This is a genomic window from Pontibacter kalidii (genome assembly GCF_026278245.1).
In the GTDB taxonomy this organism is placed as follows: domain Bacteria; phylum Bacteroidota; class Bacteroidia; order Cytophagales; family Hymenobacteraceae; genus Pontibacter; species Pontibacter kalidii.
In genome coordinates this window covers 2,328,163-2,558,848 of sequence record NZ_CP111079.1, presented here as the reverse complement: position 1 = coordinate 2,558,848, position 230,686 = coordinate 2,328,163, and the positions used below count along the sequence as shown (strand labels likewise).

General features: G+C 51.1%; 205 protein-coding genes, 1 tRNA gene and 3 pseudogenes (2 of these 209 running past the window's edge). 134 read left to right on the top strand and 75 right to left on the bottom strand.

Annotation, left to right across the window (positions count from 1 at the left end; all coding sequences use genetic code 11):
• Positions 1-365: the 3' portion of an L-threonylcarbamoyladenylate synthase gene (locus OH144_RS11010; protein ID WP_266202286.1), read on the top strand. The gene continues 211 nt to the left of window position 1, outside the view; 365 of the gene's 576 nt are visible here — the last part of the coding sequence; its start codon lies off the left edge, out of view; the stop codon is at positions 363-365.
• A 168-nt stretch (positions 366-533) separates the two neighbouring features.
• On the top strand, positions 534-1,967 hold the full coding sequence (locus OH144_RS11005) for a CCA tRNA nucleotidyltransferase (protein WP_266206330.1): 1,434 nt from the start codon (positions 534-536) through the stop codon (positions 1,965-1,967).
• 138 nt (positions 1,968-2,105) lie between these two features.
• Here OH144_RS11005 and OH144_RS11000 read toward each other — a convergent pair whose 3' ends face one another.
• Entirely contained in the window at positions 2,106-4,613 is a 2,508-nt protein-coding gene (locus OH144_RS11000) for a PspC domain-containing protein (RefSeq protein ID WP_266202285.1), read from the bottom strand.
• A 2-nt stretch (positions 4,614-4,615) separates the two neighbouring features.
• Positions 4,616-4,954, bottom strand: a complete 339-nt coding sequence (locus tag OH144_RS10995) for a PadR family transcriptional regulator (RefSeq protein WP_266202284.1) — start codon at positions 4,952-4,954, stop codon at positions 4,616-4,618.
• Between the two features lie 278 nt (positions 4,955-5,232).
• Between OH144_RS10995 and OH144_RS10990 the strand changes: the two genes are divergently transcribed.
• Together OH144_RS10990 and porU2 are read left to right on the top strand one after the other, a co-directional pair.
• Positions 5,233-6,330, top strand: coding sequence for a putative type IX sorting system protein PorV2 (locus tag OH144_RS10990; protein WP_266202283.1), 1,098 nt, complete (start codon positions 5,233-5,235; stop codon positions 6,328-6,330).
• Positions 6,331-6,355: 25 nt separating this feature from the next.
• A complete protein-coding gene (porU2, locus tag OH144_RS10985; protein WP_266202282.1) occupies positions 6,356-11,404 on the top strand; it encodes a putative type IX secretion system sortase PorU2 in 5,049 nt (1,682 codons plus the stop codon).
• Between the two features lie 72 nt (positions 11,405-11,476).
• On the opposite strand, the gene OH144_RS10980 is transcribed toward porU2, so the two are convergent.
• From OH144_RS10980 to OH144_RS10970, 3 genes are read right to left on the bottom strand one after another with little or no spacing between them, the layout of a single operon-like run.
• On the bottom strand, positions 11,477-11,965 hold the full coding sequence (locus tag OH144_RS10980; protein ID WP_266202281.1) for a dihydrofolate reductase: 489 nt from the start codon (positions 11,963-11,965) through the stop codon (positions 11,477-11,479).
• Positions 11,966-11,971: 6 nt separating this feature from the next.
• Positions 11,972-12,898: a methionyl-tRNA formyltransferase gene (gene fmt / locus OH144_RS10975; protein WP_266202280.1), complete on the bottom strand. Its 927-nt coding sequence runs from the start codon at positions 12,896-12,898 to the stop codon at positions 11,972-11,974.
• A gap of 3 nt (positions 12,899-12,901) precedes the next feature.
• Entirely contained in the window at positions 12,902-14,125 is a 1,224-nt protein-coding gene (locus tag OH144_RS10970; protein WP_266202279.1) for an exo-beta-N-acetylmuramidase NamZ family protein, read from the bottom strand.
• A gap of 66 nt (positions 14,126-14,191) precedes the next feature.
• On the opposite strand from OH144_RS10970, the gene OH144_RS10965 reads away from it, so the two are divergent.
• Positions 14,192-15,400, top strand: a complete 1,209-nt coding sequence (locus tag OH144_RS10965) for an ABC transporter permease (RefSeq protein WP_266202278.1) — start codon at positions 14,192-14,194, stop codon at positions 15,398-15,400.
• Between the two features lie 269 nt (positions 15,401-15,669).
• Here OH144_RS10965 and OH144_RS10960 read toward each other — a convergent pair whose 3' ends face one another.
• The 3 genes from OH144_RS10960 to OH144_RS10950 all read right to left on the bottom strand — a co-directional run bounded on the left by OH144_RS10960 (position 15,670) and on the right by OH144_RS10950 (position 17,914).
• Complete coding sequence (locus OH144_RS10960; protein ID WP_266202277.1) at positions 15,670-16,512, bottom strand: mechanosensitive ion channel family protein; 843 nt, start codon at positions 16,510-16,512, stop codon at positions 15,670-15,672.
• A 71-nt stretch (positions 16,513-16,583) separates the two neighbouring features.
• Positions 16,584-17,291, bottom strand: a complete 708-nt coding sequence (locus OH144_RS10955) for a peptidoglycan DD-metalloendopeptidase family protein (RefSeq protein WP_266202276.1) — start codon at positions 17,289-17,291, stop codon at positions 16,584-16,586.
• Between the two features lie 53 nt (positions 17,292-17,344).
• A complete protein-coding gene (locus OH144_RS10950; RefSeq protein ID WP_266202275.1) occupies positions 17,345-17,914 on the bottom strand; it encodes an HNH endonuclease in 570 nt (189 codons plus the stop codon).
• A gap of 261 nt (positions 17,915-18,175) precedes the next feature.
• On the opposite strand from OH144_RS10950, the gene OH144_RS10945 reads away from it, so the two are divergent.
• From OH144_RS10945 to OH144_RS10935, 3 genes are all read left to right on the top strand, one after another.
• A complete protein-coding gene (locus tag OH144_RS10945) occupies positions 18,176-19,264 on the top strand; it encodes a ferredoxin--NADP reductase (protein ID WP_266202274.1) in 1,089 nt (362 codons plus the stop codon).
• A gap of 117 nt (positions 19,265-19,381) precedes the next feature.
• The gene (locus OH144_RS10940) at positions 19,382-21,115 is read left to right on the top strand and encodes a M3 family oligoendopeptidase (protein ID WP_266202273.1); all 1,734 of its coding nucleotides are present in this window, start codon (positions 19,382-19,384) and stop codon (positions 21,113-21,115) included.
• 222 nt (positions 21,116-21,337) lie between these two features.
• The gene (locus OH144_RS10935; RefSeq protein WP_266202272.1) at positions 21,338-22,138 is read left to right on the top strand and encodes an META domain-containing protein; all 801 of its coding nucleotides are present in this window, start codon (positions 21,338-21,340) and stop codon (positions 22,136-22,138) included.
• 74 nt (positions 22,139-22,212) lie between these two features.
• Here the strand turns inward: OH144_RS10935 and paaD are convergent, their stop codons facing one another.
• From paaD to OH144_RS10910, 5 genes are all read right to left on the bottom strand, one after another.
• A complete protein-coding gene (gene paaD / locus OH144_RS10930; RefSeq protein WP_266202271.1) occupies positions 22,213-22,695 on the bottom strand; it encodes a 1,2-phenylacetyl-CoA epoxidase subunit PaaD in 483 nt (160 codons plus the stop codon).
• 118 nt (positions 22,696-22,813) lie between these two features.
• Positions 22,814-23,569: a 1,2-phenylacetyl-CoA epoxidase subunit PaaC gene (gene paaC / locus OH144_RS10925; RefSeq protein ID WP_266202270.1), complete on the bottom strand. Its 756-nt coding sequence runs from the start codon at positions 23,567-23,569 to the stop codon at positions 22,814-22,816.
• A complete protein-coding gene (locus OH144_RS10920; protein ID WP_266202269.1) occupies positions 23,569-24,204 on the bottom strand; it encodes a phenylacetic acid degradation b in 636 nt (211 codons plus the stop codon). Before OH144_RS10920 ends, paaC begins: the two co-directional genes overlap by 1 nt.
• A 90-nt stretch (positions 24,205-24,294) precedes the next feature.
• On the bottom strand, positions 24,295-25,281 hold the full coding sequence (gene paaA / locus OH144_RS10915) for a 1,2-phenylacetyl-CoA epoxidase subunit PaaA (protein WP_266202268.1): 987 nt from the start codon (positions 25,279-25,281) through the stop codon (positions 24,295-24,297).
• 68 nt (positions 25,282-25,349) lie between these two features.
• A complete protein-coding gene (locus tag OH144_RS10910) occupies positions 25,350-25,970 on the bottom strand; it encodes a TetR/AcrR family transcriptional regulator (protein ID WP_266202267.1) in 621 nt (206 codons plus the stop codon).
• A gap of 274 nt (positions 25,971-26,244) precedes the next feature.
• On the opposite strand from OH144_RS10910, the gene OH144_RS10905 reads away from it, so the two are divergent.
• The 24 genes from OH144_RS10905 (at position 26,245) to ftsZ (ending at position 51,471) form a co-directional block, all read left to right on the top strand.
• On the top strand, positions 26,245-27,018 hold the full coding sequence (locus OH144_RS10905; RefSeq protein ID WP_266206329.1) for an enoyl-CoA hydratase/isomerase family protein: 774 nt from the start codon (positions 26,245-26,247) through the stop codon (positions 27,016-27,018).
• Positions 27,019-27,089: 71 nt separating this feature from the next.
• Positions 27,090-27,560 (top strand): sterol desaturase family protein, encoded by a 471-nt coding sequence (locus tag OH144_RS10900; protein ID WP_266202266.1) that lies wholly within the window; start codon positions 27,090-27,092, stop codon positions 27,558-27,560.
• On the top strand, positions 27,541-28,416 hold the full coding sequence (locus OH144_RS10895) for a MerR family transcriptional regulator (protein WP_266202265.1): 876 nt from the start codon (positions 27,541-27,543) through the stop codon (positions 28,414-28,416). Before OH144_RS10900 ends, OH144_RS10895 begins: the two co-directional genes overlap by 20 nt.
• 224 nt (positions 28,417-28,640) lie before the next feature.
• Entirely contained in the window at positions 28,641-29,156 is a 516-nt protein-coding gene (locus OH144_RS10890; protein ID WP_266202264.1) for an RNA polymerase sigma factor, read from the top strand.
• A gap of 16 nt (positions 29,157-29,172) precedes the next feature.
• Complete coding sequence (locus tag OH144_RS10885) at positions 29,173-30,678, top strand: phytoene desaturase family protein (protein WP_266206328.1); 1,506 nt, start codon at positions 29,173-29,175, stop codon at positions 30,676-30,678.
• A 48-nt stretch (positions 30,679-30,726) separates the two neighbouring features.
• A complete protein-coding gene (locus OH144_RS10880; protein WP_266202263.1) occupies positions 30,727-31,536 on the top strand; it encodes a phytoene/squalene synthase family protein in 810 nt (269 codons plus the stop codon).
• Positions 31,537-32,070: a signal peptidase II gene (locus OH144_RS10875; RefSeq protein ID WP_266202262.1), complete on the top strand. Its 534-nt coding sequence runs from the start codon at positions 31,537-31,539 to the stop codon at positions 32,068-32,070. It abuts the gene before it with no gap.
• A gap of 128 nt (positions 32,071-32,198) precedes the next feature.
• Positions 32,199-32,897 (top strand): lycopene cyclase domain-containing protein, encoded by a 699-nt coding sequence (locus OH144_RS10870; protein ID WP_266202261.1) that lies wholly within the window; start codon positions 32,199-32,201, stop codon positions 32,895-32,897.
• Between the two features lie 5 nt (positions 32,898-32,902).
• Complete coding sequence (locus OH144_RS10865) at positions 32,903-33,754, top strand: 4-hydroxy-3-methylbut-2-enyl diphosphate reductase (protein WP_266202260.1); 852 nt, start codon at positions 32,903-32,905, stop codon at positions 33,752-33,754.
• Positions 33,755-33,979: 225 nt separating this feature from the next.
• A complete protein-coding gene (locus OH144_RS10860; RefSeq protein WP_266202259.1) occupies positions 33,980-34,672 on the top strand; it encodes a fatty acid desaturase in 693 nt (230 codons plus the stop codon).
• A 118-nt stretch (positions 34,673-34,790) separates the two neighbouring features.
• Complete coding sequence (locus tag OH144_RS10855; RefSeq protein ID WP_266202258.1) at positions 34,791-35,390, top strand: hypothetical protein; 600 nt, start codon at positions 34,791-34,793, stop codon at positions 35,388-35,390.
• 679 nt (positions 35,391-36,069) lie between these two features.
• Positions 36,070-36,537, top strand: a complete 468-nt coding sequence (gene mraZ / locus OH144_RS10850; RefSeq protein ID WP_073852298.1) for a division/cell wall cluster transcriptional repressor MraZ — start codon at positions 36,070-36,072, stop codon at positions 36,535-36,537.
• Positions 36,537-37,457, top strand: coding sequence for a 16S rRNA (cytosine(1402)-N(4))-methyltransferase RsmH (rsmH, locus tag OH144_RS10845; protein WP_266202257.1), 921 nt, complete (start codon positions 36,537-36,539; stop codon positions 37,455-37,457). The genes mraZ and rsmH overlap by 1 nt, the downstream gene beginning before the upstream one ends.
• Positions 37,458-37,485: 28 nt before the next feature.
• Positions 37,486-37,917, top strand: coding sequence for an FtsL-like putative cell division protein (locus OH144_RS10840; RefSeq protein WP_266202256.1), 432 nt, complete (start codon positions 37,486-37,488; stop codon positions 37,915-37,917).
• Positions 37,907-40,006, top strand: a complete 2,100-nt coding sequence (locus tag OH144_RS10835; protein WP_266202255.1) for a penicillin-binding protein — start codon at positions 37,907-37,909, stop codon at positions 40,004-40,006. The genes OH144_RS10840 and OH144_RS10835 overlap by 11 nt, the downstream gene beginning before the upstream one ends.
• Positions 40,006-41,469, top strand: coding sequence for a UDP-N-acetylmuramoyl-L-alanyl-D-glutamate--2,6-diaminopimelate ligase (locus tag OH144_RS10830; RefSeq protein ID WP_266202254.1), 1,464 nt, complete (start codon positions 40,006-40,008; stop codon positions 41,467-41,469). The genes OH144_RS10835 and OH144_RS10830 overlap by 1 nt, the downstream gene beginning before the upstream one ends.
• Positions 41,470-41,520: 51 nt before the next feature.
• Positions 41,521-42,741, top strand: coding sequence for a phospho-N-acetylmuramoyl-pentapeptide-transferase (mraY, locus tag OH144_RS10825; protein ID WP_266202253.1), 1,221 nt, complete (start codon positions 41,521-41,523; stop codon positions 42,739-42,741).
• Between the two features lie 31 nt (positions 42,742-42,772).
• Positions 42,773-44,116, top strand: coding sequence for a UDP-N-acetylmuramoyl-L-alanine--D-glutamate ligase (gene murD / locus OH144_RS10820; RefSeq protein WP_266202252.1), 1,344 nt, complete (start codon positions 42,773-42,775; stop codon positions 44,114-44,116).
• Positions 44,117-44,137: 21 nt separating this feature from the next.
• Positions 44,138-45,304 (top strand): FtsW/RodA/SpoVE family cell cycle protein, encoded by a 1,167-nt coding sequence (locus OH144_RS10815; protein WP_266202251.1) that lies wholly within the window; start codon positions 44,138-44,140, stop codon positions 45,302-45,304.
• Positions 45,297-46,409 (top strand): undecaprenyldiphospho-muramoylpentapeptide beta-N-acetylglucosaminyltransferase, encoded by a 1,113-nt coding sequence (murG, locus tag OH144_RS10810; protein WP_266202250.1) that lies wholly within the window; start codon positions 45,297-45,299, stop codon positions 46,407-46,409. The genes OH144_RS10815 and murG overlap by 8 nt, the downstream gene beginning before the upstream one ends.
• On the top strand, positions 46,406-47,815 hold the full coding sequence (gene murC / locus OH144_RS10805) for a UDP-N-acetylmuramate--L-alanine ligase (protein WP_266202249.1): 1,410 nt from the start codon (positions 46,406-46,408) through the stop codon (positions 47,813-47,815). The genes murG and murC overlap by 4 nt, the downstream gene beginning before the upstream one ends.
• A complete protein-coding gene (locus OH144_RS10800; protein ID WP_266202248.1) occupies positions 47,802-48,563 on the top strand; it encodes a cell division protein FtsQ/DivIB in 762 nt (253 codons plus the stop codon). The genes murC and OH144_RS10800 overlap by 14 nt, the downstream gene beginning before the upstream one ends.
• A gap of 11 nt (positions 48,564-48,574) precedes the next feature.
• Entirely contained in the window at positions 48,575-49,876 is a 1,302-nt protein-coding gene (gene ftsA / locus OH144_RS10795) for a cell division protein FtsA (protein ID WP_266202247.1), read from the top strand.
• 38 nt (positions 49,877-49,914) lie between these two features.
• A complete protein-coding gene (gene ftsZ / locus OH144_RS10790) occupies positions 49,915-51,471 on the top strand; it encodes a cell division protein FtsZ (protein ID WP_266202246.1) in 1,557 nt (518 codons plus the stop codon).
• Between the two features lie 1,219 nt (positions 51,472-52,690).
• On the opposite strand, the gene OH144_RS10785 is transcribed toward ftsZ, so the two are convergent.
• From OH144_RS10785 to OH144_RS10770, 4 genes are all read right to left on the bottom strand, one after another.
• On the bottom strand, positions 52,691-53,215 hold the full coding sequence (locus OH144_RS10785; protein ID WP_266202245.1) for an NADPH-dependent FMN reductase: 525 nt from the start codon (positions 53,213-53,215) through the stop codon (positions 52,691-52,693).
• 181 nt (positions 53,216-53,396) lie between these two features.
• The gene (locus tag OH144_RS10780; protein ID WP_266206327.1) at positions 53,397-54,149 is read right to left on the bottom strand and encodes a succinate dehydrogenase/fumarate reductase iron-sulfur subunit; all 753 of its coding nucleotides are present in this window, start codon (positions 54,147-54,149) and stop codon (positions 53,397-53,399) included.
• 128 nt (positions 54,150-54,277) lie between these two features.
• Positions 54,278-56,212, bottom strand: coding sequence for a fumarate reductase/succinate dehydrogenase flavoprotein subunit (locus tag OH144_RS10775; RefSeq protein WP_266202244.1), 1,935 nt, complete (start codon positions 56,210-56,212; stop codon positions 54,278-54,280).
• Between the two features lie 22 nt (positions 56,213-56,234).
• Entirely contained in the window at positions 56,235-56,915 is a 681-nt protein-coding gene (locus OH144_RS10770) for a succinate dehydrogenase cytochrome b subunit (protein ID WP_266202243.1), read from the bottom strand.
• 230 nt (positions 56,916-57,145) lie between these two features.
• Between OH144_RS10770 and OH144_RS10765 the strand changes: the two genes are divergently transcribed.
• The 4 genes from OH144_RS10765 (at position 57,146) to OH144_RS10750 (ending at position 62,345) form a co-directional block, all read left to right on the top strand.
• Entirely contained in the window at positions 57,146-59,911 is a 2,766-nt protein-coding gene (locus OH144_RS10765; protein WP_266202242.1) for a T9SS type B sorting domain-containing protein, read from the top strand.
• The gene (locus OH144_RS10760; protein WP_266202241.1) at positions 59,911-60,339 is read left to right on the top strand and encodes a thiol-disulfide oxidoreductase DCC family protein; all 429 of its coding nucleotides are present in this window, start codon (positions 59,911-59,913) and stop codon (positions 60,337-60,339) included. Before OH144_RS10765 ends, OH144_RS10760 begins: the two co-directional genes overlap by 1 nt.
• Before the next feature lie 163 nt (positions 60,340-60,502).
• On the top strand, positions 60,503-61,378 hold the full coding sequence (fabD, locus tag OH144_RS10755) for an ACP S-malonyltransferase (protein WP_266202240.1): 876 nt from the start codon (positions 60,503-60,505) through the stop codon (positions 61,376-61,378).
• Positions 61,379-61,538: 160 nt separating this feature from the next.
• On the top strand, positions 61,539-62,345 hold the full coding sequence (locus OH144_RS10750) for a CPBP family intramembrane glutamic endopeptidase (RefSeq protein ID WP_266202239.1): 807 nt from the start codon (positions 61,539-61,541) through the stop codon (positions 62,343-62,345).
• 160 nt (positions 62,346-62,505) lie between these two features.
• Here the strand turns inward: OH144_RS10750 and OH144_RS10745 are convergent, their stop codons facing one another.
• The 7 genes from OH144_RS10745 to OH144_RS10715 form a co-directional block, all read right to left on the bottom strand.
• Positions 62,506-63,030, bottom strand: coding sequence for a GNAT family N-acetyltransferase (locus OH144_RS10745; RefSeq protein WP_266202238.1), 525 nt, complete (start codon positions 63,028-63,030; stop codon positions 62,506-62,508).
• 3 nt (positions 63,031-63,033) lie between these two features.
• Positions 63,034-63,468 (bottom strand): SRPBCC family protein, encoded by a 435-nt coding sequence (locus OH144_RS10740; protein ID WP_266202237.1) that lies wholly within the window; start codon positions 63,466-63,468, stop codon positions 63,034-63,036.
• Positions 63,469-63,632: 164 nt separating this feature from the next.
• Positions 63,633-64,049: an NAD(+)--rifampin ADP-ribosyltransferase gene (gene arr / locus OH144_RS10735; protein ID WP_407676625.1), complete on the bottom strand. Its 417-nt coding sequence runs from the start codon at positions 64,047-64,049 to the stop codon at positions 63,633-63,635.
• Between the two features lie 623 nt (positions 64,050-64,672).
• Positions 64,673-65,068 (bottom strand): hypothetical protein, encoded by a 396-nt coding sequence (locus tag OH144_RS10730; RefSeq protein ID WP_266202235.1) that lies wholly within the window; start codon positions 65,066-65,068, stop codon positions 64,673-64,675.
• A gap of 157 nt (positions 65,069-65,225) precedes the next feature.
• Positions 65,226-65,489, bottom strand: a complete 264-nt coding sequence (locus tag OH144_RS10725; RefSeq protein WP_266202234.1) for a hypothetical protein — start codon at positions 65,487-65,489, stop codon at positions 65,226-65,228.
• A gap of 239 nt (positions 65,490-65,728) precedes the next feature.
• Positions 65,729-66,214: a 2-amino-4-hydroxy-6-hydroxymethyldihydropteridine diphosphokinase gene (folK, locus tag OH144_RS10720; RefSeq protein ID WP_266202233.1), complete on the bottom strand. Its 486-nt coding sequence runs from the start codon at positions 66,212-66,214 to the stop codon at positions 65,729-65,731.
• The gene (locus OH144_RS10715; protein ID WP_266202232.1) at positions 66,207-67,052 is read right to left on the bottom strand and encodes an alpha/beta hydrolase family protein; all 846 of its coding nucleotides are present in this window, start codon (positions 67,050-67,052) and stop codon (positions 66,207-66,209) included. Before OH144_RS10715 ends, folK begins: the two co-directional genes overlap by 8 nt.
• Before the next feature lie 208 nt (positions 67,053-67,260).
• Here OH144_RS10715 and OH144_RS10710 point away from each other — a divergent pair, with 208 nt between their 5' ends.
• Both OH144_RS10710 and OH144_RS10705 read left to right on the top strand, forming a co-directional pair.
• Positions 67,261-68,238 (top strand): polyprenyl synthetase family protein, encoded by a 978-nt coding sequence (locus OH144_RS10710; RefSeq protein WP_266202231.1) that lies wholly within the window; start codon positions 67,261-67,263, stop codon positions 68,236-68,238.
• Between the two features lie 293 nt (positions 68,239-68,531).
• The gene (locus OH144_RS10705) at positions 68,532-69,149 is read left to right on the top strand and encodes a class I SAM-dependent methyltransferase (protein ID WP_266206299.1); all 618 of its coding nucleotides are present in this window, start codon (positions 68,532-68,534) and stop codon (positions 69,147-69,149) included.
• A gap of 941 nt (positions 69,150-70,090) precedes the next feature.
• Here the strand turns inward: OH144_RS10705 and OH144_RS10700 are convergent.
• Positions 70,091-71,266, bottom strand: coding sequence for a peroxiredoxin family protein (locus tag OH144_RS10700; protein ID WP_266206298.1), 1,176 nt, complete (start codon positions 71,264-71,266; stop codon positions 70,091-70,093).
• 266 nt (positions 71,267-71,532) lie between these two features.
• On the opposite strand from OH144_RS10700, the gene OH144_RS10695 reads away from it, so the two are divergent.
• A complete protein-coding gene (locus OH144_RS10695; RefSeq protein ID WP_266206297.1) occupies positions 71,533-73,806 on the top strand; it encodes an aconitate hydratase in 2,274 nt (757 codons plus the stop codon).
• Positions 73,807-73,946: 140 nt separating this feature from the next.
• Here OH144_RS10695 and OH144_RS10690 read toward each other — a convergent pair whose 3' ends face one another.
• On the bottom strand, positions 73,947-77,240 hold the full coding sequence (locus OH144_RS10690; protein ID WP_266206296.1) for a S8 family serine peptidase: 3,294 nt from the start codon (positions 77,238-77,240) through the stop codon (positions 73,947-73,949).
• 196 nt (positions 77,241-77,436) lie between these two features.
• Between OH144_RS10690 and paaN the strand changes: the two genes are divergently transcribed.
• Entirely contained in the window at positions 77,437-79,110 is a 1,674-nt protein-coding gene (paaN, locus tag OH144_RS10685) for a phenylacetic acid degradation protein PaaN (RefSeq protein ID WP_266206295.1), read from the top strand.
• Between the two features lie 74 nt (positions 79,111-79,184).
• Here paaN and OH144_RS10680 read toward each other — a convergent pair whose 3' ends face one another.
• Positions 79,185-79,481, bottom strand: a complete 297-nt coding sequence (locus OH144_RS10680) for a sll1863 family stress response protein (protein WP_266206294.1) — start codon at positions 79,479-79,481, stop codon at positions 79,185-79,187.
• 402 nt (positions 79,482-79,883) lie between these two features.
• Between OH144_RS10680 and OH144_RS10675 the strand changes: the two genes are divergently transcribed.
• Positions 79,884-80,297, top strand: a complete 414-nt coding sequence (locus OH144_RS10675; protein WP_266206293.1) for a response regulator — start codon at positions 79,884-79,886, stop codon at positions 80,295-80,297.
• A 42-nt stretch (positions 80,298-80,339) separates the two neighbouring features.
• Here the strand turns inward: OH144_RS10675 and OH144_RS10670 are convergent, their stop codons facing one another.
• The 14 genes and pseudogenes from OH144_RS10670 to OH144_RS10610 form a co-directional block, all read right to left on the bottom strand.
• On the bottom strand, positions 80,340-81,689 hold the full coding sequence (locus OH144_RS10670; protein WP_266206292.1) for a sensor histidine kinase: 1,350 nt from the start codon (positions 81,687-81,689) through the stop codon (positions 80,340-80,342).
• Positions 81,690-81,695: 6 nt separating this feature from the next.
• Positions 81,696-82,736, bottom strand: a complete 1,041-nt coding sequence (locus OH144_RS10665) for an ATP-binding protein (RefSeq protein WP_266206291.1) — start codon at positions 82,734-82,736, stop codon at positions 81,696-81,698.
• A complete protein-coding gene (locus tag OH144_RS10660) occupies positions 82,726-83,130 on the bottom strand; it encodes an anti-sigma regulatory factor (protein ID WP_266206290.1) in 405 nt (134 codons plus the stop codon). Before OH144_RS10660 ends, OH144_RS10665 begins: the two co-directional genes overlap by 11 nt.
• Entirely contained in the window at positions 83,123-83,530 is a 408-nt protein-coding gene (locus tag OH144_RS10655) for an STAS domain-containing protein (RefSeq protein WP_266206289.1), read from the bottom strand. Before OH144_RS10655 ends, OH144_RS10660 begins: the two co-directional genes overlap by 8 nt.
• A 14-nt stretch (positions 83,531-83,544) precedes the next feature.
• Entirely contained in the window at positions 83,545-84,417 is an 873-nt protein-coding gene (locus OH144_RS10650) for an STAS domain-containing protein (protein WP_266206288.1), read from the bottom strand.
• A 494-nt stretch (positions 84,418-84,911) separates the two neighbouring features.
• Positions 84,912-85,238, bottom strand: coding sequence for a DMT family transporter (locus OH144_RS10645; RefSeq protein WP_266206287.1), 327 nt, complete (start codon positions 85,236-85,238; stop codon positions 84,912-84,914).
• Between the two features lie 69 nt (positions 85,239-85,307).
• The gene (locus OH144_RS10640; protein WP_266206284.1) at positions 85,308-85,871 is read right to left on the bottom strand and encodes a Crp/Fnr family transcriptional regulator; all 564 of its coding nucleotides are present in this window, start codon (positions 85,869-85,871) and stop codon (positions 85,308-85,310) included.
• 99 nt (positions 85,872-85,970) lie between these two features.
• Positions 85,971-86,072 (bottom strand): annotated as a pseudogene (locus OH144_RS21635) (IS5/IS1182 family transposase); the annotation flags it as partial.
• Positions 86,073-86,350: 278 nt separating this feature from the next.
• A complete protein-coding gene (locus OH144_RS10635) occupies positions 86,351-86,710 on the bottom strand; it encodes a hypothetical protein (RefSeq protein ID WP_266206283.1) in 360 nt (119 codons plus the stop codon).
• A gap of 376 nt (positions 86,711-87,086) precedes the next feature.
• Positions 87,087-87,389, bottom strand: a complete 303-nt coding sequence (locus tag OH144_RS10630; protein ID WP_266206282.1) for a hypothetical protein — start codon at positions 87,387-87,389, stop codon at positions 87,087-87,089.
• A 65-nt stretch (positions 87,390-87,454) separates the two neighbouring features.
• The gene (locus OH144_RS10625; protein ID WP_266206281.1) at positions 87,455-88,393 is read right to left on the bottom strand and encodes a hypothetical protein; all 939 of its coding nucleotides are present in this window, start codon (positions 88,391-88,393) and stop codon (positions 87,455-87,457) included.
• Positions 88,394-88,396: 3 nt separating this feature from the next.
• The gene (locus OH144_RS10620) at positions 88,397-89,524 is read right to left on the bottom strand and encodes a hypothetical protein (RefSeq protein WP_266206280.1); all 1,128 of its coding nucleotides are present in this window, start codon (positions 89,522-89,524) and stop codon (positions 88,397-88,399) included.
• A 10-nt stretch (positions 89,525-89,534) separates the two neighbouring features.
• On the bottom strand, positions 89,535-90,428 hold the full coding sequence (locus OH144_RS10615) for a DNA adenine methylase (protein WP_266206279.1): 894 nt from the start codon (positions 90,426-90,428) through the stop codon (positions 89,535-89,537).
• Positions 90,429-90,613: 185 nt separating this feature from the next.
• Positions 90,614-90,925 carry a hypothetical protein gene (locus OH144_RS10610; protein WP_266206278.1) on the bottom strand — a complete coding sequence of 104 codons (312 nt, stop codon included), beginning with the start codon at positions 90,923-90,925 and terminating at the stop codon, positions 90,614-90,616.
• Positions 90,926-91,119: 194 nt separating this feature from the next.
• On the opposite strand from OH144_RS10610, the gene OH144_RS10605 reads away from it, so the two are divergent.
• The 10 genes from OH144_RS10605 (at position 91,120) to OH144_RS10560 (ending at position 95,156) form a co-directional block, all read left to right on the top strand.
• On the top strand, positions 91,120-91,362 hold the full coding sequence (locus OH144_RS10605; protein WP_266206277.1) for a hypothetical protein: 243 nt from the start codon (positions 91,120-91,122) through the stop codon (positions 91,360-91,362).
• Between the two features lie 79 nt (positions 91,363-91,441).
• Positions 91,442-91,756 (top strand): hypothetical protein, encoded by a 315-nt coding sequence (locus OH144_RS10600; protein WP_266206276.1) that lies wholly within the window; start codon positions 91,442-91,444, stop codon positions 91,754-91,756.
• Positions 91,757-91,768: 12 nt separating this feature from the next.
• Entirely contained in the window at positions 91,769-91,999 is a 231-nt protein-coding gene (locus tag OH144_RS10595) for a hypothetical protein (protein ID WP_266206275.1), read from the top strand.
• Complete coding sequence (locus tag OH144_RS10590; RefSeq protein WP_266206274.1) at positions 91,996-92,223, top strand: hypothetical protein; 228 nt, start codon at positions 91,996-91,998, stop codon at positions 92,221-92,223. Before OH144_RS10595 ends, OH144_RS10590 begins: the two co-directional genes overlap by 4 nt.
• 95 nt (positions 92,224-92,318) lie before the next feature.
• Positions 92,319-93,614, top strand: a complete 1,296-nt coding sequence (locus OH144_RS10585) for a hypothetical protein (RefSeq protein WP_266206273.1) — start codon at positions 92,319-92,321, stop codon at positions 93,612-93,614.
• An 11-nt stretch (positions 93,615-93,625) separates the two neighbouring features.
• A complete protein-coding gene (locus tag OH144_RS10580; protein WP_266206271.1) occupies positions 93,626-93,901 on the top strand; it encodes a hypothetical protein in 276 nt (91 codons plus the stop codon).
• A gap of 2 nt (positions 93,902-93,903) precedes the next feature.
• On the top strand, positions 93,904-94,272 hold the full coding sequence (locus tag OH144_RS10575; RefSeq protein ID WP_266206270.1) for a hypothetical protein: 369 nt from the start codon (positions 93,904-93,906) through the stop codon (positions 94,270-94,272).
• Positions 94,269-94,496: a hypothetical protein gene (locus tag OH144_RS10570; protein ID WP_266206269.1), complete on the top strand. Its 228-nt coding sequence runs from the start codon at positions 94,269-94,271 to the stop codon at positions 94,494-94,496. The genes OH144_RS10575 and OH144_RS10570 overlap by 4 nt, the downstream gene beginning before the upstream one ends.
• A gap of 2 nt (positions 94,497-94,498) precedes the next feature.
• A complete protein-coding gene (locus OH144_RS10565; protein ID WP_266206268.1) occupies positions 94,499-94,897 on the top strand; it encodes a hypothetical protein in 399 nt (132 codons plus the stop codon).
• A gap of 76 nt (positions 94,898-94,973) precedes the next feature.
• Positions 94,974-95,156 (top strand): hypothetical protein, encoded by a 183-nt coding sequence (locus tag OH144_RS10560; protein WP_266206267.1) that lies wholly within the window; start codon positions 94,974-94,976, stop codon positions 95,154-95,156.
• Positions 95,157-95,321: 165 nt separating this feature from the next.
• Here OH144_RS10560 and OH144_RS10555 read toward each other — a convergent pair whose 3' ends face one another.
• Positions 95,322-98,078 (bottom strand): class I SAM-dependent DNA methyltransferase, encoded by a 2,757-nt coding sequence (locus OH144_RS10555; RefSeq protein WP_266206266.1) that lies wholly within the window; start codon positions 98,076-98,078, stop codon positions 95,322-95,324.
• A 160-nt stretch (positions 98,079-98,238) separates the two neighbouring features.
• Here OH144_RS10555 and OH144_RS10550 point away from each other — a divergent pair, with 160 nt between their 5' ends.
• The 18 genes from OH144_RS10550 (at position 98,239) to OH144_RS10465 (ending at position 112,514) form a co-directional block, all read left to right on the top strand.
• Positions 98,239-99,336 carry a hypothetical protein gene (locus tag OH144_RS10550; protein WP_266206265.1) on the top strand — a complete coding sequence of 366 codons (1,098 nt, stop codon included), beginning with the start codon at positions 98,239-98,241 and terminating at the stop codon, positions 99,334-99,336.
• Between the two features lie 3 nt (positions 99,337-99,339).
• Positions 99,340-99,693, top strand: a complete 354-nt coding sequence (locus OH144_RS10545) for a hypothetical protein (RefSeq protein WP_266206264.1) — start codon at positions 99,340-99,342, stop codon at positions 99,691-99,693.
• Positions 99,694-99,769: 76 nt separating this feature from the next.
• Positions 99,770-100,714, top strand: coding sequence for an amidoligase family protein (locus OH144_RS10540; RefSeq protein WP_266206263.1), 945 nt, complete (start codon positions 99,770-99,772; stop codon positions 100,712-100,714).
• Positions 100,715-100,717: 3 nt separating this feature from the next.
• On the top strand, positions 100,718-100,945 hold the full coding sequence (locus OH144_RS10535) for a hypothetical protein (protein ID WP_266206262.1): 228 nt from the start codon (positions 100,718-100,720) through the stop codon (positions 100,943-100,945).
• A gap of 122 nt (positions 100,946-101,067) precedes the next feature.
• A complete protein-coding gene (locus tag OH144_RS10530; RefSeq protein ID WP_266206261.1) occupies positions 101,068-101,589 on the top strand; it encodes a hypothetical protein in 522 nt (173 codons plus the stop codon).
• A gap of 10 nt (positions 101,590-101,599) precedes the next feature.
• Entirely contained in the window at positions 101,600-102,232 is a 633-nt protein-coding gene (locus tag OH144_RS10525; RefSeq protein ID WP_266206260.1) for a hypothetical protein, read from the top strand.
• Positions 102,232-103,467: a hypothetical protein gene (locus OH144_RS10520; protein WP_266206259.1), complete on the top strand. Its 1,236-nt coding sequence runs from the start codon at positions 102,232-102,234 to the stop codon at positions 103,465-103,467. The genes OH144_RS10525 and OH144_RS10520 overlap by 1 nt, the downstream gene beginning before the upstream one ends.
• Complete coding sequence (locus OH144_RS10515; RefSeq protein WP_266206258.1) at positions 103,464-104,522, top strand: LamG domain-containing protein; 1,059 nt, start codon at positions 103,464-103,466, stop codon at positions 104,520-104,522. Before OH144_RS10520 ends, OH144_RS10515 begins: the two co-directional genes overlap by 4 nt.
• A 13-nt stretch (positions 104,523-104,535) precedes the next feature.
• The gene (locus OH144_RS10510; RefSeq protein ID WP_266206257.1) at positions 104,536-104,757 is read left to right on the top strand and encodes a hypothetical protein; all 222 of its coding nucleotides are present in this window, start codon (positions 104,536-104,538) and stop codon (positions 104,755-104,757) included.
• A 185-nt stretch (positions 104,758-104,942) separates the two neighbouring features.
• Positions 104,943-106,133: a S49 family peptidase gene (locus OH144_RS10505; protein ID WP_266206256.1), complete on the top strand. Its 1,191-nt coding sequence runs from the start codon at positions 104,943-104,945 to the stop codon at positions 106,131-106,133.
• Positions 106,134-106,148: 15 nt separating this feature from the next.
• Positions 106,149-107,099, top strand: coding sequence for a hypothetical protein (locus OH144_RS10500; protein ID WP_266206255.1), 951 nt, complete (start codon positions 106,149-106,151; stop codon positions 107,097-107,099).
• Between the two features lie 53 nt (positions 107,100-107,152).
• The gene (locus tag OH144_RS10495; RefSeq protein WP_266206254.1) at positions 107,153-107,485 is read left to right on the top strand and encodes a hypothetical protein; all 333 of its coding nucleotides are present in this window, start codon (positions 107,153-107,155) and stop codon (positions 107,483-107,485) included.
• 12 nt (positions 107,486-107,497) lie between these two features.
• Positions 107,498-108,043, top strand: a complete 546-nt coding sequence (locus OH144_RS10490; RefSeq protein ID WP_266206253.1) for a hypothetical protein — start codon at positions 107,498-107,500, stop codon at positions 108,041-108,043.
• Between the two features lie 4 nt (positions 108,044-108,047).
• A complete protein-coding gene (locus OH144_RS10485; RefSeq protein WP_266206252.1) occupies positions 108,048-108,251 on the top strand; it encodes a hypothetical protein in 204 nt (67 codons plus the stop codon).
• A 93-nt stretch (positions 108,252-108,344) separates the two neighbouring features.
• Positions 108,345-108,977 carry a hypothetical protein gene (locus OH144_RS10480; RefSeq protein ID WP_266206251.1) on the top strand — a complete coding sequence of 211 codons (633 nt, stop codon included), beginning with the start codon at positions 108,345-108,347 and terminating at the stop codon, positions 108,975-108,977.
• Complete coding sequence (locus tag OH144_RS10475; RefSeq protein ID WP_266206250.1) at positions 108,967-110,247, top strand: DNA modification methylase; 1,281 nt, start codon at positions 108,967-108,969, stop codon at positions 110,245-110,247. Before OH144_RS10480 ends, OH144_RS10475 begins: the two co-directional genes overlap by 11 nt.
• Entirely contained in the window at positions 110,210-110,878 is a 669-nt protein-coding gene (locus tag OH144_RS10470) for a hypothetical protein (protein WP_266206249.1), read from the top strand. The genes OH144_RS10475 and OH144_RS10470 overlap by 38 nt, the downstream gene beginning before the upstream one ends.
• The gene (locus tag OH144_RS10465; RefSeq protein WP_266206248.1) at positions 110,871-112,514 is read left to right on the top strand and encodes a hypothetical protein; all 1,644 of its coding nucleotides are present in this window, start codon (positions 110,871-110,873) and stop codon (positions 112,512-112,514) included. Before OH144_RS10470 ends, OH144_RS10465 begins: the two co-directional genes overlap by 8 nt.
• A 272-nt stretch (positions 112,515-112,786) precedes the next feature.
• On the opposite strand, the gene OH144_RS10460 is transcribed toward OH144_RS10465, so the two are convergent.
• On the bottom strand, positions 112,787-113,515 hold the full coding sequence (locus OH144_RS10460) for a hypothetical protein (RefSeq protein ID WP_266206247.1): 729 nt from the start codon (positions 113,513-113,515) through the stop codon (positions 112,787-112,789).
• Between the two features lie 96 nt (positions 113,516-113,611).
• Between OH144_RS10460 and OH144_RS10455 the strand changes: the two genes are divergently transcribed.
• From OH144_RS10455 to OH144_RS10420, 8 genes are all read left to right on the top strand, one after another.
• On the top strand, positions 113,612-113,956 hold the full coding sequence (locus OH144_RS10455; RefSeq protein WP_266206246.1) for a hypothetical protein: 345 nt from the start codon (positions 113,612-113,614) through the stop codon (positions 113,954-113,956).
• Positions 113,956-115,317, top strand: coding sequence for a hypothetical protein (locus OH144_RS10450; RefSeq protein ID WP_266206245.1), 1,362 nt, complete (start codon positions 113,956-113,958; stop codon positions 115,315-115,317). Before OH144_RS10455 ends, OH144_RS10450 begins: the two co-directional genes overlap by 1 nt.
• Positions 115,318-115,320: 3 nt before the next feature.
• Positions 115,321-115,557: a hypothetical protein gene (locus OH144_RS10445; protein ID WP_266206244.1), complete on the top strand. Its 237-nt coding sequence runs from the start codon at positions 115,321-115,323 to the stop codon at positions 115,555-115,557.
• Entirely contained in the window at positions 115,557-116,555 is a 999-nt protein-coding gene (locus OH144_RS10440; protein WP_266206243.1) for a DUF6712 family protein, read from the top strand. The genes OH144_RS10445 and OH144_RS10440 overlap by 1 nt, the downstream gene beginning before the upstream one ends.
• A gap of 174 nt (positions 116,556-116,729) precedes the next feature.
• A complete protein-coding gene (locus OH144_RS10435) occupies positions 116,730-117,185 on the top strand; it encodes a lysozyme (RefSeq protein ID WP_266206242.1) in 456 nt (151 codons plus the stop codon).
• Between the two features lie 3 nt (positions 117,186-117,188).
• Positions 117,189-117,659: a phage holin family protein gene (locus OH144_RS10430; RefSeq protein WP_266206241.1), complete on the top strand. Its 471-nt coding sequence runs from the start codon at positions 117,189-117,191 to the stop codon at positions 117,657-117,659.
• Positions 117,660-117,671: 12 nt separating this feature from the next.
• Positions 117,672-118,391: a DUF6549 family protein gene (locus OH144_RS10425; RefSeq protein ID WP_266206240.1), complete on the top strand. Its 720-nt coding sequence runs from the start codon at positions 117,672-117,674 to the stop codon at positions 118,389-118,391.
• A 369-nt stretch (positions 118,392-118,760) separates the two neighbouring features.
• The gene (locus OH144_RS10420) at positions 118,761-119,039 is read left to right on the top strand and encodes a hypothetical protein (protein WP_266206239.1); all 279 of its coding nucleotides are present in this window, start codon (positions 118,761-118,763) and stop codon (positions 119,037-119,039) included.
• A 294-nt stretch (positions 119,040-119,333) separates the two neighbouring features.
• Here the strand turns inward: OH144_RS10420 and OH144_RS10415 are convergent, their stop codons facing one another.
• A complete protein-coding gene (locus OH144_RS10415) occupies positions 119,334-119,711 on the bottom strand; it encodes a type II toxin-antitoxin system HicB family antitoxin (protein WP_266206238.1) in 378 nt (125 codons plus the stop codon).
• 334 nt (positions 119,712-120,045) lie between these two features.
• Here OH144_RS10415 and OH144_RS10410 point away from each other — a divergent pair, with 334 nt between their 5' ends.
• From OH144_RS10410 to OH144_RS10385, 6 genes are read left to right on the top strand one after another with little or no spacing between them, the layout of a single operon-like run.
• Complete coding sequence (locus tag OH144_RS10410; RefSeq protein WP_266206237.1) at positions 120,046-120,909, top strand: hypothetical protein; 864 nt, start codon at positions 120,046-120,048, stop codon at positions 120,907-120,909.
• Positions 120,906-121,439, top strand: a complete 534-nt coding sequence (locus tag OH144_RS10405; RefSeq protein ID WP_266206236.1) for a hypothetical protein — start codon at positions 120,906-120,908, stop codon at positions 121,437-121,439. Before OH144_RS10410 ends, OH144_RS10405 begins: the two co-directional genes overlap by 4 nt.
• Before the next feature lie 3 nt (positions 121,440-121,442).
• Positions 121,443-123,371: a SprB repeat-containing protein gene (locus tag OH144_RS10400; protein ID WP_266206235.1), complete on the top strand. Its 1,929-nt coding sequence runs from the start codon at positions 121,443-121,445 to the stop codon at positions 123,369-123,371.
• Entirely contained in the window at positions 123,368-124,606 is a 1,239-nt protein-coding gene (locus OH144_RS10395) for a hypothetical protein (protein WP_266206234.1), read from the top strand. The genes OH144_RS10400 and OH144_RS10395 overlap by 4 nt, the downstream gene beginning before the upstream one ends.
• A gap of 1 nt (position 124,607) precedes the next feature.
• Positions 124,608-125,048 (top strand): hypothetical protein, encoded by a 441-nt coding sequence (locus tag OH144_RS10390; protein ID WP_266206233.1) that lies wholly within the window; start codon positions 124,608-124,610, stop codon positions 125,046-125,048.
• Positions 125,049-127,925 (top strand): phage tail tape measure protein, encoded by a 2,877-nt coding sequence (locus OH144_RS10385; protein ID WP_266206232.1) that lies wholly within the window; start codon positions 125,049-125,051, stop codon positions 127,923-127,925.
• A 97-nt stretch (positions 127,926-128,022) separates the two neighbouring features.
• Here the strand turns inward: OH144_RS10385 and OH144_RS10380 are convergent, their stop codons facing one another.
• Both OH144_RS10380 and OH144_RS10375 read right to left on the bottom strand, forming a co-directional pair.
• Positions 128,023-129,297 carry a tyrosine-type recombinase/integrase gene (locus OH144_RS10380; protein ID WP_266206231.1) on the bottom strand — a complete coding sequence of 425 codons (1,275 nt, stop codon included), beginning with the start codon at positions 129,295-129,297 and terminating at the stop codon, positions 128,023-128,025.
• An 83-nt stretch (positions 129,298-129,380) separates the two neighbouring features.
• Positions 129,381-129,454 (bottom strand) — tRNA-Pro (locus tag OH144_RS10375).
• A gap of 195 nt (positions 129,455-129,649) precedes the next feature.
• Here OH144_RS10375 and OH144_RS10370 point away from each other — a divergent pair.
• Entirely contained in the window at positions 129,650-130,201 is a 552-nt protein-coding gene (locus OH144_RS10370) for a DUF4136 domain-containing protein (RefSeq protein ID WP_266206230.1), read from the top strand.
• A 31-nt stretch (positions 130,202-130,232) separates the two neighbouring features.
• On the opposite strand, the gene OH144_RS10365 is transcribed toward OH144_RS10370, so the two are convergent.
• Positions 130,233-130,811 (bottom strand): serine acetyltransferase, encoded by a 579-nt coding sequence (locus tag OH144_RS10365; protein WP_266206229.1) that lies wholly within the window; start codon positions 130,809-130,811, stop codon positions 130,233-130,235.
• Positions 130,812-131,646: 835 nt separating this feature from the next.
• Here OH144_RS10365 and OH144_RS10360 point away from each other — a divergent pair.
• The 8 genes from OH144_RS10360 (at position 131,647) to OH144_RS10325 (ending at position 143,650) form a co-directional block, all read left to right on the top strand.
• Positions 131,647-133,350 carry a DUF4091 domain-containing protein gene (locus tag OH144_RS10360; protein WP_266206228.1) on the top strand — a complete coding sequence of 568 codons (1,704 nt, stop codon included), beginning with the start codon at positions 131,647-131,649 and terminating at the stop codon, positions 133,348-133,350.
• A gap of 90 nt (positions 133,351-133,440) precedes the next feature.
• Complete coding sequence (locus OH144_RS10355; RefSeq protein WP_323134793.1) at positions 133,441-134,646, top strand: glycoside hydrolase family 27 protein; 1,206 nt, start codon at positions 133,441-133,443, stop codon at positions 134,644-134,646.
• 89 nt (positions 134,647-134,735) lie between these two features.
• Positions 134,736-137,333: a family 20 glycosylhydrolase gene (locus OH144_RS10350; protein WP_266206227.1), complete on the top strand. Its 2,598-nt coding sequence runs from the start codon at positions 134,736-134,738 to the stop codon at positions 137,331-137,333.
• Positions 137,334-138,180: 847 nt separating this feature from the next.
• Positions 138,181-138,963, top strand: a complete 783-nt coding sequence (locus OH144_RS10345) for an acetoin reductase (protein ID WP_266206226.1) — start codon at positions 138,181-138,183, stop codon at positions 138,961-138,963.
• A gap of 293 nt (positions 138,964-139,256) precedes the next feature.
• Positions 139,257-139,835, top strand: a complete 579-nt coding sequence (locus tag OH144_RS10340) for a hypothetical protein (RefSeq protein ID WP_266206225.1) — start codon at positions 139,257-139,259, stop codon at positions 139,833-139,835.
• A gap of 826 nt (positions 139,836-140,661) precedes the next feature.
• Positions 140,662-141,423, top strand: a complete 762-nt coding sequence (locus tag OH144_RS10335) for an SDR family NAD(P)-dependent oxidoreductase (protein ID WP_266206224.1) — start codon at positions 140,662-140,664, stop codon at positions 141,421-141,423.
• A 260-nt stretch (positions 141,424-141,683) separates the two neighbouring features.
• Complete coding sequence (locus OH144_RS10330) at positions 141,684-141,932, top strand: NADPH-dependent FMN reductase (RefSeq protein ID WP_266206223.1); 249 nt, start codon at positions 141,684-141,686, stop codon at positions 141,930-141,932.
• Positions 141,933-142,405: 473 nt separating this feature from the next.
• Positions 142,406-143,650 (top strand): DcaP family trimeric outer membrane transporter, encoded by a 1,245-nt coding sequence (locus tag OH144_RS10325; protein WP_266206222.1) that lies wholly within the window; start codon positions 142,406-142,408, stop codon positions 143,648-143,650.
• A 288-nt stretch (positions 143,651-143,938) separates the two neighbouring features.
• On the opposite strand, the gene OH144_RS10320 is transcribed toward OH144_RS10325, so the two are convergent.
• Positions 143,939-145,297 carry a PQQ-dependent sugar dehydrogenase gene (locus tag OH144_RS10320; RefSeq protein WP_266206221.1) on the bottom strand — a complete coding sequence of 453 codons (1,359 nt, stop codon included), beginning with the start codon at positions 145,295-145,297 and terminating at the stop codon, positions 143,939-143,941.
• Between the two features lie 675 nt (positions 145,298-145,972).
• On the opposite strand from OH144_RS10320, the gene OH144_RS10315 reads away from it, so the two are divergent.
• Together OH144_RS10315 and OH144_RS10310 are read left to right on the top strand one after the other, a co-directional pair.
• Positions 145,973-147,490, top strand: coding sequence for a sensor histidine kinase (locus OH144_RS10315; protein ID WP_266206220.1), 1,518 nt, complete (start codon positions 145,973-145,975; stop codon positions 147,488-147,490).
• Positions 147,491-147,534: 44 nt separating this feature from the next.
• The gene (locus OH144_RS10310) at positions 147,535-148,209 is read left to right on the top strand and encodes a LytR/AlgR family response regulator transcription factor (protein WP_266206219.1); all 675 of its coding nucleotides are present in this window, start codon (positions 147,535-147,537) and stop codon (positions 148,207-148,209) included.
• Positions 148,210-148,521: 312 nt separating this feature from the next.
• On the opposite strand, the gene OH144_RS10305 is transcribed toward OH144_RS10310, so the two are convergent.
• The gene (locus tag OH144_RS10305; RefSeq protein ID WP_266206218.1) at positions 148,522-149,454 is read right to left on the bottom strand and encodes a DUF389 domain-containing protein; all 933 of its coding nucleotides are present in this window, start codon (positions 149,452-149,454) and stop codon (positions 148,522-148,524) included.
• Between the two features lie 572 nt (positions 149,455-150,026).
• Between OH144_RS10305 and OH144_RS10300 the strand changes: the two genes are divergently transcribed.
• Positions 150,027-152,357 (top strand): S9 family peptidase, encoded by a 2,331-nt coding sequence (locus OH144_RS10300; protein ID WP_266206217.1) that lies wholly within the window; start codon positions 150,027-150,029, stop codon positions 152,355-152,357.
• A gap of 292 nt (positions 152,358-152,649) precedes the next feature.
• Here OH144_RS10300 and OH144_RS10295 read toward each other — a convergent pair whose 3' ends face one another.
• Together OH144_RS10295 and OH144_RS10290 are read right to left on the bottom strand one after the other, a co-directional pair.
• Positions 152,650-154,020 carry an aminopeptidase P family protein gene (locus OH144_RS10295; protein ID WP_266206216.1) on the bottom strand — a complete coding sequence of 457 codons (1,371 nt, stop codon included), beginning with the start codon at positions 154,018-154,020 and terminating at the stop codon, positions 152,650-152,652.
• Positions 154,021-154,041: 21 nt separating this feature from the next.
• Positions 154,042-154,917, bottom strand: a complete 876-nt coding sequence (locus tag OH144_RS10290; protein WP_266206215.1) for an AraC family transcriptional regulator — start codon at positions 154,915-154,917, stop codon at positions 154,042-154,044.
• A gap of 139 nt (positions 154,918-155,056) precedes the next feature.
• Here OH144_RS10290 and OH144_RS10285 point away from each other — a divergent pair, with 139 nt between their 5' ends.
• From OH144_RS10285 to OH144_RS10270, 4 genes are read left to right on the top strand one after another with little or no spacing between them, the layout of a single operon-like run.
• Positions 155,057-155,977 carry a dihydrodipicolinate synthase family protein gene (locus OH144_RS10285; protein WP_266206325.1) on the top strand — a complete coding sequence of 307 codons (921 nt, stop codon included), beginning with the start codon at positions 155,057-155,059 and terminating at the stop codon, positions 155,975-155,977.
• Positions 155,967-157,421 carry an aldehyde dehydrogenase (NADP(+)) gene (locus tag OH144_RS10280; RefSeq protein WP_266206214.1) on the top strand — a complete coding sequence of 485 codons (1,455 nt, stop codon included), beginning with the start codon at positions 155,967-155,969 and terminating at the stop codon, positions 157,419-157,421. The genes OH144_RS10285 and OH144_RS10280 overlap by 11 nt, the downstream gene beginning before the upstream one ends.
• Positions 157,422-157,429: 8 nt before the next feature.
• A complete protein-coding gene (locus tag OH144_RS10275; RefSeq protein WP_266206213.1) occupies positions 157,430-158,431 on the top strand; it encodes a 4-hydroxyproline epimerase in 1,002 nt (333 codons plus the stop codon).
• Entirely contained in the window at positions 158,431-159,678 is a 1,248-nt protein-coding gene (locus tag OH144_RS10270) for an NAD(P)/FAD-dependent oxidoreductase (protein WP_266206324.1), read from the top strand. The genes OH144_RS10275 and OH144_RS10270 overlap by 1 nt, the downstream gene beginning before the upstream one ends.
• A 296-nt stretch (positions 159,679-159,974) precedes the next feature.
• Here OH144_RS10270 and OH144_RS10265 read toward each other — a convergent pair whose 3' ends face one another.
• Complete coding sequence (locus OH144_RS10265) at positions 159,975-160,835, bottom strand: MBL fold metallo-hydrolase (protein WP_266206212.1); 861 nt, start codon at positions 160,833-160,835, stop codon at positions 159,975-159,977.
• A gap of 446 nt (positions 160,836-161,281) precedes the next feature.
• Between OH144_RS10265 and OH144_RS10260 the strand changes: the two genes are divergently transcribed.
• Together OH144_RS10260 and OH144_RS10255 are read left to right on the top strand one after the other, a co-directional pair.
• Positions 161,282-163,486: a S9 family peptidase gene (locus OH144_RS10260; protein WP_266206211.1), complete on the top strand. Its 2,205-nt coding sequence runs from the start codon at positions 161,282-161,284 to the stop codon at positions 163,484-163,486.
• A 106-nt stretch (positions 163,487-163,592) separates the two neighbouring features.
• Positions 163,593-165,236 (top strand): M1 family metallopeptidase, encoded by a 1,644-nt coding sequence (locus OH144_RS10255; protein ID WP_266206210.1) that lies wholly within the window; start codon positions 163,593-163,595, stop codon positions 165,234-165,236.
• Between the two features lie 471 nt (positions 165,237-165,707).
• Here the strand turns inward: OH144_RS10255 and OH144_RS10250 are convergent, their stop codons facing one another.
• Both OH144_RS10250 and OH144_RS10245 read right to left on the bottom strand, forming a co-directional pair.
• The gene (locus OH144_RS10250; RefSeq protein WP_266206209.1) at positions 165,708-166,058 is read right to left on the bottom strand and encodes a histidine kinase; all 351 of its coding nucleotides are present in this window, start codon (positions 166,056-166,058) and stop codon (positions 165,708-165,710) included.
• Positions 166,059-166,091: 33 nt separating this feature from the next.
• A complete protein-coding gene (locus OH144_RS10245; RefSeq protein ID WP_266206208.1) occupies positions 166,092-167,357 on the bottom strand; it encodes a PAS domain-containing protein in 1,266 nt (421 codons plus the stop codon).
• Positions 167,358-167,577: 220 nt separating this feature from the next.
• Between OH144_RS10245 and OH144_RS10240 the strand changes: the two genes are divergently transcribed.
• A complete protein-coding gene (locus tag OH144_RS10240; RefSeq protein ID WP_266206207.1) occupies positions 167,578-167,922 on the top strand; it encodes a YfbK domain-containing protein in 345 nt (114 codons plus the stop codon).
• Positions 167,923-168,071: 149 nt separating this feature from the next.
• On the opposite strand, the gene OH144_RS10235 is transcribed toward OH144_RS10240, so the two are convergent.
• Positions 168,072-168,632: an RNA polymerase sigma factor gene (locus OH144_RS10235; protein WP_266206206.1), complete on the bottom strand. Its 561-nt coding sequence runs from the start codon at positions 168,630-168,632 to the stop codon at positions 168,072-168,074.
• Positions 168,633-168,832: 200 nt separating this feature from the next.
• Here OH144_RS10235 and OH144_RS10230 point away from each other — a divergent pair, with 200 nt between their 5' ends.
• From OH144_RS10230 to lysA, 7 genes are all read left to right on the top strand, one after another.
• Positions 168,833-169,867, top strand: a complete 1,035-nt coding sequence (locus tag OH144_RS10230; RefSeq protein ID WP_266206205.1) for a FecR family protein — start codon at positions 168,833-168,835, stop codon at positions 169,865-169,867.
• Between the two features lie 197 nt (positions 169,868-170,064).
• Positions 170,065-173,406, top strand: coding sequence for a TonB-dependent receptor (locus tag OH144_RS10225; RefSeq protein WP_266206204.1), 3,342 nt, complete (start codon positions 170,065-170,067; stop codon positions 173,404-173,406).
• A 4-nt stretch (positions 173,407-173,410) separates the two neighbouring features.
• The gene (locus tag OH144_RS10220; RefSeq protein WP_266206203.1) at positions 173,411-174,919 is read left to right on the top strand and encodes a RagB/SusD family nutrient uptake outer membrane protein; all 1,509 of its coding nucleotides are present in this window, start codon (positions 173,411-173,413) and stop codon (positions 174,917-174,919) included.
• Between the two features lie 78 nt (positions 174,920-174,997).
• A complete protein-coding gene (locus tag OH144_RS10215; protein ID WP_266206202.1) occupies positions 174,998-177,001 on the top strand; it encodes an MGH1-like glycoside hydrolase domain-containing protein in 2,004 nt (667 codons plus the stop codon).
• An 8-nt stretch (positions 177,002-177,009) separates the two neighbouring features.
• A complete protein-coding gene (locus OH144_RS10210) occupies positions 177,010-180,135 on the top strand; it encodes a glycoside hydrolase family 2 TIM barrel-domain containing protein (protein WP_266206201.1) in 3,126 nt (1,041 codons plus the stop codon).
• Positions 180,116-181,096 (top strand): homoserine kinase, encoded by a 981-nt coding sequence (locus OH144_RS10205; protein WP_266206200.1) that lies wholly within the window; start codon positions 180,116-180,118, stop codon positions 181,094-181,096. The genes OH144_RS10210 and OH144_RS10205 overlap by 20 nt, the downstream gene beginning before the upstream one ends.
• Positions 181,087-182,325: a diaminopimelate decarboxylase gene (gene lysA / locus OH144_RS10200; protein WP_266206199.1), complete on the top strand. Its 1,239-nt coding sequence runs from the start codon at positions 181,087-181,089 to the stop codon at positions 182,323-182,325. Before OH144_RS10205 ends, lysA begins: the two co-directional genes overlap by 10 nt.
• A gap of 80 nt (positions 182,326-182,405) precedes the next feature.
• Here the strand turns inward: lysA and OH144_RS10195 are convergent, their stop codons facing one another.
• The 17 genes and pseudogenes from OH144_RS10195 to OH144_RS10115 form a co-directional block, all read right to left on the bottom strand.
• On the bottom strand, positions 182,406-182,639 hold the full coding sequence (locus tag OH144_RS10195) for a hypothetical protein (RefSeq protein WP_266206198.1): 234 nt from the start codon (positions 182,637-182,639) through the stop codon (positions 182,406-182,408).
• 105 nt (positions 182,640-182,744) lie between these two features.
• Positions 182,745-183,380, bottom strand: coding sequence for a TlpA family protein disulfide reductase (locus OH144_RS10190; RefSeq protein ID WP_266206197.1), 636 nt, complete (start codon positions 183,378-183,380; stop codon positions 182,745-182,747).
• 55 nt (positions 183,381-183,435) lie between these two features.
• Positions 183,436-184,320 carry a DoxX family membrane protein gene (locus tag OH144_RS10185; protein ID WP_266206196.1) on the bottom strand — a complete coding sequence of 295 codons (885 nt, stop codon included), beginning with the start codon at positions 184,318-184,320 and terminating at the stop codon, positions 183,436-183,438.
• Positions 184,321-184,461: 141 nt separating this feature from the next.
• On the bottom strand, positions 184,462-184,827 hold the full coding sequence (locus tag OH144_RS10180; protein WP_266206195.1) for a hypothetical protein: 366 nt from the start codon (positions 184,825-184,827) through the stop codon (positions 184,462-184,464).
• 80 nt (positions 184,828-184,907) lie between these two features.
• A complete protein-coding gene (locus tag OH144_RS10175; RefSeq protein WP_266206194.1) occupies positions 184,908-186,173 on the bottom strand; it encodes an MFS transporter in 1,266 nt (421 codons plus the stop codon).
• Positions 186,174-186,271: 98 nt separating this feature from the next.
• Complete coding sequence (locus OH144_RS10170) at positions 186,272-186,685, bottom strand: DUF6691 family protein (protein WP_266206193.1); 414 nt, start codon at positions 186,683-186,685, stop codon at positions 186,272-186,274.
• A 44-nt stretch (positions 186,686-186,729) separates the two neighbouring features.
• Positions 186,730-187,287 (bottom strand): YeeE/YedE family protein, encoded by a 558-nt coding sequence (locus tag OH144_RS10165; protein ID WP_266206192.1) that lies wholly within the window; start codon positions 187,285-187,287, stop codon positions 186,730-186,732.
• 92 nt (positions 187,288-187,379) lie between these two features.
• Positions 187,380-187,706 carry a rhodanese-like domain-containing protein gene (locus OH144_RS10160; RefSeq protein ID WP_266206191.1) on the bottom strand — a complete coding sequence of 109 codons (327 nt, stop codon included), beginning with the start codon at positions 187,704-187,706 and terminating at the stop codon, positions 187,380-187,382.
• Between the two features lie 165 nt (positions 187,707-187,871).
• Positions 187,872-189,284, bottom strand: coding sequence for an MBL fold metallo-hydrolase (locus OH144_RS10155; protein ID WP_266206190.1), 1,413 nt, complete (start codon positions 189,282-189,284; stop codon positions 187,872-187,874).
• A 128-nt stretch (positions 189,285-189,412) separates the two neighbouring features.
• Positions 189,413-190,276 carry a sulfite exporter TauE/SafE family protein gene (locus tag OH144_RS10150; RefSeq protein ID WP_266206189.1) on the bottom strand — a complete coding sequence of 288 codons (864 nt, stop codon included), beginning with the start codon at positions 190,274-190,276 and terminating at the stop codon, positions 189,413-189,415.
• A gap of 170 nt (positions 190,277-190,446) precedes the next feature.
• A complete protein-coding gene (locus tag OH144_RS10145; protein WP_266206188.1) occupies positions 190,447-191,088 on the bottom strand; it encodes a Crp/Fnr family transcriptional regulator in 642 nt (213 codons plus the stop codon).
• A 261-nt stretch (positions 191,089-191,349) separates the two neighbouring features.
• Positions 191,350-191,478 (bottom strand): annotated as a pseudogene (locus OH144_RS21570) (thioredoxin-disulfide reductase); the annotation flags it as partial.
• A gap of 22 nt (positions 191,479-191,500) precedes the next feature.
• A complete protein-coding gene (locus OH144_RS10135) occupies positions 191,501-192,844 on the bottom strand; it encodes an MBL fold metallo-hydrolase (protein ID WP_266206187.1) in 1,344 nt (447 codons plus the stop codon).
• Positions 192,845-193,097: 253 nt separating this feature from the next.
• Positions 193,098-193,475 (bottom strand): universal stress protein, encoded by a 378-nt coding sequence (locus OH144_RS10130; RefSeq protein ID WP_266206186.1) that lies wholly within the window; start codon positions 193,473-193,475, stop codon positions 193,098-193,100.
• 105 nt (positions 193,476-193,580) lie between these two features.
• A complete protein-coding gene (locus tag OH144_RS10125; protein ID WP_266206185.1) occupies positions 193,581-193,940 on the bottom strand; it encodes a universal stress protein in 360 nt (119 codons plus the stop codon).
• A gap of 53 nt (positions 193,941-193,993) precedes the next feature.
• A complete protein-coding gene (locus OH144_RS10120; RefSeq protein ID WP_266206184.1) occupies positions 193,994-194,599 on the bottom strand; it encodes a class I SAM-dependent methyltransferase in 606 nt (201 codons plus the stop codon).
• Between the two features lie 219 nt (positions 194,600-194,818).
• Positions 194,819-195,205 (bottom strand): DUF302 domain-containing protein, encoded by a 387-nt coding sequence (locus OH144_RS10115; RefSeq protein WP_266206183.1) that lies wholly within the window; start codon positions 195,203-195,205, stop codon positions 194,819-194,821.
• Positions 195,206-195,625: 420 nt separating this feature from the next.
• On the opposite strand from OH144_RS10115, the gene OH144_RS10110 reads away from it, so the two are divergent.
• From OH144_RS10110 to OH144_RS10080, 7 genes are all read left to right on the top strand, one after another.
• On the top strand, positions 195,626-196,102 hold the full coding sequence (locus tag OH144_RS10110) for a DUF2243 domain-containing protein (protein WP_266206182.1): 477 nt from the start codon (positions 195,626-195,628) through the stop codon (positions 196,100-196,102).
• 6 nt (positions 196,103-196,108) lie between these two features.
• Positions 196,109-196,912: a cytochrome c oxidase assembly protein gene (locus OH144_RS10105; RefSeq protein WP_266206181.1), complete on the top strand. Its 804-nt coding sequence runs from the start codon at positions 196,109-196,111 to the stop codon at positions 196,910-196,912.
• A 466-nt stretch (positions 196,913-197,378) separates the two neighbouring features.
• A complete protein-coding gene (locus OH144_RS10100) occupies positions 197,379-197,624 on the top strand; it encodes a RidA family protein (RefSeq protein WP_266206180.1) in 246 nt (81 codons plus the stop codon).
• Positions 197,625-197,807: 183 nt separating this feature from the next.
• The gene (locus tag OH144_RS10095) at positions 197,808-198,017 is read left to right on the top strand and encodes a heavy-metal-associated domain-containing protein (protein ID WP_266206179.1); all 210 of its coding nucleotides are present in this window, start codon (positions 197,808-197,810) and stop codon (positions 198,015-198,017) included.
• Between the two features lie 295 nt (positions 198,018-198,312).
• Positions 198,313-199,551, top strand: a complete 1,239-nt coding sequence (locus OH144_RS10090) for a hypothetical protein (RefSeq protein ID WP_266206178.1) — start codon at positions 198,313-198,315, stop codon at positions 199,549-199,551.
• 38 nt (positions 199,552-199,589) lie between these two features.
• Positions 199,590-199,997: a DoxX family protein gene (locus OH144_RS10085; RefSeq protein WP_266206177.1), complete on the top strand. Its 408-nt coding sequence runs from the start codon at positions 199,590-199,592 to the stop codon at positions 199,995-199,997.
• Positions 199,998-200,062: 65 nt separating this feature from the next.
• Entirely contained in the window at positions 200,063-200,959 is an 897-nt protein-coding gene (locus tag OH144_RS10080; RefSeq protein WP_266206176.1) for a cation diffusion facilitator family transporter, read from the top strand.
• 105 nt (positions 200,960-201,064) lie between these two features.
• On the opposite strand, the gene OH144_RS10075 is transcribed toward OH144_RS10080, so the two are convergent.
• A complete protein-coding gene (locus tag OH144_RS10075; protein ID WP_266206175.1) occupies positions 201,065-201,997 on the bottom strand; it encodes an MBL fold metallo-hydrolase in 933 nt (310 codons plus the stop codon).
• Positions 201,998-202,110: 113 nt separating this feature from the next.
• A complete protein-coding gene (locus OH144_RS10070; protein ID WP_266206174.1) occupies positions 202,111-203,016 on the bottom strand; it encodes a helix-turn-helix domain-containing protein in 906 nt (301 codons plus the stop codon).
• Between the two features lie 1,609 nt (positions 203,017-204,625).
• Here OH144_RS10070 and OH144_RS10065 point away from each other — a divergent pair.
• The 8 genes from OH144_RS10065 (at position 204,626) to OH144_RS10030 (ending at position 217,075) form a co-directional block, all read left to right on the top strand.
• Complete coding sequence (locus OH144_RS10065; protein ID WP_266206173.1) at positions 204,626-204,904, top strand: hypothetical protein; 279 nt, start codon at positions 204,626-204,628, stop codon at positions 204,902-204,904.
• Positions 204,905-205,011: 107 nt separating this feature from the next.
• On the top strand, positions 205,012-205,593 hold the full coding sequence (locus OH144_RS10060) for an RNA polymerase sigma factor (protein ID WP_266206172.1): 582 nt from the start codon (positions 205,012-205,014) through the stop codon (positions 205,591-205,593).
• Positions 205,594-205,652: 59 nt separating this feature from the next.
• Positions 205,653-206,666 (top strand): FecR family protein, encoded by a 1,014-nt coding sequence (locus OH144_RS10055; RefSeq protein ID WP_266206171.1) that lies wholly within the window; start codon positions 205,653-205,655, stop codon positions 206,664-206,666.
• A gap of 140 nt (positions 206,667-206,806) precedes the next feature.
• Entirely contained in the window at positions 206,807-210,172 is a 3,366-nt protein-coding gene (locus OH144_RS10050; protein WP_266206170.1) for a TonB-dependent receptor, read from the top strand.
• 21 nt (positions 210,173-210,193) lie between these two features.
• Positions 210,194-211,714, top strand: a complete 1,521-nt coding sequence (locus OH144_RS10045; protein WP_266206169.1) for a RagB/SusD family nutrient uptake outer membrane protein — start codon at positions 210,194-210,196, stop codon at positions 211,712-211,714.
• Positions 211,715-211,722: 8 nt separating this feature from the next.
• Positions 211,723-212,523, top strand: coding sequence for a glycerophosphodiester phosphodiesterase (locus OH144_RS10040; protein WP_266206168.1), 801 nt, complete (start codon positions 211,723-211,725; stop codon positions 212,521-212,523).
• A 60-nt stretch (positions 212,524-212,583) separates the two neighbouring features.
• Positions 212,584-214,512: a PA14 domain-containing protein gene (locus OH144_RS10035; protein WP_266206167.1), complete on the top strand. Its 1,929-nt coding sequence runs from the start codon at positions 212,584-212,586 to the stop codon at positions 214,510-214,512.
• A 979-nt stretch (positions 214,513-215,491) separates the two neighbouring features.
• A complete protein-coding gene (locus OH144_RS10030) occupies positions 215,492-217,075 on the top strand; it encodes a calcineurin-like phosphoesterase family protein (protein ID WP_266206166.1) in 1,584 nt (527 codons plus the stop codon).
• A gap of 195 nt (positions 217,076-217,270) precedes the next feature.
• On the opposite strand, the pseudogene OH144_RS21520 reads toward OH144_RS10030, so the two are convergent.
• Positions 217,271-218,060 (bottom strand): annotated as a pseudogene (locus tag OH144_RS21520) (IS5 family transposase); the annotation flags it as partial.
• Positions 218,061-218,285: 225 nt separating this feature from the next.
• Here OH144_RS21520 and OH144_RS10015 point away from each other — a divergent pair.
• From OH144_RS10015 to OH144_RS09970, 10 genes are all read left to right on the top strand, one after another.
• Complete coding sequence (locus tag OH144_RS10015; RefSeq protein ID WP_266206163.1) at positions 218,286-218,897, top strand: TetR/AcrR family transcriptional regulator; 612 nt, start codon at positions 218,286-218,288, stop codon at positions 218,895-218,897.
• A 252-nt stretch (positions 218,898-219,149) separates the two neighbouring features.
• Positions 219,150-220,199, top strand: a complete 1,050-nt coding sequence (locus OH144_RS10010; RefSeq protein ID WP_266206162.1) for an efflux RND transporter periplasmic adaptor subunit — start codon at positions 219,150-219,152, stop codon at positions 220,197-220,199.
• Positions 220,200-220,235: 36 nt separating this feature from the next.
• Positions 220,236-223,364 carry an efflux RND transporter permease subunit gene (locus OH144_RS10005; protein ID WP_266206161.1) on the top strand — a complete coding sequence of 1,043 codons (3,129 nt, stop codon included), beginning with the start codon at positions 220,236-220,238 and terminating at the stop codon, positions 223,362-223,364.
• 45 nt (positions 223,365-223,409) lie between these two features.
• Positions 223,410-224,696, top strand: a complete 1,287-nt coding sequence (locus tag OH144_RS10000) for a TolC family protein (protein ID WP_266206160.1) — start codon at positions 223,410-223,412, stop codon at positions 224,694-224,696.
• On the top strand, positions 224,696-225,430 hold the full coding sequence (locus OH144_RS09995; protein ID WP_266206159.1) for a TetR/AcrR family transcriptional regulator: 735 nt from the start codon (positions 224,696-224,698) through the stop codon (positions 225,428-225,430). The genes OH144_RS10000 and OH144_RS09995 overlap by 1 nt, the downstream gene beginning before the upstream one ends.
• Before the next feature lie 242 nt (positions 225,431-225,672).
• On the top strand, positions 225,673-226,914 hold the full coding sequence (gene spt / locus OH144_RS09990; RefSeq protein WP_266206158.1) for a serine palmitoyltransferase: 1,242 nt from the start codon (positions 225,673-225,675) through the stop codon (positions 226,912-226,914).
• Positions 226,892-228,013 (top strand): hypothetical protein, encoded by a 1,122-nt coding sequence (locus tag OH144_RS09985; protein ID WP_266206157.1) that lies wholly within the window; start codon positions 226,892-226,894, stop codon positions 228,011-228,013. The genes spt and OH144_RS09985 overlap by 23 nt, the downstream gene beginning before the upstream one ends.
• Positions 228,010-229,002 (top strand): NAD-dependent epimerase/dehydratase family protein, encoded by a 993-nt coding sequence (locus OH144_RS09980; protein WP_266206156.1) that lies wholly within the window; start codon positions 228,010-228,012, stop codon positions 229,000-229,002. Before OH144_RS09985 ends, OH144_RS09980 begins: the two co-directional genes overlap by 4 nt.
• 37 nt (positions 229,003-229,039) lie before the next feature.
• Complete coding sequence (locus OH144_RS09975; protein WP_266206155.1) at positions 229,040-230,368, top strand: inositol-3-phosphate synthase; 1,329 nt, start codon at positions 229,040-229,042, stop codon at positions 230,366-230,368.
• Between the two features lie 11 nt (positions 230,369-230,379).
• Positions 230,380-230,686: the 5' portion of a phosphatidylglycerophosphatase A family protein gene (locus OH144_RS09970; RefSeq protein ID WP_266206154.1), read on the top strand. It continues 155 nt past the right edge of the window; 307 of the gene's 462 nt are visible here — the first part of the coding sequence; its start codon is at positions 230,380-230,382; its stop codon lies beyond the right edge, outside the window.

Below are 230,686 nucleotides of genomic sequence, written 5' to 3'. Positions count from 1 at the left end.
AAAACCTGCCGGAAGACTTTGAGGAGCTGGTGAGGCGGCAGGAGCGGCCTACTACTTATGTGTTCCCGGAGCCGCAGAACCTGCCCGAGGAGGTGCTGGCCGAAGACGGCACGGTGGCCATACGCGTGGTGCAAGGCGACGAGTTCTGCCACCGCCTTATCCGGCAGGTGGCGCGGCCTATCGTGTCTACCTCGGCCAACATCAGCGGAGCGCCGTCGCCCAAGACCTTTGCCGATGTGAGCGAAGAGATAAAGGAGCGGGTTGACTTTGTGGTGAACTGGCGGCGTGACGATGACATGGCCTCCAGGCCGTCGCGCATTGTGAAGATAGAGGCTGGCGGCAGGCAGCGCGTCATCCGGGAGTAGTATTGGGTATGGTGTTTATACGTTATACTTTGCCTGAGAAAGTATAAACAGGTGTAAACCAAAGTATAAGCTGCTTATCGTACAGCCTTTTTCGGAAATGAGCTGGTTATACGTATTTTTGTACCTCAGGCTACGCTTCCGTAGCCTGAGGTTTTTGATTTACAGATGATGGAGAAAGTACAGTTACCTGAGCACCCGATCTTTAATGTAGTAGCCGAGGCCGCTGACGAACTGGGCGTAGATGCCTACGTAATTGGCGGTTTTGTTAGGGACCTGGTGCTGAAACGGCCATCTAAGGATATAGACGTGGTATGCGTGGGCGACGGCATCGTGTTGGCAACGCAGGTGGCCCAGCGACTGCCGCACAAACCCAAGGTATCTATCTTCAAAAACTTTGGCACAGCCATGCTGCGCTCCGGGGAGTGGGAAGTGGAGTTTGTGGGGGCCCGTAGAGAGTCGTACCGCGAGCACTCACGCAAGCCGGAAGTGGAGCAGGGAACACTGGACGATGACCTCAAGCGGCGCGATTTTACCATCAACGCCCTGGGCATCAGTCTGAACAAGGCAGACTATGGTGAGTTGATCGATGCGTTTGACGGTGTGAAGGACATGCGCCGTAAGGTTATCCGGACTCCGCTGGAACCGGGCATCACCTTCTCCGACGATCCGCTGCGCATGATGCGCGCTATCCGTTTTGCCTCCCAGCTTACCTTCGATATTGACCCGGATACCTTCGACGCGATCGTAGACAATAAAGAACGCATTAAAATTGTGTCGCAGGAGCGGGTTACGGACGAACTGAACAAGATCATCCTCTCGCCGGTGCCGAGCTACGGCTTTAAGCTGCTGTTTACCTCTGGACTGCTGCACCTGATCTTCCCCAAAATGGTGGAGCTGCAGGGCGTAGAGACCATCAATGGAAACTCGCATAAGGATAACTTCTATCATACGTTGCAGGTGCTCGATAACGTGGCGCAGGTGTCGGACGACCTGTGGCTGCGCTGGTCGGCTATCCTGCACGATATTGCCAAGCCGGACACGAAGCGTTACCATCCCAAGGCCGGCTGGACCTTTCATGGCCACGAAGACCGTGGCGCCCGCATGGTGCCCCGCCTGTTCCGCGACCTGAAACTGCCCCTGAACGAGCACATGAAATTTGTGGAGAAACTGGTGCGCCTGCACCTGCGCCCCATTGCGCTGGTAAAGGAAACCGTCACCGACTCAGCGATCCGCAGGCTACTGTTTGAGGCCGGGGATGATATAGATGCGCTGATGAAGCTCTGCCGCGCCGACATCACCTCCAAAAACGACAACAAGGTAAAACGCTACCTGCAGAATTTTGACAAGGTAGAGAAGCGCCTGGTAGAGGTGGAGGAGAGCGATAAGCTACGCAACTTCCAGCCCGTAATTACGGGCGAGATCATCATGGAAACCTTCGGGCTGAAGCCGTCGAAAATGGTGGGTGAGTTGAAGGAGGCCCTGACGGAGGCGATCTTGGAAGGAAAGGTTAAAAATGAATTTGACGAAGCCTACGCCTTCCTTATGGAAAGAGGGAAGGAGATGGGACTTCGCCAAATACACTCATCAAACACAAACAACTAAACAAACACTTCTATAAAGTATAAACTGAACGGCTGTTCAATTGTTTTAGTATATAGTTTTACTTTGTACTAGTGGCGGATTGTAGGAGGCTGGCTGAGGTATACTTGCTCAGCCAGCCTTTTATACTTTACACCGGTTTTAGCGACGCTTCACAGTGCTGGGGCCGGAGCTGTCGATGATGGTGTCGGAAGGGTTGCCGCGGTAGACGATGTGGCTGGACCCGGAGGCGTCGGCGCGCAGGGTGTTGGTGGCGTATACTTCTGCCATGCCGGCACCGGTTACGTCGGCATCCACATAGCGGGCTTCCAATCTGTCGGCTTGTACGACGCAGGCACCGGTGGCGTCCAGCTCAAACCGATCCGCCTTTCCGACAAACGTACTGGCTGTGGCACCCGAGGCATCAACGCGCAGGTTACGTACGTTCAGGTTTGCCATGGTTTGAATGGCTCCGGTGAGGTTCATGCGCAGGCTCTCTGCTTTTAAACTTCCGATGTCGGCCTTGATGGCACCGTTCAGCTCAATGGTGTTGATGTCCGGGGCTGTGATCTGGATCAGCACCGGGTCGCGGTCTTTGAACATGCGGAAGAACTTCTCATCTGTGCTGATATCCAACTCGTTTCCGCTCTGGTCCAGCTCAATACGCTTTAACTCTGCTTCGCCTGCACGCACGCTGACGCTGTAGGTATCGCCCTGGCGCAGCTGCACATGGTACGGCCCACTGATGGTGACACGATTGAAGTCGCGGAAGTTGTAGCTGCGGGAGTTGCTACTATACTCGCTGTCGTTCAGCAGCACGCTGCCGCTCATTTCGGCTGTGCCGGTATCATCGAGGTTAAACCCATTGCCGCTTTCCGTGCTCAGCGTATCTGTGGCGCAAGTGAGGCAAACTAACCGGTCGCCGCTGGCTTGCCAGGTATTGCGAATTACTTTGTCGAGGTCGTAATTGCCCTCTAAGGCAGCGCTTGGCAACATGTAGTAGAAGCTGCGTGTCAGGCGCAATGGCTTGTCTTTCGGCAGTTTAAGCACCAGGCTCAACTCCTGATCACGGAACACGGCTCCCTGTTTGAACTCATAGCTGTCGTCGAGACGCAGGGTAGAGTCGTTGAGCACAGCGCGGTAGGTGATCATGCGAGCATTCTCCTTGGCCTCTTCCTCGGTTCTGCCCTTGGCCTCCACGCGCTGCACTATCTCCACATCCGGGCCGTTGGCCTCCTGCACTTCCATGTAGATGTTGTCGTAATCCAGGCCGGTATCATAGGTATCCAGGGTAAGCGTACTGATATTCTCTACAGGTATGGTCCTGCTAGTGATCACCTCACCGCTGCGGCGGAAGTTGCCGCTGAACATGGCAATGGTAGCAATCATGGTGAACAGCGCCACCAGCCACACCCCAAACAGCGACCAGCCTACGATTGGCTTCATGAAGGTGCGCTTGATCAGCAGGCTCACGCCCAGCACCATCAGCATCAGGAGCGGAATCAAACCTACAAAGAAGCCTGCCACCAGGCCGAGCCTGGGAAAGCCCCCGAGAAACACGGAGGCCGGAAAATCACCAAAGTTTGCGAACTGCGTCTCATCAATCATACCAAGTGACACGAAAAGCGTGGAGAAGAGGGCGACGGTCAGTCCGATGGAAATGACCAGCAGTATTACGCCGGCCGCCACACGGATCAGGGTGATAAGGAAGGCAAGGATGGGGCCCAGTGCACGGCCAATCCAGTTAAAAACCTGCGCCACCAGGCGGACAGGGAGCAGGATGATCTTGGCCAGCGTGCTCTCCTCGCCGTTGCTGTCGCGCATGTTCAGGTTGTCCTTCAAGGTGCGCTCAATGCCGGCCAGCGTTACGGGGTCGCCCTGCATCTGCATGCGCTCGGTAAGTGTGACGGCCTCAGGCATGGCGATCCAAAGCACGATGTAGGCAAATAGACCGAAGCCGCCCAGGAAGATGGAGACCAGGAAGAGCAGTCGGATAACGGCCACATCCACCCCGAAGTATTTGGCGATGCCGCTCGACACACCGGCCAGTTTTTTATCATCCGGGTCTCGGAACAGCTTGCGTACCTTGGTCTCGGGCAGCAGGTTGCTCTCCGGCATGGCAATCCAAAGTATAATATAGATGATGATGCCTGTGGCAGCCGATACGCCCGCTGAAACGATGCCCAGCAGCACCAGCAGCACGAAGAACAGCCGCAGCCAGAGCGGGTCAATCTTAAGGTAGTTGGCGATGCCGCTGGAGACACCGGCGATCACCTTGTTGTTCATGTCGCGGTACAGCTTTTTAGGTCCGGCGGCTGCATGTGCCTGTGCTCCGCCCGCACCGGCTTCTGCGCCGGTGCCAGCGCCAGCAGCTGTATGCTTGTAGGCTTCCTCCTCCATCGGCTCCTCCACCTCAAAGTCAGTCACGTTACCCATGCGCATGATCAGGTATTGCACATCCTCCTGGGTGATCACCTGCTTGGCCGGCGATACGCGGGCGGAGAAGATTTCGGCAACGCGGGCCTCAATGTCGGCTACAATCTCCTCGTGGCCCTCATAGTTAGAAAAGTATGTTCTGATGGAGGCAAGGTAGCGGCTAAGCTGCTCATACCCATCCTCCTCGATCTGGAAGATGATGCCTTGCAAGTTTATACTTATATTCTTTTTCATGATTACTGGGCTTTCTTGTTTCGGATAATGTATTCTGTGGAGTCAACTAGCTCGGACCAGGTGTTCCGGAGCTGCTCCAGAAACTCTTTGCCGGTGTCGGTGAGGCGATAATACTTGCGTGGCGGGCCGGAGGTGGACTCGACCCAGTTGTATTCGAGAAGCTGCGCGTTCTTGAGGCGGGTGAGCAGGGGATAAAGGGTGCCCTCCACAACGATCATCTTGGCCGCTGTGAGCTCTTCCAGCATATCGGACGCATAAACTTCACCACGAGAGATAATCTCCAGTATGCAGAACTCCAGAATTCCCTTCCGCATCTGCACTTGTGTGTTTTCTACTTTCATGATGATTCCGTTATAATGTTGAGGCAAAGATATGGTAAGGTACTATGTAAAGCAAGGTACTGTTTAAAATTCTTTACGCTCTTTTTTTATAATGGTTGTAAGGCTGGGGATTTGTTATTATAAATGATTAATTTTGGATAAAATAAAACTGCACCAGAGTCAACTAAAAAGGCCCGCAGGATGTTAAGGGGGCACAATAGAGGGGAGGGAGCCGCAGGGCTGCACTTTGGTAAATACAATAAGATTTTTAGCGATTGATATAACCTGTACTGTCAAGGATGAATAATTTTCTGCTTCGCTGCCTGCTCGCGGCGTGGGTCCTGCTTACCTGGTCGGCGGCTGAGGCCCAGGTAAACACACCGAAGTATAGCAACGAGTTCCTGAACCTGGGGGTGGGCGCCCGGGCGCTGGGCATGGGCAACGTGCAGTCGGCCCTGGCTACCGATGCCACAGCCGGCTACTGGAACCCTGCCGGCCTGCTGCGCCTGCCGCACAAGTATAACGTGAGCCTGATGCACTCGGAGCTTTTTGCCGGTATCGCCAAAAACGACTATGCCAGCTTTGCCATGCCCCTGGACTCGAGCAGCGCCTTGGGCATTTCCCTGATCCGGGTGGGGGTGGATGATATTGCCGATACCCGTCGCCTGCAGAACGAGTATGGCTACATCCAGTACGATAGTATCCGTTTCTTCTCCGTAGCCGATTACGCCATGCTGCTTTCCTATGCCCGCAAAAGCAACCTGATAGAGGGCCTGCAACTCGGGGCCAACGCCAAGATCATCTACCGCAACGTGGGCGACTTTGCCGATGCCTACGGTTTTGGCATTGACGCTGGCGCGCAGCTGCAGCGCGGCACCTGGCAGTTCGGCGTCATGGCCAAGGACATCACCACCACCTTTACCGCCTGGACCCATAACGTGGAGGAGCTGGAGGAGGCCTACCTGCAAACCGGCAACGAGCTGCCCGAGAATACCGCAGAGCTTACCCTGCCCCGCCTGATACTTGGGGTGGGAAAATCTTTCCGTTTTACCGATAACTTCACGGCCGCCCTGGCCACGGATATAGACTTTACTTTTGACGGCAAGCGCAATGTGCTCTTCAAATCCGATGTGATGTCGGTGGACCCGCATGTGGGGCTGGAGCTGGCTTACGCCAATTCCGTTTTTGTGCGCGGGGGCCTCAACAACTACCAGGAAACACAGAATTTTGACGGCGGTACTACCAAGCGCATACAGCCCAATTTTGGGGTAGGGATAAAAACCGGCGGCCTCAACCTGGACCTTGCTCTTTCCCGCATCAACAACAGCGAGAGCAACTCGGTTGGCAGCCGCAACACCTCATCGGTTATCGTTTCATTAGGATACGCATTCGACTAAAGAATAAGGTTTTAGCAAGCAGCACATGTATAAGACTTTTAGCATAAAGGCATTTTTTACGGCGGTTATACTTGTAGTGGCGGGCTTTACAGCAAGCACAGCCCAGGCACAGGAGGTATACGGCAATGAATGGATAGACTACTCCAAAACCTACCACAAGCTACAGGTGGTGGAGACTGGCCTGTATAAGCTGGGTCACGCTTACCTGCAGCAGCTGGGCCTGCAGAACGTGAACCCGCAGCACCTGCAGCTCTTCCGCCGCGGCAAGGAGGTGGCGATTTATGTGGCCGGGGAGGCCGATGGCCGTTTGGACCCGCAGGATTACATGGAGTTCTACGGCGAGCGCAACGACGGGGTGCTGGACCAGGAACTCTACAAGAACCCGGCCCACCAGGTGCACCAGCTCCACAGCATGTACACCGACTCGGCCGCCTATTTTCTCACGGTGAACCCGGCCGGTGGCAACAAGCGCATGCGCGAGGTGAACCCTTCTCCTAATGGGCTGACGCCGGAGCCTTATCATTGGCAGAAGGCGATGTTGTTGAGTACTGGGACTTATAGCACAGGTAAGTATCACCGAGAGGCGAACAATTATATGCCGTGGATGGATGAAGGAGAGGGTTACTTTTCGATAATAAGCAAGAACTCAAAGCAGCTCTCCTTCGAGATTTCAGGAATCTCTAACGTAGCCGTGACGGGGCCTGCACCCAAGCTTGATCTAACTACGGTGGGACCTACGAATGATCCTCATAAATTCAACGTGAATATTCTGGGGTCCAATGCCCGTACCCTCACTACCATCGAATACGGGAAGTTTGGCATGTCTAAGGCCACGTATGATTTAGGCTTTGCTGATATAAACATACAAAACAGAAAATTCTCATTTCAATTAGTACCGCTCGCTGTAAATGGCACAACAGGTGCTGTAGGAATTGCCTATGCGCAATTAGTTTACCCTCAGAAGAGTACTTTTACGGGAAATGCGTTGCAATTCTATACCGATTCGCTGAGAACATCCTCCCTTTTCTACGAATTCTCGGAAGCTTCCGCATCTGCCATAGCCTACGATGTTACCGCTGCTGACGATGCCATACGAATTCCCGGCCACATGAGAGATGGGAAGAAGGGTTTTGTGATTGATGGCCAGCGCAGGAGCCGTAAAGTTTTACTGGTAGATACAAATGCCCCGCTTGTACCAGTTAAAAGTAAGGAAGTTAAATTCAGGAAAATAAACCCAGACGAGCATAATTACATCATTATTACAAATAAGGTGCTGATGAAGGGGGCTGGTGGTAGCAGCTTGCCGGCCCCTGAGGAATATGCAGTTTATCGTAGCTCCGCTGCAGGCGGTGGGTATGATACACTGCTAGTTTTTATTGATGACCTGGTAGATCAGTTCCATTATGGTGAGTTCTCTTCTAATAGCATCAGAAGATTTAGTTCTTTCTTGAGCATCTCTAGTAGAGAAAAGCAATTGCTGCTTCTGGGGAAAGGGGTTGAGCCTAACACACTGAAGTATAGGGACCCGGCGTCAAGAGCTTTTGACCTTGTACCAACCTTCGGATATCCAGCCTCAGACATGTTATTCTCTGCGGACTTTAGAAACAACAATTACATACCTTCGATACCGACCGGACGGGTTTTTGCCAGAACAGCCAACGACATTATAAACTACCTGAACAAAGTTAAAACATATGATGCGACACCCGACGGCCTAGAGTGGCGGAAGAATGTGTTGCATCTTGGTGGAGGAAAAAATGCTTTAGAGATAAGAAGGTATGGTAATTTCATACATAATTATACTGCGATAGCTAAAGGCCCTTTACTAGGGGCAAATGTAATAGAGAAAACAAGGCAGAACCTAAGCGATGTAGTAGAAAGTGTAGATATCTCGAAGGAAGTAAATGAAGGCCTGTCTCTTATCACCTTCTTTGGACATAGCGGACCTGGAGTTACAGATTTAGATATAGGTTATCCATCAGTACCAACAAGTAACTATAAAAATGCTGGTAAATACCCTGTTATTTTGGTGAACGGGTGTAATATTGGTAATTCTTATGTTGTAAATGATCCTTATGTAAGCAACTTTGTACCATTGGGAGAGGATTGGGTTAATGTTCCTAACAAAGGAGCAATCGCTTTTATTGCACACACAGCTACAGGTTATGATCAATTATTGGACAGGTATACGTCAACGATGTATTCAGTTGGGTTCAATGATGAGGAGTTCTATGGAAAAACTATAAGCCAGGTTCAGAGGGAGGTAGCACGGAGGGTTTTGCAAGCATACAAAAACAACTCTAATGAGGTATTTGCTATTACGCAGGTACTCGGAATGGCCTTACAGGGAGATCCTGCCATTCATCTGTATACTCCAAGCAAACCAGACTATACCTTCAGGAGCAACAGCTTTGAGCTAAAAGATAAAGGAGGAAGCCTCGCAACTGCATTATCAGACACGTTAGCTCTACATTTTGATATCAAAAACCTAGGTAAGGCGATAACAGATTCTTTTTTCGTTTCTGTTAAGCGTACCTACCCTGATAATTCTTCGAAGGTCTACGACTCGATTAAAGTAGCTCCTGTTTTTAATAAGAATTCTGTGGCATTAAAACTGCCGAATGTTGAAGCCTCAACTACTATAGGTATAAATGTTTTTGAGGTTAAGCTGGACAGTCCTGAAGCAGTAGAGGAGTTAAAGGAGGATAACAATACCGCCACTTTTCAGAAGTTTATTTCTGCCAGTGGGCTGACAACCGTTTACCCGATGAAGTATAGCATAGTCGGGAACTCGAATGTTTCTTTAGCAGTTCAGGCTAGTTCGGCCCAGGAAGGACGGGGCATTTATTTTGAAATTGATACCACAGCTGCTTTCTCGAGCCCATGGCTTCGATCTACCACAGTAGATAAAACTGCTTTTGCCTCCTGGGATGTAAACCTGATAAACGGAAGCAATGATAGCACTGTTTATTTTTGGCGTGCGCGTTTTAACTCTTACAGCCCTGGTGAGGATACTATCTGGGCTGATAACTCTTTCAGACATATTCCTGAAGTGACATCCGGTTGGTCTCAGAGCCACAAAGGACAGTTTACGGAAGCAAAGGCGGAAGGCTTTAAACCACTAGACCAGAAAACAGGTAAATGGGAGCTTAATACAGTTCGTAGATTCCTTAGTTTAAGGACAGCAGGTGGAGACGAAAGGTTTGCACACCCTCCACAAGGCTTTTATATTGACGGCGACCAAGTTCTTAGCTGGCAGTGTGGGAACCCTAACCATAACACTTATGGGCAGCTGTTTATGGTCGTCTATAATGATGCTACCTTAGAAGCTATGACCAATTTGGGGGGCACCGTTACCTGCTCTGCCACTCCTTATATATTCACTACACTTAACCTCTCTACCGTAGCAAACAGGGCCAAAATCAAACGATTTATTGATGCCGTGCCAGAGGGTTACTATGTTGCTGTTATGTCAGTGAACAATGTGCCTTTTGATAGCTTCCCAGAGGAGGCTAAAGCAGCCTTCAGAAGCATTGGCTCATCCTTGATCGACAAGTTAAAAACAGGTGACCCTTTTGTGATTGTTGGCAGAAAGGGCGCCACTCCAGGCACGGCACAGGAAAAGACCTACTCCGTGGAGGAGGCTGAGCGTGAAGGTGGTACACCGCGAACTGCTCAGAGTATAATGTTGGATATTACTTTAGAATCCAACCGCCAAGCAGGCACCATCACCTCCACCACGATAGGCCCGGCTCTGCGGTGGAACTCGTTGCACCATAGCATTAAACCGTATGCAGGTGGCGATGATAAGTATAAGCTAAGCTTGATCGGTATCGACGCAGCAGGTGAGGAGACGGTGCTGGAGAAAAGTATAAACTCCAAGGCTTTCGACATCTCGCACATTGACGCAAACCAGTATCCGAGCCTGAAGCTGTCGGCTTTTCTGTCGGATTCCACGGCGCGTACATCGCCGCAACTGAAGGAGTGGTTTGTGCTGTATGATCCAGTACCGGAAGGCGTAATTCGCCCAGATCTGGTGAAGGCGAGCAGCGAGGATCTGACACAACTGGCGGGTAGCGGAAGGTTATCCATCCCTATGGCCTTCCAGAACGTGACCTCTACAGCGTTTACGGATTCACTGACGGTGGAGGTGGTGTTGAGCGGGGCAGGCATTTCTGCCACTACCTCTACCTTTAAGATTAAGCCGGTGGGACCAAACGAGACGGTATACTTTAACCATCCTGTTTCCACGGCTGAGCTGGATGGCGATTACAGGATAAGTTTTTATGTGAACCCGCGCCTGCTGCCGGAGCAGGAGTATGCCAACAATATCTATGAAGTTGACTTCGGCGTGAAATCAAAGCTGCACCCGATCATGGACGTGGCTTTTGATGGCATCCATATCCTGGACGGTGACATTGTTTCCCCGAGCCCGCTGATAAGTGTAACGGTAAAGGATGAGAACAGGCACGTGTTTCTGCAGGACCCTTCCAGGATGTCGATGGTGCTGATCACGCCTGGGGAAGGGGAGAAGGAAATTGAACTGATGAATAACCCTGAGGTAACCTACATACCCGCCACCGAGGCCAATGACTTTAAACTGGAGTATAGACCGACTAAACTGGAGGACAATAAGTATACCCTGCAGGTTCGGGCAACAGACGCTGCGGGCAAAGAGTCTGGCGTATCGCCGTACAGGATCGGCTTTGAGGTAGTGAGTGAGGCGAGCATTTCGAACTTCTACCCGTTCCCAAACCCATTCTCTACCAAGACCAACTTTATCTTCACCGTTACGGGCAGCACGATTCCGGAGCATATCAAGATTCAGATCCTGACCATTACAGGCAAGGTAGTGAAGGAGATCATGAAGGAGGAACTCGGGCCGCTGCGCATTGGCAACAACAAGACGGATTATGCCTGGGACGGCACCGACATGTATGGTGACAGACTGGCGAACGGTGTATACCTGTACCGCGTGGTGATGAGCAAAGGGGAGGATGAAATGAAGCACCGTAATACCTTTGGGGACGGCGCCTTCAAGAACGGCTACGGCAAGCTCTACATCCTGCGCTAAGCCACAGCCACAAGTATAAAAAGAGAGGGGGGCCGCTGGTATCAGCGGCCCCCCTCTCTTTTTATACTTATGTTACTTCTTTTCCAGCGTCAGAAACGTATAGTTGTACTTGTTCTTCTCGTCCGGCTCATGAAACTCCTGCTCTATTACCTGCCACTCATTTTGGGGTAGCTCTGGGAAGAAGGCATCGCCCTCAAAACTATGATGCACGCGCGTCAGGTATACTTTATCAGTGAAGGGGAGCGCCTGCTCGTATATGGTAGCGCCGCCAATGATACTTACCTGCTCCGTGTCTAGCTCCCTGCCTTTGGCAAGGGCCTCCTCCAGTGAGTGCACCACGATGCACCCTTCAGCCTGGTACTCTTTCTGGGAAGTGATGACGATGGAAGTACGACCTGGCAAAGGCTTTCCAATCGCTTCATAGGTTCTGCGCCCCATGATCATCGGGTGGCCCATGGTCAGGCGCTTAAAGTGTTTCAGGTCGGCGGGCAGGTACCAGATCAGGTCATTGTCTTTGCCAATCACATTGTTCTCGGCGGCGGCTACTACGATAGCTATCATACTTTCTTATACGTCAAAGTTATAGCCGCGCAGCAGGTCCTGTACCGGCATGCGTTTTTTGCCCTCCATCTGCAGATCAAGTATGGCAAGGGCGCCGGCGGCTGTCTGGATGTGCAGGAACGTCTTGTTATCGGTGTGGAGCGTGCCCGGTTCCGAAGTGTAACCAGATTCCGGCAGCGCCTCGGCCTTATATACTTTATAGTTCTTGCCGTTAAGCTTTGCCCAGGCGGCAGGGTACGGGCTGAGGCCTCGGATAAAATTGCGCACCTGCTCAGCCGGTTGGTTCCAGTTAATCTCGCAGGTATCCTTAAAGATCTTCGGAGCGTGCTTGGCCCCCGCAGAGATCTCCTGCGGCTGCGGTACTACCTGGTCTCGCTCAATGGCCTGTACGGTGCGCAGGGCCAGTTCGGCGCCTTTATACTTCAGTTTCTCATACAACGACCCGAAGTCATCCTCCTCCCGGATCGGCACGCGCTCCTGAAAAATAAGGTCGCCCGTGTCGATCTCGTGCTTAAGGAAGAAGGAGGTGACGCCGGTCTCTTTTTCCCCGTTGATAATGGCCCAGTTGATAGGCGCGGCCCCTCTATACTGTGGCAGCAGCGAAGCATGGATGTTGAAAGAGCCCAGCTCCGGCATTGCCCACACCACCTCGGGCAGCATCCGGAAAGCGACGATGATCTGCAGGTTGGCCCTGTAGCTACGCAGTTCCTCCAGGAACGCCTCCGATTTCAGGTTGGTTGGCTGCAGCACCGGAATTCCCTGCGCCACGGCGTACTCCTTCACCGGCGACTGGTTTAGCTTCTGACCACGGCCAGCGGGTTTATCCGGGGCGGTGATCACGGCCACCACGTTATAGTGCTGTTCCACGAGTGTCTGCAAGGTAGGCACGGCAAAATCCGGCGTACCCATAAACACGATGCGTAAGTCTCTCATGCGCTAGTTAAAGTCTGGGTAAAGCAGGTACTGCTTGCGCTTGGCTTTATAGTTTGATAACGCAGGCTCCCAACTGGCTCTGATCTCAGCCTCTGTCTTACCGGCAATCACCTGCTCGCGAAGCTTTTTGGTGCCAGCCAGTTTCTCGAAGAAATTGTTGAAGAACTTGTCCTTGTTAGTGGAGTGCTGGTACATACCCAGCAGGTACGCTAGGTCTACTTTGTCTGCCACCTGCACATTCGTCAAGTCCTGGCCGTAGCAGGTTACATCCTTGTGCGGCGGGTTGGTAGCCCCTGGCGTGCTCACCGGGGTAAAGCTAAAGTCCTTTTTCTGATAGTACGGGCTGCCGATTACCTGGAAGGGGGTAGGGGTGCCGCGGCCAACGCTTACGTTGGTTCCCTCAAAAAAGCAGATAGATGGGTACAAGGCTATGGACTGCGCGTTTGGCAGGTTTGGTGAAGGACGCACAGGCAGCTCATATGCCATGTTGTGGTCGTAGGCTGTCATCGGAATTACCGTCAGGTTCGCCTGCAGTCCTCCTTTCAGCCATTTCTCGCCGTTGATCATATTAGCCAGTTCGCCCACGGTAAGGCCGTGCACGATCGGAATCGGGTGCATCCCCACAAAAGAAACCTGGTCTGGCTCCAGTACCGGGCCATCTACGTAATGCCCGTTCGGGTTGGGGCGGTCCAGTACCATTACCTCCTTGCCGTTCTCGGCGGCTGCCTCCATGGCGTAGTGCATGGTGCTGATGTAAGTATAAAAACGGGTGCCCACGTCCTGGATGTCGAAGAGCAGCACATCCAGATCTTTTATTTGCTCGGGCAGCGGCTTCTTGTTATTCCCGTAGAGCGAGATAATTGGCAGGCCGGTTTTCGGGTCGTTGCCGTCTTTGATGTGCGCCCCTGCGTCGGCCTCACCGCGGAAGCCGTGCTCTGGCGCAAAAATGGTCTTTATCTGCACGCCACGACTCAGGAGCGTGTCCACCAGGTGCGTTTGGCCGATGGTGGAGGTTTGGTTCACGATCATGCCCACGCGTTTGCCCGCTAGTTGCGGCAAGTATAAATCCAGCTGCTCGGCGCCCATTTTTAGTGATTGTGCCGCCGGCAAAGCAGCTGAGGCAGCGGGTGATGTTTGCTCGGGTGCCGTGGCAGGTACTTGCTTGGCGTTGCAGCCGCCCAGCGAGAGCAGCAGCGAGGCAGAGAGGTATAGGATAGGGTGTGTCATCGTTTTTGTAAGGTAGAAGTCAAAATTCATACCTATCTTTAAGGCCATTAATCTGATTTAAGGCGAGTGAATATCTCCAAGTACATATCCGACAAAATATCAGAAGTGCAGACCGGCTCTTTTACGCAGTCGGTTACAAAAATAGCAATTATTAGCATAGCTGCAGGCATTGCCATCATGATTGTGTCTTTTGCCATACTGGAGGGCTTTCGGAACGAGATCCGCGAAAAGATTTTCAGCTTTGGCGCCCACCTGCAGATCAGCAAGTATGACACCAATAACTCCTATGAGGGCGCGCCCATCAGCTACAATATCGGTGTGTCGGATTCTATCCAGGGGATAAAAAAGATACAGGGGTTTGCCCGCAAAACGGCCATTATCAAGACAGAGGATGAGGTGCTGGGTGTGGTGGTGAAGGGCGTGGGGAAGGAGTATGATCTGAGCGCAATGCAGCAGAACCTGGAGAGCGGGGAACTGATTGCCTTTACGGATACGGCCTCTTCGAAGGACGTGCTGCTGAGCCAGGCGATTGCCAGTAAGTTGCGGCTAAAGGTGGGCGATGAGGCTATTTTCTATTTTATACAGAATCCGCCACGTGCCCGGAAGCTGAGGGTGAGCGGCATTTATAATACGGGCCTGGAGGAGTTTGATGAGGTGTTTGTGCTCGGCGACATCAAGTTGATTCGCGAGCTGAACAACTGGCCCGATACCTTGGTAGGGGGCGTGGAGGTAGTGCTGCAAGACTTTGAGCAGATAGACGAGGCGGCGGAGCGCGTGTTTGAAAGTATGAACTACGACCTGCAACTGGAGAAAATAACGGACCGCCATGCCCAGCTCTTCGACTGGCTGAAGCTGCTGCAGAAGAACGTAGTGATTTTCCTGGTACTGATCATCTTCGTGGCTACGTTCAACATGGTTTCCACGGTGTTTATTATGATCATCGAACGGATAAACATGATTGGCGTGCTGAAGGCCGTGGGCGCTACCGATGCGCAGATCAGGAAGGTGTTCTACTTTCGCGGGCTGAAACTGACGCTGAAGGGAATGCTGTGGGGCAACCTTGTCGGGATTGGCTTTTGCCTGGTGCAGTACTATTTCGAGCTCATTCCGCTGGACCCCGAGAACTACTACATGGACCGTGTGCCGATCAGCTGGAACATCGGCGTAATCCTGCTGCTCAACGCCCTAACGCTGGTACTCACCATGCTGGCCATACTTATTCCTGCCGCCATGATTGCCCGCATCAAGCCGGTGAAGGCGATTAAGTTTGACTAAGGTGCAGGCAGCTGAACGAGAAAGTATAAACGCAGCTGCAAGGTATAAATCGAGAAAGTATAAAACCCAAGTTGCGATCTACTCATGATGTGCAGGTGTAAACCCACCCCTAACCCCTCCGAGGAGGGGAATCACCTACTCTTTTGCGAAATTCCCCTCCTTGGAGGGGCAGGGGTGGGTTAATCGCAACTTGAGTTATAAAGTATGAAAAAGGGATCGGGGCTTAACCTGGAGTAAGCCCCGATCCCTTTTTATCTGTAGTATCAGCGCTAAGCTCCTGCAGCAGCCTGTTTGCTAGCGGTGCTGCCCACCATTTCGCGGCGCGGTACGGGCAGTGCGATATCGTTCTTCTCGAAGGCAGCCTTGGCGCGCTCGTTCATGTCCCAGAACAGTCCCCAGTAATCTTCGCGCTTGCACCAGATGCGGGTACTGATGGTGATGGAATGCTCGGCAAAATTCGTTACAACGATAGCGGGGGCGGGCTCCTTCATCACACGCTCATCCTCGGTAATCAGCTCCTGAATCAGCTGGCGCACCTTACCAATATCATTGTTTACCGACACGGTAAAGAGCAGCTCCACCCGGCGTGTGGCTTCCACAGAGTAGTTCACCACCACGGCAGAAGCCAGTGGCCCGTTGGGGATGTAAATGGTTTTGTTGTCGGCGGTCTTTAGCACGGTGTTAAAGATGTTGATAAGCTGAACGGTTCCGCTTTGCCCCTGTGCCTCAATAAAGTCACCTACCCTGAAAGGCTTGATGGTAAGTATGAGCACCCCGCCCGCAAAGTTGGCCAGGCTGCCCTGCAGGGCCAGGCCGATAGCCAGGCCGGCAGAGCCCAGGACAGCAATAAAAGAGGTCATCTCCACGCCTATCTGCGCAATCACCAGCACGAGCAGCAGGACCCACAGCGCGATGCTGAAGATGCTCAGCAGGAAAGGCCGCAGCGACTCGTCCACGCTTTTCCGGAGCATCAGCCCATTGATGAGCATCTTGAGCCGTCTGATGACCCAGGCGCCAATAACAAGTATAAAAATGGCAACCAACAGCTTCAGGCCATACAGTACGGCAAAGTTTACAATCATTTCGCGGATCGATTCAAAATCCAACACCATAAGTAATCAAGAGTTAAAAGTTAGTAGTTAAAGAAGTAAGGAGCCGGTTTCCGGGTAGTGCGCCTAACTGCTCAGGCGTAAGGCAACAGGTGGCGGCACTGCAGAATCAGGTTCGGGTCGGGGCACAGCCGCTCATACCTGGAGCGCTCGGCGGCGGTGGCTACTCCTGGGAAATCGCCATACTTATCGCCCATGTCAGCAACAATTTGGAAGTGCAGGTGCGGTGGCCAGTGGCCGTTCTCGGGGTAGGGGCCTACCTCGGCAATTTTTTGGCCTTTGCTAAAATACTGCCCCTGCTGCAGGCCCTGCAGGGATGTGCGGCTCAGGTGGCCGTACAAAGTATAAAATGTTACCCCCTCCAGCTCGTGCTGCAGGATGATGGTGGGACCGTAGTCGCCGAAGTTATCGTTGTCTTTAAAGCTGTGCACGGTGGCGTCCAGCGGCGTGAACACGGCCGTGCCCGCGGGCAGCCACACATCCACCCCCAGGTGCAGGTTGCGGCTCTGTGCCTCCACGTCGAAGTGGCGGCTGCGGCGGTAGATGAAGCGGTCCTCCAGGTAGCCGCCCACGCCCGTGGTGGCCTGACGCTGTTGTAGCATCTGCTCCACAGCCTTGTTGAAGGCGTCGGTGTCCTGCAGGTCGGTGCTTTGCAGCAGCAGGTTCTTTTCGGAGAAATCCAGCGTACACACGCAGTCGGCGTTCAGGTCTGCGTCCAGTACGGGGGCAAAGGTATGGCGATGCCTGCTTAGCAGAGCGCTAAGGTCGTGGGTGTTTTTCATAAGCTTGCACCATGGGCGCAGTTAAAGTGCCCATGGTGCAAGTTAAGCAGAAATTAGTTTAAAGGCGCAGCTTCCTCTTCCTCCAGCACCTTGGTGAAGGTTTTCAGGCTCTTGGTCTTCCCGAAAAGCTCCTCGGATTTTTTGCTGTAGGCCAGGGCGGCCTCCTGCAGCGTTTCGAAGGTGCCCAGGTTGATGCGCTGCTTGTTGTGGTGGATGATGGCGCGGTACTTTTGGGCCTCCTTGTGTACCCCGCGTACGCCCAGCTTGTTCTCGGTCTTGGTGGTGTTGCGCACAATCTTGCAGAGCGGAGCCCACTCCAGGTTCTCGCGGCGGCAGTCCAACTTGTTGCCGTTCTTAAAGTGCACGTACAGTTTTAGGTCGCTCTCAGGCTTCTCCAGCAACTGCTCCCCAATCATCTTGTGGAGGTAGATGGTTTCGTTGCGGTACTTGCCGTTTTTTAGCGGCCAGTTCTTCTGGAAGAAGGCGTAACCGTTGGAGTGGATGCGCAGGTGCCTCAGGAACTCAATCTGTTGCAAATACGCGCTGTTTTGGATGTAGTCATATGTAGTGTCGTCTACCACTACCGTTTTTTCACAGTTTTTCAGAGTTAGTTTGTACAGCATGTTGTTGTTTTCATGTTATTAAGGATAGCGTTCATGACAGAAGCACGGGCGCAGGTTTAAAAAACCTGCCGTTGCAGCGCTCTGTAAAGTTCAGCTTTTTTTTAATATATTTTACAACTAATATTCAAATTTTTTATTGTGCACCTGAGGCTGGCGTCTTAAAATTTATACGTTACTTTCTCAGAACAGGAGGGATTGTCGTAACTTTCAGGTTCGAAATATGTTTTAGACCGAGACGAATCTGAGCAAAAAAATAGAACCATGAGTAGTCCTTACCTTAACCTGAAGGTTGTAGAAATTACCCACGAAACAGCTGACGCTGCCACCATACATTTTGAGCACCCCGAAAAGCATACCATAGCATATAAACCGGGCCAATTCCTCACCCTGATCCTTCCGGTTGAAGGCAAGGAGATCCGCCGCTCTTACTCCCTCAGCAGTACGCCGCACGAAGCACCGCGCCTGTCGGTAACGGTAAAGCGCGTGGAGGGCGGGCTGATGTCGAATTACCTGCTCGACCACCTGCAGGTAGGGCAGGAGGTAAAGGTGATGGAGCCGATCGGTAACTTCTGCCTCACCTGCGCCCCCACCAACCAGCGCCAGGTACTGCTGTTCGGTGCCGGCAGCGGCATTACGCCGCTCATGTCCATCCTGAAGGCGGTGCTGCGCGAGGAGCCGAACAGCAAGGTAACGCTGCTCTACGGCAACCGCGATGAGGACTCAGTGATCTTCAGGGAGCAGCTGCAGCAGCTGCAGGCACAGCACCAGGGGCGCCTGCAGGTAGTGCACATCTACAGCCAGCCTCGCCAAGCCTGCGACCACCGCGGCCGCATGAACCAAAGTATGATCATTAAGATACTGGAGCGCCTGCAACTGGCCAAGGTATCGGACGCGGTGTATTATATGTGCGGGCCAGAGGGAATGATGGAGGAGGTGCGCCATGCGCTCAGCGTGCTGCGCGTGCCAGTAGACCGTATTTTCAGGGAGAGCTTTGTGAGCAATAAGCTGCTGGATAAGCAGGAGCAGGAGGCGCAGCACGGTGCCGTGATGTCCTCTGACGAAGATGGGGAGATCAGCACCCAAACCGTGACCGTTATTTACGAGGGCTCAGAGTACAGCTTTGTGGTGGAGCCGGACCAGACCATACTGGAGGCGGCGCTGGAGCAGGACATCGATTTACCGTACTCCTGCCAGGCCGGCCTGTGCACCGCCTGCCGCGGGAAGTGTCTGAGTGGCAAGGTGCACCTTGATGAGCGCGAGGGCCTGTCTGACGCGGAGATGGAGGAGGGGTATGTGCTCAACTGCGTGGGGCACCCGCTTACGTCGAACGTAGTAATTGAGATCGGTTAGGCCGAAAAAAACGTATAAGAGGGCAGCACCGGAGAAGTTTTCTTGCGGCGCTGCCCTTTTTTTTTGTACTTTCATAAGAAATGCCTATATTGTACTTCTGAAATATATATTGCCATAATGACAATACAACAAACAACTGACTTAATAATACCGGAGCGCATGCCCCGCACCTACCTCTCAGAGAATTTTAAAGTGGAGCAGTGGGAAACCATCAGGCCATATTTCGAGGAACTGAAGACGCGCCAGATCGAGAGCGTGGAGGAACTGGAGAAGTGGATGCGGGACCGCAGTGAACTGGAAAGCGTGCTTTCTGAGGACCTCGGCTGGCGCTATATCCGCATGACCTGCGACACCCAGAACGAGGAAACCACGAAGGCTTTCCAGTACTTTATCTCGGAGATAGAGCCGAACATAGCCCCGCTGGACCATGAACTGAACCTGAAGCTGATGCACTCGCCGTACGTGAACGGGCTTGACAAGGAAAAGTATAAAATCTACCTACGTGGCGTGGAACGCGCGTTGGAAATTTTCCGGGAAGAGAACATCCCGCTGCAAACCGAGATCAGCACCAAACAGCAGCAGTATGCCGCCATTACGGGTGCCATGACCGTAACGCTGGATGGGGAGGAGATGACGCTGCAGCGCGCAGCAGACCGCCTGAAGCGTACCGACAGAGCCGTGCGTGAGGAAGCCTGGAGGGCTGTGCAGGAGCGTCGCTTCCAGGACCGCGAGAAGCTGGATAGCCTGTTCGATGAGCTGCTGAGGCTGCGCCACCAGGTGGCTGCCAACGCCGATTTCGAGAACTTCCGCGATTTTATGTTCGCTGCCATGGGCCGCTTTGACTATACGCCGCAGGATTGCTTCGATTTCCATACTTCGATTGAGGAAACCATCGTACCGCTGCTTACTAAAATTGATGAGGAGCGCAAACAATTGCTGGGGCTGGAAGAACTTCGCCCATGGGACCTGGATGTAGACCCATCCGGAAGAAAGCCGCTGGAGCCCTTCAGGTCCGGCGATGAGCTGCTGGAGAAGACGGTGCAGGTGTTTTATAAGCTGGATACATACCTGGGCGATTGCCTGGCCACCATGCGGGAGATGGGCCATCTGGATCTAGAGTCCAGAAAAGGAAAAGCCCCGGGCGGCTATAACTATCCGCTGGATGAGATCGGGGTGCCGTTCATCTTCATGAACGCCACTTCCAGCCTGCGCGACGTGATCACGATGCTGCACGAGGGCGGCCACGCCGTGCATTCGTTCCTGACGCGCGACCTGTGGCTCAATTCCTTTAAGCACCCGCCCTCAGAGGTAGCCGAGCTGGCTTCCATGTCGATGGAGCTGATCTCGATGGATTACTGGGATACCTTCTTTGAGGATGAGGACGAACTGCGCCGCGCCAAGAAAACGCACCTGGAGAGCGTACTGGAGACTTTCCCGTGGGTAGCCACCGTGGATAAATTCCAGCACTGGATCTACGAGCACCCGGAGCAGACGCAGGAGCAGCGCCACCAGGAGTGGCTGAACATCTTCGGAACCTTCAACCATAAGCTGGTGAAATGGGAGGGGCTGGAGAAGTATAAGCCCTATTTGTGGCAGAAGCAGCTGCACATCTACGAGGTGCCGTTCTATTACATCGAGTATGCCATGGCGCAGCTTGGGGCCATCGCCGTTTGGAAAAACTATAAGGAAAACCCTGCCGAAGGACTTGCCGCCTATAAGCGTGCCCTCAGCCTGGGCTACACCGTTTCCATTGGGGAAGTGTATGAGGCAGCCGGCATTAAATTCGACTTCAGTACCGACTATATCAAGAGCCTGGTGGATTTCGTGCAGGCAGAGATGGAGAACTTGTAAACCTGATTTTGCTTGCTACTCTGCAACACCCCGCTGCCAGGTATGGCAGCGGGGTGTTTTTTTGCTATGGCTATGAGTATCAGTTTCTATGTCCTAGCAGGAGCTCCCGGCGGGTAAAAGAATATAGCAAGAATGTAATACTGGCACAGCTTTTGGGAGGTGGCTGAGCGGTTGCTACCTGGTAGCCGCTGTATTTACGAAGCCATCTATTCTACTAAAACTATGTTAAAAATTAAATTCTTACTCCCACTTAGCCTGCTTCTGCTGCTACTCATCAGCTCCTGTGCCACTAAAAAGGCGGTAACAGAACTAAGCAATAACACACAGGATACTGCTTTTGCAGAGGAGCAGGTAGAAGACAACCCCAGGCTTTGGCAAGAGAAATTTGAGAGGGGTGTCGATTTTGTGGCCACAGGTAATGAGCCGTTCTGGTCGCTGGAGATAGATGAGGAGGGGGTGCTGAAGTTTAAGGCCCTCCATGCGGAAACTGGAAGTATAAAAGTACCTGTGCCAGCTGCCATTACGACTGCTGAGGGAGCAGTGTACACGGCCGAGACAAGCAAAGGGCCTCTGGTGGTGCAGCTTCAGCGGGCATCCTGCGAGGACACGATGTCCGGGAAAAAGTCCTCTTACACGGTAACGGTACGCTACCCGGGGCAGGCGTTTAGCGGCTGCGGCAACTACCTCAGCGACTCACGACTGGCCGGGAATTGGGTGCTGGAGGAACTACATGGCAAAGCTATTACTGCCGAACGAAAGCCTTTACTGAACTTCTCTCTGACGGAGAATAGAGTGTCGGGTAATGCGGGCTGCAACCGGATAACCGGCAGTGTGGAAGTAAAAGGAGACAAGCTATACTTTGGTGCGATAGCCGCTACCCGTATGGCCTGCCCGGACCTGAAAGTCGAAAGCCAGGTATTGCAGGTGCTGAGCAAGCGTGAATTAACCTATAAGATCGAAGATGGCCGGCTACGGCTGCTGCAGGACGGGGAAGAGGTAATGGTGCTGCAGGCCGGGGGGTAAGGCATGTTTTAGCATTAAATTAGAAGCGCCAGCTAAAGTATAGCTGGCGCTTCTAATTTATACTTTTTTATACTTTACAGGGGCTTAAACTGCTCAAACATCTGCTTACAGGTGTTGCAGTAGTGCATGGAACGGCAGAGCGTCGGTCCAAAGGGTGTCCTGAGGGTGGTGTCTTCGCTATCGCAGTAGGGGCAGGCCACATGTTCCAGAATGTCCAGATCAAGTATAAGATCATACTTTGGTGGCGGGGCCAAGCCAAATTCCTTCAGGTGCTGGCGGCCCTTTTCGCTGAGTTTGTTGCTATCCCAGGGGTTGTCGAAAGTCATGTTAACCGTATAGTTGGGGATGCCATGCTTCACCAGCGTCCGTTCTACATCTTTCTTCATGTAATCCATAGCAGGGCAGCCGGCAAATGTAGGTGTCATGTTCACCGTCACGTGGCCTTCTTCAGAAATCTCCACGCCCGTGATCACCCCCAGGTCCACCAGCGACAGCACCGGAATCTCGGGGTCTTTTACTTCCTCCAGCAGGGTTAGTATGTGTTCTTTGGTCAGCATCTTTTTTGGTATCTCGTAGCACGTATCAAGTAGCACGACTTCCTGTTTTCGCTGGAACGTCTCATATGTGGGTTAAGGTACACGAGAATCGTGCTACGTATGTCGTGCTACGTAAAAACTACCACTCAGCCGTCGGGTCGATCTTAAATACTTCTGCCATTTCATCTAGCAGCGGTTGCAGATGCTCGGTATGCTCGCCGTAGCGTCCGCCATACTTGGGTTTTATACTTTCCAGGTCCGGCAGCTTCAGGTCAGTTTTCTCGATAACGGCCTGTATGCGCTTCAGCCATTCTGTTTTCACAGCTTCTTCGCCCGCATAAATGCCGGCTTCGATCAGTTCCTGCTCATACTTTGATGTTTCAAACATACCCAAGGCATAAGGCAGCGCCTCATTCAGGGACGATTGCAAGCGAAGTATAGCTTCTTCGGTAGAGGTGCCCAGGTTCTTGATCCAGGTGTTGGCGTGCAGCACGTGGTATTTTACTTCGCCTTTAAGCTTGGTCGCCACTTTGGCAATCGGCTCGTAGCTTGATTGTGAAAGCATTTCGAAACGAATAATCTCAGCGTTATCGTACAAAAAGTGGCGGATCAGGCTGAAATCGTACTCGCCGTTTGGCTGCTCTACCAGCTGGCTGTTATGGAATTGGTTCGCGTTGCGGGTAAAAGCAACCGTATCCGGGTCGGACTCCCCAAGTTCCTGCAGCAAAGTATAAAATGCTAAACTATGGCCGATCTTATCCTGCGCCATCGACGAGAAAGCAATATCTTCTTCCAGTATCGGGCCGAACCCGGTCCACTCGGAGTTGCGGTGGCCAAGTATCAACTGGTCGTCTGCCAGCTTGTATAACAGGTCTTTTATCGCTTGCTCGTTCATTAGGGGGCAGTGGTTTTATTTTCTTCTTTATACTTGGTGATCTTGTCCATTACCTTGTAAGCAATGGCTTCGCGGTACTTCTTCTCCGGAATAGTGGCCCACATATCTTTGTCTTCCTCCGCAGATTGGAGCACATCCTTCGACTTTACTACCCACACATTCACTACCGGGGCTTTCTCTCCGAAAGCTGTTTTTGCTTCCTGCAAGGCTTCCTGGTAAGAAGTTGCCATCACACGGCCGGCATGTGTATGCGCTTTACCGCGCTTTTTCAGGTGGAAGATCTCGTAAGGCTCAGGCTGAGCACTTTGCTCGGCAGGTTCTTGCACGCGAATCATGTCATATACATTCTCCTGATCACCCACATAAGGTGTCACCTGTATGTTTTCGGTGCGCACAATCCAAAGGCCGACACACGGGAAACGGCGGCTGTACTGCTCTTTGGCAAACAGGAACGCCACGTCCTCGTTGGGTGCGTGAACAGGACCTACATACGTATAGGCAGCGCCTTCTTTTTTCTGATGGAAGACTTCGTATGTTTCAAACTGATCCAGCTCCGGCTTCGGCTCCATGGCAGGAACTTTGCCTTCTGGCAGGTTCAGTCGGGTTACTCTCGGGTCAAGGGACTTTAAGCTCATTCTTCGCTAATTATGAATGATGAATTATTGATTATGAATTTGGTGCCTCGGCTTAGAGCTTTGTCTTTAATTCATAATTCTTAATTGCCGTTAGGCCAGCGGCTTCACATACTTTGCTTTGGGGTTGAGCAAGGCTCTGCGCACCCAGGCGCCGCGCTCTTCGGCAGTACGGCGTACGGCGAGGCGCTCTGCGTTGCAAGGGCCGTCGCCGTTGATAACGCGCTTAAACTCGTCCCAATCCGGTTCCGTGTATTCCCATTGGCCCGTTTCCATGTTCTTCTTCAGGTTCGGATCCGGCACGGTCAGGCCAAGCTCCCAAATCTTGGGCACATACATGTCCAGGAACTGCTGACGGCACTCGTCATTCGATGCCATCTTCACTTTCCAGCGCATCAGCGTCTCCGTATGCGTGCTCATTTTATCAGATGGCCCGAAGAAGGTCATGATCGGTGGCCACCAGCGGTTAAGTGCAGCCTGAATCATTTCGCGTTGCGTTGGGGAACCGGTTGCCATGTGCACCACGGCATCGTGGCCATACTTCAGGTGGAACGCTTCCTCGGCGCAGATCCGCTCCAGCGCTCTGGAGTATGGACCGTAACTGCCTTTGGCGTTTGCCAGCTGGTTTACGATCGCGCCGGCATCAATGAGCCAGGAAATAATGTTGGAGTCAGCCCAGGTAAAGGCAGGGTAGTTGAATACGTTGGAGTATTTTGATTTGCCGTTGATCAGGTCTGTCAGCATTTGCTCGCGCGACTTGCCCAGGGTTTCAGCAGCGGAGTAGAGCAATTGCGCGTGGCCTACCTCGTCCTGCACCTTGGCCATTTGCGCCATCTTACGGCGGAAACCCGGAGCGCGGGTGATCCAGGTACCCTCCGGCAGGGCACCGATGATCTCAGAGTGTGCGTGCTGCTCGATCATGCGGATCAGCTGCTTGCGGTAGAGTTGCGGCATCCAGTCGGTTGGCTCAATCTTCTCGCCACGGGCGATGCGCGCCTCAAATTCTTCTAATTTTGCAGGATCTTCTGTCTGCAGGTCGTCGAATTTAGTAGCCTCAAAAACGTTTCCTCCTCCGTACATAATATTTATAGTTTTAAGGTTCAGCAAAAGGTGCCGGACTGGGTGAGCAGTCCGGCAGGTTAGGTAGTTTAGATTGTATTAAGGTGAGAGTAAGTATCTTGTAAAGCCTGCCGTTGGGTGCTCAGGCCGTTTAGTAGCATCTCCGAAAGATTCCCGGCAATCTCTGCCGGTGTCATCTTCCCTTCCGGTTTGTACCAGGTGTGTATCCAGTTGAGGCCGGAAAGGATGGTTAATACAGCAAATTTCTCATCGGGCACCATGAACTCGCCGTTCCCGGTGCCGGCCCGGATGATGTCGCGAAAGCGGGCCTCATACTTGTCGCGAAGCGAGAGGTACGTGCCGTGCATGGGTTCACTCAGGTGGCGCCACTCGTGCAGAAAAACCGCCGAGGCCTCTGTGTTCTTTGTCAGCACCTGCACGTGGGCGGAGATGGCGCGTTTCAGCCTCTCAGTGGCGGAGCCGCCGCTGGCCTCTGCCGCATCTAAGGCCTCAAAAAACTCCCTGGCCATCCGGAAACACACCCGCTGCAGTATCTCCTCCTTGGACTTGATGTGCGAGTAAATACTGGCGGCCTCTATACCCAGCGCATTGGCCAGATCGCGCATCGATGTGGCCGAGTATCCCTTTGACTTAAACAGGACAGTGGCCGTTCGCTCGATTTGCTCTTTTCTGCTCAATACTGCTTCCATAGTTATTTAACAAACATAAGCAACCTAACGTTCGTTAGCAAATTTATTTTATAAACGATTATACTTTTAGAAGGTTGGCAGGAGAGTTGCAGGGAGAGTAGTTGGGAGGAAGCAAGATTAATTTTATACTTGTGCCGGTTATCGTGTGGTCTATGCCTGATTAAATGCAGCGTCGGCTCCACACTTGCGTATATTTGAACACAAGGCTTCTAGTTTCTTGTACATAAGACGATATATCATGACAGAACTAACAAATACGGCCGAAAGGCTGACGATGGAATTTATCAACTATGAGGTGAAGGATCGGGTGGGCTACATCACGCTGGCCCGACCCGAGAAAAGGAACGCCCTGAACTACGAGGTAGTGTCTGAGCTGAAGCGCGTCTTCGGCCTGGCCGAGGATGACGAGGCCTGCAAGGTAATTGTGCTGCGCGCCGAGGGCAAGGTGTTCTGCGCCGGTGCCGACTTGGAGTATATCCAGCGCCTGCAGGAGAACGATTACCACGAGAACCTGCTCGACTCCACGCACCTGATGGAGCTTTTCCGGATGATTTATACCTTGAAGAAGGTGGTGATCGCTCAGATCCACGGCCACGCCATCGCGGGCGGCTGCGGACTAGCTGCCATCTGCGACTTCGGCTTCACCGTGCCGGAGGCAAAGTTCGGCTACACCGAGGTGAAGATCGGCTTTATACCTGCCATTGTGAAGGTGTTCCTGCTGCGCAAGATAGGGGAGGCCCGTGCCAAGCAGCTGCTGCTCACCGGCGACCTGATCTCGGCGGAGGAAGCGGAGAGGTATGGCCTGGTGAATTACGTGGTGCCTGCTCAGGAGTTGGAGGAGCGGGTGTTTGCCTTTGCTCAAAAGCTTTGCGCCGAGAACTCCAAGCAAAGCATGGAGGTGACGAAAGAGATGATCGCGCGTGTGCAGGGGATGAGCCTGGAGGAGGGCCTGCAGTACGCCTCCGAAATGAACGCAGTGGCCCGCGGAAGCGAGGATTGCCAGCGCGGTATCGCTGCTTTTCTGAACAAAGAACAAATAAAGTGGTGAGCTTTTGTTTAATACATTAAACTATTCCTTAAACTTGCTGTTTTGTGTGTATGCTAACAGGCATCGGAATCATGCTTCTGACTTTTGTGGCGATGGAAGGCGTGGCGTGGCTCATGCACAAGTACGTCTTGCACGGGTTCCTTTGGGGCCTGCACAAGTCGCACCACACGCACCATCAACACGCCTTTGAACTAAACGACCTGTTTTTTGCCTATTATGGTCTGCTGGCGATGCTCTTTTTCATCTTCGGCAGCGACCCGATCGACTACAGGTTCTGGATTGGCGCAGGCATCACCCTGTATGGGGCAGCCTACTTCCTGATCCACGATGTGTTCATTCATAGGCGGATAAAGGTATTCGGAAGAACGTCTAGTGTTTACCTGAAAGCCTTGAACATGGCGCACAAGGTACACCATAAAGAGCAAGGCAAGCATGGTTCAGAGTCGTTTGGGATGCTGTGGGTAGCGCCGCGGTATTTCAGGCAGGCTTACGACATTGTGAAGAAACAGGAACAGGAGAAACGTGGCTCAGTACACTATTAAAGAACTCGAACATCTTTCAGGCATCAAGGCGCATACTATCCGGATATGGGAGCAGCGCTATGGTATCCTGAACCCCAGGCGCACCGAAACCAATATTCGCTATTATGACGATGCAGACCTGAAGTCATTGCTGAACATCTCGCTCCTTAACGAGCGCGGGTACAAGATATCCAAGATCGCGCAGATGGAAAAGGGGGAGATTCTGGAGACGGTGCGGCAGTTGTGCGACCAGCCCTGCGAGTGCGCGCACCACGTCAGCGAGCTGGTGGCGGCTATGGTGGACATGGACGAGTATAAATTCGACCGGGTGCTTTCCAAATCCGCCGTGCAGATGGGGTTCCAGGAAACAATGCAGGAGGTGGTTTATCCGTTCCTCAATAAGATCGGCATCCTGTGGCAGACCGGTAATATTACGCCGGCGCACGAGCATTTTGTCAGCAACCTGATCCGGCAGAAGCTGCTGGTGGCTATAGACGGCCAGACGGCGCGTTGGAAAGAGGGTGATCCTGTTTATATTCTATACTTGCCTGAGGGCGAGCTGCACGAGCTGGCGCTGCTGTACATGCACTACATCCTTCGGGCGCACCACCAGCGGGTGGTGTACATGGGCCAGCACCTTCCCTTTAAAGACCTGGAACTTACCTATGAGCAGTTCCGGGCCGAGTATCTTTGCACAGTACTCACCACCACCCCGGAGCGGGAGCAGGTGCAGGGGTATCTCAACAAACTCTCGGAGCGATTCCCCGACAGCACCATCTACGTATACGGTTACCAGGTGCAGCACGAGGCCCTGTCTTTCCCGGAGAATGTACAGCGGCTAAGCTGTATGACAGAGCTAATTGCTAAGTTGAAGTAAAATTTTGCATTGTTTTTTGTCCGGCCCGCTGCTTCTCACGTTATAAGGAAGCAGCGGGCCGGGCGTTTTATGTTGTTTGCACAAGAAATATGTACGTACACGGGATGCGAGGCTCCGTTCGTCGAAATTGTTTAAACAAACTCAAAAATAACTTACACAAAGCTATTTTTATTAAACAGTCTGTCGTATATTTGTTTATGGTTGTACCATAAAACGTTAAACAAATGACAGCTCTGGAATTCAATACCCTCGTACAGAATGTAGCACAGTCGCTACGGCCGGCGGCCATGAACCTGACCCGAGATTTGGACGATGCCAAAGACCTCGTGCAGGAGACCATGCTGAAAGCCCTTACGAACCGCGATAAGTTTAAGGCAGGCACGAACCTTAAGGCCTGGCTCTACACCATCATGCGCAACACCTTTATAAACAACTACAATAAGGTTACCAAGCGCAGCAGCAATATCGATAGCTCTGAATACCTGCAGTACCTCAATACCGACGAGAACTTCGTGACTCAGAACAAAGGCACGGCAACTTTCGTCATGAATGATATTAACAAAGCCATTGCCAGCCTTAACGAGGAGCATCGCACCCCATTTATGATGTATTACGTGGGCTATAAGTACCTTGAGATTGCGGAGAAACTGCAGATTCCGATTGGTACGGTGAAGAACCGCATCCACATCGCCCGTAAGGAGCTGAAAAAGGTGCTGAAAGTATACAGGCAGGAGGCATAATGAAGTAAGGTCCTTAATTCACTATATGGCTGTAACACGCGTGATAGTAATCGGCTCCGGCTTTTCGGGCCTCTCGGCAGCCACTAGCCTGGCCGACAAAGGCTATGACGTGACGGTGCTGGAGAAGAACAGTAGTCCCGGCGGCCGAGCCCGTAGCTTCTCAGCCAGCGGTTACACCTTCGACATGGGGCCCAGTTGGTACTGGATGCCCGGCGTGTTTGAGGCCTACTTCAACAAATTCGGAAAATCCACCTCCGACTACTATGACCTCCTTCGGCTAGACCCATCCTATACGGTTGTGTTTGGGGAGGATGATTTTATGGATGTGCCGGCCCGGCTGCCGGCGCTGCAGGCGCTCTTCGAACAGATGGAGCCCGGCAGCGCCGCGCAGCTGGACGCGTTTCTGGAGCAGGCTGCTTACAAGTATGAGGTGGGCATCAACCAGCTCGTCTACAAGCCCGGCCGCTCCATGACGGAGTTTATGAGCCCGCGCCTGCTGCTCGATGTGCTGCGCATGGATGTGTTCCAGTCGTTCCACAAGCATATTCGCCGCTTCTTCCGTCACGAGAAAATCATCAAGCTGATGGAGTTTCCGATCCTTTTCCTGGGCGCACTGCCCCGCAACACCCCTGCCCTTTATAGTTTGATGAACTACGCTGACATCAGCCTGGGTACCTGGTACCCGATGGGCGGCATGTATAAGATCGTGCAGGGGATGGTGCAGCTGGCTGAGGAGAAAGGCGTACGGTTTCTGTATAACCAGAACGTGCAGCGACTGGAGGTGCAGGACGGAAGCGTAACGCATGTGCGAACGGAGACAGGGACCTTTGAAGCCGAGGTGATAGTGGCCAGTGCCGATTATCACCACGTGGAGAAGGAGCTGCTGCCTAAGGGCAGCCAAAGTTATTCCGACAGCTACTGGGATACGCGCGTGATGGCCCCGTCCTCGCTGCTGTTTTACCTGGGCGTGAACAAGCGCCTGCAGAATCTGCGGCATCACAACCTGTTTTTCGACGAGGACTTCGGGCCCCACGCCCAGGAGATCTATACCCACCCGCAATGGCCTGCAAAACCTTTGTTCTACGTTTCAGCGCCCTCTGTAACTGACCCGAGCGTAGCTCCGGAGGGCTGTGAGAACCTGTTTATACTTATACCGGTGGCCCCCGGCTTGCAGGATGCGGAGGAGCTGCGCGAAAAATACTTTAACCTGGTGATGGACCGCCTGGAGCGCCTGACGAAGCAGGATATCCGCAGCCATATTACCTATAAGCGCAGCTACGCGCACAATGATTTTATACAGGACTACAATGCCTTCAAGGGTAATGCCTACGGTCTGGCTAACACGCTGCTGCAGACAGCCATCCTGAAGCCAAGCCTGAAGAGCAGGAAAATCAGGAACCTATACTATACCGGGCAACTCACCGTGCCCGGACCGGGTGTGCCGCCCTCACTTATCTCGGGGCAGGTAGTGGCGAAGGAGATCGAGAAGGAGTTTGCACCGCCGGTGGGCGTAAACGTATAATTTACCTAAATCTGATGGCGTATGGAGCAACTCTTTAACGAAACCTGCATGAAGTGCAGTAAAGTCATTACCCAGGCCTACAGCACCTCCTTCACGCTCGGCATCCGGACGCTGGACAAGAAATTGCACCTGCCCATCTATGCCATCTATGGCTTTGTACGCTGCGCCGATGAGATCGTGGATAGTTTCCACGGGCACGACAGGCGCAAGCTGCTTGCTGCTTTCAAGAAGCAGACCTACAAGGCCATCGACCAGCGGCTGAGCCTGAATCCGGTGCTGAACGCTTTCCAGTGCGTGGTGCATACGTATGGGATAGATAAAGCGTATATTGAGGCTTTCCTGAAAAGTATGGAAATGGACCTGGACGACCATGTGTACGACCGGACACTATACGACGAGTACATCTATGGCTCTGCCGAGGTGGTGGGGCTGATGTGCCTGAAAGTGTTCTGCGAAGGCGATGAGGAGATGTTCGGGCGGCTGGAGAAGCCAGCCCGTAGCTTGGGGGCGGCCTTTCAGAAAGTGAATTTCCTGCGTGATATGAGGAGCGACTACAAGGAGCGGGGCCGGGTTTACTTCCCGAAGGTGGAGTACCGCAAGTTCAGTAACGCGTGCAAGGCTGAGATTGAGCAGGATATCCTCCAGGATTTTAACGATGCCTATGCCGGGATCATGGCCCTGCCGCGCACGGCCCGCATGGGCGTGTACCTGGCCTATGTGTATTACCGCAAGCTTTTCCGCAAGATACAGGGCCTGCCGGCCAAACACATCCTGAAGGAGCGCGTAAGAGTACCTGATAATACTAAGTTTGCCTTACTGCTTAGTTCCTACGTCAAGTACAGATTTAACGCGATTTAAATGCTCAAGATTTTACCCTTTACACTTTTACTTTTTATAGTACAAGTGGCGCTGGCTGATACCGAAACCCGCTATGACCTCTCTGAGCTGAGAACAGAATACCTGGAAGCAAGCAAGGACAAAACCGTTGCCGAGCGCTTCAACAAGAAAATGAGCCAGTATGGGGAGAAGGACCCGGTGGTGCTGGCCTACAAGGCTGCCTCCGAGGCGGTGATGGCCAAGTATGTCTGGAACCCTTATAGCAAGCTGAAGCAGATAAAGACCGCTGCCGCCATTTTTGAGGAAGCGGTGGCGTTGGACAGGGATCATCCTGAAATCCGCTTTCTCAGGTTTACCGTGGAGCATTACGTGCCCCGCTACCTCAATCTGAGCCCTAACCTGGAGAGCGATAAGAAAGTGATGATCAGTAGTCTGAAAGCGTATCCTGACTCCGAAATATCTGCGGAATTTGCCCGCACCATGCGCGACTTCCTGCTTACCAAAGACCATTGCACCGAAGCCGAGAAAAGGGAGCTGCGGCGTATCAGTATCTAACCCCGAAAGTATAAAGCGGAGCGAATGATGCTGCATTGCGGCTACAAGGTATGCCTGTAGAAAGGCAGAGGACCTTTGGGCAGGATTCAAATTCAGTTTTACCGTTGTTTCCCTTTATACTTTAACACATGTACCTCTACCTGTACCTCAACATCTTCACCATCCTGTTCCCCTTTCTGCTGTCCTTCGATAGGAAGGTGGCCTTTTACAAGGACTGGGGTGCGCTGTTTCCGGCCATACTGGCCAATGGGGTGTTGTTTATCGTATGGGATGCCCTGTTCACCAGGGCCGGCATCTGGGGCTTTAACGAGGAGTACCTGACGGGTATTTACCTGTTCGGCCTGCCACTGGAGGAGGTACTCTTCTTCCTGACGGTGCCTTATGCCTGCGTGTTTATCTACGACGTGCTCAACGCCTACATCACCAAAGACCTGCTGCAGCCCTACGTGAAAGGTATTGCCGTAGGGCTGATGTTGGTGCTGCCCCTGATTGCGGTCTTTCACATGGGCAGGCTGTATACTTCCGTCACCTTCATGCTGCTCACGCTGATGCACCTGGTGCACCTGAAGTTTTTCGGCACGCGCTACTTGGGCCGCTTTTACCTGGCCTACCTGGTGCACCTGGTACCTTTTCTGCTCGTCAACGGCGTGCTCACGTACCTGCCTATCGTGTGGTATAACAACGACTATAACCTGGGGCTCCGCATCGTTTCCATACCTGTAGAGGATACTTTATACTCCATGTTGATGCTTTTGCTTACTATTTCTGTGTATGAGGGACTTAGGCAGCGCAAAAGCGTAAAACAATATGCCCCTGTAGCTGTATAGAACGTATGAGTACCCTGCGCATAACCATCGACGATAACTCCGGCTTCTGTTTCGGAGTGGTGTATGCCATCCAGATGGCCGAGGACATCCTGGATGAGCAGGGGTATCTGCATTGCCTGGGCGATATCGTGCACAACGACGTGGAGGTGGAGCGCCTGCAGCAGCGGGGCCTGCGCATTATTAACCACGAGCAGCTACGGCAGCTGCAAAACGAGACGGTGCTGATTCGCGCCCACGGAGAGCCCCCGCAAACCTATCAGATCGCCCTGCAGAACAACCTGACCTTGATAGATGCTTCCTGCCCGGTGGTGCTGAAGTTGCAGAATCGCATCAAAACCTCCTACGATAAAAGCGATAAGATCTATATATATGGCAAGCATGGCCATGCCGAAGTGATAGGCTTGCTGGGGCAAACCGGTAACCAGGCAGTGGTGTTTGAAAGTATGGAGGAGCTGCTGCAGTACGACCTTCCGCCCAAAATTACCCTCTACAGCCAGACCACCAAGAGCACCGACAGCTTTTATAGTATAAAAAGCCGGCTGGAAGGGCAGGGGTACGAGGTGAATGCCAACGACACGATCTGCCGACAGGTATCAAACCGCGACAAGGAACTACGGAAGTTCGCCGCCAAGTATGACAAGGTGGTCTTTGTGTCCGGCACCAAATCGAGCAACGGCAAGGTGCTCTACCAGGTATGCAAGGACACCAACCCGGAAACATACTTTGTCTCAAAGGTAGAGCAGCTAGAGCCAGGGTGGTTCAGCGCCGGCGACTTGGTTGGGATTTGCGGGGCCACCTCCACGCCCATGTGGCTGATGGAGCAGGTGCGCGATGCGCTGCTGAAGTATGAACTTTAAGGGCGAATTGCGTAATGCGTATCTAGTAGCACGTATCACGTATCACGATAAAGGGAGATTAACTGGATGGGGTGCCTGAGAGGCAGCGGAAGTATAAATTCAACCTATTCAAGTAGGAATGTGAGGTACCGCCACACGGCAAATATAGCTTCACCAAACATGTGCCATAAAAAAGTCGTGCTACTTGATACGTGCTACGGTAAGAGAGATACGAAAAGCAATAGAATGGCAATAGCGAGAAAGAATGATTTCCGGGGTGTGCTGATAGCGGCAGTTATACTTGCCAGCTGGTTGCTGCTGCTGGTGTACCTGCTTACGTCTTATACCGTGGATTTCGCCTCACCGCTTACGTACCTCTTTATCCTGCTGCAGACGCATCTCTACACTGGTTTGTTTATTACGGCCCACGATGCCATGCACGGCGTGGCGGCCCCGGGAAGGCCTGAACTGAACAAAGCGATCGGTACAGTAACGGCTTTTCTGTTTGCCTATAACTGGTATCCGCGCCTGCTGCCGCGGCACCACCAGCACCACCGTCACGTCGCCACCGACCAGGACCCTGATTACCACCACGGCTCGTTCTGGCCCTGGTACCTGAGCTTTTTGAGGCAGTACATCACCTGGTGGCAGCTCCTGCTCATGGCCCTTACGTTTAATGTGCTCAAGCTATACTTTCCGCTCGAGAACGTGGTGTTGTTCTGGATGCTGCCGGCCATTCTGGCCACTTTTCAGCTATTTTACTTCGGTACTTTCCAGCCGCACCGCGGAGAGCACCCCGAGGATAATCCGCACAAATCCAGCACGCAGGGCAAGAACCATGTATGGGCCTTTGCCAGCTGCTACTTCTTCGGCTACCACTACGAGCACCACGACAAACCGTACCTGCCCTGGTGGCAGCTTTATAAAACCAAAGTTTAAGTATGGAAAGTATAAATAATTAGGTCCGTGATGTGCAACAGCGCGGGCAAGCCAGCCGTATGCCTAAGGGTTTGCAGTGACTTGCATCCTTTCGTTTTAATCTTTGCCTTTCCAGCCGATGAAATTCAGCGTAGCTTCCCTAGCCCTGATTGCTCTTGTAACTTTACTTTTGCTGAGCCAGCCGCATACTGCCTCAGCACAAACCTTCACGAACGGGGGAGCGGGGAAAGAGCCGGCCAGCCTGAAAGCGGGTGTGAGCTTTGTGTGGCTCTCCGAAAACGACAGCCAGGGCCTGATGTTCAGCAACAACTTCAGCCACTACCTGGGCAAGCGCCTGTCGCTTGGCCTGAACCTTGGCCTCCTGTCGGCCAAGCGCTACGACGACGCCAAGCAGATCTATACCATCCAGAACACGTTTTTCATGGGCTCCGTTGATGCAGCTTTCGATGTGATGCAGGCGGAGATCGTTACGTTCCGCCTCGGGGCAGGCCCAAGCTTTCGCCACCGCGCCGAAATCAACTCTGACCCGGAGGGGCAGGGGACGATTGATGGCTCCGTGACCCACATTAAAACCTCTGACATTGGCCTGCACGGCTTTCTGGAGAACGACTTCGGCATCCTGCGCAATGGCGTGGCCGGGGGCAGGATCTCCTACTTCCACTATAAAGAGGGCACGCCCATTCTTTCAATAGGCCTTCACTTAGGGTTTAAATTTTAGGATACCATCCAACTATAACACCTAAGGTGCGATTAACCCACTCCTAACTCCTCCGAGGAGGGGAAGCAAATTACGCTTGAAGGGTTTTCCCCCCTTGGAGGGGCAGGGGTAGGCTTACACCTTTACAAAAGCAGTAAATCGCAACAGGAGTTATTAAAGTATAAGCGGAGCTGAAAAGGCTCCTTTTTTGATGAAAAGCGCAACGCTCCCAGAGTTTGCACATCGGGTTTTCATGCTGGCTAAACCCCAAGGTCACAGTACCCTATCAAAGCCCTCCTCCAGAAGGGGTAATCCAGTCCTCGGATGTCGAGATTTTCCCGCCACTTTGCTCCACCTTGTTTAAATCCCTTCCACTTTCTCCCACTTTTGCCACTTCGCCCCACTTTCACAGTAGATAAGTATCAAAAATCGTCTATGTTTAATATTTGTCATTTAACCTGCTTATAATCAGTATGTTGTGTTTTTAGCGTCTCGTATTTTAAGGAATTTGCTGATTCGCTGCAAATTTAGTTATACCCAAAATGAGGGGCCGGTGGTGTGGATAATGTGGATAAGTGGTGTGGATTACCATAATTTATCCACAAAGTGGTAAAAAGTGGTAGATTGTGGTTGCTAAATTTTGCTGATTGGCTACATTTGTATAGTCCAAAGTCTATACGGACTAAATCACCATAAGCCTATGAACTTCCTTTCTGGCGAATATGAGTGCAAGATTGATCCGAAGGGAAGGTTGGTTTTACCTGCAAAGATAAAAGCCAACCTGCCGGAGGCGTCTGGCAATCATGTGGTGCTGATGAGGGGGTTTGAGCCTTGCCTGGTGCTATACCCGAAGGCGGAGTGGAAGGTGATTTACGATAAGGTGGCCGGCTTGAACGAGTTCAACGAGGAATACCGCCATTTCCAGCGGAATTTCTTCCGGGGTAACACCGAGATTGAGCTGGACGGCGCGGGGCGCTTTATTGTGCCCAAGACCATGTCACGCTTTGCGGAGCTGGAGAAAGAGGCGATTGTGGTAGGTTTGGGTAACCGTGTGGAGATTTGGAACCCAGATAAGTATGAGGAGTTCCTGATTAAAGATCAGCAGAATTTCTCGCAGCTCGCCCAGAAGTTTTTGGGGGATAAACCGGCTGAAGAGCCACTTGTGTAATGGAGTATCATCGCCCAGTATTACTGGAAGAGTCGGTAGAGGCGCTGGCCATCAAGCCGGACGGAATATATGTGGATGTGACGTTTGGCGGCGGAGGTCACTCGGCGCGCATCCTAAAGGAGCTTACAGCAGGCAAGCTCTATAGTTTTGACCAGGACGCCGACGCGCAGGAACAGTCGAAGAAGCTGGAGGGGCCGAACTTTCAGTTCGTGCGCGCCAACTTCCGCGACCTGAAGAAGTACCTGCGCTTGTATAGCGTGAAGAAGGTGGATGGGATTCTGGCCGACCTGGGGGTTTCGTCGCACCAGTTCGATGTGCCGGAGCGCGGTTTCTCTACCCGCTTCGACGGTCCGCTGGACATGCGCATGGACCCGGATGCGGGAATTACTGCCCAGGAGGTGCTGGAGACATACTCGGAAGAGCAACTGCACCGCATCTTCGGGATCTATGGGGAGGTGAAGAATGCCAAGACCCTGGCCCGCACGGTGGTGGAGAAGCGCAACCGCCAGCCGCTGGAAACGATTGCCCAGTTTAAGCAGGCCATCAGTTCCTGCACCCCGAGAGGGAAGGAGAACAAGTACCTGGCCCAAGTGTTCCAGGCGCTCCGCATCGAGGTGAACGACGAGATGAAGGCGTTGGAGGAGATGCTGGAGCAGGCGGCGGAGCTGCTCAGTCCCGGCGGAAGGCTCTCGGTGATCTCGTATCACTCGCTGGAAGACCGGATGGTGAAGAATTTCATCGCCAAGGGTAAATTTTTCGGGGAGGTGGAGAAAGACCTCTTTGGGAACGAGATAAAGCCGCTGGAGGCCGTGCATCGCAAGCCGGTGACGCCGACAGAGGAGGAACTGCTGCAGAACAGCCGCTCCAGGAGTGCCAAGCTAAGGGTAGCTGAGAAGAGGGAGGAACGAGACGCAAAGTAACACAAACTGCTAGCTAAAGAAAACAAGTATGGCTTCTAATGTACTCACAAAAAGAAACAGCGCGCCCAAGCTAAATGCGGTGCGTGTGAAGCCAGAGGCAGAGGAACCGCTGAAGCCAAAGAAGAAGGGATTCAGTTTGTTCGCACTGCTCGATAAGTACGCCAATGTTGATGCCTTGTTTGAAGAGGGGGTGCCGCTGAAGTATATGCCGCGCATCCTGTTTCTGACGGGCATTACGCTTTTATATATCGGCAATACGCACTTTGCCGTGAAGACGGTTCGCCAGATAGATAAGGTGAAGGTGGAGGTGGAGGACCTGCGGGCCGATTACTCCACCCTGAAGTCGGAGTACATGGAGGCGAGTAAGCAATCGGAGGTGGCCCGAAACGTGGCGCCACTCGGTCTGGAGGAAAGCTCCCGGCCGCCATACCAAGTTATAGTGCCTGCAGATGAGTATTAAGAAGTCGATACTGATCCGGGTTAGGCTGGTATTCCTGTTGGTTTGCCTGTTTGCGTGCGCTATCGTGTATAAGGTAGTGCATATTCAGTTTCTGGACGGAGATAAATGGAAGAGCATCTCTAAGGAGCGCCGCATTTTTTACAAACCGGTGCATGCCACCCGTGGAAACATCCTTTCAGATAACGAAAGCATATTGGCTACGTCGCTGCCTTTCTACCGTGTGGCATTCGACCCTACGGTGGCAAAGCCGGAGGTATTTAACAGTGGCATAGATTCGCTGGCCATGCTTTTGTCGCGCTTTTACGGCGATAAGTCGGCGGATTATTATCACCGCAAGATTAAGAACGCGCGGCACTCCGGCAGAAGGTATGTACGCCTGAACAGCAGGCAGATAGGTTACCAGGATAAAAAGGTGATGTCGCGCTGGCCCATCTTCCGGGAGGGCAAGAACAGGGGCGGGGTGATCTTTGAGAAAGTAGAGAAGCGCTTTAAGCCATTTGGTATACTAGCCGAGCGTACCATTGGCTTTATAAACGAGGATAAGAACGGAGCAGGGCTGGAGTACAGCTTTAATGCGAACCTGTCTGGAACCGACGGCGAGGCACTTTTTGAGCGAATCGCCGGGGGCAGCAAGCCTATCCACGACGGCACCGAGGTGAATCCGCAGCACGGGTACGACATCAAAACCACGCTGGACATCAACCTGCAGGACGTGGCGGAGAATGCGCTGTACAAGGCCCTGGAGAAAACCAACGCGGAGTATGGCACCGTGATCCTGATGGAGGTGAAGACCGGCGAGATCAAGGCCATGGCTAACCTCGGTAAGACCAAAGGCGGCTACATTGAGGATTATAACTACGCCGTAGGGAACCAAGGACGTACCGAGCCGGGCTCCACGTTTAAGCTGGCCTCCATGATGGCCCTTTTTGAGCATCACCCGGAGGTGAGCCTCACGGACACCATCGACACGGGGGATGGCCGTTACAAGATCAAAAACACGGTCATGACGGACGCCAAGATCAATGGATACGGCAAGATTACGGTGCAGCAGGTGTTTGAGAAATCATCTAACATCGGCGTAGCAAAGCTGATGGAGCAATATTTTGGCAATGAGCAGCAGGCTTTTGTCGATTACCTGAACAAGTTCGGGCTGAATAGTACCCTGGGTTTCCAGATGGAAGGCGAGGCCAGGCCCTATATGAAAGATCCGCAGGACAAGAACTGGTATGGGACCACGCTCACTTCCATGTCTATCGGCTACGAAACGAAGCTCTCGCCGTTGCAAACGCTGGCTTTTTACAATGCCGTGGCAAACAACGGGGTGAAGATACAGCCGATCATCGTGAAGGAGATCCGCAAGGTGGATGAGGTGGTGCAGTCGTATGAGACCCGCGTGCTGAACGAGAAGATATGTTCTGATGAGACGCTCAAAAAGCTCAGAACTATGCTGGAGGGCGTGGTGGAGAACGGGACAGCCAAGAGTATCCACAGTGCCGATTACAAGATCGCGGGCAAGACGGGTACAGCGCGAAAGGTAAAGGACGGACGGTATGTGCGCGAGTACTCCACCTCCTTTGCCGGCTACTTTCCGGCCGATGACCCGAAGTACAGTTGCATCGTGATCATCGACAGCCCGAAAGGCGTGAACGTGTACGGTAGTGATGTGGCGGCGCCTGTGTTCAAGGAACTCGCTGACAAAGCCTACGCCCGTGACCTGGCCATGCACAAGCCCATGCACGCACGTGTGGTGCCGGACAAGGAGAGTCTTCCGGTGGTGCAGGCGGGTAGTTTTGATGACCTGAAGATGATCTACAACACGCTCGGCATCAGCACCCGCGCGGCCAATGCGGATGAGGATTGGGTGAAGGTAACGCCAAAACGCCGCTCGCTGGAGTTTAAAGCCAACCCGGTGCTACAGAACAAGGTGCCGGATGTGGTGGGGATGACCCTGCGGGATGCCTTGTTTATACTAGGCAACCAGCACCTGGAGGTAGAGGTGGAAGGAGTGGGCAAGCGCGTGAAGAAACAGTCTATTGCGCCGGCCACCGACATAAATGAAGCAAAAACGATAACGATTATACTTGGCTAATGCAGCTACTGCAGGACATACTACAGAATGTAAACGTGCTCAGCACCCACGGCCCGCTTGATGTGCCGGTGCAGGGCATCACCTTCGATTCGCGCCAGGTGCGGGAGGGGGTGCTGTTTGTGGCGGTGCGCGGGGTGCAGGCTGATGGCCATGCGTTCATACCCAAGGCGGAGGAGGCAAGTGCTGTCGCCATAGTATGCGAGGAACTGCCGCAGGAGCTAAGGCAAAGTATGATCTATGTGCAGGTGCAAGACTCGGCCCAGGCGCTGGGGCAACTGGCTTCGGCCTTCTATGGCCATCCATCCAGAAAGCTGCAGCTGGTAGGCGTGACGGGCACAAATGGGAAGACCACCTCGGTAACCTTGCTGCACAAGCTGTTCCGCGAACTGGGGTATCACGTGGGCCTGATCTCCACGGTGCAAAACCAGATCGATGAGGAGGTGATCCCTTCTACACACACCACACCGGATGCCGTGAAGCTGAACGAGCTGCTGGCGCAGATGGTGAAAGCCGGTTGCACGCACGCTTTTATGGAGGTGAGTTCCCACGCCATGGTGCAACAAAGGGTGGCAGGCATTACGTTTGCCGGTGGCGTTTTTACCAACATCACCCACGACCACCTGGATTACCACGGCACCTTTGATGAATATATCAAGGCTAAAAAGGGTTTCTTTGACATGTTGTCGAAAAAGGCTTTTGCCCTGGTGAACGCCGACGACAAGCGCGGGCCGGTAATGGTACAAAACACGAAAGCCAGCGCCCATTTTTATGCTTTACGCAAGGTGGTGGAGTTCAAGGGGCGCATCATTGATAATACTATTCAGGGATTACACTTGGAGGTGGATGGGCGTGAGATCTGGGCTAAGCTCATCGGAACGTTCAATGCTTACAACCTGCTGGCCGCTTACGGGGTGGGGGTGCTGCTGGGCGAGGACCCGACGGAGACGCTGACCATACTTTCGAGCCTGAATTCTGCTGCCGGACGTTTTGACTACATCGTGTCTGATTCGCAAATAACTGGGATTGTGGATTATGCCCATACGCCGGATGCACTTGAGAACGTGCTGAACACGATACAGCAGATCCGGGACCCGAACCAGAAAGTGATAACGCTGGTGGGTTGCGGCGGGAACCGCGATGCGGCCAAGCGCCCGGTGATGGCAGATATTGCCTGCCGCCTTAGCGACAAAGTTATACTTACCTCCGACAATCCGCGCTTCGAGGAGCCGCAGGTTATATTGGAGGATATGCAGAAAGGGGTAAAACCGATCGATTATAAGAAAACGCTATCGGTGCTGGACCGTAAGGAGGCCATTAAAACAGCCTGCATGCTGGCCGAGCCGAACGATATCATACTTGTTGCCGGCAAGGGACACGAGACCTACCAGGAGATCAAAGGGGTGAAGTATGACTTTGACGATAAACAGATTTTACGCGAGATGTTCCGGCAGCTCGGAAAGTAAAGTATTGCCAAACAAACAATTTTTAGCCAAAGGTAACCGAATACAGAATTAATGCTTTATCACCTTTTTACATACCTCGACCGTGAGTTCGACTTCGTCGGAGCTGGCGTGTTTCAGTACATTTCCTTCCGGGCAGGTATGGCCACACTTGTATCGCTGCTGATTGCCATGATCTTTGGTGGCAGGCTGATCAAAGTGCTGCAGCGCAAGCAGGTGGGCGAGTCTATCCGCGACCTGGGGCTGGAGGGACAGATGGAGAAGAAGGGTACCCCCACCATGGGCGGCCTGATCATCCTGCTGGCCATCCTGGTGCCGGTGCTGCTGTTTGCCCGCCTCGACAACGTGTACGTGCAGCTGATGATCGTCTCCACCGTGTGGCTCGGAATGATCGGCTTTCTGGACGATTACATCAAGGTATTCAAGAAGAACAAGGAGGGCCTGGCTGGCCGCTTCAAGATTCTGGGCCAAATCGGCTTGGGCCTGATCGTGGGCCTGACGCTATACTTTAACGATGATGTGGTGGTGCGCCAGTACATGTTTGCCGACGGTTCCACCTCCGCTGTGAATGCCTCTGGCCAGTATATGGATGTGCACAGCATGATCACCACCATTCCATTCCGCAAGAACAACGAGCTGGACTATTGCAACCTGTTTGCGTTTGCCGGTCCGCTTTTCGCAGGATGGTCCTGCTACCTCTACATCCCTTTTGTGATCCTGGTGATCACAGCGGTGTCAAACGGCGCGAACATCACCGACGGCATTGACGGTCTGGCGGCGGGTACTTCTGCCATTATCGGCCTTACGCTGGCGATTTTTGCCTGGGTATCCGGTAACACCATTTTTGCCGATTACCTGGACATCATGTTCATCCCGAATTCCGGTGAGCTGGCCATATTCTCGCTGGCCTTTGTGGGAGCCTGTGTGGGCTTCCTGTGGTACAACACTTACCCGGCGCAGGTATTCATGGGCGATACGGGCAGTCTGGCCATTGGCGGCATCATTGCGGTGCTGGCCCTGATCGTGCGCAAGGAACTGCTCATCCCTATACTTTGTGGCATCTTCCTGATAGAGAACCTGTCGGTGATGCTGCAGGTGAGCTACTTTAAGTATACTAAAAAGAAGTATGGTGAAGGCCGTCGCATCTTCAAGATGTCGCCGCTGCACCATCATTACCAGAAACTGGGTTACCATGAGTCGAAGATTGTGGGCCGCTTCTGGATCGTGGGCATCATGCTCGCCATCCTGACGCTGGCAACGTTGAAATTGAGATAGCCACAGCCTAACAGAAAACGAACAATAAACTATGAAGATAGCGGTACTAGGAGCAGGAGAAAGCGGAGTAGGAGCGGCTTTGCTGGCAAAGGCAAAGGGGCTGGAGGTATTCGTGTCTGATAAAGGTGAGATCAAGGAGCAGTACAAGGCCAAGCTGGCCACTGCTGCCATTCCATTCGAAGAGGGAAATCATACTTTAGAAACCATACTCAACGCTGATGAAATCATTAAAAGTCCTGGCATTCCTGATAAGGCTGCAGTTATCCAAGAGGCAGCCAAGAAACAGATTCCTGTAATATCAGAGATCGAGTTTGCCGGCCGGTACACCGATGCCAAGTTCATCTGCATTACGGGCACTAACGGCAAAACCACGACCACGCTGCTCACTTACCACCTGCTCAAGAACGCAGGTATCAACGTTGGGTTGGCGGGTAACATCGGGGAGAGCCTGGCCGAGAAGGTGATCGATAACAAGCACGACTATTACGTGGTGGAGCTGAGCAGCTTCCAGCTCGACAACATGTACCAGTTTAGAGCGCATATGGCGGTGCTAACCAACATCACCCCCGACCACCTGGACCGCTACGAGTACAGCATGGAGAAGTATGCCGCCTCTAAGTTGCGGGTGGCCCGGAACATGTCCGGAGCCGATTTCTTCCTGTTCAACGCCGATGATGAGAACATCAGCAAGGCGTTTGACTCGGCCAGTTTCGGAGGCACCACCATTCCCTTCTCCCTCAAGGGGGCAAAGGACGCCAAAGTATACTTCGAGGGAAGCAAGATAAAAGTAACTGCCAGGTTCTATGAGGGGACCGTGGATACGTCCAAGTCGGGCCTGATCGGTAAGCACAACCAGTACAACACCATGGCGGCAGTAGCCGTGGCCAAGCTGATGGGTGTGGAGGATAGCCAGATTGAACAGGCGTTGGAGACCTTCGAGAACGCGGACCACCGGCTGCAGCTGGTAGGTATAGCCAAGGAGGTGAGCTACATCAACGACTCTAAGGCTACTAATGTGGAGGCCGTATGGTACGCGCTGGAAGGCATCAAGCAGCCGATCATCTGGATTGCCGGCGGGGTGGACAAAGGCAACGACTATCAAACGCTGATCGAGCTGGCCCGGGAGAAAGTAAAGGTGCTGGTTTGCCTGGGCAAGGATAACGAGAAACTGAAGGAGGCCTTCGGCCGCGTGGTGCCGATCATTGCCGAGACAACATCGATAGAGTATGCCGTGCGCCTGAGCCGCTCGTTGGCCACGCCCGGGGATGTGGTGCTGTTGTCGCCGGCCTGCGCCAGCTTCGACCTTTTTGACAATTACGAACACCGGGGACAGCGCTTTAAGGAGGCTGTGGAGAAAATAGTGCTGAAGAAGTAAAGTATAAACTAAGCCAAAGGTATGGTAAAGCAGTGGTTACAGAACAACCTGAAGGGAGACTCCGTGCTGTGGGGCATCGTGATCGCGTTCTCGCTGATCAGCGTGGCCGTGGTATACTCCGCTACAGGTACCCTGGCTTACAAAAAAATGGAGGGCAACACAGAGTATTTTCTGTTTAAGCATACTTTCCTGATCCTGGTTGGCCTGGCGTTTATGTGGATGGCTCATAAGATTCCGTACCGCTTTTACTCCAGGCTGTCGCTGGTGGCCCTGATCGCCTCGGCGCCGCTGCTGCTGATCACCTACTTCTGGGGCTCCAATATTAACGAGGCCTCCCGTTGGATCACGATCCCGGTTATCAACCAAACGTTCCAGCCTTCGGATTTGGCAAAACTGGCCCTGATCTCTTACCTGGCGAGCATGCTGTCTAAAAAACAGCAATTCCTAGACGAATGGAAGGCAACGCTGCTACCGATGCTTGGCTGGACAGTGTTTATCTGTGGCCTGATCGCCATGACCAATACCTCCACGGCCGTGTTGCTTTTCGCCACGTGCCTGTTGTTGATGTTCATCGGGCGCGTGCCGGTTAAGTACCTGGCTATTGTGGTGCTGATTGGTGTTGTGGTAGGTGGAGCTGGCCTGGCAGCGGGGCAGCGCATGGGCACGGCTATTAGCCGGGTGCAGGATTTCATGGACCCGAACGAGGTGCCGTTCCAGTTGGAGCAGTCCTACATCGCCATCGCAACCGGCGGGGTGGTGGGAAAAGGCCCCGGCAACAGCGACCAGCGCGATATCCTGCCGCACCCTTACTCAGACTTTATTTACGCGATCATCCTGGAGGAGTACGGTTTGCTGGGGGGCATCTTTGTCTTGTTCTTATACCTGGCGCTGCTTTACCGCGGCCTGGTAACTGTTAATAAAAGCGATGGTGCCTTTGCCGGCCTGCTTTCGGCGGGCCTGAGCTTTAGCCTAGTGCTGCAGGGCATGGTCAACATGGCCGTTGCCGTGGGGTTAGGCCCAATTACGGGGCTGCCGCTGCCGCTGCTGAGCATGGGCGGTACCTCCCTGATCTTTACCGGCATCTCCATCGGGATTATCCTTAGCGTGAGCCGCCAGGATATAAACGAGGAGCGCGCTGTCGGTTCAGCAGCTGTGAAATCACCCTTAAAAGCATCCGTAAATGCCTAGGCAGGAAAGACCATATCGCGTGATCATCAGCGGCGGCGGCACCGGCGGGCATATTTACCCGGCTGTGGCCATTGCCAACCGGTTGCGGGAGGTAAACCCGGAGGCGGAGATCCTGTTCGTGGGTGCCCAGGGTAGGATGGAGATGACGCGTGTGCCGGAGGCAGGATATAAGATCGTGGGGCTGTGGATCAGCGGCCTGCAGCGGAGACTAACACTGGATAACCTGTCGTTTCCGCTGAAAGTGCTTAAAAGCGTGCGCGCCTCGCATAAGATCATAAAAGACTTTAAGCCTGATGCCGTGGTAGGTGTGGGTGGTTACGCCAGCGGACCGCTGTTGTATGCCGCTACCTCACGTGGCATTCCGGCCTTGATCCAGGAGCAGAATTCTTACGCGGGTATCACTAATAAGCTGCTGGCCAAACGGGTGCAGAAAGTATGCGTGGCTTACCCGGGTATGGAGGCCTTTTTCCCGGCAGATAAAATTGTGCTGACCGGAAATCCGGTGCGTTCTGACATCATGAACCTGGAAGGAAAGCGTGAGGAGGCACTGCAGCATTTCGGGCTGAGCACGGAGAAGAAAACGATACTGGTGATTGGCGGAAGCCTGGGTGCCCGCACCATCAACCAAAGTATAGCCGCAAACCTGCAAAGTATAGCCGATGCTGGTTGCCAGCTGATCTGGCAGACCGGGAAGGCTTTTTTTTCGCAGGCGCAGGAGTTGGAGGCAAAGTATAAAACTGAGGGCATCCGTGCGCTGGATTTCATTACAAGGATGGATCTGGCTTATGCCGCGGCCGATGCGGTGGTATCAAGAGCTGGTGCGCTGTCTATCTCGGAGCTTTGCCTGGCTGGCAAACCGGCAGTGCTGGTGCCGTCGCCAAACGTAGCGGAAGACCACCAGACCAAGAATGCCATGGCCCTGGTGCAGCAGGAGGCAGCCCTTCTGGTGCGTGACAGCGAGTCGATGGAGAAGCTGGTGCCAAAGGCGCTGCAATTACTAGAAGACGAAAAGGAGCAGCAGCGTCTGCACCAGAACATACTGAAAATGGCTTGCCCAAACGCGGCGACCGACATTGTAAACGAATTGGTAAAACTGATCAAGTGAGACTGGAGGACTACAGCTACATCTATTTCCTCGGCATTGGCGGCATCGGCATGAGCGCCATTGCCCGCTGGTTCAACGCCAAAGGCTTTCCGGTGTGGGGTTACGACAAGACCCGCACCGCATTGACCGAGGCGCTGGAGCAGGAAGGGATAGCTGTGCACTATGAGGACGACGTGGCAAACCTGCCGCAGGAAGTGCTCCAGCAAAAAGATAAAACATTGGTGGTGCTGACGCCGGCCATACCTGCTGATCATGCCGAGTGGATTTACCTGAAAGAGCAAGGCTACACCATCAAGAAACGCTCGGAGGTGCTGGGCATCATCACGGCTTCCGCCTATAGCGTGGCGGTGGCGGGCACGCATGGCAAAACCACCACTTCCAGTATTGTGGCGCACTTGCTGCACCATGCCGGTGTAAACTGCTCCGCATTTCTGGGAGGCATCGCCACTAACCTGAACTCAAACCTGCTCATAGGCAAAGGAGAGCCAGGCAAAGAGGTAGTGGTGGTGGAGGCCGATGAGTACGACCGTTCTTTCCTGACCTTGTTTCCGGATGTGGCCATCGTAACTTCCGCAGACCCAGATCATTTAGATATCTATGGTGATAACGAGGAACTGATCCGGACTTTCCAGCGGTTCATTAGCCAGATAAAGCCGGGTGGTTTCCTGTTCTTGCACGAGGCCACCGACCCGCGCCTGACGGCGCTGGTGCAGGAGGGGGTGCAGGTGTACCAGTATAGTCTCAACGGTGGGGAGGCCCATGTGGAGCGGCTGCAGGTAAACGGGCGCTGGTTTGAGTTTGATGTGGTGAGTCCGTTTGGGAATATAGCAGGATTGAGGCTGGGGGTGCCGGGCTTCCATAACGCCGAGAATACCCTGGCGGCCATACTGGCTGCGCAGGTGCTGCAGGTGCCGGCCCAAAGTATAAAAGCAGGCGTGGAGGCATTTGCCGGTGTGAAGCGCCGCTTTGAGTTCGTGTACGAAGGCCACGGCCGGGTATACATCGATGATTACGCGCACCACCCGAAGGAGATCGACGCGTTTATGGGTTCATTACGAGCACTTTATCCAAACAAGCGAATAAAGGTGATATTTCAGCCGCACCTCTTTACCCGCACCCGCGACTTTGCCGCCGAGTTCGCCAAGAGCCTGAGCACGGCCGACGAGTTGGTACTGTTGGACATTTACCCGGCGCGTGAAAAACCGCTTCCGGGCGTAACCTCAGCCATCATTCTGGACCAGGTGACGAGCCCAGTGAAAGAGTTGATGCGCAAAGAGGAAGTTGTGGAAAATTTGCTTAAAAACGGCGATTTTGATGTGCTGGCTACCGTTGGAGCCGGCGACATTGACACGCTAGTTAAGCCTATCAGAAATTTTTTAGAAAATAACAGGTATGGGCTTGAATAGTAGAATAAAATCTTTAATTTTTGCAGGTTGTAGCATCCTATCGATTGGGGCTATTGCAGGTTTTGCGTCTTCCAGACAAAATGAAAAAATCTGTAAAAAAGTGTCAATAAAAATTGATAATGAGTACAACAATTACTTTATTGGGGATAAGGAAGTTCGGGGCTTGCTAACACGAGAAGGCGAGCGAAAACTCGAAGGCCTCCCGAACCAAAACATCGACCTGAAAAACCTTGAAAAGCGCATAGAATCACATAAATTTGTGAAGGATGCCGAGGTCTACAGAGGGTTAGATGGCAACATCCAGGTATTTGTAAAACAGAACAGGCCTATTGCTAGAATTATACGATCAGATCAGGATGTATACATCGACGCTGAGGGGAACATTCTCCCCCTCTCCGACAGGTACACGGCACGTGTAATCCCAATAACCAAGTCAGCTCTTATAAAGCCAACTGACCGAGGATTCTTCAAGGATTCCTTAGGCCACTCATACCTCTCATTGCTCCAGTTCATCGAGAACGACGAGTTTTGGAAGGCACAGCTTGCCCAGATGCATATAGACGGCAAAGGCAAGGTCTCTTTTCTGCCACAGGTGGGCGAACACACCATTGAGTTCGGAAAGCCGGATAAGGTGGAGGAGAAATTTAAGAAGTTAGCCATCCTGTACAAGGAGGTGCTGCCAACCATGGGCTGGGAGCGCTACAAGCGGGTTAACGTGGAGTACGAAGATCAGATAATTTGCGAATAACACACAGAGATATGCAGAACGACAAAATAGTAGTAGGCTTGGATATCGGGACAACCAAGGTTTGCGCACTTGTAGGTCGGAGAAATGAGTTTGGCAAGCTGGAGATATTGGGCATGGGCAAAGCCGTGTCGGAGGGAGTGGTGAGAGGCATTGTGAGCAATATCGATAAAACCGTCGAAGCCATCAAAAAGGCGATCCGTCAGGCCGAGGAGCAGTCAGGTATCAACATCGGTGTGGTGAATGTGGGTATTGCGGGGCAGCATATCAAGAGCCTGCAGCACAACGGCAGCATCACGCGTCAGGTTTCAGATGATGAGATCACGGTGGAGGATGTCAACCGCCTCACCAACGACATGTACCGCCTGGTAACGCCTCCGGGCAGCGAGATCATTCACGTAATGCCGCAGGAGTATAAAGTAGACTATGAGGAGGGCATCGTGGACCCGGTGGGCATGTCGGGCGTGCGCTTGGAGGGCAACTTCCATATCATCACGGCCCAGTCGAACGCCATCAACAACATCAACAAGTGCGTGCTGCGTGCCGGCCTGGAGGTGGATCAACTGATCCTGGAGCCCCTGGCATCGAGCATGTCGGTGCTCAGCGATGAGGAGAAAGAGGCAGGCGTGGCATTGGTGGATATCGGCGGCGGTACAACCGACCTGGCTATATTCAAAGACAATATTATACGCCACACAGCAGTTCTTCCTTTCGGGGGCAATATCATTACCTCTGATATTAAGCAGGGATGCATGGTGATGCAGAACCAGGCGGAGCAGCTGAAGATGAAATTTGGGCGTGCCATTGCCGACGAGGCCTCTGAGAACGAGATCGTCTCTATCCCTGGCCTGCGTGACCGTACGCCAAAGGAGATTTCCCTCAAGAACCTGGCTTACATTATTGAGGCCCGGATGGAGGAGATCGTGGAGCTGGTTTACGCTGAGATCGTGCGCTCGGGCTACGCTAACAGTTTGGCCGGAGGCATCGTGATCACAGGCGGCGGCGCGCAGCTTCAGAACCTGGTGCAGCTGGTAGAGTACATCACCGGCATGGATACCCGCATCGGCTATCCGAACGAACACCTGGGCAGATCGAAAGTGGATGCGGTGAAAGGACCAATGTTCGCCACCAGCGTCGGCCTAGTACTGGCAGGCTATCACCCACTGGACCAGCGCGTGGAGCGCCATTCCGGGGTAGAGGAGCAGGTGTATAACAATACCAAAGCGGTTGAGCCAAAGAGTAGCTCAGCAAACAACAACAGTGGCGGAGGGCTACTGCAGAAGCTGAAGGGCTTCTTATCAGACGACATAGACTAAAAAAACTTATCAACCCATAATAAGCAGGAGAAATTAGTATGACATCAGCATATGCATTTGACTTGCCGGCCGGCGGCAAGTCCATCATCAAGGTGATAGGCGTCGGGGGCGGTGGTAGCAATGCCGTGAACCACATGTATAACCAGGGCATTAAAGACGTGGAATTCATCATCTGTAACACGGATGCGCAGGCGCTGCAAAGTGCTGCTGTGCCAAACAGGCTGCAGATCGGTGAGAACCTTACTGAAGGCCTTGGTGCCGGTGCAAACCCTGAAAAAGGGAAGCAGGCGGCCCTGGAGAGCAAGGAGGAAATACGTGAGATGCTTAGCAACGACACCAAGATGGTGTTCATTACTGCTGGTATGGGTGGGGGTACCGGAACGGGTGCTGCTCCTGTTATTGCTAGGGTTGCTAAGGAACTGGGTATCCTGACAGTGGGTATCGTAACAGCTCCGTTTGCCTTCGAAGGCAGAAAGAAAAAGACTGCCGCAGAGAACGGTGTGAAGGAGCTTGGTGAGAACTGCGATACGATCCTGGTGATCCTCAATGATAAGCTGCGCGAGATGTTCGGTAACCTGACTATCCGAGAGGCTTTCGCCAAAGCTGATAACGTGCTGACGACTGCCGCTAAGTCTATTGCGGAAATCATCACGGTGACGGCCGAGGTGAACGTTGACTTTGAAGACGTTAAAACTGTAATGAAAGACTCTGGTGCTGCAGTGATGGGTTCTGCGACAACAGAGGGCGAGGGTCGCGCCCTGCGCGCCGCCGAAGAGGCTCTTTCTTCTCCATTGCTGAACAACACGGATATTCATGGGGCTCAGAGAATCCTGCTTTCCATTATGTCCGGTGAGCAGGCCGAGCTGGAAATGGATGAGTTGACGGAGATCACTGAATATATCCAGGACAAGGCAGGCCAGGAGGCTGAGGTCATCTTCGGCCACGGTATTGATGCTTCGCTGGGCCAGAGCATCCGCGTTACCGTAATCGCTACTGGTTTCGCTGCTGATGCCGAGAGCATCATTGAGCCGAAGAAAACAGTATTTGACCTGAATAGCCAAAAAAAAATTGAGGTAGCTGAGCCTGTCAAGCCAGAGATTGCACCAGAGATCACAACGTTTGCCAAGCCTGTTGCACCGGCTCCGGTAGCTGCCCCAAAGCCCGCTGCCCAGCAACCAAACAACTACGATGGTAATGCGCCTCGTCGTACGGAGCAGCCCGTGCAGCCGCAGCAGCCGCAGCGCATCGTTTTCGAACTGGATGGTAATTCTCAAAGCGACAGCTTTCAGAATAACTACCGCGAAGAGGAAGCACGCCAGGCTCGTGAGCAAAGCGAAGCAGCACAGCGCCAGGCTGAAGAGCGTGAGCTAATGCAACGTCGTGCCGAGGAGCGTCGTGAGCGCCTGCGTATGCTGAGCTCTGAGACTACGTCTGAGGCGATGAAAGAGAAGCTGGAAGTGCCTGCTTACCTGCGCCGCAATGTGGCCCTCGACAGAGTGGCACATTCTTCCGAGCGTAACATCTCCCGCTTCAACCTGAACGACGATAACGAGATTCTGGGCGATAACCGTTTCCTGCACGATAACGTGGACTAAGTTATCCTGGTCTTAAAGTATAAAAAAAGGGCTGCAGTTTTTACTGCAGCCCTTTTTTATACTTTAAAATCTAAGTTGGGATTAAGGAATGCAGTGCAGGTGTACACCCCTAACCCCTCAGAGGAGCAGGATACTTTCATCCTAACAATATAGGCTCAAAAATTACTGTCATTCTGTTAAGAAACTTGGTAGAAGAGAGATTAGGCCATTGCTACTGGCCCACAAGATCCTTGCAGGATGACAAAAAAGAGAGAATGGAACGGCCCTACCTAGAGGAGGTGAATCACCTGCTCTTTTGCAAAATTCCCCTCCTCGGAGGGGCAGGGGTGGGTTAATCGCAACTCAAGTTTTATAATCTAAGTTGGGATGTTTGTGGAAGCATAGACTTATACTTGGCACCTCCCAGACCTCTTCATCTGGCGCGAGCTTTCATACTTTGGCTATACTTTATACTTGTCTGCATCAGAATTTTCAGGATGAGGGGATGAGCAGGATTTTATACTTCTGCTATACTTTATACTTGAGCCGTCCTTTTATACGTGCCTTTTTCATGGTGCAAGTCTTCAGACTTGTATCCTACTATGGCGTCGGGTTTGCAACCTGACTGGCTTGAAAAGCCATACTTATACTTGAGCTATACTTTCATACTTTTCCTGGGGCAAGCGTCTCCGCTGGCGCGGGCTTGCAGCCCGTGTCCTTTTATTCATTGGGTTTTCAATCCGACTGGCTCACAGAGCCATACTTTTATACTTGCTGATTCATACTTTGGCTATACTTCGCTGAGCCGCTGCTTTATGCTTTTTGACACAAGCTATACTTCTTAGCTACCGCTGATCCTGTAGTTCCCATAAGCCTACCGTTGCATTGCCAGCTGTGGCGCTCTCCAGCCCGAGAGGGCTCGTCCTGGGGGTAGGGGCCCCTGATAAGAGCATCGCGATGTGTTCCCTTCTTTTGCTCCTTCGTCGCAATGCCCTTGCAGGGCACCGGAATCTCACAAGGCGCTCAACCCAAAGACTAGGTTTCAGTTCGATAGCCGCTGCTATACAACAGGGACCGAGTTCCCTCCCCTGTATTGTGAGTGGGCCCTCGATAAAAGGGGAGGGGCGGGGGAATGTAATCTCCTGCAGAGGCAGAGACTGGAATTAGATTCGATAGCCTCGGCTTTAGCGATGTCACAAGTATAAGTTAATCGTAACTTGGGATTTATACTTATACACCGTCAGAATTTTAGAAACTGCTCTACATGCTGCTCCAGCAGTTCCTGGTAAAATTTGTTGGTTATCTGCTTCCCATCAAAGTTCTTTTCAATATGGGCTAGTTTCAGGCGCATGGCCATCACGTGCAAGCCCAGGTAATTGAGAACGTCAGAAAGGTGGCTAAGGGCAAGGCCGCTGCCCTGCATACCAGAGGAGAGGCCGATAAGGGCTCCTTTTTTATCTCTGAAAGTATTGGGATAAACCAGCCCGTCGATAAAGGCTTTGAGCACACCAGGGAAGGAGGAATTATACTCTGGCACCACAAACACGAACTTATCCGATGCAGCGATCATAGAAGAAAGCTTGTTGAAAGCCTCGTTCTTGCCGGTGTTGTCGTAAAGGGCCGACGAAGTAAAGTCTGCCGGCAGGTCTGCCAGGTCTAGTATCTGGTATGCTACCCCACGCTGTGCCAGCTTACTGGCATAAAGGTCCACAATGGCTCTGGAGTTGGATAGAGGCCTGTTCGTGCCTGATATCAGTGTAATCATACGTTGTGTTTTGTTGCAGATGCGGGTTTTATACGTAACCTGCCTGACCGCTGTAGGTTTTGACGTGTTGCAGTTATACTTATGGAAAGCTTCTAAAGTATGATAATCTCCGAACTAATAAAAGCAGAAAAGGCGAGAACAGTAGCTGCCTCGCCTTTTCTATACTTTATTATTGCCTCAACTACAGGTTTTCCGAAGTCGCCTTGGCATAGATAAATTCGCTACGCAGCATGTTGATGTTCTCCAGGGAAATGCCCACCGGACACTCGGCAGCACAGGCACCGGTGTTGGTGCAAGAACCGAACCCTTCGATGTCCATCTGCGCGACCATGTTCTCTACACGAGTTTTGCGCTCAGCCTTACCTTGCGGCAGCATAGCTAGCTGAGATACCTTGGCAGACACGAACAGCATGGCAGAGGCGTTCTTACAGGCCGCTACACAGGCACCGCACTGAATACACGTTGCTGCATCAAAGGCCTTATCCGCGATAGATTTCGGAATCGGGATGGCATTGGCGTCTGGCACGCCGCCTGTGTTAACAGACACATAACCACCGGCCTGCTGTATGCGATCAAACGCGGAGCGGTCTACCACCAGGTCTTTGTGCACCGGGAAAGCGGCCGCTCTCCAGGGCTCGATGGTGATCGTGTCGCCGTCCTTGAAGTGGCGCATGTGCAGCTGGCAGGTTGTAGTACCTCGCTCGGGCCCGTGCGGGCGTCCGTTTATGAAGAGGCTGCACATACCGCAGATGCCTTCACGGCAGTCGTGGTCGAATGCGATCGGGTCTTCTCCCTTAAGCAGCAGGTCTTCGTTCAGCACGTCCATCATCTCCAGGAAAGACATATCCGGAGAGATTCCCTGTATAGGGTAAGTCACCATTTGGCCTGGTGAATTTTTATCTTTTTGGCGCCAAACCTTTAGCGTAAGGTCCATTGGTTTAGCATTTGGATTACTTCCAGCCATTTTTTTATTAATTACGAATGAATTAAGAATCACACATTAAGAATGGTTAAATCGTCTGTTCCCAGAACCATTACTCCCTCTTAATCATTAATTAATCATTACTTATAGCTGCGCTGTGTCAGCTTCACGTTCTCGAACTTGAGGTCTTCCTTATGGAGCACGGCGTCGTTATCGACTCCGGTGAATTCCCAGGCGGCTACATAGGCAAAGTTCTCGTCGTCGCGTAGGGCCTCATTTTCCGGTGTCTGGTATTCCTCACGGAAGTGGCCACCGCAGGATTCCTCTCTGTGGAGGGCATCATCCACCATCAGCTCACCCAGCTCCAGGAAGTCCGCAACACGGTTCGCTTTCTCCAGCGTGATGTTCAGCTCCTCGTTTACGCCCACTACTTTCACATCGCGCCAGAACTCGTCGCGCAGCTTGCGGATCTCCTGCTTGGCAAACCGCAGGCCTTCCGCATTACGAGCCATGCCGCAGTACTCCCACATAATGTGACCAAGCTGTTTGTGGAAATCATCCACCGTGCGTTTGCCGTTGATAGAAAGCAGCCTGTTGTTGATGTCCATCACGTTTCGCTCAGCCTCCTGGAATGCAGGGTGATCCACCGGTACTTTATCGTAAGGCATTTTAGCCAGGTAATCACCTATGGTGTAAGGCAGGACGAAGTATCCGTCAGCCAGGCCTTGCATCAGCGCGGAGGCGCCGAGGCGGTTAGCGCCGTGATCAGAGAAGTTTGCTTCTCCGGCGGCATACAAGCCCGGAACGTTGGTCATCAGGTTGTAATCTACCCAAAGGCCACCCATGGTATAGTGTACAGCCGGGTAAATGCGCATTGGCCTTTCGTACGGGTTCTCGTCCGTGATCTTGGCATACATCTCGAAGAGGTTACCATACTTAGCGGCGATAGCTGGCTGCCCTTCGCGTTTGATGGCATCGGCAAAGTCAAGGTATACAGCCAGGCCGGAAGCTCCTACACCACGTCCTTCGTCGCAAACCAGTTTGGCGTTGCGGGAGGCCACGTCGCGCGGCACCAGGTTACCAAAGGCAGGGTACTTGCGCTCCAGGTAGTAATCACGGTCCTGCTCGGCAATGTCATTTACGGTGATCTCGCCTCTTCTCAGCCTTTCCGCCGTTTCTACTGTCTTAGGTACCCACACACGCCCATCGTTTCGCAGCGACTCCGACATCAGTGTCAGTTTGGACTGGTATGTGCCGGAAACCGGGATACAGGTAGGGTGAATCTGAGTATAGCAAGGGTTGGCGAACAGAGCTCCTTTTTTGTACGCTCTCCATGCAGCCGTGGCGTTTGAGCCCATGGCGTTGGTTGAGAGGAAGAACACGTTGCCGTAGCCACCTGTTGCCAACACCACAGCGTGGGCACTGTGCGACTCGATCTTGCCGGTGATCAGGTTACGCACCACAATACCGCGCGCTTTGCCGTCTACCAGCACCAGGTCCAGCATCTCGGTGCGGGGGTACATTTTTACTTTGCCGTAGGCGATCTGGCGGTTCAGGGCCGAGTAAGCGCCCAGCAGCAGCTGCTGGCCGGTTTGGCCACGGGCGTAGAAGGTCCGCGATACCTGCGCGCCACCGAACGAGCGGTTGGCCAGCAGCCCGCCGTAGTCACGGGCGAAGGGAACACCCTGCGCCACGCACTGGTCGATGATGTTAACGGATACCTGCGCCAGGCGGTACACGTTTGCCTCGCGGGCACGGTAGTCGCCTCCTTTGATGGTATCATAGAAAAGGCGGAAAACAGAGTCGCCATCGTTCTGATAGTTCTTGGCGGCGTTGATACCGCCCTGTGCCGCGATAGAGTGGGCACGGCGGGGAGAGTCCTGGAAGCAGAACGCTTTCACGTTGTAGCCCAGTTCTCCGAAGGTAGCGGCTGCAGAGGCACCGGCAAGGCCCGTACCCACCACAATAATATCGTATTTACGCTTGTTGGCTGGGTTAACCAGCTTCACATCGAATTTATGCTTGTCCCACTTTTCGGCTAAAGGGCCTTCCGGGATTCTTGAATCTAATATCATAGCAACTATGTATAGCTTTTAATTACACAAGGAAGAAGAAGTACAGCGGAATAATGGCGAAGCCAAGGCACACGAGGATAGAGAAGGCCACGCCGAACTTCTGGATGAACGGAGTGTATTTCTTGTGGTCCAGGCCCAGTGTCTGGAAAGCGCTCTGGAAACCATGGATCAGGTGATAAGCCAGGGCTATCATCGAGATCACATAGATGGCCACATACCACCAGATCTGAAAGGATTCCACTACTCTGAGGTACAGGTTGTCGTACTCCACGTCCTCAATTACCACCCCATCCAGGCCACCGAAGCGGGCCGGCACGAAGAAGTTCCAGAGGTGAATAATCAGGAACACCAGGATGATGGTACCCAGCAGCCCCATGTTACGTGATGACCAGGTGCTGTTCTCCTCCGGGTGATTATTTACATAGTCCACAGGGCGGGCGGCCTTGTTGCGGCGTGTCAGCACAAGGGCATCATAAATATGGAACAGGAAGCCCAGGACAAGGATGATCTCCATGAAGCGGATAATAGGGTTGCTCGCCATGAAGTGAGAGTAGATATTGAAAGCCTCGCCCCCGTCGTTACGGAACAACTGCAGGTTGCCGATCAGGTGCACCACCAGGAAGGAGCAAAGGAACAGGCCCGTAACAGCCATGATAATCTTTCGCCCGACTGTACTGGAAAACGTTTTAGTAAACCAATTCATCTGTGTTTATATAGGTTAAAAGTGAAATAAGCGTGAGTTTTTACCGCCCAAAGGTACATTGGGGGCACATAGAAAACAATTTTGATATCATATTTTGAATCAATCTAAATTGATATCCGTAACTGCTATAATCTACACCTTTTTCCCCCTCAACTGTTCTATAAAGACAACATTTTAGTATAAAGTTAGTTTAAGATTATACTATATTTACTGCCTAACCCAATTAATCTATGCTTAACCTTGTACGCCTCAAGTATCTGCTGCATGGTAGTCTGTTGTGGGTGTTGATTTTGTTGCTGTTGGGTACTTCCTCGGAGGTGCAGGCTACTCATATTAGAGCAGGGGACATTACGGCCAAGCGGGACACTACGCCGAACCCTAACCCCCGCCGCTTTTTCTTCACCATGATCATCTACACCAACCATTTCTCGCAGGCTGAGGACCCGGAGGTGACGATTTACACAGGATCTGGCAATACCACGCTTGTCGTACCGCGTAAGTCTGTAACCCCAATCAATGCCGAGACCGACAAAGAGGTGTTCGAGTGGGAGTTTACGTACCCTACAGACGGTACCTACACTACTTACTGGATCGGGCAGAACAGGGATAATAACATCCTGAACATGGCCCCGCCCTCTGACCAGCGGTCCTTCTTTATCTCCACCACCATCGATATAAATGCCCTGCGCGGCTTTAACTCTACCCCCGTACTGACGGTTGCGCCGATCGACGATGCAGCCATGTTCCGCAGGTTTGTGCACAACCCGGGCGCCTACGATGCCGACGGTGACAGCCTTTCCTTTAGGCTGATTGCCCCGCGCTATGAGCAGCCCAGCGGGGAGATTGCCGTGGTGCCTGGCTACCGCCACCCGGACCAGGTGGCTAACTGCCGTACTTCCGATGACAGCGGCCCCGCCTTCTTCAGGCTTGACCCTGTTACCGGCCAACTCACTTGGGATGCCCCCTGCCTGGCTGGCAGGTATAATATTGCCTTTGTGGTGGAGGAGTGGCGGCGCGGCCCCAACGGTGGGGCCGTGAAAATAGGAGAGGTAGTGCGCGACATGCGCATTAATGTGGAGGAGAACGAGAACCGGCCACCGGTGCTGGAGCCGAAGGATACCTGCGTGGTAGCCGGCACCACCCTGCGCGGCATAGTGAAGGCCACGGACCCTGACGGGGACCTGATCAACCTGACCGTGGCGGGTAGCGGTATTGTGCCGCCGGCCACCTTTGAGCAAAGAACCAACAACCCGGGCGCAGCCACAGGTGTGTTTGTCTGGAACACCACCTGCGAGGACGTGCGCCAGGCCCCGTACCAGGTTATCTTCCGTGCCGAGGACGTGCGGCCAAATGGCGATGACCGGCTGGCGGACCTGCAGCCCTGGAACATCAGGGTGATCGGGCCGCCGCCGCAGAACCTCGATGCCACCAGCGCGGACAGAAACGTGACCCTGACCTGGGATCCCTACATCTGCCAGAACGCAGAGAAGATACGGATTTACCGCCGCGAGGGGCCGAGCAACTTTGTGCCGGAGGAGTGCCAGACCGGCGTACCTGCCTCCACGGGCTACGTGCTGATAGGGGAGGTAGCGGCCGGAGAGGTGACCTTCTTCGACAATGACCCTAATCTGAAGGCCGGTGTGGAGTACTGCTACATCATTTACGCCACCTTCCCTGCGCAGCCGCGTGGTGAGAGCCTTGCCTCCCTGGAAACCTGTGTGGTGATAGACCAGGACATCCCCTACTTAACGAACGTAACCGTAGACCAGACCGACCAGACCAGCGGACAGATTACTGTGAAATGGTCTCAGCCGATAGAAGTGGAAAAACTGACCCCGCCGCTGGAGTACAGGCTGTACCGCAAAGTAGGTATGGAGGCCGGGGCTGGTTTTACCGAGGTGAAGCGCACCCGAAACATGGCTGACACTACTTTTGTGGACAGGGGCCTGAACACAGTGGAGAATGCCTATCGTTACCGCCTCGAGTTCTACCAGACTCCGCAGCCGGGAGGCCAGCCGACTGTGTTACGCGATAGCACCGAGGCTTCCAGCGTATACCTGGAGGCGGCACCGGCAGAGGGCGATGTGAAAGAGATCGGCCTTACCTGGACCTATGATGTGCCCTGGAAAAACGAGGTGCTGCAACATTATGTCTACAGACGCACGCAGGAGGGGCAGTATATCCTGATCGATAGCGTGTCGGCTACAGCTACCAGCGGCACGTATACCGATGCCGGAACGTTTAACGGCGAGGAGTTGGTGCGGGGGCAGGAGTACTGCTACTACGTGCAAACGGCGGGCACCTACCAGATAGAAGGGCTGCCCGAGCCGCTGCTGAACAACAGCCAGGAAGTATGCATAACGCTTCCGAAGCTCATTTGTCCGCCGGAGTTAAGTATCGTGCAGCTCGACTGCAACCTGTTTGCCCAGAACCCGACCGAGCCGCCATACGAGAACGTGCTGAACTGGGTGCCGGATACCTCTCCGGACTGTACCGAAGATATTGCCTACTACACCGTGTACTTTAAACCAGCGCTGGATGCTGAGTATACCCGCCTCGATACCACGACCGAAACTACGTATACGCACAGCGGGCTGCAATCCTACGCGGGATGCTACGTGGTGACGGCCACCGATGCGGATGGCCGCGAAAGCGCGTTCAGTAACGAAGTATGCAACGATAACTGTATCTCGCTTATACTGCCCAATATTATCACGCCGAACGGCGACAACCTAAACGATGTGTTCCGGCCTAAGGTAAAGGCCTTTATCAGGAGCATGCGGTTTAAAGTATTTAACCGTTGGGGCGTGCAGGTGTATGATAGCGGTAATGTTACCGAAGGGGAGGGGCGCTACATTAACTGGCCAGGCGTGGATAACGACGGCAACCGCCTGACCGACGGCACCTACTACTACGAGGCAGAAATTGAGTTCTATACGTTAGATCCGGCCAAGGCGCGCGCCACCTACAAAGGCTGGGTAGAGATCGTACGCTAATGAAATATTTACCAGACCTGGAGCAGCTGCAGGGGAAGCCCGTCGTGTTCTACGATGGTACCTGCGGCTTTTGCCAGGGAAGTGTGCAGGTGGTGCTGAAGCATAACAAGCGCCAGGACTTATACTTTGCCGCCCTGCAGTCGGGGGTGCTGGAGGCGCTGGTGCCCAAGGCCCAAATCCCTGACCCCTTGCCGGATTCCATCCTTTTTTATGAGGCGGGCAGGGTCTATACCGAGTCTGAGGCGGCCCTGCGTATTGCCGGTTACCTTGACTTTCCGCTGTCCATACTTGCTGCTTTCCGCATTATTCCCGTATCTTTCCGCAATTTTGTGTACCGGCTGGTGGCCAGAAACCGCTACCGCATCGCTGGCCGCACCGAATCCTGCATGTTGCCAAGCCCCGAGCAAAGGGCTCGGTTTGTGGGTTAAATTGTTGACTGCTATCTGGATTAAATTGTTGCTGTCGGTAAAGTATAAATCCGGCAAAGTATAGCTTTATACTTGAGAGGCAACCAAGCAACGGTTTAATCATTTTGCAATTCAACTACCAAAAGGAAGAAACGAACAACGAATAACTAAAAACGAGCAACGAATGAAAGCATACGTTTTCCCGGGACAGGGTTCTCAGTTTGTAGGGATGGGCAAAGACCTCTACGAGCAGCACGAAGAGGCAAAGCAGCTGTTCGATCAGGCAAACGAGATCCTGGGTTTCAACATCACCGAGATCATGTTCAGCGGTACCGACGAGGAGCTGAAGCAGACAAGGGTAACACAGCCAGCTATTTTCCTGCACTCCGTGGCGCAGGCAGCCGTAGCCAAAGACTTCGCCCCGGATATGGTGGCGGGTCACTCGCTGGGAGAGTTCTCGGCACTGGTGACCAGTAAGGTACTCAGCTTTGAGGATGGCCTGCGGCTGGTGTACAAAAGAGCGATGGCCATGCAGGCTGCCTGCGAGGCCAACCCCTCCACCATGGCTGCCATACTTGGCCTGGAGGATGAAAAAGTAGAGGAGGTTTGCGCTTCTATTGATGAAGTGGTGGTGGCAGCCAACTATAACTGCCCGGGCCAACTGGTGATCTCCGGATCCAACAAGGGCATCGAGATTGCCTGCGAGAAAATGAAAGAGGCCGGTGCCAAGCGCGCGCTGCCCCTGCCGGTGGGCGGAGCGTTCCACTCGCCGCTGATGAAGCCGGCCGAGGAAGAACTGGCCAAGGCTATCGAGGAAACCACCTTTTCTCAGGGTATTTGCCCCATATACCAGAATGTGGACGCCAAACCGCACACTGATCCCCAGGAGATCAAGCAGAACCTGATCAGCCAACTAACCGCCCCGGTACGCTGGACGCAGTCAGTACAGCAGATGGTGGCCGACGGAGCCACCCATTTTGTGGAGTGTGGCCCGGGTAAGGTGCTGCAGGGGCTGGTGAAGAAGATCGAACGTACTGCTGAAGTTAGCTCTGCCGAGTAAGCATCAGTAGCAAGTATAAAGTATAAACGCCCTCTCTGGCCTGATGCCGGGGAGGGCGTTTATATTTTCAGGAAGTATGGGTATAGGGTGGTGACAAAGTATAAGTTATTGGCAGTAAAGTATAAATAGCTACATTTGCTGCCATATACTGCCCTCAACTATGAAAAAGAAAACCCCGCTGGCGCTATGGCTGCTCGGCTTTGTGCTGCTGAGCCTGTACGTAAACCTTTTGCCCCATTTTTTTGATGCCGGCAACGTGCCGATGTGGTTTGCCTACTGGGCGGGCTTCTTTGTGCTGGCCTATCTGGTAAGCAGATTCCTGCTGCAACTTCAGGGGCTTTCTTCGCTGGGGATGGAGCGGCACAGAGGATGGCTGCAGAACCTGGCCCTTGGGTTTTTAATCGGCTTTGGCGTGTATGCGCTAAAGTACTTTGCTTTCTGGAGGCTGGGAAAGTTTGAGGTTTCCGGGCTGATGGAGCCGGCCTATATACTTCCGATGCTGGGCCAGGCGCTGCTGGCCATGTTTTTCTCCTCCATCCTCAACGACATCACCATTCGCGGCTACTGGTTCGCCTTTTTCCGTAGGCGTCAGCTGCTGGCCTGGTACGTGTTCGCGGCCACCATACTTTACACCCTCGATGACTTCTGGAACGCCGGCCTGGATCCGCTGAACCTGGTGTTCTCTGCTATACTTGGGGCAGCATTTGCCTACACTGTACTAAAAACCGGCGCCATCTGGATGTCGCTGGGCCTGCATTGGGGCGGCAATATGATGTACCGCGTGCTATATGGTTTCGACGGCAACGGCGTGTGGCAGCTGGAAAATGTGCAGGAAGCACCGCTGTATGACTACGTAAGCTTAGCAGTTACAGTACTGCTGCTGCCCGCAGTGTACTTTATCCTGAAAACGAAAGCGCATCAAACAATAGAAACAGCAAAAGTTGGAGAAACTCAGAGAGTAATCTAAAAACACTTTTGTGGCTGAACTACTACTCCGTAAACAGTATGCTTTCTCAGTGTCTTGGGGTCTTTGCTTTTGATACCAGGCCGCAAAAAGAGCACTGGTAAGCAGCAGCTCTGACAAATAATGTGGGATACGGGAAAGAGAGCAAGCAAGGAGATGGGGTTTATTCTTCTGAAGTGAGTTGGTACAGCAGCAGCTCTACGTCATCGTGAGGCAATTTTACCACCTGGCTATACTTTAACCCCAGTTTTTCCAGCAGTCTCTGAGAGGGTACGTTATCTTTTGTAGTGATGGCGTTCAGCTGCCTAAGGCCGAAGTACGTCGTAGCGACTTCCTTTAACTTACTAGCTGCCTCGAAGGCGTAACCGTTCTTTTCGTACTCCGGAAGAAAGGCAAAGCCAATGTCAATCCCATCCAGTCCTTCGCGGTCGTATAATCCGCAGTTGCCTACTTTGGCGCCGTCTGATTTGCGGATGACCGTGTAGTTACCGTAGCCCAGTTTTTCGAATTGGGGCATTATCCTGCTCCTGATGTATTCTTCTGCGGCCTTGACGGATCGTACGTTGCGGTCGCCGATGTACTTCAGCCAGCCTGGTGTGTTCAGGAGCTCAAAGATAAACGGGGCATCCTTGTAAGAAGTGGGCCTGAGGCTGAGCCGCTCGGTTTCGAAGGTTTGGTAGATGCTCAAGGTTTAGTTGCTGATTAGTTCATCCATCTTCTGCATCATGGTTAGCCACGCCTGCCTGGTTCTGTCGGCATAGGCCTTCCACTCCTCGCTCATCTCGTGCACCAGCCGCACAGTAGACCCACCGGAAGCAGGCTGAATATTTATTTTTACGATATCTACGTCCTCCATATCATCCATGGCCCAGGTAAAGGAAAGATAGTTTGGCTTCTCCAACGCTAGGTACTGGCCATGGTGCCCCACTGGCTGACCCTCCCGGATCTGCACAATTCGGAATTTACCGCCTGCTCTGGCGTCTATCTGAACCGGCTCGGTCTCTCCAAGGCCCGGCGCAAACCATTGTTGTGCCAGTTGTGCGTCCAGCCAGGCGCTGTACACTTCTTCAGGCTGGCTGGCATAAATATAGGTTACTTCTACTTCGATGGTGTTTTTGCTGCTCATGTGGGAGATGATTAGGTTCTGTGGTTGGGTAATGAAATGGTCTTGTGTATAGCCTGCTCCGGCTTTGGAAACTTCACCTATCCGCCCGTGGCAGACTTTGCAGGATATTGGTAGCGGTTCGATGTTTAGCTATTTGAGGTGCTAATGTGTTTTCTCATTTTTTCTTAGTCTTCGATTGCCTCAATGCCAAGTCGCTTGAGGTGCTCTAGGTGCTCCTTCATAGCCTTGAGCTGCTCTGGAGCGTGCCCCTGCCAATCCGTAATCTCACCAGAAACCCGGAGCGGACTTCGAGAGCGGTATGACTTTGTCGGATTGCCCGGGTGCTTCTTGTCCGTCAGGTTGGGGTCATCTTCAATTGAACCCATTGGTTCTACTATGTAAATTCTGCCGGGGCCTTTGCCAATGGCAAGTTCAGCTCCCCAAATGGCAGCATCCAGGGTGGCGGTTAGATAGACATAAGCCGCCTTTTTCCTCTTACCGTAGTTAGAACTATAGCCAGGTTCGATCAGGTCTCCTGGCTTGAGAATGGCTTTCGTGCCATGATAGAACTGTTGTGATTTTAGATCGTAGGTAGGCTCTATCGACTTGCCCTCACTATTGTTTGTTTTCATTGTCGTTGTATTGCTTGTGAATATCTTCTTGCGTCTGTTGGGTTGTCCGTTACAGTGCGTATTAACGTACTCGTGCAGCCGAAGCCTGAAGCGTAGCAAAGGTTAAGGCTGCACTTTGTTACCTGTCTGTAATTTTAATTTCCTAATCAGCTTTAACCAGCTCCACACTAAGAGGACGATACAAATCACAGCCAAAGTTACTCCTGGCTCAGCAATGAAGTTCTTGAGCATATCCCAAAGTCTATCTGCTAAAATAGTCTCGACTGTTAGCCCTATCAGAATAACATCGGCAACTATGGTCAGGACTACTGTGAAGTTGTTCTTCTTTACTATTCTCAGTCCTACAGCTATGAAAAGAGCAACAGTTATCAGGATGTTTAACTTCTCTACACTTTCTGTGATGCGGCCACCATGCAGATTCAGGCTTAAAAATGCTACCAGAGCAGTGTAAATAGCAGCTAAGCAAATCAGAGCTTCTCGTGCGATATGTTTTAGAGTCTTTTCGATCTTCTAACTTTTATTGCAGTAACGGTAAATGTATGGCGCGTTTAATCGCGCCATACATAATGTTGTAAGTAGTGCTTTTTAACTTATTAGTAATACCCATGAGTACCTAATCTATCCAGGAGTTCGATCGTTAGGTTATTGAAAGCAATAAAGTATGCTCCTGAAAATAAGATACTTATTAAAATAAAAATAGCTGTTGTTCTAACGGAATTACTTTGGCTGTTTTTAGTAACTACAGCAATTCCAAAAGGGATTAAAAACATAAAGATTGGGAACCTAAATAAAGGACTTAAAGTCCAATATTCTTTTTCAATTGCATAGCTGCCTATTACCGCTCCATAAAGAGTCGCAGCTAATACAAAGCCATAAAAAAGGTGTGGCAGTTTTACTTTTTTTTTGGTAGCAAATTTAGCTATTGTAATTGCCGACGAAATGAATGCTATCAAGGAGCCCAATAAAAAGGGAAGAATTAATATACCCATGATTTATTTCAAAGCCATTTTTAATTCAGAAAGCCAATGGAAGTAGTTTGTTATTTATGATTAACATTACTTACAACGGTACTCATGTATAATGTGAGCAAGGCGAAGCCGACGCGTGAATTATACACTTGGTTACATGCTGTTATTCTTGATTCTATTAAATGAAAAGTAACATAGCCAGACCTAAAGCCAGGTAAGCTACTGCAAGTAATCCTGTTACTCTTCTAACTTTGGAATTATTAATAAATAGTAGAAAAGTTAATATAGCGAGCAACAGTGGGAACAATAAAGGCCCTACAAATGGGCCACCGCTGTGCATATCTCCTGTAATCCAAAATCCAATCTTAAATGAATTCATCAAATAAATTAGGCTGACTACTGTCAGTACAGAAATTCTAAAATAGTTAAGTGATGCATTCATTTGTTTTCTATAAAAACCTATATGTACAAACTAAAATCAACTAACAGAAGCAATACCTGAAATAGGTGTTTTATCAATATGGAAGGCTTCTAACATTAATTTCAAGTTCTATATAGCTTTAATACTTCCCTGAACTTTTAATATCATGTAACTACCGGCTAAACGGAACCCCATTCGGTTTATCTGCACTATGTGCGGGGCACTTACCCACCACCAATACCAAAGAAACAAAGTATAAATTATCCCGCAAACTCCCATACTTCCAGCTCATCGCGGCACTCCTGCAGCAACTGGTGTATACTTTTGCCGAGCACCGGGTGCACTAGCTCTGGAGCCAGCTCTGCCAGCGGCAGCAACGTAAAACGACGTAGGTGCAGCTGCGGGTGGGGGATAGTCAGCCGCTGTGTTTGCTGCACTAGGCTGTCATAAAAAAGGATGTCGATGTCGATGACGCGGGCACCCCAGTGCTCGTGCCGCACCCGGCCAAGCTCCTGCTCAATCTGATTTATACGTTTCAGCACCTCTTCCGGCATAAGCTCCGTTTGCACCTCCAGCACCTGGTTCAGGAAGTTGGGCTGGTCAGTTTTGCCCCAGGCGGCCGTCTCGTATACTTTGGAGCTGTGCGTGATGGGGCCTACCTGCTCCTGTATACTTTCGCGTGCCTGTTGCAGGTATAAAATACGGTCGCCGAGGTTGCCGCCCAGGAGCAAGTATACGTTAGGCATGGCGGCGGAAGAAGTCTATGCTTAGTTCGGCGGCCATTAGGGCAGCTTCGGGTAATTCGTTTTCCTCGTAAGGGTGCTTGCCCCCAAAGGAGTGGTCGGCGTCTGGCAACAGGTGCAGCTCGGCATCAGGTTTCCAGCTTTGCAGGTCGCGGGCCATTTGAGTAGGCAGCGTTTCGTCCTGCTCGCCGTGCAGCAGGAGTAGGGGCTGCTGCATGCGTTTCACCACGGACGGTATGTCGAGGCGGTACTTGTTTTCAGTGAAGTTCTCCACGATCTGGTAATAGAGCGGCATCTGCATACCGGTGCGGGCGTTCTGCACATATTGCACGCCATTATCCTTCCATTGCTCCATCTGCAGGTCATCCCAGCGGTTATCGTAGCGGTTCACACTCGCCCAGGTGGCTACGGCTTTTACGCGCGGTTCCTCAGCGGCCTTCAGTATCACAGCGCCTCCGCCACGGCTGTGGCCAATTAGGTAAAGGCGGCTCAGGTCCAGTTCGTTGCTCTCGATAGGAGGGTTCTCGGAGTGCAGCAGCTCGACCAGGGCCTGCATGTCGTCGAGTTCCAGGCTGAAGTTGTTCTGTCCGAAGGCCTCCATGTCGTGCATGTCAGCGTGGTTATCCACCGTGGTGCCGTTGTAGGCAAAGTTAAATTTAATGAACACGAACCCCTGCTTGGCAAAATAGGTCGCCAGCAGGTTAAAGTGCCCCCAGTCTTTAAAGCCTTTAAAGCCATGGGCGAAGATGACAACCGGCTTCGGGGTGCTGTCGGGCCAGTAGGTGGCGTCCGCTGTAAAGGGGCGGCCATGCTCAGGGTATACTATAAAATCGACTTTCATATTCTTAAGATTGGATAGCAAAAGGGTTAATTGTTGGTTGTTTTACGAGGATAAGGCAGCAAGTGCAGCAGCCTGTTTAACAATTTAACAACTCATTAAGTTAACCATTCACGTGACAGCAATTTAACAATTAAAACAATAAAACACGGTTTTGGCAGCCCGCACTTGGAAAGCACTTCCGGAGGCCGTAATATTGCGGTCCTAACACATGAGCATAAGTCTAAAAGAAATACAGGCGCCCATTGCGTCCGAAATGCAGCAGTTCGAGAAGAAGTTCAGGTCTTCCATGAAGACCCGGGTTTTACTTCTGGACCGGATCATGAGCTACATCGTGAAGCGCAAGGGAAAGCAGATGCGGCCTATGTTCGTGTTCTTCACAGCCAAGCTTTTCCACGAGAATATAGCTGATGCCACTTACCGCGGCGCCGCCCTGATTGAGCTGCTGCACACGGCCACCCTGGTGCACGACGACGTGGTGGACGATGCCAACTACCGCCGTGGCTTCTTTTCTGTAAATGCCCTCTGGAAGAACAAGATCGCCGTATTGGTGGGGGATTACCTGCTCTCCAAAGGCCTGCTGCTCTCGCTGCAGAACGATGATTACGAGCTGCTCAAGATCGTATCGAACGCGGTGAAGGAGATGAGCGAGGGCGAGCTGCTGCAGATAGAGAAAGCCCGCCGCCTCGATATCACCGAGGACGTATACTTCGACATCATACGTCAGAAAACGGCCTCCTTAATTGCCTCCTGCTGTGCCGTGGGTGCTGCCTCTGCCGGTGCGTGTAAGGAAGAAATTGAGAAAGCGCGTCTGTTCGGGGAGAAAGTAGGCATCGCTTTCCAGATTAAAGATGATCTTTTCGACTACGGCACCGCTGAGATCGGTAAGCCCGTGGGCATCGACATCAAGGAAAAGAAGATGACCCTGCCGCTGATTCACGCCCTGCGCGAGGCCGACTGGCTGACCAAGCGCCGCGTGATCTATAACGTGAAGAACAACAACGGCGACAACAAGCGCGTGCAGCAGGTAATCGACTTTGTGAAGAACTCCGGCGGCATTGCGTACACGATTAAGCAGATGAACCATTACCATGCCGAGGCGCTGGCCATCCTGCATACCTTCCCCGACAACCCGTCCCGCCGCTCGCTCGAGCAGCTCATTGCCTATACTATAGAGCGGGAGAAGTAGACTTAATTGTTGATTACAAATGGTTGAATTGCTGTGTAGGGGCAGGTTGTGACCTGTCCGTGCGATAGGCTCGGCCGGTTACTATCATGCTTGCACCGGGTTTTGACGCTAGTAAAGTATAAAGCTCATCCTGTTTTTTTCCTTTAAACCCTGGTTCAGTCGCTCACAGGATCCCCAAATACTGCGAAGTAATCGCGTTCATCTTATACTTCTGTAAACCTCAACCGAAATTTTGTAACAGGCAGTATAGGAACCATAGGTAGCTTTGTGCGTGCAAAATAACCTATGGAAAAATGAGCCTCAACACCAACAACTGGAACCGCCTGCGGTATACTTTATACCTGCCCGTCTACGATTTTATTGCCGACCGCATTTTCCGGAAGTATAGAGAGCGCTCGGTGCGGCTACTGGGGGCAAAGCCCAACGATGCCATACTTATCCTTGGCGCTGGCACCGGCCTCGACCTGCCTTACCTGCAAGGCTATACTCACCTCACCGCCATCGACATCACCCCTGGCATGATCACCAAGCTAAAGCAACGGGCCGAAGAGCTGCACATACCTGTAAACGCGCGCGTGATGAACGGGCAGCAGTTAACGTTTGCCGATGCTTCTTTCGATGCGGTTATACTTCATCTCATACTTGCCGTGATTCCAGATCCGGTGGCCTGCATCAAAGAGGTGGAGCGGGTGCTGAGGCCGGGCGGCACGGTGATTGTGTTCGATAAGTTCCTGCCCGATGGACAGAAGCCATCTATACTTCGGCGCCTACTTAATCAAGTTGCCAGTACCCTCTTCTCCGACATCAACAGAAGTATAGGCAACATCATTAGCCATACATCGCTGCGCCAGGAGCTGAATGAGCCCGCGGCCTTGAGTGGAACATTTCGGATTATAAGGCTCCGAAAATAACCCCACCCCAGCCCTCCCCTAAGAACAGGGGAGGGCGTTTCTGCAGTAACGGCTCCAACCACCCCTAACCCCTTCTTGTCTAAGGAGGGGAGCCTGTATATAAATTTCATAGTTGCTGCCGTTGCGCGGATAGGTCGCGACCTGTCCCTACAGGTGTAAACCCACCCCAGGCCCCTCTGAGGAGGGGAATTCTCCGCAGTCGATTAACATCCCCCTGCCCCCTCCAAAGGGGGACTTGGCTGGAGCTCCGTCAGCGGTGGCTATCAAATCTGATCCCAGTCTTTGGGTTGAGCGCCTATGCGAGTTTTTTCGGTGCTGAACGAAGTGAGGCATTGCGACGTCAGGAGCAAAGGAAAAGCTCCCAGCGCGATACCCTTATCGAGGGCCCCTACCCCCAAGGCGAGCCCTCTCGGGCTGGAGAGCACCAAAGCCAGAGGTGAAACGAGCAGGTTGTAAAGCCGTGGATGAACAGGAGTTAGCAGAGATACCTTAGTTCACGCTGAAGGAAGCAGAGGCTATGCAAGTATGAACCGGAAGTACTGCCAAAGTATAAAAGTATAGCTCAAGTATAAAGTATGGCTTTTCAAGCCACTCGGATTGCAAATCCGAGAAGATAGGTAGGCACGGGTTGCAAACCCGCGCCAGCGATGGGGAGATGTAAAGTATAAACCGGCAAGTATAAAAGCATAGCCAAATTTTAAATCATGGCTCTGCGGGCCAATTAGGTTGCAAACTCGACACCACAGCATGACACAAGCCTGAAGACTTGCGCCATGAAGTTGAAAGAATAAGTATAACTCACGCGAAATTTGAAAATCCACAGCAGGAAAGTTACGCACTACTGTCTGAAACTGCGGGTAAGCAAAGGCCGTTGCTTTTACAGCAACGGCCTTCTACTTTATACTTTTCGATCGACGAACTGCGATTATCAAGTAATAAAATTACTCCGCCAGCAATTGCTCCATCGTCTTGTTAAAGTCAGCCACAAACTCCTCGAAGTACTTGCCTGTGCCGGGACCGGAGAAGCCGGTATGGATCTTACGTACATTGCCGTCGCGGCCGATGAAGATGGTGGTGGGGAAGGAGAGGACGTGGTTGAGGGCCGGAAGCAAGCTCGCGGCGGCTTCTTTGTCTGCGGTTCCGGCTACCAGCAAATCATAGTTCACGTGCAGGCGCTCCTGCATCTTTTTCAGGCGGGCGGCAGCTTTGTCAAACTCCGGACTGCGCTCAAAACCAAGGCCGATGATCTCCAGGCCGCGTTCCTTGTTTTGATCAAAGTAAGGCGCCAGGAAATTGGTGCTATCCATGCAGTTCGGGCACCAGGAAGCCAGTAACTGCACGAGCACTACTTTGCCTTTATACTTGTCATCAGAGAGCGACACCTGCTTGCCCTCCAGGTTCGGGAGCATGAACGAAAGCGTGTCGTAGCCGGGCTTCAGGAACGTGAGCGCGTCGGCGCTGGCCAGTCTGATGGCAGGGTTTCGTCTGGCGGTCCAGCTTTCATAGCCCTTCATGCCCGCGAAAAAGTGCCCGTTCAGGGTGCCGTCGTTGTCCGGCGTGGCCGTGAACAGGTAAGCGTGGTTACCATCGAAGGCAGAAAGCCGCAGCTCGTCACCGGCCACCTGCCCCTCCAGGTAGCGGTAGTCGCCTGTTTCGGTCATGAAGGTGCCTGTCAGGTGGTTATCCTGTTGCGCAAACAACCCGATGGCCTTATAGCTTTTACCCTCGCGTGGCGTGAACAGTACTTCCCACTTCCCGCCAAAATCAAAAGTGGCAGGGGCGGGCTTCGTTTCAAATCGGTTTTCTTTGCCGTGCTCCGCCGTAAAGGGTACGGCGTATGGCTCGGGGGTGTCGTTCTTCACAAAGTGGCCAGTCATTTTACCGCCCTCTACTTTCGCAATCAGGTCGGCATCAAAAATATGAAGTCCGATTTTTACCGATCCGCCTTCCTGCCGGATATCGTCTACCAAGATGCGTTCCTCGCCATTTACCAGGAACAGTATGGTTTTGCCGCCTTTCTCCACGGCCTCCATGATAAAAGGTATCTCTTTGCCCCCGGCATGTTGCAGGGCTACGCGCCAGCTGCCGGCCTTAATGGTATTGTTGGTGGATGTCATAGAATTACAGGATGTTACCAGCAGTACTAAAAACAAAATAAGGCCGGTATAGGTATTATTAAGTGATGTTTCAGGTTACGGACTATCTCAGTTTCTGAGCTGCAAAAGTATAGATAAGAAAGAAGAATCCGCATTCCGGTTCTTCTTCATGCCTAATAAATGTAGCAACTTATATTCGTGAAGGCTTATGTTTTTAGAGATATATAGTTTTCGTACATTTGTGAACTTCATAAAATAGAGTATAAAACACTAACAATAGCAAAACTATGGCATTTGATTTAGAAATGATCAAGGCGGTATATGCCGGCATGGAAGAGCGCGTGACAGCTGCCCGTAACAAAGTTGGCAGACCGCTCACCCTGACAGAGAAGATCCTGTATTCACACCTATACGAGGGGTCGGCTACAGGGGCACACGAGCGTGGCCAGTCTTATGTGGACTTCGCGCCGGACAGGGTAGCCATGCAGGATGCCACGGCACAGATGGCCTTGCTTCAGTTCATGCAAGCGGGTAAGCCAACGGTGGCAGTACCATCTACCGTACACTGCGACCACCTGATCCAGGCTCGTGTTGGCGCTGACTCAGACTTGCAGGACGCTTACAACGAGAACAAGGAAGTTTATGATTTCCTTGCTTCTGTATCTAACAAGTATGGCATCGGCTTCTGGAAGCCAGGTGCTGGTATCATCCACCAGGTAGTGCTGGAGAACTACGCTTTCCCGGGCGGTATGATGATCGGTACGGACTCACACACGCCTAACGCCGGTGGTCTGGGTATGGTAGCAATTGGTGTGGGTGGCGCTGATGCCGTAGACGTGATGGCCGGCATGCCTTGGGAACTGAAGTTCCCGAAAGTGATCGGTGTTAAGCTGACCGGTAAGATGAGCGGCTGGACATCTCCGAAAGACGTGATCCTGAAAGTGGCTGGAATCCTGACTGTAAAAGGTGGTACAGGCGCTATTGTGGAGTACTTCGGCGAAGGTGCTGAGTCTATGTCTTGTACTGGTAAAGGTACTATTTGCAACATGGGTGCAGAGATCGGCGCAACTACCTCGGTATTTGCTTACGACAACAGCATGCGTGCTTACCTGAACTCTACTAACCGTGAGGAAGTGGTGCAGATGGCCGACGAGGTAGCGCAGCACCTGCGTGCCGACGACGAAGTATACGCCGACCCGGCTGCCTTCTACGATCAACTGATCGAGATCGACCTGAACACACTGGAGCCACACGTAAACGGTCCATTCACGCCGGACGCGGCCTGGCCAATCTCCCAGTTCGCTGCTGTTGTGAAAGAGCATGGCTGGCCAGCTAAGCTGGAAGTAGGTCTGATTGGTTCTTGTACAAACTCCTCTTACGAGGACATCACGCGCTCTGCTTCTATCGCAGCCCAAGCGGTGGAAAAAAACCTGGAGGCAAAAGCTGAGTTCACGATTACGCCTGGCTCTGAACTGGTACGTTACACCACTGCCCGCGACGGCCTGTTAGATACCTTTGCAGAGATGGGTGGTGTGGTATTGGCTAACGCCTGTGGTCCGTGCATCGGCCAGTGGGCGCGTCATACAGATGATCCAACCCGCAAAAACTCTATCATCACTTCGTTCAACCGTAACTTTGCCAAGCGTAATGATGGTAACCCGAACACACACGCGTTCGTGGCCTCACCAGAGATCGTAACTGCTTTCGCTATTGCCGGTGACTTAACCTTCAACCCGCTTACCGATACCCTGACCAACAGAGATGGCCAGCAGGTAAAGCTGGATGAGCCGCGAGGCATTGAGTTGCCAACGCAGGGCTTTGCTGTAGAAGACGCAGGCTACATTGCTCCAGCCGAGGATGGCAGCACGGTAGAAGTTGTTGTAGACCCGGGTTCTGACCGTCTGCAACTGCTGGAAGGCTTTAAGCCATGGGAAGGCACAGACCTGAAAGGCCTGAAACTCCTCATCAAAGCACAGGGTAAGTGTACTACGGACCACATCTCCATGGCAGGCCCGTGGTTGAAGTACCGTGGCCACCTCGACAACATCTCGAACAACATGTTGATCGGTGCCATCAACGCTTTCAACGGCGAGGCAAACAGCGTGTACAACGACATGACCCGTGGGTATGACACGGTGCCTGCTACAGCCCGTACATATAAGGCTGCCGGCATCGGAACTGTGGTAGTTGGCGACGAGAACTATGGCGAGGGCTCTTCCCGTGAGCACGCCGCCATGGAGCCACGCCACCTGGGCGTTCGTGCCGTTATTGTGAAGTCTTTCGCGCGTATCCACGAGACCAACCTGAAGAAGCAGGGCATGCTGGGGCTTACCTTTGCCAACAAGGCGGATTACGACCTGATCGAGGAGACAGATACCATCGATATCCTGGGTCTGGAGAACTTTACGCCAGGTCAGCCGCTGAAAGTAGTTCTGCACCACAAAGATGGTTCTCAGGACAGCTTCTTGGTAAACCACACCTACAACGAAGGCCAGATCGCGTGGTTCAAAGCCGGTTCTGCCCTTAACCTGATCCGTCAGCAGCAAAAGCAAAACGCTTAATTGCTAAGCTGTCAAGTATAAACAGAAAGGCCCCGCCAGTTGGTGGGGCCTTTTTTATTTCGTTGGTGTGAGAAGGAGGAGCCTTATACTTTGAACACAGGTGACTTTCACGGAGTTGTCCCGCTTTCTCTTTAGAAAACCTACTTCCTTACCAGCACCCGTTCCACATACGTTTCTCCTTGATAGGTGATGTGCGCAATGTAGACACCGGCTCTTAGGTTGCTCAGGTCGTACTGCAACTGCGTGCTGGAGGCAGACATGGGAACAGCTGCCATTGTCTTACCCGTCATGTCCGTCAGTCTTAGTTCTGGTATGGAGCTTCGGGATTCTGTGGGCGGCCCGGTCAGGCTCAGCGTAATGTTCCCAACGGCAGGGTTCGGGTATAGCGTTGGAGTCACATCGTAGACATCCAGAACCTGCTGATAAGAGCTGCGCGTGCACTCGAGGATGTTCGTTACCGTGAGGGTGACCGTATAGCTGCCCGGTTGCTGGTAGACGTGCGCAGGACTACGCTCTGTGGATTGGTTGCCATCCCCGAAATCCCAGTGCCAGGCATGGGCGTTTTTGCTTATATCCTCGAACAGAACGGCCTTTTTTACTCTGGCATACGCTATGGGACTCCTGAAGCCAGCCTCTGATGCCGGCAACACCTGCACGTCCATCGGCACCAGCTTGCTCAGGTACATAGAGTCGGCGTTAGCTACATAGATGGTGTTGTTTCCGGTGGCCTCGCTGATGGTATAACTTGCCCCGGTAGCTAACAGTCCGGTGCCGGAAGCGTCGGAGTAAAAGTTAAAGGAGCTGCCGCCCTGCGGGCTTATCACCACTGCTTCGGCAAGGCATGTCTGGATTGCCATTGGCTCAGGCGCCGGGCCCGATTTTATACTTTTATACTTCTGCTGCGCCGCGTGGGCATGCTGCTGCAGTGCTTCCAGGTCATCGCCGGCCAGTATGGCAAAGGCAATGGTTTTGGTCTGGCCGGGCGCCAGGTCCAGTGCGGTGGCACCCAGTATATGCGAGATGCTGTTTCCATACTTGCCGCCCGCCTGCTTGCGGCTCACGCCTTTAGAGATAATTTTATACTTCTCGGCAGCTGTAAAGCCATCATCCACGGTAACGGTAGAGTCGTTGCTGCCAATGTTGTCGATGGCGTGGTAGATGGGGTTCTTCTCCGGCGTCAGCAACTTAATGCCGGCATATGGTAATGGGGAATAGGCGTGGTAAGCGTAGCCCAGCTGCAGTTCCTCGTTCCAGCCGGCTTTGTTCTCGGTATAGTTGCCAATATCCCAGTCGGCAAAGAGGCCGGCATGCAGGTAAGGGATAGCCTCTGCGGATCTGTTGGTAAGCTGGTACTCCAGAATCACGTAATCCTGGTCAGGCGTGTCGGCCCAGGCATAGGCCAGGGTTTTCACCTCCACCTCCGGGTGCCCCTCCACCTTTGTCTCCATCAGGCCCCGCAGTTCCTGGTCAGCGAGTTTGGTGTTGAAGTAGGGCCTGGTCAGCATGAGTGGCTTAAAGCCCCGGCTGTTTTGCCACGACCCGTTATGGACGTTATCAGCCACTTTGCCGCTATCCGCAGAAAGTATAAGCCCGCCCTCAAACAGCATCGAGGCGCCGTTTTTATACTTCACACCCACTCCCTGGCTCATGTTCAGGCCGTTGTAGCCAATGTTGCCCTCGCTGTTCAGCGACAGGTGCAGGTTGTTGGCCGTCAGGGTGGCAAAGTTCAGGTTGATGATCAGCGGGAAGTGCTGAAAATCGCTGTAGGTGCCATCGGTATAGCCCAGGCGCAGGTAAATTTTGTGGTTAGGAGGAGTGTCTTTCGATATCTTGATCACAAAAGGGTCGCGTGTGGAGGCGTTAGCCATCGTGCCAAGGCTGCCGAGGCTGGCATTGCCCTGTGTTATACTTATGTGCGGCGAGAGGGAGGTAAGCGTTACCTGCAGGCCTTCCACCGGCGCGAGGTAATTGATAAAGCTGGCATCCAGGGTTACGGTGCTGCCGGCAACCAGGCTTTGGTTAGGAGAGGGGGCAAACGACAGGCAGCGCACCGATTTCAGGTGATCCCCCTTCAGCGCCTTCTTCAGGTTGAAGCGGCCGGTGCCCAGCATCTCCAGGTAAGCCTGGTTGCCGTCTAACGTATAAATACCGTCGGTACTGGCCCGCAGGCGCTCGGCCACCTGCCTGGCGTTTAGCTCCGGAAAACGGGCGCGTACAAGGGCTGCGCCACCGGCTACCGTGGGGGCGGCAAAGGAGGTGCCACCTACATTGCCATACTTGTTGTCGCCGGACTGCGAGGTGCTGTAAATGTTATTGCTTGGGGAGATCAAGTCGATGTTATAGCTATAGGTATGGTCCTTGAACTTTACATCCTTGTTGTTGGCTCCCCCCACCGATATTACATTATTATAGGAGGCGGGGTAAAAATCGAGGAAGGCGTTGGTGTTGCCGCCCGACGCCACGATCACCACATCTTTCTCCAGCGCCGCATAGTTGATCACATCCTGCTCGAACTTCGAATAGCCCGTGCCGCCCCACGACAGGTTAATGACCTTGCAGCCTTTGTTAGCGGCGTACACGATTGCCTCATAACCGCCGAAGGGGCCGTTGTTATAGGAGGAAAAAACCTTTAGCGGCAGGAACATGGCGTTGTAGCCGGTGCCGGCCACGCCGATGCCGTTGTTGGTGGCACCCGCCGCCACGCCGGCCACTGCCGTGCCGTGGCCTTTCCAGGCGGTATTGTCGGTTACGTCGTTGTCGGCGTCGGCAAAATCCCAGCCGCGGTAGTTGTCTACCAGGCCGTCGCCGTCGTTGTCAATGCCGTCAATGGGGTCGTCGTGGTTCAGTTTCACCTTACCCTGCAGGTCCTGATGCGTAAGCCGGAAGCCTGTATCAAGTATACCGATCACGATGGTGGTATCTGCCTGCTCCACGGCCCAGCCGCTATAGGCTTGTATCTGCTTCAGGTAGTATTGCGTTGTTTTGGTAGAGTCGGAGGCGGGGTCGTTGGGCTGATGGAAGGGCTCCCGGATATACAGCGGCTCTACGTAGGCTACCTGTCCGGTGGCCATCAGGGCGGCTTGTACTTCCTCAAACGTATGGCCGGGTGCGTACTGCAGCTCGTATATAAGTGAGAGATCTACCGCAGGCGCGGCTTTCCGGGCCATGGCAGTGGCTGGCGGGGCCGTAACCTCCGGAAACTTGCGTGCCACCTTCCTGGCCCCGATCTGCTGCAGCACCTGGTCCATACTTTGGTCGGTGGCGATGCGTAGGTGGCCGGACTGTTGTGGCTTCAGTTTATAAACCACCTTGTGGGGGATGGTTTTGGCACCAAAGTCCAAAGCAGGACGCTGCCCGTACAGCAAAGGCACGTATAGCAATAGGAGGAGCGAGAAAACGAGGCTGCGCTTGGGCAGCAAGATAAGGGTAAACATCTGCTCGATAAAAAGTCCTGTTTGATACCTGTTTCCGAATAAGAGCAAATCATGGACGGGTACAGCAAAAGTACAAAAGTCCATGAGGAAAAAAAGGCTTTGCAGCCTTGGCTTACAAATATTTTATGTATATTTCCTTCAACTGATTTTTACAATATTTTGTTTCTATTTTCCAATTAAATATTAAAATTTAACTATGAATCTGGAATTAGCGGATAAACACCGAGAAACGCTGCAAAAAGCAGTACAGGCCCTGCACAACCGTACATTCTTTGCCCATTACCCCGAAAACCCATCTCCGGAGGTTTATGGTGAAGCAGCCGATAAAGAAGGCCGTGAAAAGTATAAATCCTTTCTGAACAATAAGTTTACCGAGCTGCTGCAACAGGAGGAGCAGGCTTGGGTAGGGCAGGAGGAGTCGCCGTACGAACAGCAGGAGCTGGGCGTAAAGTACCCCTACTTCGAGCCGGAGACCCTCATCAACCGTGCTGAGGAAGCGTTCCACCAGTGGCGTAAGGTGAAGCCTGTGGAGCGCGCAGCCATACTTGTGGAGGCGTTAGAGCGGATAAAAACCCGCTTCTTTGACATTGCCTATGCCACCATGCACACCACCGGCCAGGCCTACCTGATGTCGTTCCAGGCATCGGGACCGCACGCTGCTGACCGCGCACTGGAAGCCGTGGCCGCCGGCTATGAGGAGCAGACCCGTTTCCCGGAGAGCGCCGAATGGGAAAAGCCGATGGGTAAGTATAATCTGAAGCTGAACAAGACCTGGAAGGCCGTGCCGAAAGGTATCGCCCTGGTGATTGGCTGCTCTACCTTCCCGACCTGGAACACTGTGCCGGGCATGTTCGCCAGCCTGGTTACCGGTAACCCGGTTATCGTGAAACCGCACCCGAAGGCGGTGCTGCCGATCGCTATTGTGGTGGCTGAGGTGCAGCACGTGCTGCAGGAGAATGGCCTGAACCCGAACATCTGCCAGCTGGCAGTGGACGCAGACGACCGCCTGATCACCAAAGAACTGGCCGAGAACCCGAAAGTGAAGTTGATAGACTATACCGGCGGGACTGAGTTTGGCAACTACGTGGAGCGCCTGCCCGGCAAAACCACCTTCACGGAGAAAACCGGCGTAAACTCCATCATCCTGGACTCTGTGGAGGACTTGGACAAGGTGGTGCAGAACCTGGCCTTCTCCCTGACCTTATACTCCGGCCAGATGTGTACCGCACCGCAGAACTTCTTCGTGCCTGAAACCGGCGTGAAGGTTGCCGGTGAAACAGTGCCCTACGAGCAGGTGGTGGAGAAGATTGCCGGTGCCGTAACCGCCTTGGTAAACAATCCGAAGGCCGCGCCGCATATACTAGGGGCCATTCAGAACCCGGCCACGGCCGAACGCGTCAAGAGCGCTGCCTCTGTAAAGGGCCACCAGGTGCTGAGCAGCTGCGATTTCGAGAACCCGATGTTCTCGAACGCCCGTACCTGCACGCCGGTGATTTATGAGTTGGATGCTACGGAGAAGGAAAGCTACAGCCGTGAACTCTTCGGGCCGGTAGCCTTGATCATCAAGACAAAGAGCACAGACCAAAGTATAGAGCTGGCCAAGGAAATGGCCATGAACTACGGGGCTATTTCCTGCGGTGCCTACACCACAGACACTGCCGTGAAAGAGAAGATCATGGATGAGATGGGACTGGCCGGTACCCCGGTGAGCTTCAACCTGACGGGCGGCATCTATGTGAACCAGAACGCGAGCTTCTCCGACTTCCACGTAACCGGTGGTAATCCGGCCGGAAACGCTTCCTTCACCAATCCTGAGTTTGTGATAAAGCGCTTTACCTGGGTAGGGTTCCGGGAGCCGGCAATGGCCTAAACCTATAAAACCATACATGCAAAAATCCCCTGCAGCTGTTGCCGCAGGGGATTTTTAGTTTTCAATCAAGTTTGTTATTTCATCAAGCCGTCGGCATCGTTGTGCAGGCTGCTGATGTTGTTGTGCAGGTCGCTCCAGTGCTGCTGTTGGTTATTTGGGTCGCCCATCTTCTGCACGATCAGCTCCCGCTTGCGCTCCAAACCGGCAATGTGCTCGTGGTAGGTATGGTTAGAATCAGCGGCGGTGGCGTTCGCGCGCGCTTTCAGGGTCTTTATCTTGTTTTCCAGCTCATCCAGGCTTTTCTGCACCTCGCCCTTGGTCAGGTGATCCGGGGCGCGCATGTGTTCGGGTTTTATAGGGTAATTATCCATAGTATACATACTTTGTTTAAGATCTGGCCACAAGGGCACATACCCTATTACTTGAATTCCGGCTAAAAGGATGTGTAGGCGCCGCATCACATCAGGTGAGCGGGTTTGTGTCGAAACAAGGACGCGTAGCAGGGGGCGGGGTTGGGAAGCTGTTTTGTTGAACACCTGTAGAGGCGCCGCAGGGGGATATAAAAGAGCATACCGCCTGCAAGCTTTTATGGCATGGGGTAGGTACCCGGATGTTAAATTTATAGTACTATAGTTTGATATCAGCAGCAGGTGTGCGATATTCGCAGAAAGATAGACAAAGTTGGCTGCACTAAGGGGATAGTGGGTTTGACTGATAAATTGTGTTTGGAAAGAGGCAAGATGAACAACTTAATAAAGCCGTACGATCACCCTTTGGATTTGGTTTTGCTGGTAGATGACGATGAAACCACCAATTACCTGAATGAGCGTTTGCTCAAAGAAATGCAGGTGGCCAAGGAGATTCTGGCGCTGAAGAACGGAAGGGAGGCGCTGGACTACCTGACCAGGGTGGAGGAGCCGAATGCAGGTGCCGAGTACAAGCGCCCCGACCTCATTTTCCTGGATATAAAGATGCCTGTGATGGATGGCTTCTCCTTCCTGGAGGAATATCATAAGCTGCAGCTGGATGAGGTGGACCCGGTGATCATCCTAATGCTCACATCCTCGGCTAGCTTTTACGACCTGGAGAAGCTTAAAACGTTCCGGAAGGTGAGAAAACACTTCTCGAAGGCACTCACGAAGCACGATGTCAACGAGATCATGAACGAGTTTTTCAAGAAAATTTAAAAAAAGAAGGTGCTGCAGAAATGTGGCACCTTTTCTAGTGCCTTAGCTTTCCTGTATCAGCTCGGCCTTCGGCCAGGTAAAGGTAAAGCGGCTCCCGCGCCCCCGGGACTCTACCCATACACTACCACCCTTTTCCTCCACAATCTTGCGCACAATGGAGAGGCCCAGCCCCGAGCTATCCGTTGTAGCGAACGACTGGCCGGTCTCATACATGTTAAAGATCTCCTGCTGCGCCTCCGGCGCTATACCTTTGCCGTTATCCTCCACCGTAAACGATAGCCACTCTTTTTCAGGGGTGTAGCTTACCTGTACCAATGCCTGCTCCGGCTGGTCGTGGTACTTGATGGCGTTGCCGATCAGGTTGGTGAAAACCTGGTACAGGTATACTTCCTGCGTGTACAGCACCGGCAGGTCCTCCTGCACCTCAATCCTGAATCGAGCCGGAACATTGAGCGAGGAAATTACCTGGTGCAGCAACACCTGCAGGTCCAATGCTTTCTTGGGAAGGTTGTGGTGCCCGGCCAGCGAGTAGGCAAGTATGCCTGTTATCAGGCGGTCCATTTTCTGGGTCTGCTGCCGCAGCATCGGGAACACGTGGTTAGCCTCCTCCAACTGCCCGGCCTGCAGGCAAGCCTCCAGGGCGGTGGCGATTCCGTTTATGTTCTGCAGTGGCGCGCGCAGGTCATGCGACACGGTATGGGCGAAGGCATCCAGGCTCTGGTTCACCTCCTGCAGCAACTTGTTTCTCCGCTCGCGCTCCTCCAGCAGCTGGTTTATGTCCTGGTTAGACTGCTGCAGCTGTGTGTTCAGGCGACGTATCTCCTGCAGCTGCTGCTCCGCCTCCAGGTTGCGCAGGCGCAGCTGCTCCAGCACCTCCAGCAGCTGCATGTTCTGGCTTTTTATCTCTGCGTATGGCGATATATCAGATTCCTGCTCAAACTCTCGTACCCAGTTATCCAGGGTGTCGCGGCTAATCATGGGGCCGGTTTGCGGCAGCCGCTTGGAGAGCCGCACGCGCGTGCCCCGCTCAAAATCGCTCTCGATCTCGAACAGGTCGGTGAGTTTTTTTGAGTTGATGATGCCCGTGCCGCGGGAGTTGCGGCTGTTCTCTGAGCGCGAAAGTATAAGCTCCAGGTTGCCGATGCCGCGCCCCCGGTCTGTTACCAGCGCCTCCAGGTACCTGTAGCCGGTCACCTCCGTCAGGCTATACTGTATGGTGCCGTTGCCAACATACTCGATCACGTTGCGGCAGATCTCCGACACGGCCGTGGCAAATTTGGTCTGGTTGGCCTGCGGCATGCCCAGCCGCTCCGACAGCTGCATGGCGCGCTTGTAGGCCAATACCACGTCCAGCTCGTTATGAATGTCTATTTTAAGAATACTGCGCTGCATGTGCCTTTATTTACTCTTGAAAACTACTACGAGGGCATCATCAGTATGGCGGCTGTTATCTTTATAGAGCAGGGCAGCCACTGTGGCCGGCAGGTGGCGGTTCAGCGGCTGGTACTTGCTGAGGTCCCACCTCGACTTGAGTCCGTCGGAATGGAGTATCAGCATCCGGTGGCGCCCCCACTCCAGCTCCTGGTTGTTAAGCGTGGTAGGAATGTTGTGCCCTAGGATGCCGTTGTAGGAGATCAGGTTCTTATACGGGTTATTCCCAAAGGAGCTATCGGGGGCGTACAGTTTTCCGGCAATGTTGCCAATGCCGCAGTAACTCAGGCGTTGGCTGGCGGCGCTGATATTGACCACAAAGCCTACGGCGCCGCGCGAGCGCTTTATACTATGGTGTATGAGGCGCATAGCATCGGCAGGCAGTAGGGCGGGGGAGGAGTTAAAAACCTGCACGGCCAGTTGGGAGGCTTCGTGCGCATTAGCACCATGTCCAAGCCCGTCCAGCGCCAGCAGGTATGCTTCTGTGTCCTTTACCCGGATAGCCAGTCCGTCGCCGCAGAGGGTTTCGTTGGGCTTTGGCACCAGCACATACCCAATCTCGTGGTATTTCGTAGCCTGTGCCGCGGCAGCGGCCTTGCTGTTTTTGTAGATCCTGGAAAGTATAACCGTGCCCACCCCCTGCTGTGAGAATAGGTCAAAGACATCAGATTGCCTTTTAATGGCACCGAGGCCCTCGCCGGCAGTCCCGAAAGTAGAAACGCCGTCTTCCTGCATCCTGCCCGGGTCTGACATGCCAGGCCCGTTATCGAGGCAGATCACCTCAATGCCATCGGCAGCACTGTCGCCCAGCACACGCACCAGTAGCTCGCCGCCCTGCTGGGCGTGCTTGGCCAGGTTAGAGGCCATCTCAGCTACCACGATGCTAAGCTTCCCTACTTCGCTGGTGCCCATGCCGATCCCTTCTGCTATGCGTGCAATCTCACGCTTGGCAATGCTGGCATACGACTTATCGGGTATGAGAAAACGCTGGTGTTGCCTAACGTCCATTCTTCCAGTGTATTATGGTTACAGTGGTGCCTTCGCCGGGAGTGCTTTTGATATCGAAGTCACTTACCAGGCGTTTTGCCCCGGGCAGGCCCAAGCCCAGGCTCTTGCCCGTGGAGAAGCCGTCGCGCATGGCTTGCTGTATATCCGCAATACCGGGGCCCTCATCCGTAAAGACAAGCCTTATACCGGCCTGCGCGTTTTTGCTGACGGTCTCCATAATTACCTTTCCGCCGTTGGCGTACTTGAGCATATTGCGCACCAGTTCGCTTGCGGCAGTGATCAGCTTGGTCTGGTTTACCAGGCTCATTCCAATTTTAGTGCACATCTCGCGCACGCGGTTCCGAAAGGGTACTACATCCTGTTCTCGCACGATTTGCATCGTGTCTTTAGTCATCACTATCATCCGGGCCCTCCTTGTCTTGTTCAGGATCTTCGAAGATGCCTATTTTGTCTTGTAACAGCTCCATGCCTTTCTCCACATCCAGGGCCGTGTACACGCCCTGCAGGGTGAGGCCAAGCTCCACCAGCGTAATGGCTACGGCGGGCTGCATGCCCACCACCACTGTTTCAGCATCCATGATCCGCGACATTGAGGCGATGTTACCCAGAATGCGGCCCATAAAAGAGTCTACTATACTTACTGCAGAAATATCGATGAGTACGCCCCTGGCCCCGGTCTTGCTCACCATGCTGATGAGGTCATTCTCCAGGGTAAGGGCTAGCCGGTCGTACAGGTCTACCTGAATGGTGACAAGCAGGAACGGCCCCATCTTTAGAATCGGAATTCTATCCATGTTGCTTATCTATCCTATCGGCCTAACTGGAAGCCTGTGTTCTTGCTTATTTTTCTTACCTCTACGCTGCGCATGCTGAAGGCTAGCTGCAGCGCGCTCGCCAGGCTGGCTTTGGTTTTAATGTTGCTCAGGTCGATGCCCAGGTGCACGATAGTTTGGGCAATCTCGGCGCGGATGCCACTGATGATGCACTCGGCACCCATCAGGCGGGTGGCGCTCACGGTTTTGATCAGGTGCTGGGCCACCAGCGAGTCTACTGCAGGCACGCCGGATATATCCAGTATGGCGATGCTGCTGCCTGTGTTCACGATCTCCTGCAGCAGGTTCTCCATCACGATCTGGGTGCGGGCACTGTCCAGCGTACCGATGATGGGCAGGGCCAGGATACCTTCCCACACGCGGATAACCGGCGTGGAGATCTCGTTAATCTCATCTGTCTGGCGCAGGATCACCTCTTCGCGGCCTTTGATGTATGTATCGAACGTAACCATGCTCAGCTTGTCGAGCAGGTTATTTACGGTGAGCAGCTCCTTGTAAAGCACCTCCGGTTGCTCGTTATACTTCTCTTCCAGCACAGTGGTGACGGCCTGCTTGAGGCTAAGCACATACATGCCGGTTTCGCGCGGGCTAAAGCCCTGGCGGGCGCGGGTGATGGAAATATCGCTCAAAATCTCAACTACCTGCTCATACTCCGGCGCGTAGATATTGTCTACGTTGCCCCCTGCTGTGGCGCGTGAAAGCCCATTTATTAGCTCATCAGACTGGCGGCGCAGCTCCTCGTTCGAGATAAGGTCGTCGCGCAGTGAGGTGTCAGCAAGTTGGTTCTGCATCCAGTTCTCTAGTATTTTTTTTCTGTTGCTCTGTAATATCTGGGCTATTGTATTCATACGTGCGTGTTGATGCTATTTGCTTTTTGTGTTGATGATAATTTAAAGATAAAGGTACATAATATAAGCCGGATCGAGGTTGGAAATAATTAGCTAGTAAAGTTCCGGCAAGCATTTTGATACGGCCCTATACATACGGTGCTAAGGCATAAAGGTAGACGAAGTGTAAATTGAACGGCGCTTTTTGGAGGGCGTAGTGACGGTATAGGCAAAGAAGTAAAAGGCCTTCTGCAAGAGCAAAAGGCCTGATAATTAGGAAGCCTTGTCAGGTTAGGAATGCGTGAGCCAGCAAGTCAAAAAAGTTTGGGTTGCTAGGGAGCACTGGATGTGTATTAGGCTTCTAATGGTCTATTGCGCCGTGCTGTTGCTGACGTAATCTTCTTAAGCACTGGAACTGGCGCCATGTAGTTTAAACGTCTGCTAAGTATTGCTTGGAGCCCCTAAACCATTACAGCCTTCGCTTTATTTGTGTTGTCGTCTGTGCCTTTGGCTCGCTAGTGAGAGACAGCTTTAAGCCCGATAATTGAGCCGATAAGGGTGGTGATGAAAAATATCCGCCAGAAACTTGCAGGATCTTTGAACACCAGAATGCCCATCAAGGCTGTTCCTACGGCGCCAATCCCTGTCCAGACTGCATAAGCAGTGCCAATGGGTAAACTCTGGGTTGCCTTTACAAGTAGGGACATACTTATGGTCAGCATAACTATAAATCCCCCGTACCACCAATAAACGTCGTTTCCTGTTGCTTCCTTAGCCTTTCCCAAGCAAGAGGCGAACGCTACCTCAAACAATCCTGCAATTACCAAGATGATCCAATTCATAACTTCTTTTTTTGCAAAGGTCGGGAATTGAACCGGTACCGGATTTTACAAATGATAAAAAAACAGGCTTTACCGGAAGTCTGCCCGAATTCTGCTTAGGCTGACCTGCGTAATACCCAGATAGGAGGCAATATGTCCTAACGGCACCCTTTTTACTAGGTCAGGATTATCCTGCAGTAGCTCTCTGTAACGTTCTGTGGCGGTTCGAAACTGCCGGGAAATAAGCCGCTCTTCTGTTTTAAGAAGCTCCTGCTCCGCAAACTTACGCCCCCAGTTGGCCATGTGCAGGTCTTCTGAGAAGAACTGCTGTAAGCTTGTGTTGTCTAACCGGTATAGCTCGCAATCCTCCAGCAGTTCTATGTTTTCATAGCCTTTCTGGCTCCCAACATAACTTTTCATCGAGATAATGGCGTCGCCCTCTCTGCCGAACCAGAAAGTAACTTCGTTGTCTTCCGAATTGGCGTAGGCACGGGCAATCCCTTTTTTGATGAAGTAAATGTCGGTCTCAATCTTGTCAGCCCTTAGCAGCATATATCCTTTCGGAAGCCGGACTTCGACGATACTCTCTTTCAACGTTCGCTTCGATGCTTCGGGAAGAGGGTATATGCTGTCGATAACCTGGTCGATATTCATGTACTATTCTTTAATAAAGATTTGTGAAGCCGGAGAACAAGACTTTAAACCAAAGTATGGATCCTGCACGTGGTTAGCTAGGTTGTGTTGACAATTAAGGAGTAATATCATAGCAGCAGCGAAGTTCACAAAAGCCATGAATGAAGCTGCGGTTTTATCATATCGGGTAGCGATACGCCTGTAGTGTTTTATTCTGTTGAAATCTGAAGGTTTTTGACTTCCGCTGACGCAAATTCTGACGCAAGCGCTACTGACGCAGGAAGTGACGCAAGATGATTTTTAACGGATTCGTGCAGCTGATGAACAAGGCGTAGCCGAAGTATAAAAGTTGCACCTTGTTCTCTGATGCTTTTTTTAAATCACACAATACTGTTTCTTCAATCGGTAACTATTGTTCCCGTCTCAAGAAACGCCTTTCTTAACAATGAATCTGGCGGTATCATACTATAAAGATTTCCTGTAGTATCCGCCCAAATTTTCTATACGAGGTTAGGCTTGGGGTCTCCTTTTGGAAGTCGTAACAGATAATTGCCATTTTTGGCATAGCCTACCATAGAAGTGTCTATTACTACTCCATTACCCTTCAGAACTTTCAAATCTACTGTGAAGGTGTCGGTATAGTCTACACAGAATCCATGTAGAACACTCCAAGCTTTGTCTTCGAAGTAGTCTTCATGTAGTAACTTTGAATTAAACCGCACAAGCACCTTCTCGCCTTTATAAAGAGTCCCCGAGAACTGGAAGTTTTCACAGTCTTCTTCTAAATTCCTCTTTGATTCATTGCACCCTAAGCATAGAAGCAAAAAGAGAATCATAAAGTATAAGGGGGCTTTTTTCATTTATATAAGTAACAGAGAACTATCTGCTAAACGGAGGTCTATTCCTGCTATCTGCACTATGTATGGAGTGAGGTTGTCTCATACTATCAAAGATCAATATAGAAAAAAACGTAATAGTAGTAGTGATTTGGAGGGGAGTTCAACTGGAGTGGCGGGTTAAAAAGCGCTTAGATATTAAAGGAAAAACGCTCTTAAATGAGCTGTAGGACTGTTTTGTTTGGAAAGCTTAAGTTAGGTTTTGTACGTCTTGCGTCAGTAGTTTATCAAAAAAAGGCCCTTTACAAGCTGTAAAAGGCCTTTTTAGTAGTCGGAGTGGCGGGATTCGAACGCAAATACCACCAAATTACTCTATGTAAAAATGCCTCAGAAGCGTTAGTTAAATATGCGTTAGGATTAAAATTTCGAGGTTTTCGTGTGCCACTGACGCAAATACTGACGCAAAGTCAAGTGACGCAGAAACTGACGCAAGCTTTTTATGCTTCTCTCCAGTGCACTCTAGAACTCGCATAATATCTTTTAAAATTTGTCTGTTTTCCATCAGTACACGCTTGATCAAAGCGGTTTCACTTCTAAGATATTCTATCTGATCATGGCAAAGCGAACAGCTTATGTTTACTATTTGTTGGTTCTTCTCAACACTCTGGGCAATTAGTTTGATCTCTGTATTGTTAGTCTTCATCTCTAAGAGTTAAGTTGAGTTGGTCTCAACGATGATTAGAGATACTAATGTTTAGACAATTATTGTTAAGTTGTGGGTAAATTTATATGAGTTTGAGCTACCCCTTCACACCAACTTTTAATTTTCTCGAACAATTCTGAATTAATAGTCTCAGGCAAATAATCCATAATTCTAAACCTATCGAAGACTAAGCCCGCATTATATGCTCTCTCGTGCCATATTTCATTAGGAAAATATTGTGCACAGAAAAATAACCTTAAAGGTTTCACTACTGGTTGCCTGGTGAACCAAGTGCCACAAAATGCTTCAGTGTTTAATTCGGAAATACTTGATGCCCAGGAGGTGCCAGTTTTGCATTGTCCAAAACCTATCATTTGAGAAGGCTTCTTGTCAGAGAAACCTTTCCAAACAATAACATCAACATTATCATCCTGCGGTCTGTAATGGCTATTATCATGGATATTGCCTCCCTCACCCATGCGCCTCACAACATTTGCAAGTTTCGAGCGAAAGCCGCCGGCTTGGCTCATGCTAGTCCCTAATAAGTCTACTTCGGCTTTGTTACCAAAATACTCCTTTGCAACTTCTGCAGATAATTCCTCAAAAAGCTTGGTGCCATCATACCCATTGTGAACACTGTCATTAGACATATTCAGCCTGGTACTAAAAAGGAGATATTTATATATCCAGCAAAATACATCATCACTATGGTTGTACTTGATCGAGTACCCCCTAGCAATAGGTTCAAATGGATATTTGTTTCCTGTTTCCCTATCTCTTCGGACGATTTCGCCTAAGATTTCATCTGCTTTATTATTGTATCTATCTGTCTCATCCTCTATGCCACTTACTTCAATTTCATCTGATGTTAGAAGAGGGCCTTTAATAAGATTATACAATGATATTATTCCGGTTTCATTCTCTAATGCTGAGAATTCTGCAAAATCTGCCCACTCTTGAGCAGAACTCTTGAGGGTTGGTACACCAGTAGGAATTTTAAACATAATTTAATCCTCACTAAAGCGTCTTTTTTTCTCTATTCCTTTATTCTGAAGTTGTTCCCACTTTAACTCCATACTTGAGTAGAGCTCATCAGCAAGCTTAGCAACAGAGGCAGACAATCTTAGTAATGATTCATCGGTGCCATTAAAACCTTCGGTTTGAAATGAATGCGACCTTTGCAACGCACGTTTAGCATCTAATAAACTTTGTTCGAAGGTTTTTTCTTTTGGCTGGCTTATCTCATATGCATATACCAAAGACTCGCCTTCTTTTAGCGCGTAAGTAGCCTCTTTGTTTTTAACAACTTCATCAAGATACCTTAGGTCAGGATTTTGTGATTTTATTACCGGCTCAAAGTTTTTGCTCTTACTTCCAAATAACCAGAGTAATAGTAATTCTAATTCTTCTTGTTTATTTGCTGGTACAGGGTTAGCGGTTTCTTCACTAACATCCTTTATTCCTAGAAAATCTTTTACCCCCTCATAATTTAACCCTGTGTACAAGTGTGAAAAATACAGCCTAGGGGCATTAATATCGGTCCTACTAAACTTTCCTAAGGATTCGGCTTGTTCTATTACTTGAAGGCCCTGATAGAGTTTTTGAACAGTCCTATGCGTGTCACCAATTTGAACAGCAATCTGGTTTAGAGGGATTTGATATTCGTTCTTGATTTGGGAGATATACTGTGCTTTAGCATAACTGCCCCACTTAGCTGGGCCGTTAATATGCTTGAAACCAATAAATTTCCAGGCTTCTTTTCTTTCATCAACAAATATTACAGGAATCTGCTCAATTGAAGCTAGAACCTCTTCTGTTGCAAAAAGAATATTCTTGTTGATCCCTATATAATCAGCAAGTGAGGGATTTAATAAGCATTTAATAGCGGCTAAACGCCTGTTCCCTTCTATTACTATATTTCTGCCATTCTCTCTTACTGCTACCAAAGACTCATTAGCAAAAAAGCCACTGGATTTGATAGACATTACTATCTCATCAACACCCATTTCGTGCCACAAAATGCCTATAATCTCTTCTTCAGGAGTTTGTTCTGTAATATTGAACTCGGCAATTCTTGGGTTACTATGATCAAAGTAAAGGGTGCGAGGGTCAATTAGTTCTGGTGTATAATTCATAGATTACTGATCAAAGTAAAGCTAATTCACTCGTTCTATTTTTAATTTTTATTTCCCCTGGGATTTTTAAGTCCTTTGAAAATACGAGAAGTTCACTTCCAAACTTTTTGCTTTGGAGTGTGTAATTCAAGTCAAATGATGACATTCGATACTCCCCGTATAATTCTCTAATTTGGGGAACGTTATCGTAAGAGATTAGCCATTTTATATTATCTAACTTACTTACAGATTTAGATAAAATTTGATGGTCAAAGTGACTATAGTTATTTAGATATAACATTTCACCCTTGTTATAATAGGGTGGGTCTAAATAAATAAATAGATTTTCAGTTTTTTCGTGAACCTTTTTGAGGTTATTAAGAATGTTGACAGCATCTTCATTTGTTAAGATGATGTCATCCCTATGAACATTAATTTTTTCAATTCGCTTAATCAGGTCGGTTTTATTGAATCTCACATCAATTTTGTAGTTGCCATTCTGACTCTGACCACCGATAGGTCCTGCTTTAAATATGATTCCAGACCTATTTGTTCTATTGAGAAAAAAAGTAGAAAAGCCTAACTCTAGGATACTAACAGATCTACCTCTCTTATATATTTCTTTTTGCCTTGCCCACTCTTCGATAGTAACACTAGTATTCTCAATTAAATGAATAAATTCCTCAGCGTTATTTAGCAAAGAATACCAAAATGAATAGATGCTATAATCCGCATCATTAATGTGTATTTTGCTGAAAGTCCTGCTGAATAGAAGATCTAATGCCGCTCCTGCGCCACCAGCATACAACTCGCAATAAACTCCTCCTTCTAACCCATTTTGGTGAGCTAACCCCGAGATAAATCCTGCCAGACAGGATTTGCCACCTGGGTACCTTAACGGGCTATAATTTTTTGTGCCTGCCAATCTTTTGTCTTTTAAAATAATAAAAGCAAATATAGTGAAGCTATATGGACATACGTATCCAGTCAATCAAATACTGCATAGTTCAAATTTGTTTTGTTCCAACTAAGTAGCATTTATCATCTAAAGGTATATTTAGTGGTTTTATTTTTATAATAATTTCTTTTTCTGGAATAGGTCATCCTAAACTACTCCTTCAACAGAATCTTAATCGTCCTTTCCTTCTCATCCACCACTTTCTCCAGCAGTGCATACTTCTCCTGGAGCGCCTCCAGCTTCTGCACACAATCCGCCGCGCTCATGCCCACATTAATGCTCTGGTGGTTCTGGCCTACTTTGGTCGCCTGCTGGATATTGCTGCCGCTGGCGCTTTGCGATAGTTCCGCGTCCTCATCCAGGAAGTAGCTGTAGGGCAATTCTAATATCTGCGCAATCTTCACCAGGTACCGGCTCTCAATTGAATCTCGCTTATAAATTTTATAAAGATTCGCTACGCTCATGTCTGCGTGCGCAGCTACTTGATCAGGGCTGTAGTCTGATTTTTCAATCGCTTTTTTAATTTTCTGGCCTATCATATAAAAATTTTTGTGCCTGACAATCAGTACATTATAATATGTTACAGAAAATATTTACAGTAACATTTGACTATGTTTCTGAACTATCGTACACTTGTACCATAAGACAGCCACAAAGTATGAAAAATGTAGAAGATCTTAAAAAAGAAATGCGTTGGGGAGACCTCGCGCTTATAGCTGATATCAGCGGAGTGAAGAAGAATACCGTGGACGCAATCTTTTTAGGGAAGCGTAACCCCGATACTCCTATGGGCAGGAAGGCAAGGGCCGCTGCCGAGAGGCTTATTGATAGCAGAAAGCTGCTGATGGCCTCCAGTGAGGACACCGAACATGGGGATACGCCTTCTAAGGATGTAGCCTAACCAGAATCATACCAAAAGTTATATATAGTACAAGTATATTTTCATTAATGCCCTACGGGCTCCCAACGTGAATTTGGAGATGAAAGCACTGAGCCAAGACCGAAGAAAGTACCTGATCATTGAAGCGCTGCGCGAATTACCCGTGGAGGTGGACACGCACACGCAGATGGCCCTGCCGATGGAGCTGGGTATATCGCAGGCCACCTTCCGCAAATGGATCAACCTACCCAAAGGCAGCAACACCGACATACCTGGTGTGAAACTGGTGCACATCGCCAAGCGCCTGGGCAAGACCGTGGAGCAGCTCTGCAATGACGTGCCGAACATAAAGCCCTTTATGAAAGTGCTTAAGGATCCGCACGACATTGCCTCAAGATTCAATATGTCACGCTAAACCCAATACAATATGCCTTTAGTCCCCACTATTGCACAAGCAGAAAGCAACCTGCGGCTCTGGAAGAGCATACTGCACTGCTACCAGGTCGAGCGCCACGAAGTAGAAATGCGCCACCAATTAGGTGAGGTCACCGCCCAGGAACTGGAAGAGATTCAAACCAACCTCGACTTCGACATCAGGTGGATCAACCACGAAATCGAAAGCAATCAGATCATCAAACGAACCGTCTCAGCCGCATGACCTCTCACGACAAGAAGAGGGTGCTGGAGTCAGACATCAAAGCCCTCAGAGAAGAATTTCTGGAAACACGCGAAAAGCAGCTCGGAGCCAAATCTATGGAGGAGTGGACTGAGTTGGAGCGCCGTGCAAGCGGTATACTGGTCACTATTTCCAGTAAGCAACAGGCAATTCACCTGCTCTTTCCGGATCACCAGCTGCGGGAGTCACTAGCTACGCTATTTTAAGAATACAGGGTCTGCTACAGGGGCCGGAAACAGCATGGCGGTCGACACACCGCCTTAGCCCTCCGGCCCTGCAACCTACAACTAATGTTTGCAACATGATAGATTACGCAAAAAACATCAATCAGGCCGCAGCACTTGCCGCCTGGTGGAAAATTGCCGACAAGTACAACAAGAGCCTGCCGCTGCACCCAGTGGTGCGCACCTATGCCAACGGTACCCAGAAGACGGTGTTCATCCGGAAGGGCATCATTTCCAAGAGCGTGATCGAGACCGGCGAGAAGCTGATCCTGCAATACATTAAGTCTTTCAACGAGGCCCGTAAGCTGGAGCTGGTGCAGGACGAGGCGCCGAGCCTGGCCACCAACAGCGTGGAGCTTGGCCGCATCCTGCAAACCTCAGATCGCACCGTCAGGTCGCATATCAGCGTGCTGAAGCGTCCGGGAGTGGGTTTTATATCGGAGTACAACTTCCGAGGCACACGCGCCAATTTCGAGCTGTGGATAAACCCCGCGATCCTTTGGCCAGGGCAGACCGAAAATTCAAAAAACACCGCCCAAACCGCCCAAATCCTCCCTCAAAACAAGAATCTTCCGCATATTAAACAACTAGAAACACCAGAGACTAAAGAAAAAGAAATAACGCATGTGGATAAAGGCGGAGTTGCTACGCAACAGAGTGCCTTGCCTGGCGGCGAAGGCGAAGCAGGCTACACCGGCGACACTTTTACCAGCGACACAGGGCTGCTACAGACGCTCAAAACCACTGAGAAGGCACCTGCCAGGCCACTAGCTGCCAAAAGACAGGCTACGGAGGCTGGGAGCGCGGCGCGGACCGAGAAAGACGCACAAATGGCCGTTTTCAAAGCCTATGTCGAGAACTTTTGGGCCATCGCCTCCAAGCTGCTCTATCCAACTGCCGACTGGACGGAGTGGCACCACAAAATGGCCAAAAACGCCATTTTCTACGGAGTTTACCGAGGATTCAAAGCGCAATTGTCAGAAAAGGACTGGGAGCTCTACCACCTCCAGGCTATTGAACGACTCAAGCTGGCCGCCAACTACTACGAAAACCATCCGGGCAAGCACCCACCGCTGCCATACGCCGAATTCAGGCCTGGCACTGGCTACTTTGATCACGAAAACACCCGAGGTTTTGAGGGCACCCACGAGTGGTATACCAAGCAGCAGGTATGGAAACGCCAGCAGAAGGTAAACGATGCGCTCAGACGTGCCGCCAACGAGATCAGGTTGCACAAGCAGGGCAAGCTGCGCGAGGAGCTGCAGCGCAAGACCCCGCTGGAGATGTTCCGCTTCCAGGAAGCCAGGATAAAACGCCTGGGCAAAGCTGCCCTGGATAAATTTTACGCCCAACACGCCATTACTAAATCCTAAATAAAATCCCCATGAGTAACAACAGTACACAAACCCGCAGCAATGCCGGTCAGAATTTCGCCACCCAGGCATTGAGCAAAGCCATCGTCTACTTTATCGACGGCAACTCCAGGAAGTTCTTCTCGAGAGACAAGTCCCGGACGCAGATGGTACCCAACCGAACCCTGGGTGTTAACCGCCTGAAGAAGATGATTGAGAACTGGCACGACAACGTGCAGACGGCCATCATCTACGACAACACCACTGATCAGGAGGTGCTGCGCTACAAAAACGGAAGCTGGAGCTGAGTATGGCACTTATATTCAGGCAACAGATCACGACAAACCGGCTGGAGATCCTGGCGCTCTACAATGCCATCAGTGCGCACATCTTCAAGCCACTCCGGAGCGACAGCAAAGTGAGCTTGGCTGAGTTTCTCTCGGCCGATCCGCTCCGGAGAGTGGCCGGCCGCTTGCACACCAAGTACCTGAAGGAGCAGCACCACAAATCACTTCAGTTCACTTTCAGCTTCGCTCCCCAAGAGCTGCTGGCCATTCACCACTGCATCCGCAATACCAAGCAGGATCACTTTCTGCAGATGATCCTGGGCAAGATCCAGCAGAAAGCCTTGAATTTTGAAGACAATATTGAGTTAAACCTTAAATCCCTAAAACAATGAATGTATCCCCAGCAATTTCATTCCAAGGCACCACCCACAGGCAGGTAGTGTCGATCAACGAGAAGCCAAAAGGAGAAATAACTGCCCTGTATGCAGATGGCACCAATAGGATAGTTGGCTATACGGTTAAGGACTACAGTAAAGACCAAACGGTAAACAGCTCTTGCCAGACTATGAACCAGGCTAAGGCCTTCTCAGAGTACTACTTTGGAAAGGAGGCATAGAGATGATCGCGATAGAAAAACTCACTGACTTCGCCCAGGTGATCACCAAGACAGATGAGGGCCACCAGCTCCTGATCTGCGGCGAAGTATACCAAGCCTGGAATTACGACTCTTACATCTATGACGCAGTCAGCCTCGCCAAAAGGTGGTACCCGCACCAGATCACTTTTGAAAGGATAGTCCATCTGCGGCACTGGATCAGAGAGAACATTCAGCATGGGCATAATAGCCCCACAGCAATGCTCTTTTCCATGCGTTCGGTTAAGTACTGGATCGATGAGTTAATTGAAATGGAGTATGGCCATGACAGCTACTGGGATGAACAAAAGCAGCTGGCCTGGGATGAGAATGAGAAGATTTTCTCTCGCTCCAACAATAAGCCGAAAGGATGTCAGTCATGATGTGGTTCGTGTTCATTCCCTTCTTGTGTTTCCTGCTTATGATGGCGGTGACTTTTAAGGAAAGTGAGGTGCAGCAATGACGGATTGGCAAAAATACAATCAACTAAAGCAGGCGGTTAAAGAAATGAGAGCAGCCCAGCTTGCCTACTTCACCCAGGGCCGCACCATCGAGCAGCTCAAGCTCTCCAAAGCCAAAGAGGCAACCGTCGACCGGTTGATCAGCGACGAGCATAAGAATCAAATGAGTTTTTGGCGGTAATCTTTTACAAAACACGAAGGAGAGGCTTTGTCTGTTAAGACAGTAGCCTCTCCTTCTAAAATCGCTGCAGCTACCCTCGTCGAAATGATTAGTCTCACTCGGACCACAACGGTTTCATTTCAAATATACTGATCTGCTCTCCTTTTTTCAAGTTAGGCTACCGCACTATACATCAGCTGGAGCCTTCTTGGCTTTGCTCTTCTTAGGCTTTTCTTTGGCAAACAAGCCAGCCGTATACTTCTCATACAACTCAAATAGGAACTCCATGCGCTTGGCTTCTGATACAAATGGCTGTGGCCGGTAGCATAGATCCACAGCGCGATCTAGATCCTGGTGGGCCTTCACTAGCTGCGGTGGCATGGTTAATGGATCATATAAATCCGCCAGTGAACTGTCTGGAAATAACTCCCGAGCATCTAATATCTTTTGGGCTGCAACTTCAACGGCTTTAATGTTTTTATCACTTGGGTTTTCTGGCCAAGGGAAGTTGTTGTAAACAGTTAATACAGAGTATTGATAATCAGATTTTAGTCTGCCGGTGGTCAATCTCATCCAATCCATGTGCATCTTCGAGGTTAAAACGCCAAAGTGAAATAATGTAGCATTAGGCATTATTCTTAGCTTATCACTACACACGACCCGAGGTTTCAGAAATCCAATAGGGATGTAAAGCCTTCTTTCAGATGATACTTGAGGAATTACTAAGAAATTTGTAGAAGGCATGTTTTCTGTATGAAATCTAGTGGGTGTAACCGCCAGTTTAATTGTCGGAAGACTAGAGCTCTTTAACCTAAATTGTTTTACTGCCTCAACTCGCTTTAAAACTTCTTGCATACTCTTCAGCTCACTGGGGCTAATATCCTTAAGGTGTAAAATCCAGCGACTTTTGTTATTAATGAATTCAAAAGCGCCTAAAAATGGTAAAATGTATTTTTCAGCATTGGGTTCATTTTTTAAGAAATCAACTTTCTCTTCATCGGTTAAAATATAATTACCGCCATCTACTGGTTTATTCCCAGTTGCAATTTCAGGAACATTACATAAAGGTTTACTTCTGTTTCCGATTGTTATGTCAGAGCCTTCAACTAAGTATGGGCTTATATTTTTCACTTTTAACTCATGAAAATCAGAGTTGTTCTGTCTAATAAAAAGCCTCTTCTCAGGTATATCACAATTAGCATAGCCGACTATTACAACGTGGACAGCAGCTTTGCCTTTAGCTTCACTTTCCCATGGAAAAGTACTGAACGCAAAGTGAATTTTAATCCCTTGTGAGAACATATAGTTCCATAGCGGCGCAACTTGTTCACCTTGGCAAATCGAGTTAGTAGAAACAAAACCAACCTTGATTTGAGTATTGTTTATATACCTAGCTGATTTAATAAACCATCCGGCAACGTAGTCTAATAGACCACCATTATCTACATTCCTATTAACTGACTTAAGATCCTCTCTCTGATCAGAATTTTGAAACTTTGCTCCTACAAAAGGAGGGTTGCCTAATATATGGGTTAATTGATCCTTTGGTACAACACTTTCCCATTCCAGCTGCAGAGCATTACCATGAACAATATTAGCAGACTTCTTTAATGGCAATCGCACAAAGTATTGACCAAACTCCTGACTGATCAGCATGTTCATCTGGTGGTCAATTAACCACATGGCCACTTCGGCAATACGAGCGGGGAACTCCTCGTACTCGATGCCATACATCATATCAACGTCAAGCCAGATGATCTCACGCACATCAAGAAAGCCCTGGCCAGTCTTGTTCATGGCTCGGAGGATCTCTATCTCCAGCAGGCGCAGTTCGCGGTAAGTTATCACCAGGAAGTTACCGCAACCACAAGCAGGGTCCAGGAACTTAAGCGTGCTGAGTTTTTTATGGAAGTCCTGCAGCTTGTTCTTGTTGTGCTTTACGGCTTCAAATTCTTCCCATAAAGCATCCAGGAACAAAGGTTTAATCACTTTCAGGATATTCTTTTCAGAGGTATAATGTGCACCAAGGTTGCGACGTTCTTTCGGGTTCATCACACTCTGAAACATAGATCCGAAAATAGCTGGGGAAATACGGCCCCAGTCCAATCCGCAACAGTCCAGTAGTATCTGGCGCATCTGGCTATCGAAAGCAGCTGGCGGCAGGAATTCTTCGAAGAGCTTACCGTTTACATAAGGAAAAGCATTGAGTTGCTCATCCAGGCTTTTTAGACGCTTCTCCCGTGGTGTGTTGAGCACATAGAAGAGTTCAGTTATGCGGGCACCAAGATCGCTGCCGTCCTCACTCGTGCGCTGATCAACGAAGTCCCGGAAGATATCCTTGTCAAAAATGGTAGTGTCGTCGGCAAACAAACAGAAAAGTAGTCGCACCAGGTATACCTCCAGTGCATGGCCTTCGTATCCCACCTCCTTGAGTTTATCATGCAACCTGCCCATTAGCTCAGCTGCCTGAATGTTCACAGGATCCTGCTCCTTGTAGCTGCGCTGCTGGTAACCGGCGATGAAACCAAAGTGCTGCACATGCTTCACAAAGTCTTTGAGTTGGAAGGAAACAGTGGTGCCCTCTACCAGATCATGGAGGCGGAAGTGATCAAAGTCAGAAACCAGGATGTAGGAGGGAAGCTCGTGTTGCTCCAGGCCATGCAGGTAATCCTTGGCCTGAGTAAATGCTTTGTCTAGGTTTTTGCCTTTGCTCTTCATTTCGATGAGCAGTGTTCCTTTCCAAAGCAGATCGATATAGCCGTCCTTCTCGTCCAGCTTCTTTACCCGGTGCTCAAAGGTGCTCACCTTCTTGTGGCTAATGCCAAACACGTTAAAAAACTCAACCAGAAAGGGTTTAGCATCAGCCTCTTCCTTTTCAGTTTTTTCCCATTCCTTGGCGAATCGTGCCGCCCTATCCTTAATCTCGTTCCAACTTAAAGCCATAGTCTGTTTGTTTTCCGGCTTTAAGATAGAAATTATTTAAAGGAAATATATTACTTAATATATTGATACATGTAAATTGATTATGGGAAGATAATTTTAAAGTAACATCAACTAGTCTTTGATTTACCGTTCAATCAAAACATAAAAGCTATATCGCACTATGAAACTACCACATGGTTTTCCACAAGACCAAATAGGTGAACTTCAAGAAATGATGAGGTATCCTGAGGGGTCATTCGTCAATCAAATTTTTCTAGGAGTTTTCAGTTTTGGAGATAACTCTGCTTTCAGGATTATAGAAGTACCTACAGGGAAAATAGTCCTGATTCTAGAAAAAGACATAAATGATAATTTAGTATTCTATCATTCGTCGCCTGGTACAGGAACAAGACGAGCTTTCATAGATTTAAAAAAATTTAAGTTGGATAGACTCTTAACAATTATTATGATTTGGTCACCGGATCAAATCAAACTAGTTGTTGGTAATCAGGGATTGAATAATCAAGAGGTATCACTAGGATCCCCGTCAACTGTTAAATTTGGTATTGCTGAAGATGGTGAAATTATTCAAATGGGTGATGAAGGTATTCAAACAATCTCTGTAGAAATTTATTCTAATGGGAAACAATTATTTAAGAATTCAGCAGTAGAGACTTGGGATAGTGTTGTAGAAGCTGCTGAGTTATTGCTTAATAACAACCCTAATACAAGAGATTACTCATACGAAGCTGTAATTGTCAATATGATTTTAGTGATACTAGTCACTGGATTTGAAAGCTATTGTAAACACAGATTTTTAGAACTAGAAGAAGAGGGGATTCAAGTTAATTTTGAATCATTAGCTAATGCATTTCTAGATAGAAGTGAAAAAGAAGTCAACGAAATACAAGCGATATTAAATGCAGCTCAATTAGAAGGAATTACTCCGACTCAGAAGTTGATTAAGCAGGGAAGAATAAATTTTCAAAACTTTGATGTAGCTAAAAAGGCTTTCAAAAAGGGCTTTGATATCAGTTTTCATAATGACTTAGGGATGTCTAAAGAATCACTTGATGAAATAAAATCCATTATTAGGATTAGGCACCGAATTGTACATGTTTCTTTGATGATGTCAATATTGAACCCTTTAGAAAAAGGGAGGCCTATATTCCCTAAATATGAATATGCTAGAAGGGCTGTAAAAACGTTTAATTCTTTCATCAAAGCAATTCACCATCAGACACTTTACATATATAGAAAGCAAGGCTTTAATACCTAAAGTATGTATTATATTGAGCTGAATGAATTGATTGGTGGTGCAACGCTGTTCATGCTTGGCTGCCCCTCTAACCAATCAGCCTACAAAGTCAAGCGTTGGCTACAGGAAACAAGACCCTACGCGCTCATATTATTTGCTGACAAATACCAGCGCATCAAAGAGTACGAAGCTGCCCGCTGGGTGCGCAAGTATAGCGACTATTCCTTTCACAATTACCTCTCAGAAGGTTACCAGCAACAGCCACTTCCCACGGCTATAAAATCCTTGGAATCAGCACTCCAACGCTTTGAGTTAGAGCACAAATTCCACCCTTCCGAGATCGTGTTGGTGCGTGCAAAGAAGTTTGTAAACGCTTGAAAAAGAGTGTTTTAATAACTTGATAGTGAGTCTTAATTGGTCGTACTTAGACTCAACAATACAACGCTATACGACCATGACAGCACAAGAAATACTAAACCTGAACGGCACGACAAAGACTTATAAAATGCAGCAGCTCCTGCAGCTGGGCTTTACCAGAAAGCAGGTAGCAGAGATGATGGGCGTAGGATACGGCTTTGTTCAGAACGTATACGCTGCCATGCAACGCCGAGGCCTTGCCACCCAAACCTCGGTATTCACACCAGGCCTTTTCACGCGCACCTTTGGAGTAGAGTTCGAAGCCTACGGCGTAGACATGCACCGCCTGAAAGCTGAGCTGGAGCGCCAGGGCATAACAGTAGCCATCGAGGGATACAACCACACCACCCGCGCACACTGGAAAATAGTAACAGACGCTTCTATATCAGGCGCACAAGGCTTTGAACTTGTAAGCCCAGTACTGCAAGGCGAAGCAGGCCTGGAGCAGGTAAAGAAAGCCTGCAAAGCCCTGAAGAAATGCAACGCCCTGATCAACCGCAGCTGCGGCATGCACATACACTTCGGAGCCAACGACTTTGAGCTGGCCCAGTGGAAAAACCTGTATAAGAACTACATCAACTACGAAGGCCTGATCGATAGCTTCCTGCCGGTAAGCCGCAGAGCTAATAACAACATATATTGCAGAAGCCTCCTGAACAGGTTTAGCAGCGAGAGCGTCGCCTATAGCGCCATCGATAGCTGCAGCAACATTGAGCAAATAGCGCAGAAAGTAACAGGGCGCGACCGCTACTTCAAGCTGAACGCCGAGAGCTTCTTCCGCCACGGCACGGTTGAATTCCGCCAGCACAGCGGCACCATCGAAGTAGACAAAGTGGTAAACTGGATAACTTTCCTCAACAACCTGGTAGAATTTTCAAAAAATAACGTTTCTTCGCAAAAGACGCTGGAATCTTTGGAAGCTTTCAACCCAGCGCCGGTAGTAAACTTTTACAGAAACAGAATAGCAGCCTTAGCAGCATAGAGAATGAAAACATACGAATTTTTAGGAGGCGGCCAGATACAGGCCGCTTCCAACTTGGACCTGGTTTGGGAGATGCGCAACACTAGCCACACGGAGTCTGCCGACCTGGAAGAATTCATGGCGCAGACAGCCAGACGCTGCAAGCTCCAGAACGGATCCGATATCCGGACGGAGTCGGTGGATATTTTTGTTGCGGACTTGATAGAAGCAGGGTTTGTAATAGAAAAATAGTACAAAAAGTACAGGGAACTTAAAAGCGGGTAAAAAGCTTATTCCGCCGTAGTTGTCATTTTATAGGACGCACTAAATGAGTATTTTAGTGTACCCTTAAAATGCACCCCAAACCACCCTGTATGCTTCTAACTGTACAAATTCCAGTACTGCCCCACGTACTCAAGTTTCTAAAGAAAAAGCACCAAGGCGAATTCAAACTTAGCCGAAAGCACAACGAAGGAAAAATGCTCATCCACATGCTGCGCAACCAGCAGCACGATGAGCGTTTTGACGTTGAGCGAGAGAAATACTCTCAAAACCTTGATGTTATCATCACCCTCGATAAGTATAAGAACCGAGGATGCAACAACATCACCAGCCGCACCATTTACGATTTCAACGATTTTATCGACGCCACCATCAAGGATGAGTTTCTATACTATGTGGAAACGCTCCAGGAAGCTGGCGTGAAAATGACTATGGACGCCATGGTGGATGGATTCATGGGCAAGTATTTTTTTGATGACGGCGATATCTCCCCCCTCACTCTCAAGCAGGCCTGGTACCGTGATCAGCGGAAGAAGTATGGTAATAAGTGGGTAAAGCGGAAAAAATCAGTAGAAATCCCAGGTTTTTCCGCCGTAGTTGTCACTCGCCTCTAACCACTCCCAGATGAAGAATATTTCAAGGGTTGCCGGTCAGACTTCAGGGGTAAACCAGCGCTTTTACTATACCTTGGCAGCCAACCTGCCCGACGAGATCCTAGTGGAGGGCGTCACCATTGTGAGTGATCTCCAGCTGGCCGAGGGCACGCTGTTCAACTTCTTTGAAGCCACACAATTCTCTCCAGAGCTTGACGAGCCATCTGATGACGATGTGCACGGCCACTTCTACAACAACAATTTCAGTGGATTTGTAGCAGGCCATACACCTGAGCTAGCTGAGGCTATGCTCATGCTGAAAGGCAAACGGGTGGTGGTGCTTTACCAGGATATGGATGGCCAGCTTAAGCTGATCGGCGACAAGGAGCACCCTTTGGTGTTTGAGTGCAAGTATAGCTCAGGCAACCAACCTGGCCAGCGCAAAGGCTACCGATTCAGCTTCAAAGGCAAGTCCCGCAACCCAGCTTACTTCTACAGTGGACCTTTCAATGTCGCAGAAGAAGGAACGATTGCGCCACCAGTTGTGGTAGGTGGTGAGGCCGTTCGGATGGTAGATACCCGAGGCAACCTGATTGCCTCTATACCTGCTGGCAAAACAATCATCATCCGCTCCGGATTTAAACTTACTTACCAGATCAAATAATGGCCTTACTCTCACTCCAGGCATTTAAGACAAAGTGGGCGGCAATCACCGGCCGCTTCAAAGACAACAATACCTTCGATATCGCCGAAAAGGATTACCGGGAGTTTTCTACTGATATCGCTGATTCACTCTTTGATCCAGTTGAGAAATTAGCAGCTCGGGTGGAGAAGCTTGAGCAACCGGCACCGCCAGCTCCGGAGGGCTTCAAGTGGAAAGTCTATCCAAAAGTATCCACAGAAGGCAACACAGTAAAAGTCACACCTGCGGAAATAGAAGTCCATGGGCAGGTCTCGCCTCTGCCAACACCCAATGCTAAAGAAAACGTGCCATTGCCTCCAGTTGGATGGGGAGAGCGCATCGACATCCTGGCTGCCTCAGCCGATGGATGGGTTTATATCTACGGGCAGGATCCAGGTGTGACGCCAGCCTTTGAGCATCCTGATCAGCCAGGCACTGAGCTACTCTTCGCCGCTTACCTTTTCTGGAGTAATGCCGGTGGTGCAGTGGAAGAGCCAGTGGTGTTTGTAAGGGTGGTGGAAATGGATGGGCAGGAGTATTCTCCGGATGCCAATGGCAGGCTTATACTTCCGAAAAGTGGTACTACTATTAATAGCACCGACGATATTCAGAGTGAAGGTGCGTTTAATAAATGGTTTACCGATGCCAGGGCGATTGCAGCCAGAGCTACATCTAACTTGTGGGGTTACTTAGGACTTGCCAACTCTACTGCCACTATCTCTCTAAAAGGGTGGTTAGACTTCCTTACAAATAAGGTTAAGACAAATGAAGACAACATTGCTACAAAAGTAAGCAGCGTAAACGGCAAGTCCGGAGCAACCGTGAGCATTGTAGCCAACGACATTGACTACACCACTAACAACAGCACCTTTTTCGGTGCTGGGGTGCTTAAAGTAAAAGCGGCACTCGATAAGCTGGCCTCCCTGGCATGGGCAGTCACTGACCGGTGGGACACACTCTCTTTCTCCAGCTACACCCGCTCACAACGCGTTTACTACAACGAGAAAATCACCGTGCAAGCTGTGGAGCTGTCAAACATTGCCACCATGACCTATATTGCCACGCAGCGAGGGAGTGCCTCACAACCAGCCACTACAAGCATAGCTACGCTGAATAGCCAGATTACCAATTTCGTGCATTACACCATCGAGTACCGCGTAACCTTGGCAGCTGGTAAGAATTTCGGGGAGGCGATAGTTAAATCTAAGCTAGGATGATAAAGCGCTATTTTTTCGGTCTTCCAGTGGAAATTGCTAACCTCTCACCAGGCTCGATTCGTGTAGATGGGGTGAATGACCGCATCACGGCCATTGATTCGCAAGCGTTCCAGGTAGGAGCCACTCCCTTTTCTCTGGCCGTCAGGTTTTTGGCATTGGTGCTGCCCGGCGCTTCTACCACGGCCCGTATTATGAGTAAATCAGGCACAGAGACGGGTTTTGCCCTCTTCTTCGATAGAAACAAACTCGGACTTTTTATGCGCCCGCAAGGCAGTGGAGGCTCTCGTTATAACATATTGACAGCTGAGACCGCGACACTTGGAGTAGAAACAACCCTCGGCTTGAGTCGTGCCGGAACAGCGCCGACCAAAAAGGAAGATTACAAGCTGTACCTGAATGGCGTTCCGCGAACGGCAGCAGACTTACAGTATACCTTCGGCACTACCTCTAATGACTGGCCAGGGGATATGCCTTCCGGCAATCTGGACAGTAACGCCAGCTTTGAGTTCGGGCAAAGCGCCACTGGTGGCAACAGCTTCATCGGGTATGTTTTCATCGGTGGTCAGTGGAATCGGGAGCTTTCAAATCAGGAGCACGCAGACATACACGCGGGCGTGTTGCCTGCCGAGAGTGCTGTGGGAGCTTGGCGCATGGACGAGCCGCAAAGCGGAATGGTGCTGGAAGCCACTGGCTCAGGCATTGACGCGCAAATGATTAACTACACGGCGGCTGAACTTGACAATGGCAGCCCCTATGCGGCCTGGGTACCGGAGGGCGGGCTGCTGATATATAACACCACGTATGAGGTCAAGCCGTTTCGAGCGCAGAAAGACTTGGTGGTAAAATCTATTTACCGCAATCGCAGCGCCCGAACTACCCTAAACTATACACACCGTAACGCCAGCGGTGTAGAGGTAAGCTCCGGCACAGTGGAATTTGTCGACAACACCCTACTCTTTGAGCTCACGATGCTTGAGGGGGACGTTTTAGATATTGGTTTCCAGGCTTCTGGCTCAAATAACCCATTTTGCGCCATAGAGGTGCATTATATTTAGCATGTAAGTGATTATGAAAAGGATTAAATATTATTCAATCATACAATCGAATAAATACCCTGATTTAAGAAGCGTATATCCCATCGTCAATATGATGGTTGATGATAATGGAGATCTTACTGGTCAAACACTTCTTGAGGGATATCACACACCTGAACAGTTAAATGAAATAGAAAGTGTTGGAGGAGTGAATTATACACATGATGAGTATATAACAGCGAGAAGCAGCCAGTAATTTCTGTCTTTTTTTCCAACCCTCTCATTCTCCAGATTTGTGTCAATTCATAACTGTCGATGCAAGTCAACCACTTAGTTTCTGCTATTCTCCGTGAGCCCTGGATGATTGATCCAGCGGCTGCCGAGGCGTACATGCCTCAAGTCATTTCTTTACTTAACAGTGAGCTGACTGCATCGACATTGGTGACTCCAAAAGAAAGAGCCGAAACCCTGCCATTTGCCATGGGCGGGGTGGAGGCTTCTACTGTTTATAGCTCCTACGATGATGCGCCATCCGGATCTGTGGCTGTAGTAACAGTGGACGGCCCGATGATGATCAACGACTACTGCGGCACGCCTGGCACCAGAACACTTGGCCAGCGCATCAAGGCAGCAGATGCGCATGAGAACATCTCCGCCATCGTCATTCGAATGAACACACCAGGTGGTACCGTTTCAGGCACCGAGGCTTTCCATAACATCATCAAGAATACTTCAAAGCCACTGGTGGTGCACGCCGACATGATGTGCTCTGCAGGCGTTTGGGCTGGTTGTGGTTCCAACCTGATCATTGCGGCAGGCAAGACAGCCTCTGTCGGCTCTATTGGTACCATGGCTAGTATCACCGACTTCTCTGGCTATTACGAGAAGCACGGCATCAAGTCCCACACTATCCGGGCCTCTAAGTCTGTCGACAAAAACGAGGCACATGCCCAGGCCATGCAGGGCAAGTACGACCAACTGCGCAAAGAGCAGCTTGATCCGTTGAATGAGGCTTTCCTTGGCTCTGTGCAGGAGTTCAGAGGTGACAAGCTCGACCTGAAGAAAGAAGATGTGTTGACTGGCAAGGTATACTTCGGCCAGAATACCATCGATTTCGGTTTGGCCGATGAAATGGGTGACTTCGATTACGCTGTGCAGCGTGCACTCCAGCTAGCTGCTTCCCAAAACAATACAGACAACTCAATAACTCAAAACCAGACCATGTTCGGAAAAAACAAATTCAAGGCTGTAGCTGCCTTGGCCGGAAAAACTGGTGAGGAGCTCACAGCAGAGATGGTAACAGCCGCTAACGAAGAGTTAGAGGCTGCTGGCATTGAGGGTGTGGCGCTGATCACCGAGTCGGAGTACGACGCTTTGCAAGCCTCAGTTAAAGCTGAAAAAGACCTGACCGCGCAGGTAAAGACGCTGACTGACACTAACGCCACCCTGACTACGGAGCGTGACAACTTTAAGGCTGAGGCTGAGAAGTACGGCAACCAGCCAGGCGCAACACCTACCTCCGTGAAGAAAGACGGTGTTGACAACCCAGAGTCGGGTGCTGACGAGAGCCAGGCTGCTATCGATGCGCTGCCTCACAACCAGGCGCTGGATCAAAACCCACTGTTCAACTAATCCACTTTTATAAAGATGAATATCGCTGATATCATTGCTGAGTTTGGTGCCTACTACCTGAAGAACGGCCAGAACTTAGCTCGCATCGTGAAGATGCTGAATGCGCCATCGACGACTGACTCTGTGCTGACTTCAATCATTACAGACGAAACGCAGTGGCGTGCTGCCCAGGCTACCATCGGTAGAGTGCTGCAGCCATTCCAGAAGACCTGGACGCCAATCGATGCTTTGAAGTTTGTGCCGGTTGTGATCAACCAGTTCAAAATGAAAGTTGACTCGGAGGAGTATCCGGATGATCTGGAAGCTACCTGGTTAGGTTTCCTTACTGGTGACGGTCTGGACCGTAAGACCTGGCCATTTATCCGTTGGTATGTGGAAGTAATGCTGCTGCCAAAGGCAAAGGAGGATTACGAGCTTTACGAAGTGTACAAAGGCGTTTACCAGGCTCCGGTAAATGGTCAGCCAGGTGCTGCTGGTACTGCCATGGATGGTCTTAGAAAGGCCATCAACGACCAGGTTACTGCCGGTCGTATCACGCCAATCGTAACCGGTGCTCCGGATGCAGACAACAAGGTGTTTGTAGAGCAGGTGGAGTTCTTTGTGGACAGAGTGAATGCCAATTACCAGCACATCCCGATGCAGCTTTGCATGAGCCAGTCGCTGGAGCGTCGCTTCCTGAAAGGCTACCGTGCCCTGTATGGTAAAGACACTGATTACAAAGGCAGCAATGGCTCTGTTGACTTCTCGAATACATCCATCATCGGTCTGCCTTCCATGGCGGGTGCCAATAAGATCTGGATGACGCCGAAGTCTAACGCCATTCACTTGGGCAAGCGCACACAGAACCAGAACACGATGCAGATTGAAAGCATCGATCGTAAGGTGAAGTTGTTCTCTGACTGGAGCCGTGGCGTTGGTTTCGTGATTCCTGAAATCGTGTTCACCAACGATCAAGACTTGGTTTAATTACCAGGTCTTGAGTCGCTAAATCAATTGTAAATCATTTGTAAACCATAGCAATGGCTGAGAATAAAGAACTAACTGCTGAAGAGCAGATCGAAGCGCTAAAGGCAGAGCTTGCCAGGGAGCGTGAAGAAAAAGAAGAGCAAGCTGCCCTGATCGACGAGCAGAACGAGCGCCTGGCGCTGGCCGAGGCTCAGAAAGGCAACAAGCTCCCTGTCGTTCAGGACAGCAAAAAGAAAAAGTACCAGGTACTGGCCGCTAAGTTTCAGCATCCGGAGACTGGTGCAGATGTACTAGCTGCAGAGCTGAGCGCAGACAAGAAACTGGTGGACCTGCTGGTTGAGAAGAAGTCTGGCTTGCTGGTGGCTTATGTTGAACCAACTAAGTAAGGAGGCTGAACGATGGATTTTGTTGATCTACTGCCACCAGCTGGGGAGGATAACCCAGCCGGTATTACCTCGGAGGTATATGTTGCGCCACTTTTGTGGTTTTTGGCTGCAGGCCTGAAAAGTGTTAAAACCACCACTGAGCCTGGTGACAGCGTGACCATCGACGGCACACATGAGTTTAAGGCTGGTTTAGGTTTTGTGGAGTGCTATGCGACGCAGGACTCGTCTGAGCCGAAGATCACCACGATTGGTGAGATTGACGGTTACGGCGGTCAGGTGGAGTTTGAGTTCTTCCACCCTGGTGTGAAGAAAGAAGCTGCTGAGTTTGCCCGCTGGATTCGCAACACGCCCTGCGTTGTTATCACCAGGACACAGGACGGCAAACTGCTCCAGTGGGGTACCAAAGGCCTGGGCATGAGCATTCCGAGCGACTTCTCCTTGGCGAAGTTGAGCGGTGGCCGCAGAGGCTATACATTCAAGGTAACCGGCTATCAGGCTGGCCTGCTTTACTACGAGGGTGATATCACCTTGAAGCGAGACGCTGTCGTAGCTCCTTAAACCAATGGCTAAGCAGGTAAAAAAGCTCCGTCCGGAGGTCTCTAGGAAGTACCAGCTGGGTACGCAGTACACACAGATCAACAGCTTTAAGCATGGTATGATCGACCTGTACGAAGTAACACTGGAGCAGGCGGATAGGTATGTGGCCGCCGGTGACTTCCCTTACCTGGTACCGAAGCCAAAACGCACCCGGAAAAAGAGTGTTTAAAGATTAAATGTTGCATAAACTAAAGCCCTGACCACTAGTCAGGGCTTTTTTTATGTCTTTTTTTAGCTGCCCCTGTCTGACCACTTTTGAAGTATGGAGCAGGAAATTAAAAGGTGGTTAGCGTCTGATCAGGACTACGCGGCAGGTGTCGCACTCTATGATCAGTATGGCAGCAGCAACGTGCGCAAGCGCATGTTCGCCTCAGGACCATCCTCCTTCAATAGTGAGAAACTGCTCCAGTCACTTCAGGAGCTGCTGCCGGTAAAAGCACCAGAGCCAACTAAACCGGTAAAAATTGCTGCTCCTAAACCCCAGCCAGAAGCACCTGCTTCCAATCCAGCCCATCAGCCGCATTACGAAGAGCTGATGAAGCAGCGCCAGTCACTCCTGGATGAGCGAACTCTGGCGCATGCACGGCTCAACATGGTGCCGGAGGGTGAGAAATTGCTCCAGCTATCACTCCGGATCCTGGAACTGGTACCACAAATCAAAAAGCTCAACTACATCCGCAAGTTTTACCTGACGCATGGATGTCTGCCTGATGAGCTCTTCCCAAAATCAAAGGTGGACGAGTCTGACAAGGCCAGCCTGATCCAGCACCGCAACAACCTACGCACTAAGCGCTCCCGACTTCGCAAGCATCCAGAAACCAATGAACAGGAGCTGGCGACCATTGAAACCGAAATACAAAGACTTACCATATTGATTACCTCAAATGACAAATGAAACCGCAGCCTTGGAGTGGATTACCGTGCAGCGCAAGGTCTCAGACCTGATGCCCTATGAGCACAACCCAAGGATCCTTACCGAAACACAGAAGCAACGCCTGATTGAGAGCATCGAGAAGTTTAACCTGGTTGAGATTCCTGTGATCAACCAGGATAACACCGTTATCGCTGGCCACCAGCGCCTGACCGTGCTCATGCTCCTGGAGCGAGGCGAAGAGCTGATCGACGTGCGCTGCCCCAACCGCATGCTCACCGAGCTGGAGCTCAAAGAGTATAACATCCGCTCGAATGTTTCCATCGGCATGTGGGACTTGGATATACTGGACGCTGTTTTCAGTGACATCGACCTGGGGGCATTAGGCCTGAACGTGGATGAGTTCAAGATGCCAGATGCGGTCCTGAAGGAGATTAATCCGGAAGAGGAGAGTGAGTTCAACCCAGAGCCTCCTAAGGCGCCGATTTCTGTTCTGGGCGATGTATACGAGCTGGAGAGTACTTCCAAGCACCTGAAACACGTGGTGGTCTGTGGTTCTTCTTTGGAGTCAGATACAGTGGAGAAAGCACTGCAGGGTAAACTGGCAAACGCCACCATCACCGACCCTCCCTACAACGTCAACTACGAGGGTGCTACCAAGGATAAACTCAAAATTGAGAATGACAGCATGCCGGACGAGGATTTCTACCAGTTCCTGTATGACTTCTATACCAACAGTTACCTCTTCATGGAGGCTGGAGCACCCATCTACGTGTTTCACGCCGACTCAGAAGGCGCCAACTTCCGCCAGGCTCTGAAGAATGCCGGGTTGAAGCTCTCACAATGCCTGGTATGGGTAAAGCAATCCATTGTGATGGGCCGTCAGGACTTCCACTGGCAGCATGAACCGATTCTATATGGCTGGAAAGAGGGCGCTGCGCATAAGTGGTACGGTGACCGCAAGCAGAGTACTGTGCTGCAGTTCAACCGCCCGAGCCGCAACGCCGACCACCCGACCATGAAGCCGGTGGAAATCCTGTGCTATCTATTGGAGATGAGTACCCAGCGCCGTGATATTGTGTTCGATGGTTTCTTAGGCTCAGGCAGTCAGATCATCGCCTGTGAGCAGTTGCAACGTCAGTGCCGTGGTACCGAGCTCGACCCGAAGTATGTCGATGTTGAAGTGAGGCGATGGGTGCAGTACATGCGCGACAACAAACTTCCCTTCTCAGTTAAACGCAATGGCTACCTGCTGAATGAGCAAGAACTTAATCAATTCAATCACCAAAACTAAGGTTGATAAGTCCAAGGACACGCTGCTCGACCGGCTCTACGACTCTTACCTAAGTGAAGAGGGTGAAGAGAGCCTGTCGGATGCGGATAAGACCAAGCGGTCCGTAATCGAGGCTGCCTGGTCGCTTTTGGTGAACTATCATTCATTTGAGCAGTCGGTACCCTTGCTGATGAATCGCTTTGACCTCAGCAGAGCCACAGCTTACCGCATGCTCAACAATGCCACTAAGCTATTCGGTGATGTGACGCAGACCAGCAAGCAAGGTTTGCGCCACATTCTCTATGAGTACTCCATGAAGGTGTTTCAGCTTGCAGCGAGTCAGAAGCCACCGGATTTGAAGCAGATGAACACGGCCATCAAGAACATGGCCATGCTCAAAGGCCTCCATGCCGAAGATACATCCGCTTTCGACGCAGAGTTGTTGCAGGCACATACCTATATGATCCAGATATCTTCTGGAGGCAGTAAGGAGCCGCTAACATTGGATGTTTCCAAAATTCAGACGCTTCCAGAGCACGAGTACGAAGACGTGGTGGATGCCGTCGAGTCGATGGGCCTGGGGGATGAATCAATCGACAATATCCTGGATAATGTGATTGATGAGCCCGAGGAGGAGGAAGCGGATGAGTAAAAATCAAGCTTTTAAGCAGCTGAAGTTCAACAGGCCTCAGCTACGCTTTATCATTTCAAAAATAGCCTCTGCCGTCTCACTTTGGGGTCGTGCGACTGGAAAATCCTCGCTTATTGCCTGGCTGATCCACCTGATTGTCCAGACAATGCCCCGCAGCAAGTGGGTACTGGTAGGCAGCACGTATAAGCAGATTCTGGCCGTAACGTTGCCCTCCACCATTGCCTCGCTGGAGCGAATCGGCTACATCAAGGACAAGCATTATTTTGTGGGCAGAAAGCCACCGGCCAAATACCGGTGGCCTCTGCCGTATGAGCCGCCACTGGATGATCAGTACGCGATTTACTTCTATACTGGAGCCTGTATTCAGCTGGTAACGCAGGATGCAAACGGATCAAGTGCCCGTGGTAACAACCTCGACGGTATAATCTGTGATGAGTCGCTGCTTTTGAACAAGGAGCGATTTGATAAGGAAGTTTCTGCGGGTAACCGTGGTAACAGGCGCTATTTTGGGAAGAACCCTCTGCATCATGGGGTTTTCCACTTCAGCTCTATGCCTTACGGCGACCAGGGACGCTGGCTAGTGGAGGCTGGCAACTATGTCCTGGATAAATACGACCTGCTCTCACTCCAGAAAGAAATCACGGATTTGCAGCTCAAGTTTATCGACAGCCGCGACCGTGACTTCAGAAAGCGTGCCTGGGCAGATATGCAGGAGATCAGTAAACTGATCCGCTTTGCTCCAGACGAAAAAGGCCTGCTGTATTCGGAGGCTAACGCCTTTGATAATATCGTTAACCTGGGACTGAAATACCTGGAGGATCAGCGGCTGCAGCTGACCGATTTCGTGTTCTTGACCGAGGTGCTTAACCGCAGGCCTGGCACTGTAGAGGAGGGCTTCTATCCGATGCTCAGTAAGCGCCATGCAGTAGATGCCAATAACAACGATTACATTCTGGGGCTGGAATTCAACCTGAAGAAACTCTCGACGATAGACTCCAGGATGGATAGCGACTGCGTAAGCACGATGCCAATCAGGGGTGCTGTCGATTGGGGATCCAAGATATCAGTGCTTTCCCTGGCGCAGCAGCATCCGGGTGAGTATAGATTCCTGAAAGGCATGTATGTAAAGCACCCGAAGTTGATCAATGACTTAGCTGATCAGTTCATTGAGTATTACGCTTACCACCTGAAGAAAGAGTTTGTCTTTATACAAGATGCTGAATGGGGTAATGCACGCCGCCCTGACTCAGACATGACCTATAACGAGCAGTTTGCTGAGCGCTTAAGGAAAGCGGGCTGGACTGTAAGGATAGTGAACATGGGACGTGTGCCTGTGCACCAGGTCAAGTACCACCTGGCACATGAGCTGCTGGGTGAGACAGACCCACGGCTGCCAGCCATCCGCTTCAACAAAGACAATTGTAAGGATATCCTCACGGCGATGAGCCTGGCTCCAGTGAAGCAGGGCCGTGGTGGTGAGATACAGAAAGACAAGAGCAGCGAAAAGAAACTCACTGTGCCTGGCCAAGAGGCGACTCACTTCACCGACACTGTGGACCTTCACTTCCTATCCATCGACAAGCACATCATCAATCCACTGATGGACTTCTCAGACTTCATGCTGCTCTCAGCGTAGCGACCACAACTTTTAGCCAACCCGAAAGCCGCAGCCATCTTGGTTGCGGTTTTCTTTTTGTCGGAGGCCATTCATATATCGCCGAGGTCGGTCTGTGAAATTGCGCCGGAGCATCAGTGCGCCGTCGGGGAGAGCAGTGTGATTTTGAGATTTTAAAGTATAGGCGAGGTACAAAAAAACCAGCGTACCAGCTGGAAACGCTGTTTTTAAGAAAAATTTTTGAGACTGGGTTTAACCGAGGCTAGTTTACGAAACCTTCAGCTTTCATAATGTTAATTTACTTCAATAAACTCCAGGAAGCTTTGACCATACTTAGATACTGTATACATAGAATGCACTTCTTCTTCTACCAAATCGTCATGGGAAGAGGCGCTGGTACTCTTCTTAATCATAAGAAGCTTCATGTCTACTAGTTCATAGATCACAGGAGTGAACCTTTGCACCGCAGTATCAAGCACCTTATTTTTATGAACCATAAAGAAGTCATCGAAATACTTGCTAGGGTGTAAATCTCTCCACATTGTGCCACCGCCCATTTTTTTCGAGAAGTACTTCAGTATTTCTATGTGCTCCGGGAACATCCGATCAATAAGGTAGAGAAACTGAATTTTTCTGCGCTCCTCCATATCTTTTTCAAAACCACTGGCAGTAGAAGTTGTAGCAGAATTTAAGACACCATTCTTCAGAGCATTCAATTTTTCTTTTTGGTGGTTTTTTATAGCGATTTGGCTCGCTTCTAACAAAACGCTAATGAAGACTTCATTATTCTTAAGCTCATCTATTGAGAAGCTTTCTACCTTCTTCTCAAGCTCAATCAGCCCAGCAGTGATGCTTTCCACCCACTCTTGTTTTCTTTTCTCAATAGGGGACTTAACTATTGCGTTGAAAATCTCATTCATTGACCCTCCAACAAATGGCACGGCTGAGATTCCTGCCTTAACAACAGTGTGTACCATATCTCCAGTTGTACCCTGCGGTACTTGATATTTTTTTTCTTCCATCTAAAGTAGTTCAGATTGATTTTTTTCAAATATACCTGATTCCCTCTGTTTTCCTGTCTTTTTTTAAGCCCCTATACCTGATGAAATTCGCTTCAGATGAGCAAGCGCATAATCAGGTTGAAGGATGCTTTAGAGTTGATGGAGAACGCCACAGAGCCTTTCTCTATACGCTTTGCTGCGTGTGACAGGAAAAGAGGAACAGGCGGCTACTGGGTCAAGCTAGACAAGTGCTACATGACCGGTGACCAGCCGAAAAGTAAGAAGAAGTCGACAGCATCCGTGTCGACGGCTTTGCAGCAGACTCCCCCCTCAGCCACTCCAAAACAGCCGCACCACTACGAGAACTACACTCGCAACCTAAAGGTGGTACCCAGCGGCCAGATCCGTAAGTGCAGCATTTGGCTCATCAAGGAAGTCAACGGAATGGAAGTCATTATCTGATGAGCATAGTTGTAAGCAAGGACGGCAATTTCGCCTATACCAGCGCCGGAGCTGGTGCCATTATCAAATTGAACATGCCGCTGGCCTCCGCCAGCACAGTTATAGCTGGCAAAGGTGGCGATACTCCTGGTGCGGTAGCCACTACGCCGGTAGTAAAGGCCATGGGTGACGAAATCGCTATGTGGGGCGATGACAACCTGTTTCCGCAGAATGTGATGAAAGATGTGGAGGGCAACGAAGTTCTCTCCGACACACTGAGCTGGAAAGCAAAGGCCTGGTACGGCTCGGGTGTGGTATATGGCCATGTGCAGCTAGACGAAAAGGGCAACGAGATATTCATCCGGAAGAAAGACCCTGAGGTGGAGGCTTTTCTGAAACGCTCCAATATTAACCGTTATGCATTGGAGGCGCTAACGGATATCTCCTTTTTTGCTAACGCTTTCCCAGAGTTCATCCTATCCAAAAACAGAAAGAAGATTGTGATGCTGACGGCGCAGGACGCTGTTTTCTGCCGTTTCTCCAAGCCCAAAACGGATGGCGTGATTAACTTCTGTTACATCAATGCCAACTGGGACAATGGGGCCAACATCACAGACGAATACACCACCAAGGTACCAGTAATAGATCCTTACTTTGATCCGGTGGAGGCGCTCCGGGCCAATACAAAGGATTTCAAGTTTATCTATCCGATTAACGTGCCCTCTCCTGGTAAAGCCGAGTACCAACTGGCCAGTTGGAATGCTGTGCGCCGGACTGGCTGGCTTGATGTGGCTAAGGCTATCCCCGAATTCAAAAAGCAACTCTTCAAAAACCAGCTGTCGGTGAAATACCTCATTGAGGTGCACCATGCTTACTGGACGTGGAAATACGGCGACTGGGACTCTAAGAAAGTGGACGAGCGGCAGAAGATCATCGCTGAGGAGCTGGATACATTCAACGCCGTGATGACGGGTACCGATGGAGCTGGAAAGTCTATTATAGCCACTACGGTGCGCAACCCACACACGGGCGAGGATATCGCGGCTTTCAAGGTGACGGCCATCGATGACAAGCTTAAAGACGGAATCTATATCGAGGACTCGCAAGAGGCTGCTTCCTACATCTATACTGCCGTGGGTGTAGCACCGACTTTACGTGGCGTAAGTCCAGGCAAAGGTATGGGTGCAGGCTCTGGTTCTGATGCCCGCGTTGCCTTTAACAACTTCGTTTCGACCTCACGCTTTGAGCAAGACCTGGTGCTGGAGCCGCTTAACCTGATCAGGGATTACAACGGCTGGGATCCGGAGCTCCAGTTCAGGTTCCAGAACCCGCTCATCATGACGCTTGACAAAGGCAAGCAGGTGCAGCAGGAAACTTCCTAAGCCATGAAAACCGCCTTTAAAGTGGGTGACACAGTGCACCTCAAGTCAAGCCCAAGCTGCAGCATGACTGTGGCCAGGGTGCCAGGTCCGGCGCACCCAGATTTGCTCAAGCCTGCACAGGTAGAATGCGTGTGGCTGGATAAAAACCACCAAGCGCACTTCAGCCGCTTCCCGCTGGCCATGGTGGCGAAATCTTCTGAACGGCTTCCTATCGGATTCAAAACAAACAACCGGCAATAATGGCCCTATTTAAAACCAAAGAAGAGTTTCAGAAAATCGTCCGGGTGAACAGGGCGACTTTCAGCCTAGAGAACGTGCTGCCTGATATCCTGCTAGTGGAGCGCGACCAAATCAAAAAGCTGCTGGGGGCAACGCTATATGCGAAGCTGCATGCGGGATACCAGGATGACACGCTGGATGATAAGCAAAAGGAGCTGCTCTACCTGGTGCAGTATGCGCTGGGCAACTTGGCCATGGTCAGCTACATGGATATCAACCAGGTGCTGATTTCCGATGGCGGCATCACGCGATCGGACAAGGCAGCTTACCGGTTCCAGATCCGCAGCCTGAAACTCAATCTGCTCACCAAAGGCTATAATGGCCTCGAGTCGGTGCTTGAATTTCTGGAAGAGCATGAAAAGGCAGAAAATTTCACCGATTGGGGCATAAATTCCGCCGTAGTTGTCACTCGCCAATTCTTCATCAATTCAGCCCGAGAATACAGCCAGGAGTACGATATCAGCGACTCCCGCATGACCTATCTGTCACTTCAGTCTATCATCAAAAAGGTGGAGCCATTCGCCGTGGAGTCAGTGATTGGCGAGGCGCTTTACGAGGAAATCAAAGCCCAGATTAAGGAAGGGAATGTGAGCGACGAGAATAAGCTGCTGCTTTCTAAGTTCATACGCCCAGCTGTGGCGCACCTGGTCGCGGCCAAGGCCATCGCAGAGCGCAGCTTTAAGTTTTCCGGAGACACGATCAGCCTGAACCTGGAGATGCTGGTAGATGATACCAGCGAGGGAGCCATGGCCAATAACGACCAGCTGCTGCTCAAAAAAATAGAGCAGGCCTATACTGATGGACAGACTTTCCTTTCCAAGCTGCGCCAGTACCTCAACAAGAACGCCTCTGCCGACAACTATAAAGCTTATTTCGAGAGTGAGCTGTACACGCCTGATCATGTGGTGCCCGCTACTTTCCGCAACAAGCCTGACACCAAAGTTTTCGCATTCATTTGATAATCCATGAAACCAGTCCTTTTGCTCGGATTTCTACTGCTCTGCGGGTGCGGTGCTAGTAAAGACTTTCTTCCTTGCCCAAAACCTCAGCAAACCATGCTCCAAAAGAAAAAGCAAGCCAAGCCCCTCAAACCTGTTAAACAAGCCCCGAAGTGGGTCTATTAATTTCTAACAATGAACAAGCATCTGAAAACCAACCTGCTCGGCCTTGCGCTCATCCACCAGTTTGAGAGCTGTCGGCTTAATGCCTACCTGTGCCCGGCCGGCGTCTGGACCATAGGCTATGGCTGTACCTATTATGAAAACGGAGCTCCTGTGAAGCGAGGTGAAAAGATCACGAAGGAGCGGGCAGACGAACTGTTTGCAGTTGTGCTGCGAGGCTTTGAGGAGAAGGTGAAAAGAGCCGTAACTGCCCCGCTCACGCTGAACCAGTTCAGCGCGCTGGTGAGCTTCACGTTTAACTGCGGCGAGGCAAACTTCAGAAAGAGCACCCTGCTCCGGAAGGTTAATGCTAACCCAGCCGACAAAACCATTGCTGCCGAGTTTGCCAAATGGAAGAACGGGGGAGGGAAAGAGCTGCCGGGCCTAGTGCGCAGAAGAAAAGCGGAGTCTGACCTATATTTCAGTTAATCTATGCGCCTGTTCACTATCCTGATCGCTTTCGCCTCCATCTACCAGGAGGCGGGCGAGTGGTTCAATAAGTATGTTTTCGCGGACTGGGACTTTGTGCCTTTCCTGGTGATTTTCGTCACGATAGACACTTTCACTGGTGTGTATGTAAATGCGAAGCTCAAGCGGCTGCACTCTTTCAAAATGCGATCGGTGTTTGAGAAGCTTCAGCAGTATGCGGTGGGGCTGATCATCATTCATGGTATTGCCTCTCATTTAGTCGATGGCTCTCCGAACCAGGTTGTACACATGCTGGTGCCTTTCCTGAAGGGTGGCTTCTATGTGTATATGCTAGTCTGTGAAGCAATATCCGTGGAAGAGAACCTGAGTAAGATCGGCAAGGGTTACCTACCTGTTTGGCTCAAATCAAAGCTGGTCGATTACAAGGAAACCGGGAAAGTGCCCTCTCCTGATCAGGAGCAACCATCATTGTAACCACGCTTTAATATGAACCTATTAGTAAAACTTGAAAACCTTATCCAAAGCGGCAGCAAATTATTGTTGCTGCTTTTTGTGCTCCTTATCATCGCCCTGAGCAGCCTGGTAACGCGCTGCTCTGTTGAGAAGACCATGGAGCAGAACCAAAAGGCCGTCTATAAGGTGCTAAGCACCGAGATACAACGCCACAAAGACAAAGCTGGTGCTGAAGTGGCCAAGCGCCAGGCACTAGAGCTGGAGCGGAGGGAATTTCTGTCAATGCTGGCAGACAAGGACTCGAATATCCACCGTCTGCAGGAAGTGGTCAGGAAAGCGGGTGCGAAAGTCTCCAGTGCGACCGTGGCGACGGTGCAGACCGATATCACCGCCAGTGCCCCGGCGCAGCTAGTGGTGCTCTACTTGCCAGACAGTACGAAAACCGTTACCTATACTGGGCACATTAACACCGATTGGGTGAGTGGGCGCGTGCAGGCTGGGCCGGATAGTGTCAGGTTGGAGCAGCTTCGGATCCGCAATGAGTTTGAGATTTGGCAGCAAGAGGAACGGGCAGGTCTGTTCAAACCTTTGCAGCCAGTCGTCTACTTTCGGAGCCTGAACCCGCACAGTACCGTGACCGATTTCCAGAGTTACGTCGTCAAGCCCAAAGCACAGCCAAAAGTCGTCAGGATACTGAAAGGCATTGTGTTAGGGCTGGCCGTGTACGGCGCTGTTGATTTGGCCCTAAAATAATTATCAGCTGGCCTTTTGCAGGTATAGATTTTTTTACCACTTTTGAAATGCTAAAACATTCAGTGGAAAAGACGCCACTTTAAACCAGTCTTATGTTGGTTTGGGAGTGGCAATTTTATTTTAGGAACATTCGGTTTCTATATATAACCCATAATATTGCCTCGGTAGAAGTGAGTCGGTAGTCGTAAGGGCTATCGGAAATAATCCACACTGGATGTTTTAGCAGCTCCTTCTATCGGGGCAATATTGTTTTTAAACCAATAGTACCATGCTAAAACATCCAAAAATTACACGTCAAAAGAAGCTCGCCCCAGTAGGACTCTGGCGCTGGAGCAATGGTCAGCCCGTACCGTTCAACCCCAAGCGGTCATGAGTATCTCGAAGAGAGTAGTGGATGGCCAGGAAGAGCTGATCATCCGCAACGAGCCGCACATCTCAGAAGCCGTACTTGGAGCACTTATTGAATTGCTAAAAGGTATACCTGATGTATCCAACCTGCAGGCCACACTAGTGCAAATGGAAACCATCTGTGTGAAGTACGCATCGGAGGAATTTGCCCTTTGGGAATCCGAGCAGCAAGAGCTCCTTTACCTGCACGAGTTTTTAAGAAAAATCAGGTATAGGCAGAGAGGAGATACGATAGAGTAGAACTATCATAACAAAAGCCACCCTTCACAGAGTGGCTTTTGTTATGATAGTTTATGATTAGCAGTTAGTCTCAACCCAGCTTAAAAAATCTTTCTTACTCACTCCCAGCGTTTGCAGATTAGTTACAATGTGAGCGAAAGGAATTTCTTTCTCTGCCCCTCTGAAAATAACAGAGCGCAGGGCTCCGGGGCATTTCCACTTATGATGCGAAGCGTTAGTTGAGTTATAAAAGCAGCCCAAGGATGTCAAATAGGCCTCCCAACACTTTGTTGGGATAGGTCGGTGGTTGCCCATCTATGCAATCATTAAAAAGGTTTCTTCAACCTTGGTATCATCTGATAGTTCAAAATTCTTTAAAAGGCCTTCTTTATCTACAAATGAATCACTTATCTCAAATTTTTTCTTAAATAAGGGATTTCGGTTCCATCCATATTTTTTGAGCTCTTCGGTTCTTTGAGGCTCGGGTAAGCTGTAAAGGGTTTCACAAAAATCATCTAAAGCTACTTCAAGCATTTCCTGTGCCTCTTCAAAAGTGTCTCCATAGGCAGAAATGTTTAATGAAGGTACATAGATAATAACGTGGCCATGGTCATCGAATGTGACGCTATGTAGGCCCATTTTAATTCTACCTTTACCGTTCTCTATTTTTAAATACTCTTTTAGTCTTGACATAGGGGATAGTGGATATTTAATAAGTCTCACTATATGGAAAAAGTTATGCCACAGCTTATTTCCATTAATCTATCGATTCATAATCTGATTATAATCGAAGTATAATCAATTTGTAATAGATATGTGGTACAAATGTAACAGGATTTTCAGATAATAAGTTACATATATTAAATATTGCCTGTCTAAAAATGGAAAACACAATGCTGATTTTTTTAGAATAGCATCGTATTAACCTGTAAAGCATATTAACATAAATCAAGTCCTATAGATAGGGCTTTTTTATGTCTTTTTTTTACCCCTCTCCCGTGGTGAAATTCGTGAAAAGCCTAGCTAAATGCACGATATCACCTTCCGATACAAGACCAGTTCCAAAGCAAAAAAAGTAGAAGAGGTGCACCTGAAAGTGGCCGCTTCCTGGAATGAGCTCACGTCTGGCCAACTGCTTGAGATCATCCGGATACAGCTTGCCTCGCTACCAGGCGACCCCAAGGTAGCCTACCACCTAAAGAACCTCCAGCTGCTTAAAACGCTGCTCGGCATTAAGTGGGTCATCATCCATCAGTTCACAGGTGTGCAACGCCTTGGGCTATACTTGCTGCTGGACTTCCTGGGCACTGTGGGACTTACCAAGCAGCTGGTGCCGCTACTTACCTGCCGAGCCCAGAAAACACTGTCAGCCGAAGAGCTGCACGGCCCATCCGAGCGCTTCCGCAACCTCACCTTTGCCGAGTTCATCTACTGCGACACGCTTTTCTCTTTCTTCTGCAAGACCGATAAGATCATTTTTCTCGAGAAGTTGATTGCCTGCCTATACCGTCCGCAGCGCACCGACTACGACCCCAAAAGCCCGACCTATAAAGGCGATATCCGCCAGGACTTTAACGAACACCTGATTGAGGGGCGCTTGCCGCTGATTGAGGCTTTGCCGCTGCACGTCAAATTCGCCGTCCTGGCCTGGTACCGTGGCTGCCGCAAGGAGCTGGAGCAGCGCTACGACAAAGTATTCACTGAATCCAATCAGATCAAAGCCGCCGAGGGCGACTGGGGTGACGTACTCCTGAGCCTCTCCGGAGAGAAGTTCGGCACCATGGAACAAACCTCCGGGCAGCGGGTGCACACGGTTTTCAAGGAAATGCAGCGCCAAGCCCGTGAGCATGAGGAGCTGAGGCGCCAACACGAAATGAACAATCACAGATGAGACACAGCGAATACACTACCTTTTTCAGGCAACTGGCCAGTGAGCATATCGACATCCGGAACTCCGAGGACGAGTGCCGTTTCGTGCGTCTGATCCTTTCTTCTGACCCGCTGCAGCGCATCATGGATGCTCGCGAGTTTTACGACTCTCTCCGGAGCAGATTGGCCGAGGGCTACGCCATGATCCTGATCAGCTACGAGGCCGACTATTCCGACAACAACGGCGACCAGAAACTCAAGGAGTACCACGGCTCTTTTATCATTCTGCACCCCGTTCCGGAGGGCGACCATGACGCACTGGAGGCTGTGCTCGACAAAACTGAGGAGATAGGCGAGGAGATCATGGGCGCCACGCTAGAGCGCATCAACAAAGACTACACGCCACCCAAAAAACACATGACCGTGAACGGCGTGACCAATGAGCGCATCGGGCCGGTGGGTGAAATTTACCACGGCACCAAGTTCAACTTCTTCTTTACACAGGGAGCAAACAAGGCGCTGTACTACAAGCGTGATAAATTCTCAGTATAAGCGATGGCGAAAATTTTATTATACCAGTATGTCGACAACATTGTAGAGGTTAGCTATGGGAACTGGCAGGCCCAGCAGCACAGTTACTTTTTCGACACGGTCACACTCCAGACAACGCACTCCCAGTTCACAACCACTGGGGGGGATGCGCGAGAGTTTGAGGGAGAGCCCCACATTTACCCGGATGACCTGACTCGGCCATTTCACTCTAATTGCAACGGCACAACCAAGCGAGAGTACTTTCACGACGGAACAGGCATTGTGAGCGTACAGCACACCGAAAACTCACTTGACTGCGGATGGGTACCACCTTTTAACATCTCCACCAACGTATTCCATGTTGTTTGCTACGGAAACAACACCGGCAATATCACAGTGCAGGTGGAGAGCGTTTTTCCGCCCTACACCTACCGTTGGAATGATGGCTCCACAGAGCAGAACCGATTTAACATTCCGGCAGGAACATACATTGTTACTGTAACCGACAGCAAAGGCTTTTCAGACTCCAAGGAGGTTGAAGTAAGGCAGAACAACCAGATTCAGGTGATCGGCTCAATCGGAAACAACTCTATTGAGGTGTCCGCCTCAGGAGGCATTGCGCCCTATACTTTTCATTGGGAAGATGGCGTCAATACCAAGGACCGATCCGATGTGGCACCCGGCCGCTATACCCTGACAGTACGAGACTCGGTTGACTGTACGCAGACAGTTACCTTCACCATTTCATCAGAACGCTTTTTCTTTTCCAAAAATCCTGTATTGCTGAGTCTGCAAGCCGCTGATTACCAGGAAAAGCCGAACCTCCGTTTTGTTTGCGAGGTATGGGTCGAGCCGGAGTACCTTTCCGGTAATTTCATGCTGGCCACCCCGGAACCCTTCGAGCACCCGGCCGATCAGTATGGTCGCACACAGTTCGACGTGCGTGAGATTCTCGACGCTTTCGTGGAGCCGCACTTACCCGACTTTAACCAGAAGGTAGTGAAGCGGGCCGATAAAGCCTTCAAGCGCTTTTTCCTACGCCATACAGAAGCCTACGGCGACCCGGTCGTGCTGGACCCATTCACGGTGCAGGACAACCGTTATGTACTCTGCGGCGGATTGGACGATCCGGAGCACTTTGCCGGAACCTATTTCAATAACTATCGCCAAAACCGTAAACCATTCTTTACATGGGAGCCAGCAGTGAAGGAGACCTTCGTTGACCAGCAGGAGTTTCTCTACTTCATGCCAGACAGCTTTGAGCTGACAGATTTCCGGGTTCGGGTAAAAGTTGTGTTAAAGGATGGCGGCACCCAGACCATCGAACCGTTTACACAGGGCGATATCAGGCGCTTTGAGTTGTATGCTATACCAACTGGGCATAACCAGCTGGGGTTGGGGTCGCTGCAGCCTGGCAAGGAGGTGCGCAGCTGGGAAGTGTATGTGGTGGACGGATTCAACAATGTACTTTCTGAGACCAGGCGCTACAAACTCAGCACCGGCAGCTTTGCCCAGGTGCGCTATTTTATTTATGCCAACTCACTCGGAGGCTACAACACGCTGGCAGCGACCGGCAGGGCCAGGCTCTCCGTGGATCCGAAAGCGCAGCTGATCGAGCGCAGCCGACCGGTTGATGCGCTGAGTGGCGACTCCATCATCCTATCCAAGAATAGCCAGCGTACTTTGGAGCTGAGCACCGGCCACAAGAGCCGGGCAGAGCTACTGGCTCTGCAGGACTTCCTGAACTCAGCGGACGTGAAACTGATTGGATCCGACCGCTTCATTCCGGGCAGACTATCTGACAAGTCGGCCGACGTGCTGGACGAGGATCCGCTCAAGCTCCCGGCCATCAGCTTCGACTTTATTCTAAACAAAATGCATAGCTACACCCCGCAGCTACGCCTTTCGGGCTATCCGGACGAATCCGCACTGCTTAAGCCGCTAAATCCATGATCGCTTTCCGAATAGCAGACGAGGAGTTGGACCTGAACGCCAGCACCTCCGTGCAGGTGGAGTACTTCAGCTCCCTGTTTGAGACAGACCGCATACCCGGCATGCTGACCTACCCTGTCACGCTACCCTGGAGCAAAAAAAACAAGCGCATGCTGGGTTTTCCTGGCAGCCTGTCGATGCGTCGGTACCGCAAGGAGCCTTTCGACTGCCAGCTGTACCTCAACAATCTGTGGCGGGTGGGCAAGCTCTATATTATGGGCACCAGCGACAGTGGCATCAGCGTGAGCTTTCAGTCGGATATAGGGGATCTGGGTGAAGCCTTTAAAAATGACAGTCTGCGTGAACTGGACTTGGGATCCGGGCTGGAGTTTGTCCGGTTTACGGTGCGCAACGATAAGTTTGCGGACAACACTCAGGTGCCATATCCCTACCTGGTGCACATTCTTCGGCAGGTAATGAAGCAGTACGGCTATACCTGCTCTGGTGCCTGGCTCGACGATGCTTCCATCAGATCCCTGGTGATCTACAACGTGCAGCCACCGGATCCTGGGCAGGTAATCTACGCTCACCACATGCCGGATATGAAGGTGAACGATTTCCTGAAGGCAATCAGGGCCGCTTTCGCCTTAGGGTTTGTGTTCAACACGACCACCAAGAACATGGAGATCGTGCGCCTGCGCGACGTGATCCGGAATACTGACTTTGCCGACTGGCGTAGTCGCCAGATCCGCGTGAAAGAGTGGAAGCCCAACGAAACGGACGGTTTTCGGCTGGAGCTCAAGCCTGACAGCAACGACGATCTCAACAAAGAGCTGTCGGTCGAGGCCTATACCTTTCAGGTGGGCAAAGGAAAAGAGACAATCCCCATTGGACTGGGCACGCTGAAAATGGCAGCGGACGGAGTACCGGTGGCCAGCCAGGAGGCAAATTATGAAGGTAAGTTCGGGCTCAACCTGCTTTACTACGGTGGCCAACAGGCACAGCCCCTGGTGCCGGCCACACTCTATGCGCAGTACCACCGGGAGTGGCTGGAGTTCTTGAGCGAAACGGAAACAGTGGAAGCGGACGTGAGTCTGAGCATCACTGACCTTCGCACCCTGCGCCAGGATCGCAAAGTGCTGGTGCAAGATGAGCTGGCCAGTGTGAAGGCGCTCTGGCGCAAGATCAGTGTTACCGTGAGTCTGGACAAAGGCATCCAGACAGCCAAAGCTTCATTTTTTAAAGTGCGGGTATAACATGGCTGAACCCAAAAGTAAAAGGCAGCTGGCTGAGGAGTGGTTGAAGTTCGCCGTGCTCAACTGGCAGACCAATATCAAAAAGCTGCGCATCAAAGACACCAACTACCTCTATGATTCCTTCAAAACGCAGGTAATCAGCCAGGCAGGCGATGACAAGATGAAAATCACCATCGCCTACGCCTGGTATGGCCAGATGGTGGATATGGGGGTTGGCAAGGGGACTCGGGTCGGAGAAGTGAAGGAGAGCACAGAGAGCAGGCGACTGATCGGTAAGGTGCGCGGCAATGCCAGACGACCTAAAAAGTGGTGGAGTAAGTCGAGGGACGCGATTGGCTACCAGACCTTTAAACTCAGCCTGCTCATGGCTGGCCTCAAGGCCAACGAGGCCACAGCAAAAATAAAAGATTCATTAGACCATCAATTTGTAATCCGTTTTTAAATGGCTGCAGACAAAGAAACAAGGGAAATAGAGATTATCCTGAATGGCCAAAAGGTAAATGCCTCCCTGAAGGAGATGAACGCTGCGGCTGCTCTCATGAACAATCAGCTCCGGAAAATGGGGTCTGATGATCCCGGAAGGGCCAAGCTGATCAAAGACCTGCAGACGCAGCGCGACCGCATCGCTGATACCAGGCAAGAATTATACGGTGTGGAGAAAGCATCCTTTGCCGCTAAGTTGGGACTGAACGGCATAACCAGCGCCTCAGGTTTGATGCGGGCCGGTTTTCAGGCGGCCGTCGCTGCCTTCCTGCCGCTCCTGGCTTTGCAGACGATCGTGGATCTGGGTCGGAGCTTTCTGGGCCTGGTCAACCACATCGACCAAGTAAAAGGTAGTCTGCAACAGCTGACCGGCGCACAGGGCGAGGCGCTCGACCAGATGTACGTGCGCGTGCAGGCCATCAGCAAGACTTTTGAGGAGGATCATAACGAAGTCATAAAATCGGCGAACGTGCTGATGAAGGAGTTCGGGCTTTCGAATAAGGAGGCCTTTGACCTGATCGAGAAAGGTTACCTGGCGGGTGCCAATTCAAGTGGCGAAATGCTGGAGCAGATCAAGGAGTACTCCACGCAGTTTGCCGCCTCCGGAGCTACAGCGGAGGAGTTCTTCGGCATCCTGGTGAAGGGCGAGAAAGCGGGCATCTTCTCTGACAAGGCGGCCGACACCGTGAAGGAATTCGGCCTCCGGATTCGGGAGCAGACCAAGGCAACCGGCGAGGCGCTGGACGCAGCCTTTGGGCAGGGCTTCACGGACAAGGTGTTTGAAGGCATCAACAATGGATCCATGACCACCATGGAAGCGCTGCGCCTAGTGAGCAAGGAAATGAACAACACCCAGATACCGGCAAATGAGCTGCAGACAGTGATCGCCGACGTGTTTGGGGGGCCGGGGGAGGATGCAGGGCTTGCCTTTCTGCAAAGCCTGCATGAAGTAAACGGCGGCCTGGAGGGTATGATTGACTCCACGAATACCCTGACCTCAGCGCAAGCCGACCAACTGGAGGCCGAGAAGCTGTTGGCAGAGGCGCAGGCCGAACTTGGGGCAAGCTTTAGTGGTACGGGAGCTACTTTGAACTGGCTGTGGACGATGATACAGACTGTCGGGCTAAAGTCATTGACTATTTTGATTGAGGCCGTCCGAAAGGTTCGTGATGAAATTGTAGGATTCGGCTTTATTTTCGCTGAGGTATGGCAAAGTGTATCCAATGGATGGAAGGCGCTGACCAGTGGCGATTTCAGCGGGGTAGCGGACGCCTTCAGGGGTTTAGGAGGTAGGATAGAGAAAGCCTTTGTCGATGGTCGCCTGCATTATCGCATGCAGGCGTTGGAAGACGAAAAAAAGCTGCAGCAGCAGGAGACGGACCAGCGGATAAAGGATGAAAAAGCAAAGCAGAAAGCGATTGACGAAGCCACCCGTGCTGAAAAGAAAAAAGCCGCTGATCAGGCAGCCAAGGAAGCCGAGCAGCAGCGCAAAAAAGAGGAAAGCGCCCTGAAAAAAGCGACGGAGGAGTACAAAAAGGCCAAAGTCACATCTGAGCAGGAAGTCACCAAACTCAAGATCGAGCTGATGGAGGAGGGAGTGGATAAGGTATTGGCTAAACTGCGCTACCAGCATGAACAGGAGAAGGCTGAGCTGGAGAAGCGCAAAGCAGACATTCTGGCCAACACTGCTGCGACAGAAGAGGAAAAGCAGGCGCTGATAGATCAGTACAATGAACAGCGGCGCATGAAAGAAGAAGCCTTGAAGCTGGCAGAAGAAGAGGCTAAAATTGCGGATAAGGAGAAAAAACAGGAAGAATACTTCACGCAGCTTGAAGAAGAAGAGGAATACCAGGCGCTTGCCATGGAGGAGCAGTTCCTTAGAACTTTTGACGCTGAAGCGGCCAGGGAACAAGCTCTTTTAGAGTTGCACAAACAGACGCTCGAGCAAAAGCTGGCCTATCTGCAGGAGAGCGGTTTGGGACAAACGGCTGAGGCGCTTCGCATCAATAATGAGTTGCTGAAGATTGAGCGTGACAAAACAGACAAGGCCAAGGCCATGGCTGAGGAGCGAACCAAGTTTGAGAGTCAGATGACAGATATGAGGCTTAACATGTTGACAGATGCGTTCGAAGGCGTAATGGACCTGATGGATAAAGAGTCAACTGCTTTTCAGGCATTGAAGCACCTGAGAAAGGTGCTGGCCATAGCAGAGATTGCCATTAACCTGCAAAAAGAACTGTCCCTAAATGCTGTAGCAGCCGCAGGTATGGGGCCTTTTGGAGCTGCTTACTTGCCGCTGAGCAATGCAAAGTCCCTTTTACGGGCCGGGCTTGCCACGGCTAAAGTAGTAGCCTTCGAAAAAGGAGGTATGACCAAGGGAGATAAAACCGTTCCGATGAGTCAGGTCGGAGGTGTATGGCAGATGGCCAGTGGTTTGACTGGAGGATCATCTATTGGAACTTTTGCCAAGGGTGGCTGGGTAAACGACGCGCAGCTGGGATTAATAGGGGAGGCTGGCCGGGAGCTGGTGATCCCAAACTGGATGGTCGAGTCTCCAAAGTATGCCAACTTGGTGGGATACCTGGAGGCCGAAAGGCAAAGGGGGGTGCGGGCTTTTGCCGATGGCGGTATGACGGCCGGAGGGGCACCGGCTTTACCTACGATCCAACAGGATGATCGGCTGGTTCAAAAGTTTGATGAGCTCCTCCAGAAAGTGGATACCCTGAATAGCAAAGTAGAGGCGTGGCCAACTCGACTTGAGGTGCACAACAATGTGGGTGACACCCGAGACAAACTGCAAGTCCTGAATGACCTCGAGCGCAGGGCCTTCGGATAAGCCAATCTTTTTAAATACCTTTGATTTGTCATCCGAAGCGGAAGCAGATACGGGCGATGGGGATTGCCCCTGCCAGGAATAGGATGAACGATTGGGTTTAACTCAGCGAGGGAGCGGGCACTTGGTGTTCGCTCTTTTCGTTTTCAGACTTCTCCGTGGCAAAGCTCGGGAACTTCATGATCACGTCCTCATTCCGGATCATACCCAGGTCACGCAGGTACTTGAGCGTCTGATCAAGCGAGGTGTGCCGGTTGTGCTTCTGTATCGCGATTGGATCCGCACCAGCCAGGTAAAGCATGATATTGCCCGTATGCTTGTAGCTATACAGGGTATAGGGTTTGTCTGTAAAGCCCAGCTCTGCCAGGTGCTTTTTGTGCTGGCGGTAAAAATAGTTGATACCGGCAGGTTCTGGACCAGGCTCACCCGAATTGGTAAACACATAGTAATCCGCAGGATACTCCCGTAGCTTATTATCCTGGATAAGTTTTTCAAGTCCTGGTGGTATACTGATGTGCTCCCCTCTGTCGCCTTTGGCATTTTCGGCCGGAATGAAGATCGTAGATTCGTGAATGTGCTTTACCTGCAAAAAACGTGTTTCGGAGCCAGGGCGGGTGAGTGTATAATAGACAAACTGGATGAAGAGAAGCAGGTTGTGCTCCTCGGCGGCTTTCAGTCTATCGTACATTTGCTGCAGCTGTGCATGGGAAAAAGGGGCGTGTTTTCCGGACTGGGTACGTTTCTTCTTCAGCTTCCGGATGACATTGCGTTTTTTCTTGATCAGCTCCTGGTTGACGTAGGCGTTGTAAACAGCGTTGAAGTAGGTATGGTAGTTATTGTAAGTCTTATTACCCACCCCAATAGTTTCCTCTCCGTTCCGGATCACTTTCTTTTCATTCTTCAGGTAATTGAAGAAGGCATTGGCCATCTCGAGGTTGAAATCTATTAAACGGATGTCGCCGATACCATTAGCGTCCAGCCAGGGATAAAGGGCTGACTGAAGTGTGCCGTACCACTTGATGGTTTGCTTGGAGAGGGTGTTCTTGTTGTTTTCCTTATGGAGCTCAATCGCCTCTTTCAAGGTGAAGCGGTTCATGTCAATCTTGGACTTGAACTGATCTTCGGGCAGGTTTCGCTTGATGCAGTAACCCGACTTGAGCATTTTGTTGATGTTATCCACTAGGATCTCTCCCTGGGAGCGACGCAGCTCCGGGGTGGGGTAGGCATTTACATCATAGATCCTTTTTCGCTCCAGGCCACCGTTGCCATAGTTCAGGTTTTCGTTCCAGACATAGAAGATTACATACCATCTGGCAGACTTGCTTTCTACCAAGCGAGCCTCCTTAAAGGGGTACTTCATGTCTGCTTTTTTCATCCCAACTGCCTTAATTACTGACGCAAGGAAATTATTTTTCATGAAAAAGGCCTTTTACACGCTGTAAAAGGCCTTTTTACTAGTCGGAGTGGCGGGATTCGAACCCACGACCTCCAGCACCCCATGCTGGCGCGATACCAGGCTACGCTACACCCCGATTCAGAATGCCAAATTAAAGCGGCGGCGTTACATATGCAAAAGTTTGGCCTCTTAAATATTGCTGTCTACGTGAGTTAATCATCTAAACCCCATGCCCTGCTTGTAGCAAGTATACGTTGCCGGCTGAAGCCCAATGGTGGCAAACGCTATTAATTGGCTGGCGTATAGCCTGTACAAGTATAAAGTATATAGAATGCAGATGATGATAAAACCATACTTGCTCTTAAGTATGCTGTGCCTGCTTGTGGCGGCATGCTCGCCGGTTAGGGTGCTGGATGTAGAAGCCGATGAAGGATTCCGTCTCTCCAACTATAAAACCTTTGATTTTTATGAGGTGGAGACCAGCGGTGTAGAACTGGAGCCTTACGCGCCGCACTTCGACCAGGTAAAGCAGGAGGTAACCCAGCAGTTGGAACGGCGGGGACTTAGCCGCAGCAGCACTCAGCCAGACCTGAAGATTAACCTGGGTGTGGTAGTGGCCGAAAAAGTACAGACCCGCGAGACCAATATCCTCACTGATCCGCCTTTCTACATGGGGCAGCGCCGTTATACCTGGAAGAGCGAGGAGATAGAGGTGCGCCGTTACCAGCAAGGCACCCTGTCGCAGCACCTGGTGGATAACGCTCGCAATGAGCTGGTGTGGCAGGGTGCGGCAGAAGGAGTGGTTCCGGACGATAACTCGGCCAAACTGCAAAAGCAAATCCGCGAGGGCTTACACAAACTCATCCAACAGATTCCGCAGTAAACACGAAAGGCAGCCGAAGCTGCCTTTCGTGTTATGCGTTTAGAGAACTCATCTCCTTGATTGGCTCCTTTATACTTTGTGGTGGCCCTTCGGGAGTAGCGCCTGACGTATCCGGTACTATTGTTTTGATGACACGGGCCGGGTTTCCCACTACAATGGAGTTGTCCGGGATATCCTTTACCACAACGGAGCCGGCCCCGATTTTAACGTTATTACCCACCCGCACCTCACCAATGATGCATACATTGGAGCCGATCTCCACATTATCACCAATGATGGGGGAGCCAGAGTAAGAGCCATCTGCCTTCCGGACGTTGCCCAGGGTGGTACAGTGCCTGATAAAGCAGTTTTTGCCGATAATGGAGCAACCGTTCACCACCAGCGCCTGCCCGTGGCCTATCACCATTCCGGGCCCAACGGTGGTCCAGTGGGGGAGTTCAATACATAAGATCCACTCCACAAAAACCTTGTAAAATGCGAGGTAAGGGAGCCAGATGATTCTGAATAACGTGTTAATAGAGGCAGGGCGGGCAAGGCGGAAGAGCACCATCACGAGCCTGCCTTTAAGGTTGCCCTTGTTGGCGGCCCAATCCTGAAAAATATAAGACATGCTACACTAAGATTAACTGTGAGTACAAATTTACGGTTTAGCGGGTGTCGGCGTTGCGCAAGTATAAACAAAGGCAGGACTGGTGCTGAAAAAATAGTGCAAGAACTACGGGATTACCACCCGGAGGTGCCGGTTGCGCTAACTGCACCGGGTAAAGGCTTGCAATGCGCTTGAACCCACTTCGGAATGTCTTCACACCGGTATACCACGGCACGTGTCTGCAGTAAATTTCAATCAAATGTCTCTAGTCCCAGATTGGATTTTCAGGAAAGTATGGAGGGATACTGAGCAAATTCAGAGATCACAAAAACTAGGCGCTGCAGTACGCGGAGGGTCACACAGGGGGCTAATTTCTATACTTGGCTTTCGGGTGGAAATATGTTTTACACTTTGCGTTTACGAAGACATTTCCTATCTTTCCCCTACCTTAAAGGCACAACCTGTGAGTGCTAGGTGAGGCGGGGCAACGTAAGTGTCCCTGATGGGGTGGTTTTTTGAAAGCAATTCTCATCTCATCCGTAGTACTGTGGGTAAGTATGGGGTGTAAGTCTTTTACAAATGAGAAGCACGGACGGGCGGTATCTAAAGCTGGGTTGTATCTTACTGGGAATTCACTTTTTCTATACTTGCGTTTACGTTAACGCAAATTTTTTCCTATTGTGGCGCCAGAGCCTGCCGTCGCCACAATAGGAACTGGGCTGCCGCCCAGGCTTCTTTAATATCAGCTCATACTCCCGGAACAGCGTGAGTAACATTGGAGAGGGTAGCCTCTGTGGCTACTAGGCGTAAAAGTAGAAAGTATACTGAGCAGCCTTTAACCTGTAACATATTTCGGATGAGAATATTTTTATTCGCATTAGCTCTGCTGAGCCTGGTGCTTACTACACTGCCCCTCAGCGCGCAGCAACAGGAGAAAGCTGGATGGGCCAACCTGAAAAAGCCCGTGAACGTGAGCTTTGCCAACAGCGACACACGCTTTGCGCAGGACCAGGTGCCGCAGGTGCCCCTGCAGGACAAGTGGGAAGCCGAGGCCTGGAAAGGTGAGAAGATACACACGCAACTGCTGGTGTGGGCGAGCCGGGAGGTGCCGCAGCTTCGTGTCAGCGTTTCTGAACTTAAGGGCAAAAAGGGAAACCGCATCCCGGGCGACAACATCACGGCCGGCTTTGTGCGCTACGTGATCACCGATGAGTTCGGGCAGGGCTGCGGGTATCGTAAGCCAACTGATTTTGACTCCTCGCTAGTGGCAGACCTTATTGACAACGCCACCGTGACGGCGCTTGCATCTCATACGGTGCAGCCCATCTGGCTTAGCATTGCCGTGCCGCATGGCACGCCTGCTGGTGCGTATAAAGGCACCGTTACCGTACATGCCGGAAAGCCTTACAAGTTGCGGATAGCTATAAATGTGCAGGAACGCGAACTGCCTGCCCCCGATCAGTGGGCCTTCGACCTGGACCTGTGGCAGCACCCCGCCGCCATTGCCCGTGTGCATGGCGTGCCGCTATGGAGCTCGGAACATTACGCCCGCATGAGGCCTTACTATAACATGCTGGCCGCCGCCGGGCAAAAAAATATTACCGCCAGCATCATCGACGAGCCCTGGAACCACCAAACCTACGACGATTTTCCGAGCCTGATCAAATGGACCCGGAAAAAAGACGGTACCTGGTCTTATGACTATAGCCTTTTTGACGAGTATGTGTCGTTTGTCATGTCCTGCGGGATTACGGAACGCATTAATTGCTACACGATGGTGCCCTGGAAGATGTCCTTCACCTACTTTGACGAGGGAGCCGGCAAGGACACCGTGTTTACAGGTAAGGCAGGCACTCCGGCTTATAATGCCTTCTGGGGAGCTTTTCTCCGTGATTTCGCCCGGCATCTGAAGGAGAAAGGCTGGTTCGCTATTACCTCCATCGCGATGGATGAGCGGCCGCTGGCTGACATGCAGGCCGTGATCAGCCTCCTGAAAGAGACAGATCCGGACTGGAAGATCGCCCTAGCCGGCATCTATCACCCGGAGATAGAGCAGGATATTTTTGACTACAGCATTGCCTCTAAATGGAAGTTCGGGGAGCAGGTGCTGCAGCGGCGCAAGGCTGATGGCATGCCCAGCACGTTTTATACCAGCTGCGAGGAGGCCCGCCCGAACGGCTTCACTTTTTCGCCCCCGGCAGAGCATACCTGGATAGGCTGGTACGCGGCGGCGCAGGGTTTTACAGGCTACCTGCGCTGGGCCTACAACAGCTGGGTAGAAAACCCTGCTCAGGACAGCAGGTTCAGGACCTGGCCAGCTGGCGATACTTACCAGGTATACCCTGGGCCACTCACGTCCATTCGCTTTGAGAAACTGGTGGAGGGGATTCAGGATTTCGAAAAAATACGCCTGCTGCGCGAAGAGTTTACACGCACCGGAAACCAGATCGGGTTAGAGAAGTTGGACACCATACTTGAAGCCTTCGAACTGGGGGAGTTAGACAGCACCTCAGCGGCAACGATGGTCAGCAGCGCCAAGGCATCTCTTTATCAACTATAAGAAGTATAGGCAGCTGTAGAACACAGCGATACTTTAAATCACAAGCCAAACAAAATCTTATTTCGAGTTTAACTGAGTGAAATTACCCTTATGAGAAAGTTGCTCCTACTTTTAGTTTTAAGCCTTTATGTGTGCACTGCTTCGGGCCAGCAGAAGACGTTAGCCCCCACGCCCCCTATGGGTTGGATGACCTGGAATTTTTTTGCAGATAATATCAATGAAAAGGATATCCGAGAGATGGCAGACGCGATGGTGGCCTCCGGTATGGTGGAGGCCGGTTATGACTACATCTTTATCGATGACGGCTGGCAGGGCGGCCGCGACAACCGCAACAACATCATCGCCGACCCAAAGAAGTTTCCCTCTGGCATCAAGGCCCTGGCCGACTACGTGCACAGCAAGGGCATTAAGCTGGGAATTTACTCTGATGCCGCACAACTGACCTGCGCGGGCTATACGGCCAGCCTTGGCTTTGAGGAGCAGGATGCCAAGACGTTTGCCTCCTGGGACATCGACTACCTCAAGTACGACTACTGCCATGCTCCAAAAGACTCGGCCACGGCCGTGGCCCGCTACACCAAAATGAGCGATGCCTTGCGCAAGAGCGGTCGCGATATTGTGTTCGGCATCTGCGAGTGGGGGCAGCGCAAGCCCTGGCACTGGGCCGCCGAGGCCGGCGGACACCTGTGGCGCACCACCTACGACGTGCGCGACAAATGGAAAAACCTTAGCAAGGACGAGAACGCCGAGGGCATTCTGGACATCCTGGATATCAATGCCGAACTGCATGCCTATGCCGGTCCAGGCCGCTGGAACGACGCGGACATGCTGGTGGTAGGATTGTATGGCAAGCCAGGTCCCTCAGGTGACATGGGCGGGGTTGGCATGAACGACACCGAGTACCAGAGCCAGATGAGCCTGTGGAGTGTGATGGCCTCCCCGCTAATTGCCACCAACGACGTGCGCAACATGAACGAGGCTACCAAGCGCATCCTCCTCAACAAAGAAGTGATTGCCGTAAACCAGGACCCGTTGGGCAAACAAGCTGAGCGGAAGGTTAAAAATGATACCTGGAACGTGTTCGTGAAGCCGCTTGAGAACGGCGATGTGGCCGTAGCTATCCTTAACAGGGATGGAAAGTCAAAAAATTATAGTATAAAATGGGCTGATCTTGGCCTGGATGGAAAGTATGAAGTAAGGGATTTGTGGGAGCACAAAACCGTGGGCAAAGGCAAAAACTGGAAGGGGCGCGTGCAGTCCCATGAGACGAAGCTTTTCCGTCTGAAAAAGATCTAGAAAAACCAAATAATCCCGTTGCTCCAAGGCGTCAAATGGATAGTCTTGGCAGCATCAGTTCACCAAACATCATTTCGTTCCTGATGCTTATGAAAAAGTTCGTTCTCCTGCTCCTTCTTCTGTTCCTGGGTAACGCCTCTTGGGCGCAGGTGAAGCCGGTAAAGCTGGCCGATAGCCTTTTTTCTACCTATTATCACCAGCGGGCAACGCTTTTCCGCAACCTGCCTCATACGCAGGGAGACATCATCTTCCTGGGCAACAGCATCAGCGACGGGGGCGAGTGGAGTGAGTTGTTTGCCGACAGCAGACTGAAGAATCGGGGGATCAGCGGCGATGTCTCCGCAGGGGTAATGCACCGCCTCGACGAAGTGGCGGAGCGGAAGCCGGCCAAGGTGTTTCTTTTGATCGGCACCAACGACCTGGCACAAGGTATAGCACCCGACAGCCTGCTGAAGAATTTGTTCTGGATAGCAGATTATCTGAAAGAGAAAACTCCGGCCACGCAGGTATACATGCAAAGTATCCTGCCGGTGAACAACCGGTTCGGAAAGTTTGGTGGCCATACCCGTAACGGGGAGGCTATCAAACAAGTGAACGCGCAGCTCCAGGCAAAGGCCGCCGCCCATGCCTATACTTACCTCGACCTGCACACTCCTTTCTCTGATGAAGCCGGAAAGCTCGACGCAAAGTATACCAACGATGGGCTGCACCTGAACGGGGATGGCTACATGTTCTGGAAGCACCAGGTTTACGACGAGGTGTTTGACCTGGAGCAGAAGCCGGCTATTCTGCCGGCACCCCAGCAACTGCAGTGGACGCAGGGCGCTTTTCCGCTTTACCGGGTCCGCAGCATTGTGGTGCAGGACGCGGCATTGCGTGTGGAGGCCGAGCGCCTTAAACGTATGCTTGCCGAGCGCGGGCTGGCGGTGCAGGTGAAGCAAAAGGCTGCCGCTGGTGAGCCGCATATCACGTTGGCGCTTGCTAAAACCGAGGCGCCAAGCCAGGTGGAAGAAGCCTATGCCTTAGAAGTAACGCAGGAGAAGGTGCAGCTGCAGGCGAACACGGCCCACGGCATCTTCAATGGGATTCAGACCCTTAGCCAACTAATGCGCGACGGCACCTATATACCAGGCAATAAGATACTGGACTGGCCTGCCTTTGGCTGGCGCGGCTTTATGGTGGACGTGGGGCGCAATTTCCAGACGATGGAGATGCTCAAAGAGCAGATCGATGTGATGGCGCGCTACAAGCTCAACATTTTCCACTTTCACCTGACCGAAGACATTGCTTGGCGCCTGGAAGTGCCCCGTTATCCGCAGCTAACCGCTGCCGAGCACATGACGCGCAATAAAGGCGCCTACTATACCGTGGCTGAGATGCAGGAACTCATCCAATACTGCAAAGACCGGCATATCACCCTGGTGCCGGAGATCGATATGCCGGGGCACAGTGCCGCCTTCACCCGGGCTATGGGCGTGGACATGCAGAGCGAAGAAGGGCTTGCATACCTGAAAAACATACTCAGCGATTTCAGCGATACCTATGATGTACCCTACGTGCACATTGGAGGCGATGAAGTGGAGATCACCAACCCGGATTTTCTGCCGCAGGTGACAGCCTGGCTGCATGAGCGGGGCAAAAAAACGATTGGCTGGGATCCGGGTGGCAACCTGGATAAGGCGACTATCCGCCAGCTGTGGATGCAGGAAGGGGCCACGAATCCCAATCTTACGTATATCGAGTCCCGCCATCTCTACCTCAACCACATGGATCCGCTGGAGGCTGTGACGACCATTTTCAGCCGGCAGCTAGGGGATCGTGTGGCGGGCGACAACACCGTGCTGGGTGCCACCCTTTGCGTGTGGAACGACCGCAACGTACTGCAACAGGAGGATGTGCTGCGCCTCAACCCGGTTTATCCGGGCATACTGGCCTTTGCCGAGCGCAGCTGGAAAGGGGGCGGCCACCCCGGCTGGATTGCCAACGTTCCTGTAAACCAGCCAGAGCGCGTGCAGGAGTTCCGGGAGTTTGAGGGCAGGCTAACAGATCACCAGACATCTTATTTCTCCGGTATGCCTTTCCCTTATGCGGCGCAGGCGGATATCACCTGGCAACTCTTCGGCCCCTATAAGAACAAAGGGGATTTGTCTGCCTCCTTTGCCCCCGAAAAAAAGAGCTTCAAAGGCAAAAAGCCTGAGGCCCATGCGGTAGGGGGCACCGTGGTGCTGCGACATTTCTGGGACCCTCTCGTAAAGGGCGTGCTGGAGAAGCCGGCGGAAAACACCACCTGGTACGCCACCACCCGGTTCTGGAGCGAAACAGATACGATCGGGCATTTTTGGATTGGCTTTCAGGACCTGTCACGCTCCTACAACTCCGACTCCCCGGCCAATGGCACTTGGGATGACAGGGGCAGTGCCCTCTTCCTGAACGGTAAACTTGTTTCGCCACCGAAGTGGAAACGCGCTGGCCAGAAGGGAAATGCCGAAATACCGCTTCTCGATGAGGGCTACTCGTACCGGGAGCCGGTGGCATTGCCGGTAAAGAAGGGCTGGAACACAGTCCTGGTGAAGCTGCCGGTAGGTAGCTTTAAGGGAAAGGACTGGCAGAACCCCGTAAAGTGGATGTTCACCTTCGTCCCACTAAATCTAAAAGGCCAAGAGCCAGCCACTAACGTGGTGCAGTAAGCGTAGTTCTTGCAAGGTGCTTAAGAGCTCCTTTTGCAAAACGGCAGTAAAGGGGCTGCGCATACAGGACAATCAATAAGGATTTGGACCGGATAAGCCACGAACTGCTTCCGCAGGGACCAGTTCGTGGCTTATTATAAGCAGTTCTGCTATTAACACCACTCCAGCACAGAAGATGCATCAAATAGGGTAAGACAATTTCATACTTTCTCCAAGCTTGGGGCAGGTTCATCCTTAGTGTGCTGACTTTCTAAGGGTAAATACAGTTTTTCGCCAGAGAAACTGCCAGGTTGCTCATATATACCGTAGAGAAGGTGTAACATACGTACGCTTTTGGCAGATCGGCAAACTTTTATGATCCTGCTGCACTAATTGTGTCTTCATATAGCTAATTCTTTTCATGCTTAAAGCTAAATGACAACTATACGATCTGCAGTAAGAAGTAAGGGCACGACCCGAAAGGGTAGTAGTGCCCTTACGATCAAGCTACACTGCTGTTAAAACACCTGTCATTTTGTTAAGAAGCTAGGTAGAAGGCAGGTTGAGCTGCTACTACTGGCAACCAAGATCCCTTAGGAGAGCAAAAAACGTAGAACGTGAAGGCCCTACTGAAAGGGTAGCGAAACAACCAGGCTGTATAATTTTATTGCAGACCATCGTCAGTGGTATAACCTCTTAGATTCTCACCATGGGGGCCGGAACGGTCAATTAATACCCTACTCAGTATTAGATCCTCTTTAACTTCAATTTAATAGTGGTACACTGTTTTTTACAACGTTCCAATTATAAGAACGTTATTTACAGGGTGTTACAGGTGGAGTTTGTCCATCAATATTAAGCTGCAGTTATGAAGAATCTGGAAAATAAGGTAGCGCTGGTTACAGGTGCGGGGCAGGGCATAGGCCGCGCTATCGCTTTAAGGTTGGCAAAAGAAGGTGCCAAAGTTGCGATTGTAGATCTCCATGAAGAGAAGATGCAAGCTGTTGCTGACGAGATAAAGGCGGCAGGCGGCGAGGCTGTCATCTATAAAGCCGATGTGTCTGACCGTGATAATGTATTTGCTGCTGTTGATTATACCGAGAGGGAGCTGGGCGATTTTAACATCATCGTAAATAATGCGGGTATCGCGAACATACAGGGCATATTGGATCTTACACCAGAAGAGGTGGATAACATCATGAAGGTAAATGTGCAGGGTGTATTGTGGGGCATTCAGGCCGCCGCAAAAAAATTTAAGCAGCGCGGGCAAAAGGGCAAGATCATAAACGCCTCCTCCATTGCCGGCCATGAAGGCTTTGCCCTGTTAGGCATATATTCGGCAACTAAGTTTGCTGTGCGTGCCCTTACACAGGCAGCGGCTAAAGAGCTTGCCAGTGATGGCATCACCGTCAATGCCTATTGCCCTGGTGTTGTCGGGACGGATATGTGGGTGGAGATAGACAGGCGAATGGCTGAGATCACGGGGGCACCCATCGGGGAAACGTATAAGAAATATGTGGAAGGCATCGCTCTGGGCCGGGCAGAAACGCCGGAGGATGTGGCCGCTTTCGTCTCTTTTCTGGCAGGCCCGGATTCAGATTACATGACAGGGCAGGCGCCTCTGATTGATGGTGGCCTTGTGTATAGGTAAATCTTCTCCGTTCGGGTTGCTGCCTGAAGCCTGCATCGAGGGGGGCGGCCTTACGTCACGATAACGGAGTTCTTATCTATGAATTTGACGGCGAACTTTTGGAAATAGCTTAACACGAGTGCTAAAGTTTTAAGTCTAATTCGACCTAAAATGACTCATTTCCCTCTCGCTTGTCCCGTCTTGCCTGCCCTTGCTATCTGCTCTCTTTGCCCTATTCAAAATCTGGCTCCACATCCTCTCCCACTGCTTAAGTCTTGAATTTTTAATGTGGTCTTCAACCTGATTATGGAAAAATGAATATACTTCGAACATTATGGAAATTTGGGCTGGTTGCTTCTGTTACCTTTCTCGCTACATTGCCGGCCGCTGCCCAAACCCACGCAGGCACCAGTCAAACTGAAAACCAGCATCCTGCCGAGACACATGAGTTCCGGCATTGGCGTGTAGGCGTCATGATGTACCATACCTACATCGGAACAAGCACATCAGAGGGCAGGAACACGCTCATTGTGCCCTCGCTGGGGCTTGATTTTGAATACTGGTTCAGCGAAGCGTGGGGCATCGGCTCGCACAACGACATTGAACTGATCAGCTTTGAAGTGGAGCGCGAAAACGAAAATTTCGTGGAACGCGAAACCCCTGTGCTACTCACCTTAGATGCCCTTTGGAAGCCCTGGAAGGGGCTGGTCGTGATAGCTGGACCAGGTATAGAGTTTGAGCCGGAAGAGAACCTGTTCGTGTTTCGGGTGGGATTGGAGTATGAGATTGAGTTTGGCTCGCACTGGGATATTGCCCCCACCATTTTCTACGACAGCCGCGCTGATGCCTACGATACCATCTCGATGGGCCTCGGTGTGGGCAAACGATTCTGAAACATCACCCTTGCAACAAAGGCTGGAGGTCAGGCAGATGCCGTATAGTTTAAAGGGGCTGTACTTGTTGAGGGCAGGAGCTGGCCCATTCACTTTAACGATCACTCATTATGATGCTTGACCGGAGCGGATATTAGGAACAGGTGCTGGCAACCATAGCGGAAATCGGAAGGTCGAACCGCGAAATCATGAAAGGGTACCGTACATTGAGCAATGCCATAATCCAGACTAATTTGCTGGGAGGCAAAGCTAGGGAGTTGATTGCGCTTGCGGTTGCCGCTACCCGGTAGTGCGAAGGTTGTATCATCGTTCATACCGATGCGGTAATCAAGCAGGGCGGCTACACACGAGGAAATTGTAGAGGCGTTGTGCGTCGCTGTCGCCTTGAATGCCGGTGCCGCGCTAATTTACTCGGCCAGGGTGCTGAATGCCTTTGCTGCAAAATCTCCTGAGGAGGGGAAAGCTTGGGGTTCTCGTCCCATTGTTTTGGCCCGTTCAAGTGGCGCCGGTACTTAAAGCGTTTATTCTGCGCTAGGTTGAGCAGGGCGGCAGTGCTGAACCCGTTACCCCTGTGGCCATCCTTCCAAAGGAGCAAAACAGGCTGCCATTTCCCAAGTGCTCGATTCTAAAGCCGCCAGACAGGTTGGTAGGCGCCTCCTGTTGCCAACTGATCAGGAGCCATTTATTATACTTTATTGCACGTCATTGAAAAAGGGGGCTCGTATACATTAAAGTATAATAAATGGCTCCTGATGCGAGGTGCAATAAGCCGGATATAAGCTGCAGGGGATAATTTCTTCATGAATCACATGCTAAGTTAAAAGCTATGAATAAACTAGAAAATAAAGTTGCCGTCATTACGGGTGGTGCCGGCAGTATCGGGACAACCACAGCCAGGCTGTTTTTAGAGGAAGGGGCCAGGGTCATGCTGGTCGACCTGAACGAGGACGCGCTGAAAAAGGCTGTCGAAGAACTGGGCAGCGATAATGTGCAGTATAGTGTTGCTGATGTTTCCAGATCGGAAGACGTGCAGCGCTATGTGGATGCTACTGTCAAGGCATATGGCAAGATCGATGTGTTCTTCAACAACGCCGGCATTGAAGGAGTGGTAAAGCCGATTGTCGAGTACCCTGAAGAGATGTTTGACAAGGTAATCGCGGTCAATGTGAAAGGCGCCTGGCTTGGCGTGAAGTATGTATTACCGCAAATGAATGATGGGGGCAGTATCATCAATACCTCATCCGTGGCGGGGATCAACGGCAGCCCCAATGTAAGTGCCTACATCACCAGTAAGCATGCCGTCGTAGGCATTATGCGGGCTGTGGCAGTAGAGGCTGCGCCCCGAAAGATACGGGTGAACTCGGTGCACCCCTCACCGGTTGATAACCGAATGATGCGCTCCCTGGAGGAGGGTTTTGCGCCGGGCCAGGGCGAAGCAGCCAAAAAAGAACTGGAAAAAACAATTCCGCTCGGCAGGTATGCGGCCCCTGATGAGATTGCACAACTGGTCTTGTTTCTGGCCAGTGATGAGAGCCGTTTTATAACCGGTACAACCCAGGTAATAGATGGCGGGCTAAGCGTTCAGTAAAAGTTATTTGTGGTTCTCTTCGCAACTGAACGCCTGTTTGCGACAGGTGAATAATTTATACTTGATGGACATACCGCCTCACACTAAACGGAGATAAGATGGCCGAAAAGCAATTAGGCTACCTTGTTTTTTCAGCATCGCTACGGGATGACTCGCTCAATACGCGACTGTCACAGTTAGCAACACACGTAATCGAAGAAAAGGGAGGGAGGTAGATTTCGCAGAGATGAGCGAGGTTGACGTTCCTTCTTTCAACCAGGATGAGGAAACAGATAACGGATACCCAGCAGGGGCAGAGGAGTTCTGCAGGAGGCTTCTGGCAAACGGATGCATTTATCGTTACATCGCCGGAGTACAATGGCTCCATATCAGGGTTTCTGAAGAATGCGATCGATTGGGTATCCAGGTTCCGGCCGCAGCCTTTCAGTGAGCGCCATGCCTTGCTTCTGTCAGCCTCTCCCTCCATGGGGGCGGAAACAAAGGCCTGTGGTCCTTTCGAGTGCCTTTAGAGCATCTTGGCGCGAGGGTTATCTTAATATGTTTTCGTTAGCCACAGCACACGAGGCATTTACGACAGATGGCACTATTGCGGATGCAGCGCTAGCCAAAAGGTTTGAGGATAATCTGGTTGCTTTCATGAATCTGGTCGAAGCTGCCAAACATTATCCGCGTATCAAAAAAGCACGGGTATAATTTTAGGGCAGTTCCCCGACCCTGTGACCGAACGGGTAGAAGAAAGGAACTGCACCTTCCACTATTCGTCACATCAACCTAACATTTCCAGAGGCTGCATTTTTCATGGGGGAGCCACAGCCCGGACGCTTGATGGGATGTCAGTGAGCTGCCGGGCAGGCGCCGCTGTCAAAGGGTTTAATAGCAGGGCCTGTCCAGCCGGTATACAGGTGTTTGGTTTTAAGCAGCCTCCAAACGGATAGCGGTCCATATGCATGTATGGAGGAGGGTGAATTATTATCCTGAACAAATGAGTTATTTCAGTTTTTCGTTAAGCTTGAAATTTCGACAGGCCTTGTCCCTGCTACTCTTCCTGTTAGTTGTAGGTCAGGCAAATGCCCAGGAACAGGAACAGGAACAGGAAAATGGCCTGGAAGTATACGGTTTTATAAAGATAGACATAGGCTATAATTTCGACCAGCTTGATCCTAATTGGTTTGAGACAATGCGCGTTACCAAACTCCCCAAGTATGAAAATCAATTCGGGCCGAATGGAAATATATTTTTCAGCGTGCGTGAAACACAAGTGGGGATAAATACTAGGGTGCAGACTCCTTTGGGCCAGCTCAAAAGCAAATTTGAGTTCGATCTTTTTGGCTCAGGCCCGGACGAAGGGCAGACCACCTTTCACTTCCGGAAAGCCTATGCAGAACTGGGGAGGTTGTTGATCGGACAAACCGAAAGCACTTTCACAGATACCGACGTAAGCCCCAAGATCCTGGATTACGGGGCGCCTTCGAGCCGGCCATGGCTGCGCAACATCCAGTTGCGTTACACAAACGACAGCGAGCAGCAGAGATGGGCGATCGCTTTGGAACAGCCTGACGTGACTTCTGACGAGGGCGTCTACGCCGACCGGATCGAGCTCCAAAATGTAAAGCCGGAGTTCAAGGTGCCGGATCTTACAGCCGAATACCGTAAAATGATCCAGAATGGGTATGTCGAACTAGCCGGTGTATTAAAATGGATCAGATGGGAGAATACCGGCAATGCCTCTATAGATCTGAGTGGAGAAGAAGTTGGATGGGGATTTAATATCAGCTCCATCAAGCAACTGAACCGCCAGACCCTTTTCAAAGGGCAATTTGTCGTTGGCAAGGGCATTCAGAACCATTTAACCGATGCCGCTGCTAACATTGGCATTGAAAACAATTTCGACAATCCCTCCACTCCTATCTTAGGTGTTGCATTACCGGTGGTAGGCGGGTTCGCCTTCCTGGAGCATAAGTGGACCCCTACGTGGAGCAGCACGCTGGGCTATTCCAGGGTGCGTATTTACAACTCGGATGCGCAGGCTGCCCATGCCTTCAAAAATAGCCATTACGCCATTCTCAATTTACTGTACCAGCCTTTTTCAGCACTCTTGGCGGGCACTGAACTGCAATGGGGGAAAAGGAATAACTTCAGCGATGGCTTTGACTCATCTGCCGTTAAAATACATTTTTCGCTTAAATACTCTTTTTCCCATACCGTTTCTAAGAACGGAAATAAGTAAACCGCAGTCAGCTGTAATAATTCTAAACGAGACAAAGCTGTTAGCCTGGCTTGAGGATATCCTGGGCAAAGGCAGGACAAAGCCCGAGGCAGCATACAAAGTATACCCACAACGTTTACGATTGGTCATGGCTTGGGTAACTTTTTGCATCTTTATCAGGGAAGCAAGGTTCTTAGTTACAAGAGCGGCTGTTGTTTGGGCTAGGTAGGGCGGTTAAAAGTTTAGCAGTGGGTAGAAAGTATAAAAGACGGGAGTAACCCGCCTTTTATACTTAACCTTTGTGTTACGCTAATCAATTCTGTATACTTTTCCCGTATTACCCTGCGGGCCTAGCTCATCCCGTGTCAACACATACAACTCACCGGCATTGTCCTCGCCGAAGCCCAGTAAATAATGGCCCAGTTCCTTATTAGGTGAGTTGGCGATGGTGAGTTTTCGGTAATTCCAGTTATTTCTGCTGGTCAAGGTATTCGCCGCATAAATTGCCCCGCTTGGCACACTAGCATCTTTGGCAAATACACCAAAGATGTAGGATCCGGCCAAACCCCAAGCATTGTCCAGGCCCCGGTACACATAGCCTCCGACCCCCACAATGCCCAAGCCATTTGGCAAGTTCTCACTGTTCCCGAATTCAATCACCGGGTCAATCAAAGGGTTACCGGCACTGTCCACATCAGGGCAGTCGGGTAGCGGGTTCAGCGGATCCGCTGCGTTAAAGCAATGTCGTCCTTCCTTCACGTTCCAACCGTAGTTGCCCCCTTTGGTTACCACATCAACCTCTTCGTAGAGTTCCTGGCCAGCATCGGCAGCGATAAGCATTCCGGTCAGCCTGTCGAAGGAGAAGCGGTAGGGGTTGCGGAAGCCATAGGCGTAAATCTCATCGAGGCCTTCCTTATCTCCTGCAAACGGATTGTCTGCCGGAATACCATAAGGATCGCCGCCATTTACATCTATCCGCAGAATGTTGCCCAACAGGTTCTCTTTAACATCCTGGCCGTTACCACCTTTGTTTACCTCGTACCAGTCCTCCACGTGGCCCATGGCCGTGTCGTTGGCGCCGCCACCATCGCCAATGGAGATGTAGAGGTAGTTGTCCGGACCAAACTTTAGTGTGCCGGCATTGTGGTTCGACTGAGGCTGATCCACTGCCAGAACAATTCTTTCGGAGGATTCATCCGCCCGGGCTGGGTTACCATAGGAAGCCTGATATTCGGCTATATAGCTGGTGTGATTCCAGCCTTCCGGTGCCTCGGGTCTTAGCGGACCGCTGTAGTAGACATAGAACTTGCCGTTGCTGGTATAGTCCGGGTGGAAGGCCAATCCCAGTAAACCGCGCTCATCATAATTGGGATTAAGGGGAACGATCTTGTCTTGTAGGTCCAGGAAGGGCTGGTCTACCACTCTGCCATCTTCAATGATACGGATAACACCGATCTGGTCTACGACAAAAAGCCGCTGGTTATCCCCAGGTGCCTGGGTCAGGTAAACCGGCGAGGTGAAGCCTTCCCCTATCAGATCCAGATTAATAGTGTCTTCATTGCCTGGAAGAGGTATCCCTTCGTCGTCATCGCGGCAGGAAAAGGTAAAAACGCTAAGGAAAACCGTTAGCATGGTGACGAAAATCTTCACTGTTTGCTGTGTTTTCATAGTTTAAGAGTTAGATGTTCTACATATAATGATAAGGTTTTTGATTATTATAAACGTGCTGGTATGATAAAGGCTAACTCAGAAAAGCTTTCCTGGCATGTATCGTTATATTGCTGATTATTAATAGGTTATGATAAAAAGTATATTATACTTTGGCAGATTCTGCATTCTTTAGAAATATCACTAAAAAGTGCAATGCGGGGTTTAAGAGCTAAATAGGACAGATTTTAGTGGATGGCCAAATTAAAATAGGCAGCGAAACAGAAACTGCCTGTCTCAGGTGCATCTCAGGCGCAAAAGCTGGGGGCAAACAAGCGATCAAGCGGGGCTAGTGCAGATCTTTATGTTGCGTACTGAATACGAAATGCTGCTAGTATGCGGTGCACCTGGGCGAGCTGTGAGATGCACCGTGTGCTTTCTGGAAAGGCAGCGGTTAATAATATCATTTGCAGGTAAACCTGCTATTCCAGGTATAGATCCACCCGGTTCGTTGCTTGACACAAGCATGGATTCCAATGGCAAGGCTGTAAAGATTGGCAGCATGCCGGCTGTGGCGCGAAGTATACATTGCCGCTAATATCTGGCGGCAGGTAAAACATTCCTGGTTCGTCACAAACTTCAGGGCTTTCATCACTTTTAATACTTTTCATCCACCTATTCCATTATCATTGATCTATGAATGATGCTGCAATAAAAAATATCATGGCCGAGCCTATCCAACGGAATAAGGTAGAGTTCTGGGCCGCTACCACCATTTACGTGTTTGCGCTGTTCTCGCTTTCTATAGACTATAGCCCGAACGAGTTCTATTTCAAGAACGCTAACGTAGTGTTCCGGTATTACGAGCACTTCTTCTGGCCACAGTTGCTGCGCTTCACCATTATCTACCTGGCTTTCCTGCTGCTCAACTTTAAGGTGGTGCCCAGGCTGATCGGCAAGGAAGCCATATGGTTGAATGTTGTGCTTATACTTGCAGCATTTGTAGCTGTAGGAACCGTTGCAGGCATTGCGGATACTTACTACAAAGGCTATCTGCTTGCCCGGTTCGATACCGTGCAGGAAATGTGGAATTATACTTTCCAGGGCAGTTTCCAAAATACCCTGCGGCTGTTGCTCGTGTTCGGTTTTTACACGTTCATTAAATATTTCGGCCTGTACCTGCTATCGAACGCTGTTGCCATACAATCAAAGTATCGGATGGTGACACAGGATGCAATCACAGCTTTCATGGTGTGGCTGGTGAGTGTGTTTATATTGCTTGTGTTCGATTTAGGCGAAGAAATAACAGCAGTCTGGACAATCGTGTCGCTGAGTGCCATACTTCTATACTTTTTCTCTTTTCACTCACTCATACCTAGATCGCTTGCAACTAAACGTCCTCTACTGTCATATGAGTTAAGGGTGCTGTTGGTGCTTGTGCTTGCCTACTTACCTGCAGCTCTACTTTTGCTGCCGATGCTGCACGACGAAGATGCTGCCTTTGGGATTAGTTTTTTCAATGCCTTATTTCAACTGGTTGTTACAGCGCCTGTAACCTGGGTGTTGTACCAGCGCCAGCTAAAGGGGAAAGAAGAAGTGTTTGTGCTACAAAAAGAGCTGGGGCACTCCGCAGCGAACCTGGATTTCCTAAGGTCGCAGATAAACCCGCACTTTTTGTTCAACGCCCTTAACACGCTTTACGGCACCGCCCTGCAGGAGAAGAGCGAGCGCACGGCCCAAGGTATCCAGATGCTAGGCGACATGATGCGTTTCATGCTGCACGAAAACCACCAGCAAAAAATACTATTGGCGCGGGAGATAGAGTACATGCGTAACTACATCGACTTGCAACTGTTGCGCACTTCTGCTTCGCCTGAGATCGTTATTGAGACCAATATAGAGGAGGTGTTGGACCAAAAGTATGTTGCTCCCATGCTGCTGATTCCTTTCGTGGAAAATGCCTTCAAGCACGGCATCAGCCTGAAGCAGAAATCGTGGATCAGGGTAAGCCTGCATTGTGAACAGAACAAGCTATACTTCGACGTATATAACAGCACCCACAAAAAGGCGGAGAACGACCCGGAGAAGAACAAGTCTGGGGTTGGGCTGAAGAATGTTAAGCAGCGACTGGAGCTATTGTACCCGGGAAAGTATGAGCTGATCATCCGTGAGACGCCGGAGGAATACTTTGTGCATCTGACGCTCGAACTATAAGCAGGATCTAGGTATATTTCAGGAGAAAAAGTAATAAAGCAGGTATGAGAGCAATAGCAATAGACGATGAACCCATGGCGCTGGAGGTAGTGCGGTCGCATGCCGGCAAGGTGCCCTTTCTGGAGCTGGTTGCCTGCTTTACCGATGCCTTTAAGGCAATAGAGTACCTGCAGAACGAACCCGTTGACCTGCTCTTTCTGGACATTAAAATGCCTGATATCTCGGGCCTGGAGTTTGTGACCAGCCTGCAGAAAAAGCCCATGGTGGTTTTTACCACTGCTTATTCTGAGCACGCCGTTACCAGCTTTGAGCTCGATGCCATCGATTACCTGCTCAAGCCTTTCTCATTGCCCCGGTTCATAAAGGCCTGCAACAAAGCGCAGGAGCTGCTGCAACTGCGCGGCACATCGGCACCTGCCAAAGATTACCTTTTCCTGAAGACAGGCTATGAGCAGGTAAAAGTATACTATGATGAGATTTTATACGTAGAGGCCTCCGGCAACTACGTGACCTTTGTGCTGGAAGGTAAAAAGCTGCTTACCCGCATGACCACCAGCGAAGCCACCGACTTACTGCCAGCTGACAGATTCATTCGCGTGCACCGCTCCTACGTAATTGCCAAAGACAAGATAGAGAAGATCGAGCGCCACCAGGTAACCATCCAGGGCAACGAGGTGCCGGTAGGGGCCTCGTACATGCAGCAACTACAGGTGGTTTGATTGCCTAGAGTTCAAAGCAGTGAACAGAGAAGAACAAATTATAGGAAAAGCCGCTTCAAAATGTTTGAATTGGGTTTTAGCTGTAGTAGTCCGCAAGTTATAGATTTCGAATCAGCTGCTTGATAAACTGAATTTTGTGGGCCTGGAATGGGGATACGGCTGCTTTTTGACACCGCCTTTCTTTATCTAAGTTCCGCTCAACACTCTGGCCGCAGAATGTACATGGGCCTGCCAAACTCCTCCGTCACGCATCTACAGCCATGCCACCTACAAGAAGCAGTAGTGCCAGGCGGCACCAGGCACTACTGCTTCTCAACTCTGCATGTTACGTTTGTGCAGAGAGGACTTCTTCCATAGAAACACGATGGCTGAGAACACAGCCACTAACGTGACATCTAAGAGCCAGCGAAGAGCGGCTTGCTCGGCAATGTTCCACTCCCCTGCAGCCAGTGCCATACCCATAAGGGCGGCGCTGGGAATAAGCGCCAGAGCTATCATCACTCCGGCCGTCAGCACAGACTTATGGGCGGCAATTACCAAAGCCCCGGCAAGTCCGGCTGCGGCAGAGACGAGGGCTGAGGACACAGAGATGCTGGTCCAGTAGGAGAGGAGTGCCCCCTCCGCCAGGTAAGAAGCCTTGCCGTCCAAAGTCTCCTGCCCCAAAGCCTGTAGCACAAAAGTTGTTAAAGCAGCCGCTGCTATGAGCACAGCGTAGCCCTTTAAGGTATCCGTCACGCCACGCCTCCAGGCAATGTTACTGGTGATGAGCCCGAGAGGGATGCGCACGATCGGCTCAAAGGCTGGCGCGACGACCATGGCCCCAACCACCAGGTGTAAGGCATTCGTGCTGATGCCCACCACGGCGATGATGCCTGACAGGACCATGGTCATTAGTCCGTTGGTGGTCATGTTGCTTTCCCTGCTGATCATAGACTGCATCTCCTCCCAGGTCGCCTCGCTCGTGTCGTTGGTGATTTCCAGGGAGGAAGGCTGCGAGACGATACTCAGCGGCTGGCTGGTGGTGAGGGATACCTCCGGATTCTGTAGCATCTTCTTCCTGTCCAGGAGCTGCATAAGGCTGTGGAGGGAGTGGTCTGTCACCTCCAGCGATATCACGTCACCTGGAGGGGTGAGCGAGACGCCTCGCTGTAGGCGCAGTGAAATGACCTCTTTGATGCCCCTAATTTCATCCAGTACGTTGTCTGTCTGCGCGGAGGGGAGCGTTATTTCTACTTTTCTGGGCATGGTCTCTGCTGTATTTCTGTACAAGTTTGATTAGACGCAGCCGCGTCGGCAGGGTTACGGGAGGAGTATATGGCTAGTACTTACCTGCTTTCTTCCGGCTGCTCGTTACAAGGAGTTGTACAAGTTGTTACGGCTGCAGTTGTCCCAATTCCAGGCAAGTACCTCGTGCATCTTCGGTGCGTAGGCGTTAAAGAGCCAGCATTAGCTTTAAGTACTGTTGTCTGTCAGGTAGTAAGTATGATGATTAGTCAACAGCTTTGATTTCGGGGGACGAGTTTCAAGCCATTGGCGCAGTCAAATGTTGGAGCTTGATGCATTTTAGGGCTCTTCCTCTAGGATGTGGTGTCACTGGATCTGTAGCCAGGGCGCCGCAAAAAGGCTTGAGAAACGCAGGCAGAAAGGAAGAGCCATAACCCCGGAAGAACCGTTTGCTTTTAAAGGCTCTTATTCGCAGCGGAAAACTGCCTCTTTCCTTCCGGCGGGTCAATATAGTATTAGTACATGCAAATATTTCAGATGCACCAGAAGCACAGTTGTTATATATTGGCTAGACAATCATAATAAGTTTCTGAATGGCTTCTTCCGTTATAGCAAGATTCCCTAAAAGTATAAAAATTGGGTCCAAGACGATCTTCCTCCTCTTGCTGGTCCTACTGCTGAGTCCGGCCTTGGCAGGGGCGCAGGGCACAAAAGAGGACTATGAGCGGGCGTACTCCCTGCCGGAGAAAATAAAAGGTAAGGTATGGTATGCGCCTAGCAGTTTCACCTGGCTGGAGAAAGAAAACAGGTTCTGGTACATGCAGCAGACGCCGCGTGGAAAAGAGTTTGTGCTGATAGATGCAGCGAGAAAAAGCCGCAAGCCACTCTTCCACCAGGAGAAACTGGCAAAGTCGCTGACGGCCGCTTCAGGTAAGCAAGTGGCGCCTTATGATTTGCCTTTCACGACCGTGAAAGTGCTGCCCGGCGGCCGCGAGATGGAGTTTGAGTTTGATGATAAGGTATGGGGCTATACCCTGAGCTCCAACCAGCTGACGGAGAAAGGGAAGGTGGAGAAGCGGGAGCCAGGCTCCTGGAACTGGCGGTTCAACAGTGAGACGGAAGGCAAGCCGGTACCGTCGCCGGACAGAAAGTGGGAAGCCTACACCAAGGGCTACAACGTGTTCATCCGCAACGCCGCCAACCCCAAGGAAGAATACCAGCTGAGCTACGACGGAACAGAAACTGACTATTACTCAGCGAACATTGCCTGGTCTCCAGACTCTAAAAAGCTGGCGACAAACAAAGTGCGCCCCGGTCGTGAACACCTGATCTATTTTGTAGAGGCAGCCCCGGCCGACCAACTGCAACCCAAACTGCATTCGCGCCTATACCTGAAGCCCGGTGATGCAGTGCCACAGCGCAAGCCACAGCTGTTTCTGGTGGACTCCAAAAAACAGGTGGAGGTAGATGCCTCCTCTATCGCCGACCAATACCACCTGACCAACCCGCTATGGCGTGCCGACAGCCGCGCCTTTACGGTAGAGTATAACCAGCGGGGCCACCAGGTATACAAGGTGGTGGAAATAGACGGGCAGAGCGGCCGCCTGCGCGACGTGATAGACGAGCGCAGCAAGACTTTCATCCACTACAGCGGCAAATATTTCCGCCACGATGTGGCTGATGGCAAGGAGGTGATCTGGATGTCGGAGCGTGACGGCTGGAACCACTTATACCTGATGGACGGGGCTACCGGGCAGGTGAAAAACCAGATCACCAAAGGCGAGTGGGTAGTGCGCCGCGTGGTGCAGGTAGATGAGGCGAAGCGCAGGATCATCTTCGAAGGCAACGGGCGCGAAGCAGGGCAGGACCCCTACCTGGTGCAGTACTACAGCGTGAACTTCGACGGCAGTAGCTTGAAAGCCCTTACAAGTGAGAACGCTTACCACCGTGGTACTTTCTCGCCAGACTATACCTATTTTGTAGACACCTATTCGCGGGTGGATGTGCCGCCGGTAACGGTACTGCGCAGTGCCGTCGATGGCAGGGTGATCATGCAGCTGGAGAAAGCGGACGCTAGCGAATTGCTGAAAACCGGCTGGAAAGCACCAGAAGTGTTCTCTGCCAAGGGGCGCGACGGCAAAACCGACATCTGGGGTGTGATCATCCGTCCGTCTAACTTCGACCCGGCTAAGAAGTACCCTGTTATCGAGCACATCTACGCCGGACCTCACAACTCTTTTGTGCCTAAAACTTATAACCCGGGCGCCAGCCTGATGCACGAGATGGCCGAGCTGGGTTTCATCGTGGTGCAGGTTGATGGCATGGGAACGTCCAACCGCTCTAAGGCCTTCCACGACGTGGCCTGGAGAAACCTGAAAGACGCCGGCCTGCCTGACCGCATCCGCTGGATAAAAAGTGCCGGAGAAAAGTATGCCTACCTGGATACAACCCGTGTGGGCATCTTCGGCATGTCGGCCGGTGGGCAAAGCTCGATGGGTGCTTTGCTCTTCCATCCGGAGTTTTACAAGGTGGCTGTGTCTTCTGTAGGCTGCCACGACAACCGCATGGACAAAATCTGGTGGAACGAGCAGTGGATGGGCAAACTTGGTCCGCACTACGCCGAAAGCTCCAACGTGGTGCATGCTAACAAACTGCAGGGCAAGCTCCTGCTGATAGCCGGCGAACTGGACGACAACGTGGATCCTGCTTCTACCACGCAGGTGGTGGATGCGCTCATCAAGGCAAACAAGAACTTCGATTACCTGATGGTGCCTGGCATGGCGCATGACACCGGGGGCGCTTTCGGCGAGCGCAAGCGCCGTGACTTCTTCGTGAAGCACCTGCTGGGCGTAGACCCGCCGGAGTGGGAAAACAAACAGGAAAAAGGCAGCACGGGCGTTGGGTCGGTAAGTGCCACGAAGTAGGGTGTGGCCGCACGCTCTATACCTATAGCCCAAAGCCCTTACGAGGGGCAGGGCTGTTTCATTCAACCTTTTTTCATCCTGAAAGGATCTTGTGGGCGAGTAGCGAAAGCTGAATTGCCTTTCAACTAAGATTCTTAACAGAATGACAATAGTTGTGGTGCCTGTTTTCTTAGAATGAAACGATCCTAATACGAGGGGGTATATTAGCCAGTGTATAAACAACAAAAGCCCTCCGGCGACCCTTCATAAAGGGATGCCGGAGGGCTTTTACGCTTTACCTTTAGTCGACAGGTTACAGCGCCTGCTGCCGGATGGCTTCCACCCCGGCGCGTGTCCGCTCCAGCGGCTCGCCCAATATACGGCTGCCGGTTCCGGTGATCACCAGGTCGTCTTCGATGCGGATGCCTCCAAAATCACGGTAGCTCTCCAGCAGATCGAAGTTGATATATTGCTGGGCTACCTTATCGTTGCGGCGCATGTCGATCAGCTCGGGAATAATGTAGATGCCCGGCTCCACCGTCAGCACGAAGCCCGGCTCCAGCGCGCGGCCCAGGCGCAGTGACTTCAGCCCGAATTCGGTGCTCTTGCGCAGTTCCGGAGTATAGCCCACGTATTGCTCGCCCAGGTTTTCCATGTCGTGCACGTCCATGCCCATCATGTGCCCCAGGCCGCACTGGAAGAACATGGTATGCGCGCCTGCCTGCACGGCCTCTTCAGTATCGCCGCGCATCAGTCCCACCTGTTTCAACCCATCGGTCAGTTTGCGGCAGGCCAGCAGGTGCACGTCTTTGTACAGCATACCCGGCTTCAGGGCGGCCATGGCTGCTTCGTGCGTATCGAGCACTACCTGGTACAGTTCGCGCTGCCGCTCTGTAAAAGTAGGCCCCACCGGAAACGTACGAGTCATGTCGCCGGCGTAGCCTGCTGCCGTCTGGATGCCGGCATCGAGCAGGAGCATATCGCCAGCCCGCAGGGTGTTACCGCGGTAGTGGTTGTGCAGGATCTGTCCTTGGGTGGTACAAATCACCGGGAAGGAAAGGAGGTTGCCTGTCGATTCTGCATAGCGAACCGCCTCGGAGGCCACTTCATGCTCTTTCATGCCTTCGCGGGCAAACTGCATCACGCGGCGGTGCATGCGCGCGGTAAGTGTTACAGCCTTTTCGATCTCCTGTATTTCAGCATCGGATTTAATGGAGCGCTGCGCCACTACGGCCTGTATTAGGGGCAGGCTTGGTTCCAGCATAGCTTTTCCTGTCCAGGCCTGTAGTTTAAGCTGGTGCTCCGGGCGGTAAGGAGGCAGGTAATGCAGTTTTGTTGCTCCGGCCACGTAGTCGGCTATCTTCTCGGTTGGCAGTACCCTATGCACGCCCACCTGTTCGGCGAGCGAGGCCAGACTGGGCAGCGGACCGGTCCACACCACATCATCTATACTTTGCTCCGGCCCGAAAAGGATCACTTCGTTGCGATCGATATCGATAAGGCCCGTCAGGTCAGCCTGGTCCAGACCGAAATAGTAACGAAAGGTGCTGTCCTGGTAAAAGGGGTACCAGTTGTCTTTGTAGTTCATACCGGCTTCCTCGTTGCCCAGGAGCAGGACGAGGCCACTGCCGAGTTGTTGTTTTAGTTGCTGACGGCGCTGGGTATAGGTTTTTGCATCAAACATATAAGATGAATCAAATTTGGTTTATACTTTATTTGTAGTTGCCTGGCGGCGGAAATTGCGTGGGGTGGTGCCAATAGTCTTGATAAAGACGCGGTTAAAGTGCGACAGGTTGGCAAAGCCGCAGGTAAAGGCGATGCTGGCGATGGTCTGGTCGGAGTGCAGCAGAGCCTGGCAGGCATTGCTTAAGCGCAGCTCGTTCAGAAAAGTGACGAGGGTCTTGCGGGTGCGTTCTTTAAAGAAGCGGCAAAAGGCCTCGCGGCTCATGTTGGCGACCGAGGCCACTTCTTCGAGGGTGAGCTGCCGGTGGCTTTCATCTACCAAAAACTGCAGCACCTGCTCCATGCGCTTGCCTTCGCGCTCGCTAAGATTGTGCATCTGGTCGGCCAGGTTCAGGCGCTGTAGCGCAGCCTTATGCATCAGTTCGTCCACCAGTTGCAGGGCGCCCACCACTTTGCTCAGATGGTGCCTGTGGTGTAGCTGCCGTACCTGTTCCACGAAATTATCCGGCTCCGCCAGACACACCTTATAGCAGCCACTCAGTTGCTCAAAAAACTCTTTTACTTCCTGCATTTCTTCGGCTGCCCAAAACGCCTCGCCAAAGGCACGCAAGTCGAAGAACAGGATGATACTGTGGCTCTGCCGCGCTTCGTCGTGCTGATAGTAGGCATCATCGCTCCGAAACACATGGGGCACGTTCTGGCCCAACAGGAAAATGTCGCCCGGCCCGAAGCGGCCAATATAGTCGCCCACGATCAGCTTTCCCTCACCTTCCAGGATGCAGCTGAGCTGTATTTCGGGATGTTGGTGCAGTTTATCGTAGAAGTATGGCTGGCAGTCCACCTGGTAGCGGATCAGCTCTTTGCTCGGCTTCGGTATTTTAAAGGGGATGACCTTCATGCTGGTACCATGTTAGCTAATATCCGGATTACTTGCAAAATATGGGTCAATATTCTATTAGTTATTACTAATCCAGTACAGGATTTTGCCTGTTCAATACTATACCTTTGAAATAGAACCAAAACCACTTCTTATCATGATCAACTGGAACGGCGTATTCCCTGCACTTACCACAAAATTCCATGCCGATGGTAGCCTTGACTTCGATACATTCTTTAAGAACGTAGATGCACAGCTGGAAGCCGGTGTGGACGGCATCATTCTGGGCGGCACGCTGGGAGAAGCCAGCGTACTGCGCACCGATGAAAAACAGGAACTGACCCGCAGGGCCATTGCCTATGTGGCAGGCAAGGTGCCGGTAATTATGAATATTGCCGAAGGCGCTACGCAGGAAGCTATACTCCGTGCCCGTGAAGCCGAAGAAATGGGTGCCAGCGGCCTGATGCTGCTCCCACCTATGCGCTATTACTCCGATCACCGCGAGACGGTCGCTTACTTTAAGGCAGTAGCCGAAAGTACCACGCTGCCCATCATGATCTATAACAACCCCGTAGACTATAAGCGGAGCATTACCCTGGAAATGTTCGATGAACTGCTCGTTCACGATAACATACAGGCCGTAAAAGAATCTACCCGCGACCTGACCAACGTTACGCGCATGCTCAACCGCTACGGCGATCGCATCAAGATATTATGTGGCGTAGATACCCTGGCCCTGGAAAGCCTGCTAATGGGTGCGCATGGCTGGGTGGCCGGTCTGGTGTGTGCTTTCCCGAAAGAAACAATGGCCGTGTTTAAGTTAGCCAAGGCAGGAAGAACACAGGAAGCACTGGAAATCTACCGTTGGTTTATGCCGCTGCTGGAACTGGATATTCATCCGAAACTGGTGCAGTACATTAAGCTGGCCGAGCAGCTGGAAGGCATTGGCAGCGAACATGTGCGTGCGCCCCGCCTGCCACTGATCGGGGAAGAGCGTGATAGCGTAATCGCCATTATCCAAAAAGGAATTGAAACAAGGCCACAGCTGCCAAATTTTAAAGAAGAAGCCTATGCTGTATAACGAAGCTTTAGCACACGCCGAACAGGCGTTTGAATCATACAAGAAAACCTCTCCGGCACAACGGGCACAGCTCCTGCGAAGTATAGCTGAGGCTATTGAGGCGCTGGGGGATGAACTGTTGCATACGGCCAGCCGGGAGAGCAATCTCCCGCAGGCCCGCCTGACAGGCGAGCGCGGGCGCACCTGCAACCAGTTGCGCCTGTTCGCAGATTTGGTAGAAGAGGGGTCCTGGGTGGAGGCCACTATCGACACCGCTCTGCCCGACCGCCAGCCTTTGCCGCGTCCGGACCTGCGCCGCATGCTCGTGCCGCTCGGGCCTGTGGTGGTGTTCGGAGCCAGCAACTTTCCGCTTGCCTTCTCCACCGCGGGCGGCGACACGGCCTCCGCGCTTGCTGCTGGCTGTACCGTGGTTTATAAAGAGCACCCGGGCCACCCGAAAACGTCACTGTTAGTTCATAAAGCCATCGCCCGGGCGCTTGAGGCAAACGGGCTTCCGGCAGGTGTGTTCCAGCATGTAAGCGGCGGCGTGGAAGTAGGGCAGGAGCTGGTAAAGCATCCCACTACAAAGGCTGTTGCTTTTACCGGATCTTATCAGGGCGGCAAAGCCATTTTTGACCTGGCCATGCAGCGCGAAGTACCCATCCCGGTGTATGCCGAAATGGGTAGCACCAACCCTGTATTTATACTTCCGGAAAAACTGAAGGAGAACACGGCTGAGCTGGCACATCAGGCGGCGGCATCGGTGTTACTGGGAGCCGGCCAATTCTGTACCTGTCCGGGCTTGCTTTTCGTGCCGGAGTCGGAGGTAACGGGGGAGTTTATGGAAACGCTTGAAGCAGAGCTTGCCACTGCCAACCCCGCCAAAATGCTGCACGGCGGCATCGCCGACAACTACTATAAGGGACTCGAAAAGCTTCTGAAAGCGGAAGGGGTGCAGGCACTGGTACAGCAGGAAGCTGACGTGCTGGAAGGACGTGCCTCCTTGGCCAGTACCAGCGCCGCGCAGTGGTTGCAGAACCCGGCTTTGCAGGAGGAAATCTTCGGCCCTTTTACCCTCGTTGTAAAGTATAACAGCGCAGACGAGTTGCTTTCCGCAGCAAAAGCATTGCAGGGACAGTTGACCTGCACGCTCTGGGGTTCAAATCAGGAACAAGAAATACAGCAAGCACTCACCGATGTGTTGCGCGACAAATGCGGACGACTCTTATTTTCTGGTGTCCCAACCGGGGTGGAGGTAAGTCATGCCATGACGCACGGCGGTCCTTTCCCGGCCACGACCGACAGCCGCAGCACGTCGGTGGGCACCTACGCCATCAAACGTTTTGCCCGGCCTGTCACGTTTCAGTCGGCTCCGCAGGCACTGTTGCCGGTAGAGCTGCAGAACGAAAACCGCAACGGCCTGTGGCGCATCCTCAACGGAAAACTTTCCCAAGCCAGTTTATAAGTATACAAATGGCCAGAAAAACATTCTTTTGCATCGATGCCCATACCTGCGGCAACCCGGTGCGCCTGGTGGCAAGCGGCGGCCCTGTGCTGCAGGGCCACAACATGAGTGAAAAACGCCTGCACTTTCTCCGAGAGTACGACTGGATCCGGAAAGGGCTGATGTTCGAACCACGCGGCCACGACATGATGTCGGGCAGCATTCTGTACCCGCCGCACGACCCGCAAAACGATGTGTCCGTGCTCTACATCGAAACCAGCGGCTGCCTGCCCATGTGCGGGCACGGCACCATTGGTACGGTCACGATCGCGTTGGAAGAAGGACTCATCACGCCCAAAGTACCCGGTCAGTTGCGCCTCGAGACACCGGCCGGCCTGGTACGCGTGCAGTATACCCAGGAAGGTAGCAAAGTGAAATTGGTGAAGCTGACGAACGTGCCGGCCTACTTGGATTCGGAAGACCTGACGGTAGAATGCCCGGAACTGGGTGCACTGAAAGTGGATGTGGCCTATGGCGGTAATTTTTACGCCATCGTGGATCCCCAGGAAAACTTTAAAGGGATAGAGAACTATACAGCTGATAAGCTTATTTCCTGGAGCCGTGTGCTGCGCCAGCGCCTGAACGAGCAGTATACCTTCGTGCACCCCGAGAACCCGGCTATCCAAGGCCTCTCACATATCCTCTGGACGGGCGAACCCTTAGCTGCTACTTCCACGGCCCGCAACGCGGTTTTCTACGGCGATAAAGCCATTGACCGCTCACCCTGTGGCACCGGCACTTCAGCCAGAATGGCGCAGTGGTACGCCAAGGGTAAGTTAAAGCCGGGGCAAAAGTTTGTCCACGAAAGTATCATCGGCTCCGTGTTCACCGGCACCATCGAAGAAGAAACCACAGTGGCTGGCAAACCGGCCATTTACCCCGGCATCGAAGGATGGGCGATCATCACCGGGTACAATACCATCTTTTTTGATGATGAAGACCCATACGTTCACGGTTTCCAGGTAATATGATGAGCAACGTAACGATAATCGGCGGGGGCATCGTAGGCTTGTTTACGGCCTACTACCTCTCAGAAGAAGGCTTCGAGGTTACCCTGCTTGATCAGGGAGACATGCAGCAGGGGTGTTCCACAGGCAACGCCGGCATGATCGTGCCGAGTCATATTGTCCCGCTGGCTTCGCCGGGCATGATCAGTAAAGGACTGAAGTGGATGTTCTCCGCTACCAGTCCTTTTTACATTCACCCCCGGCTGGACAGGCGTTTGCTGCAGTGGTGCCTGCACTTTTACCGGGCCTCCACCAAAAAGCATGTCGAGCACAGCATTCCCTACCTGAAAAACCTGAGCCTGCTGAGCAAGCGCCTCTACCTGGATTTTGCGCTGCAGCACCCCGATTCCCAGATTGGATTGGAAGAAAAAGGCCTGCTGATGCTGTACAGAACCCCGGATATGGAGCGGGAAGAAATTGAAATGGCGCATTTGGCCAACCAACATGGACTGGAGGCAAAGGTGCTGTCGCGGGAGGAAGCGCAGCAACTCGAACCAAATGTAAAGTTGGGCGTGCGCGGGGCCGTGCATTTTACTGGCGATGCGCACCTGGACCCCGCCAAACTGCATTGTTTTCTAAAGGACTATCTGGTAGCAAAGGGAGTGAAACTAGTATCGCATGCGCAGGTACTGAAGTTTGAGATCAAAGGCGACAGGGTACAATCCATCGTTACCACCCAAGGCGACTTTACTTGTGATCAGCTGATCGTGTGTGCCGGGGCCTGGTCCGGGCAGTTAGCCAGCAAACTGGGCATTTACCTGCCCATGCTTTCAGGCAAGGGCTATAGTTTCATGCAGCAAAATCAGCCGGCCCTACAGCTGCCCGCCATTCTTTGCGAACGGAAAGTTGCCGTAACACCCTTTGGCGAGCAGGTGCGTTTCGGCGGCACGATGGAAATTACGGGTACTGACCAAAGTATCAACCAACAGCGGGTGCGGGGTATTTTCGACTCCATTTCCAATTACTACGCTAACTTTCACCCCACCTTTCCTAAAGCGGAGAAAGTATGGAGTGGTTTGCGCCCTTGTTCACCGGATGGCCTGCCTTACATAGGTGCTACGCAGCGCTGGAGCAATGTGCTGTTTGGTACGGGGCATAGTATGATGGGTGTGAGCCTGGCACCGGCAACAGGCAAAGTCCTGGCCGAGCAGTTGCTGCAGAAAAAGGCGCAATTCCTTACCGACGCCTTTTCGCCGGACAGGTATAGTTAAGGTTTCTTAGGGAGGAGCTCGGGTTTATACTATGTAATTTCTTCGCTTTTCCTGACAAGGATGTCCGAAAGAGCGGGAAGCCAAGAGCCCTTTGCAGTTCATCCGCTTTAATTTTGCCGCAAGTTTTTAACTTGTAGCTTTTGATGTTGAGTTTGCAGCTCAATGGGCCAGAGGCCCCTACTATAGTTCGTCACGAGCGGGGACGCTCGCGCTATATAAAGAAAAAAGGAGCTGCTCCGAAAGCAGCTCCTTTTCTCAGGTCAATTACACTTCTGCCAGCCGGGCAGCTGCACCGTTTATTCTTTACCGTCTACAAACTTGCCATGGTCAGGTATGGCAATGGTGTCGTACTCGGCGGCTAGTTTGCTGAGACCTTTGGTTAGTTCTTCACCTTCCATGTAGGTACCATGCCCGGGGATGATTACCTGTGGCCGCAGCGCCTCCAGTTTACGCACCGAGTCCCAGGCAGCTTGCCAGTCAGTGGTGAGGTAGCGGGGTGGGCCTTGTATTTCCTCTTTTTGCACAAAGACCCTATACATGGAGTCCTGCTTTACGGTAATCACAGCATCTCCTGAAATCAGTACTCCGTCCTGCTCGCGGAAGAAAGCAACATGTCCTGGTGAATGCCCTGGTGTAAATACCCAGCCCCAGCCCGGCATGTGCGGAACTGAGCCATCTTCCGGTAAAGGCAGTAAGTTGGCTCCGCTGATGTTGATGGGCTCGTGCGGATAAATAGAAGAGATTTTGGCCAGCATGCCTCCTTCTACCGTGGTATCTGGTTCCGGGTAAGCCTGTTGCCCGGTCAGGAACGGAAATTCCAGTGGGTGCGCGTATACCGGCACGTTGCCCCATGCTTCCAGTAAGCCAACCAAGCTGCCCACGTGGTCGAAGTGCCCGTGCGTCAGGATGATGGCTGCTGGTTTGTTGTGCTTGCCAAAACGATCCTCAAATACCTGCTTCACTTCGGAAGCACATTTGGGCATACCGGCGTCTATCAGCACCCAATCTTCCCTGAAAGGGTCGCCTACTAGCACGAAGTTTACGATCTGGTTAGTATAGTAGTACACATCGGGACGTACCTCGCGACCAATACCGCTTGATATGGACGTCATAGGAATGAACTTGTTGTCGTCGCTTTGCTGCATGCTTGTATCCATAGATAAAGTAGTTTTTAATTGTCAGGTTCTGAAACTAACGACCTTATGGCCTATTGGTTACTGACAGGCAGTAGCAGAGTCACCGGTTATTATTATCAAAAGAGAGGATATACATGTCAAAGGTGAAGTGTAACCTGTAGTTAATCAGTTACTTTAATAATGAAGAGTGGAAGTATAGTACAGAGGGCAGCATGCCTGAATTGATTGCTTCCTGCAAGTTTACCTTTTTATGGTTTGGAGAGATTACAGGGAAAAGCTGCCAGCAGGATATACTTTGGCCCGTTGTAGTGTGCACAGTTTCAAATTAAAGTGTAAATTTCTAACCCTGACCGTCGGTCAGTTGAGCTACTGCACTATAGTTTGCTGCAGGGCTATAGTTTTTGACTCAAGATAATCTAAATTCTTAGAACGACTTATTACACTTCTAGCTATAACGATACTTAGGTATGTTCCAATTAAAACTCCGAAATATTTTACTGCAGCTGTTGCTGCTTTTAATCTTTACAGCTACCTCCCTTGCCCAGGGCAACCAGAACCGCCAGTGGCTGAAAGCCGGTAATGCCTATCTGCAGGCAGAGCAGGGGCAGCTGGTAAAGTATACGTTGCCGGATGTGACTTCCAGTGTTTTCCTGGAGAAGACAGCACTGGTACCAGCCGGTAAAACCGAACCCTTAAAGGTGCGGGGCTTTGCTTTGTCTGCTGATGAAGAGAAAGTGCTGATCTATACCAATACCCAAAAAGTATGGCGCTACGATACTCGGGGCGATTACTGGGTATATGACCTGCAGACAAAACAGCTGCGGCAGCTGGGAGCCGGAAGGCCGGAGTCATCGCTGATGTTTGCCAAATTCTCGCCGGACGGAGGCAAGGTGGCCTATGTAAGCGAGCACAATATCTTTGTAGAGGACCTGCAAAGTGGGCAGCAAAAGCAGTTAACGAAAGACGGCACCCGCAAGCTCATCAACGGTACCTTCGACTGGGCCTACGAAGAAGAATTCTCTGCCCGAGACGGTTTCCGCTGGAGCCCCGACAGCAAAAGAATTGCCTACTGGCAGCTGGATGCAACGCAGGTAAAAGACTACATCATGTTCGACATGCTGGATGGTGTCTATGCCAAAGTGATTCCGGTCGAGTACCCGGTAGCCGGGGAGGCACCATCGCCTTATAAGATTGGCGTGGTAGACATCCATAACGCTGCTACCCGCTGGATGGAAATTCCCGGAAACCCAAGCAACACCTACCTGCCCCGCATGGAATGGGCTGCTTCTGCCGATGAACTGATCGTGCAACAACTGAACCGCAAGCAAAACGAAAGTATATTGTACCTGTGCGATGCGGCTAACGGCAAAGCAAAGCCGATTTACAAAGAGCAGGACGAGGCCTGGATCGATATTATGCCGAGCTGGGACAATTCCTATAGTTATGGCGGTTGGGACTGGTTGAGTGGCGGCAAAGAGTTTCTGTGGGCGAGCGAGAAAGACGGCTGGCGCCACCTCTACCGCGTAAGCCGCGACGGCAAAAAAGAAAACCTGATCACCAAAGGCAACTACGATGTGATGGAGATTGCCGGTGTCGACGAAATGGGAGGATACGTCTACTTTCTGGCCTCACCGGACAATGCCACGCAACAGTACCTTTACCGCACGCGCCTGAATGGCAAAGGCAAGGCAGAGCGTCTTACCCCGGCGTCGCAGCCAGGCACCCATACGTATACTTTGTCGCCTAATGCCAAGTATGCACAGCACCGCTTTTCGAACCACTACACAAAACCAGTAAGTGAGTGGGTATCGTTGCCAAACCACAAGGCTACAGGTGGCGAAAGCGCCGTTGCCAAAGCATTGGCTACAGCAGATAAAGCAGCCAGTGGCGTGGAATTTATCAAGGTTAAAACTGCGGATGGGGTAGAGATGGATGCCTGGATGGCCAAACCTGCCAATTTTGATCCGAAGAAGAAGTACCCGATCGTGTTTTATGTATACACGGAGCCAGCCGGCCAAACTGTAACCGATACATATGGTGCAGGTCAAAACAATCTGTACAAGGGCAACATGGCCGAGGATGGTTACCTCTATGTATCGGTGGATAACCGGGGTACGCCCGCACCAAAAGGAAGAGACTGGCGCAAGAGCATCTACCGGAAAGTTGGACAGCTCAACATCTCCGATCAGGCTGCTGCTGCCAAAGAGCTGCTCAAATTACCATATGTAGATGCTGAAAGGGTGGCAGTCTGGGGCTGGAGTGGCGGCGGTTCTGCTACGCTTAACCTGCTCTTCCAGCACCCGGACATCTATAAAACAGGGATTTCGGTAGCAGCTGTAGCTAACCAACTCACCTACGATAACATTTACCAGGAGCGCTACATGGGCCTGCCGCAGGAGAACCGCGAAGATTTTGTACAAGGCTCACCCATCACCCATGCCAAAAACCTGCAGGGCAACCTGCTTTACATCCATGGCACCGGCGACGACAACGTGCACTATAACAATGCCGAGCAGTTAATAAATGAGCTGATCAAGTATAACAAGCAGTTCCAGTTTATGCCTTACCCGAACCGATCGCACAGCATCTCGGAAGGCGAAGGCACCAACGGGCACCTTTCGACTTTGTTTACGAATTACCTGAAGCAGTACTGCCCGCCGGGGGGTAGGTAGTTATACCTTAAAAGGCACAGCTGGTAAAAGAGAATGCTACCGGCTGTGCCTGATATTTATACTTTCGAAGGTAACACCCGAACAAATAGGCTAAAACCTCTGACGCATGAAAAACAACATCACCCGCGTTTCTATACTTTGCCTGATCCTGCTCTGCAGCTTCAGCGCCTTTGCTCAAAAGTCTGAGTTTACCCGGCAGGATACGCTGCGTGGCTCTATCACGCCCGAGCGTGCCTGGTGGGACCTGACGTACTATCATCTGAGCGTACAGGTAAATCCGGCAGACAGCACCATCCAAGGCATGAACACGATCCAATATAAAGTGCTGGAGCCGAAGCAGGTCATGCAGGTAGACATGCAGGCGCCGATGGCCATCGAAAAAGTAATGCAGGATGGGAAGCCACTTCAATTTAAGCGCGAAGGCAATGCCTACTTCGTACAGCTGGCAAAAAATCAGCAAACGGGTGCCGTGGATAAAGTAGAAGTATACTTTGGCGGCAAGCCTACCGTCAGCACCAACCCGCCCTGGAGTGGGGGCATCACCTGGAAGAAAGATAAAAATGGCAATCCGTTTATAGCGAACTCGAATCAGGGCGACGGTGCCAGCATGTGGTGGCCCTGCAAAGATCACATGTACGACGAGCCCGACAGTATGCTCATCAGCGTTCGTGTACCGGACCATCTGATGGATGTATCGAATGGCCGTCTCCGCAAAGTGGAGCAGCATAACGACCGTACCAAGACCTTCCATTGGTTTGTGTCCAACCCGATCAACAACTATGGCGTGAACATCAGCATCGGCGATTACGCCCATTTTTCTGAAAAATACCAGGGAGAGAAAGGCGTGCTCGATTGCGACTACTATGTGCTGAAGGAGAACCTGGACAAAGCCAAAGTACAGTTTAAAGATGCCCCACGCACGCTGCAGGCTTTGGAGCACTGGTTTGGCCCGTACCCGTTCTATGAAGACGGCTACAAACTGGTGGAAGTGCCTTATCTGGGCATGGAACACCAAAGTGCCGTAACGTATGGCAACGGGTATCAGAACGGTTACCGTGGCCGCGACCTGAGCGGTACTGGCTGGGGACTAAAGTTTGATTTCATTATCATCCATGAATCGGGGCACGAGTGGTTTGCCAACAACATCACCAACAAGGATGTGGCTGATATGTGGATCCACGAGAGCTTTACCAATTACTCGGAGAATCTGTTTTTGGACTACCACTATGGCAAAGAAGCCAGCAGCGCCTATGTGATCGGCACCCGCATGAACATCAAGAATGATCGCCCGATTATTGGCGTGTATGGAGTAAACAAAGGTGGTTCCGGCGACATGTACTACAAAGGGGGTAACATGCTGCACACCCTGCGCCAGATCGTGAACGATGATGAGAAGTGGCGCAGCATCCTGCGCGGCCTCAACAAGGAGTTTTACCACCAGACGGTAACCACGCAGCAGATCGAGAACTACCTGAGCCAGCATGTTGGCCGCAACCTAGCGCCGTTCTTCGATCAGTACCTGCGCGATGTGCGTGTTCCAAAGCTGGAGTATCAGGTAAAAGGCAAAAAGCTGAACTATAGATGGAGCAATGCAGTAGATGGTTTCAACATGCCGGTAAAGGTACTGGTAAACGGAGAAGAACAATGGCTTGAACCAGCTACCACCTGGAAGGAAATAAAGATGCGGAAGAAAAATGCTGTTATAGAAGTAAGCAATGATTTCTATGTAGAGGCAGTTGCCGCTAAATGATTGTGTTGCATCAGGCTAGCGCGCTTGTGTAGCATAGCCTCTGCTGGTAAGTATAAATCAATACGGTTTTAGTAGGTGTCAACTATAGTAGGAGTTATGATTTGTGAGTCAGGTTGTTTACAAAAGTTTGCCAGATGTTATTCTGTTGGATTACTGAATTACTTAAGTATTAATCTGGCAATGTTGAGTTTCCCTGAACTAGTACCGCAAGAGCTGTTCGATAAGGCAACAGGTTACTAACAACCCCTCCATAAGGAAGTAAACATTACTCTTATCCCCGCTTGCTGACTTAGTGGTACAGGGAGTACTTAGTACCTGCATTGTCCCTTGTCTAAGTCCGTTGCCGGGTTGGAGAAGGGGGAAATAAACTAAAAGGTAAGCGCGGCACCTCATCCTATAGCGAAAGTTACCGGAAACGTATTTTGGGGATAAGGTATGGAAATGAGGGTGTAGTTTATAAGTTGCTTGGAACTAAGCTTTTGTGCCTTGTTCCATCTGGGAAAGTAGTGCGAGGAATTGCTCGGAAAGGCTATCGATGTTCTTCATCTCATCGTGTGCCTGCTCAATGTTCCCAGCAATGTACTGGCGGTAGAGGGTCCGGCCTGAGAAGACAAGACTCTGGTGCAGCCTCGAGAGTTTCATGACCTCTGCCGAACCCGCGTATCGCTGGCTGCCTGTTGTGCTGAACCAGATGTCTACGGGGCTCTGTGGGGAGAAGAGCGAAGCGTCATAGGTGCCACCGTATAGAATCGCCCGCACCCTCGTCTTGAAGAAGATGTGCTTTATCCGTAGCTGCTGTAGATCAATTTGAACGATGTCCACTTTGGCGTTTTCTCCGATGACTGTGCGATGTACCTACTGTCCTATGCTGATACCCAACTCCCTTGCCCGTTGCTCTAACCGGGCCTGCTCGGTTACGTCTTGGCCGAAGACGAGAATCCCAGAAACTTTGTCCTGCTCGTCCCGCACCGCCTGATAGATAAAGGTGACGTATATGTCCTCCAGATTGCCCGTGGCGTAACGGTCCAGTTTCAGCGGGGTGTTTTCGGCAACATACTCCTCGCCCGTGCGGTACACCCCATCCAGCAGGTCTACGAAGCCCTGCTCGACTACCTCCGGCATGGCCTCGGCCACCGTCTTGCCTACCAACTCTTTGCCCGGCATGAGCATCTGGTAGTTTTCGTTGACCAGCTCGAAGCGGTGCTCGGGCCCCTTGAGCACACAGCAGAAGAATGGGGCCTTTTGTATCAGCCGCTCCATCACCCTGCGCTCTACCTCCGCCTTCTGGAAAGCCTGCTGCACCTGGTCGGCCATCGCCACCATCTGCTCGTTCGAGGTAAGCAACTCCTGCACCAGCAGGCGTGTCTCGTGGATGTCGGTGGAGCTGCCCACCCACATGATGATGTTGCCCTGCTCGTCTTGCATTGGAAGGCTACGGCAAAGGTGCCAACGGTAACTACCGTTGCGGTCGAGCTTGCGCACCTCTACTTGCATCTCCCTGCCGTTTTCGAAGGCTTCCTGCCACTTGGCCGACACAGCCGTCAAGTCACCCGGATGGATGACCTGGTGCCAGTTATGCTGGAGCAGCTCTTCCACTGGAATACCTGTATAGGTGCTCCAGCGCTGGTTGAGGTAGGTGAGTTCCCCCTGTGGATCTGTGGTAAAGATGAGCTGGGGCATAGCGTCTGCCATGAACCTGAACTTGCTTTCCTGCACGGCCAGCGCCTGCTTGTGCAGTTCCCGTTCGGTTACATCGGAGGTTTTCTGGATGATGAATGCTATGTTCCCCGCCTCGTCTAGAACGGGTGTATGCACCGCCTCCCAATACCTGACATCGAAGCTTCCATCGGAGCTGGGAATGTCGTAGCGCAGCACGTCCAGAAAATCAGGCTGCTTTGTCTGCAGTACCTTTTCCAGCGACTTGCGCAGCCGCCCTTCATTCATGGACTCTGGCTCGCCCGGGTTGTTGGGGAACTCGCTCAGAAAGTCTTTCCCCACCAGGGTTTCACGTGTGCGCATTGTCACCCGAAAGTACTCGTCTGTAGCGTCCAGCACTTTCAGTTCAGGGGAGAGTAGAACAACGGTGTCAGGCAGATGTACTAAGAACCTATATAAATCCATGGGTAAGGCTTTATCAATTGGAAGTTGCAAGATAACAAATCTAAGGGAAGGCTTTGTTTTCTCATGCTCTTATACGACATACCCGATAAAAGTTGGAGAACATAATCTAAGGAAAGATGACTGTGATTTGGAAAATAAATGAAGTTGCAGACCTCTGGGAGTCGAACTTTCACGTGATTCTCACCCTTACCTTCACCTGTTGTAGGATAAGGTTTTTACCTTGGGTTGCCGGTTTCCATGCTGGCCCTTCCCGGACCAGGCGCAAGATTTCAGCAACGATAAGAAAAACGTCGGCGAGTTGGGGACGGGGCACACGGTGATGACGCTCTATGAGTTGGTGCCTGTTGGCCCTCGTAAGGAAGAGGTGTCGGCAGACAAGGTGGATGAGTACAAGTACCAGCAGGCAAGGGTAAATCCTGAGGCTGCCACCTCCGGGGATGTGCTGCCGCTGAAGCTGCGCTACAAAGAGTCTGCAGGAAACAAGAGCCGTCTTTTCACAAGTACCGTAGCCGCACAGGCGGTAAAAGAGGAGACGAACTCTGCCTACCACCATTCTCCTAACTGACTTACTTATTCACTATGTGCGGACGGGATGCCTTCATCCGGAAGGAGGGGACCAAAAACGGCTCCAGGGCGGTTAGGCTTTGGATGCTTTTACTCCTTCTACGCTTGCCACTGTAGTTTACACGTTATTCTTCCTTTACCCAGCAAATACTAGAGGGCATTGCTGATCCTGAGCTTTTCCCTGATGGCTTTTAGCGCCTTATGGAGATGGTTCTCAATGTTGCTGGTGCTGGTGCTGAGCAGCTGAGCAATTTCACCATTGCTCTTGCCCTCCAGGCGGCTAAGCACAAACACCTGTCGCCTTACAGGAGGCAGTGTTGCATATGTTTCCTGGAGTAGCCTTTCCAGGTCTCGGTAGGCAATCGTTTCCTCTGTAAAGCACCCGGCGCCAGTACCGGTGACCTTAAAATACTGGGCGAATGCAACCTCATAGGCCCTATGCCGGGCCCTGTTATAGGCGATGTTCTTCGCGATGCTGAATAGGTATCCCCCAAAGTTTTGTTCCGGGTTCAGCTGGCTGCGCCCCTCCCATACCTTGAGAAAAACCTCCTGTACTATTTCCTCCGCCTCTTCCTTATGCCCAAGGAGGTGCATGGCAAACGCGAACAGCCTGGGCTCGAACAGGTCGTACAAATTTTCAAAAACAGCTATATCTCCTGCCCTGAGAGCCGCTATGGCATCGGGCAGACAGTTGACGCCCTTCAGCTTCATGTGATCGTGTGTGATTAGGTGAGATGACAAGACATGATCTCCCTAAGCTACAGCTTGGCGTAACAGCTGTAGCTTAGGGATGCAGTTGCTAAATGTAATGAGTTAAAACAACTCCTCAAAAGTGAGCGCTTAATTATTTTTGAACGGGAGGTGGTGCAAAGGCAGCTTGATGTGTATTCTATATATACCAATTTAAAGAAATGGACAGCGAACTATTGGATAGGTTCTATAAAGGAGAATGCTCAGCCGAGGAGGTGCAGGAGGTGCTGCACTGGTTCAGAGAACAACAACTGAGCCCTAACAAGGAGCAGGACCTGTCTGCGCTCTGGGAGGAGGCAGGCCGAAAGCCTGCAGTGGTTCAGGACCATGATGCGGGGCAGGTGTTACGCAAAATACGGGCGCAGATCGGGAAGTCAGCTGAGCAGGAGGAGCCGGGCAAGGTTATCAGGTTCAGGAAAGCTGACGCCGTACCCATCTGGGCAAGAGTCGCAGCTGCAGTGCTACTGCCCCTTATCTTGATCGGGGTTCTGAAGCTGAACTCCTCTGGCTCCGGGCCGGCCAGAGTGGTTTACCAGACGATTGAGGCAGCTCCTGGGGTTAAGAAGACACTCCATTTAGCCGACGGTTCAATGATAAAGCTGAATGCGGGAAGCAGTGTTTCCTTTGCAGAGGGCTTTGGGCAGGAGACTCGTGAGATCATACTGCAGGGAGAGGCTTTCTTCGAGGTAGCCAAAGACAGCCTGCGGCCCTTCATTGTACGTACCGGGGGCATCTCCACACAAGCCCTGGGTACTTCCTTCAACATCGACTACAACCAACAGGACGGTACCATCAAAGTGGCGCTGGCTACAGGCCAGGTGAAGGTGGAGAAAGAGGACCAGGGCCGGAAGCAGTTATTATCCCACCTGGTGCCGGGGCAGCAGCTGTCTTTTGATAAGGCATCGCAGCAGTTCGCAGTCACTCCGTTCGACAGGAGGGAAGTACTGGCCTGGAAAGAAGGTGTGCTCTTTTTCCGAAAGGCAAGTATGGACCAGGTGGTTCGGGAACTGGAAAGCTGGTACGGCGTGCGCATCGAGGTGGAGACGGGCGGCATGCGGGTCAATGACTGGAACTACACGGGCGAATACCATCAGGAGACGCTGGAGCGTGTTCTCGACGGCCTTGCCTTCGTGAATGGTTTTTCATACACCAGGTCAGGCGGCCACGTGAAGATTATGTTGAAACAAAGGCAATGACATGCACAGGAGACGGGAATAAATACAGCCAGGCCTGAAGCAGGCCTGGCTGCAGGTGCCTCCCTCAAAATTTGTTGGCGCAAATTATAATTATGGAGGCTGTTGTTTAATCGAAATCAACTCACAATCAAACACACAAATTTATGGAAAATAGTCTTTACTACCTATTAAAAGGTAGGACGGCCAGAGCTTTGTCCATGGTGCTCGCGTTATGCTGTCTCGTCTCTTTCTCCTACGCGTCAGGCACGGGGCCTGACGTACAGAGTGAGAGGGTCACGCTAACCCTGGAGCAGGTTTCCCTTTTAGAATTCATTAAGCGTGTTGAAGCGCAAACTCCTTTTCGCTTCACCTATAACGAGAAGGAGCTGGCTGGAAGAAGTGCTGTTTCGGTCAGGGCCCATAAAGAGTCTCTCGGCAAAGTGCTGGAGCGAATTGCATTGCAGACAAACCTGGAGTTCAGGGTCATCAACCATAATATCCATATCCGTCCACGGCCAATACAGCCTAAGCAGCTGCCTGGCAGCGATCAGCAGGAGCAGGTGACGGTGACAGGCCGTGTGACGGATGCAAACGGCACCGGCCTTCCCGGTGTAACCGTGCTCTTAAAAGGCACCACTACCGCAGCTCCCACGGACACAGATGGAAACTATACTATCCGGGTGCCGGATGGAAGCGGTACACTGGTGTTTTCCTTCATTGGATACCAGACGCAGGAAGTGGCCATCAGCAACAGGACCCGCATAGACGTGGTTTTAGCTGATGACGCCAAGGCGCTGGAGGAAATAGTGGTGGTGGGATACGGCACACAGGAGAAGAGCGACCTGACAGGAGCTGTGTCCTCGGTAAAGGGCGAGGAGGTAAAGAAGATTGCCTCTAACACGCCTGCCGATGCCCTGCAGGGAAGAGTGTCGGGCGTGACCATCCGCCGTGGCTCAGGCAACCCAAGAGCTGGCACTGACATTAATATCCGGGGGGTACGCTCGCTGAGCGGCAACAACCCGCTGGTTATCATCGACGGCATCCAGGGCAACTTCGACCTGCTTAACCCGGATGACATTGAAAGCATAGAGGTGCTCAAGGACGGTGCCGCAGCCGCCATCTATGGCTCCCTGGCAGCCAACGGGGTGGTGATTGTAACCACTAAATCGGGCAAGTCGGGTAAGATGAAGGTGGAATTTAGCAGTTACTACGGGATTGACAAGCTACAAAACAAGCTGGAGCTGGTAGACAGCGAGGGCTATAGCCGCGTGGCCCGTATGGCTGCCCAAAATGCGGGAATGCCTGCACCCGATTTCCTGAATGGTACCTGGCCGGCTAACACCGACTGGGTGGACGAACTTTTCGACAACGGTACCTTCCAAAACTATAACCTGACCTTTGGCGGCGGCACCGACAACGTGAATTACATGCTGTCGGGCAGTTATAACCTGCGCGAAGGCATCTTGCAGGGCGAAGACCGGGAGAAAAAGCAGTTTCGGGCCAAAGTAGGCGCTAAACAAGGAAAGCTCTCGGTAGATGCTAACGTCTACTATGTGGAGAACGATGACCACATTTTCGGGGGTAGCATTTACGAGGCTTACTCCATGCCCGCCATCATCCCGGTGCACGATACCGGCAAGAAGTATGGCTTTGGCTACATCGACGATAACCTGTACAACGACCTGCCTGACCAAGAGAATCCGTTAGGGGTTGACTTTTACAACAAGAATACCGCCGCCGAGGAGAACCTGACCACCAACTTCTCGGCCACCTACGACTTGTTTGAGAACCTCAAGGTTACCGGCAGGGCGGGCGTGGAGAACGCCAACACGTTCAGCTACCGCCATACCAAACCTTATCAGGTGGGCAACAAAACCGAGGTGCGTTTCCACGAGGTCTATGAGTACCGCGGAGAGTACCAGCAGACGAACATGGAGCTCTTTGCGAATTACAGCAAGCAGTTCGGCAACCACAGCCTGGAGGTACTGTTAGGCGGCTCCCGTCAACGCATAGAAGACAATTTTATTGCCACGTCGGTAGAGGGCAAGCAGGTGTTGCCCGACGGCACGGAGGTACCTATTGGTTTCCTGGACCCCAGCTTCGGCACGCTGAGTGCGGGCCAGGGCGGGGTAACGACAAATGAAGGGTCAGGAACGGCCATTTCCAGGCTGTCGCAGTATGGCCGCATCAACTATGCTTTCCTGGACAGATACCTGATTCAGGCCACTGTGCGCCGCGACGGTTCCTCTAAGTTTGGGGTAAATAACCGCTGGGGCGTTTTCCCGTCCTTCGGGCTTGGCTGGAAAGTAAGCGAGGAGGAATTCTTCCAGGTAGACTTCATCAACTCCCTGAAGCTGCGCGGTAGCTGGGGGCAGTTGGGCAGCGAGTCTACGCTCGGGGCCTATGACTATCAGGTAAACACTGTGACCGGCTACCGCTACCCCTTTGGAGTTGCCGAGACACAGCGCATTGGTACAACCCTTACGAACATCCCGAACCCGGACCTGAAGTGGGAAACTGCCGAGACGGTTAACCTGGGGGTGGACTTTGGCCTGCTCGGGGACCGGATTACCGGCTCGGTTAACTATTACACGCGCAACACACGCGACATGATCATTCCGCTGGTGCTGCCCGGTTCCGCCGGCTTCAACAACCTGAATGTGAACTTTGGCGATGTGGAAAATAAGGGTATTGAGCTTGAGGCCCAGTACCGGAAGGCGACCGGCGTTTTTCAGTATTCCGCTGGCATAACCCTTGCCAACAACTCCAACAAAATCACCAAAGTGGCCAACACCTCCCGTGACGAGTTCCTGGGCGACGACACCACCATTGACGGGGAACCGGCCAACCGTTCGCGTCTAGGCTACCCTATAGGCTCCTTTTTTGTATACCAGGCAGACGGCATTTTCCAGACCGAGGAGGAGGTGCTGCAGCACACCGGCACCGATGCCGAGGGCAATACCGTGCAGGTGCAGCCAAATGCCCAGCCAGGTGATATCCGCTTCCGCGACGTGAACGGCGATGGCCAACTGAACACCGAGGACCTGGTGTATGCCGGCTCCGGCTTTCCTAAGTTCAACATCGGCGTCAACTTCTCGGCTACCTACAAGGCATTCGACTTCTCGCTGCAGCTTTACGGAGCTTCGGGCTTCAAAGTCTATAACGCCGTGCGGCAGAACTTCGAGGCCATGGACAACTACGAGAACTACATGACTTCTGCCCTGGATGCCTGGACACCGGAAAACCGGGACACAGAGGTGCCCAGAGCCGTGTTTGGAGACCCCAACCAGAACGCGCGCCGCAACTCCACCCGCTTTATCGAGGACGGAAACTACCTGCGCCTGCGCAACATCCAACTCGGCTACACGCTGCCATCGTCCCTGACGCAGAAAGCAAGTATAGAGCGGCTGCGCGTGTACGTGAGCGGGCAGAACCTCATTACCTGGACGGGCTACAGCGGCATTGATCCGGAGGTGGGCGGCACGCTGAACGCGGGTACGGACTTCAGCTCCTACCCCAATGTAAAAACGATGTTACTCGGACTTCAAGTAAACTTTTAGGAACATGAAAAATCATTTATACCGATACCTGATGTTGGCCTCGCTTTCCTGCCTGGCCATGGGCTGCAGCGACGATTTGCTGGATGAGTTCCCGAAGGACAAGCTCAGCTCTGAGAAGTTCTGGACAAATCCCGAGGATGCCGAGAGCAGTCTGGTTGTGGCGTATGAGCGCCTGAACCTGGGCTTTTGGGCCCACACGGAGGTGGCCTTTGTGGTGGAGAACTTCCGCTCTGACTTTGTGCAGGCCGGGAGTGACGTGATCGCCAATTACCCCGACCAGGAGGCATTTGACTCCTATCGGGTTACCAGTAGTAACGGACGCCTCGAAGACTATTGGAACCGGCAGTACCGGGGCATCTCGGCGGCCAACCTGGTGATTCACCACGTAGGTGCGATGACAGAGGAGCAGATTAGCTCTGACCAGAAGAACAAGATCGTGGCCCAGGCCAGGTTCCTAAGAGGACTCTACCACATGCGTCTGCTGATGAATTGGGAAAGAATCGTGCTGTTCGACTTTTTGCCGGAAGGGGCAGATGAGTTGCTACAGCCACTCTCCGAGCGAGAGGTCGTTTGGGCAGCCATCGAAAAGGATTTTGCCGAAGCAGCCGAACACCTGCCCGACACCTGGGATGCCAACAATAAAGGCCGTGCGACCAAAGGCGCTGCGTTGAGCTTCCTGGGAAAAGCCTATCTGGAGCAGCATAAGTGGGCCGATGCGGAACGTGCCCTGAAGGCAGTCATCGATCTGGGGGTTTACCAGCTGGAGCCTGATTTTGCCTCTCTGTTTGATGGCTCAAATGAACTGAACAGCGAGTCTATTTTTGAGATTGCTTTCACAGACAAGGAAGTGGCGGGCAGCGCCGTAGAATACGCGGGAATCTACAACATTGCCACCACCGAGATGGGCGGCTGGGAGGCCATGCTGCCTACACAAGCCCTTCTCAACGAGATGAAGAAAGAAGGAAAGGTATCGGCAAAAGGAAAGTATGACGCCCGTCTATACGGTACCCTATTCTTCGACGATCCGGATGTAGACATCTATGGCCATACATACAGTGAGGTGTTTGGCGAGGGGAACACTAAAATAGGCTGGAAGAAGTACCTGTTCCGCAACGTGGCCCCCTGGGAGGCTCCGCGGAGGTACAGGTCTAACATCAACAATGTGCTGATGCGCTACGCGGACGTGCTGCTCATGTATGCCGAGGCGCTGAATGAGCAGGGGAAAACGGGAGAGGCAAAGCTATACATCGACCAAGTGCGGGCCCGCGCCGAGATGCCTGCTACCACGGCCACGTCGCAGCCCCAACTACGGGCCCAGATCATGCACGAGCGGGCCGTGGAGTTCGCGCTGGAAGGGCAGCGGTTTTACGACCTGCGCCGCTGGGGCGATGCCGTGATGGCCGACGCTATCCGCAGCAGCGCCTCCAGAGGATACCAGAACTTCAACGTGGCCGAGGATAAGTTCCTGCCCATCCCATCTTCCGAAAAGGCCAACAACCCAAAAATTCAATAGCAGGGTACCTAAGGGCGCACAGCACTGCCAACACCGGTAGTGCCGTGCGTCTGCATGCCCGGCAGTAACTACTTAGTGATGATTCTAAAACGTTTTTTATACTTCTGTGCGGTAGCCGCCCTGCCTGTTGCCTGCACGGTGAGCAACGACCACAGCAGCAGTGAAATAAGCCTGCAGGAAGCTTACCCTAATGTGCTGGCTTTGCAGGAAGACCCTGCCATTGCCCGGGTGGCGGGCAAGTCGGCCTTGTCTGCCTTCTCCGACCTGGGTGCCTGGCACGCCTACAGCCTGCCTACCCATTTTACAGGCGGCTTTTCCGGTCCTTTCCTGATGACCCAGCAGAACGGAGTATGGGCTTCGCCATCGCTTGCCAATTTATACTTGACCGATGCAGCCACAGGTCAGCCGCTTGTACTGGACTCGGCCGCTTTTGAGGCGGTATACCTGCCCGGCAAGTTGGTACAGACCTACACAGGTAAAGAGCTGGATCTGAAGCTGGAACTGATCTTCATCTCTTCGCGCTCGGCCCTGGTGCGGGCGCAGCTTACCAACAAGACCAGTGCAGACTTGCAGGCAAGCTGGCGCGGTTCTGCCTGGCTACCTGACAGCTACTTTAAAGCAACGGATAACGGTGTGCGCCTCGAACAGCAGAAGGAGAGCACTATCGTGCGCCTGTGGGTGCCGGAGGCAGGCAAGACCGAGGTGGCTGGAAATAAGTATGAACTCGAAGCTCATCAAGGGCAACAGATAAAAAAAGGGGCTACAGTGCAGCTGTTGCTGGCGCAAAGCGCGGTTTTCTCGGAGGAGGAGCTGGCACAGGAACAGGCCGTCGTATCAGCCGCTTTTAAAAATCCGGTGGAGGTATTTGAGCAAAACTCCCAACGCTGGAACGGCTACGTGCAACAGGTGCTGCCGGAGGCGAAGAATGACACCCTCAGCAGGTTGGCGGTAAAATCGCTGATCACACTGACCAGCAACTGGCGCACACCAGCCGGGGAATTAAAGCACGCGGGCTTGTTTCCGTCTTATGCCTACCGCGGCTTTCACGGCTTCTGGGCCTGGGACTCCTGGAAACATGCGGTGGCCCTGGTAAGGTTTCACCCTGAGCTCGCCAAAGACCAGATGCGCACCATGTACGATTACCAGGATGAGTATGGAATGATCGCCGACTGCATTTTCCGAGATACGCTGATCGAGCAGCACAACTGGCGCGACACGAAGCCCCCGCTCTCGGGCTGGGCCATTCACAAAATCTACGAAGCGACAAACGACAAAGCTTTTGTGGAAGAGATGCTGCCCAAGTTGCTCAAATACCACGCCTGGTGGTACGCTTACCGCGACCACGACCAAAACGGGCTCTGCGAGTATGGCTCGACCGACGGCACCCGCATTGCGGCGGCATGGGAAAGCGGCATGGACAATGCCGTGCGCTTTGACAAGGCGGTGATGCTGCAAAACAGTGCCTCGGCCTGGTCACTGAACCAGGAGTCGGTGGACCTGAACAGCTACCTGTATGCCGAGAAAAAATACATCGCGCAGCTCTTGCAGGCCGTGGGCAAGGATGAGCAGGCGAAAGGTTACCTGCGGGAGGCAGAGAAGCTGGCTGCCCGGATTCGGGAAGTATTTTACGATGCAGAAACAGGCTACTTCTACGATGTGCGGCTGGAGGATAAGTCCAGGGTCAAGGTAATGGGCCCGGAAGGCTGGCTGCCGCTCTGGGCCGGACTAGCCACGCCGGAACAGGCCGCTGCGGTGCGGGAAAAGCTCATGGAACCGACACTGTTCAATACCCACGTGCCTTTCCCGACCCTGAACGCGAGCCACCCGGAGTTCAACCCGCGCAAGGGCTATTGGCGCGGCCCTGTATGGCTCGACCAGGCTTATTTTGGGTTACAGGGGCTGCGCAAGTATGGCTATACCCAGGAGGCCGCCATGCTGCAGCAAAAGCTGCTGCGCAACAGCAACGGCTTGTTGGGTAACGCTCCCCTCCACGAAAACTATCACCCGGTAACGGGCGAACGACTGAATGCAGCACACTTTAGTTGGTCGGCTGCCCATGTGTTAATGTTGTTGAACGAGTAATCCTTCCCATGAAAAATACGATACTTGGCTGCCTTGCCGTGCTCAGCTTGTTGACGGGCTCTGTACAGGCGCAGCAGCAAACCACGGCAAGGCCGGACTGGGAGAATGAGCAGATCATCTCCCGAAATACCCAGAAGCCCCATGCTACGCTTTTCCCTTTCGAAACGCGGGCACTGGCACTGGAAAGCAAAAAAGAGAAGTCAGAAAACTTCCGTTCGCTGGACGGGACCTGGAAGTTCCATTACGCCCCCAACCCGGAAATGCGGCCAAAGGACTTTTACCAGGCCTCGTACAATACCAGCGCCTGGAAGGATATTCAAGTGCCGAGCAATTGGGAACTGCAGGGCTTCGGCACCCCGATCTACCTGGACGAGGAATATCCCTTCAAGCCTGACCCGCCTTTTGTGCCCAAGGAAAACCCGGTGGGCTCTTACAAGCGCAAGTTCAGCGTACCGGCCAGTTGGCTGAAAGAGAAGCAGGTCATCATCCATCTGGGATCGGTGCGCTCGGCCATGTACCTGTGGGTAAACGGACAGAAAGTAGGCTACATGCAGGTGAGCAAGACGCCGGTCGAGTTCAACATCAGCCCTTATTTAAAAGCTGGTGAGAACGACCTGGCCGTGGAAGTATACCGCTGGAGCGACGGCTCTTACCTGGAAGGGCAGGACACCTGGCGGATCAGCGGCCTGGAGCGCAGCGTCTACCTGTATGCCGTGCCGGAGGTGCACATCCAGGACTTTTTCGTAACTACCGACCTGGACGAGAACTACCGCGATGCAACCCTGAACGTAGCCCTGGAGTTGGCCAAGTATAAAAAGGCTGCTTCGGACAAGTATAAATCGGACAAGTATACCATAGCAGCCGAGCTGCTGGATGCGGGCGGCAAGCAAGTATGGCAGCAGGAAAAGCCATTTGCTACCAATTTAGCTTTCAACACAAAGCTGCAGAACCCGGCCAAATGGACCGCCGAAACACCCACACTTTACCAACTGCTACTTTCGGTAAAGGCTCCTGACGGCAAGGTAGTGGAGGTGATTCCTGCTAACGTAGGTTTCCGCAAGGTGGAGATCAAGGGCAAGCAGCTGCTGGTAAACGGCAAGGCCATCGACATCAAAGGTGTGAACCGCTGCGAGTGGGACCCTGTTTTAGGCAGGGCCATGTCCGAAGAGCAAATGCTGCTGGACATCACGCTGATGAAGCAAGCCAACATCAATGCCGTGCGCATGAGCCACTACCCCCACGATGAGCGCTGGTACGAACTCTGTGACCAGTACGGCCTGTACGTGGTAGACGAGGCCAACATCGAGGCGCACGGCATGCAATTCCACCCCAAGAGTTATGCATTTTTGAGCGATAACCCTGCCTGGGAGAAGGCTTACCTGGACCGCATTGAGCGTATGTTCGAGCGCGACAAGAACCACCCGTCCATCATCATCTGGTCGCTGGGCAACGAGGCTGGCGACGGCAGCAATTTCGTGAAGTCCTACAAGTGGCTGAAGGAGCACGACACCCGACCCGTGCAGTATCAGCCCGCCTGGTACGAAGCCCACACCGACATCGTGGCCCCCATGTACAAAGACAAGCACTTTATCGAGAGCTATGCGAAGAAGTCGCCTGAGAAGCCGTTGATTTTATGCGAGTACGCGCATGCCATGGGCAACAGCGTGGGCAACCTGCAGGACTACTGGGATGTGATCGACAAGTACGAGGTGCTGCAGGGCGGCTTTATCTGGGATTGGGTAGACCAAACCATCCTGACCAAAAACCAGCAAGGTGATATGATCTGGGGCTACGGCGGCGACTTCAACGACTTTCCTAACGACTCCAGCTTTAGTGCCAATGGCCTGGTGCGTGCCGACCGCACGCCATACCCTTACTACTGGGAGGTAAAGAAAGTATACCAGCCCGTAAAAGTGGAGCCGGTAGACGCCGCAACAGGCCAGGTGCGCCTGCGCAACCGCTACTTTTTCACCAACCTGGATAAATTTTACCTGACCTGGGAGCTAATGGAAAACGGACATGCGGTGGCCTCTGGCAAGCAGGCTGATTTTGCCGTGGCACCGCAGGAAGAAACAACGCTCACGCTTCCGGTCTCAAACTATACTTTAAAACCGGGAGCAGAGTACTTTTTGAACCTGCGCTTCTACACCAAGGCACTGGAGCAGCTCTTGCCTGCAAACCACGAAGTGGCCTGGGCGCAGCTGCAGGTAGGGGAGGCGCCAACCTTGGCACAGCAGAGCTATAGCGGCAAGCGGCCGAAGGCAAAGGAAACGAAAACCGGGCTCACCGTAAGCGGGAAAGACTTCAGCCTATACTTCGACAGGGCTACGGGCGCCATCACCTCTTACAAGTATAAAGGCAAGGAAATGCTCCTCTCCCCACTGCAGCCCAACTTCTGGCGCTACCCCACCGACAACGACCTGGGGAACGGCCTGCATCACCGGGCCGCCATCTGGGAAACGGCGGGTACAGAACGCAGCATTTCTAATATGTCAGTTGAAAAAGCCAAAGGCGCTTACGTGATCCGTACCGCGGCTGACGTAGCAGGCGGAAAGGCATCGCTCACGACCACCTATGCTATCCACAGTGACGGCCAGGTGCGGGTGCAAAACGAGTTCATGCCGCATGACTCACTGCCCGAACTGCCGCGCTTCGGTATGAAAGTGCAATTGGCAGGCGAGTTGAGTAACCTGAAGTGGTATGGCCGCGGACCGTTTGAGAATTACTGGGACCGTAAGACGGCTGCCCTGGTGGGTATTTACGAAGGCAGCGTGTGGGACCAGTACGTACCCTATGTACGGCCGCAGGAAAACGGCAGCAAAACAGATGTGCGGTGGGCAGCCCTATACAACCAGAGTGGCACCGGCCTGCGCATCGAAGGGGCTCCAACTGTGGAAATCACTGCGCAGCAGTTCGACACACAGCAGCTGTCTTACCCGGGCCGCCAGGCTCCCAACAAGCACGGCAACGACATAAAGCCGGCGTCCCTCGTTTCGCTCAACATCGATTACCGGCAGATGGGTGTGGGCGGCGACAACACCTGGGGTGCCCGCACGCACCCGCAGTATACCTTGCCTGCTGTTCCTTACTCTTATACCTTTACGATCAGACCTTATGAGCGAAACAAAGAGTAAACCACTTAGTATGGATGATCTGGTGCAGGAAGTATTGCGGACTTACGGGCGGGAAGCACTCTCGTTTACGGAACTGGCCTCGGGCTACGCCAACATCAACTACAAAGTAGAGACAACAACAGGGCCGGTGCTGCTGCGCCTGTGCCGGCAGCAGCCGGAGCCGCTGCTTCGCTATGAGGTCCTGCTCATGAAGCGGCTCCGGCAACTGAGTTTTCCCACAGCATACCCGATCGCCCGGCTCGACGGCGACTACATTACCCGGGCAGGAGGGGAGAACCTGATGCTCTATGACTTTATTCCGGGGCAGGAGCCGGAAGTGAATGCCTCCACGGCAGGCGAGATAGGGCAGGCGGTAGGCATACTCAGCACGCTGCAACCGGAGCCGGTGCTGCAGAAAACAAATGCCGTGCACATCAACAACTGCCACCAACTGATCGCTGAATTCAGCCAGGCCGCGAACCGCTATCCTGATATTTTTAGCTACTTTAAGGAGCAGACCGCTTACCTGGAGCCGCTCCTGGAAAAGCCGCTGCCAACCGGCATCATTCACGGTGATGTATTCCCGAACAATACGCTCTTTGAAGGCAACAGGCTACTGGCTATCATCGATTTTGAGGAGGCCTGCACCGACCACCTGCTCATGGACGTGGGCATGAGCATGAACGGCTTCTGCTTTGTAAACAACCAACTGGACATGGTGCTGGCAGAGCACTTTCTGGCCGCCTACACCCGCCACCGGCCGCTGCAGGAAGAGGAGTGGGCGCTGCTGCCCGTATACCTGCAGTGGGGGGCGCACGGCATGCTCTCGTGGCATTTGCGCAATAACCTGCTCTACCACGAAAAGCCGCAACAGCTGGCCCGGGTGCGGGAGCTGATGGAGCGCACCATTACGCTCCGTAAATCAGAGGAAATCATTTTAAACAACTTGGCAACCTTAGCCAGACATCAGGCATGGAATTAATAAACAACGAGTATAAAATACAGGATATCCCGGTAACAAAGCTGCGGGAGCAATTCGGCACCCCGCTTTACGCGTATGATGCGGAGCACATTCGCGGGCAGATCAGGAAGTTCCGGGAAGGTTTCAGCACCGTGGACCTGCGCATTAAATATGCCTGCAAGGCGCTGACAAACATCAACATCCTCAAGCTGATGCTCAGGGAGGGGTTGGGGCTGGATACGGTATCGCTGCCGGAGCTGCGGATGGGGCTGCACGTGGGCTTTAAGCCGCAGGAGATTATCTTCACCCCCAACGCGGTGGATTTCTCGGAGATAGAGGAAGCCATCGCGCTGGGGGTGAAGATCAATATCGAAAACCTTTCGAACCTGGAGAAGCTGGGCCGCAAGTATGGCGGCAGCGTACCGGTCTGCATCCGCCTGAACCCACACATTGCCACGCAGGCCAACTCCGAGAAGGTAGACTGGTGGCACAAGCAATCCAAGTTCGGCATCTCCATCGACCAGGTACCCGACGTGAAGGCGCTGGAAGAAAAGTATAACCTGCACATCGACGGCATCCACATTCACTCCAGCTCGGTGATCATGAGCCCGGAGATCTTTATCAACGGCGCCAAAGCGGTGTTCGACATTGCCCTGCAGTTCCGCAACCTCGAGTTCATTGACTTTGGCGGGGGCATCAAGGTGGATGTGGGCGACGGCAACCCGGTGATCGACGTGGTGGCGCTGGGCAAGCAACTGGACGGCGTGTTCTCTGACTTCTGCAGCAAGTATGGCCGCCGGCTGCAGTTATGGTTCGAACCGGGCCGCTACCTGGTAGGCAACGCGGGCACCCTGCTCACGACCTGCGTGCTGCGCAAGCGCAACGGCGGCACCGAGTTCGTGGGCCTCGACTCGGGCTTCAACCACCTGATCCGCCCCATGCTCTACAACGCCTACCACGAAATTGTGAATGCAAGTAACCCAACTGGCCCTGCCGAAACCTATACCGTGGTGGGTAACATTTGCGAGATAGATAACTTTGCTGTGGATAGGGAACTGCACCAGGTGCGGGAGGGGGACCTGATCGCCATCCGGAGCGCCGGTGCCTACGGTTTTAGCATGGCCTCTACCTACAATTCCCGTTACCGCCCCGCCGAAGTGCTGGTTATCAATGGCGAGGCAAAGCTCATTCGCCAGCGAGACAGCTACGAGGACCTGCTGCGGAATCAGGTGGAGATAGAGCTAGGTTAGAAGAGCGTTTTACCCGCTGTAATAAAAGCCCATAAGTGTAAAATCAATTAGCTTCCGGCCTTAATGCTTAAAAGCGGTTGCTAGAGGGTGACTTTGACCTGTGCGTCCGGCCAGCCACGTTTAATATTGTTGAGCTGTCGCACCAGGCCGGCATGCATGGTCGTGTCTGCTACCGATAGATCATAAACAATCTTGCGTTGGGCGGTTTGTGCTGTCTTGCTATTGTTAGTTTTTGACTTTTTCTGAGCCTGAGAAGAGGATAATGGTGTTATCAGTGAAAAGAACAGAAGCACTAACACGAGTTTCAACTTCATGTTTATAAGTTTAAAGTTAAGGATGAAACAGCGTAAGATGCTGAAGTAGATGGAGAAATGAGCTTAAGCTGGCCCGTGCGCAGCAGGCCAGCTTAAGCTATGCAGTTACTTTAGGCTCAGCTTCTGAAGGAAAGCCACTACTTCAGGTGTGTCGTAGTCGGCCATCCCCTCCTGTTTGGCCACTATCTTGCCATCAGGCGAGATGATGAAGGTGGTTGGAATGGCGGTGGAGTAAAACTCCTGCGGGAACTGGCTGGCCGGCATGTATACCGGGAAGGTATACTTTTTCTTGGCTATGAACTTCTTCACCTTTTCCATGCCGCCTTCGTCCACCGAGAGCATCACGAAGGCGATTTTGTCGGAGCCGATCTTTTCGTAGAGCTTCTGGATGTTTGGCATTTCGGCGATGCAGGGTGGGCACCAGGTAGCCCAGATGTTCAGGAACACTACTTTGCCCTTCAGGCTTTCAAAGTTTACCTGCTTGCCCTGCAGGTCTACTATCTTAAAGCCTGCACCGGCCATGTCTGAATTGGCTGTTGCAGCCGCGTCCACTACTGCTGTAGCATCAGGGTTCTGCCATGTTTCCGGCACATCGGCATTCTTGAGGCCTGTAGCCAGCAATATACGCTGCACTTGACCGATGGCTTCGGTATGCAGACCAGTGGAGTATAAAACTCCGAAAACGGCCAGCATCACTGCCCAGCCTGGAATTTCTTTGATCGAAAATTTCTTCTTATCCATGTTGTTGATTTCTTAAGGAAGCTAAGTTAGCTTAGTCTTTATTTTGACTGTGTGACTAAAGTTCTACAGTAGTATAGCCTTTTTGCTTAAGGTTAAACATATAAGTAAGGCCGTTCGGTGTTATTTCCACCCCATCTACCAGGTCGGCGGCAGTAATGTTGAATTGCTTTAGGGACATGCCGCACAGCATGTAGGTAACCCCGGCAGCTCTACCTTTCTCTATTTCTGCAGCCATCCTACCGTCTTTTTTGAAGGCTTCTACTGATTTCGCACAGGCCATCACCACAAACGATTCCCGGTTATACTTGCTGTCTTTGGTAATAGACTCAGCTGTGTTTACGGCTGCTTTCAGGTGGTTTGGCTGGCTGATGAGCACGGCATAATTCTTACCTGCAGCAGGTATAATGGAGCCCTGTTGTGTTGAACTTTGAGCATTTGTAGTGGCGTAGGAACCAAGCAGCCCCATCAACCCCAGAGCTACTACAACTGCATAATTACCACTGGGTATTGTTGCCAATCCTGCTTTCTTTTTCTGCTTCAGCACCTGGTCCAGACCAAAGTACATAGCCCCATTTACAATGAAGAAGATAAGCAATCCAATTAGGGCCACATTCTTGAATAAAGGCCCATAGTCTCCGCTGCCCACCTGCACTGTAAGCGTGATGGGAATGAGGATGGCAAGTAATCCGGCAGAAGCTAATTTTGTTTTATAGCCAACCAGCAGCATAAATCCGCCCAACAGCAGGCCTATACCTGAAAGGATGATGAGCGTTTCGGTTGGTGCTATCCAGGTGGTCAGATGCGCGAAAGGGGCCTTTTCTAATCTGGCGGCTGCACCTGACGTTTTCAAAAGATGATTGATACCTGCCACTATAAAGATAAAGCTTGCCATGCTGCGCAGCACCAGGAATGATATTTTTTGTCTTGGAGTAGTTTCCATGTAATTCGACTTTCTTAAAATGAAATACTTAATTCAGAGTGAACACACTTATCGCAATCAACCTGTAAAGGAAGAAGTGTAGTGCCGGCAATGCTTACAGGTATTGCACCCGATAAGCTGCAGCCTTGCATTGAAGTGTTTCTAAGAAAGCCGGGGCGGTTGCGGGTCGTACTCGAGTATAGGAGAAAGGTGCTTCCGAATATGTGGAAGCATAAAATCGTGTTTAGTTGTAAAAGAAATGATTAGCTCCGCCTGGAGATCATTTACAAGGGCATAAATCTGCTGACTGCAGTCATAGACAATACCTGCTGGGTTGTCTTGTTGGTTGGAGTGGGTCTGGTGCTTGAGGCATTTTTTGGCACAAGGTTTTTTACCAGAAGGCTTACTGTAAGCACATGATTTATTTAACGCACGCTGCTGTTCAAAGCTGCGCATACCGCCGCTCTTCGGTGTTGCAAAGAGCAGTAGCGCAAAGCTTATGAATAACAGCAGGTAAAACTTCATCATGATTACCTCTTTACTTGATCAATTTTGACATGGTTCAGGAGCAAAAATCGCTCCGGGAATACCTTCCCTAGGGAGTAAAATCAGTTAGCCTTCATCAGGCTAATCCCGCATTCTTTACTGTGCCAGAGTAGCCTCTTGGTGCAACACATCCTGTACTCTGATAACAACCCTGCACTTACGGTGAGTATGGCGGTGCCAAGTATAACTGCTTCCAGCCCAAACAAGTCACCAAACACACCGGCTGCGACTGCACCGGCTACGTAGCCGAAGTCGCGCCAGAACCGGAAGATGCCCAGACTCTGCGGCCGCTGACTGGGGTGCGTATTCTCGGCCACCACCGACAGGAAGTTAGGGTATACCATGGCCGTACCCACACCAAGTATAACCAGGGCAGCCACCAGAGTAGGGTAGGAGCCAGCAAATAAGAGCATCCCGATCGCAACACCCTGCAGCATCATCCCCATACTTAGCAGTTGCTTTTTGCAGAGCCCATCACCCAGTTTGCCCGTTACCAGTTGCCCCAGGCCCCATACCACAGGGTAGATTCCGGCCAAAAAACCTGTTTCGGTAAGGGAGTAGCCTTTTGTACTTAGTAACACCGGTAGCAGTCCCCAAAGCATGCCATCGTTCAGGTTGTTCACGAAGCCGTTTAAGGTTACGGAGCCCAGGTTCCCGTGGCGCCAGGTCGTGTCTTTCCAGATGTTGTGCAGCAGCGGGATGTTAGACTGCCGTGTTTCGGTCTGTACGTGGGCATGCGTATCCCGCACAAAAAGCAGAGTTAGCAGCAAACCAGCTATCGAGAAGCCAATGCCCGGAAAAAACGCCAAGGTTACGTCTCCGGTGGTAGAAGCAATATAGCCAGCCAAAAAAGCCACCAGCCCCACCGCCAGGTAGCCGGCAAATTCGTTAATACCCATGGCCAGGCCGCGGTTCTTTTCACCTACCAGGTCTATCTTCATCACGACAGTTGCCGACCAGGACAGGCCTTGATTTATCCCCAGCAGCAGGTTGACTAGAATTACCCACCACCAGGCATCGGCGTACAAAAGCAACCAGGGTACCGGCAAGGCAAATAGCCAGCCGATCAGCAGCAACTGCCGGCGTGTATACCTGGTGGCCAGCCGGCCCATGGCCAGGTTAGCGCCAGACTTAGCCAGGCCGAAGGCAACGATAAAAGACAGGAGCGCTGTGTGCCCGTTTATACCAAACACTGTTTGGGCAAATTCCGGAATTACGGAGCGCTCCAGACCTACCATGGCGCCCACAAAGCCGTTTACGAGCACCAGCAGCCAGAACTGCCCTGCATTCTCCCGTAAGCCAAGTTTTGTTTCTGATGATGGTGCCATATAGCTTTTATACTTTCACTTGATATTTCTTTATGCCAGAAGGCCACCAGCACTTACGCCGGTGACTTACATGACACGCTCCACTTTTAGCCAATTTTTTAATGCGGCAGTCTGTCTTTTATAGCTCCGTACAGGTAAGTGCCTGCTATGGCACCAACTACTGCTATCAAAATCGCCCAGTACTGAAGGCCTATGTTTACGAACATCGGACCCGGGCAGGCGCCTGTCAGCGCCCAGCCCAACCCGAAGATAATACCCCCGATCAGGTAACGCGGAACGGACATTTCTTTGGGCGTAAAGATGATCGGGTTACCTTGATAATCGCGTAGCTTGTATTTTTTGATCACGTAGGTGGTGATGATGCCCAGGGTAAGGGCGGTTCCCATCAGGCCGTACATATGGAACGACTGGAAGCGGAACATCTCCTGGATGCGGAACCACGAAATGGCTTCCGACTTACTCATCACGATGCCAAACAGGATGCCGGCAAGTATAAATTTTAATCCTTTCACGGTATTGATATCTTTTGCTTGTTCTTGATTGTTTGAAAGCTGCCTTAGAAGATGAGCGGTAGCAGCACGAACGTGGTAATCAGGCCACCGATAAAGAAACCAATCACGGCAATCAGCGATGGCAACTGCAGGTTAGACAAACCACTAATGGCGTGGCCGGAGGTACAGCCCCCAGCATAACGTGATCCGAACCCGATGGCGAATCCGCCCAGCAGCAGGATCAGGAATCCTTTTAAGGTAAAGGCAGCTTCCAGGCTGAAAATCTCTTCCGGCTGCATGCCCTCCGGAGCTGAAACACCAAGTGCGCTCAGGTCCTGAATGGTAGCCTGGGAGATTTGAACGGCTTCGCCATTTGATAAAAACTCAGAAGCAATGAAGCCGCCGAGAATGGCTCCTACCAGAAACAGCAGGTTCCAGGTTTGGGCGCGCCAGTCAAAGTCAAAGAACTTCACATGCTTGCCTGCCCCGCAGGCTGAGCAGATCACGCGCAGGTTAGACGAAAAGCCAAACGACTTCCCGAAGAACAACAAAATTGCCATTACCAGGGCGATTACTGCACCCGATACATACCAGGGCCACGGTTGGCTCAAAAATTCTAACATTTCTTACTCGTTTAATTTAGGTTTATAGTTGTTGGGTCAGGAGCAGGGTCTTTTGTTTTTTCCTCTGGTCTGCACCTTGTTGTTATACTTTTTTATCTTGGCCAGGCACCGATTCCGCCTGCCAGGTTGTAGGCTTTAAAACCTTGAGCACTCATCATGTCACAGGCAGCACCGCTACGGTTGCCACTGCGGCAGAACACGAAATAGGCTTTATCCTTGTCCATGGTTTTCAGGGCTTGCTGAAACTGAGAGGATGTCACATCTAAGTTTTTAGCGCCTTTAATGGAGCCAGCAGCGAATTCACCCGCTGTTCTTACATCCAGCAACTCCGCTTTCGCAGCGCTCTGAAATTTCTCTCTGAAGGTCCTGCCGTCCAGGTTTTCGTAGTTCTTAGGTTTTGATCCGAATATGTTAAACATGACTTAGTTACGATTAGAAATTTAATACAACACCACAAAGGTCGGTAATAAATAAGGCTTTGTCTGTGACTTTGGTCACGCAGGGTAATACATGTTCCTTAAAACTCAAAGGCTGGCGTAGCATTATACTACGCCAGCTCTTCAAGCGTCTTTAACTATAAGAAATTACTTCAGCGTGCTCGGGCAAACAAAAGCTGTTTTAGGCACATTGGTTTCCGCAATAGCCTTAAAGCCACCTTCTACGTTCACTACGTTCTCGTAACCTCTCGCCTTGAGTATGGAGGCTGCGATCATGGAGCGGTATCCACCGGCACAGTGCAGGTACATGGTCTCATCTTTAGGCAGCTCAGTAAGGTGCTCGTTCAGGTAGTCAAGCGGAGCGCTTTGCGCTGTCTCCACGTGTTCTGCCTGGAACTCACCCGGCTTGCGCACATCCACTACTTTTATGGCATTGTCCTGCTCAAAACGGTTAGCAAATGTTTCAGCAGTAATAGAAGAGATGGTGTCTACTTCCTTGCCAGCCTGCTTCCACGCATCGAAGCTGCCTTTCAGGTAACCGATGGTATAGTCGTAACCAACACGGGCCAGTCTTGTCACCACTTCTTCTTCGCGTCCTTCGTCCGTTACCAGCAACAGATGCTGCTTGATGTCCGGGATCAGGGTCCCCACCCAAGGGGCAAAGTTGCCGTCGATACCGATGTTGATCGCGTTCGGAATGAAACCGGCTGCAAACGTTTCCGTCTTACGCGTATCCAGTACCAGTGCACCTGTTTCATTAGCTGCCGCTTCAAAAGCCTCCGGTGTCAAGGCTTGCAGGCCTTTTTCCAGTATGTTTTGGATGTTATCGTAGCCTTCCTTGTTCATCATCACGTTCAGCGGGAAATAGCTTGGTGGCGGTGTCAGCCCGTCTGTTACTTCTTTGATGAACTCTTCTTTGGTCATGTCGGTGCGCAAAGCGTAATTTGTTTTCTTCTGGTTGCCCAGTGTATCCGTTGTTTCCTTGCTCATGTTCTTACCACAAGCGGATCCCGCCCCGTGAGCCGGATAAACGATCACATCATCTGCCAGCGGCATGATCTTGTTGCGAAGTGAATCGAACAGGTGTCCTGCCAGTTGATCCTGTGTTAAATCAGACTTGGCAGCCAGGTCCGGACGACCCACATCACCAATGAACAGGGTATCTCCTGAGAAGATTGCGTGGTCTTTGCCATTCTTGTCTATCAGCAGATAGGTGGTAGATTCCATGGTATGGCCTGGCGTATGCAGCACTTTGATCGCTACATCACCTACTTTTAGCTCTTCCCCATCTTTTGCGATATAAGCATCATACGTTGTCTTAGCATTCGGGCCGAAAACGATGGTGGCACCTGAAGCCTTTGCCAGATCCACGTGACCTGAAACGAAGTCGGCATGGAAGTGTGTCTCCAGCACATACTTGATAGTGGCGTTATCTTTCTCTGCTTTTTCCAGGTATGGTTTTACTTCGCGCAGCGGGTCTATGATAGCGGCCTCGCCGTTGCTCTCGATGTAGTAAGCGCCCTGTGCAAGGCATCCGGTATAGATCTGTTCTACTTTCATGGTAGCTGATTATATTTAATTTGAATTAGGAGTACTTATTTGGTTTGTCACCTGCTTATGCTGGATGACAGTACAAATTTCTGAAGAATGATAGCCTTAATCTGTGACTTTGGTCACGGTTGGAAGACTTATGCAAAAAATAATTCTTTGATGAAAATGTAGACACCCATGAGGAGTACAAACCAGCCAAAAGAAGTCTTCAGTTTATCGGCATGTATCTTAGTGGACAGGAATGTGCCGATGAAGATGCCGGAAATGGAGATAGTAGAGAAAATGGCCAGGAACATCCAGTCGATTTCGTAGTTGAATATATCCCCGATAAAGCCGAACAGTGATTTTACGGCAATGATCAGCAGCGAAGTACCTACGGCCATTTTCATATCAAGCTTGCTGAAGAGAACCAGCGCCGGGATGATCAGGAAGCCACCGCCTGCTCCTACAAGGCCAGTTAATGTACCAACTACTAATCCTTCGGCCAGGATACCGCCATAGTTGAACTTCTGCTTAGGGTGCTTTTTAGCAGGGTCTGTGTGCTCCAGGCTCAGTTCAGTGTCCATGTTTTCGTCTACCATGTCAGCCGGCGCTGCAGGGGCTTCTTTTTTCTTTTTGATCATGGAGATGGAAGCAAATACCATCAGCCCGGCAAAGAGCAGCATTAGGAGCACGCCTTTGGTCACCATAAAATCACCTACAGCGAAAAGGTTTTCTGGTATGGCCGGCACCAGGTAGCGCCGGGTAAGGTACACGGCCACGATGGAGGGCAAGCCGAAAACGACAGCCGTTTTCATGCTCACCAGACCCTTTTGGTAAAACTTATAAGACCCTACTAAGCTAGTGAGGCCCACAATGAATAAAGAGTATGCTGTTGAGATAACCGGACTTAAACCGAGTAGGTAAACCAGCACCGGTACTGTAAGTATGGAGCCGCCGCCGCCGATCAGTCCAAGTGATAAGCCGATGAGCATGGCAGCAATGTATCCGAGTATTTCCATTATAGTATAACTTTGTTTTTAATGATGTTACAAAGGTATACCAGGCTACAGGCAGATTCAGTGACTCTTGTCACACTGCCGTCATCATTCAAAAGGGATTAGTTTTAAATAGAACAGGCGATCTGGTAGATACCAGACCGCCTGTTTAGAGAGGTATTTAAGATCTTCCTCTACTCTAAATGATGTACTTCAATATAGTTCCTATGCAGCGTAATCGCGCCGGTTTGTTCCAGCTTCTTCAGTAGCCTGGAGATTACTTCCCGGGAGCTGCTGAGTTCATTGGCAATTTGCTGGTGAGACAATTTTACTTCGTTCCCGCTTACTTTCACATGGCGCTTCAGGTAAAACACAAGCCGCTCATCCAAGCCTTTGAAGGCTACGCTATCCAGCGTTTGCAGGAGTTCTTCAAAACGTTCGCGGTAAGAGGCAATCACAAAGCTGTGCCAGCTTTTATACTTCGCCAACCACAGCTCTGACAAATGGGAAGGGATCAGTATAACCTCAGAGGCCTCCACCGCTTTCGCCATAATTTGGCTTTTTTCGTCGCGTGCGGTGCACATCATGGACAGGGCACAGGCGTTGCCAGGCTCCAGGTAATACATCAGAAACTCGTTCCCCTCGTCGTCTTCGCGGTATATTTTGAGCAGTCCCTTGGAAAGCAATACAGTAGACTTGATGTATTGACCTGTACGCAGGGCCTCTTCACCTTCTTTCAATTGCTTGATGGTGCTTTGTGCCAATATTTCCTCCAGAAGAGGCTGCTCTAACTGTGAAAAATTTTCCAGTAATACATTTTTGTTTATGCTTTCCATATACTTGCTCTATACGTTTTTCCTAAGTGGTCGGTCCGTAGGTATCTCTAAGGTTTTGTTTGGCCTGTGGAATGTTGCAGCCGGATGGCCCGCAACAACCCGTGTTTGTGACGGATTGAAATAGCAGGATGAAAGCAAATGCCCCTGCCAACACATCGCTCGCAACTAGTGCTTGAATAAGCAGCGCTATACCCATTAGTAGCCTAATCCATCGGGTTAAATGCCAGCCCGTAAGGAGTTGGTATTTTAGGTTCTTGATCATTATTTCTCAGTAAGAGTAAGCTCAGTATTTTCTTGTTTTACAGCTGGCTCTATTGATGCTAGATAGCGCTCTGTATCCAATGCTGCCATACAGCCCGAGCCAACTGCTGTCACTGCCTGACGGTCTATAGTCTTGTACTACATTATTAACTTACTGTTGCTTGAGTTCTGTTACGGCTTCGCTCATGTCGAGCACCTTCACGCCTGGCAGAGCGGCCTCCACTATGGAGCTGCCTGCGGCGGAGCGGTACCCGCCCGCGCAGTGGATCACCACCGGCTTGTCCGTAGGGATCTCGCTTGCACGCTCTCTCAGCTCCGGAAGCGGAATGCTGATGGCCTTGTCAAAGAACTTACCAGCCTTAACTTCCGAAGTGTTTCGGACGTCAACAATCATGTAGTCTTCCATATTCGCATCGAACGACGCTCTGTTGAACTCATCACTTTTCTCACCGCCTTGCTGGTCGTACACGAACGCACCCTTGATTAACAGCTCGTACCCGATCTTGGATGCCTTGGCAATCAGCTCTCCTAGTTGTTCTTCGCTCTCACCCGCCAAGTAGAAGCTCTCGCTTGGTCCCACGATACTTCCCAGCCAGGTTTCGAACTTACCGCCGTTTTGGATGTTGATCGCGCCTTTGTAGTGGCCTTTCTTGAATACCTTCTCGCTACGGGCATCCACGATCACTGCACCTACCTCGGGTTTAAAGTTCTTCTCCAGTAGTACAACATCTTCTATGCTAGTCTTATATTCCGGCGCGCCCTGCTTGTTCAGGCTCACGTCGTAGCCAAAGTACTTGGGGATGAAGGGCTGGTCTGCTGTCAATACCTTCACAAATTCCTCTTCACTCATTGGCTTCAGGGCATAGTTACTCAGCTTCTCATTACCAATAGTACTGGAGTTGGCATCGCTCAGGCCTTTGCCGCAGAGCGAACCCGCGCCGTGTGCCGGATACACCACCACGTCATCAGCCAGCTTCATCAGCTTCTCGCGGGTGCTTTTATACATCTTGCGGGCCAGCTCCTCACGCTTAGCCGTTACGTTACCGGCGCTCTCGCGCAGATCCGGACGACCTACATCGCCAATAAACAAGGTGTCGCCGGTGAATACCGCTTTGTCTTTGTCTTCGTGCTCCAGCACCACACTGATTGAGTCAGGGGAGTGGCCAGGCGTGTGCAGCGACTTTAATTTTATTTCACCAAGTTGCAGCGTTGCGCCTTCGTCAAATGCCTCATGCGGATAGTCGGCGCCTACCATGCTGTGGGTGTAAATAGTAGCACCGGTCTGCTGGTGTATCTCCAGGTGCGAGCTCACAAAGTCGGCGTGCGGGTGCGTCTCAATCACACCTACAATTCTGGCATTGTTCTCTTCAGCATAGTCATAGTAGGGCTGCGGGTCGCGGGCCGGGTCTATCAGTATTACTTCTTTAGCGTCTTCACTAAGTATAGCATAAGCGTAGTGGGCTAAGCCCTTGTCTTCAAACTGTTTGATTTTCATAGGAATCAAATTATGTCATTAATTGAATTACTAGTACAAAGATATTCTAAACAAAAGCCTTGTTCAGTGATGTTTGTCACACAACGGATTATAGCCTATGGACTTAGCTTTGTAACTCCAGTTTTTAGAAAGGCTGAAGCCGTACCCCAGCCTATACTGGCAGCCAGTACAGCCATCAGGGTAAATCTGTTGCGCATTGTATTGGGTGTAAAAGCTATGTGCAGCCGGAGCTGCACATAGGAGAGAAATCCGATTAATTAAGATGATAGGTCATCAGGGGGCGGATGCAATGATTCACCAGTGATTCAGCGATACTGCCATAGAACAGGTGGCTGATGCCTTTCCTGCCATATGTTCCAATCAGCACCAGGTCCATGGCTGATATTTCGTTAAAGTTGCGCACACCGGCCGGCACTTTATAGTTGTGGTGCAGGTGCAATTCGAAGTTCTGTAGGTGCAGGTGCTCAGCAAAGATCTGCATGTTGTGTTTCAGTTGCTGTGCCCTTTCTTCATCTTCCTTGTCTACAATCTGCAGCAGGTGCAGTTTGGCTTGAAAGAGCTGCTGCAGCATTTTAATAGTTGCTATACTTTGCTCAGGCTGCTTTTCTGCCTCAAAGTCTGCAACCCACAACAGGTTCTGGATAGGAGTGATGGCAGCATTTTTATGAATGGTGATAACCGGGATGTTTGTGAACCTGACAACGTGTTGTGCCTCTGAACCGGATACTTTTTCCAGCTAGCCATCGGAGCCGTCCGTGCCCATTAGCATCAGGTCTAAACTTTGCTTAGCAGCATACTTTGCAAGTGATGTAGTTAAACCACCAAACAGCACTTCGCTGGTGAAGCTGAAATCTACGTGCTGTTTCAGCTCAGTAAACTTCTGGTTTGCCTGTTCTTGCTTTTGCGTTAGTTCAGCTTTGTTTATCGTTTCTGATGCTTCTACAGAACCTGCCCATTCAGCGGAGTTTACTTCAATTACATGTACCAGGTGTGTGTTGATAGGTGTCTTATCCATCAGGAAAGCTAGAAATTCGATCGCTCTGAAAGACACCGTTGTAAAGTTGGCCGGCACCATGATGCTTAATCTATTTTGCATTTGAAAACTCGCTATTAGCCTTTATATTTTAGCTTATTTCAGTTTTACTTCTTTCAAGCTTTCACGTGTTTTTGGGCAATCATTCTTGTTACATAGCCTGCACCAATATGGTAGAGGCCTTCGTTCAGCTGAATTTCCTCTTCTTCCAGCATTTGTATAGTTAATTGGCTGAAGTCTTTCTGTAGCATTTCAGCCGTGTACAGCATGCCTTCGTCCTTTGGGCCGCCGGAATTGTATGCCAACTGCTTCGGATGAAATGCCTCAAGTATAACTGTACCACCGGGTTTAAGCCAGGTAATCACCTTTTGGTGCATTTCCTGGCGCAGGGCAGGCGGGAAGTGCGCATAAATAAGTGCAACAGCATCCATACTTTCAGGTTCACAGGCAAACTGAGCTGCGTCTGTTACCTGATAGTCTATGGTTACACCTCGCTGTTCGGCCAGTGCGGTTGCCTTTTTGTAGCCTGCTTCGCTGAAATCGAATGCTGCCACTTGCCACCCTTTCAATGCCGCATGAACAGCGTTTCTGCCTTCCCCTTCGGCAGGTAGTAAGAGTTTTCCCGGCTTCAGCTCTTGGAGTTGCTCCCTGAAAAATACATTAGGCTCAGAGCCATAGGCCATCTGTTCCTGACTGTAGCGATCGTTCCAAAAGTTATTCATAATAATGTTTTTTATGTTGATGATATCAGCCCCTAAAGAAGCAACCTGTGGGTTGACACTTGTCGGCTGCTAGGTTAACTGATACAAAGATGGGGCATGCATCCTCCATAGTCAGTGACTTTGGTTACACAAACAGTTAATTTTAGCATGCATCCAGAAAAACAGGCTGCATTTTTCATTACAGCCTGCTTCTTATTATACCCGTTACGTTGTTCTTTCTCAGAGACCATTGATGGCAGATTTCAGTTTCCGGCTAACCTCTTCTGCTAAAGAATTAAGGTGTGGACTATCGACGGCTGCCATTGTTTCCATCGGGTTGATGGCTGTTACTTCCACACCGCCGGTCTCATGCTCCTGCAAGAGAACATTACAGGGCAGCATCACCCCAATGTTAGCTTCCTGCTGGATAGCCTGATATGCCAATTGGGGATTGCAGGCACCTAGAATTATGTAGTTTCTGAAATCTACCTGCAGCTTCTCTTTAAACTTGTCTTTGAGGTCTATCTCGGAGATCACTCCAAACCCTTCTCGCTGCAGGGCTTCCTTTACTTTGGTGGTCGCTTCTTCAAAAGAACCATCTATTTTCTTACTTATGTGGTAACTCATAGCTTACTTCTCCTTATAACATTTTAGAATGAATGAAACGTACTTCCCTGGTACTGACGCCTACGGCAGAACAGGCAGCGTGACCACGGTAGCCACCACCTAATGTCATAGCTCGGTGTGGAGGTCAGTGCTGAAGCACCTGCTGCCAGTGTATGTCTTATAATCCAGTCTGTAATTGCCCTGCTCTTAGTCATAGCTTCTGATTTAGTTGGTTGATTTACAGTTATATGTTGTATGATTAACGTAGGGGTACAGGTAGTGTTCCCGGTATGATTCTACTGTATCGGTTTCAAAAAGAAGTATAAATCCAAATGAATAAACTGTCTGTCCGCGTTTCGTTTGCCCACACGGGATGCTAAACACAGCAGTGATCAGTTCGTAGTACAGAAAGCAATGAACAACTTTTATTGAATCAGGTGTATGAACCAGGATTTAGGAAAAAGTGCAGGACAAAATTCAATGTGGGGAGCGTTCTTAGTGGGCGTCGGCATGATGGCTGCCGTAGACGAAATCATTTTTCATCAGGTACTTGCATGGCACCACTTTTATGACCGGTCCACCCTGAAAGTTGGAATGTTGACCGATGGTTTGCTGCACTCGGCCGAGTTGATTGCAATTGTGGCTGGCTTTTTCAGGCTGCTTGATTTAAGAAGAACCGGTTCCCTTTCAAAACCGAGGGCATGGGCTGGCTTCTTCCTCGGGCTAGGCTCCTTTCAACTTTTTGATGGCATTGTGGACCACAAAGTGCTTCGTCTGCACCAGGTCCGTTACGTGGAAAACCTGCTACCCTATGACATCGTATGGAACGCGGCTGGTCTGGTTATTCTCCTTATAGGGTTTTATCTTTTAAAAAAAGCCAAAAAAAAAGAAGCTACATCTTCTAACCTGTACACGTAGGAATCAATGCAACATCCTGTTCACCACAACGCACAGGCTACCGCGCTCTCTGAGTGGGTGCCGTTGCTGCTTGTTGTAACCGTTGCCATCCTGTACCTCTATACAGTCTTGAAGATTGGAAGTGAAAAAGGTGGCTGGAATCACTGGCGAACGGTGAGTTTTTTAATTGGCATTACTATGCTTTGTATTGCCCTAGTGCCAACTCTCATGAGGTGGGCACATCAGGATTTGCGCGGACATATGGTGCAGCACCTGCTGATTGGAATGTACGCACCGCTTTTCCTGGTATTGGGCGCACCCATCACACTTGCTTTGAAAGCACTGCCGGTAAGAGTTTCAAGAATCATAACAGCGATCTTGCGAAGCAACTGGTTCTATTTTCTAAGCCATCCTGTCACTGCTTTTCTGCTGAACATCGGTGGCATGTACCTGCTTTACCTGACACCGCTTTATGTGGAGAGCCTGACCAAGCCCTACCTGCATTACATAGTGCATGTACATTTCCTGGTAGCAGGGTATTTATTTACCTGGTCGATGATCGGGCAAGAACCTGTGCCGAAAAGACCTGCCTTCCATGTACGGGTATTCATGCTGTTCATTAGCATCGCTGCGCATGCTTTCCTGAGCAAGTTCATGTATGCCTTCCTTTACCCGCTCCACTCGCCGCACTCCAATGGCCAGATTCAGGAAGCTGCCAAATTGATGTACTACTGGGGAGATTTGTCTGAGTTACTTTTAGCTATAGTGCTGTTTGGCATGTGGTATAAGAAACGCGGTATATCCACAAATCCATCTCCATCAACATATTAATTCGGGTATGTGGTATTCGTTGCAGTGATATAAGTGCTCTTAATAAAAAGCAGTGACAGAAAATAGAAGGGGAGTGAGCAGGCGTTAGAAAGTTCTATCCAATCAATAGCAGCCTAAAAGAAGGGACCTAAAATTCTTATCGGCACAACAGGAAGGACAAAGCGAAAGACGAGCCATATTTTCTTGATATTCTCAACCTGGATGATGATTCTGGATTATATAACAACTTTATGTCGGAAAGAGGAATAGGTGATTGGGAGGGAGTCTTTGAACATTGGTGCACGTAGTGCATAAAAAAGCCCCATAGAATGAACCCAGAGGCTTTCAAGTAGACCAAAGGAATGAACTTCGAACTTTATCTACGAGTATTTAGTGACATTAACAGAGTTAGTTTAGGGATTCTGTGACTTTACCATCTCGTTTTCAAACTTCAAAATATGAACCTGTCCGCTAGGCTAAACGGAATGTGCTGTCAGTTCTTAAAAGCGCGACCATCGGCGACTTGAGCCGGGTAAAACAAGTAGTGCAGCCAACGGAATTCTGGAGCACCCCAAGCGGCTATACCCAACATGCCGAGTTGATGAATGTAGCCTCTGACCTGGCTGTAATCGTTTTCGGGGAGAAGGGGAACCATGCCCGCGCAACCCTCAGTGATTCGTCTATACCTGTCAACTCCCCGTTGGAGATTCAGGCGGTGTTTGAGGTGGAGTAAAGTGTTGCGAGGGAGGAAATGAAACCGCCACGCAGGGTTTGTTGCGTGGCGGTTACTATTAAAGTAGAATATACATATCCTATAAATCCTACAATACTTCTCCAAAATTCTGTAACACCTCCACCCACATCACCCACTACTTTTGTCATGTTCAAAAACAGTAACACAAAAGAAAAATAGAACATGAAAGAGCTACAATTCAAAACCAACATCAACTGCGGCGGCTGTGTGTCTAAAGTAACGCCAGCGCTGAATGCTACTGAAGGCGTTTGCGAATGGAACGTGGATACCACCAATCGCAACAAAGTGCTCACCGTGAAAACCGACTCCCTTGCTGCCAGCGAGATCATTGCCACGGTAGCGAAGGCCGGCTTTAAGGCAGAGGCGCTTTAACAAAAAAGGCATCACACCAGCAACTACCTACCATTAGACCGCGCGTGTTAAGTTGCTGCCTGTTTGTCCAGCAAAAGCACCTTTTTGTGTGTGGCCTCGGGCTGCAAAAGCCCGGATCTTTGTGCCGTTGCAACAAGAAAAGCGCAGGCTAGCCAGGTACAAAGTATAAACTTGATATAGCCTGCATGACACGCTAAAAACAAGCCATTAACCAAAACTGGAGCAAAGCGGAAGCTGCCCCTGAAAAGGCGGACGGCCACCTTATTGCCCTAACCATTAGCTACAAAATAAAACCATGAAAAAAACACTACAAACTACCCTTGCAGCAGCTGCCATGAGCACGCTGCTGTTCCACCAGGCAAACGCCCAGATCGACCTCAGCTTTCCGGCCACTCCGGCACCGGATACCACGCAGGCGGGCAAGCCATACTTTAGATCCAGTATCAACGGCATCATCACGGCCTCCGGCTTTGTGCAGGACGGTACCTTTGGCCTCGGCGACGGCGCCATTACGATGTGGGCCAGCCCGAAACAACCCTCCCAGGACGAGTACCAGTTTGGCGGCGACCTGCGCAAAACCTGGCTGGTATTTAAAGGCACCGCCTATAACCTACCGCACGGCATCACCGCCACCGGTCGCGCTGAGCTGGATTTTTTAGGAGGCACGGCAGGCGCAGGCGGTTTTGCTGATGAGAACCTGCTGCCGCGGGTGCGCCTGGCGTACGTGGAGGTGCAGAAGGGGCAGACAAGACTGCGCCTGGGTCAGAACTGGACGCCGATGGTGGCGCATTTCCCCAACTCGGTTACGCATTTTGCCATGGGCTACGGCTCGGCAGGTGGCATCGGCTTCCGCAATCCCGGCCTGTTCCTCTACCAAGGTATAACCAGCCCGACAGCCGCCACTAAAGTACGTCTTGACCTGACCCTTTTCCGCGGCTCCTGGACCGGCCCGAAAGCCGAAGCTGATGGTCGTGACGAAGGGGAGATCGGCGTGCCGCAAACAGAACTCGGCCTGAACGTCAGTAACCAGACGCGCCCGCTGAAATGGGAAGTAAACCTGGCAGCCCACTACGACCGCAAGCGCCTGGTGCAGGGCGAGGCCCGCAGCAACCTGGAAGGCAAAGCCGTGCAGGCAGGCACTAAACTGGTGTATGGCGGAGCCACTTTGCAGGGGAACGCCTACTGGGGGCGCGCCATCGGCCAGAGTTGGGGCCAGCTGCTTCAGTTCGGCGACATAGAAGGCCACGGTGCCTGGGGGCAGGCAGGGTATAGGGTCGGTAAGCACTTCAGCGCCTGGGTCATGTACGGCCAGGACAACCCGAATGATAACGATGTGCTCTCGGAAGTACCCGGTAATGCCCGCCTGAAGAATGAGATCATTGTGCCCATGCTTCGCTATGATGTAGGGCCATTAGGTATAGCCCTGGAATGGTACCGCGCCAATACCGACTGGAGGCTGCTGGAAAACGGGCAGGAGGTGTATAAGACATCCTCCGCCAACCAAATCGCCTTAGGTGCCCAGTTTATATTCTAACCCAATCTTATACTTATTAATCTAAAATCAATACGACTATGAAAAAATCATCTGTTCAACCCTTTATCCTTACAGCCCGGATACTGACCGGGATCACGTTTTTAGTGGCGGGCATGCATAAAGTACTTTTATGGGACGGGCCAGCCATGTGGATGGCATCGAAAGGATTGCCGTTTGTACCGATTCTTTTAGGTGCAGCCATGGTCACGGAGTTGGCTGGAGCCCTGCTTTTGTTTGCCGGCATCAAAGTGAAGCAAACGGCCATCGCCTTGATCCTGCTCTTACTCCCGATGACCCTGATCATGCACACCTTCTGGAACATGGAAGGTATGATGTTTCAGACCGCTCTGATGGACTTTATCCAGAACGTGGCTATTATGGGAGGACTGGTTGCTCTGGCTGCCGGAGCGCATATCTCAGCTAAACTGCCAACAAGTACAAAATAGAAACGCTGAACCTGAGCCGTGCTTCCTGTTCAACGCAGGGGCATGGCTTTTATACTTTCTGAACTATGGGACATCATCATCACACTCACGGGCATCACCATCATCATCATGCGACGGGCAACATCGGGTTTGCTTTTTTCCTAAACCTGGGCTTTGCTGTACTGGAGCTTATTGGAGGGTTCTTTGTGAACAGCGTGGCCATCATGAGCGACGCCCTTCACGACTTTGGCGATGCCATTGCACTTGGCCTTACGTACTTTCTGCAACGCAAATCGGAGCAGCCGGGCAACCAAAGCTATACTTATGGCTACAAGCGCTACTCTGTGGCCGGCGCCTTGCTTACCTCGCTTATATTAATAGTTGGTTCGGGGTTCGTTATTACAGAGGCTGTTGAACGACTGCAAGACCCTTCTATGCCCGAGCCGGTAGGCATGCTGCTGTTTGCCATACTTGGGATAGCGGTAAACGGCGCTGCTTTTTTTAAGCTGAGGGGAGGGATCAACCTAAACCAGCGCGCCGTGTCGCTGCACATGCTCGAAGACCTGTTGGGGTGGGCAGCGGTTCTGGTAGCAAGTGTCATCCTGATGTTTTTCGAATTGCCGTGGCTCGATCCGCTTCTGTCCATTGCCATTTCGGTGTACATGCTGGCACATGCCTTTAAAAATGCCTGGGCTTCTGTAAAGGTTTTACTCCAGGCAAACCTGCTTGATCAGCATGTAGAACAGGTAAAAGCGCAGGTATTGTCGCTGCAGCATGTTCGGGATATACATGCTTTAAGACTCTGGTCGCTGGATGGCGAGCACCACGTGCTGTCTGCTCACCTGGTCGTAGCGGATGTGGATGAGCCGGAAGCAACAGCCTTCTTGAAGCAGCAGATCAGAAAGACGCTCAACACCTTTTCCATAACAGAAGTAACTCTGGAACTCGAACATGAAACCGAGGCCTGTCAAATGAGAGCATAATAGCCTGATGAATTTGATTTCGATTACCAAAACAAAGAAGCCGCTGACGGGTGTTAGCGGCTTCTTTGTGAACATTAGGGAGAAAGGAAGGTATAGCCTCGTGCTTTATACGTTGAAGATGTTCAGGTACCTGGCTACAGAACGGTTAAAGGCTCCCTTGGCCCCGGAAGGAATCACCTGCCCTTCGAAGGCGCCATAGATGCTATCAAAAGCGAGCGGTTCTACGCGCTTCTGAATCAGTTCAATTGCTTGTTTCGGTAGCGGTATCAGGTTCGGATAGCTGTACATAAAGGACACGTGCTTTCTGTCACGCGCGACATAGATACTATCACCTGTAAGTAGAGCGCTCTTGGTGCCGTGATGGGGCAGGTGCAGCACGGTGCTTCCCGCGAAGTGGCCGGCCACGTGCACGATTTTGATGTCGTCCCAGAGCTCCATTTTCTCTCCTTTCCACAACCGGATGTGCTCACTTTTATCCTGTATCCATTGCTTGTCCTGTTCGTGCAGGTAGATGGGGCAGTCAAACGCGTTGGCCCATTCGGCCATCAGGCTATAGTAGTGCGGGTGCGAAATTGCGATTGCCTTGATGCCTCCGATTGAGTGGATATAGGTTGCCGTCTGCTCATCCAGAAAAGGAATACAGTCCCAAAGTATATTCCCGGATTTTGAAATGACCAGGTGGGCTTTCTGGTCAATGGCAAAAGAAGGCGTGGTCTTCAGGTCGTAGAGGTCTGGCTGTAGCTGTGTGATGCGGATGCTTCTGCCTTTTGCTACTTCGTTGTAGCTTAGCCATACCTGCCCGTTGTTGCCTACGTACTGGCGCTCGTCCTGGCAAACAGGGCAGGTGTCTGTGTTGGTTTTGGCAGAAGCATACCGGGCACCGCAGGTAGCGCAAATGTTTTTCTGGTTCCGGTCTCTAATGGCAAGCTTCATACTTATCTTACCGACAGCAGCTGAAAAAGTGTTGTGTGCCAGCTCCGGCACCAGCAGGAGCGAAGAGCTGAGTAAGGATTTGTGGAGGAATGATTTACGGTTCATTATATGCTGTTTTAGACGATGATTGTATCTTGTTAACAGCACAAATTTCTCTCAATCAAGTCCCTGGCTCAATAGACAAATCGTTGCTTGTCCTGGACATTTAAGTAATTAAGCTACAAGTCAACGGCGGAGGCGTTTTTTATGGACCGGAAGCTTTGGGGAGACATGCCTTCATTCTTTGTAAAGAAGCGGGTAAAGTAGGCAGCATCGTCAAAGCCTAGTTGCGCGGCAATTTCCTTCACAGAAAACTGGCCGTGGTGCAGCAGCCTTTTCGCTTCCAGCAGGAGCCTTTCCTTTATCAGGTCGCTTACCGTTTTGCCGGCATATTTGTGGGTGATCTCGTTCAGGGAGCGCGGCGTAATAGCCAGTTCATCCGCATAAAGTTGCACCGTGTGGTGCTGCCGGTACTGCTGCTCTACCAGCATCTTAAAAGTGCGGTATATCAGGTAACGCGGTTCCGGCCTCGGAAGCAGCTCTTGCTGGTGGCTGTCTTTCAGCTTGTATACCTGCAGGAGAAAGATCTTGAGGTAGGAGGCAATGATCACCGTTGATAGGTCTGAAGGATTTTTATACTCCAGCAGCATTTTCTGCATCAGGTCATCCAGCAGCAAAACAGCGCCCTGGTTCAGGTGGAGAACTGGTTGCACGTTGATGTTATCAAAGATGCCATACTTCAGCAAGAGGTTCTCGATGCCGGCATCAACCGAAAACAACGACTCGTTGAATTTGAGTACATAGCCTTTGGTTGGACCATCTTTTACGATCTGGTGGATGTGGCTGGGCTGTAAGAGGAAAAGGCAGGGGCCCTTGAAGGCATAATCGTTAAAATCGATGGTATGGGTACCGCTGCCCTGGGTGATCCAGATGATCTCGAAATAGGTATGGCGATGCGGCGCAACCCGCTTTAGTCCGGCGTCCTGGCGGTCCTGGTAGGAGGCAATATAAAAATCACGTAAACCGGTTTTGTTGAAGCTTTCAGCCTCGGTGTAGATAGGTATAGAGGCACTTTGTTTAGTCATAATTCAGTAGCGTTCGGGCATGTAAAAATATGGAACCAAACGAATATTCAAAGTATGATCACAAGTATAGCCAACTGGATCTTCCTTCGGATTGGCTATACTTGTGATTCTATACCGGCATTACTTCCAGCATGCCCGCCCGAGCAGGTTTGTGTTACTCGGCGTATTCAAAGTTCCATTTTGTTTGAGCTGCTTGCAGAGGCAAATCTAATTGGCAGGGCTACGGGATCTGTTACAGGATTTCTGCCAGGTCTTACAAGTTTCTACTAAATAGGAGCAGGAAAAGAGCCTGAATGCTAAAGCAGCCACATTTCAACACATTTTCAAATGCTTTCCGGAAGTATAGCTCGTAGCTATTCTGCTCTACATGACCCAGGTAAGGGGTGCAGGTCACGTTAGGCAGCTACAACAAGGGGGGATTTTATCACAAAGGGGGTTCCGTCTCATACACGTCCACGGCGGCAAAGCTTGGTCTTCGATTATGAACATAAACAAGAATATCCTTATATAAAAGTCGATGAGTTAAAACGATGTCTTATAGGTAAGATGGCTTAGTTATTTCAGTGTATTAAAAAAAAAGCGCTAACCACTATAGAAGCAGTTAGCACCTGAAATTGGACTTGTGCTCCCGGGGGGTACGAATTTCGAACCATTTCCTGGAGGATTTGAGGCTTCTGACGCGCATTTTCTCACCTGCTTTAGTAGAACTCAACATTTAGAAAGGGCTGAGCCTGCCACAGCTTTTTACCGGCTGACGGAAGAGCGGCAAATAGGCGCTGTACTCCTGGTTGACCACGCTTCTGGTGCTCAGTGTAAAGAAACGATGTGATCAAGGCCTCGGCGACTAACGATAGGTAGTGCGTGAGCCCCTGCCGTTGCCCCAGGTTATGTCCCCGATACAAATCTTGGGCTGCCTACATTACATGCAGCCTCTTGCTCCCTCACCTACGTTGCATCTTTTTGTGGCGTTTCTCTCACATCTTTTGCATGGCACCCGTAGGTGCCGAGGTGTACATCAGAGATTACGGCAACCTCAACTTGTCTCTTTCTCGGCATAAAGCAGGTGCGGGTAGGGGTTAGGCCCGTGAAGACTTAAATGGGGAGTAAAAGGAGCGTAGCCTGTAGAGGAGGAAGCACTCCAGCCTATTCCCTACCGCCCCTATGCGTCTTTTTATCTTTGTTCTCATAATTTAATTGCAAGCTTTGAGATTACTCTTCAGGCTAATATGAATGATAGCTCTAAGGTAGACATAGCTTGCTACTGGCAAGTTATGAGAGGGTTATGGTTTGGTTAAACCTCAGGTGCTGCCTGTAGAGTATGTTTTTCATGTGGTTTAGGGGATGTGGGACTTAAAGCCGGTGAGGGGGCTGGGAATAAGCGTTCTGAGGGTGAAAATGACGGAGCCACAGCCTGGGTAGAAATAATGGTCAAGGGAAACTTAGAAAACATTCCCGGCAACTGTTTAAGCTATAAAATACAGGGAAAAGGCGGATGTCCTACGCCCGATGATAGCATTGGCAGGGGGCATCCATTGGTTTTGGCAGGGTTTATACTCAGGGCATCCTCTGCCAGACCCATGGTACCCTCAACACTGTACTTGCTATTGGCTTGAGGCATCTAATCTCCTGGAAGGTGGAGGTGCCAGCTACCCTGAGAGCAGTTGGAGGTACTAAGGAGAAGACCGGCTTTACAGCCGGAGCCGCCTACAGCGGTAGCGAAGAAGTATACCACTATCACTTAAGCCACGTGTCGTTCTTTAGTATAAACAATCCGGTAATTGCTTACTACCTCGATGATTCCTCGTGGTACCTGTGGCATAAAAGAATTCCACGGGACCAAGGACCAAACCTCTTTCATGACTTCTGCTCTGCAGCCTCATTTGCTTAGCGCAACAATTTTGAGAAACTAGCAAGCATAACATTGAGGTTATATTAGATCAATATATTTGCCGCTGTGCCTTCCTTCACAACTTTAAGGTACCTGATGCGAGGCAAATGAAAAACTTACCTGATACTGATTTATTTAAGCTAGTCCAGCAGGACAATGAACGGGCATTCACCATCCTGTTCGACCGTTACAAGGTCATTGTTTTCCGCCACGTGTTCAAGCGAGTAGGGGCAGAGTTTGAGGCTAGCGAGATACTCCAGAACATCTTCCTATCCCTTTGGAAGAACAGGAGCAGGATTAACATCGAAGATAGTTTAGGACCTTACCTGATGGGGGCGGCTCGTAACAGCGTGATGGCCCTATACGCCAGCAGCCAGAAAGAGCTGAAGCGGGCGCACCTGTTGCTCGAGCAGCCTGCACAGTTAACTTACCCGCAGGAGGAGTACCTGGTGGCCGAGGAGCTAGAGCAGCAGCTGAGGCGGGAGCTCTCCAAGATGCCTGAAACCATGAAGAAGGCCTTTGAGCTAAGCAGGTACGAGGATCTGACTGTGCGTGAGATAGCCGCTGCCCTTAATCTTTCTGAGCAGACGGTGAAGAACAACCTCAGCCTGGCCCTGCAGCGCCTGCGCGGAAAGCTCAAGGTGAGCCACTTTGTGCACGTTTCCCCTTTTCTTCATTTTTTGAGCTAACATAAGGGTAACAAATCCTTAACGGTACCTGCAGCCCTGTTTGCTAATTATATAGGTGAATGGGAACAACATCGGACACCGCCAAAGCAAAGGCCCTGCTCAGAAGATACCTGGCCGGCCAGTGCACCGCGCAGGAGCGGACGCAGGTAGAGAAATGGTACGCTGCCTTTGAGGAGGGGGCGCTACCTGATAAGGAGCTGGAGCTGGCGTCCATACGTGAGGTGGAGGAAAAACTAAAAGTTGCCATAAGTGGTGATGGTGAAGGCGCCAGGCTACGCATCTTACCCCTACAGGCACTATTGAAAGTTGCAGCTGTATTGGCGCTGGTAGTAACGGCCGCACTTACCTATTATAAGTATAAACCCGACGGCCAAGCGCTGCAGCACCTCCCTACAGAAATAGTAACTCAAAACAGGGAGCGTAAAGTGCTTCAGCTGCGGGATGGATCGGTGGTTCATCTTAACTCTGGCTCTAGGCTTGTTATCCAACCTAATTTCGGCAAATCCTCAATAGAGGTGTTCCTGACCGGGGAGGCTTTCTTTGATGTGGTATCAGATACCGAACGCCCATTTATTGTCAAAACACCTGCTATATCAACACGCGTACTTGGCACCTCTTTTAACGTGCAGGCCTACGACAACGAAAGTACAGCCTCTGTAGCGGTTGCCGAGGGCAAAGTGAGTGTGGCAAAGGAGAAGCAGGAGAGCGGTAACCCCTTTGATGAGAAACTATTCCCGGGCCGGAAGTTAACCTTTGTCAAGGCCGAGGGAATGTATGAAGTGAGCGACGCTAATGTGGAACAACTCAGCGCCTGGCGTCATGGGCTATCCTATTTTGATAACGAACCTATTGAGGCTATTGCCAGGAAACTGGAAAGAAAGTATGACCTTGAGATAAGTGTAACAGGGGATGTAAAACCCGAATGCAGGTACACTTTTTGGATCAGCGACGAACCCATCGAGAAAGTACTGGAAATACTGTCGCGCGTAGCCGGCATCACCTATACTATTCAATCAAACACCATCTTAATCAACACAGAAGCATGTAGCAGCATCACACCTCTTGGAAAGTAGCGGGAAATGCTGAGAACATTCCCCGCTATTGCCTCAGCTGAAGCAGCTGGGCAATCCTTAACGATTTACCATCATTAAAACAGCCAAAGATGCAATTAATATACTGTATATCAAATTTTAAACCAGAGAAAGCAAAACGCTTGGTACTCTGGATATTTTTAGCACTGTTTTTATTTGCAGCGCATACCGTAGCCGGTGCCAATACGGCTGAGGCCAAAACGCTTTATGACACTTATGTGACCATCAGCGCCAGGAACGAGCCGATCAAGAACATCATCGCCGAGATAGAGCGCGAGACGGACTTCTCCATCGCCTATAATTCCGGGGTGTTTGATGTAAGTAAAAGAATCTCCCTGGAAGTGAAAGAAGAGTCCCTGGACAAAGTATTCAGGAAGATGCTGGAGGGGTACAACGGCTCAGTGAAACAGCTCGACGACACACACATCATCATTCGGGTTGAGCAGCCTGACCTCAACCAAAACCCACGCCAGGACGGCAAAACGGTACAGGAACCGACGATTATCATTTCCGGGAAAGTACAGGAAGAAAGCGGTTCGGCTCTGCCAGGGGTAAGCGTGCATGTGAAAGGTACCACCCGGGGAACCACAACTGACGCCGAGGGACGCTTTACGCTAGAGGTGCGGCAAGGTGCCACCCTTGTGTTCAGCTACATCGGCTTTCTCGCTCAGGAAATACCTGTGGGCAACGCTGCCACTCTGAATGTAGTGATGCGCCCTGATGTGAAGGTGCTCAACGAAGTGGTGGTGGTAGGCTACGGCACAAAGCGACGGGACGAGGTGATCGGAGCGGTAGCCACAGTGCCTGTGGAGGATATCGACAGCAGAACCTACAGTAATACCGCAGAGGTGCTGCAGGGAACAGTGCCGGGCGTTACGGTGGTAAACAACGGCGGTAGCCCCACCTCCAGCCCTACGTTCAAGATCAGGGGTATCGGCTCCATTAACGACGAAAGCCCGCTGCTGGTAGTAGACGGAGTGGTGTACAATGGGTCGATCAACGCAATCAACCCGAAGGATATTGAAAGCATCAGCGTACTGAAAGACGCCTCGGCGGCTATCTATGGTGCCAGAGCCTCCGGTGGCGTGGTCCTGATCACTACCAAGCGTGGAACCAAGGGTACCCCCCGCGTAAGTATAAACTATCAGCAGGGCATCCAGCAAGTAGGCAAAAAGCTGGAGGCCTTGAATGCAGCGGAGTTTGCGGACGTAGTGAACAAGGTGAGGGCCGAAGGCAACCTGTCGCCGGACCCGGCCTTCGATCCAGCCATCTTCCCCGATGCCCGCACCACAAAAACCGTCTGGATGGACGAGATCTTCCAGACCGGAAAAGTATATGACCTGACGGCCTCTATAAGCGGAGGTTCGGATAAGTCGTCTTTCTTTGTGTCAGGTGGTTATCGTAAGAATGAGGGCATCCTGCTGAACACGCACTCCAGCAAGTTATCAGGCCGCATCAACTCTTCCTTCAAATTACGTGATAACATAACCATTGGGGAGAATTTCTCCTACTCCCTTACAAACGGCCAGTCCGGCAACACTACCAGTGCGCAGGAAGGCACTATCCTGACGGCCATTTTCTACCCTCCGAATGCCACGATTTACCGTGAGGACGGCTCCGGGAAGTTTGGCGGGGTGCCTGCGCAGTACTCCGGTTCTTACGGAGATGTGATCAACCCGGTGGCTTACCTGAAACGCCTGGACATCGACAACCCGGTAAACGAGGTGATGCTTAACCCATACCTGGAGTGGGACATCATTCCCGGGCTGAAGTTTAGAAGCAACTGGAGCTATACCCGCATCAAAAACGATGTGAAGCAGTTTAAAACCAAGATCACGGAGCCGGGTAAGATCTTCAACTTCAATGAGCTAACCCAAGGAAGCAGCACCTTCACCTCCTTTTTGAATGAGCAGACCCTGCAGTATGACTGGAGCTTCGGTTCGGATCATAACTTCAATGTACTGGTAGGCCATACGTTCGAGAAGTGGGCCAATGAAAATTTTGGGGTAACAGCCACTGGCTTCGAAAACGAGCTGGATAACCTGCGCTACCTGGATAACTCCACACAGGCCATCTCCATCGGCAAGTACTATGGTAGCGGGTCTGAAAGCGCGCTGGCATCTTACCTGGGCCGTTTGAACTACGCCTACAAAGGAAAATACCTGCTGGACGCCACCATCCGAAGAGACGGTACCTCAAAACTAACGAGCAAAAACCGCTGGGAGTGGTACCCTTCCCTGTCTGCAGGCTGGGTTCTTTCAAAAGAAGGCTTCCTGTCTGGCGTGGATGTAATCTCAAACCTGAAGCTGCGTGCCAGCTGGGGTAGAATCGGTAACCTGGGTGTGCTTGGTGACTATGCCTTCAGCATCCCGCTATCCAAAACACAGGGTTTGCTGGGCGAAACAGCCACCATCGTACCGGGCTTTGCCGAGACACAGTTATCTAACCCGAACCTGAAGTGGGAGGTGTCGGAGCAGACGAACATAGGCCTTGATTTCGGTCTGTTTAACGAGCACTTTATCGGTAGCCTGGACGTGTTCTCGAAAGTGAATGAGCAGATGCAGCTGAGCCAGGTACTACCGGGTGTTGCCGGTACACCAAGAGGGCAGATCATCAACGCCGGTAAAATGAAGAACCGTGGCCTGGAGGCTGGATTGACATACCAGAACACTGTTGGCGACTTTAGCTACAGCTTTACCGGTAATATGGCCTTCCTGGACAACGAGTTGGTGGAGCTCTACGATGGTAGCACTTCATTCATGACGGGTTCCCGTGTCAGAAGCCTTCCGCAGCCAAACATCGCGATGGTAGGTGAGGCGTTCAACTCCTTCTATGGCTACAGAACCGCTGGCCTGTTCCGGTCTGACGAAGAGGCTGCAGGCTATGTGAACCAGGAAGGCGAACGCTACCAGCCCAATGCACGCGGAGGAGACATCAGGTTTGTCGACATCGACGGGGACGGTTCTATCAACAGCGACGACCAAGTAGTGCTGGGCAACCCGTTCCCCGAAGTGAGCTTCAGCCTGAACGGAAACTTTGCCTACAAAGGCTTTGACCTGAACGTGTTCTTCCAGGGCGTGCGTGGCAACGAGGTATTTAACGCGGTGAAGTATACCGGCCTGAATGCCTCCTTCCCCGGCTACAACATGCTGAGCGAGATTAAAGGTGCCTGGACGCCGCAGAACCCGGACTCCTCTATACCGCGCATCTCTTACACGGATGCCAACAATAACTTCGGCAGAATCTCTGACTTCTACATTGAGGATGGCTCCTACCTGCGACTCAAGAACCTCACGCTTGGTTATACGTTGCCTGAGAGCCTGCTCAAAGGTATACAACCACGGTTTTACCTGACTGCCCAGAACCTGTTTACCATTACCGACTACTCGGGAATGGACCCAGAGGTAGGGCTGAGCAACCAAGGCCTGGATCTGGGCATGTACCCTGTCGCCAAGACATACCTGATCGGAGTGGACCTTACCTTTTAACCTTACTTAATTCTAGTAAAAATGAAACGATACATTCTTGTCTTGCTGTCTGCCATTACCCTGGCAGGCACTGCCTGCGAAGAGCGGCTTGATTTGGAGCCACAGGGAGCTCCCTCTTCCGCCAACTTTTGGAAAACAGAGGAAGATGCCATTGCAGGTGTAAACAGTATTTACGCTTTGTACAGTAGCAACAGCATGTATGGGTCCGGTGCTTTCTGGTATGTTAACGCCAGCGACGACATCAGCACCAAGGCAACCGGAAACGCCGACCGCTATAAGTACTTCCAGCTGGATGGCAATGAGTCGGAGACCAGAAGCGTCTGGTCAATCCACTACCAGGCCATGAAGCGTGCTAACGACGCTATCCGCAATATCCCGTCTATCCCGATGGAAGAGAAGATGAAAAAGCGCCTGCTGGGCGAGGCTTACTTTAACCATGCCGTGATGCACCTGGAGCTGGCCTATCGCTACGGAGATCATCGGGCGGGAATCCCGATACAGAACCGTGAGAACCCGGAGGACATCTATATCCCAAGGGCAAAAAGTGTGGCGGATAACTACGCCTACATTGTGGCTGATCTGCAGAAGGCGGCAGAGCTGCTCCCTTTCTTTTCCGAACTGAACAAGTCGGACTATGGCAGGGCACACAATACCGCTGCCTGGGCTTATCTGGCCAGAACATACCTGTACGCCAAAGACTGGGAGAACACGGTGAAGTATGCCGACCTGGTGATCAACAGTGGTCAGCACAGGCTTTTGGAGAACTATGCCGATGTGTTCACAATTGCCTCTAACTGGTCGCCGGAGTACATCTGGTCGGTGACGAACAGTGCGCAGTTTCCTAACAGCGTGGGGTCTATTTTCCCGGGTATAATGCTGGAGGACAAAGGGTGGGGCCTCTATAACGGATGGGGGCAGATCTACCCGACCAAAGAGCTGGTGGATTCGTTTGAACCGAACGATGAAAGAAAAGCGGTTACTATCCTTGAAACGGGCGATAAGTTCATGTTCTTCGGAGAGGAAAGAACCTACAATGTCGGTGCGTTTAAGGTAAGTGCCAGTAACCGTTCCGGTTACCAGTTCAACAAGTACATGGAGCCTTATAGCTATCCTAATCCAACCGGCACCTACATCAACGCCAATGGTAACCGCCCGACAACGGCCATGAACGTTCCGCTGTTGCGCTATGCAGATGTGATCCTGATGAAGGCAGAGGCCTTGCTGATGCTGGGCCGAAACGCAGATACGGAGATCAACCAGATCAGGGAACGCGCCGGGCTGGAGCCTATTGCTGGGGCTACGATGGAAGACCTGAAGCGAGAGCGAAGAAGTGAGTTTGCAGGCGAGTGGACAGACCGTCACTGGGATCTGGTACGTTGGGGCGATGCACAGAAAGTATATGCGCAGCCACTGCACCACGCCGACGGCCATGTAATTTACGAGGGCAGGTCATTCAACCCATCGGTGCACCACGTCTGGCCAATTCCGCCAGATGAGATCCGTGCAAGCAAGGGAACGCTGACTCAAAATGAAGGCTGGTAATTTTAAAGATGATGAGACACATAGCGATACTTGCCTTGCTTTTATCCCTGCTTGTGCCTGATGCCCTTGCGCAGAAAGCTAAAAAACAGGATAAAACCAACTACCACCTCATCGCGCACCGCGGGGGAGTGGTAGACAGTACCTCTGCCGAGAACAGCCTGGCGGCGCTGCAAAAAGCAGCAGATAAGGGCTATTACATGGTAGAACTAGACCTTCGGCTAACCAAAGACAGTGTGCTGATCATTCACCACGACCGGAATTTTAAACGCTATTACGGCGTGGATACCCCGGTTGGGGAAATGACCTGGGACGAGGTGAGCCAGTTGGTAGGTGACAGAGGCAACAGCGTGCTGAAGTTTGAGGAAGCGCTGAAGTTTTGCAGCGAGAATGGGCTTGAGGTAATGGTAGACAACAAGATCAGGGGAAATGATACAACCCTGTTTACGGGAGTGGTCGACCTGCTGAAGCAGTACAACCTACATACCAATGCCCTGATGATCGGTACGGAGGAATCCACGGAGTTTTTCACCGGTAAGATCAAGCTGAGTTGTACCCGGAAGCAACTGGAGGATAATATGAAGAAGCCTGGTTACAAGCCCTCTCATTACTATCTTTTTTCCGGTAACATCTCCAAGGAGGAAGCTAAATGGGCCAGCAAAAATAAAATCATGGCAGTCGGTGCCATCAACGCATGGGGGATGAAGTCGGCTGATAAAATGGAGGAGGCCCGCGAGCGTGCCAATGCACTTAAGGCGTCCGGGGTAAAATACTTCCAGATCGACTCGATTTTCGATGTCTTCTTCCAATAAAATTTATTAACACGCAGGCCGGCAGCTTTCTTGGCTGACGGCCTGCTTATTTGTAAACCAATGAAGTATAGCATACTACTGCTTTTGGCAGGATTATTAACAATACATGAGGCAAAGGCACAGTCACAAGCTGACTTTACGCACGATGTGAAGGGTGAAGCATTCCCGTGGACGCATACGGACTTCAAAAATAAGCCCGAGAATTTCAGTTTTGCTATCGTGGCAGACAGGACCAACGGGCACCGGATCGGTGTGTTCCGAAGTGCTATGGAGAAAGTAAATGACCTGCAGCCGGAATTCGTGCTCAGTGTGGGCGATCTGATAGAAGGATACACCACCGACACGGTGGAGTTGCGAAGACAATGGAACGAATTTAACGGTTTGTTGAAACCCCTGCAAATGCCTTTCTTCCGGGTGCCTGGTAACCACGATGTGTCCAATGATGTACAAAAGGCGCTGTGGGCAAAGCAGTTTGGCCGCGACTACTACCATTTCATATACAAGGATGTCCTGTTCCTGATCCTCAACTCAACTGATGGAGATGGAGTGCCCTTTAGCGAGCAGCAGCTAACCTATGCTGAGAAAACCATCCAGAACAACCCGAACGTACGCTGGACCTTCGTGCTGATGCACCACCCGGTCTGGAACAAGCGGGAGGAGAATGGTTTCTACAGAGTGGAGAAAGCATTGGCTGATCGGAAGTTTACTGTTATCGCCGGACACACTCACCGCTACATGGCCTCGGTACATAACGATCGTAACTACTATGTGCTGGCAACGACTGGGGGGAGCACCCGCCTTCGGGGTTATGAGTTTGGGGAAACAGACCACATCAGTTGGGTCACGATGACAGATCAGGGGCCGTCGCTGGTTAACCTGGAGCTCGAAGGTATCCTGAAAGACAATTTCTCTAACGAGCGGACCCGCCAGTTGGGCACTACCCTAGCCGGAGATGCAGCCTTCAAACCGGTAGTGCTACTGCCGGCTGCAGGAGGGGCAGGAGAGGGAAGGGTGTATCTGGACCTTCGCAATAACGCAGACCTGCCACTACAGGTAGAGACCCGCTTTTTCCAGCATCCGTCGCTGCATGTTTCCGGAAACCCTGGGAAAGTTACGCTGCCAAAGGGAGCACAGCAGCAACTGGCTTTGGGGCTTCGGCCCATCGGCAACAACGGCCCCGTAGCAGGCGATACGCTACACATGCAGTACAGTTATCAGTATGTTTCCGACGAGCAAGGTTTGCCGCATCTGGCAGGAACTTTTGATCTACCGGTAAAAGCAACTGCCCCGGAGATCATTGAAAGAAGTATGCCTGTATTCACCTCCTCCAAGCAAGTAGAGATAAAGCATGACTTTGAAGGTGCTAAGGTCGTGTATACCCTGGACGAGAGTGAGCCGGGGCCTGACTCTAAAGTATACGACAAGCCATTTACCATCAATCGCAGCACCACAGTTAAAGCAAAGCTGATTACCGAAAAGGGAGACGCTGCAAGCTTGCCTGAGTCTGCAACATTTGAAAAACTTGCTTTCATGAAGCCTGAGAAGGTGCGAAAGAAAGACGTGACAAAGGGCTTGAAGTATACGTACTATGAAGGCAGCTTCAAAAAAGTGCCGGATTTCTCTACCTTGAAACCGATCAAAGCGGGTGTTTTAAAAAGCTTTGACCTGGATGCGGTTAAACAGCGGGCGAATCAGTTCGCAGTACTTATTGAGGGGTATGTGGAGATTGAGGAAGACGATCTGTATACTTTCTTCCTGACGTCAGACGACGGTGCCAAGCTCTTTATTGGAGATCAACTTATTGTAGATAACGATGGCTCGCACAGTGCCAGGATGAGAAAGGGGTATTCTGCCCTGAGGAAAGGGCTGCATCCTTTCCGCATTGAGTATTTCGAGGATTTTGATGGCGAGTTGATCCAATTGGAATATGCTGGAGAGGGAAAGGCACGGAAAGAAGTACCATTCAATAATTTCTATAGGAGCAAGTAAGCGCTTGAGGCATCGAGTTGACGCTTTTGCGTATTGGCTCAGCTAACAGTCGCATTGTGAGACCCTTTCAGCATTACCACCTTAAACCGAACAGAGACCATTTGGTTTTACCACGGCTGCGTGTATGATGGGGAATACCTCGACCTGAAATAAGTTGATGAGGCTGATACAGAGCAACTAATTTCAGGGCGAGACCTCCAATTTCTAGAAATTGGAGGTTCTTTTTAGACTGTTTTACCTTGGGTTCCTGCTTCATGGGACGAGGCGCATTCATAAGTCTCCCACCTAAAACGCTGTTTAGATTCGAGTGGCACCTGCCGGTTACATCTTCAATACATTGGATTTGGAGCAGCGGCATATCATGTATATCTAATTGAGTTGTTCCTTTTACAGTTCTTTCTCAAACATAATAATGCCGAAGCTCACTTTCTTTAAATTAGTTTTAACAAATCAGTGTGCCCTTTTCCTTTATAGCGTGCTGTAAAAGACATGCTGTAAAATTCTGATGGTGTGTGACCGGTGAGGGTAGTGCCCGCTGTTATGCCTCATAAACTTAATATATCTTTAATATCCGATAGATAGATCTTGATGCGTAACGGGTTTTTTTTGGTCATGGATGCATGGAGCACCTGAATAGAAGTGAGTTGCTATTATTGTGAGCGACCAGACGTTATCTTTTTCGAAACAGGTAGTTGGTAGCCGAGTAGGGTACATGAATTCTCCGGGTGGCGGTGTGTAACATCGTCAGCCAGTTCACCTTCATGTTTTCTTGAAAGTAGGGGTGACTAGTGCCTTTATCAGGATCAGGTAGGAGTGGTATGAATTTTCTTTTTCTACTCCCATCCCTGGTGTTTTCTTATAGCTGCAAATAATAGCGGATTCTGTAACTCCTGAGATTAGTAGATACTTCTTTGAAAACGGAAAATGCTTCTATCAAACTAAAAAAATATTTCATTAATCTATACTTATTAAAGTGACCATGAAAAAAGGAATCCTATTAGGGGGTATGCTACTCCTGAGTCTTGGGGCGCAGGCGCAGTCGACCGTTACGGGCTATGTGTTTGAGGACGCCAACGGCAACGGGAAAAAGGAGCGGCGCGAACCGGGCGTGGGCCAGGTGGCCGTCACCAACGGCCGGGAGGTCGTGCTCACAGACCAGAAGGGGAAATACACCCTGCCCGTGGGCCAGGACAACATCATCTCCGTGATCAAGCCCAGCGACTACCGGGTTCCCCTTAACGGGGAGAACCTGCCCCAATTCTACTACATCCACAAGCCTGCGGGCTCCCCGGAGCTGAAGTTCAAGGGCGTGGCGCCCACCGGCAAGCTGCCTAAGTCTGTTGACTTTGCCCTGGTGCCGGCCAGGGAGGATGAGTCGTTTTCGGCCCTCCTGTTCGGCGACCCCCAGCCCTACAACCTGCAGGAGGTGGACTACTTCGCCCGGGGCATCGTCTCAGAGGTGGAGGGCGTCAAGGGTGTGGCCTTCGGCCTGAGCCTGGGCGACCTGGTGGGTGACAATCTCTCGCTCTTCAACCCCTACATCGCAGCGGTTCAGAAGGTGGGCATCCCCTGGTACAACCTGCTGGGTAACCACGACCTGGATTTCGATGCGGCGGCAGACTCGCTCTCGGACGAGACCTTTGAGGCCCACTTCGGCCCGGCCAACTACGCCTTCAACTACGGCAAGGTGCACTTCATTGTGCTCGACGACGTGCTCTACCCCGACCCGCGCGACGGGAAAGGCTACTGGGGTGGCTTTCGGAAGGACCAGCTGGATTTCGTGGAGAATGACCTGCGGCACGTGCCCAAGGACCACCTGGTGGTACTGGCCTTCCACATCCCCATCAGCGAGTCTGGTGGCGGGGATGCCTTCAGGGATGAGGACAGGCAGCGGCTTTTCGACCTGCTGAAGGACTTCCCCCACACGCTCTCGCTGTCGGCCCACACGCACCTGCAGCGGCAGGACTTCTTCTTCAAGGAGGATGGCTGGCGTCAGGAGAAGCCCCACCACCATTACAACGTGGGCACGACCTCGGGTGATTGGTACTCCGGGCGCTTGGACGAGAAGGGCCTGCCGGAGTCTACCATGCGTGACGGCACCCCTAAGGGCTACGCCTTCCTCAGGTTCGAGGGGAACAGGTACGTGATTGACTACAAGGTGGCCGGCCGGCCGCAGGAGCACCAGATGGAGGTGTTCGCCCCCAAGGTGGTGGAGCAAGGCAGAAATACATCGGCAGGCATCTATGCCAACTTCTTCATGGGCAGTGAGCAGGATACGGTCATGTACAGGGTCGATGGTGGAGAGTGGAAGGCGATGAGCTATGAGGAAGACTACGACCCATCTTTCCTGGGCAGGCTGCACGTGTGGGACTACACTGAGGAGTTGTTGCCAGGAAGAAGACCCTCCAACGCCGTGCGCTCCACTCACTTGTGGCGGGGCAGAATTCCCGCCAAACTGGAAGTAGGGGAACACACCATCGAGGTGAAGGTTACCGACATGTTCGGCAGGGTCTTCACCCAAAAAGGCACCTACCGGATAGAGGCAAGGAAAGAGGTGCAATAAGGCTCTAAAAGCTCTCCATCATCGCCCCGTGCCCCGTGTTCTTCGATGCCATAGGCTCTGCCTGAGCCAGGAATCGCATGAGCAGGAGAGGAGATTTATTTCTCAGTTATCCAGATTTGATTGGGAAGTTTTTATGATATTTGTAAGGAACCTGTGGGCAGTTGCTCACAGGTTTTTTTGCACATCTGCAGGCTCCTAGGGTGTGTCTGAAAAATAAGGTTTTAGGCAGATTCGCATAAAAGCCATAAAGGTGTTGGCTAGTTTATCGAACCGGCAGGCGAACCTTCTCATCTCCTTGAGTCTACCAAAGAGTCTCTCAATGATATTTCTTTTGCTGTAGATGTCCTTCTTCATCTTAGGTGGTCTTCCTCTTCTTCTGCACTTGTTGCCTTGCGGGAGTGCTCTTTCAGGAATTTGAGCTTTTATGAGCCTCTCCCGCAGGGCTTTTCTGATGCTCTGGCTATCATAGCCCTTATCAGCCACCACGACTCCAGGCTTTTTCTCCTCCAACTCCAGGAGCCGGAGAAACTGGGATGCTTCACCGGCCTGTCCACCGATCAAAAGCACCTGCAGCGGGAAGCCCCTGCCACAGCATAGCAGGGGCACCTTGGTGGAGAAGCCGCCCCTGGACCTGCCTAGGGCCTAGTCTGCCCCTTCTTTTTTTAGCCCCAGCCGCAGCCTTGTACGCCTTGTTGATCGTGGCGTCCATAAACCAGGTATTCAGGTCCAAACATCCGTCCTGCTGCAGGCGCAGCCTTAGCCTCTTTAGGATCCGCACGAACACGCCGCGCTGCTGCCATTTTCGAAACCTGTCATACACTGTCTGCCAGGGGCCGTACTTCTCGGGCAAGTCTCGCCAGGGGCTGCCTGAGCACAGGATCCAGAAGATGCCATTGAGCAGCTCCGTGTCCGACCTGCTGGGCCTGCCTTTGCCGTCCGCTCTGATCGATGGCTGCGGCAGCGCCTCTCGTATAAGCTCCCACTGCCGCTGACTTAACTCGTATCTGCCGTGGCTCATCTGCTAGCTTCCCTCCAAATCCCATAACTCCGGCAGAATCAACTAAATCCCATTTTTCAGAAACAACCTAGTACAATAGGGTTAAAGAACCGAAGCGCAGAAGTTACTAATCATTTGTTTAAAAATATTGTTTGATAATTTGCTGGTGAGTTTATTTAGTAATACTTTTGTCCCAGAAATAAGAATACCGGAGTGGAAACTGAATTATCAACAGAAGAACGGATCAAGGAGGCAGCCAAGAAAGTTTTCCTGGAGAAAGGTTTTGATGGCACCACTACCCGCGATATAGCCCGGGAAGCCGGCCTTAGTATTGCTATGATGAATTATTATTTCCGTAGCAAAGAAAAACTGTTCAACATAGTTTATGAAGAGTTGATAAGGGAATACTTTCAATCCACGCTGGACATTATGGACAAACCAGGGGATTTGAAGCAAAAACTATCTGCTTTAGTCGACAATTTTTTTAATCTATTTAAAAAGAACCGTCGGTTATCTACTTTCATAAATTATGAGTTAAAGAGAAACCCAGATCACTTGCTGAAGACATTTGATATAGGGCCCCTGGTAAAAAAATCGTTATTTATACAGCAACTTCAGGATGCAATCAATAAAGGAGAAATACGGGCAATAAATTCTGATCATGTATTATTTCTACTGCTTCCTAATGTTCAGTTTTTATACGAAAATGACGAACTAAACAAAAAGATTCTCCTAATGGACGAAGCTGATTATGATCAGTTTGCTCAAGAGCATTTACAAATAGTTAAGGAAATGATTTTTGGCCATTTGTTCTTGGATAATTGATGCATTTTTTTTGACACATAGTCAATCAAATGATTTAATCAATATTTTAATCAAAGCGTTTGATTCATTTAAAGAACAAAGGCATATTTTTAAACTTCATTTAATCATTTGATTGAATCAATCGTTTGACCTTATATTTTAATCGTTGTTTCACTTGGCTTAGCTGGATTACGAAAAGGGGTTTATATAAATAAAGCATCATTTTATTAAACATTTATCATTAACAATATCAATCTAAATAAAACATTACTCATGTTCAATAACACAAGAACAGATCGAAGAATAGCTTCTTCAGTCCTTACCTTGATGGTAGGTCTTGCTCTATCTTCCTGCGGAAAAGACGAACCTAAACAACTGGTTCAGGTAGTGCCAAAAGTTTCGGTTAAAGAGATTTCAGCAATTGCCCAGCAACAGGAGCTAATCTATTCTGGTAATATAGAACCAGAAAATACAGCCCATATTGGCTTTGCTGTTCCAGGTGTTGTTAACAATATCCATGTAGTGGAAGGGCAACGTGTTACGAAGGGAGAATTATTGGCATCTATTGATGCATCGGAGTATGTAAATGCCTTAGCTATTGCCAATGCTCAGTTGGAGCAGGCAGAAGACATGTACAGCCGCCTAGATGGCCTTTATAAGAAGGGAAGCCTTCCGGAAAAAGATTATATTGATATTAAAACAAAAGTTGCGCAAGCGAGAGCAAACAAAAGTATTAACGCTAAACGCATCAAGGATAGCAGGTTGTATGCCCCAATAACAGGTATCATAAGCGCTAAAATGGTGGAGCGGGGTAGTACGGCAGCTCCCGGCGTACCCGCTTTTACCATTATTAAAACCGATCAGGTATATGCCCGGATTTCGGTTCCGGAGAGTGAGGTTGGAGCTATAAGCAATGGCATGAGTAGCGCCGTCTATGTTCCTACCCTAGAGGATACCATTCATGGGAATATAACTATTATTAATCCGCAGGCCGATCCGGTTTCTAAAACCTACGCTGTTAAGATAAAGCTGCTTAACCCTGATGGCAAGCTACTGCCCGGCATGCTGGCGGAGGCAAAAATTCAAACTGGCAAAGCAGTAAATGTTATTGCTATTCCGGCACCGTCTGTGGTGCGGGATGCCGACGGCCTAACCTATGTATTTGTAACTAACGATCAAAATAAAGCTATTCGCAGGCGTGTTACTACGAGCAATGTCACTGGCAATAACGAAGTAATTATCTCCCAGGGTTTAACCGCCGGGGACAAAGTGGTGGTAGCAGGCCAAACCCGTCTCAAAGATGGCTCTACAGTCACTTTCTAATTCATCAACCTCCCATTCGCCTTCTTATAAAAAGAGATGAAACAAAAAATGAATATCATAGAAGCGGCTATGAAATACAAGCAGATTACGCTTGTAGTAACCGGTTTGCTTTTATTGCTGGGTACCTACGCCCTGCTGAACATGCCCCGGGCTGAAAACCCTAAAATTGATATGCCTTTAGCCATGGTAGTGGCTATTTACCCTGGCGCCGATGAATTACAAACTGAACAACAGGTAACCAACAAAATAGAACAATACCTGTTTTCTTTTGAAGAAGTAGATAAAAAGAAAACGGTTTCCCAGACCAAAGATGGGCAAGTCTTTATTACCGTATACCTGCACACGTCGGTGCAAGACCGCAAGAAATTCTGGGGTACATTGCAACACGGTTTAAATACAAGCCTCCGCGCCAATTTACCCCAGGGCGTTATCGGGCCCATTGTAGACAGTAATTTTGGGGATGTTACCGCTCAAATCATCACCTTGTCTTCCCAAACCCGCAGCTATGCGGAACTGGAGGAATACATGGATAAGCTGGAAGATGGACTAAAGGTAATTCCTACGGTGTCCAAAATTAATCGGTCAGGGGGGCAAAAGCAACAAATCTATGTTACCCTGAATGATAATAAGATCCGCCAGTTTGGTTTTGATATTTCCAACATTATCCAAACCCTGCAAGGCCAGAATGTTACCAGCTATTCCGGGGAGGTAACCATGGGAGCCCACACGATTCCCGTACATACCAATGGTCAGTTTAAAACGGAAGCAGATATTGCCAACCAGATGGTGTACACCACCCCGCAAGGAAATGTGGTGCGTCTGAAAGATGTAGCCACAATTAAACGCCGGTACGAAGAAGTAAGCTCCTACGTTCGCATGGGGGACTTAAAAACCATGGTGCTTTCCATTGAAATGCAGCCGGGTAATAACATTGTGCAGTTCGGGCAGGTGGTAGAAGAGAAACTAGCCGGTATACAAAGCACCTTTCCGGATGATATTAAAATTGATACCATTGTAAGCCAGCCGGAACTCGTTGGGGACAGCATCTCACATTTCCTGAAAGAGTTTGCCATGGCCATTATAGCTGTTATTGCGGTAGTGATGCTACTATTGCCAATCCGGGTAGCAGCCGTAGCCTCGCTGGCGGCACCCATTTCCATCCTTATTACTTTTGGTATTATCAATATAATAGGGATAGAGTTGCACCAGGTAACCCTTGCCGCTTTGATTATTGTGTTGGGCATGGTGGTAGACAATGCGATTGTGGTAGTAGATAATTACATCGAAAAACTAGACGAAGGCATTACTCCCTGGACAGGAGCCTGGCAGGCAGCTCAACAGCTATCGCTTCCTATTTTTACTGCCACCCTAGCTATTATATTCGCTTTCGCCCCGCTTGCATTATTCATGGATGGCATTGCTAAAGATTTTATTGCAGCACTACCAATAACCGTTGCTGTTGCTTTGATTGTATCTATGCTGGTGGCACTGTTATTAACGCCCTATACCTGCTATGTATTTATCAAAAAAGGGTTAAAACATAAAATGGACGAACGTACTGTAAGGCGTAAATCCATGCTTGATTATTTACAAAAAGGCTTCAATGTCGGTGTGGAAGCAGCATTCCGCTGGCCTAAAACAACAATTGGTGGAGCGGCTCTCGCGGTGGTATTGGCTTTGGTGCTGGCCGGTAAAGTGGAACAGGAGTTTTTCCCCTTGAGCGAAACCAAGCAATTCAATGCCGAGATATGGATGCCATTGGGTACCTCTTTGGAGGAGACCGATAAAGTAGCCAAAAGAGTAGAAGCAGAACTAAAGAAGGATAAACGCGTTCTGAAAACCGCCACTTTCGTGGGTACCAGTTCGCCCCGTTTTAATATTTCTTACGCCCCGGAAATGCCCCGGACCAGCTACGCCCAGATTTTTGTTATCGCTGAAAATTCGGATGCTGTTAATGATCTGGTAAAAGAATATCTGCCCAAGTTCCAAGGTTTCGTGCCGGATGGCAACATCAACCTGCGCCAGTTAAGTATGCAGGAAGGTGCGCCCATAGCTGTCCGCATTATTGGCGAAAATATAAACGATCAGAAACAAGTAGCAGAGCAGGTAAAAGCCATTCTGGAAAAAACCAAAGGGACCAACTGGGTAAGAACCGACTACATGAACGACTATTTTGGCTTGTCGCTCAAACCGAAAGAAGATGCGGCAATGCGTTTAGGCGTTCCGAACCAGGTTATAACGCAAACGTTGGGTGCCGGCTTAAAAGGATTTGCTGTTACCCAGATTTGGGAAGGGGATAAGCCGGTTGATGTATTCCTCCGCCTGTCTGCTAACAATCGTGATAATTACAATGATATAGCAAACCTGACCATCAATACGATGCACGGGGGAAAAGTACCATTGAAAGAAGTTGCCGATCTGACCCCTGCGTGGCATACCGGCGTAATTGCCCACCGCAATGGCCTGCGTACCCTGACGGTTTTATCGGAGGCCCAGCTAGGGGTAAAAGCTTCGGTTATTCTGAAAGAAGCACAGCCGCAGATTGAGAAGCTGCAACTGCCGGATGGAATACGCATTGAATACGGTGGTGATGCCGAGTCGAGCGCCGAAAATGCCCCAGGCATGGCCATGGCTTTGGGAACCAGCCTTATCCTGATTCTGCTGACCCTCTTGTTCCAATTTAAGACATTTGGTAAGGCCCTGATTATCCTGGCTACCTTCCCACTAAGTTTATTAGGTGCTTTCCTTGGCTTGTATCTAACAGGTAACCCAATGGGTATGACCGCTTTTATGGGCATAATCAGTCTTATAGGCATTGTGGTCCGCAACGGTATCATTCTGGTAGATTATGCCGATGAGCTGGTGCTGGACCATGGATACACCATTAAAGCAGCGGCTTTAGCGGCGGCTAAACGCCGGATGCGCCCCATCTTCCTAACTTCTGCGGCGGCGGCAGTAGGAGTAGTGCCCATGATTATCGGCAAATCCCCGATGTGGGCGCCGCTGGGCAGCGTGCTGGCCTCGGGCCTTATCGTATCCATGATCCTGACCCTTTTTGTGGTACCGGTTCTGTACTTTCTATTTGTAAAGCCTAGAAAAGAGGAGGATTTGAATATGACAGGAGCAGAAGAAATCCAATACAAGCCTTCCCATCACCATGCTTAGTAGTAAAGCAGGCTTTTTAATCACTCAGTAAATTTATACATAATAATGAAATTAAAGTTAATGCTGCTAGCTTGTGCTTTCTCTATCCTTGGGAAAGTACAAGCACAAGAGGCAGTCACCTATACCCTAGAGCATTGCCGGTCTATGGCGCTGCAGCAGAATAAGAAGATACAAGCAGCACAACATCAGGTTGATGCAGCTAAAGCTGCCCAGAAATCAGTTGCGGCCAATGCTTACCCGTCCTTAAATGGATCCATAACAGGTGTCCATTTGGGTTCCCCCCTAGGGGGGGGCTTAAACGGTATGATTCCTGAAAACATGGCTAGTGGTATGGTTAATGCAGCCTTGCCGCTTTACGCTGGCGGAAAAATAAAAAATAGTAAAGCAGCTGCTGCTAAAGGTGTGGAAATATCAGAAGAACAAAAGAAACTAACGACATCTGACGTATTACTGCAAACCGAAAAAGCTTACTGGCAGGTTGTACAGGTAAAGGAAAAAATTGTCTTAGCTGATAAATTTATAGTGATGTTAGAATCCCTGGTTAGGGATTTACAGAACTCTTTCGATGCCGGGCTCATATACAAAAATGACTTGTTGCGGGTACAGGTAAACCTAAATGAAGCGAAGCTCAATAAGACAAAAGCAGAAGATGGCTTGTTGCTGGCAAAGCTAAATCTTGCCCAGGTAATGGGAAAACCTGGTGATTATAATTTCACTTTGGCAGACTCAGTATCTGGTAACTTCCGCGCTGTCGAGAATCTATCATTAGAAACAGCAGCCGAAAATCGTTCCGTAATCAGGTTGCTGCACAAAGCACTTGAAATCCAGGAATTGCAAAAGAAAATTCTCCAGGGCGATCGTTTGCCAACAGTGGCAGTTTCTGCTATTGGAATGGGGGCTGCGGGTAAAGCAGTAAACCTGGAAGACGGTTCCAATTCCATGCTAACCTATGTGGGTTTGGCTAGTATAAATATTCCCATATTTGATTGGGGCGGCAAGGCCAATAAAGTAAAAGAACAATCTTTCAAGATAGCAGCACAGCAAATGCAGCTGAATGAAACCCGGGAGCTTCTCAATTTAGAAATCCAGAATGCATACCTGCAACTAAATCAATCGGTAAAAAAGATTGCCTCCACCGAGCTTTCGCTGGCCCAGGCAGTTGAGAATTTACGCTTAGCCGAAGATCGTCTTGAAGCGGGAACCATTGTGGGGAAAGACGTTCTGGAAGCCCAAGCTATTTGGCAACAAGCCTATAACAGTGTTATAGACGCCCGCATCGAATATAAAATCAACGAATCTAATTACAAGAAAGCTATTGGTGAGTTAAAGTAATGCAAGCAGCAACACTTGTTGCTGTTGATTTACAATTTGATTTTTATTGGAAGTATAAGTTTGACTTTAAGACTATGTTATTTTTGGATCAATTAAATAAATCAAGTACTTTTGGACCGAAATACGTTTTTAGTCTAGAGTGTATGAGCGGAAAAGATGAGAGCATAAAGGCAGAAATTCTGGCGGAGGCCCAGAAGCTTTTCATTCATTATGGATGGGCTAAAACCACTATGGAGGACATTGCCAAAGCGGCAGGAAAAGGGAAAAGTACGCTTTACTACTACTATAAAAGTAAAGATGAGATCTTTGACGAAGTCGTGACCAAGGAGATGGACGAAGTTTTTCGCACCCTGCAAGAGGAAGTTGGGAAAGTTCAAACTGCTGAAGAGAAGCTAACTACTTTTAGCCTTACGAAACTTGAGTTGTTCCAGAAAAAAACAGTTTTAAAGAAAATAGTACTTCGCGAAGAAGAGGCCAATATATCTAGATTGATAGACCTTAATAGGCGGTATGAAATAAGGGAGATCAGGCTCGTACGCAATATTCTTAATTTTGGACTTGAGAAAGGTGAATTTACCGGCTATAAAGCAAATGATGCTGATGCGATTGCCTTTGCTATGGTTTGTTCCATGCGTGGACTGGAAATAGGGTTAATGATAGAAGACAGGTATGCTGATCTGGAAAGCAGAATTGATATTTTGAATAATCTCATGCTGCGAGGACTAAAGGTTTAAATTTTTTTTCTCCATTTTTAGACCATAATACTATTTTAGTCTAAATGTTTTAATAAGGGCTGTATTATTGCATTGTGTGAAATTAGACCGCTATATTGAATTTAGTTCTTTTAGTTATGAACTATATAGCGAATTCATAATTGCTATTATTTGAAAGCAATAGATTAGAAGTTCAGCAACTGATTATTTATTAGTATCGTTCTATAAAATATTTTAATTTCAATAAGTTAAATATAATTCAGATGGGCAATATACTTCGTGAGAAAATCCTTACCCGCGAAAAAAGCGCTGCTTATTATGCAGCAGAGAGGGCGATGGCGCAGGGTGCCTATCCTTATTTCAGATCAATAGAGTCTGCACAGGATACGGAAGTGGTTATTAATGGCAAGAAGGTGTTGATGTTTGGGTCAAATGCCTATCTGGGACTCACCAATCATCCCAAAGTAAAAGAAGCCGCACTAAAAGCTATTCAGTTGTATGGTACGGGCTGCGCCGGGTCTCGTTTCCTGAACGGGAACCTGGACATCCACCTGGAACTGGAGAACAGGCTTGCAGCGTACGTGGGCAAAGACGCAGCACTTGTATTCAGCACCGGTTTTCAGGTAAACCTGGGGGTTATCTCCTGCCTCACCGGTCGCAACGATTATATTATACTGGATGAATATAACCACGCATCTATCATCGATGGCAGCAGGCTTTCATTTTCTAAAGTGCTTAAGTATAAGCATAACGACATGCAGGACCTGGAGCAGAAACTAAGCCGGTTGCCCGCAGACGCGATTAAGCTGATCGTGGTGGACGGGGTATTCAGCATGGAAGGAGACATCGTAAAACTCCCTGAACTTGTAACTCTTGCTGAGCGCTATGGTGGCAGCATTATGGTAGACGATGCACACGGTTTAGGTGTTATCGGGGAAAATGGAGCAGGGACTGCATCGCACTTTGGCCTGACCGACCAGGTCGATCTGATCATGGGTACATTCAGTAAATCGCTGGCTTCACTCGGAGGATTCATTGCCAGCGATTTTGACACGATCCAATACCTGAAGCATCACGCCCGTTCCCTGATCTTTAGCGCCAGTATGTCGCCTGCTTCTGTTGCCAGCACCCTGGCGGCCCTTGATATTATAGAGTCGGAGCCGGAGCGACGGAAACAGCTGTGGGGCAACACGATGTATGCCATGCAGCTCCTAGAGGCAGCTGGTCTGGAGCTGGGGCCAACCGAGACGCCGATCATACCGATCTATGTGCGCGACAACGACCTTACTTTCCAGGTGACCATGTTACTGCAGGACAAGGGCATTTTTGTGAACCCGGTGGTAGCGCCTGCGGTGCCAGCCGATTCTACCCTGATTCGCCTCTCGGTGATGGCCACTCATACTTTTGCCCAGATAGAGGAGGCGGTAGCAAAAATTGCGGAAGCCTTTAAGGTAATGGGAATAAACACAGGGAATGCAGCATATGAAGCAAGTATTGCCAGTTGAGACAAAGCGGCAGCTAAAGGCTTTTATTGACTTTCCGCATGAGTTGTACAAGAGCGACCCGTATTATGTGCCGGAGCTATATATAGCCCAGAAGGACCTGTTGACACATGGCAAGCACCCGTTTTACGAGCACTCTACGCTTCAGACATTCCTGGCATACGAAAATGGTATAGTGGTGGGCAGGATCGCTGCTATCCTGAACAACAACCACAATGCCTTCAACAACAGCCAGGATGGATTCTTCGGTTTCTTTGACTGTGTGGACGACGTTGAAGTGGCAGAAATGCTGTTTAGCGAGGTGCGGAAGTGGCTGCTGGCCAAGCGGGTGACAACCATGATCGGGCCGGTTAACTTTTCTACAAACGAAACCTGCGGATTACTGGTGGAGGGGTTCGACAGTTCACCAGTGGCAATGATGCCTTATAACTACAGGTACTATAGCCAGCTGCTGGAAGAACAGGGGTTCCAAAAGAAGGTAGACCTGTTGGCATACCAGTTTGGGGCAGATGGCTACAACGATAAGGCCTACCGCTTGTCAGAAGTGATCCGGAAGCGGCTGGAGCAGAAAGGTATCGTCATCCGACCGATCAACCTGAAAAAGTATAAAGAGGAGGCAGCGCAGCTGCGGGATATCTATAATTCGGCCTGGGACAAGAACCTGGGTTTTGTGCCCATGACGCCGAAGGAGTTCGACTATATGGCCAAAGATCTGAGGATGATCGTGGACCCGGACTTCTGCCTGATTGCGGAGCATAACGGGAAAATGATCGGTTTCTCACTAGCAGTGCCGGACATTAACCAGGTTTTAAAAAAAATCAGGAGAGGCCGTTTGTTGCCGACGGGCATATTCAAGCTGCTGTTGTTGCGCAAAAAAATCAACGCAGTGCGGATCATTGCCCTGGGCGTGGTGGAGGGATACCGGAAAATGGGTATCGAAGCCTGCTTTTACGGGGCTGCCATGCAAAAGCACCAGGAGAAGCATATGAAATCGGCGGAGGCTTCGTGGATCCTCGAAAATAACGTGCTGATGAACCAGGGCTTGCTGAAAATGGATGCCAAGCCCTATAAAAGGTATAGAATCTTTGAGAAAGCATTATGACAGAGCGGGTACTGATTACGGGAGGCAGTGGCTTTGTAGGCTATCATTTGATTGAGGCCGCCGTGCAGGCAGGGTTGGAGGTGTATGCTGCAGTGCGCCCAAGCAGCGAAGTCGCCCACCTGCAGGCTTTCGGCATTAAGTATACTTCCCTTGATTTCTCTGATGTGGATGCCATAAAGCGTGAACTGGAGGAAAAGCAGTACCACTACATCATCCATGCGGCAGGTATAACCAAGGCAAAGCAAGCAGGTGACTATGTGAGGGTAAACGCAGAGTACACCAGAAACCTGGGAGAAGCAGCGGCAGGGGCAGGTATACCGCTGAAAAAGTTTGTCTTCATCAGCAGCCTGGCGGCACTAGGGCCTACTGCTTATGAGGAGGTAATACCTATCCATGAGGCGAGTGCTGCGATGCCAGTTACAGCTTATGGGAAGAGCAAGCTGCTGGCCGAAAAATACCTGGCTGAGGTAGAGAGGCTTCCGCTGGTGGTACTACGGCCTACTGCCGTCTACGGCCCCCGTGAGAAAGACATCTTTATCATCCTCAAAACGCTGAACCTGGGGCTGGAACCCTACATTGGCAGCAAGCCGCAGTGGCTGAGCTTTGTCTATGTGAAGGACCTGGCAAAAGCGGTGATACAAGCACTGGGAGCAAGTATAAATGGAGCGAGCTACAATGTGTCTGATGGCAACAGGTACAATCGCTATGCGCTTGCCAGCACCACTAAGTACATTCTGGGAAAGAAATCAGTTCGGATACACATGCCGATAGGCATGGTGCGTGTGATGGCCCGGTTACTGGAGGCACTATATGCTACCAGCAGTAAGATGCCTGCGCTGAACAAGGAGAAGCTTAACGAGCTAGCGGCGGAGAACTGGCACTGCAGCATCGATAAGCTAAAAGAAGAACTGGGCTTTGTGCCGGAGTATGACCTGGAAAAGGGCCTCCAGCAGACCCTGCAGTGGTACAAAGAGAACAAATGGTTATAAGAATTGATTAGAAGCAGTTTTAGAACAAATAAACAAAATGGAATATCAAGTAAAACAAGCCGAAGGGCGCCTAGGCGTATTGCTACCAGGACTTGGAGCAGTTGCCACCACTTTTATAGCCGGAGTTGAGGCCATTCGCAAAGGGATTTCGCAGCCAATCGGCTCGCTTTCTCAGATGGGCAATATCCGTTTGGGCAAGCGAACAGAAAACCGCAACCCGCTTATAAAGGACTTTGTGCCATTGGCAAACCTGAGCGACCTTGTGTTCGGGGGCTGGGATGTGTATGAGGATAACGTGTATGAAGCGGCTGTAAACGCTAAGGTGTTGGAGCCAGGGCTGCTGCATGCCCTTAGGCCTGAACTGGAAGCAATTAAGCCAATGAAAGCCGTTTTTGACAAAGCCTATGCCAGGAACCTGGACGGCACGAACATAAAAGAGGCTGCCACCAAGTATGAGCTGGCAGAGGCGCTGATGGAGGACATGCGCAACTTTAAGGAGGAGAACGGCTGCGACCGCCTCGTCATTGTGTGGTGCGGTTCTACGGAGATTTACGCAGAGATCAGTGAGGTGCACGAGACAATCGCGGCTTTTGAGGAAGGCTTGCGCAAGAACGATCCGCGCATCGCGCCAAGTATGATTTATGCCTACTCTGCTGTGAAGATGGGTGTTCCTTTTGCTAACGGAGCTCCGAACCTGACAGTGGATATTCCTGCCATCGTAGAACTGGCAAAGCAAAACGGTGTGGCCATTTCTGGCAAGGACTTTAAGACAGGTCAGACGCTGATGAAGACCATCCTTGCGCCAGGCCTGCAGGCCAGGGCACTGGGTATCAAAGGCTGGTTCTCCTCCAATATCCTGGGCAACCGTGATGGGCTTGTACTCGATGATCCGGAAAACTTCAAGACGAAAGAAGTATCGAAGCTGGGCGTGCTGGAGGATATCCTGCATCCTGCCGACAATCCGGAATTGTACGGAGACATTTACCACAAAATCCGCATCAACTACTATCCTCCTCACGGAGACAACAAAGAGAGCTGGGATAATATTGACATCTTTGGCTGGCTGGGCTACCAGATGCAGATCAAAATTAACTTCCTGTGCCGCGACTCTATCCTGGCGGCGCCTATCGTACTGGACCTGGCCCTGTTCACGGACCTGGCGCAACGTGCTGGCATGAGTGGAATTCAGGAGTGGTTGTCTTTCTACTACAAGTCGCCACAAACGGCTGAAGGCCTGCGTCCGGAGCATGATATCTTTAAACAGCTCATCAAACTGCAGAACACGCTGCGCCACATCATGGGCGAGGACCTGATCACACACCTGGGCCTTGACTATTACGAAGACTTTGTGGAAGAAGAGCGTTAATAGACCTGATAATGATGAGAATACACAAACTAGTTTCCACCAGCCTGGGCATTGGCTATATAGGAAAGGGAGGAGGTACGGTAGCCGCTGTGGTCACCTGCCTTTGCCTTTACGCCGTGCACCTGGCTGGTGGGGACCAGCTTGTGTGGTGGCTGCCTACAGTAACGGCATTATTAACAGCCTTAGGTGTATGGTCTGCCGGCGAGGTGGAGCCGCTCTGGGGCAAAGATGATAAAAAAGTAGTGATAGACGAGGTGGCGGGCATGTGCATCAGTTTGTTGTTCATACCTATCACACCCGGCTCTCTCATGGTTGGCC

Excerpts from the sequence above, each read along its gene's own strand:
- OH144_RS10830 (WP_266202254.1), top strand. The coding sequence starts at position 40,006 with ATGCAGCTACTGCAGGACATACTACAGAATGTAAACGTGCTCAGCACC.
- OH144_RS10355 (WP_323134793.1), top strand. The coding sequence starts at position 133,441 with ATGAGAAAGTTGCTCCTACTTTTAGTTTTAAGCCTTTATGTGTGCACT.
- OH144_RS10415 (WP_266206238.1), bottom strand. The coding sequence starts at position 119,711 with ATGTCAAGACTAAAAGAGTATTTAAAAATAGAGAACGGTAAAGGTAGA.
- OH144_RS10555 (WP_266206266.1), bottom strand. The coding sequence starts at position 98,078 with ATGGCTTTAAGTTGGAACGAGATTAAGGATAGGGCGGCACGATTCGCC.
- OH144_RS10960 (WP_266202277.1), bottom strand. The coding sequence starts at position 16,512 with ATGGTGTTGGATTTTGAATCGATCCGCGAAATGATTGTAAACTTTGCC.
- OH144_RS09975 (WP_266206155.1), top strand. The coding sequence starts at position 229,040 with ATGGAATATCAAGTAAAACAAGCCGAAGGGCGCCTAGGCGTATTGCTA.
- OH144_RS10300 (WP_266206217.1), top strand. The coding sequence starts at position 150,027 with ATGGCTTCTTCCGTTATAGCAAGATTCCCTAAAAGTATAAAAATTGGG.
- OH144_RS10715 (WP_266202232.1), bottom strand. The coding sequence starts at position 67,052 with ATGAAAGTCGATTTTATAGTATACCCTGAGCATGGCCGCCCCTTTACA.
- OH144_RS10270 (WP_266206324.1), top strand. The coding sequence starts at position 158,431 with ATGAGCAACGTAACGATAATCGGCGGGGGCATCGTAGGCTTGTTTACG.
- OH144_RS10160 (WP_266206191.1), bottom strand. The coding sequence starts at position 187,706 with ATGTTTAACATATTCGGATCAAAACCTAAGAACTACGAAAACCTGGAC.
- OH144_RS10535 (WP_266206262.1), top strand. The coding sequence starts at position 100,718 with ATGAAAACATACGAATTTTTAGGAGGCGGCCAGATACAGGCCGCTTCC.
- OH144_RS10690 (WP_266206296.1), bottom strand. The coding sequence starts at position 77,240 with ATGTTTACCCTTATCTTGCTGCCCAAGCGCAGCCTCGTTTTCTCGCTC.
- OH144_RS10770 (WP_266202243.1), bottom strand. The coding sequence starts at position 56,915 with ATGAATTGGTTTACTAAAACGTTTTCCAGTACAGTCGGGCGAAAGATT.
- OH144_RS10190 (WP_266206197.1), bottom strand. The coding sequence starts at position 183,380 with ATGGATAAGAAGAAATTTTCGATCAAAGAAATTCCAGGCTGGGCAGTG.
- OH144_RS10090 (WP_266206178.1), top strand. The coding sequence starts at position 198,313 with ATGAAAAAAACACTACAAACTACCCTTGCAGCAGCTGCCATGAGCACG.
- OH144_RS10870 (WP_266202261.1), top strand. The coding sequence starts at position 32,199 with ATGTACCTCTACCTGTACCTCAACATCTTCACCATCCTGTTCCCCTTT.
- OH144_RS10225 (WP_266206204.1), top strand. The coding sequence starts at position 170,065 with ATGGTGCTCGCGTTATGCTGTCTCGTCTCTTTCTCCTACGCGTCAGGC.
- OH144_RS10710 (WP_266202231.1), top strand. The coding sequence starts at position 67,261 with ATGAGCATAAGTCTAAAAGAAATACAGGCGCCCATTGCGTCCGAAATG.
- OH144_RS10550 (WP_266206265.1), top strand. The coding sequence starts at position 98,239 with ATGAAACTACCACATGGTTTTCCACAAGACCAAATAGGTGAACTTCAA.
- OH144_RS10215 (WP_266206202.1), top strand. The coding sequence starts at position 174,998 with ATGATTCTAAAACGTTTTTTATACTTCTGTGCGGTAGCCGCCCTGCCT.
- OH144_RS10425 (WP_266206240.1), top strand. The coding sequence starts at position 117,672 with ATGAACCTATTAGTAAAACTTGAAAACCTTATCCAAAGCGGCAGCAAA.
- OH144_RS10750 (WP_266202239.1), top strand. The coding sequence starts at position 61,539 with ATGAAAAAGAAAACCCCGCTGGCGCTATGGCTGCTCGGCTTTGTGCTG.
- OH144_RS10610 (WP_266206278.1), bottom strand. The coding sequence starts at position 90,925 with ATGAGCGTAGCGAATCTTTATAAAATTTATAAGCGAGATTCAATTGAG.
- OH144_RS10420 (WP_266206239.1), top strand. The coding sequence starts at position 118,761 with ATGAGTATCTCGAAGAGAGTAGTGGATGGCCAGGAAGAGCTGATCATC.
- rsmH (WP_266202257.1), top strand. The coding sequence starts at position 36,537 with ATGGAGTATCATCGCCCAGTATTACTGGAAGAGTCGGTAGAGGCGCTG.
- OH144_RS10360 (WP_266206228.1), top strand. The coding sequence starts at position 131,647 with ATGAGAATATTTTTATTCGCATTAGCTCTGCTGAGCCTGGTGCTTACT.
- OH144_RS10365 (WP_266206229.1), bottom strand. The coding sequence starts at position 130,811 with ATGTCTTATATTTTTCAGGATTGGGCCGCCAACAAGGGCAACCTTAAA.
- OH144_RS10400 (WP_266206235.1), top strand. The coding sequence starts at position 121,443 with ATGGCGAAAATTTTATTATACCAGTATGTCGACAACATTGTAGAGGTT.
- OH144_RS10605 (WP_266206277.1), top strand. The coding sequence starts at position 91,120 with ATGAAAAATGTAGAAGATCTTAAAAAAGAAATGCGTTGGGGAGACCTC.
- OH144_RS10905 (WP_266206329.1), top strand. The coding sequence starts at position 26,245 with ATGGAATTTATCAACTATGAGGTGAAGGATCGGGTGGGCTACATCACG.
- paaD (WP_266202271.1), bottom strand. The coding sequence starts at position 22,695 with ATGCTGACCAAAGAACACATACTAACCCTGCTGGAGGAAGTAAAAGAC.
- OH144_RS10900 (WP_266202266.1), top strand. The coding sequence starts at position 27,090 with ATGCTTCTGACTTTTGTGGCGATGGAAGGCGTGGCGTGGCTCATGCAC.
- OH144_RS10620 (WP_266206280.1), bottom strand. The coding sequence starts at position 89,524 with ATGAATTATACACCAGAACTAATTGACCCTCGCACCCTTTACTTTGAT.
- OH144_RS10660 (WP_266206290.1), bottom strand. The coding sequence starts at position 83,130 with ATGACTAAAGACACGATGCAAATCGTGCGAGAACAGGATGTAGTACCC.
- OH144_RS10345 (WP_266206226.1), top strand. The coding sequence starts at position 138,181 with ATGAAGAATCTGGAAAATAAGGTAGCGCTGGTTACAGGTGCGGGGCAG.
- OH144_RS10105 (WP_266206181.1), top strand. The coding sequence starts at position 196,109 with ATGCAACATCCTGTTCACCACAACGCACAGGCTACCGCGCTCTCTGAG.
- OH144_RS10390 (WP_266206233.1), top strand. The coding sequence starts at position 124,608 with ATGGCTGAACCCAAAAGTAAAAGGCAGCTGGCTGAGGAGTGGTTGAAG.
- OH144_RS10220 (WP_266206203.1), top strand. The coding sequence starts at position 173,411 with ATGAAAAATCATTTATACCGATACCTGATGTTGGCCTCGCTTTCCTGC.
- OH144_RS10680 (WP_266206294.1), bottom strand. The coding sequence starts at position 79,481 with ATGGATAATTACCCTATAAAACCCGAACACATGCGCGCCCCGGATCAC.
- OH144_RS10430 (WP_266206241.1), top strand. The coding sequence starts at position 117,189 with ATGCGCCTGTTCACTATCCTGATCGCTTTCGCCTCCATCTACCAGGAG.
- OH144_RS10515 (WP_266206258.1), top strand. The coding sequence starts at position 103,464 with ATGATAAAGCGCTATTTTTTCGGTCTTCCAGTGGAAATTGCTAACCTC.
- OH144_RS09980 (WP_266206156.1), top strand. The coding sequence starts at position 228,010 with ATGACAGAGCGGGTACTGATTACGGGAGGCAGTGGCTTTGTAGGCTAT.
- OH144_RS10645 (WP_266206287.1), bottom strand. The coding sequence starts at position 85,238 with ATGAATTGGATCATCTTGGTAATTGCAGGATTGTTTGAGGTAGCGTTC.
- murG (WP_266202250.1), top strand. The coding sequence starts at position 45,297 with ATGCCTAGGCAGGAAAGACCATATCGCGTGATCATCAGCGGCGGCGGC.
- mraZ (WP_073852298.1), top strand. The coding sequence starts at position 36,070 with ATGAACTTCCTTTCTGGCGAATATGAGTGCAAGATTGATCCGAAGGGA.
- paaC (WP_266202270.1), bottom strand. The coding sequence starts at position 23,569 with ATGAACGAGCAAGCGATAAAAGACCTGTTATACAAGCTGGCAGACGAC.
- OH144_RS10135 (WP_266206187.1), bottom strand. The coding sequence starts at position 192,844 with ATGAAAATCAAACAGTTTGAAGACAAGGGCTTAGCCCACTACGCTTAT.
- OH144_RS10450 (WP_266206245.1), top strand. The coding sequence starts at position 113,956 with ATGAGCATAGTTGTAAGCAAGGACGGCAATTTCGCCTATACCAGCGCC.
- OH144_RS10480 (WP_266206251.1), top strand. The coding sequence starts at position 108,345 with ATGGAGCAGGAAATTAAAAGGTGGTTAGCGTCTGATCAGGACTACGCG.
- OH144_RS10650 (WP_266206288.1), bottom strand. The coding sequence starts at position 84,417 with ATGAATACAATAGCCCAGATATTACAGAGCAACAGAAAAAAAATACTA.
- OH144_RS10245 (WP_266206208.1), bottom strand. The coding sequence starts at position 167,357 with ATGGATTTATATAGGTTCTTAGTACATCTGCCTGACACCGTTGTTCTA.
- OH144_RS10085 (WP_266206177.1), top strand. The coding sequence starts at position 199,590 with ATGAAAAAATCATCTGTTCAACCCTTTATCCTTACAGCCCGGATACTG.
- OH144_RS10500 (WP_266206255.1), top strand. The coding sequence starts at position 106,149 with ATGAATATCGCTGATATCATTGCTGAGTTTGGTGCCTACTACCTGAAG.
- OH144_RS10120 (WP_266206184.1), bottom strand. The coding sequence starts at position 194,599 with ATGAATAACTTTTGGAACGATCGCTACAGTCAGGAACAGATGGCCTAT.
- OH144_RS10730 (WP_266202235.1), bottom strand. The coding sequence starts at position 65,068 with ATGGGTATATTAATTCTTCCCTTTTTATTGGGCTCCTTGATAGCATTC.
- OH144_RS10705 (WP_266206299.1), top strand. The coding sequence starts at position 68,532 with ATGAGCCTCAACACCAACAACTGGAACCGCCTGCGGTATACTTTATAC.
- OH144_RS10655 (WP_266206289.1), bottom strand. The coding sequence starts at position 83,530 with ATGGATAGAATTCCGATTCTAAAGATGGGGCCGTTCCTGCTTGTCACC.
- OH144_RS10325 (WP_266206222.1), top strand. The coding sequence starts at position 142,406 with ATGAGTTATTTCAGTTTTTCGTTAAGCTTGAAATTTCGACAGGCCTTG.
- OH144_RS10880 (WP_266202263.1), top strand. The coding sequence starts at position 30,727 with ATGAAGTGCAGTAAAGTCATTACCCAGGCCTACAGCACCTCCTTCACG.
- OH144_RS10295 (WP_266206216.1), bottom strand. The coding sequence starts at position 154,020 with ATGTTTGATGCAAAAACCTATACCCAGCGCCGTCAGCAACTAAAACAA.
- OH144_RS10740 (WP_266202237.1), bottom strand. The coding sequence starts at position 63,468 with ATGAGCAGCAAAAACACCATCGAAGTAGAAGTAACCTATATTTATGCC.
- OH144_RS10470 (WP_266206249.1), top strand. The coding sequence starts at position 110,210 with ATGAGCAAGAACTTAATCAATTCAATCACCAAAACTAAGGTTGATAAG.
- OH144_RS09995 (WP_266206159.1), top strand. The coding sequence starts at position 224,696 with ATGCAAGCAGCAACACTTGTTGCTGTTGATTTACAATTTGATTTTTAT.
- OH144_RS10385 (WP_266206232.1), top strand. The coding sequence starts at position 125,049 with ATGGCTGCAGACAAAGAAACAAGGGAAATAGAGATTATCCTGAATGGC.
- OH144_RS10230 (WP_266206205.1), top strand. The coding sequence starts at position 168,833 with ATGGACAGCGAACTATTGGATAGGTTCTATAAAGGAGAATGCTCAGCC.
- OH144_RS10205 (WP_266206200.1), top strand. The coding sequence starts at position 180,116 with ATGAGCGAAACAAAGAGTAAACCACTTAGTATGGATGATCTGGTGCAG.
- OH144_RS10950 (WP_266202275.1), bottom strand. The coding sequence starts at position 17,914 with ATGCTGTACAAACTAACTCTGAAAAACTGTGAAAAAACGGTAGTGGTA.
- OH144_RS10580 (WP_266206271.1), top strand. The coding sequence starts at position 93,626 with ATGAGTAACAACAGTACACAAACCCGCAGCAATGCCGGTCAGAATTTC.
- OH144_RS10075 (WP_266206175.1), bottom strand. The coding sequence starts at position 201,997 with ATGAACCGTAAATCATTCCTCCACAAATCCTTACTCAGCTCTTCGCTC.
- OH144_RS10570 (WP_266206269.1), top strand. The coding sequence starts at position 94,269 with ATGAATGTATCCCCAGCAATTTCATTCCAAGGCACCACCCACAGGCAG.
- OH144_RS10435 (WP_266206242.1), top strand. The coding sequence starts at position 116,730 with ATGAACAAGCATCTGAAAACCAACCTGCTCGGCCTTGCGCTCATCCAC.
- OH144_RS10340 (WP_266206225.1), top strand. The coding sequence starts at position 139,257 with ATGAATATACTTCGAACATTATGGAAATTTGGGCTGGTTGCTTCTGTT.
- OH144_RS10520 (WP_266206259.1), top strand. The coding sequence starts at position 102,232 with ATGGCCTTACTCTCACTCCAGGCATTTAAGACAAAGTGGGCGGCAATC.
- OH144_RS10525 (WP_266206260.1), top strand. The coding sequence starts at position 101,600 with ATGAAGAATATTTCAAGGGTTGCCGGTCAGACTTCAGGGGTAAACCAG.
- OH144_RS11000 (WP_266202285.1), bottom strand. The coding sequence starts at position 4,613 with ATGAAAAAGAATATAAGTATAAACTTGCAAGGCATCATCTTCCAGATC.
- OH144_RS10145 (WP_266206188.1), bottom strand. The coding sequence starts at position 191,088 with ATGGAAAGCATAAACAAAAATGTATTACTGGAAAATTTTTCACAGTTA.
- OH144_RS10495 (WP_266206254.1), top strand. The coding sequence starts at position 107,153 with ATGGCTGAGAATAAAGAACTAACTGCTGAAGAGCAGATCGAAGCGCTA.
- OH144_RS10005 (WP_266206161.1), top strand. The coding sequence starts at position 220,236 with ATGAAACAAAAAATGAATATCATAGAAGCGGCTATGAAATACAAGCAG.
- OH144_RS10890 (WP_266202264.1), top strand. The coding sequence starts at position 28,641 with ATGACAGCTCTGGAATTCAATACCCTCGTACAGAATGTAGCACAGTCG.
- OH144_RS10030 (WP_266206166.1), top strand. The coding sequence starts at position 215,492 with ATGAAAAAAGGAATCCTATTAGGGGGTATGCTACTCCTGAGTCTTGGG.
- OH144_RS10000 (WP_266206160.1), top strand. The coding sequence starts at position 223,410 with ATGAAATTAAAGTTAATGCTGCTAGCTTGTGCTTTCTCTATCCTTGGG.
- OH144_RS10185 (WP_266206196.1), bottom strand. The coding sequence starts at position 184,320 with ATGGAAACTACTCCAAGACAAAAAATATCATTCCTGGTGCTGCGCAGC.
- OH144_RS10370 (WP_266206230.1), top strand. The coding sequence starts at position 129,650 with ATGCAGATGATGATAAAACCATACTTGCTCTTAAGTATGCTGTGCCTG.
- OH144_RS10315 (WP_266206220.1), top strand. The coding sequence starts at position 145,973 with ATGAATGATGCTGCAATAAAAAATATCATGGCCGAGCCTATCCAACGG.
- OH144_RS10980 (WP_266202281.1), bottom strand. The coding sequence starts at position 11,965 with ATGATAGCTATCGTAGTAGCCGCCGCCGAGAACAATGTGATTGGCAAA.
- OH144_RS10840 (WP_266202256.1), top strand. The coding sequence starts at position 37,486 with ATGGCTTCTAATGTACTCACAAAAAGAAACAGCGCGCCCAAGCTAAAT.
- OH144_RS10035 (WP_266206167.1), top strand. The coding sequence starts at position 212,584 with ATGAAGTATAGCATACTACTGCTTTTGGCAGGATTATTAACAATACAT.
- OH144_RS10540 (WP_266206263.1), top strand. The coding sequence starts at position 99,770 with ATGACAGCACAAGAAATACTAAACCTGAACGGCACGACAAAGACTTAT.
- OH144_RS10155 (WP_266206190.1), bottom strand. The coding sequence starts at position 189,284 with ATGAAAGTAGAACAGATCTATACCGGATGCCTTGCACAGGGCGCTTAC.
- OH144_RS10815 (WP_266202251.1), top strand. The coding sequence starts at position 44,138 with ATGGTAAAGCAGTGGTTACAGAACAACCTGAAGGGAGACTCCGTGCTG.
- OH144_RS10970 (WP_266202279.1), bottom strand. The coding sequence starts at position 14,125 with ATGACACACCCTATCCTATACCTCTCTGCCTCGCTGCTGCTCTCGCTG.
- OH144_RS10990 (WP_266202283.1), top strand. The coding sequence starts at position 5,233 with ATGAATAATTTTCTGCTTCGCTGCCTGCTCGCGGCGTGGGTCCTGCTT.
- OH144_RS10395 (WP_266206234.1), top strand. The coding sequence starts at position 123,368 with ATGATCGCTTTCCGAATAGCAGACGAGGAGTTGGACCTGAACGCCAGC.
- OH144_RS10865 (WP_266202260.1), top strand. The coding sequence starts at position 32,903 with ATGAGTACCCTGCGCATAACCATCGACGATAACTCCGGCTTCTGTTTC.
- OH144_RS10700 (WP_266206298.1), bottom strand. The coding sequence starts at position 71,266 with ATGACATCCACCAACAATACCATTAAGGCCGGCAGCTGGCGCGTAGCC.
- OH144_RS10265 (WP_266206212.1), bottom strand. The coding sequence starts at position 160,835 with ATGGATACAAGCATGCAGCAAAGCGACGACAACAAGTTCATTCCTATG.
- OH144_RS10440 (WP_266206243.1), top strand. The coding sequence starts at position 115,557 with ATGGCCCTATTTAAAACCAAAGAAGAGTTTCAGAAAATCGTCCGGGTG.
- fmt (WP_266202280.1), bottom strand. The coding sequence starts at position 12,898 with ATGAGAGACTTACGCATCGTGTTTATGGGTACGCCGGATTTTGCCGTG.
- OH144_RS10040 (WP_266206168.1), top strand. The coding sequence starts at position 211,723 with ATGATGAGACACATAGCGATACTTGCCTTGCTTTTATCCCTGCTTGTG.
- murD (WP_266202252.1), top strand. The coding sequence starts at position 42,773 with ATGAAGATAGCGGTACTAGGAGCAGGAGAAAGCGGAGTAGGAGCGGCT.
- OH144_RS10575 (WP_266206270.1), top strand. The coding sequence starts at position 93,904 with ATGGCACTTATATTCAGGCAACAGATCACGACAAACCGGCTGGAGATC.
- paaN (WP_266206295.1), top strand. The coding sequence starts at position 77,437 with ATGAATCTGGAATTAGCGGATAAACACCGAGAAACGCTGCAAAAAGCA.
- OH144_RS10510 (WP_266206257.1), top strand. The coding sequence starts at position 104,536 with ATGAAAAGGATTAAATATTATTCAATCATACAATCGAATAAATACCCT.
- OH144_RS10455 (WP_266206246.1), top strand. The coding sequence starts at position 113,612 with ATGAGCAAGCGCATAATCAGGTTGAAGGATGCTTTAGAGTTGATGGAG.
- OH144_RS10530 (WP_266206261.1), top strand. The coding sequence starts at position 101,068 with ATGCTTCTAACTGTACAAATTCCAGTACTGCCCCACGTACTCAAGTTT.
- OH144_RS10940 (WP_266202273.1), top strand. The coding sequence starts at position 19,382 with ATGACAATACAACAAACAACTGACTTAATAATACCGGAGCGCATGCCC.
- OH144_RS10565 (WP_266206268.1), top strand. The coding sequence starts at position 94,499 with ATGATCGCGATAGAAAAACTCACTGACTTCGCCCAGGTGATCACCAAG.
- OH144_RS10115 (WP_266206183.1), bottom strand. The coding sequence starts at position 195,205 with ATGAGTTACCACATAAGTAAGAAAATAGATGGTTCTTTTGAAGAAGCG.
- OH144_RS10625 (WP_266206281.1), bottom strand. The coding sequence starts at position 88,393 with ATGTTTAAAATTCCTACTGGTGTACCAACCCTCAAGAGTTCTGCTCAA.
- OH144_RS10490 (WP_266206253.1), top strand. The coding sequence starts at position 107,498 with ATGGATTTTGTTGATCTACTGCCACCAGCTGGGGAGGATAACCCAGCC.
- OH144_RS10255 (WP_266206210.1), top strand. The coding sequence starts at position 163,593 with ATGAAAAACAACATCACCCGCGTTTCTATACTTTGCCTGATCCTGCTC.
- OH144_RS10175 (WP_266206194.1), bottom strand. The coding sequence starts at position 186,173 with ATGGCACCATCATCAGAAACAAAACTTGGCTTACGGGAGAATGCAGGG.
- OH144_RS10195 (WP_266206198.1), bottom strand. The coding sequence starts at position 182,639 with ATGAAGTTGAAACTCGTGTTAGTGCTTCTGTTCTTTTCACTGATAACA.
- OH144_RS10760 (WP_266202241.1), top strand. The coding sequence starts at position 59,911 with ATGAAATATTTACCAGACCTGGAGCAGCTGCAGGGGAAGCCCGTCGTG.
- OH144_RS10335 (WP_266206224.1), top strand. The coding sequence starts at position 140,662 with ATGAATAAACTAGAAAATAAAGTTGCCGTCATTACGGGTGGTGCCGGC.
- OH144_RS10305 (WP_266206218.1), bottom strand. The coding sequence starts at position 149,454 with ATGCCCAGAAAAGTAGAAATAACGCTCCCCTCCGCGCAGACAGACAAC.
- OH144_RS10060 (WP_266206172.1), top strand. The coding sequence starts at position 205,012 with ATGAAAAACTTACCTGATACTGATTTATTTAAGCTAGTCCAGCAGGAC.
- OH144_RS10165 (WP_266206192.1), bottom strand. The coding sequence starts at position 187,287 with ATGTTAGAATTTTTGAGCCAACCGTGGCCCTGGTATGTATCGGGTGCA.
- OH144_RS10670 (WP_266206292.1), bottom strand. The coding sequence starts at position 81,689 with ATGCAGCGCAGTATTCTTAAAATAGACATTCATAACGAGCTGGACGTG.
- OH144_RS10595 (WP_266206275.1), top strand. The coding sequence starts at position 91,769 with ATGCCTTTAGTCCCCACTATTGCACAAGCAGAAAGCAACCTGCGGCTC.
- OH144_RS10330 (WP_266206223.1), top strand. The coding sequence starts at position 141,684 with ATGAGGAAACAGATAACGGATACCCAGCAGGGGCAGAGGAGTTCTGCA.
- OH144_RS10665 (WP_266206291.1), bottom strand. The coding sequence starts at position 82,736 with ATGGACGTTAGGCAACACCAGCGTTTTCTCATACCCGATAAGTCGTAT.
- OH144_RS10955 (WP_266202276.1), bottom strand. The coding sequence starts at position 17,291 with ATGAAAAACACCCACGACCTTAGCGCTCTGCTAAGCAGGCATCGCCAT.
- OH144_RS10380 (WP_266206231.1), bottom strand. The coding sequence starts at position 129,297 with ATGAAAAAAGCAGACATGAAGTACCCCTTTAAGGAGGCTCGCTTGGTA.
- OH144_RS10560 (WP_266206267.1), top strand. The coding sequence starts at position 94,974 with ATGACGGATTGGCAAAAATACAATCAACTAAAGCAGGCGGTTAAAGAA.
- OH144_RS10010 (WP_266206162.1), top strand. The coding sequence starts at position 219,150 with ATGTTCAATAACACAAGAACAGATCGAAGAATAGCTTCTTCAGTCCTT.
- OH144_RS10320 (WP_266206221.1), bottom strand. The coding sequence starts at position 145,297 with ATGAAAACACAGCAAACAGTGAAGATTTTCGTCACCATGCTAACGGTT.
- spt (WP_266206158.1), top strand. The coding sequence starts at position 225,673 with ATGGGCAATATACTTCGTGAGAAAATCCTTACCCGCGAAAAAAGCGCT.
- OH144_RS10210 (WP_266206201.1), top strand. The coding sequence starts at position 177,010 with ATGAAAAATACGATACTTGGCTGCCTTGCCGTGCTCAGCTTGTTGACG.
- OH144_RS10110 (WP_266206182.1), top strand. The coding sequence starts at position 195,626 with ATGAACCAGGATTTAGGAAAAAGTGCAGGACAAAATTCAATGTGGGGA.
- OH144_RS10445 (WP_266206244.1), top strand. The coding sequence starts at position 115,321 with ATGAAAACCGCCTTTAAAGTGGGTGACACAGTGCACCTCAAGTCAAGC.
- OH144_RS10800 (WP_266202248.1), top strand. The coding sequence starts at position 47,802 with ATGGGCTTGAATAGTAGAATAAAATCTTTAATTTTTGCAGGTTGTAGC.
- paaA (WP_266202268.1), bottom strand. The coding sequence starts at position 25,281 with ATGTACGGAGGAGGAAACGTTTTTGAGGCTACTAAATTCGACGACCTG.
- mraY (WP_266202253.1), top strand. The coding sequence starts at position 41,521 with ATGCTTTATCACCTTTTTACATACCTCGACCGTGAGTTCGACTTCGTC.
- OH144_RS10875 (WP_266202262.1), top strand. The coding sequence starts at position 31,537 with ATGCTCAAGATTTTACCCTTTACACTTTTACTTTTTATAGTACAAGTG.
- fabD (WP_266202240.1), top strand. The coding sequence starts at position 60,503 with ATGAAAGCATACGTTTTCCCGGGACAGGGTTCTCAGTTTGTAGGGATG.
- OH144_RS10920 (WP_266202269.1), bottom strand. The coding sequence starts at position 24,204 with ATGAGCTTAAAGTCCCTTGACCCGAGAGTAACCCGACTGAACCTGCCA.
- ftsA (WP_266202247.1), top strand. The coding sequence starts at position 48,575 with ATGCAGAACGACAAAATAGTAGTAGGCTTGGATATCGGGACAACCAAG.
- OH144_RS10180 (WP_266206195.1), bottom strand. The coding sequence starts at position 184,827 with ATGATGAAGTTTTACCTGCTGTTATTCATAAGCTTTGCGCTACTGCTC.
- ftsZ (WP_266202246.1), top strand. The coding sequence starts at position 49,915 with ATGACATCAGCATATGCATTTGACTTGCCGGCCGGCGGCAAGTCCATC.
- OH144_RS10860 (WP_266202259.1), top strand. The coding sequence starts at position 33,980 with ATGGCAATAGCGAGAAAGAATGATTTCCGGGGTGTGCTGATAGCGGCA.
- OH144_RS10545 (WP_266206264.1), top strand. The coding sequence starts at position 99,340 with ATGTATTATATTGAGCTGAATGAATTGATTGGTGGTGCAACGCTGTTC.
- OH144_RS10080 (WP_266206176.1), top strand. The coding sequence starts at position 200,063 with ATGGGACATCATCATCACACTCACGGGCATCACCATCATCATCATGCG.
- OH144_RS10835 (WP_266202255.1), top strand. The coding sequence starts at position 37,907 with ATGAGTATTAAGAAGTCGATACTGATCCGGGTTAGGCTGGTATTCCTG.
- OH144_RS10995 (WP_266202284.1), bottom strand. The coding sequence starts at position 4,954 with ATGAAAGTAGAAAACACACAAGTGCAGATGCGGAAGGGAATTCTGGAG.
- OH144_RS10935 (WP_266202272.1), top strand. The coding sequence starts at position 21,338 with ATGTTAAAAATTAAATTCTTACTCCCACTTAGCCTGCTTCTGCTGCTA.
- OH144_RS10910 (WP_266202267.1), bottom strand. The coding sequence starts at position 25,970 with ATGGAAGCAGTATTGAGCAGAAAAGAGCAAATCGAGCGAACGGCCACT.
- OH144_RS10640 (WP_266206284.1), bottom strand. The coding sequence starts at position 85,871 with ATGAATATCGACCAGGTTATCGACAGCATATACCCTCTTCCCGAAGCA.
- OH144_RS10765 (WP_266202242.1), top strand. The coding sequence starts at position 57,146 with ATGCTTAACCTTGTACGCCTCAAGTATCTGCTGCATGGTAGTCTGTTG.
- OH144_RS10635 (WP_266206283.1), bottom strand. The coding sequence starts at position 86,710 with ATGAAAAAAGCCCCCTTATACTTTATGATTCTCTTTTTGCTTCTATGC.
- OH144_RS10350 (WP_266206227.1), top strand. The coding sequence starts at position 134,736 with ATGAAAAAGTTCGTTCTCCTGCTCCTTCTTCTGTTCCTGGGTAACGCC.
- OH144_RS10590 (WP_266206274.1), top strand. The coding sequence starts at position 91,996 with ATGACCTCTCACGACAAGAAGAGGGTGCTGGAGTCAGACATCAAAGCC.
- OH144_RS10275 (WP_266206213.1), top strand. The coding sequence starts at position 157,430 with ATGGCCAGAAAAACATTCTTTTGCATCGATGCCCATACCTGCGGCAAC.
- OH144_RS10410 (WP_266206237.1), top strand. The coding sequence starts at position 120,046 with ATGCACGATATCACCTTCCGATACAAGACCAGTTCCAAAGCAAAAAAA.
- OH144_RS09985 (WP_266206157.1), top strand. The coding sequence starts at position 226,892 with ATGAAGCAAGTATTGCCAGTTGAGACAAAGCGGCAGCTAAAGGCTTTT.
- OH144_RS11005 (WP_266206330.1), top strand. The coding sequence starts at position 534 with ATGGAGAAAGTACAGTTACCTGAGCACCCGATCTTTAATGTAGTAGCC.
- OH144_RS10465 (WP_266206248.1), top strand. The coding sequence starts at position 110,871 with ATGAGTAAAAATCAAGCTTTTAAGCAGCTGAAGTTCAACAGGCCTCAG.
- OH144_RS10725 (WP_266202234.1), bottom strand. The coding sequence starts at position 65,489 with ATGAATGCATCACTTAACTATTTTAGAATTTCTGTACTGACAGTAGTC.
- OH144_RS10785 (WP_266202245.1), bottom strand. The coding sequence starts at position 53,215 with ATGATTACACTGATATCAGGCACGAACAGGCCTCTATCCAACTCCAGA.
- OH144_RS10045 (WP_266206169.1), top strand. The coding sequence starts at position 210,194 with ATGAAACGATACATTCTTGTCTTGCTGTCTGCCATTACCCTGGCAGGC.
- OH144_RS10695 (WP_266206297.1), top strand. The coding sequence starts at position 71,533 with ATGGCATTTGATTTAGAAATGATCAAGGCGGTATATGCCGGCATGGAA.
- OH144_RS10585 (WP_266206273.1), top strand. The coding sequence starts at position 92,319 with ATGATAGATTACGCAAAAAACATCAATCAGGCCGCAGCACTTGCCGCC.
- OH144_RS10235 (WP_266206206.1), bottom strand. The coding sequence starts at position 168,632 with ATGAAGCTGAAGGGCGTCAACTGTCTGCCCGATGCCATAGCGGCTCTC.
- OH144_RS10630 (WP_266206282.1), bottom strand. The coding sequence starts at position 87,389 with ATGAAGACTAACAATACAGAGATCAAACTAATTGCCCAGAGTGTTGAG.
- OH144_RS10775 (WP_266202244.1), bottom strand. The coding sequence starts at position 56,212 with ATGATATTAGATTCAAGAATCCCGGAAGGCCCTTTAGCCGAAAAGTGG.
- OH144_RS10310 (WP_266206219.1), top strand. The coding sequence starts at position 147,535 with ATGAGAGCAATAGCAATAGACGATGAACCCATGGCGCTGGAGGTAGTG.
- OH144_RS10290 (WP_266206215.1), bottom strand. The coding sequence starts at position 154,917 with ATGAAGGTCATCCCCTTTAAAATACCGAAGCCGAGCAAAGAGCTGATC.
- folK (WP_266202233.1), bottom strand. The coding sequence starts at position 66,214 with ATGCCTAACGTATACTTGCTCCTGGGCGGCAACCTCGGCGACCGTATT.
- OH144_RS10280 (WP_266206214.1), top strand. The coding sequence starts at position 155,967 with ATGCTGTATAACGAAGCTTTAGCACACGCCGAACAGGCGTTTGAATCA.
- OH144_RS10150 (WP_266206189.1), bottom strand. The coding sequence starts at position 190,276 with ATGGAAATACTCGGATACATTGCTGCCATGCTCATCGGCTTATCACTT.
- porU2 (WP_266202282.1), top strand. The coding sequence starts at position 6,356 with ATGTATAAGACTTTTAGCATAAAGGCATTTTTTACGGCGGTTATACTT.
- OH144_RS10485 (WP_266206252.1), top strand. The coding sequence starts at position 108,048 with ATGGCTAAGCAGGTAAAAAAGCTCCGTCCGGAGGTCTCTAGGAAGTAC.
- OH144_RS10405 (WP_266206236.1), top strand. The coding sequence starts at position 120,906 with ATGAGACACAGCGAATACACTACCTTTTTCAGGCAACTGGCCAGTGAG.
- OH144_RS10460 (WP_266206247.1), bottom strand. The coding sequence starts at position 113,515 with ATGGAAGAAAAAAAATATCAAGTACCGCAGGGTACAACTGGAGATATG.
- OH144_RS10260 (WP_266206211.1), top strand. The coding sequence starts at position 161,282 with ATGTTCCAATTAAAACTCCGAAATATTTTACTGCAGCTGTTGCTGCTT.
- OH144_RS10600 (WP_266206276.1), top strand. The coding sequence starts at position 91,442 with ATGAAAGCACTGAGCCAAGACCGAAGAAAGTACCTGATCATTGAAGCG.
- OH144_RS10780 (WP_266206327.1), bottom strand. The coding sequence starts at position 54,149 with ATGGACCTTACGCTAAAGGTTTGGCGCCAAAAAGATAAAAATTCACCA.
- OH144_RS10855 (WP_266202258.1), top strand. The coding sequence starts at position 34,791 with ATGAAATTCAGCGTAGCTTCCCTAGCCCTGATTGCTCTTGTAACTTTA.
- lysA (WP_266206199.1), top strand. The coding sequence starts at position 181,087 with ATGGAATTAATAAACAACGAGTATAAAATACAGGATATCCCGGTAACA.
- OH144_RS10055 (WP_266206171.1), top strand. The coding sequence starts at position 205,653 with ATGGGAACAACATCGGACACCGCCAAAGCAAAGGCCCTGCTCAGAAGA.
- OH144_RS10475 (WP_266206250.1), top strand. The coding sequence starts at position 108,967 with ATGACAAATGAAACCGCAGCCTTGGAGTGGATTACCGTGCAGCGCAAG.
- OH144_RS10125 (WP_266206185.1), bottom strand. The coding sequence starts at position 193,940 with ATGCAAAATAGATTAAGCATCATGGTGCCGGCCAACTTTACAACGGTG.
- OH144_RS10095 (WP_266206179.1), top strand. The coding sequence starts at position 197,808 with ATGAAAGAGCTACAATTCAAAACCAACATCAACTGCGGCGGCTGTGTG.
- OH144_RS10070 (WP_266206174.1), bottom strand. The coding sequence starts at position 203,016 with ATGACTAAACAAAGTGCCTCTATACCTATCTACACCGAGGCTGAAAGC.
- OH144_RS10945 (WP_266202274.1), top strand. The coding sequence starts at position 18,176 with ATGAGTAGTCCTTACCTTAACCTGAAGGTTGTAGAAATTACCCACGAA.